The 171606-nt window shown below is 67.1% G+C and carries 163 protein-coding genes (1 of these 163 running past the window's edge); 99 read left to right on the forward strand and 64 right to left on the reverse strand.

Features of this window, described 5'->3' with window-relative positions; genetic code table 11:
- Positions 1 to 961: the 5' portion of a pyridoxal-phosphate-dependent aminotransferase family protein gene (locus tag QTH97_RS19850; protein WP_286570174.1), read on the reverse strand. 281 nt of this gene lie to the left of the window's left edge; 961 of the gene's 1242 nt are visible here — the first part of the coding sequence; the start codon lies at positions 959 to 961; its stop codon lies beyond the left edge, outside the window.
- Positions 962 to 1085: 124 nt separating this feature from the next.
- Between QTH97_RS19850 and QTH97_RS19855 the strand changes: the two genes are divergently transcribed.
- Positions 1086 to 1781 carry a GntR family transcriptional regulator gene (locus tag QTH97_RS19855; protein WP_286570320.1) on the forward strand — a complete coding sequence of 232 codons (696 nt, stop codon included), beginning with the start codon at positions 1086 to 1088 and terminating at the stop codon, positions 1779 to 1781.
- A 10-nt stretch (positions 1782 to 1791) separates the two neighbouring features.
- The gene (locus tag QTH97_RS19860; protein ID WP_286570175.1) at positions 1792 to 4836 is read left to right on the forward strand and encodes an FAD-binding and (Fe-S)-binding domain-containing protein; all 3045 of its coding nucleotides are present in this window, start codon (positions 1792 to 1794) and stop codon (positions 4834 to 4836) included.
- Positions 4837 to 4951: 115 nt separating this feature from the next.
- Here QTH97_RS19860 and QTH97_RS19865 read toward each other — a convergent pair whose 3' ends face one another.
- Positions 4952 to 5758: a metallophosphoesterase gene (locus QTH97_RS19865; RefSeq protein WP_286570176.1), complete on the reverse strand. Its 807-nt coding sequence runs from the start codon at positions 5756 to 5758 to the stop codon at positions 4952 to 4954.
- Positions 5759 to 5880: 122 nt separating this feature from the next.
- Here QTH97_RS19865 and QTH97_RS19870 point away from each other — a divergent pair, with 122 nt between their 5' ends.
- On the forward strand, positions 5881 to 6054 hold the full coding sequence (locus tag QTH97_RS19870; RefSeq protein WP_286570177.1) for a hypothetical protein: 174 nt from the start codon (positions 5881 to 5883) through the stop codon (positions 6052 to 6054).
- Between the two features lie 13 nt (positions 6055 to 6067).
- Here the strand turns inward: QTH97_RS19870 and QTH97_RS19875 are convergent, their stop codons facing one another.
- Positions 6068 to 7069: a LysR family transcriptional regulator gene (locus QTH97_RS19875; RefSeq protein WP_286570178.1), complete on the reverse strand. Its 1002-nt coding sequence runs from the start codon at positions 7067 to 7069 to the stop codon at positions 6068 to 6070.
- A gap of 108 nt (positions 7070 to 7177) precedes the next feature.
- Here QTH97_RS19875 and QTH97_RS19880 point away from each other — a divergent pair, with 108 nt between their 5' ends.
- Positions 7178 to 7723: a hypothetical protein gene (locus QTH97_RS19880; protein ID WP_286570179.1), complete on the forward strand. Its 546-nt coding sequence runs from the start codon at positions 7178 to 7180 to the stop codon at positions 7721 to 7723.
- Positions 7724 to 7870: 147 nt separating this feature from the next.
- Here the strand turns inward: QTH97_RS19880 and QTH97_RS19885 are convergent, their stop codons facing one another.
- From QTH97_RS19885 to QTH97_RS19895, 3 genes are all read right to left on the reverse strand, one after another.
- Positions 7871 to 9718, reverse strand: coding sequence for a phosphoenolpyruvate carboxykinase (GTP) (locus QTH97_RS19885; RefSeq protein WP_286570180.1), 1848 nt, complete (start codon positions 9716 to 9718; stop codon positions 7871 to 7873).
- 212 nt (positions 9719 to 9930) lie between these two features.
- Entirely contained in the window at positions 9931 to 10083 is a 153-nt protein-coding gene (locus QTH97_RS19890) for a hypothetical protein (RefSeq protein ID WP_286570181.1), read from the reverse strand.
- A 90-nt stretch (positions 10084 to 10173) separates the two neighbouring features.
- Complete coding sequence (locus tag QTH97_RS19895) at positions 10174 to 11373, reverse strand: threonine ammonia-lyase (protein ID WP_286570182.1); 1200 nt, start codon at positions 11371 to 11373, stop codon at positions 10174 to 10176.
- 121 nt (positions 11374 to 11494) lie between these two features.
- Between QTH97_RS19895 and QTH97_RS19900 the strand changes: the two genes are divergently transcribed.
- Positions 11495 to 13816, forward strand: coding sequence for an ATP-binding protein (locus QTH97_RS19900; RefSeq protein ID WP_286570183.1), 2322 nt, complete (start codon positions 11495 to 11497; stop codon positions 13814 to 13816).
- A gap of 50 nt (positions 13817 to 13866) precedes the next feature.
- The gene (locus tag QTH97_RS19905; protein ID WP_286570184.1) at positions 13867 to 15435 is read left to right on the forward strand and encodes a S41 family peptidase; all 1569 of its coding nucleotides are present in this window, start codon (positions 13867 to 13869) and stop codon (positions 15433 to 15435) included.
- A gap of 116 nt (positions 15436 to 15551) precedes the next feature.
- Here QTH97_RS19905 and recQ read toward each other — a convergent pair whose 3' ends face one another.
- The 10 genes from recQ to QTH97_RS19955 form a co-directional block, all read right to left on the reverse strand.
- Positions 15552 to 17423, reverse strand: a complete 1872-nt coding sequence (gene recQ, locus QTH97_RS19910) for a DNA helicase RecQ (protein ID WP_286570185.1) — start codon at positions 17421 to 17423, stop codon at positions 15552 to 15554.
- A gap of 151 nt (positions 17424 to 17574) precedes the next feature.
- Complete coding sequence (locus tag QTH97_RS19915) at positions 17575 to 18531, reverse strand: cyclase family protein (RefSeq protein ID WP_286570186.1); 957 nt, start codon at positions 18529 to 18531, stop codon at positions 17575 to 17577.
- A gap of 65 nt (positions 18532 to 18596) precedes the next feature.
- Complete coding sequence (locus QTH97_RS19920) at positions 18597 to 20171, reverse strand: class I adenylate-forming enzyme family protein (protein ID WP_286570187.1); 1575 nt, start codon at positions 20169 to 20171, stop codon at positions 18597 to 18599.
- Positions 20168 to 20821, reverse strand: coding sequence for an ABC transporter ATP-binding protein (locus QTH97_RS19925; RefSeq protein ID WP_286570188.1), 654 nt, complete (start codon positions 20819 to 20821; stop codon positions 20168 to 20170). Before QTH97_RS19925 ends, QTH97_RS19920 begins: the two co-directional genes overlap by 4 nt.
- A 7-nt stretch (positions 20822 to 20828) precedes the next feature.
- Entirely contained in the window at positions 20829 to 21581 is a 753-nt protein-coding gene (locus QTH97_RS19930; protein ID WP_286570189.1) for an ABC transporter ATP-binding protein, read from the reverse strand.
- Positions 21578 to 22561: a branched-chain amino acid ABC transporter permease gene (locus tag QTH97_RS19935; RefSeq protein WP_286570190.1), complete on the reverse strand. Its 984-nt coding sequence runs from the start codon at positions 22559 to 22561 to the stop codon at positions 21578 to 21580. The genes QTH97_RS19930 and QTH97_RS19935 overlap by 4 nt, the downstream gene beginning before the upstream one ends.
- 4 nt (positions 22562 to 22565) lie before the next feature.
- Positions 22566 to 23462 (reverse strand): branched-chain amino acid ABC transporter permease, encoded by an 897-nt coding sequence (locus tag QTH97_RS19940; RefSeq protein ID WP_286570191.1) that lies wholly within the window; start codon positions 23460 to 23462, stop codon positions 22566 to 22568.
- 15 nt (positions 23463 to 23477) lie between these two features.
- Complete coding sequence (locus tag QTH97_RS19945; RefSeq protein WP_286570192.1) at positions 23478 to 24800, reverse strand: ABC transporter substrate-binding protein; 1323 nt, start codon at positions 24798 to 24800, stop codon at positions 23478 to 23480.
- A gap of 89 nt (positions 24801 to 24889) precedes the next feature.
- Positions 24890 to 26035, reverse strand: coding sequence for an acyl-CoA dehydrogenase family protein (locus QTH97_RS19950; protein WP_286570321.1), 1146 nt, complete (start codon positions 26033 to 26035; stop codon positions 24890 to 24892).
- 4 nt (positions 26036 to 26039) lie between these two features.
- Positions 26040 to 27257 carry a CaiB/BaiF CoA transferase family protein gene (locus QTH97_RS19955; RefSeq protein WP_286570193.1) on the reverse strand — a complete coding sequence of 406 codons (1218 nt, stop codon included), beginning with the start codon at positions 27255 to 27257 and terminating at the stop codon, positions 26040 to 26042.
- Between the two features lie 92 nt (positions 27258 to 27349).
- On the opposite strand from QTH97_RS19955, the gene QTH97_RS19960 reads away from it, so the two are divergent.
- The 14 genes from QTH97_RS19960 (at position 27350) to QTH97_RS20025 (ending at position 43130) form a co-directional block, all read left to right on the forward strand.
- Positions 27350 to 28264 carry a LysR family transcriptional regulator gene (locus QTH97_RS19960; protein WP_286570194.1) on the forward strand — a complete coding sequence of 305 codons (915 nt, stop codon included), beginning with the start codon at positions 27350 to 27352 and terminating at the stop codon, positions 28262 to 28264.
- A gap of 349 nt (positions 28265 to 28613) precedes the next feature.
- The gene (locus QTH97_RS19965; RefSeq protein ID WP_286570195.1) at positions 28614 to 29579 is read left to right on the forward strand and encodes an ABC transporter substrate-binding protein; all 966 of its coding nucleotides are present in this window, start codon (positions 28614 to 28616) and stop codon (positions 29577 to 29579) included.
- A 27-nt stretch (positions 29580 to 29606) separates the two neighbouring features.
- Complete coding sequence (locus QTH97_RS19970) at positions 29607 to 30452, forward strand: ABC transporter permease (RefSeq protein ID WP_286570322.1); 846 nt, start codon at positions 29607 to 29609, stop codon at positions 30450 to 30452.
- A 157-nt stretch (positions 30453 to 30609) separates the two neighbouring features.
- Positions 30610 to 31389: an ABC transporter ATP-binding protein gene (locus QTH97_RS19975; RefSeq protein ID WP_286570196.1), complete on the forward strand. Its 780-nt coding sequence runs from the start codon at positions 30610 to 30612 to the stop codon at positions 31387 to 31389.
- Positions 31390 to 31495: 106 nt separating this feature from the next.
- Positions 31496 to 32269 (forward strand): histidine utilization transcriptional repressor HutC, encoded by a 774-nt coding sequence (gene hutC, locus QTH97_RS19980; protein WP_286570197.1) that lies wholly within the window; start codon positions 31496 to 31498, stop codon positions 32267 to 32269.
- A gap of 64 nt (positions 32270 to 32333) precedes the next feature.
- Positions 32334 to 33890 (forward strand): histidine ammonia-lyase, encoded by a 1557-nt coding sequence (gene hutH, locus QTH97_RS19985; RefSeq protein WP_286570198.1) that lies wholly within the window; start codon positions 32334 to 32336, stop codon positions 33888 to 33890.
- A gap of 151 nt (positions 33891 to 34041) precedes the next feature.
- Positions 34042 to 35763, forward strand: coding sequence for a urocanate hydratase (hutU, locus tag QTH97_RS19990; protein WP_286570199.1), 1722 nt, complete (start codon positions 34042 to 34044; stop codon positions 35761 to 35763).
- Between the two features lie 27 nt (positions 35764 to 35790).
- A complete protein-coding gene (locus QTH97_RS19995; RefSeq protein WP_286570200.1) occupies positions 35791 to 36363 on the forward strand; it encodes a HutD/Ves family protein in 573 nt (190 codons plus the stop codon).
- Positions 36360 to 37604, forward strand: a complete 1245-nt coding sequence (hutI, locus tag QTH97_RS20000) for an imidazolonepropionase (protein ID WP_286570201.1) — start codon at positions 36360 to 36362, stop codon at positions 37602 to 37604. Before QTH97_RS19995 ends, hutI begins: the two co-directional genes overlap by 4 nt.
- Positions 37605 to 37616: 12 nt before the next feature.
- Entirely contained in the window at positions 37617 to 39017 is a 1401-nt protein-coding gene (locus QTH97_RS20005; RefSeq protein WP_286570202.1) for a formimidoylglutamate deiminase, read from the forward strand.
- A 5-nt stretch (positions 39018 to 39022) separates the two neighbouring features.
- Positions 39023 to 39841: an N-formylglutamate deformylase gene (gene hutG, locus QTH97_RS20010; RefSeq protein ID WP_286570203.1), complete on the forward strand. Its 819-nt coding sequence runs from the start codon at positions 39023 to 39025 to the stop codon at positions 39839 to 39841.
- A gap of 38 nt (positions 39842 to 39879) precedes the next feature.
- Positions 39880 to 41016, forward strand: a complete 1137-nt coding sequence (locus QTH97_RS20015; protein WP_286570204.1) for a histidinol-phosphate transaminase — start codon at positions 39880 to 39882, stop codon at positions 41014 to 41016.
- 57 nt (positions 41017 to 41073) lie between these two features.
- Positions 41074 to 42120 carry a homocysteine S-methyltransferase family protein gene (locus QTH97_RS20020; RefSeq protein WP_286570205.1) on the forward strand — a complete coding sequence of 349 codons (1047 nt, stop codon included), beginning with the start codon at positions 41074 to 41076 and terminating at the stop codon, positions 42118 to 42120.
- A 161-nt stretch (positions 42121 to 42281) separates the two neighbouring features.
- Positions 42282 to 43130, forward strand: a complete 849-nt coding sequence (locus tag QTH97_RS20025) for an SH3 domain-containing protein (RefSeq protein WP_286570206.1) — start codon at positions 42282 to 42284, stop codon at positions 43128 to 43130.
- Positions 43131 to 43153: 23 nt separating this feature from the next.
- On the opposite strand, the gene QTH97_RS20030 is transcribed toward QTH97_RS20025, so the two are convergent.
- Positions 43154 to 44041, reverse strand: a complete 888-nt coding sequence (locus QTH97_RS20030; protein ID WP_286570207.1) for a LysR family transcriptional regulator — start codon at positions 44039 to 44041, stop codon at positions 43154 to 43156.
- Positions 44042 to 44139: 98 nt separating this feature from the next.
- On the opposite strand from QTH97_RS20030, the gene QTH97_RS20035 reads away from it, so the two are divergent.
- From QTH97_RS20035 to QTH97_RS20055, 5 genes are all read left to right on the forward strand, one after another.
- Entirely contained in the window at positions 44140 to 44577 is a 438-nt protein-coding gene (locus QTH97_RS20035; RefSeq protein ID WP_286570208.1) for a PACE efflux transporter, read from the forward strand.
- A gap of 287 nt (positions 44578 to 44864) precedes the next feature.
- On the forward strand, positions 44865 to 47579 hold the full coding sequence (gene metH / locus QTH97_RS20040) for a methionine synthase (protein ID WP_286570209.1): 2715 nt from the start codon (positions 44865 to 44867) through the stop codon (positions 47577 to 47579).
- Between the two features lie 55 nt (positions 47580 to 47634).
- Complete coding sequence (locus tag QTH97_RS20045) at positions 47635 to 49404, forward strand: ArnT family glycosyltransferase (protein ID WP_286570210.1); 1770 nt, start codon at positions 47635 to 47637, stop codon at positions 49402 to 49404.
- Positions 49388 to 50350, forward strand: coding sequence for a glycosyltransferase family 2 protein (locus QTH97_RS20050; RefSeq protein ID WP_286570211.1), 963 nt, complete (start codon positions 49388 to 49390; stop codon positions 50348 to 50350). The genes QTH97_RS20045 and QTH97_RS20050 overlap by 17 nt, the downstream gene beginning before the upstream one ends.
- Positions 50347 to 50745: a GtrA family protein gene (locus QTH97_RS20055; protein WP_286570212.1), complete on the forward strand. Its 399-nt coding sequence runs from the start codon at positions 50347 to 50349 to the stop codon at positions 50743 to 50745. The genes QTH97_RS20050 and QTH97_RS20055 overlap by 4 nt, the downstream gene beginning before the upstream one ends.
- A gap of 32 nt (positions 50746 to 50777) precedes the next feature.
- On the opposite strand, the gene QTH97_RS20060 is transcribed toward QTH97_RS20055, so the two are convergent.
- The 3 genes from QTH97_RS20060 to QTH97_RS20070 form a co-directional block, all read right to left on the reverse strand.
- Complete coding sequence (locus QTH97_RS20060) at positions 50778 to 51977, reverse strand: amidohydrolase family protein (protein ID WP_286570213.1); 1200 nt, start codon at positions 51975 to 51977, stop codon at positions 50778 to 50780.
- Position 51978: 1 nt separating this feature from the next.
- Complete coding sequence (locus QTH97_RS20065; protein ID WP_286570214.1) at positions 51979 to 52764, reverse strand: TetR/AcrR family transcriptional regulator; 786 nt, start codon at positions 52762 to 52764, stop codon at positions 51979 to 51981.
- 121 nt (positions 52765 to 52885) lie between these two features.
- Positions 52886 to 53659 carry a ferredoxin--NADP reductase gene (locus QTH97_RS20070; RefSeq protein WP_286570215.1) on the reverse strand — a complete coding sequence of 258 codons (774 nt, stop codon included), beginning with the start codon at positions 53657 to 53659 and terminating at the stop codon, positions 52886 to 52888.
- Positions 53660 to 53895: 236 nt separating this feature from the next.
- Here QTH97_RS20070 and QTH97_RS20075 point away from each other — a divergent pair, with 236 nt between their 5' ends.
- From QTH97_RS20075 to QTH97_RS20130, 12 genes are all read left to right on the forward strand, one after another.
- Positions 53896 to 55521 carry a 6-hydroxynicotinate reductase gene (locus QTH97_RS20075; RefSeq protein ID WP_286570216.1) on the forward strand — a complete coding sequence of 542 codons (1626 nt, stop codon included), beginning with the start codon at positions 53896 to 53898 and terminating at the stop codon, positions 55519 to 55521.
- 118 nt (positions 55522 to 55639) lie between these two features.
- Positions 55640 to 56563, forward strand: a complete 924-nt coding sequence (locus tag QTH97_RS20080) for a UPF0280 family protein (RefSeq protein WP_286570217.1) — start codon at positions 55640 to 55642, stop codon at positions 56561 to 56563.
- Positions 56564 to 56584: 21 nt separating this feature from the next.
- A complete protein-coding gene (locus tag QTH97_RS20085) occupies positions 56585 to 57226 on the forward strand; it encodes an amino acid synthesis family protein (protein ID WP_286570218.1) in 642 nt (213 codons plus the stop codon).
- A gap of 136 nt (positions 57227 to 57362) precedes the next feature.
- A complete protein-coding gene (locus QTH97_RS20090; protein WP_286570219.1) occupies positions 57363 to 57947 on the forward strand; it encodes an amino acid synthesis family protein in 585 nt (194 codons plus the stop codon).
- Between the two features lie 49 nt (positions 57948 to 57996).
- On the forward strand, positions 57997 to 59208 hold the full coding sequence (locus QTH97_RS20095) for an ABC transporter substrate-binding protein (protein ID WP_286570220.1): 1212 nt from the start codon (positions 57997 to 57999) through the stop codon (positions 59206 to 59208).
- A 157-nt stretch (positions 59209 to 59365) separates the two neighbouring features.
- Positions 59366 to 61285, forward strand: coding sequence for an ABC transporter permease (locus QTH97_RS20100; protein ID WP_286570221.1), 1920 nt, complete (start codon positions 59366 to 59368; stop codon positions 61283 to 61285).
- Positions 61282 to 62085 (forward strand): ABC transporter ATP-binding protein, encoded by an 804-nt coding sequence (locus tag QTH97_RS20105; RefSeq protein ID WP_286570222.1) that lies wholly within the window; start codon positions 61282 to 61284, stop codon positions 62083 to 62085. Before QTH97_RS20100 ends, QTH97_RS20105 begins: the two co-directional genes overlap by 4 nt.
- Positions 62082 to 62816 carry an ABC transporter ATP-binding protein gene (locus QTH97_RS20110; protein WP_286570223.1) on the forward strand — a complete coding sequence of 245 codons (735 nt, stop codon included), beginning with the start codon at positions 62082 to 62084 and terminating at the stop codon, positions 62814 to 62816. The genes QTH97_RS20105 and QTH97_RS20110 overlap by 4 nt, the downstream gene beginning before the upstream one ends.
- 37 nt (positions 62817 to 62853) lie before the next feature.
- Positions 62854 to 63585 (forward strand): bifunctional nicotinamidase/pyrazinamidase, encoded by a 732-nt coding sequence (gene pncA, locus QTH97_RS20115; RefSeq protein ID WP_286570224.1) that lies wholly within the window; start codon positions 62854 to 62856, stop codon positions 63583 to 63585.
- Entirely contained in the window at positions 63585 to 64070 is a 486-nt protein-coding gene (locus QTH97_RS20120; RefSeq protein ID WP_286570225.1) for a (2Fe-2S)-binding protein, read from the forward strand. Before pncA ends, QTH97_RS20120 begins: the two co-directional genes overlap by 1 nt.
- Entirely contained in the window at positions 64067 to 67777 is a 3711-nt protein-coding gene (locus QTH97_RS20125) for a molybdopterin cofactor-binding domain-containing protein (protein ID WP_286570226.1), read from the forward strand. The genes QTH97_RS20120 and QTH97_RS20125 overlap by 4 nt, the downstream gene beginning before the upstream one ends.
- A 63-nt stretch (positions 67778 to 67840) precedes the next feature.
- Positions 67841 to 69025, forward strand: a complete 1185-nt coding sequence (locus QTH97_RS20130; protein WP_286570227.1) for a fumarylacetoacetate hydrolase family protein — start codon at positions 67841 to 67843, stop codon at positions 69023 to 69025.
- Positions 69026 to 69048: 23 nt separating this feature from the next.
- Here QTH97_RS20130 and QTH97_RS20135 read toward each other — a convergent pair whose 3' ends face one another.
- On the reverse strand, positions 69049 to 70260 hold the full coding sequence (locus QTH97_RS20135) for an MFS transporter (RefSeq protein ID WP_286570228.1): 1212 nt from the start codon (positions 70258 to 70260) through the stop codon (positions 69049 to 69051).
- Positions 70261 to 70359: 99 nt separating this feature from the next.
- On the opposite strand from QTH97_RS20135, the gene QTH97_RS20140 reads away from it, so the two are divergent.
- Positions 70360 to 71334: a hypothetical protein gene (locus QTH97_RS20140; protein WP_286570229.1), complete on the forward strand. Its 975-nt coding sequence runs from the start codon at positions 70360 to 70362 to the stop codon at positions 71332 to 71334.
- Between the two features lie 92 nt (positions 71335 to 71426).
- The gene (locus QTH97_RS20145) at positions 71427 to 72464 is read left to right on the forward strand and encodes an alpha/beta hydrolase (RefSeq protein WP_286570230.1); all 1038 of its coding nucleotides are present in this window, start codon (positions 71427 to 71429) and stop codon (positions 72462 to 72464) included.
- A 26-nt stretch (positions 72465 to 72490) separates the two neighbouring features.
- On the opposite strand, the gene QTH97_RS20150 is transcribed toward QTH97_RS20145, so the two are convergent.
- Entirely contained in the window at positions 72491 to 74035 is a 1545-nt protein-coding gene (locus QTH97_RS20150) for a YifB family Mg chelatase-like AAA ATPase (RefSeq protein WP_286570323.1), read from the reverse strand.
- Between the two features lie 165 nt (positions 74036 to 74200).
- On the opposite strand from QTH97_RS20150, the gene QTH97_RS20155 reads away from it, so the two are divergent.
- The 7 genes from QTH97_RS20155 to QTH97_RS20185 all read left to right on the forward strand — a co-directional run bounded on the left by QTH97_RS20155 (position 74201) and on the right by QTH97_RS20185 (position 80953).
- Positions 74201 to 75040: a TorF family putative porin gene (locus QTH97_RS20155; protein WP_286570324.1), complete on the forward strand. Its 840-nt coding sequence runs from the start codon at positions 74201 to 74203 to the stop codon at positions 75038 to 75040.
- 58 nt (positions 75041 to 75098) lie between these two features.
- Positions 75099 to 75437, forward strand: coding sequence for a P-II family nitrogen regulator (gene glnK / locus QTH97_RS20160; RefSeq protein WP_028249673.1), 339 nt, complete (start codon positions 75099 to 75101; stop codon positions 75435 to 75437).
- A 27-nt stretch (positions 75438 to 75464) separates the two neighbouring features.
- Positions 75465 to 76994, forward strand: coding sequence for an ammonium transporter (locus QTH97_RS20165; RefSeq protein ID WP_286570231.1), 1530 nt, complete (start codon positions 75465 to 75467; stop codon positions 76992 to 76994).
- 137 nt (positions 76995 to 77131) lie between these two features.
- Positions 77132 to 78052 carry an SMP-30/gluconolactonase/LRE family protein gene (locus QTH97_RS20170; RefSeq protein WP_286570232.1) on the forward strand — a complete coding sequence of 307 codons (921 nt, stop codon included), beginning with the start codon at positions 77132 to 77134 and terminating at the stop codon, positions 78050 to 78052.
- Between the two features lie 28 nt (positions 78053 to 78080).
- Positions 78081 to 79178, forward strand: coding sequence for a glycolate oxidase subunit GlcE (gene glcE, locus QTH97_RS20175; RefSeq protein ID WP_286570233.1), 1098 nt, complete (start codon positions 78081 to 78083; stop codon positions 79176 to 79178).
- 8 nt (positions 79179 to 79186) lie between these two features.
- A complete protein-coding gene (glcF, locus tag QTH97_RS20180; protein ID WP_286570234.1) occupies positions 79187 to 80425 on the forward strand; it encodes a glycolate oxidase subunit GlcF in 1239 nt (412 codons plus the stop codon).
- Between the two features lie 87 nt (positions 80426 to 80512).
- A complete protein-coding gene (locus QTH97_RS20185) occupies positions 80513 to 80953 on the forward strand; it encodes a carboxypeptidase-like regulatory domain-containing protein (protein ID WP_286570235.1) in 441 nt (146 codons plus the stop codon).
- 42 nt (positions 80954 to 80995) lie between these two features.
- Here QTH97_RS20185 and QTH97_RS20190 read toward each other — a convergent pair whose 3' ends face one another.
- From QTH97_RS20190 to lplT, 3 genes are read right to left on the reverse strand one after another with little or no spacing between them, the layout of a single operon-like run.
- Positions 80996 to 81481, reverse strand: a complete 486-nt coding sequence (locus tag QTH97_RS20190) for a glutathione peroxidase (protein WP_286570236.1) — start codon at positions 81479 to 81481, stop codon at positions 80996 to 80998.
- The gene (locus tag QTH97_RS20195; protein WP_286570237.1) at positions 81478 to 82380 is read right to left on the reverse strand and encodes a DMT family transporter; all 903 of its coding nucleotides are present in this window, start codon (positions 82378 to 82380) and stop codon (positions 81478 to 81480) included. The genes QTH97_RS20190 and QTH97_RS20195 overlap by 4 nt, the downstream gene beginning before the upstream one ends.
- Positions 82381 to 82387: 7 nt before the next feature.
- Positions 82388 to 83692 (reverse strand): lysophospholipid transporter LplT, encoded by a 1305-nt coding sequence (gene lplT, locus QTH97_RS20200; protein WP_286570238.1) that lies wholly within the window; start codon positions 83690 to 83692, stop codon positions 82388 to 82390.
- 171 nt (positions 83693 to 83863) lie between these two features.
- Here lplT and alr point away from each other — a divergent pair, with 171 nt between their 5' ends.
- Complete coding sequence (gene alr / locus QTH97_RS20205; RefSeq protein ID WP_286570239.1) at positions 83864 to 84952, forward strand: alanine racemase; 1089 nt, start codon at positions 83864 to 83866, stop codon at positions 84950 to 84952.
- Between the two features lie 10 nt (positions 84953 to 84962).
- Here the strand turns inward: alr and QTH97_RS20210 are convergent, their stop codons facing one another.
- The 13 genes from QTH97_RS20210 to hpaR form a co-directional block, all read right to left on the reverse strand.
- Entirely contained in the window at positions 84963 to 85940 is a 978-nt protein-coding gene (locus QTH97_RS20210; RefSeq protein ID WP_286570240.1) for a 2-dehydropantoate 2-reductase, read from the reverse strand.
- Positions 85941 to 85947: 7 nt separating this feature from the next.
- Positions 85948 to 86739, reverse strand: coding sequence for a class II aldolase/adducin family protein (locus QTH97_RS20215; protein ID WP_286570241.1), 792 nt, complete (start codon positions 86737 to 86739; stop codon positions 85948 to 85950).
- Between the two features lie 147 nt (positions 86740 to 86886).
- Entirely contained in the window at positions 86887 to 87876 is a 990-nt protein-coding gene (locus QTH97_RS20220; RefSeq protein ID WP_286570242.1) for a Bug family tripartite tricarboxylate transporter substrate binding protein, read from the reverse strand.
- A 24-nt stretch (positions 87877 to 87900) separates the two neighbouring features.
- On the reverse strand, positions 87901 to 89637 hold the full coding sequence (gene ilvD / locus QTH97_RS20225; protein ID WP_286570243.1) for a dihydroxy-acid dehydratase: 1737 nt from the start codon (positions 89635 to 89637) through the stop codon (positions 87901 to 87903).
- 4 nt (positions 89638 to 89641) lie between these two features.
- Positions 89642 to 90454 carry an aldolase/citrate lyase family protein gene (locus tag QTH97_RS20230; RefSeq protein WP_286570244.1) on the reverse strand — a complete coding sequence of 271 codons (813 nt, stop codon included), beginning with the start codon at positions 90452 to 90454 and terminating at the stop codon, positions 89642 to 89644.
- A gap of 99 nt (positions 90455 to 90553) precedes the next feature.
- Positions 90554 to 91357 (reverse strand): 2-oxo-hept-4-ene-1,7-dioate hydratase, encoded by an 804-nt coding sequence (hpaH, locus tag QTH97_RS20235; protein WP_286570245.1) that lies wholly within the window; start codon positions 91355 to 91357, stop codon positions 90554 to 90556.
- Between the two features lie 10 nt (positions 91358 to 91367).
- Positions 91368 to 91772: a 5-carboxymethyl-2-hydroxymuconate Delta-isomerase gene (locus QTH97_RS20240; RefSeq protein ID WP_286570246.1), complete on the reverse strand. Its 405-nt coding sequence runs from the start codon at positions 91770 to 91772 to the stop codon at positions 91368 to 91370.
- Positions 91773 to 91784: 12 nt separating this feature from the next.
- Positions 91785 to 92663 (reverse strand): 3,4-dihydroxyphenylacetate 2,3-dioxygenase, encoded by an 879-nt coding sequence (hpaD, locus tag QTH97_RS20245; RefSeq protein WP_286570247.1) that lies wholly within the window; start codon positions 92661 to 92663, stop codon positions 91785 to 91787.
- Between the two features lies 1 nt (position 92664).
- Positions 92665 to 94122, reverse strand: a complete 1458-nt coding sequence (gene hpaE / locus QTH97_RS20250; RefSeq protein ID WP_286570248.1) for a 5-carboxymethyl-2-hydroxymuconate semialdehyde dehydrogenase — start codon at positions 94120 to 94122, stop codon at positions 92665 to 92667.
- Between the two features lie 18 nt (positions 94123 to 94140).
- Complete coding sequence (locus tag QTH97_RS20255) at positions 94141 to 95118, reverse strand: Bug family tripartite tricarboxylate transporter substrate binding protein (RefSeq protein WP_286570249.1); 978 nt, start codon at positions 95116 to 95118, stop codon at positions 94141 to 94143.
- A gap of 37 nt (positions 95119 to 95155) precedes the next feature.
- The gene (locus tag QTH97_RS20260) at positions 95156 to 95908 is read right to left on the reverse strand and encodes a fumarylacetoacetate hydrolase family protein (protein ID WP_286570250.1); all 753 of its coding nucleotides are present in this window, start codon (positions 95906 to 95908) and stop codon (positions 95156 to 95158) included.
- Complete coding sequence (locus QTH97_RS20265; RefSeq protein WP_286570251.1) at positions 95905 to 96528, reverse strand: fumarylacetoacetate hydrolase family protein; 624 nt, start codon at positions 96526 to 96528, stop codon at positions 95905 to 95907. The genes QTH97_RS20260 and QTH97_RS20265 overlap by 4 nt, the downstream gene beginning before the upstream one ends.
- Entirely contained in the window at positions 96525 to 96962 is a 438-nt protein-coding gene (gene hpaR, locus QTH97_RS20270) for a homoprotocatechuate degradation operon regulator HpaR (RefSeq protein WP_286570252.1), read from the reverse strand. Before hpaR ends, QTH97_RS20265 begins: the two co-directional genes overlap by 4 nt.
- Before the next feature lie 113 nt (positions 96963 to 97075).
- On the opposite strand from hpaR, the gene radA reads away from it, so the two are divergent.
- A complete protein-coding gene (gene radA, locus QTH97_RS20275; RefSeq protein WP_286570253.1) occupies positions 97076 to 98467 on the forward strand; it encodes a DNA repair protein RadA in 1392 nt (463 codons plus the stop codon).
- 18 nt (positions 98468 to 98485) lie between these two features.
- Here radA and QTH97_RS20280 read toward each other — a convergent pair whose 3' ends face one another.
- Together QTH97_RS20280 and QTH97_RS20285 are read right to left on the reverse strand one after the other, a co-directional pair.
- The gene (locus QTH97_RS20280; protein ID WP_286570254.1) at positions 98486 to 99391 is read right to left on the reverse strand and encodes a LysR family transcriptional regulator; all 906 of its coding nucleotides are present in this window, start codon (positions 99389 to 99391) and stop codon (positions 98486 to 98488) included.
- 6 nt (positions 99392 to 99397) lie between these two features.
- Positions 99398 to 100162, reverse strand: coding sequence for an SDR family oxidoreductase (locus QTH97_RS20285; RefSeq protein ID WP_286570255.1), 765 nt, complete (start codon positions 100160 to 100162; stop codon positions 99398 to 99400).
- A gap of 191 nt (positions 100163 to 100353) precedes the next feature.
- Between QTH97_RS20285 and QTH97_RS20290 the strand changes: the two genes are divergently transcribed.
- From QTH97_RS20290 to QTH97_RS20325, 8 genes are all read left to right on the forward strand, one after another.
- Positions 100354 to 100926, forward strand: a complete 573-nt coding sequence (locus QTH97_RS20290) for a TetR/AcrR family transcriptional regulator (protein WP_286570256.1) — start codon at positions 100354 to 100356, stop codon at positions 100924 to 100926.
- Between the two features lie 75 nt (positions 100927 to 101001).
- Positions 101002 to 101475: a (2Fe-2S)-binding protein gene (locus QTH97_RS20295; protein WP_286570257.1), complete on the forward strand. Its 474-nt coding sequence runs from the start codon at positions 101002 to 101004 to the stop codon at positions 101473 to 101475.
- Between the two features lie 65 nt (positions 101476 to 101540).
- Positions 101541 to 103742 carry a xanthine dehydrogenase family protein molybdopterin-binding subunit gene (locus tag QTH97_RS20300; protein ID WP_286570325.1) on the forward strand — a complete coding sequence of 734 codons (2202 nt, stop codon included), beginning with the start codon at positions 101541 to 101543 and terminating at the stop codon, positions 103740 to 103742.
- 441 nt (positions 103743 to 104183) lie between these two features.
- A complete protein-coding gene (locus tag QTH97_RS20305) occupies positions 104184 to 104894 on the forward strand; it encodes a DUF1176 domain-containing protein (RefSeq protein ID WP_286570258.1) in 711 nt (236 codons plus the stop codon).
- 36 nt (positions 104895 to 104930) lie between these two features.
- Positions 104931 to 105578: a dihydrofolate reductase family protein gene (locus QTH97_RS20310; protein ID WP_286570259.1), complete on the forward strand. Its 648-nt coding sequence runs from the start codon at positions 104931 to 104933 to the stop codon at positions 105576 to 105578.
- A 29-nt stretch (positions 105579 to 105607) separates the two neighbouring features.
- Entirely contained in the window at positions 105608 to 106084 is a 477-nt protein-coding gene (locus QTH97_RS20315; RefSeq protein ID WP_286570260.1) for a glycerate kinase, read from the forward strand.
- 85 nt (positions 106085 to 106169) lie between these two features.
- Positions 106170 to 106409, forward strand: coding sequence for a DUF6364 family protein (locus QTH97_RS20320; RefSeq protein ID WP_286570261.1), 240 nt, complete (start codon positions 106170 to 106172; stop codon positions 106407 to 106409).
- Positions 106399 to 106833: a TA system VapC family ribonuclease toxin gene (locus tag QTH97_RS20325; RefSeq protein ID WP_286570262.1), complete on the forward strand. Its 435-nt coding sequence runs from the start codon at positions 106399 to 106401 to the stop codon at positions 106831 to 106833. Before QTH97_RS20320 ends, QTH97_RS20325 begins: the two co-directional genes overlap by 11 nt.
- Before the next feature lie 36 nt (positions 106834 to 106869).
- Here the strand turns inward: QTH97_RS20325 and QTH97_RS20330 are convergent, their stop codons facing one another.
- The gene (locus QTH97_RS20330; protein ID WP_286570326.1) at positions 106870 to 107877 is read right to left on the reverse strand and encodes a recombination-associated protein RdgC; all 1008 of its coding nucleotides are present in this window, start codon (positions 107875 to 107877) and stop codon (positions 106870 to 106872) included.
- Positions 107878 to 107990: 113 nt separating this feature from the next.
- On the opposite strand from QTH97_RS20330, the gene QTH97_RS20335 reads away from it, so the two are divergent.
- The gene (locus tag QTH97_RS20335; protein WP_286570263.1) at positions 107991 to 108929 is read left to right on the forward strand and encodes a branched-chain amino acid transaminase; all 939 of its coding nucleotides are present in this window, start codon (positions 107991 to 107993) and stop codon (positions 108927 to 108929) included.
- Positions 108930 to 108934: 5 nt separating this feature from the next.
- A complete protein-coding gene (locus QTH97_RS20340) occupies positions 108935 to 109147 on the forward strand; it encodes a zinc-finger domain-containing protein (RefSeq protein ID WP_286570264.1) in 213 nt (70 codons plus the stop codon).
- On the opposite strand, the gene QTH97_RS20345 is transcribed toward QTH97_RS20340, so the two are convergent.
- The 9 genes from QTH97_RS20345 to QTH97_RS20385 form a co-directional block, all read right to left on the reverse strand.
- Positions 109113 to 110369: an O-antigen ligase family protein gene (locus QTH97_RS20345; RefSeq protein WP_286570265.1), complete on the reverse strand. Its 1257-nt coding sequence runs from the start codon at positions 110367 to 110369 to the stop codon at positions 109113 to 109115. The genes QTH97_RS20340 and QTH97_RS20345 overlap by 35 nt on opposite strands.
- 138 nt (positions 110370 to 110507) lie before the next feature.
- On the reverse strand, positions 110508 to 111689 hold the full coding sequence (locus QTH97_RS20350) for an ATP-binding protein (RefSeq protein WP_286570266.1): 1182 nt from the start codon (positions 111687 to 111689) through the stop codon (positions 110508 to 110510).
- Positions 111690 to 111693: 4 nt separating this feature from the next.
- A complete protein-coding gene (locus tag QTH97_RS20355) occupies positions 111694 to 112407 on the reverse strand; it encodes a response regulator (RefSeq protein ID WP_286570267.1) in 714 nt (237 codons plus the stop codon).
- Positions 112408 to 112545: 138 nt separating this feature from the next.
- On the reverse strand, positions 112546 to 114177 hold the full coding sequence (locus QTH97_RS20360) for an NAD(P)/FAD-dependent oxidoreductase (RefSeq protein ID WP_286570268.1): 1632 nt from the start codon (positions 114175 to 114177) through the stop codon (positions 112546 to 112548).
- A 5-nt stretch (positions 114178 to 114182) separates the two neighbouring features.
- Positions 114183 to 115016, reverse strand: a complete 834-nt coding sequence (locus tag QTH97_RS20365; protein WP_286570269.1) for a beta-ketoacyl synthase chain length factor — start codon at positions 115014 to 115016, stop codon at positions 114183 to 114185.
- The gene (locus tag QTH97_RS20370) at positions 115013 to 116191 is read right to left on the reverse strand and encodes a beta-ketoacyl-[acyl-carrier-protein] synthase family protein (protein WP_286570327.1); all 1179 of its coding nucleotides are present in this window, start codon (positions 116189 to 116191) and stop codon (positions 115013 to 115015) included. Before QTH97_RS20370 ends, QTH97_RS20365 begins: the two co-directional genes overlap by 4 nt.
- 156 nt (positions 116192 to 116347) lie before the next feature.
- Positions 116348 to 116791 (reverse strand): type II toxin-antitoxin system VapC family toxin, encoded by a 444-nt coding sequence (locus QTH97_RS20375; protein ID WP_286570270.1) that lies wholly within the window; start codon positions 116789 to 116791, stop codon positions 116348 to 116350.
- Entirely contained in the window at positions 116788 to 117114 is a 327-nt protein-coding gene (locus tag QTH97_RS20380) for a FitA-like ribbon-helix-helix domain-containing protein (RefSeq protein WP_286570271.1), read from the reverse strand. The genes QTH97_RS20375 and QTH97_RS20380 overlap by 4 nt, the downstream gene beginning before the upstream one ends.
- Before the next feature lie 34 nt (positions 117115 to 117148).
- Positions 117149 to 118516, reverse strand: coding sequence for an AmpG family muropeptide MFS transporter (locus QTH97_RS20385; protein WP_286570272.1), 1368 nt, complete (start codon positions 118514 to 118516; stop codon positions 117149 to 117151).
- Positions 118517 to 118552: 36 nt separating this feature from the next.
- On the opposite strand from QTH97_RS20385, the gene QTH97_RS20390 reads away from it, so the two are divergent.
- The 15 genes from QTH97_RS20390 (at position 118553) to QTH97_RS20460 (ending at position 133399) form a co-directional block, all read left to right on the forward strand.
- Positions 118553 to 119386 (forward strand): M48 family metallopeptidase, encoded by an 834-nt coding sequence (locus QTH97_RS20390; RefSeq protein ID WP_286570273.1) that lies wholly within the window; start codon positions 118553 to 118555, stop codon positions 119384 to 119386.
- Between the two features lie 115 nt (positions 119387 to 119501).
- Positions 119502 to 121226 (forward strand): allophanate hydrolase, encoded by a 1725-nt coding sequence (gene atzF, locus QTH97_RS20395; RefSeq protein WP_286570274.1) that lies wholly within the window; start codon positions 119502 to 119504, stop codon positions 121224 to 121226.
- A gap of 43 nt (positions 121227 to 121269) precedes the next feature.
- Positions 121270 to 122283 (forward strand): ABC transporter substrate-binding protein, encoded by a 1014-nt coding sequence (locus QTH97_RS20400; protein WP_286570275.1) that lies wholly within the window; start codon positions 121270 to 121272, stop codon positions 122281 to 122283.
- 4 nt (positions 122284 to 122287) lie between these two features.
- Positions 122288 to 123118, forward strand: a complete 831-nt coding sequence (locus QTH97_RS20405) for an ABC transporter permease (RefSeq protein WP_286570276.1) — start codon at positions 122288 to 122290, stop codon at positions 123116 to 123118.
- Positions 123115 to 123945 (forward strand): ABC transporter ATP-binding protein, encoded by an 831-nt coding sequence (locus QTH97_RS20410; RefSeq protein WP_286570277.1) that lies wholly within the window; start codon positions 123115 to 123117, stop codon positions 123943 to 123945. Before QTH97_RS20405 ends, QTH97_RS20410 begins: the two co-directional genes overlap by 4 nt.
- A gap of 163 nt (positions 123946 to 124108) precedes the next feature.
- Positions 124109 to 124315 carry a DUF4089 domain-containing protein gene (locus QTH97_RS20415; RefSeq protein WP_286570278.1) on the forward strand — a complete coding sequence of 69 codons (207 nt, stop codon included), beginning with the start codon at positions 124109 to 124111 and terminating at the stop codon, positions 124313 to 124315.
- The gene (locus QTH97_RS20420; protein ID WP_286570279.1) at positions 124312 to 125751 is read left to right on the forward strand and encodes an AtzE family amidohydrolase; all 1440 of its coding nucleotides are present in this window, start codon (positions 124312 to 124314) and stop codon (positions 125749 to 125751) included. The genes QTH97_RS20415 and QTH97_RS20420 overlap by 4 nt, the downstream gene beginning before the upstream one ends.
- A gap of 12 nt (positions 125752 to 125763) precedes the next feature.
- On the forward strand, positions 125764 to 126144 hold the full coding sequence (gene hpxZ / locus QTH97_RS20425; protein WP_286570280.1) for an oxalurate catabolism protein HpxZ: 381 nt from the start codon (positions 125764 to 125766) through the stop codon (positions 126142 to 126144).
- Positions 126145 to 126255: 111 nt separating this feature from the next.
- The gene (locus QTH97_RS20430) at positions 126256 to 127371 is read left to right on the forward strand and encodes a BMP family ABC transporter substrate-binding protein (protein ID WP_286570281.1); all 1116 of its coding nucleotides are present in this window, start codon (positions 126256 to 126258) and stop codon (positions 127369 to 127371) included.
- Between the two features lie 67 nt (positions 127372 to 127438).
- A complete protein-coding gene (locus QTH97_RS20435; RefSeq protein ID WP_286570282.1) occupies positions 127439 to 128524 on the forward strand; it encodes an ABC transporter permease in 1086 nt (361 codons plus the stop codon).
- Entirely contained in the window at positions 128521 to 129441 is a 921-nt protein-coding gene (locus tag QTH97_RS20440; protein WP_286570283.1) for an ABC transporter permease, read from the forward strand. The genes QTH97_RS20435 and QTH97_RS20440 overlap by 4 nt, the downstream gene beginning before the upstream one ends.
- An 11-nt stretch (positions 129442 to 129452) precedes the next feature.
- The gene (gene biuH / locus QTH97_RS20445; protein ID WP_286570284.1) at positions 129453 to 130169 is read left to right on the forward strand and encodes a biuret amidohydrolase; all 717 of its coding nucleotides are present in this window, start codon (positions 129453 to 129455) and stop codon (positions 130167 to 130169) included.
- A gap of 18 nt (positions 130170 to 130187) precedes the next feature.
- Complete coding sequence (locus QTH97_RS20450; protein ID WP_286570285.1) at positions 130188 to 131798, forward strand: ABC transporter ATP-binding protein; 1611 nt, start codon at positions 130188 to 130190, stop codon at positions 131796 to 131798.
- Positions 131799 to 131976: 178 nt separating this feature from the next.
- On the forward strand, positions 131977 to 132642 hold the full coding sequence (locus QTH97_RS20455; RefSeq protein ID WP_286570286.1) for a cysteine hydrolase family protein: 666 nt from the start codon (positions 131977 to 131979) through the stop codon (positions 132640 to 132642).
- Positions 132643 to 132652: 10 nt separating this feature from the next.
- Positions 132653 to 133399, forward strand: coding sequence for a GntR family transcriptional regulator (locus QTH97_RS20460; RefSeq protein WP_286570287.1), 747 nt, complete (start codon positions 132653 to 132655; stop codon positions 133397 to 133399).
- A gap of 2 nt (positions 133400 to 133401) precedes the next feature.
- Here the strand turns inward: QTH97_RS20460 and QTH97_RS20465 are convergent, their stop codons facing one another.
- A complete protein-coding gene (locus tag QTH97_RS20465) occupies positions 133402 to 134313 on the reverse strand; it encodes a tripartite tricarboxylate transporter substrate binding protein (protein WP_286570328.1) in 912 nt (303 codons plus the stop codon).
- Positions 134314 to 134398: 85 nt separating this feature from the next.
- The gene (locus QTH97_RS20470) at positions 134399 to 135658 is read right to left on the reverse strand and encodes a flavin-dependent oxidoreductase (RefSeq protein WP_286570288.1); all 1260 of its coding nucleotides are present in this window, start codon (positions 135656 to 135658) and stop codon (positions 134399 to 134401) included.
- Between the two features lie 102 nt (positions 135659 to 135760).
- On the opposite strand from QTH97_RS20470, the gene QTH97_RS20475 reads away from it, so the two are divergent.
- A complete protein-coding gene (locus QTH97_RS20475) occupies positions 135761 to 136666 on the forward strand; it encodes a LysR family transcriptional regulator (protein WP_286570289.1) in 906 nt (301 codons plus the stop codon).
- Positions 136667 to 136691: 25 nt separating this feature from the next.
- Here QTH97_RS20475 and QTH97_RS20480 read toward each other — a convergent pair whose 3' ends face one another.
- Entirely contained in the window at positions 136692 to 137495 is an 804-nt protein-coding gene (locus QTH97_RS20480; protein ID WP_286570290.1) for an exodeoxyribonuclease III, read from the reverse strand.
- Positions 137496 to 137507: 12 nt separating this feature from the next.
- Here QTH97_RS20480 and pyrE point away from each other — a divergent pair, with 12 nt between their 5' ends.
- Together pyrE and QTH97_RS20490 are read left to right on the forward strand one after the other, a co-directional pair.
- Positions 137508 to 138191: an orotate phosphoribosyltransferase gene (gene pyrE / locus QTH97_RS20485; protein ID WP_286570291.1), complete on the forward strand. Its 684-nt coding sequence runs from the start codon at positions 137508 to 137510 to the stop codon at positions 138189 to 138191.
- Between the two features lie 24 nt (positions 138192 to 138215).
- Positions 138216 to 138887, forward strand: a complete 672-nt coding sequence (locus QTH97_RS20490; protein WP_286570292.1) for a DUF4124 domain-containing protein — start codon at positions 138216 to 138218, stop codon at positions 138885 to 138887.
- Between the two features lie 131 nt (positions 138888 to 139018).
- Here QTH97_RS20490 and gatB read toward each other — a convergent pair whose 3' ends face one another.
- Genes gatB through gatC form a run of 3 tightly spaced genes read right to left on the reverse strand, consistent with a single transcriptional unit; the run spans position 139019 to position 142305 of the window.
- Positions 139019 to 140506: an Asp-tRNA(Asn)/Glu-tRNA(Gln) amidotransferase subunit GatB gene (gene gatB, locus QTH97_RS20495; RefSeq protein ID WP_286570293.1), complete on the reverse strand. Its 1488-nt coding sequence runs from the start codon at positions 140504 to 140506 to the stop codon at positions 139019 to 139021.
- 15 nt (positions 140507 to 140521) lie between these two features.
- A complete protein-coding gene (gatA, locus tag QTH97_RS20500) occupies positions 140522 to 142009 on the reverse strand; it encodes an Asp-tRNA(Asn)/Glu-tRNA(Gln) amidotransferase subunit GatA (protein ID WP_286570294.1) in 1488 nt (495 codons plus the stop codon).
- Positions 142006 to 142305: an Asp-tRNA(Asn)/Glu-tRNA(Gln) amidotransferase subunit GatC gene (gatC, locus tag QTH97_RS20505; protein WP_286570295.1), complete on the reverse strand. Its 300-nt coding sequence runs from the start codon at positions 142303 to 142305 to the stop codon at positions 142006 to 142008. The genes gatA and gatC overlap by 4 nt, the downstream gene beginning before the upstream one ends.
- Positions 142306 to 142530: 225 nt before the next feature.
- On the opposite strand from gatC, the gene QTH97_RS20510 reads away from it, so the two are divergent.
- The 4 genes from QTH97_RS20510 (at position 142531) to mrdA (ending at position 147173) form a co-directional block, all read left to right on the forward strand.
- On the forward strand, positions 142531 to 143574 hold the full coding sequence (locus QTH97_RS20510) for a rod shape-determining protein (protein WP_028249609.1): 1044 nt from the start codon (positions 142531 to 142533) through the stop codon (positions 143572 to 143574).
- 74 nt (positions 143575 to 143648) lie between these two features.
- The gene (gene mreC, locus QTH97_RS20515) at positions 143649 to 144623 is read left to right on the forward strand and encodes a rod shape-determining protein MreC (RefSeq protein ID WP_286570296.1); all 975 of its coding nucleotides are present in this window, start codon (positions 143649 to 143651) and stop codon (positions 144621 to 144623) included.
- On the forward strand, positions 144620 to 145141 hold the full coding sequence (mreD, locus tag QTH97_RS20520) for a rod shape-determining protein MreD (protein ID WP_286570297.1): 522 nt from the start codon (positions 144620 to 144622) through the stop codon (positions 145139 to 145141). The genes mreC and mreD overlap by 4 nt, the downstream gene beginning before the upstream one ends.
- Before the next feature lie 61 nt (positions 145142 to 145202).
- Complete coding sequence (gene mrdA / locus QTH97_RS20525; RefSeq protein WP_286570298.1) at positions 145203 to 147173, forward strand: penicillin-binding protein 2; 1971 nt, start codon at positions 145203 to 145205, stop codon at positions 147171 to 147173.
- Positions 147174 to 147203: 30 nt separating this feature from the next.
- On the opposite strand, the gene QTH97_RS20530 is transcribed toward mrdA, so the two are convergent.
- From QTH97_RS20530 to QTH97_RS20540, 3 genes are all read right to left on the reverse strand, one after another.
- Positions 147204 to 147962 carry a sulfite exporter TauE/SafE family protein gene (locus QTH97_RS20530; protein WP_286570299.1) on the reverse strand — a complete coding sequence of 253 codons (759 nt, stop codon included), beginning with the start codon at positions 147960 to 147962 and terminating at the stop codon, positions 147204 to 147206.
- Between the two features lie 299 nt (positions 147963 to 148261).
- Positions 148262 to 149890: a GMC family oxidoreductase gene (locus tag QTH97_RS20535; protein ID WP_286570300.1), complete on the reverse strand. Its 1629-nt coding sequence runs from the start codon at positions 149888 to 149890 to the stop codon at positions 148262 to 148264.
- Positions 149891 to 150074: 184 nt separating this feature from the next.
- Entirely contained in the window at positions 150075 to 151586 is a 1512-nt protein-coding gene (locus QTH97_RS20540; protein WP_286570329.1) for a CoA-acylating methylmalonate-semialdehyde dehydrogenase, read from the reverse strand.
- A 194-nt stretch (positions 151587 to 151780) separates the two neighbouring features.
- Here QTH97_RS20540 and QTH97_RS20545 point away from each other — a divergent pair, with 194 nt between their 5' ends.
- The 5 genes from QTH97_RS20545 to QTH97_RS20565 are packed head-to-tail and all read left to right on the forward strand — an operon-like array spanning position 151781 to position 155959.
- Positions 151781 to 152950 carry an MlaE family ABC transporter permease gene (locus tag QTH97_RS20545; RefSeq protein WP_286570301.1) on the forward strand — a complete coding sequence of 390 codons (1170 nt, stop codon included), beginning with the start codon at positions 151781 to 151783 and terminating at the stop codon, positions 152948 to 152950.
- Positions 152947 to 153804, forward strand: coding sequence for an ABC transporter ATP-binding protein (locus QTH97_RS20550; protein ID WP_286570302.1), 858 nt, complete (start codon positions 152947 to 152949; stop codon positions 153802 to 153804). Before QTH97_RS20545 ends, QTH97_RS20550 begins: the two co-directional genes overlap by 4 nt.
- 5 nt (positions 153805 to 153809) lie before the next feature.
- A complete protein-coding gene (locus QTH97_RS20555; protein WP_286570303.1) occupies positions 153810 to 154787 on the forward strand; it encodes an MlaD family protein in 978 nt (325 codons plus the stop codon).
- Between the two features lie 11 nt (positions 154788 to 154798).
- Positions 154799 to 155479, forward strand: a complete 681-nt coding sequence (locus QTH97_RS20560; protein ID WP_286570304.1) for an ABC-type transport auxiliary lipoprotein family protein — start codon at positions 154799 to 154801, stop codon at positions 155477 to 155479.
- Between the two features lie 15 nt (positions 155480 to 155494).
- Positions 155495 to 155959 (forward strand): metallophosphoesterase family protein, encoded by a 465-nt coding sequence (locus tag QTH97_RS20565; RefSeq protein WP_286570305.1) that lies wholly within the window; start codon positions 155495 to 155497, stop codon positions 155957 to 155959.
- 9 nt (positions 155960 to 155968) lie between these two features.
- Here QTH97_RS20565 and QTH97_RS20570 read toward each other — a convergent pair whose 3' ends face one another.
- Both QTH97_RS20570 and QTH97_RS20575 read right to left on the reverse strand, forming a co-directional pair.
- Entirely contained in the window at positions 155969 to 156610 is a 642-nt protein-coding gene (locus QTH97_RS20570; protein WP_286570330.1) for a MarC family protein, read from the reverse strand.
- A 14-nt stretch (positions 156611 to 156624) separates the two neighbouring features.
- Positions 156625 to 157371 carry an SDR family oxidoreductase gene (locus QTH97_RS20575; RefSeq protein ID WP_286570306.1) on the reverse strand — a complete coding sequence of 249 codons (747 nt, stop codon included), beginning with the start codon at positions 157369 to 157371 and terminating at the stop codon, positions 156625 to 156627.
- Positions 157372 to 157445: 74 nt separating this feature from the next.
- Between QTH97_RS20575 and QTH97_RS20580 the strand changes: the two genes are divergently transcribed.
- Genes QTH97_RS20580 through QTH97_RS20590 form a run of 3 tightly spaced genes read left to right on the forward strand, consistent with a single transcriptional unit; the run spans position 157446 to position 159650 of the window.
- A complete protein-coding gene (locus tag QTH97_RS20580; protein WP_286570307.1) occupies positions 157446 to 158045 on the forward strand; it encodes a 2-hydroxychromene-2-carboxylate isomerase in 600 nt (199 codons plus the stop codon).
- Between the two features lie 23 nt (positions 158046 to 158068).
- Positions 158069 to 158752, forward strand: a complete 684-nt coding sequence (locus QTH97_RS20585; RefSeq protein ID WP_286570308.1) for a dienelactone hydrolase family protein — start codon at positions 158069 to 158071, stop codon at positions 158750 to 158752.
- Between the two features lie 25 nt (positions 158753 to 158777).
- Complete coding sequence (locus tag QTH97_RS20590; RefSeq protein ID WP_286570331.1) at positions 158778 to 159650, forward strand: amidohydrolase; 873 nt, start codon at positions 158778 to 158780, stop codon at positions 159648 to 159650.
- Here the strand turns inward: QTH97_RS20590 and QTH97_RS20595 are convergent.
- Positions 159643 to 160605, reverse strand: a complete 963-nt coding sequence (locus QTH97_RS20595; protein WP_286570309.1) for a LysR family transcriptional regulator — start codon at positions 160603 to 160605, stop codon at positions 159643 to 159645. The genes QTH97_RS20590 and QTH97_RS20595 overlap by 8 nt on opposite strands.
- Before the next feature lie 173 nt (positions 160606 to 160778).
- Here QTH97_RS20595 and QTH97_RS20600 point away from each other — a divergent pair, with 173 nt between their 5' ends.
- Entirely contained in the window at positions 160779 to 161129 is a 351-nt protein-coding gene (locus QTH97_RS20600; protein ID WP_286570310.1) for an alpha/beta hydrolase, read from the forward strand.
- A 210-nt stretch (positions 161130 to 161339) separates the two neighbouring features.
- The gene (locus QTH97_RS20605; RefSeq protein ID WP_286570311.1) at positions 161340 to 161708 is read left to right on the forward strand and encodes a DUF4148 domain-containing protein; all 369 of its coding nucleotides are present in this window, start codon (positions 161340 to 161342) and stop codon (positions 161706 to 161708) included.
- 74 nt (positions 161709 to 161782) lie between these two features.
- Here QTH97_RS20605 and QTH97_RS20610 read toward each other — a convergent pair whose 3' ends face one another.
- Both QTH97_RS20610 and hemB read right to left on the reverse strand, forming a co-directional pair.
- Positions 161783 to 162925 carry a magnesium transporter CorA family protein gene (locus QTH97_RS20610; RefSeq protein ID WP_286570312.1) on the reverse strand — a complete coding sequence of 381 codons (1143 nt, stop codon included), beginning with the start codon at positions 162923 to 162925 and terminating at the stop codon, positions 161783 to 161785.
- Positions 162925 to 163929: a porphobilinogen synthase gene (gene hemB, locus QTH97_RS20615; protein WP_286570313.1), complete on the reverse strand. Its 1005-nt coding sequence runs from the start codon at positions 163927 to 163929 to the stop codon at positions 162925 to 162927. Before hemB ends, QTH97_RS20610 begins: the two co-directional genes overlap by 1 nt.
- Positions 163930 to 164263: 334 nt before the next feature.
- Between hemB and QTH97_RS20620 the strand changes: the two genes are divergently transcribed.
- The 9 genes from QTH97_RS20620 to QTH97_RS20660 form a co-directional block, all read left to right on the forward strand.
- A complete protein-coding gene (locus QTH97_RS20620) occupies positions 164264 to 164692 on the forward strand; it encodes a CopD family protein (RefSeq protein WP_286570314.1) in 429 nt (142 codons plus the stop codon).
- 5 nt (positions 164693 to 164697) lie between these two features.
- Positions 164698 to 165813 (forward strand): VanZ family protein, encoded by a 1116-nt coding sequence (locus QTH97_RS20625; protein ID WP_286570315.1) that lies wholly within the window; start codon positions 164698 to 164700, stop codon positions 165811 to 165813.
- A 55-nt stretch (positions 165814 to 165868) separates the two neighbouring features.
- A complete protein-coding gene (locus QTH97_RS20630) occupies positions 165869 to 166222 on the forward strand; it encodes a (2Fe-2S) ferredoxin domain-containing protein (protein WP_286570316.1) in 354 nt (117 codons plus the stop codon).
- A gap of 10 nt (positions 166223 to 166232) precedes the next feature.
- Positions 166233 to 166865, forward strand: coding sequence for an alpha/beta hydrolase (locus tag QTH97_RS20635; RefSeq protein WP_286570317.1), 633 nt, complete (start codon positions 166233 to 166235; stop codon positions 166863 to 166865).
- A 22-nt stretch (positions 166866 to 166887) separates the two neighbouring features.
- On the forward strand, positions 166888 to 168057 hold the full coding sequence (locus tag QTH97_RS20640; protein WP_286570318.1) for a D-alanyl-D-alanine carboxypeptidase family protein: 1170 nt from the start codon (positions 166888 to 166890) through the stop codon (positions 168055 to 168057).
- 146 nt (positions 168058 to 168203) lie between these two features.
- A complete protein-coding gene (gene rpsL, locus QTH97_RS20645; RefSeq protein WP_028249584.1) occupies positions 168204 to 168581 on the forward strand; it encodes a 30S ribosomal protein S12 in 378 nt (125 codons plus the stop codon).
- A 142-nt stretch (positions 168582 to 168723) separates the two neighbouring features.
- Entirely contained in the window at positions 168724 to 169197 is a 474-nt protein-coding gene (gene rpsG, locus QTH97_RS20650; RefSeq protein WP_286508375.1) for a 30S ribosomal protein S7, read from the forward strand.
- An 88-nt stretch (positions 169198 to 169285) separates the two neighbouring features.
- On the forward strand, positions 169286 to 171388 hold the full coding sequence (gene fusA / locus QTH97_RS20655; protein WP_286570319.1) for an elongation factor G: 2103 nt from the start codon (positions 169286 to 169288) through the stop codon (positions 171386 to 171388).
- A gap of 112 nt (positions 171389 to 171500) precedes the next feature.
- Positions 171501 to 171606 (forward strand): GTP-binding protein (locus tag QTH97_RS20660; protein ID WP_007829589.1); only part of this gene is annotated, 106 nt, incomplete at its 3' end.

A 171606-nucleotide genomic window follows, 5' to 3' on the forward strand; every position in this document is an offset into this window, starting at 1 on the left:
CGGTGAGCACCGGCGAGTAGACGGCCGGATCGGCACACTGGATCGGCAGGCCCCAGGCGTTGACCGCGGCGCGGACGCCGGCCGCCCAGCGCTGGTGGCGCGCGAACACGTTGTCCAGGCCCTCGCCGAGGATCATGTCCAGCGCTTCCGAGAGGCCATAGAGCAGGTTGGTGTTCGGCGTGTAGGGCCAGTAGCCGTCCTTGTTCATCTCGACGATCTCGTCCCAGGCCCAGAAGGAGCGGGGCAGCTTCGCGCTCTTCATCGCTTCGAGAGCGCGCGGCGAGATGGCGTTGAAGCTGATGCCCGGCGGCAGCATCAGGCCTTTCTGCGAGCCGCTGATGGTGACGTCCACGCCCCATTCGTCGTGGCGGAAGTCGGCGCTGGCGAGGCCGGAGATGCTGTCGACCATCAGCAGGGCAGGGTGGCCCGCCGCATCGATGGCGCGGCGAACCGACGCGATGTCGGAGGTGACGCCGGTCGAGGTTTCGTTGTGCACCACGCACACGGCCTTGATCTTCTTCTCCGTGTCCTTGCGCAGCCGCGCCTCGATCAGGTCCGCCTGCACGCCACGGCGCCAGCCGGCTGCCTGCGGCAGGTGCTCGTCGGTGCCGTTGAAGGCCAGGAACTCGGTCGAGATGCCCAGCCGGGTGGCCATCTTCTGCCAGAGGGATGCGAAGTGACCGGTTTCGTACATCAGCACGTGATCGCCGGGGCTCAGCGTGTTCGACAGCGCGGCCTCCCACGCGCCGGTGCCGGAAGCCGGATAGATGATGACCGGGTGCTGCGTCTTGAAGATCTTGCGGATGCCTGTGAGCACCTGCCGGCCGAGCGTGCCGAATTCGGGCCCGCGATGGTCGATGGTGGGCAGGCTCATTGCGCGCAGGATGCGATCGGGCACCGGGCTCGGGCCCGGGATCTGGAGGAAGTGCCTACCGGTGGGATGGGAGTCGAGTTGAAGCATGGAGCCGTCCTTTCGCCGTCAGTTTTGCATTCAAAAGACAAATGTGGATGATGGTTATCCCCTACGTCAAGGGGTTGAGGCGCAAAAAATTTGCATTCAAAATGCAACTCAAGGAAATGAACTCATGGCGGAAGTGATCGAAATCTCGCGTCTCGCGCTGCATGACCAGGTGGCGTCGCGGCTGCGCACGATGCTCATCGAAGGCCAGATCGCGCCCGGCGCCAAGCTCAACGAGCGCGAGATATGCGAGCAGTTGCGCGTGTCGCGCACGCCGCTGCGCGAAGCCATCAAGCTGCTGGCGGCGGAGGGGCTGGTCGACCTGCTGCCGAATCGCGGCGCGGTGGCCGTCAAGCTGACCGAGGCCGATGTGGTCAACACCTTCGAGCTGCTCTCGATGCTCGAGGCCATGTCCGGCGAACTTGCGGCGCAGCGCATCACCGACGAGGAACTGGCCGAGCTGCGCGCGCTGCATTACGAAATGATGGCGTGCTTCGCCCGCCGCGACCTCTCCGGCTACTACCGCATCAACGCGCGTATCCACGTCGCGATCAACGACGCGGCCAAGAACCCGGTGCTGACGAGTACCTACCGCTCCATCAACGCCCGCGTGCAGTCGCTGCGATTTCGCACCAACCAGAACGAAGCCAAGTGGGCGGGTGCGGTGGCCGAGCACGAGCGGATGATCGAAGCCCTCAGCGCGCGCGACCCCGTGGCGATGCGGCAGGTGCTGGTCGAACACCTGAACCGGAAGCGCGACACCGTGCTGGAGCTGCTGCGCGCCGGCGAAATCTATCCACGGTCCAACGCGACCAAGACCTGAAGCCTCACCCATGCGCATCGAGCCCGCGAGCCATCTCCAGCCAGCCGGTACCGTCCTGCCCCCCAATGAAACCTGCGAGGCGCTCGCAAGGCGCCTGGCGGCCGAGACGCAGGGCGAGGTGCTCTTCGACGATGCATCGCGCGGCCGCTATGCGACCGATGCGTCGATCTACCAGATCATGCCGGTCGGTGTGTTGGTGCCGAAGACCGAACGCGACATCGCGACCGCCATCGACGTGGCGCGCGATCTCAAGGTGCCGGTGCTGGCGCGGGGCGGCGGCACCAGCCAGTGCGGCCAGACCACGGGCGCGGCGCTGGTCATCGACAACAGCAAGCACTTCCGGCGCGTGCTGGACCTGGATCTCGAACGCCGCACCGTGACGGTGGAGCCGGGCATCGTGCTCGATCACCTCAATGCGCAACTCAAGCCGCACGGGCTCTGGTATCCGGTCGACGTGTCCACCAGCGCACAGGCCACGCTCGGCGGCATGGCGGGCAACAACTCCTGCGGCTCGCGCTCCATCGCCTACGGCAACATGGTGCACAACGTGGCCGGTGCGAGCGCGTGGCTGTCCGATGGCGAACTGGTCGACTTCGGCCCGGTCTCGGACCTGGGCGCGCGCGCGAGCGACATCGCGTTGCACGTGCGGCAACTCGTGGTGCAGCACCGCAGCCAGATCCAGGCGAACTGGCCCAAGGTGCTGCGGCGCGTGGCTGGCTACAACCTCGACATCTTCGACAACCAGAGCGAGAAGCCCTACACCGCGGACGGCAGCGTCAACCTCGCGCACCTGCTGATCGGCGCCGAGGGCACGCTGGCCTATACGCGCAGCCTGACGTTGAAGCTCTCCGAGCTGCCGCGCTCGAAGGTGCTGGGCATCGTCAACTTCCCGACTTTCCACGCGGCGATGGATTCGGCGCAGCACATCGTGAAGCTCGGCCCCACTGCGGTCGAACTGGTCGACCGCACGATGATCGAGCTGAGCCTCGCCAATCCGGCGTTCAGGCCCACCGTCGAGACCGCGCTGATCGGCCGGCCCGCCGCGATCCTGCTGGTCGAGTTCTCGGGCAGCGACAAGGCATCGCTGTTGCCGAAGCTCAAGGATCTGGTCGACCTGATGGGCGAGCTCGGCCTGCCGGGAAGCGTGGTCGAGATGCGCGACGACGCGCCGCAGAAGAACCTGTGGGAAGTGCGCAAGGCCGGGCTCAACATCATGATGAGCCTCAAGGGCGACGGCAAGCCGGTGAGCTTCATCGAGGATTGCGCCGTGCCGCTGGAGCATCTGGCCGAGTACACCGACGGCCTCACCGAAGTCTTCGCCAAGTACGGCAGCCGCGGCACGTGGTACGCGCATGCGTCCGTGGGCACGCTGCACGTGCGGCCGATCCTGGACATGCGCACCGACGGCGCGGCCAAGATGCGAGCGATTGCCGAGGAGGCGAGTGCGCTGGTGCGCAAGTACAAGGGGGCCTTCAGCGGCGAACACGGCGACGGCCTGTGCCGCGGCGAATGGATCGAGTGGCAGTTCGGGCCGGCCCTCAACGAAGCGTTCCGCTCCATCAAGCAGAAGCTCGATCCGGTCAATCTCTTCAACCCCGGCAAGATCATCGATCCGCCGAAGATGGACGACAGCAGCCTGTTCCGCTTCGCCCCCGCGACCGCACCCAAGCCGTACCGGCGCATCCCGCTGACGCCCGTGCTCGACTGGTCCGCCTGGAACGTGCAGGCCGACCCGGTGACGGAAGTGACCACTGCGCCGGGCACCGGCGGCGACATCACGGGCGGCTTCGCCAAGGCCGTGGAGATGTGCAACAACAATGGCCATTGCCGCAAGTTCGACGCCGGCACGATGTGCCCGAGCTACCGCGTGACGCGCGACGAACAGCACCTGACGCGCGGCCGGGCCAACACGCTGCGCCTCGCGATCTCCGGCCAACTCGGCCCCGACGCCTTCACCAGCGAGGCGATGCACGAGACGATGGACCTGTGCGTCGGTTGCAAGGGCTGCAAGCGCGATTGCCCGACGGGCGTCGACATGGCGAAGATGAAGATCGAGTTCCTGTCGCACTACAGGAAGAAGCACGGGCACACGCTCAAGGACAGGCTCATCGCCCGGCTGCCGGACTACGCGCGCGCCGCCAGCCGCATGGCGTGGCTGCTCAACCTGCGCAACACCGTGCCGGGCGCGCGCTGGCTCGGAGAGAAGGTGCTGGGCCTTTCCGCGAAACGCTCGCTGCCGGAGTGGCGCAGCGACACCTTCTGGCGCGTCAGCGATCCGTCGATGTTCGCGAGCCGCGAACAGGCGATCGCCGCTGCGCGAGATGGGCACAAGGTCGCAGTTCTCTTCGTCGACACCTTCAACGGAACCTTCGAGAGCGAGAACGCGCTGGCCGCCGCGCGCGTGCTCAAGGCCGCCGGCTACCTGCTGCACACGGTGCAAAAGGATGGCGGCCACCATTGCTGCGGCCGGACCTACCTTGCCAACGGAATGGTGGACGAGGCCAAGGCCAAGGCCGGAGCGTTGATCGACGCGCTGCTGCCGCTGGCCGACGCGGGTATCGCGATCGTGGGGCTCGAACCCTCGTGCCTGCTGACGCTGCGCGACGAAACCCTGGTCATGGGCTTTGGCGCGAAGGCGCAGTCGGTCGCCGGCCAGGCGCTGTTGTTCGAGGAATTCATCGCGCGAGAGGCGAAGGCCGGCCGTTTCCAGTTGGGGCTGAAGGCGGTCGACAAGCCGATCCTTCTGCATGGCCATTGCCACCAGAAGGCCTTCGGCGCGGTCAGTCCGATCCTCGACGTGCTCAAGCTCATCCCCGGCGCCAAGCCGGAGCTGATCGAGAGTTCATGCTGCGGCATGGCGGGAAGCTTTGGCTACGAGGCGTCCCACTACGAGGTCTCGATGCAGATGGCGGAAGCCAGCCTGCTGCCCGCGGTGCGCCAGAACCCGGATGCCATCGTCGTGGCCGACGGCACCAGCTGCCGGCACCAGATCGCCGACGGCGCGCAGCGCGAAGCGGTTCACGTCGCTCGGCTGCTCGACGCTCAACTCGAATGAAATCGGCGCAGCCGAGACCAGGGAGCCCGCGGAACCGGCTTTGCCGGGCCGCAGGGGTCGCCCCCGGAAGGGGGTTGGCGGCCACGCGAAGTGGGCAAGCCTGGGGGCGAGCTTTTCATGACACCTCGATCAGGAGGTCGGGGCGGAAGTTTTCCTGCTCGTTCTTGCCGACATATCCCAGCGGATTCGCGATCACGCGGCAACCGTCCTTCACGTAGTCGAACTGGCAGTGCAGGTGGCCGTGCAGCCAGAGGTCGGCCTGGGGCAGCAACTCGTCCAGCGAATTGCAGAAGCCCGCGGTGCCGGGGCTGAGCCCGTAGCGAGGATCGGCGCTCGCCAAGGTCGGCGCAAAGTGGGTGATCGCCACCGTGGTGCCGTCGAAGCTTTCGGCCAGTGCGTTGCGGAGCCAGGCCTGGCACGTCAGTGAGTGCTCTCTCAGCGCTTCTGCCAGGAAGATTTCGCCGTTGCGGAGCGTGGCCGCCTTCTGCAGATAGAAGTTGGCGGCGCGCATCGCCTTGCCGCGCTTCTTGAGGGCTTCGGTCATGCTGTCGGTCGGCTCCACGAGCGCGTCGAAGTCGGCCCAGAGGGTGGTGCCGATGAAGCGCACGCCGTCGATGACGCGCGTTTCGCGCTCCAGCCAGCCGATATCCAGCGCGTCGCAGGTTTCGCGAAGGCGGTCGTGGATTTCGTCGAAATCCGCGTTGTCGTATTCGTGGTTGCCCGGGACGTACAGCACCGGCGCCGGCCAGCCGTGGCGCGGGGAAAAACGGCCCAGGCCGAAATCGGGCTCCATCAGGCTGGAACCTGACTGATAGGAGCCGATGTCTCCGGCGAGCACCAGCAGGTCGGCGCCCGCAGCAGGTGCGATCTGGAGGTGCGGATGGACTTCGATGTGGAGGTCCGAGAGCAACTGGAGCTTCATGAATGCAGTCTAGGCCATGGTGTTATGCGCGGAGAGCATAAAGTTGGACTTGGAATATCGGGGAAAACCCTTAATCTTTGTTCATCGTCAATCCACCAGCGCGCCAATGTTCGCGCACCATCATGTTCAGCTTGATCGCCCAAGTGGCCCGCTTCTTCCGTCCCGCCCGTGAAATCAACTCGTCCAGCCCGGCCGCCGTGCTGATGGAGAGCGCCGGCAGCCGCGCCGGCCTGGATGCCCGCCAGGCTCAGGAACTGCGTGTCGCCGCCAGCGCCTGGCTGAGTGTCGTGCGCTGACCCGAGCGCTCCCCTACTTATCCTGTTTCCACCTGGCCTCCGGCGACGCCAGTTCGCCCGGCGTCTTGGCAAAGGCCGCGGCAGCCGACCGCAGCAGTGCCTTCCGCAGCCATTCGTGCGAATGCCCGTGCTGCGCGCGCCGATGCCAGACCGCATCCACGTGCACCAGCGGCTGGTCGAAGGGCAGGTCGCGCAGAACCAGTTGGTCGTCGATGCCTGTCACCCGTACGAAGTGCCGGGGCAGCACGGTCAGCAGATCCGAGTTCGCCACCACCCGGCCGGCCGTGAAAAACTGGTTCACCGTGACCACGATGCGCCGCTCTCGACCCAGCGCGCCCAGCGTCTGGTCGATGAATCCGTAGGGCCGGCCCGAAAAGCTCACCAGCAGGTGGCGTGCGGCACAGTAGTTGTCGAGGGTCAGGGGCTCCGCGGCCAGCGGGTGGTCCCGCCGCATCACGCAGACGTACTCGCCGATATAGAGCCGCTGGGTCTCGAAGGGCACGCCCACGCCCGATTGCCCGCGCGCCGCGAGGCTGGCGATCACTGCAGGAAAGTAGCCGATCGCCATGTCGACTTCCTCCTTCTCCAGCATGGGGCGCGGGTCGCGGGTGGTCAGCGGCAGCACGCGCAGGGAAACCGCGCGCGCCTCCCGTTCGACGATCTCCACCAGGCCCGGCATGAGTTCCGCGGCGGTGGCGTCCGCCATGGCGAGCAGGAAGGTCGTGTCAGCGATCCCGGCATCGAATTCGCCGGGCGCCAGGGTGTGCTGCAACTGCCTGAGCGCATCCCGCACGGTCGGCCACAGCGCCAGCGCGCGCGGGGTCGGTTCCACGCCAGCGCCGGAGCGGCGCACCAGCTCGTCGCCCAGCACTTCGCGCAGCCGTCGCAGCGCATTGCTGACGGCCGGCTGCGTGATCGAAAGATTTCTCGCAGCGCGCGTCAGGTTGCGCTCCGCCATCACTTCGTCGAAGACGCGAAGCAGGTTGAGGTCGAGCGTGCGAAAGTTGACGTCCATCAGTGTTGTGAATGATAAACATCAGAAAGATAAAGTGGCAAAACACTAGGGTAACCCCTAATATCACCGCATCGGCTCCCGCCCTTCGTTCTTTAGGAGGAACGCATCATGACCAGTTTCGTACACGTTGACACCCCCGCAACCCACCCCGGCGTCGTTCGCGCCGAGGAAGTGATCGAGCGCATCCGCAGCGCGCGTCGTGGCTTTGACGGCGCACGTGGCCTGGCCGCGTTGCTCCTTGCCGCGATCGTCTCCTCGCTGCTGGTCGTTGCCGACCGGCTGATGTCCACCTCGGAAGAGGGCGGTCTGCTGGTCGCCTGGGTGGTGCTCTGGGGCGTGGCTTTCGTTGCCATCGCGCTCTTTGCCAGCACGGCCCGCGCCGTGGCTACCCGCGCGGTCGCTTCGGCCCGTGGCGCCTCCCGCCGCCGCGCCGCAGCGCGCGCCGACGAGCAGTTCATGGCGTACGCCAAGCATGACCCGCGCATCCTTCGCGACCTGCAGGCGATCAGCACCCGCCAGGAAGCGGCAGACGTCGCGGCTCCCGTCACCGCCAAGGAGCAAGCGATCGAAGTGGTCGCCAAGCGTTCCGCCAACGTGCGCACGCCGACGCTACACGAAGCGATGCGCCGCGTGAATCTTGGCCAGTACTATTGATCCTCACGCCAGCCGCCCCATAGGCCCCAACAAAAAGCCCCGCAATGCGGGGCTTTTTCGTTGGTGAAACACCGCGGATCCGGCTCTGCTGGTCCGCCGGTGTTGCCTCCCGAAGGGGGCTGGGCGGCGGAAGCCTGGGGGGCGAGCTCAGGCCGCCAGACGCTGCTCGATAGCAGCCTTGGTGGCCGGCAGTTCCTTCGGCAGGTGATGCGCCAGCTGCTGGAACAGTTCAGAGTGCAACTTCAGTTCAGCCTCCCAGGCCGCCTTGTCGATGCTGGTGACGGTGTCGAACTGCGCGGCGCTGAAGTCCAGCCCGGTCCAGTTGAGGTCTTCATAGCGCGGGCTGACGCCAAAGACGTGGTCGGTGCCGTTGCCCTGGCCCTCGATGCGGTCGATCATCCACTTCAGGACGCGCATGTTCTCGCCGTAGCCCGGCCAGACGAACTTGCCGTCCGCGCCCTTGCGGAACCAGTTGGTCGTGTAGATCTTCGGCACCTTGGCGCCCGCGGCCTCGAGCTTCTTGCCCAGGTCCAGCCAGTGCTGGAAGTAATCGCTCATGTTGTAGCCGGCGAAGGGCAGCATCGCGAACGGATCGCGGCGCACCACGCCTTGCTGGCCGGCGGCTGCGGCGGTGGTTTCGGAGCCCATGGTCGCGGCCATGTAGACGCCTTCGACCCAATTGCGGGCTTCGGTCACCAGCGGCACGGTGGTCGAGCGGCGGCCGCCGAAGATGAAGGCGTCGATCGCGACGCCCTTCGGATCGTCCCAGGCTTCGTCGAGCGCCGGATTGTTGATGGCGGCGACGGTGAAGCGTGCATTCGGGTGGGCGGCCTTGGCGCCGGATTCCTTGGCGATGGCCGGCGTCCAGTCCTTGCCTTGCCAGTCGATGGCGTGCGCAGGCGCGTCGCCCATGCCTTCCCACCAGACGTCGCCGTCATCGGTGAGCGCCACGTTCGTGAAGATCACGTCGCGGTCGAGGCTGGCCATGCAGTTCGGATTGGTCTGCATGTTGGTGCCGGGCGCGACACCGAAGTAGCCGGCTTCCGGGTTGATGGCGTGGAGCTTGCCGTCGGCGCCGGGCTTGATCCAGGCGATGTCGTCGCCGATCGTCGTGACCTTCCAGCCCTCGAAGCCGGCCGGCGGGATCAGCATCGCGAAGTTGGTCTTGCCGCAGGCGCTCGGGAACGCGGCGGCCACGTGGTACTTTTTGCCCTGGGGATTGGTCACGCCGAGGATCAGCATGTGCTCGGCGAGCCAGCCTTCGTCGCGGCCCATGTTCGATGCGATGCGCAGCGCGAAGCACTTCTTGCCGAGCAGGGCATTGCCGCCGTAGCCCGAGCCGTAGCTCCAGATCTCGCGCGTCTCGGGATAGTGGACGATGTACTTCGTCTTGTTGCAGGGCCAGGCCACGTCCTTCTGGCCGGCTTCGAGCGGGGCGCCCACGGTGTGGACGCAGGGCACGAATTCGCCGTCGACACCGAGTACCTCGTACACGGCCTTGCCCATGCGGGTCATGATCTTCATGTTGACCGCCACGTAGGGGCTGTCGGACAACTCGATGCCGATGTGCGCGATCGGCGAGCCGAGCGGGCCCATGCTGAAGGGCACGACATACATCGTGCGGCCCTTCATGCAGCCGTCGAACAGCGGCTGCAGGGTGGCGCGCATTTCCGCCGGGGCCATCCAGTTGTTGGTGGGGCCGGCGTCTTCCTTGTTGGCGGAACAGATGAAGGTGCGGTCCTCGACGCGAGCGACGTCGCTCGGATCGGAGGTTGCGAGGAAGGAGTTGGGCCGCTTGGCCGGGTTGAGCTTCTTGAAGGTGCCGGCATCGACCATCAACTGGCAGAGGCGGTCGTACTCTTCGGCACTGCCGTCGCACCAGTGGATGTTGGCGGGCTTGCACAGCGCGGCCATATCGGCCACCCAGGCGATCAGCTTCGCGTTCTTGACGTAGGAGGGTGCCTGCATGGCAAGACCCTTCAGCGGTGCGTTCATCGTCTATCTCCTAAGTTGAAAATCGTCTTTTCGAACGGGACTCGGTTGCCTCGACGGCGAGATCCGTTGGAAAAAACGCTTCCGTCTCGGGAGAACGGCTGCATGGCAGCCGGTACGGACCGGAGAACAGAGGCCGGCGACGGTGCCGACCTGGGCTGGCCTGGGGCGTCCAGCCGCAGCGAGGGCACCCGGTGCCTCACGCGCGGCCTGGTTCAGGCGACGTAGATGGCGATCGACGCCAGCAGGAGCATCAGCACCCCGCCGACCAGCGGCAGCACCAGCGGCATGAGGTGGACGATCGACTCGACCGCGTCTTTTTCGACCGCGGCTGCGTGGCCGGGTTCGATAGGGGTGGGGTGGGACATTGGAGTTCCTTGGGTTCTCAAGACTGAAACCATTTTACCGACTGGTCCAGCGGTCGCGGTCTAGGGGGTTCCCAGACCCCTGGGGGTGCGTCATCTCTGCTCGTCGGCCTCGAAACCGGCCGCGCGCAAGGCGTCCAGCACGGCCGAAAGATGCTCGCGGCCGCGGGTCTGCAGCACCAGCTCGATGTCGACGTTCTGGGCCGCCAGCATGGTGAAAGCGCGCTGGTGGTGCACCTCGTCGATGTTGGCGCCTGCTTCGGCCACGGTGGCGGTGATATGGGCCAGGGAGCCCGGCACGTCACGCGCACTGACCCGCACCCGCGCCAGCCGCCCGGCCCGGACCATGCCCCGTTCGATGATGGCCGCCAGCAGCAGGGGATCGATGTTGCCGCCCGAGAGCACGAGCCCGACGCGCTTGCCCTTGAAGCGCTCCGGATGCCGGATCAGCGCGGCCAGCCCGGCGGCGCCAGCGCCTTCGACCAGGGTCTTCTCGATTTCCAGCAGCATCAGGACTGCCTGCTCGATATCGCCCTCGTCGACCAGCAGCAGGTCGTCGACCTGGCTGGCGATGATGTCGCGTGTCAGCAGGCCCGGCGTGCCCACCGCGATGCCTTCGGCGATCGTGCTGGCGCCTTGCGGATGGTGCGTGCCCTGCACGGCGTTGACCATCGCCGGAAAGCGCGTCGTCTGGACGCCGACGATTTCGATGCCGGGCTTGCGGGCGCGTGCGGCGATTGCCATGCCGGCGATCAGTCCGCCGCCGCCGACCGACACCACCAGCGCGTCGAGGTCGGGGACCGCATCCAGCATCTCCAGCGCCACCGTGCCCTGTCCGGCGATGATGGCCTCATCGTCGTAGGGGTGGACGAAAGTGAGTCCTTCGCGCTCCGCCAGTGCCAATGCGTGGGCACGCGCCGCATCGAGCGAGTCGCCGTGCAGAACGACTTCGGCGCCGAAACCGCGCGTCCGCTCGATCTTCACGCCCGGCGTGAAGCGCGGCATCACGATCAGCGCCCGCAGCCCGAGGCGCTGTGCGTGGTAGGCCACGCCCTGGGCGTGATTGCCCGCGGACATGGCGATCACACCCCGCGTGCCACCCTCCGAGAGATCGACCAGCTTGTTACATGCGCCCCGTTCCTTGAACGAGGCGGTGAACTGCAGGTTCTCGAACTTGAGGAAAACCTGCGCTCCGACGATTTCGGAGAGCGTGCGCGATTCCACGCACGGCGTGTCGAGCACCTGCCCGTGCAGGCGACTCGCGGCGCGTTCGATGTGTTCGATTCCAACCATCCGGGGAATTGTGGCCGGAATTGCAACTTCCGCGCTGTTACCCGTCATGAGGCTTCCCCAAGCCAAAAGTCTGCGTTATGGTCGCGCTCAGATTCAGTTTGCGCTCAATGGGGGATTCCCGATGGTCAAGCGTTCCGGCGTCGATGTCGTGGCTGCGGTTCCCCGCGGCCATGCATTGCCATCGCCCGGACTCAAGGAAGCGCCGGTGCTCGAACTCATGTGTTCGCACTTCGTGCTGACCCTGGCGGCCAAGCAAGGCCCGCGCTTCAACGTGCGTCGCGACCTCAACGGACTGCTTTCGCTCACGGGCCGCCATCTCGTATGGCCCCTGCCGGTCCTCCAACGCTTGCGCGAGTTCCTGGGGCGCCGCTGCGCCGGCAACGAGATCTGGAAGGGCGTCGAGGACTACGACGGCCGCACGCTGCTCGAACGGCACGGCGTCTGGCGCGGGCCTTATGAAGAAGGCACCCTGTTCTTCTATCTGGACGAATACGCCAAGGACCAGCCGAAGGACCTGCTGTCGGTACTGTCCGTCACGCGCGACTGGCTCACGCATGCGCTGCGCAAGCAGTCCACCCTGGTCGAAAAGAACATCGACGCGCTCGCCGGGCTGCTGCAGCTCAACAAGGCGGAACGTGCGCTGCTGCTCTACGGCACGCTCGCGCGCTACCAGCGCGACTTGCGCTCGCTGCTGGTCGAGTTCAAGGTCAACAACGCGCCGGAGGCCTATGCGGCCATCGCCGAAGTGGCTGGCGTCAACGCCAGCGAGGTGGGCGAGGCGCTGCGCGCGGGGTCGCGCCTGGAGCGCATCGGCCTGGTCGAGAACCTGATTTCCGAACACAACATCACCGATCTCGCCGATCTCATGAAGGTCAGCGAGAAGCTCCCGCCAGTGTTGATGCGCGAATATCGTGACCGCAACGAACTGATGGCCGTGTTCACGCGCCCCTCTGCCAAGAGTTCGCTGTCGGTGCACGACTTTTCCTTCGTCGAGGACGATGCGCAGATGCTGGTGACGCTGCTGCGCGCGGCTGTGGCTCGCAAGGAGCCGGGCGTCAACGTGCTGCTCTACGGCCCGCCCGGCACCGGCAAGACCGAATTGGCCAAGGTCGTCGCGCAGGCCGCGGGGCTTGAGTTGTTCGAGGTCGAATACGCCGACCGCGACGGCAACTCGCTCTCGGGGCGCGACCGCTACCGTTCGCTCCAGATCGCACAGGTGTTCCTCAAAGGCAGCGAACAGGCCGCGCTGCTTTTCGATGAAGTGGAAGACGTCTTCCCGCCGATCAGCACCGAGGCCGCGCAGATCATGGCGCGCGCCGAGCAAATTCCTTCGCCCACCAGCGGCAGCGTGAGCGGCAAGGCCTGGGTGAACCAGATCCTCGAATCGAATGCGGTGCCGACGCTGTGGGTCACCAACCGCATCGAGCAGATCGATCCGGCGTTCCGCCGCCGCTTCGCCTATCACCTCGAGCTGAAATCGCCGCCGCCGGGTGCGCGCGAGCAACTGGTGCGCAGGACGCTCGAAGGCGTTGCCGTGTCGGAAGCCTTCACCGCCAAGCTGGCAGGCCGCAAGGGCCTGACGCCCGCGCAGATCCGCACGGCGGTGCGCTTCGCGGAACTCGCGATGACCGATGGCGGTTCGGTCGAGGTCCTGATCGAGCGCCAGCTCAAGAACGCCGACCTGGCGCTGGGCACGCTCGACACCTTGGGCGCACGCCGCAGCGTCACCACCTACGACCTCGCGATGCTGAACGTCGAGACGCGCTTCGAGATTCCGCGCATCGTCGAGGCGCTGAAGGCGCGCGGCCACGGCACCCTGTGCTTCTACGGCGCGCCGGGCACCGGCAAGACCGCGCTCGCCGAGCACATCGCCAAGGCGATCGGCCGGCCGCTGATCATCAAGCAGGCGAGCGACCTCATGAGCAAGTACGTCGGCGAGACCGAGCAGAACATGGCCGCCATGTTCAAGGAAGCGGAAGCGGAGAAGGCGATCCTGCTGCTCGACGAGGCCGACAGCTTCCTGCAGGACCGCCGCGGCGCGCAACGTACCTACGAAGTGACCGAAGTCAACGAGATGCTGCAGGGCATGGAGCGCTTCGACGGCATCTTCGTGTGCACCACCAACCTGCTCGACCGCATCGACCAGGCGGCGTTGCGCCGCTTCACCTTCAAGATCAAGTTCATGCCCTTGACCGGCGAGCAGCGCGAGCGCATGTTTGTCACCGAAGCCCTCGACGGCGACGCGATGCGTCTGACGAGCGAGATCAAGTTTCGGCTGGCCAAGCTCTCGCAGCTTTGCCCGGGCGATTTCGCGGCCGTGAAAAGGCAAACGGATATCCTTGCGGTTTCGTTCTCGGCCAGCGAGTTCCTCGACCAGCTGGACGCCGAGCATCGGATCAAGCCGGAAGTGCGTGAATCGCGCGGCATCGGCTTCGTCCAATAAGACCACCATGACGGCAGCGCCGGACGCGGCGCGCGCAGAGGAATTCACAGATGAGGGACTTCCGGACCAGGGGCCCGGCGCGCAGCGCTGCGGCCGTAGCCATGCTGGCGATCGTTGCAGTTTTCGCCGGCTGCGGCGGTGGAGGCGGTGGAGGCGGTGGAGGCGGAGCGGCCTTGCCCTTGGCAGTGGCGCCCGTCGTGCCCGCGACGCCGAACGATGGATCGATCGTTGCCGCGTCCACCGTGGCCGGCCAATGCGCCGCGCCGCGTTTCGGCGTCGACCCCGACACCGGTGCCGCCTTCCCCGACCGGCCCGGCTCGCTCGCTACCGAGAAGAGCTGGGTCCGCGCATGGATCGATGAAACCTACCTGTGGTTCGACGAAGTGCCCTCCGTTCTGGCCGCAGACTTCGCGACACCCATCGACTACTTCGACGCCCTGAAAACGCCCAAGCTCACGGCCGGCGGCAACGCCAAGGACCGCTTTCACTTCACCATGGACACCGCGGACTATCGTGCGCTGTTCCAAAGCGGTATCGAGGTGGGTTATGGATTCGAGCTCGCCTTCCTGAACGCCGCACCGCCGCGCGACATTCGCGTTGCCTATACCGAACCCGGCACGCCGGCGTCGCAGGCAGCGATCGACCGTGGCGCCAAGGTGATCGCCATCGACGGCATCGACGTTGCCGCGGGCGCTGATGTCGTCGGGCTCAACGCGGGCCTCAGTCCGGCGCGAGAGGGCGAATCGCACAGCTTCAGGCTGCAAGCGACAGATGGCAGCGAGCGCACCGTCGCGCTGACGTCCACCCGCATCACGCGAACGCCGGTCCAGAACGTGAAGACGATCGCAACGGCCACCGGGCCGGTCGGCTACCTGCTCTTCAACGACCACGTGGCCACCGCGGAATCGCAGCTCATCGCGGCTGTCAACCAGCTCAAGGGCGCAGGCGTCGTCGACCTGGTCATCGACATGCGCTACAACGGCGGCGGCCTGCTCGACGTGGCAAGCGAGCTGGCCTACATGGTCAGCTCGCCCGCCGCGACGACCGGCACCGTGTTCGAGCGACTGCAGTTCAACAGCAAGAATCCGTTCGGTCTCAACGCCGCGCAAACGATCATTCCCTTCCGTTCGACCTCGCGGGGCTTCTCGACCCCTGCGGGGCAGCCCCTGCCGCAACTCGGGCTGTCGCGCGTCACGGTACTGGCGGGCCCGGATACCTGTTCCGCGAGCGAGTCTGTCGTGAACAGCCTGCGAGGCGTGGGCGTCGCGGTCAACCTGATCGGCGACACCACCTGCGGCAAGCCGTACGGCTTCTACCCGGAAGACAACTGCGGCACCACCTACTTCGCGATCCAGTTCCAGGGTGTCAACCAGCAAGGCTTCGGCGACTACGGCGACGGCTTGTCGCCCACCTGCGTCGTGTCCGACGATTTCGGCCATGCGCTGGGCGATCCCGCCGAAGCCCGTCTCGCAGCGGCACTCGGCTTCCGCGCCACCGGGGCCTGCCCGGTGCCAGGACCAAGCAAGGCCGACGCGGGGCGCAGCAAGGCGGGGACGGGGGACATGCCCTACCTGATCCGGCCGCCGGCACGCGAGAACCGCATCATCACGCGCCCATAAGGCGCCTGCCGCGAGGCTGAGGTCCAGGAATACCGCGGATCGGGCTTTCCCGATCCGCTGCCATGGCTCCCGGCACGGGGTGGGCGGCCACACGAGTGGGCAAGCCCGGGGGCGAGTCAAAAACTAGCGCAAACGCGCAGCACATCCGCGCCGTAGGCTTCCAGCTTCTTGCTGCCGATGCCGCTGATCCCTTGCAGGTCTTCGAGCGTCGCGGGTGCGCGCTCGGCGATGGCCGCCAGCGTCGCGTCATGGAAGATCACGTAGGCCGGCAGGTTGTGCTCGCGAGCCACTTCGCCGCGCCAGGCCTTCAGGGCCGCAAAGCGGGCCTGGCCCGAAGCATCGAGCGAAGCCGCCGCGGGCGAAGGCGCGCCGCGTGCCGTCTTCTCGCGCCGTGGCTTGCGCTCCGCCGGCGACGAGACCGATTCGCGCAGCATCACCGGCGTCTCGCCCTTGAGCACTGCGCGCGAGCCTTCCGTGAGTTGCAGCGTGTTGAAGGCCTGCGCATCGACCGACAACGCGCCGGTTGCGATCAGCTGGCGCAGCACGCCGCGCAACTGCGGCTCGCTGAACTCGCTGCCGATGCCGAAGGTACTCACCCTTTCATGCCCGAACTGCTTGACCTTCTCGGTCTCCTTGCCGCGCAGGATGTCCATGATGTGGCCGGCGCCGAAGCTGATGCCGCTTTGCTGCTGCACGCGGTAGATGGTGGAGAGCAGCTTGCGCGCCGCATCCGTGCCGTCCCACACCTGCGGAGGGTTCAGGCAGTTGTCGCAATTCCCGCAGGGCGTGCTCTTCTCGCCGAAGTAGCCGAGCAGCCGCACGCGCCGGCAGTCGCTGGCTTCGGCGAGCGACAGCAACGCATCGAGCTTGCCGCGCATCACCTGCTTGAATTCCTCGCCAGCGGGGCTCTCGTCGATCATGCGGCGCTGGTTCACCACGTCCTGCAAGCCGTAGGCCATCCAGGCGTCGGCGGGGGCGCCGTCGCGGCCGGCGCGGCCGGTCTCCTGGTAGTAGCCCTCGATGTTCTTCGGCATGTCCAGGTGCGCGACGAAGCGCACGTCGGGCTTGTCGATGCCCATGCCGAAGGCGATGGTCGCGACCATCACGATGCCTTCGTCGCGCAGGAAACGGTCCTGGTGCTTCTGGCGCAGCGCGGCGTCCAGCCCCGCGTGATAGGGCAGGGCGTTGATGCCGGCATCGCACAGCGTCTGCGCCACGTCTTCGACCCGCTTGCGCGACTGGCAATAGACGACGCCCGCATCGCCTTCATGCTCGCGCTCGATGAAGCGCAGGAGCTGCGTCGTGGCTTCCTTCTTCTCGACGATGGCGTAGCGGATGTTGGGTCGGTCGAAGCTGGAGACGAACTGCCGCGCCTCTTCGAGCTGCAGCCGCTCGACGATGTCGGCGCGCGTCAGCGCATCGGCCGTGGCGGTGAGCGCGATGCGAGGCACGCCGGCATAGCGCTCGTGCAGCACCGTCAGCGCGCGGTACTCGGGCCGGAAGTCGTGCCCCCACTGGCTCACGCAATGCGCTTCGTCGATCGCAAAGAGCGCCAGCTTGCCGCGCTCCTTGAGCGAGTCGAGCTGCGACAGGAAGCGCGGCGTCGTCACGCGCTCGGGCGCGGCGTAAAGCAGCGTGATCTCGCCGCGCAGCATGCGGCGCTCGACGTCCTGCGTCTGCTCCCAGTCGAGCGTGGAGTTGAGGAAGGCCGCGCTCACGCCGGCTTCGTGCAGCGCGCCGACCTGGTCGTGCATCAGCGCGATCAAGGGCGACACCACCACCGTCACGCCCTGGCCGGCGCGCTGGCGCGCGATGGCGGGGATCTGGTAGCACAGCGACTTGCCGCCGCCCGTGGGCATCAGCACCAGCGCATCGCCGCCGGCTGTGACGTGATCGACGATCGGCGCCTGCGGACCGCGGAAGGCCGCATAGCCGAATACCTCCTGAAGGATCTGCAGGGGCTCGGGCGAGGAAGCTGTGAGTGGCAAGGCAGACAAGATGCTATGGTTCTGATAGCTGCTCGCGCCCGCACGGCGCGGGGATTGAAGCCCGGGTGGGCTCCGAACAGCACGCGTCCTCCCGGACCGCGCGGCACCGATTGTCTCAGCCTTGCCCGTAGTTCGCCGGTGCCGCGCCGGATCAGCGGATCGCCACCGGATTGATCATCGATTGCACCGCGCCCTGGTACTTGTTCTGGCCGAGCACGAACATGAACTCGTAGGCCTTGTCCTTGGCCAGTTCGGCGGTGTTGATGTTCTCCAGGATGTAGGTGCCGCCCATCGGCAGCAGGATCTGGTGCACGCCGAAGATCCCGCCTTCCTTGTCCCCGTCCTTCTCGAACGGAATGACCTCGACCGCCCAGGTGTCCGCGCCGACCGCGACCACGCCTTTCGACACCAGGTAGCGCGCGCCTTCGCGGCCGATGCCCGGTTCCACCGAGCCGAAGCGCTTGGGGTCCTTGTCGATCAGGCTCAGCCAGCCGGTGTGGAAGATCACCACGTCGCCCTGCCGGATGTCGACGCCCTGCTTCTTCGCGACCGCATCGATCTCGGCCTGGTTGAACGCCGTGCCTTCCTTGACCACTTCGACGCCGTAGTGCGCCGCCATGTCGAGCATCACGCCGCGCGCGACCATGGGCGGGATCTTCTCGATGCCGAGTTTCTTCAGGCCGCCGATGGTCGCGAACTCGCCCCACTTCGCGCCGTTGTAGTAGCGGTCGCCCACGCCGATGTGGCCCAGGCCGTCGAGCTGCGTGCCGATGCCGGTCCAGCAGTTGAGGATGTCGTCGTTGTAGGTGGTGTGCGTGGGCCCGAGGCCTTCCGCCGATCCGGTCTGGCCCGGCTGCACGATGTAGATGGAGCAGGTGCGCGGCGGGAAGGCCGGCGTCGTCGTGCTCACCGTGATGCCGAGCGAGTAGACCTTGCCCGTCTTGACCAGTTTCGCGGCCTGCAGGGCGGTGGCCGCCGTCATGTAGTTGGCGGCGCCGATCTCGTCGTTCGGGCCCCATTTGCTGGGGTACCAGTTCGTCTGCGCCATGGCTGCGAAACCCAAGCCCAGCGCTGCCGCGCCGATCAATCCCATCCGTATCCGCTTCATGCTCTTCTCCTGGTAGGTGGTGGTGAAACCGCTCCCTGATCAAGCAAAGCCGTGAAAAACCGAATTCAGATCCTCGCGCGCAGCAAACGCTTCAGCAGCTTGCCGTTGGGGTTGCGCGGCAGCGGCTCGGAGCTCCAGGTGAAGCTCTCGGGCACCTTGTAGTCAGCCAGCCGCCCGGCGCAATGCTGTCGCAGCGCAGCTTCGTCGATGTCGATGCCGGGCGCGTGGACGAAGGCGTGAACCCGCTCGCCGAGCACCGGGCAGGGCTTGCCGATGACCGCCGCCTCGACCACGCCGGGCCAGGCCATGAGCACGTTCTCCACCTCGACCGAATAGACCTTGAAGCCGCCGCGATTGAGCATGTCCTTCTTGCGATCGAAGATTCGCACGAAGCCTTCCGCATCCACGCAGCCCAGGTCGCCCGAATGCCAGAAGCCGGCCGTGAACGAATCGGCCGTGGCCTGCGGATTGCCCCAGTAGCCAGGCACCACCATCGGCCCGCCGATCCAGAGTTCGCCGGTTTCACCGGGCGCGACTTCGCGGCCTTCGTCGTCCATCACGCGGATTTCGGCCGCAGGAAGCGCCACACCGACCGAATCGATGTGCGTCCGCGTCAGGCCGGCCGGCATCATCGTCACCGGCGAGGTGGTCTCGGTGGCACCGTAGGCATTGAGCAGCGTGAGGCCGGGCAGGCGCTCGGCGAGCGCATCGATGGTTGCCACCGGCATCGGCGAGCCGCCGAAAGCGCCGATGCGCCAGCTCGACAGATCCTCTTGGTCGAAGGACTCGCTCAGCAGGCACAGCTTGTACATGGCAGGCACCATCAGCGTGTGGCTGACACGCTCTCGCGCCACCAGTTGCACGAAGGCATCGGCCTTGAACTCGGGCATGACGATCACCGCGCCGCCGACCTGCCACATCGACGCGATGATCGCGATCAGCCCCGTCACGTGGCTGGCCGGCACTGCCAGCGCCGAACGGTCGTCGGGTCGCAGGCCCATGCAGGACTGGAAGTGCAGCGCGGAATGCGCGATTGCCAGGTGCGTGAGCAGCGCACCCTTGGGATGGCCGGTGGTCCCGGAGGTGTAGAGGATCACCGAGACATCGGTCTCGCGTGTGGTGGCCACAGGCGGCGACGGCGCGGATGCAGCCAGCGCAGCGAGGTCCGACGCCGCGAAGCGCAAAGTCAGCGCCGGCGCCTCGGCGGTGTCGGGAAGCCGTACGCCGAGTTCGTCGTCGAAGACGATAGCCTTGGCGCCGCACTGCACGGCGATGTAGGCCAGGCCGGGCCGCTGTTCGCGAACACCCACCGGCACCGCGATGGCGCCCAGCCGCTGCAAGGCCAGCAACACCAGCAGGAATTCCGGGCGGTTGCCCATCAGCATCAGCACCCGCTCGCCGGCCTCGATGCCTTGTGCCGCAAAGGCTGCCGCCAGGCGGTCGGCCGCATCGCCGGTTTCCGCGTAGCTCCATCGGCGGCCCTCGAAGACCATCGCGTCGTGCTGCGGCCGCGTGGTGCGTGCTCGCTCGAACATCGCATGCAGGCTGGCAGGCCGCTCGGCGAAGCAACGCACGATGCGGTCGCCGTACAGCGCCTCATGTCGCATCGCCGGCACCGGGAAGTCGCGCCAGTGGGTCATGCCGCCACCTTCGCCAGGTTGGCGCCCCGCTCGATGACGACTTCGCTGTCGACGATGCGCCCCGAGTGGTTGAGGTCGCTCTGGGCCATCAGCACGGAGATTTCGCTGCCCTTCAGTCCAGCGATCACTTCACCCAGCCGCTTGGACAGTACCGGCGCCACACCCTCGAAAGGCTCGTCGAGCAGCAGAAGGCGCGTGCCGACCGCGAGCGCGCGCGCCAGCGCCACCAGTTTTTGCTGGCCGCCGGACAGCAGCAGCGCGCGGCGCTTGCGCATCTCCAGCAGTTCCGGCAACACGCGGTACACAAGCGCCAAGCGCTCGGATTCGACCAGGGACCTGTTCACCCACACCGGCACCAGGATGTTTTCCTCCACCGTGAGTTCGGGCACCAGGCCGCGGTCCTCCGGCATGTAGCCGATGCCGAGCGCGGCGCGCGCGTGGGGCGGAAGTTCCGTCAGGTCGCGGCCATGAAAGAGGATGCGGCCGTGCGACGGCTTGAGATGACCCATCAATGCGCGCATCAGCGTCGTCTTCCCCGCGCCGTTGCGCCCGACCAGACCGACCATGCGGCCGCTGCCGACCGAAAGCGACAGCCCGCGCAAGGCCTCGACCGACTGGATCGAGACATGCAGGGATTCGATCTGCAGCATTGCTTGGCTACTCCTGCAGTATTTCGCCGGTGACATAGCGACGCACGTCGTCGGTGGCGAGCGCCACCTCCGGCGTGTCGTCCGCAATGATGCGCCCGTTGTAGAACGCCACCACGCGGCTGGCGTAGCGCTCGACGATGTCCATGTCGTGCTCGACGAAGAGCACCGTCATCGCCTCCTGGCCAAGCGCCGCCATGATGGTTTCCATCATCGGGAACTTTTCTTCGGCCGACACACCGCTCGTAGGTTCGTCGAGCAGCAGCAGCTTGGGCGCAGCGGTCAGGGCCATCGCGATGTCCAGCAGCTTGCGCACACCGCCGGGCAACTCGGCGACGCGGCGCTGCCGGTGTTCCGCGAGCCGGAAGCGCTCCAGCAGGGCATCGGCGCGGTCGAGCGCCTCGCTGCGCCGTGCCGGCTGCCAGAAGCTCAGGCGCTGGTCGTGGCAGGCATTGGCGACGAGCATGTTGTCCAGCGCCGTGAGGTCGGCGTAGAGCTGCGGGATCTGGAAGGAGCGCGCCACGCCCAGCCGCGTGATCGCGCGCGGCGCCAGCGCCGTGACGTCCTGGCCGTCGAGCACGATGCGTCCCTCGTCGGGCTTCAGGTAGCCGGTGATCATGTTGACGAAGGTGGTCTTGCCGGCCCCGTTGCTGCCGATCAGGCTCACGCGCTCGCCCGCGGCGATGGAGATGCGGATGTCCGCCGCAGCCACGACTGCGCCGAATCGCTTGCTGACGCCATGCGCTTCCAGCAACGCGCTCATGAGTTGCCCTTCATCCACAGCGAGCCGAGACCCTTCGGCAGGAAGCGGATCACGAACAGCAGGAACAGGCCCAGCGCGAGCTGCCACGTGTTCGGAAAGTAGGCGCTGGAGAAGGAGCGCACCACTTCGAGCACCGTGCTCGCCAGGAACACCGCGGCCACGCTCTGCCAGCCGGCCAGGATGGCGACGAAGACGAACTCGCCCGAGGTGGTCCAGAAGCTGAAGTTGGGCTCGACGTGCCCCAGCGACATCACGGCCAGCGCACCGCCCAGCCCGCCGCTGAAGGCCGCGAGGATGAAGTTGATGGTCATCGCCTGGCGCACCGAGCCGCCCAGGTATTCGACACGCAACTCGTTCTCGCGCACGGCGAGCGTCACGAGTCCGCGCGTGCTGTCGAAGTAGACGCGCGCCAGCAGCGCCATCGCGGTGGCGATGCCGATGGTCACCAGATAGAGGATGTAGCCGGTGCGTGCATCGGGCAGCTTCTGGCCCAGCAGGGTGGGGCGGCCCATGTTGAAGCCATCGGAGCCGCCCAGTGCGTCCAGCTTCATCAACAGGCCATACGTCACCATCGACAGCGCCAGCGTCAGCATCGCGAAGAAGATGCCGCGGTAGCGCGACAGCAGCGGAGCGAAGGGGGCGGCGATCAGCACGGCGGCGACGCCGCCGGCCAGCGCCAATCCGAGTGCGTCGGTGAACCCGAGCTTGTTGTAGGCCAGCGCCGCCGTGTAGCCGCCGGCCGCGAAGAGCATGCCCTGGCCGAAGGGCACCACCCCGCCGCGCATCAGGCAGACGATGCCCAGCGAGACAAGCCCATTGGCCGCCGACATGGTGACGAGGAAAGTCAGCCAGCGCGGGCTGAACCACCCCGCGACCGCCAGCACGGCAAAGGCGCCGAGGCCGAGCGCGGCGCCCCGCCAGCCGCCCGCCGAGGCGCGGCGCACCGGCGCAGTGGCGGACGGATTCGGGATCGCTGCCATGGCCTCAGATCCTCCGCGCCTGCGTGCGCTGGAACAACCCCTCGGGCCGGAACATCAGCACCACGGCCATCACGATGTAGATGGAGAACAACTCGGCCACCGGCACCACGTGCACCGCGAAGGACCGGGCCAGCCCGACGATCAGCGCGCCGACCGCCGCGCCCTCGATGCTGCCCAGGCCACCGATGATGACCACCGCGAAGGACACGATGATCACGCCCACCGACACCCCCGGTTGCACCGAGATCATCGGCGCGGTGAAGGCCCCGCCCAGCGCCGCCAGGAAGATGCCGACCGTGAAAGCCAGCATGTAGACGCGCGACACGTTCACGCCCATGCTCGACGCGACCTCCGCGCTGTGGATCACCGCCAGCATGATCTTGCCCTGCCGCGTGCGATTCAGCCCCCACCACACCGCCACGCCGACCACCACGGCCAGCGCCACCAGCGCGAAGTCATAGCCCACCCAGCTCTGCACGCCCAGGTCGAGGTTGCCGAACAGGCCGTAGGGCTCCGACACGTAGTACGGATTGGCGCCCCAGATCAGCTTGGTCAGGTCTTCCATGATCAGGAACATCGCGTAGGTCACCAGCACCAGGAGCACCTCGTCCCGTCCGTAGAAGAAACGCAGCAGCCCGCGCTCGGTCAACGGCGCCAGCACCACGGCCACCGCCACGGCGGCCAGCAGCATCGCCACCAGTGACAGCGCGGGAGCCCACTTCAGGCTGGCGCCCCAGCCGACGAAGCTGGCCGCCGCATAGGCGCCCACCGCATAGAAGCTGCCGTGCGCGATGTTGAGGATCTTGAGCACGCCAAACACCAGCGTGAGCCCCAGTGCGACGATGAACAGCCATGACGCGTAGGTCAGGCCGTCGATCAGGATCGTGGCGGCGGTGTGCACGTCAGGCGCCGCGCGTCAGGGGCAGCCCTTGGCGCCGGGAAAGCCGGCCTTGATCCACTCCTCGGATTTCATGTTGGCCGGTGGATTCACGCACTCGGCCGGGAAGCGCTGGATGTCCTCCAGCACCACCATCTTCTTGGCCGCGTCGTAGCGCGTCTTGCCGATCGCGGTCTCCTGCACGGCCTGGTGGCCGTCGCCCAGCGCCATGCGGATGCGGCCCGCTGGCGAATCCCATTCCAGCCCCTTGAGCGCTGCGGCGAGTTGCTCGGAGGTGGGCTTCTTGCCGCCGTTGGCCGCCATCGCCTTCTCGGCGGCGAGCTTCAGGCCCAGCAGCGACTGCGCCATGCGGTAGGGCGCCTGCACCGGGTAGACGTTGTAGGCCTTGGAATAGAGATCCCACCACCAGTCGTTGAGCGCTGACTTCGGCGACATCAGCCCGTAGGCGCCACGCGCGCCGAGGATGGTGCCGTCGGGCATCTTCTCGCCCAGGCCGGGCAGCACGTGGTCGGCCGCCGACAGGACCACCTGCGTGCGCTTGAAGAGCCCGCGCGGGCCCGCCTGCAGGATGAAGGCCTGCAGATCGCCACCCCACAGGCTGGAATGCGTGACGTCGGCCGGCTTGGCCATCAGCGCCGAGATCTCGGTGCCGTACTGGCCCGCTCCGAATTTCGGCAACTGGTCCTCGCCGACCTTGGCGTTCGGATAGAGCTTCTCCATCGACAGGGTGAAGTCCTTCTTCGAGTCCTGGCCCCAGGCGTAGTCCTGGTTGATCAGGTTGAAGGAGTCGGCCTTTACGCTGCGCGCCTTGAGATAGCGCGCCAGCGCGACGTTGTCCATCGCCCCGTGCGAGGCAGTGCGGAACACGTACTCGAGCTTGTTGTCCTCGAAGATGCGCGGCGTGCCGCAATCGTAGAGCACGAGGAACCTCTTCATCTCCTCGGCCGCCGGCGCAACCGCGAGACAGTCGCCCGAGCCGACGTAGCCGACCACCGCATCGACCTTCTCGCGGTCGTAGAGATTGCGAAGCTCCTGCACCTGCTTGGTGGCGCCGCCGTTCTCGTCGACGTACACCGCCTCGATCTTCATGCCGCCGAAGCCGGTCTTGTTGTAGGGCGCCGGCGCCGCGCCCTTGTTGAAGGCGTCTACCAGCACCTTCGCGCCATTGACCGCCGGAATGCCGAAGCTCTCGGCCGCCTGGCCGGACAGGAAGCTCACGATGCCGATCTTGAAAGTCTCCTGGGCCTGCGCGCCGGTGGCACAAAGAATGCCGGCCATGCCTACCGCGGACAATGCCGCCGCACGATGCAGATACCGCTTCACGCCAAGGGCCTGGGTCATGTCGTGTCTCCTGTGGAAGGAACGCGATCTTTAACCGGCAGGCGGGACGACGAATCCGCGATAACCCGCACTGGGGCGGCGGGCCCGTCTCAACCCAGCACGATGCGAGCAATGATGTTGCGCTGGATCTCCGACGAGCCCTCGTAGATGCGCAGGATGCGGGCGTCGCGCACATAGCGCTCCAGCGGCAGGTCCCGCGTGAAGCCGTAGCCGCCGTGGATCTGCAGTGCGGTGTCGGTGACGAAGGCCACCATCTCCGAGGCATGGAGCTTGGCCATGGCCGACTGCAGCGTGAAGGGCTGGCCCGCGGTGCGCAGCGCCAGCGCCTGCATCGTCAGGCCCCAGGAGGCCTCCAGTCGCAGCTTCATGTCGGCGAGCATCCATTGGATGCCCTGCTTGCCGGACAAGGGCTCGCCGCCGATCTGGCGTTCTCGCGCCCACTCGACCGCTGCGGCGAGCGCCGCTTCGGCGATGCCGAGGGAGGTCGCTGCGACGTCGAGCCGGCTGTTGTCGAGGACCTTCATCGCGGTGCGAAACCCCGAGCCGTCTTCGCCGAGACGATTCGCGATCGGCACTTCGACCGACTCGAATGCCACCTCGAAGGAATGGCCGCCGCGGATGCCCATGAGCTTCTCGGGGGTGGAGATCCGCACGCCGGGGCTGCCGGTGTCGACGATGAAGGCGCTCACGCCGCGCGCGCCCGCCGCGGCATCGGTCTTGGCAAAGACGACCAGGAAATGCGCCTCGGCCGCGTTGGAGATGAAGTGCTTGACGCCATCCAGGCGATAGATGTCCCCGTCGCGGACCGCCTTCGTGCGCAGGTCCGCCGGGTGCGACCCGCCGCGCGGCTCCGTCAGCGCGAAGCCGGCCAGCCATTCGCCGCTCGCAGCCCTTGGCAGCCATCGGGCCCGCTGCTCGTCGTTGCCGGCGATCAGCACCGCGTCCGTGCCCAGGTAGTGCGCGCCGATCATCGAGGAGGTCGCTGCGCAGGCGCGCGAGATTTCCACCAGCGACAGCAGCATCGCCGTCGGCGACACGCCGGGACCGCCCCAGCGCTCGGGCAGGTTCATGCCCATCACGCCGAGTTCGGCCAACTGCGGCACGTGGCAGGTGGCCGAGCGCTCCTGTTCGTCGATCTCTTGCGCGAGCGGCGCGACAGTTTCGGCCGCGTAGCGCGCGACGGCATCGGCCAGAGCCTGGTCTTCTTCGGTGACGCCGAGTCGTGTCATGTCGATTCCTTCAGTGGGTGGTGGTCGGGGTCGCGCCGAATGCACCGGCTTCGCGGAGTTCGGCGAGCTTGTCGAGGCCGCAGCCCAGCAGGCCGGCGAGCAGGTCATGCGTGTGTTCGCCGAGCGCAGGCGCGCGCTCGACGCGGTTCGGTGCGGCACCGTTGAAACGCACCGGCTGCGTCGGCAGGCGCAGGTCCGGCAGGCGATCGTCGTGCACGGCGCGAAGCAGTTCGCGGGCTTGTGCCTGCGGTGAATCCACGGCTTGCGCGATGTTCCAGATCGGCGCGGCGGGCACGCCCGCTGCTTCCAGCCGGCGAACGACCTCCTCGACCGGGAGGGCGCCGGCCCATTGCTCGATCAAGGCGCGCAACGCGGGTTCCTGCTCCGAGCGCAACTCGTCGGTCTGGAAGCGCGGCTCGTGCGCCAACTGCGGCATCGCCATGGCCGCGGCGAGCGCATCGAACAGCTTCTTGTTGAGAACGGCCAGCGCGAAATGCCCGTCCTGCGCGCGATAGACACCGAAGGGCGCCGACAGCGGATGCCGGTTCCCCACCCTTCGCGCCGGCTTGCCTGTGAACAGGAAGCGCGCCATCGAGGTCGCGAGAAAGCTCAGCGTGGTGTCGAACATCGCGACGTCCACGTGCTGCCCGCAGCCGGTGCGCTGCGTCTGCAGCAGGGCGGCCAGCGTGGCCCACGAGGCGAAGAGGCCGGCGACCACATCCGACACCGCCTCGCCGACCAGCGTCGGTGCGCCTTCGGGATCGCCCGTGGCTTCCATGAGCCCGCTCATCGCCTGCACGATGATGTCGTAGGCCGGCCGGTGCGCATAAGGCCCTGTCTGGCCGAAGCCCGAGACGCTCACGTACACCAGCTTCGGGTTCTGCCGCATCAGCGCATCCGGGCCAATACCGAGGCGCTCGGCGACGCCGGGGCGGAAGTTCTCGACCACCACATCTGCATGCGCGGCGAGTTCGCGGACCAGCGCGACCGCGTCGGGATGCTTCAGGTCCAGCACCATGCTCTTCTTGTTGCGGTTCATCACCGTGAAGAGCGCACTCTGGCCGTTCTTCATCGGGCCGATGGCGCGGTAGTCGTCGCCGTGCGGCGGCTCGATCTTGATCACCTCGGCGCCCAGATCGGCGAGCAGGGCCGTGGACAGCGGCCCCGCGAGCACGCGGGTGAAGTCGAGGATGCGGATGCCGTCGAGAGGGCGGGAGTCGGGTGTCATGGCAAATCGCTTTCGTGGCGGATGAGACGCCATGGTCGGCCAGGGCTGGATCAAAAGAAAATACTGTTCCCTGATGCTTTGGATCAAGAAAAATGATTCACCTGAACCTGCGCCAGCTCGAATACTTCGTGGCCGCGGCCCGCCACGGCGGCGCCGCCCGCGCGGCCGAGGCGCTGAGCGTCTCCCAGCCGTCGATCTCCAAGGCCATCGCGGATCTCGAGTCGCAATGGGGCGAGCCGCTCTTCGTGCGCCTGCACGCGCGTGGCCTCGAACTCACCGCGGCCGGCGTGCTCCGGCACCGCGAGGCGCATGCGCTGCTCGAACAGGCCCGTGCGCTCTCCGTCCCGCGCACCGGCGAGCTGGCGGGCCTGTTGCGCGTCGGATGCCTGAGCACGCTCGCGCCGCGCTACCTGCCGGACATCCTCGCGCGCATGCGCGTGGCCTGGCCGGGCATCGAGGTGCAGCTGGTGGAAGGCGATACGGAGGCGATCACGCGCATGCTGGAGCGCGGCGCGCTCGACGTCGCGCTGATGTACGACCTCGGCCTCGCGCGCGGCGTGCGGCTCGAAGCCGTGATGCAACTGCGCCCCTACGCGCTGTTGCCGTGGGGCCACCGGCTGGCGTCATCGGCCAGCCTGCGCCTTGCCGATCTCGCGAAAGAGCCGCTGGTGCTGATCAACCTGCCGCACAGCCGCGAGTACTTCCTCTCCCTGTTTCGTGATGCCGGCGTCACGCCGCGGATCGCGCACGAGAGCGCTTCGATGGAGATGGTGCGCTCGCTGGTAGCGAATGGCCTGGGCGTTTCGCTGCTGACGACGCGGCCGGTGCGTGACCAGGGCTACGACGGCAAGCGCATCGCCTGCCGACGCCTGCGCGGGCAGCTTGCGCTGCAGTCAGTGGTGATGGCCTACCCGCTGCCCGGCAGCTTCGCATCGCCACTGGCCGCGCCTTTCGCCGAGGTCGTGCAGGCCAGTGTGTCGCGGCAGGCCGATGCGCTGACGAGCTAGTTGATAGGGCCGAAGCGGATCGGGACGGGCACGTCAAGCTGATTCGCGAGACAGTCCCGAAGACCGCGGCCCGAATCTGCCTCGGATTGAGGCCGGCCGTCCCTGGCATGCAGCTTGCGATCTTCCCCGCCATTCGCTGCCTTGCTTTCCTGTCTAGACAGCTTTTGGTGCATGAAACCGCTTCCACGCACTGAGCAAGTGCGAAGCGGCACTTGATCCCGGCGGCAGTTTCGGGTTAACCTGTATATACAGGTGCATCGCAGCGAATGAAACTCGGCTTCCCTGCTGGCATCCGCCTCTTTGCGGGCCCAGCGAGCCGAACTTTTTGAAACGCAACAGGAGAACCTTGATGGTCATGACGGTCGGAAAAATCGCCTCGCTGGTGGCGGCAGGTGCGTGCATCGCAGGCATGGCGGCGAGCGCCCATGCCGATGAAACCAAGATCACCCTCGGCATGTCCGGCTGGACCGGCTTCGCGCCGCTCACGCTGGCCGACAAGGCCGGCATCTTCAAGAAGAACGGGCTGGACGTCGAGCTGCGCATGATTCCGCAGAAGGACCGCCACCTCGCGCTGGCCTCGGGCGCCATCCAATGCGCCGCGACCACGGTCGAGACGCACGTCGCATGGAACGCCAACGGCGTGCCGATCGTGCAGATCTTCCAGATGGACAAGTCCTACGGCGCCGACGGCCTGGCCGTGCGCAACGACGTTAAGACCTTCGCCGACCTCAAGGGCAAGGCGATCGGCGTCAGCGCGCCGGGCACCGCGCCTTACTTCGGCCTCGCCTGGATGCTCAACAAGAACGGCATGACCATGAAGGACGTGAAGCTGGTTTCGCTCGAGCCGCAGCCCGCCGCCCAGGCCTTCGTCTCCGGCCAGAACGACGCCGCGATGACCTACGAGCCTTACCTCTCGACGGTGCGCGCCAATCCGACCGCCGGCAAGATCCTCGCGACCACGCTCGACTACCCGATGGTGATGGACACGGTCGGCTGCGCGCCGACCTGGCTCAAGACCAACGCGAAGGCCGCGCAGGCGCTGGCCAATTCGTACTTCGAAGCCGTCGAGATGATCAAGGCCGATCCGGCCAAGTCCAACGAGATCATGGGCGCGGCCGTCAAGCAGACCGGCGAGCAGTTCGCCAAGTCCTCGGCCTACCTGCGCTGGTCGGACAAGGCGGCCAACCAGAAGTTCTTCGCCAACGAAATCACGCCCTTCATGAAGGACGCGCAAGCCATCCTGCTGGAGGCCGGCGTGATCCGCAAGGCGCCTGAGGACCTGGCCGCCACCTTCGACACCAGCTACATCAAGTAAGAGACCGCCATGGACGCGACGCCTGTCATGAACTCTCCCAAGCCGGTGGTCTCCGCTGCGCAGGTCGTCGCGTCGGCGGCGCCGCGCCGGCGCCGTGCGCTGGCCCCGCTCGAACCCGTCGGCGCGCGTGCGCGCTGGCTGCTCGGGCTGGGCTTCTTCGTGCTCTTCGTGGTGGTCTGGGCTTTCTTCACGCTGGGCGGCTTCGTGTCGCCGACCTTCCTCGCCAGCCCGATCACGATGGTGAAGGAGGGCGTGCTCCTCTTCACCCAGTACAACTTCATCCACGACATCGGCATGACCGTGTGGCGCGTGTTCGGCGGCTTCGTGCTGGCGACCGTGATCGCCGTGCCGCTGGGCATCGCGATGGGCACCTGGAAGAGCGTCGAAGCTTTCTTCGAGCCCTTCGTGTCCTTCTGCCGCTACCTGCCGGCGTCGGCCTTCATTCCGCTGCTGATCCTGTGGGCCGGCATCGGCGAGGCGCAGAAGCTGCTGGTGATCTTCATCGGCTCGGTGTTCCAGATCACGCTGATGGTGGCCGTCACCGTCGGCAGCGCCCGCCGCGACCTGGTCGAGGCGGCCTACACGCTGGGCGCCAACAGCCGTGGCATCGTCATGCGGGTACTGATCCCGGGCGCCGCACCGGGCATTGCCGAGACGCTGCGCCTGGTGCTGGGCTGGGCGTGGACGTACGTCATCGTGGCCGAGCTGATCGGCTCGTCCTCCGGCATCGGCCACATGATCACCGACAGCCAGGCGCTGCTGAACACCGGGCAGATCATCTTCGGCATCATCGTCATCGGCGTCATCGGCCTGATCTCCGACTTCGCCTTCAAGGCACTGAACCGCCGCCTCTTCGCCTGGAGCACCATCTGATGAAGCACCCCCAGGCTTGCCCACTTCGTGTGGCCGCCCACCCCCTTGCAGGGGGCAACGCCTGCGGCCCGGCAAAGCCGGTTCCGCGGCATTCCGCGAACGGGCATCGCGGTGCTCGGCCCTTGTCTCTTCAGTCTTCAGGCTCGGAGTTGCAGTCATGAATCAGTTGTCCATCCGTGGTGTCTCGCGCACCTTCACCGGCACGCGCGGCCAGACCACGCAGGCGCTGCTGCCGATCGATTTCGAAGTGCGCGAGAACGACTTCGTCACCATCCTCGGTCCCTCGGGTTGCGGCAAGTCCACCCTGTTGCGCATCGTCGCCGGCCTCGACTACCCGACCGACGGCCGCGTGCTGCTCGACGGCCAGACCATCGAAGGCCCGGGCGCCGACCGCGGCGTGGTGTTCCAGAGCTACACGCTGTTCCCGTGGCTGACCATCGCGCAGAACATCCGTTTCGGCCTGCGCGAGCGCGGCATGAGCGAGGCCGAGCAGAAGGAGCGCAGCGACTTCTTCATCGCCAAGGTCGGCCTGCGCGGATTCGAGAACCACTTTCCCAAGCAGCTTTCCGGCGGCATGCAGCAGCGCACCGCGATCGCACGCGCGCTGGCCAATGACCCCAAGATCCTGCTGCTCGACGAGCCCTTCGGCGCGCTCGACAACCAGACCCGCGTGCTGATGCAGGAACTGCTGCTCGGCATCTGGGAGTCGGCCCGCAAGACGGTGCTCTTCGTCACGCACGACATCGACGAGGCGATCTTCATGGCGAACCGCGTCGCGGTGTTCAGCGCACGGCCGGGCCGGATCAAGACCGAGATCGCGGTGGACTTCCCGCATCCGCGCCACTACACGATCAAGACCACGCCCGAGTTCATGGAAATCAAGGCCCGCCTCACCGAAGAGATCCGCGCCGAATCCATGGCTGCAGCTGAATCATGAAGCACCCCCAGGCTCCGCGCACTTCGTGTCGCTTCGCCCACCCCCTTGCAGGGGGCAACACCATCGGCCCGGCCAAGCCGGTTCCGCGGTGTTTCCCGGAGGCACCATGACGGCTGCCGCGCTTCGCAAATCCGGTTCGTCTTCCGCGGCGACGCAGCCCGCGCTGGCGCTGTACGAGCAGGTGAAGGCCTTCATCACGCACAAGATCCAGGACGGCTCCTGGCAGGCCGGTCATCGCCTGCCGTCGGAAAGCGAGCTGGTCGCGCAGTTCGGCGTGGCGCGCATGACCGTCAACCGCGCGCTGCGCGAACTGGTGGAGCAGGGCCGCATCGTGCGTGTCGCGGGCGTGGGCAGTTTCGTCGCCGAGGACAAGCCGCAATCGACGCTGCTGCAGATCGCCAACATCGCCAGCGAGATCCGCGCACGCGGCCATGACTACCGCTGCGAATTCCTGGTGGCCGAACGCATCGCCGCATCGCCCGACGTCGCGGTGTGGCTCGATCTGCGCCCGGGCGAGTCGGTCTTTCACACCGTCTGCCTGCATCTGGAGAACGACATCCCGGTGCAGCTCGAGGACCGCCACGTCAACCCGCGCGTGGTGCCGAACTTCCTCGAACAAGACTTCTCGGCCGTCCCACCGAGCGAATACCTGGTGCGCAACGTGCCCTTCGACCAGATCGAACACGTGGTCGATGCCGTGCTGCCGACGCCCGAACAAGCGGAGCGCCTCGACATGCCGGTGACGGACCCCTGCCTGCTGCTCACGCGCCGGACCTGGACGCGAACCACGCCGGTGACGATGGTGCGCTGCCTGCATCCCGCGTCGCGCTACCGGCTCGGCAGCCGGTTCCGAGCCGACGGCAATCCTTCCTTCGGCTGAACGGGGACGAACACATCTTCTTGGCCTCGTGCCGCAACCACTTGTATAGACAGGGGAGCCCTTCATGATCAACAACACTTCTCTCACCGCTGCAGCGCCGATCGTGCTCACGCCTGGTGAAGTCGACCTGGCCACGCTGCGCCGCGTGCACGCCGGCGGCGTGCAGCTTGCGCTCGACCCATCGGCGCGCGCAGGCCTGCTGGCCGCGCAGGCCACGGTGCGCAAGATCGTCGAGTCCGGCGATGTGGTCTACGGCGTCAACACCGGCTTCGGCAAGCTCGCTCAGACCATCATCCCGACGGAACGCCTTGCAGAACTGCAACGCAACCTCGTGCTCTCGCACAGCGCCGGCACTGGCGAGCCGCTGGCCGCTGGCGTGGTGCGGCTGGTGCTTGCGACCAAGGCCGTGAGCCTTGCGCGCGGCCACTCCGGCGTGCGGCCCGAAATCGTCGACGCGCTGCTCGGCCTGTGCAATGCGGGACTGTTGCCGCGCATTCCTTCCAAGGGTTCGGTCGGCGCGTCGGGCGACCTGGCGCCGCTGGCGCACCTGGCCTGTGTGCTGATCGGCGAGGGCGAGGTCACGACGCCGCAAGGCGAGGTGATCGGCGGTGCCGAGGCCCTGCGCCTCATCGGCATGACGCCGTTCGTGCTCGGCCCCAAGGAAGGACTGGCGCTGCTGAACGGCACGCAGGTGTCGACGGCGCTCGCGCTGGCCGGCCTCTTCGGCGCCGAGCATGTGTTCGCTGCGGGCCTGATGGCCGGCGCGCTGTCGCTCGAAGCCATCCAGGGTTCGATCAAGCCTTTCGACGCACGCATCCACGCCGCGCGCGGACAGCCCGGACAGATCGCCGTGGCGGGTGCAGTGCGCGCCCTGCTCGATGGCAGCGAGATCGTGCCTTCCCACGCCGACTGCGGTCGCGTGCAGGACCCGTATTCCATCCGTTGCGTGCCGCAGGTGATGGGCGCATGCCTCGACAACCTCGGCCATGCCGCGCGCGTGCTGCGCACCGAAGCCAATGCGGCATCGGACAACCCGCTGGTCTTCGACAACGGCGACGTGATCTCCGGCGGCAACTTCCACGCCGAGCCGGTCGCCTTCGCGGCCGACATCATCGCGCTGTCGATCAGCGAGATCGGCGCGATCTCCGAACGCCGCATGGCGCTGCTGCTCGACAGCGGCCTCTCGGGGCTGCCGCCCTTCCTGGTGCGCGACGGCGGCGTCAACTCCGGCTTCATGATCGCGCAGGTCACGGCCGCGGCGCTGGCGTCGGAGAACAAGTCGCTCGCGCATCCCGCCAGCGTCGACAGCCTGCCGACTTCCGCCAATCAGGAAGACCACGTCTCGATGGCGACCTTCGCTGGCCGTCGTCTGGCCGACATGGTGGAGAACACGGCTGTCGTCGTCGGGATCGAGGCCATGGCCGCAGTGCAGGGCATCGAATTGAAGCGCGGCCCCAAGAGCTCGCCGTTGGTCGAGGCCGAATTCGCCGCCATCCGCAAGCGTGTTCCGTTCATCGACCAGGACATCTTCTTCGCACCGACCATCGAAGCCATGCGCACGTGGGCGCGCCAGGACAGCTGGCCAGAAGCCGTGCGATCCATCCTCCCCAGCATGCAATGAAGCTCACCCGCAGCCTCGCCCACTTCGTGCGGCTCGGACACCTCCTTCCCAGGGGCAACTCCAGGGGCCCGGCAAAGCCGGTTCCGCGGCGTTCCCGGGCTGTCAGCCCCATCTAACGACCCCATCTCGCTCACCGAAAGGACACTTCGCCATGAACGCACCCGACAAATTCCTCGCCGCCAAGGCCAATGACCCCCGCCATGACGCGAGCCGCGTGATCCGTTCGCCGCGCGGCAGCACGCTCAGCTGCAAGAGCTGGCTGACCGAGGCGCCGTTCCGCATGCTGCAGAACAACCTCGACCCCGAGGTGGCGGAGCGTCCGCAGGATCTCGTGGTCTACGGCGGCATCGGCCGTGCGGCGCGCGACTGGGCCTGCTTCGACCAGATCCTCGCGTCGCTCAAGGAACTCAACGACGACGAGACGCTGCTCATTCAGTCGGGCAAGCCCGTGGGCGTTTTCAAGACACACGAGAACGCGCCGCGCGTGCTGCTCGCCAACTCGAACCTCGTGCCGAAGTGGGCGACCTGGGAGCACTTCAGCGAACTCGATCGCAAGGGCTTGATGATGTACGGCCAGATGACCGCTGGCAGCTGGATCTACATCGGCAGCCAAGGCATCGTGCAAGGCACCTTCGAGACCTTCGTCGAAGCCGGCCGCCAGCACTACGACAACGACCTCGCGGGCAAGTGGATCCTCACGGCCGGCCTCGGCGGCATGGGTGGCGCACAGCCCCTGGCTGCGACGCTCGCCGGCGCGGTGTCGCTGAACATCGAATGCCAGCAGGCCAGCATCGACTTCCGCCTGCGCACGCGCTACCTCGACAAGCAGGCGAAGGACATCGACGACGCCATCGCGCTCATCCAGCAGCACACGGCCGCCAAGGAAGCGGTGTCGATCGGCCTGCTGGGCAATGCCGCCGAGATCCTGCCCGAACTGGTGAAGCGCGCGAAGGCCGGCGGCATCAAGCCCGACCTCGTGACCGACCAGACCTCGGCGCACGACCTCGCCAGCGGCTACCTGCCGATCGGCTGGACGCTCGCGCAATGGGAAGCCGCAAAAGCCGACACGACCCAGCATCCGACACTGCGCAAGGCGGCGGCCAAGTCCTGCGCGGTGCACGTGCAGGCCATGCTCGACTTCCAGGCGATGGGCATCCCCACCGTCGACTATGGCAACAACATCCGCCAGGTCGCCTTCGACGAGGGCGTGAAGAATGCCTTCGACTTCCCCGGCTTCGTGCCTGCCTACATCCGCCCGCTGTTCTGCGAGGGCAAGGGGCCGTTCCGCTGGGTGGCGCTCTCGGGCGACCCCGAGGACATCTACAAGACCGACGCCAAGATCAAGGAGCTGTTCCCCGAGAACAAGCACACGCACCGCTGGCTCGACATGGCGCGCGAGCGCATCGCCTTCCAGGGCCTGCCGGCGCGCATCTGCTGGCTGGGCCTCGGTGAGCGCCACAAGGCCGGCCTCGCGTTCAACGAGATGGTGAAGAACGGTGAGTTGAAGGGGCCGATCGTGATCGGCCGCGACCACCTGGACACCGGCTCGGTCGCCAGCCCCAACCGCGAAACCGAATCGATGAAGGACGGCACCGATGCCGTCTCCGACTGGCCGCTGCTCAATGCACTGCTCAATACCGCCGGCGGCGCGACCTGGGTCAGCCTGCACCATGGCGGCGGCGTGGGCATGGGCTACTCGCAGCACTCCGGCGTGGTCATCGTCTGCGACGGGACCGACGCGGCGGCAAAGCGCGTCGAGCGCGTGCTGTGGAACGACCCTGCCACGGGCGTGATGCGCCATGCCGATGCCGGCTACGACATCGCGATCGCGACTGCGAAGAAGCAGGGCCTGAACCTGCCGATGGTCAAGTAGGCAGCGCGGACGGCAAAGAGAGTGGCAGTGCACCGCTTCGACATCGCCTCGCTGTCCGCTGCTCCGTGGAAGAACGGCGGCGGCGTGACGCGCGAGATCGTCTGCTCTCCAGCGGGCGCGGGCATGGAGGGATTCGACTGGCGCGTGAGCATCGCGACCATCGACAAGCCCGGGCCGTTCTCGGCTTTCGCCGGCGTCGATCGCGTGATCATGCTGCTGGACGGAGCGGGCGTTCGGCTTCGCTCGCACGACGGGCGCATCGACTATCGGCTGGAAGTTCCGCATGCACCTTTCGCCTTCGGCGGCGACGTGGCGCTGGATTGCGAACTGCTGGGCGGCGCCTCGACCGACTTCAACGTGATGTCGCGCCGTGGCCGCCTGCATGCGAAGGTCCGCGTGCTGCGCGAGGGCGGGGACGTGGCACCCGTCGGACGCGGTCTCCTGCTGGCGCTGGCCGGGCGGTGGCGATTCAACGATATCGATTGCGAGCCGGGCTCGGGCGTCTGGTGGGACGGCGAGATCCGGCAATGGCAAGCAACAACAAGCGACGCCGATGCCGCCATGGTCGCGGTACGGCTCGAACCCACGGCAACACCATGACCCATTCCGAATTGCCTTCCGCCGACGGCGTCTGGGACCACATTCGCATCGCTCCCGGTGCGCTGGCCGATGAGCAGGCGATCGATGCCGATGCGGCCATGGTCGTCTCCGGCGGAAGGATCGCCTGGATCGGCGCCAGCGCCGCCGTGCCCGGCGACTTCGCCAAGCTGCCGCGCTTCGACGGCCGCGATGCGCTGGCGACGCCCGGCCTAGTCGATTGCCATACGCATCTGGTGTACGGCGGGCAGCGCGCGAACGAGTTCGCGATGCGCCTTGCCGGTGCGACCTATGAAGAGGTCGCGAAAGCCGGCGGCGGCATCGTCTCCTCGGTGCGCGCCACGCGCGAAGCCGACGAAGACGCCCTGTACGCGCAAGGCGCGAAGCGCCTCGAACAATTGCTCGCCGACGGCGTATGCGCCATCGAGATCAAGTCGGGCTATGGCCTCGCACTGGAACACGAGCGCAAGCAACTGCGCGTTGCGCGGCGCCTGGGTGAGGATTTCGGCGTCACGGTTCGAACGACCTTCCTCGGCGCGCACGCGCTGCCGCCCGAATACGCGGGCCGCAGCGCCGACTACATCGATCTCGTCTGCAACGAGATGCTGCCGGCGCTGGCCGCCGAAGGGCTGGTCGATGCGGTCGACGTGTTCTGTGAACGCATCGCCTTCTCGCTGGCGGAGACGGAACGCGTGTTCCAGGCGGCCAAGGCACTGGGCTTGCCGGTCAAGCTGCACGCCGAGCAACTCTCCGACATGGGTGGCGCCGCGCTGGCGGCACGCCATGGCGCGCTTTCCTGCGACCACATCGAGCACCTGTCGGCCGAAGGCATCGCCGCGATGCGTGAGGCCGGCACGGTGGCCGTGCTGCTGCCCGGCGCCTACTACACGCTGCGTGACACGCACCTGCCGCCCATCGACGCGCTGCGTGCGGCGGGCGTGCCGATGGCTGTCTCCACCGACCACAACCCCGGCACCTCGCCCGCGCTGAGCCTGCTGCTGATGGTCAACATGGCCTGCACCCTGTTCCGCCTGACGGTGCCCGAGGCGCTGGCCGGCGTGACCCGCCATGCTGCGCGCGCGCTGGGGCTCCAGGACACGCACGGCGCGCTGGCCGTCGGCCGGCCCGCCAACTTCGTGCTCTGGCAGCTCCGCGAGAGCGCCGAGCTGGCGTACTGGTTCGGCCAGCAACCCGCGCGCACCATCGTGCGGCAAGGGCGCATCGCATCCGTGTCCCAACCTTGAACCGCGACCGCCATGCCCTTGCCTGAAACCCGTCGCTCCCTCTTCGCTGCCGATGCCTTGCTGCCCGCCGGCTGGGCTCGCAACGTGCTGCTCGAATGGGATGCGAACGGCCAACTGTCGGCCGTCACATCCGACAGCAGCCCCGGACTCAACACGCCGCGCGCGGGCGGTCCGGTGCTGCCCGGCATGCCCAACCTGCATTCGCACGCCTTCCAGCGCGCCTTCGGCGGCCTGACGGAATTCCGCGGCGCGGCGCAGGACAGCTTCTGGAGCTGGCGAACGCTGATGTATCGCTTCGCCGCGAAGATCTCGCCGGCGCAGGTCGAGGCGATCGCGACCTGGCTCTATGTCGAGATGCTCGAAGCGGGCTACACCTCGGTGTGCGAGTTCCACTACCTGCACCACGACGCCGACGGCAACGCATATGCCGATGACGCCGAGCTCGCGTTGGCGCTGCTGCGCGCGGCACGAAGATCAGGCATCGGCATTACGCTGCTGCCGGTGCTCTATCAGACCAGCGGCTTCGGAGCGCTGCCGCCGAGCGAAGGCCAGCGGCGCTTCATCCGGTCGACCGATTCCATGCTGCGTCTGCTGGAGCGGCTGCATCCGCTGTGCAAGTCGCAGGGCGCACGGCTCGGCCTCGCGCCGCATTCGCTGCGGGCGGTTCCGCCCGATGCGCTCGGCGAAGCGCTCGCGGGCCTGGACGCCATCGACGCGACCGCGCCGGTCCACATCCACATCGCCGAGCAGACGGGCGAAGTCGACGCCTGCCTCGCGTGGAGCGGGCAGCGGCCGGTCGCATGGCTGCTCGACCACGCGGCGGTCGATGCGCGCTGGTGCCTCGTGCATGCAACGCACATGGACCCGGACGAGTACCGCCGCGCGGCGGCCAGTGGCGCCATCGCCGGCCTGTGCCCGACGACTGAAGCCAACCTGGGCGATGGCATCTTCGATTTCAGCTCGTGGCGCGCGGCGGGTGGGCGCTGGGGCATCGGTTCCGACAGCCACGCCTGCGTCAATGCGGCCGAGGAGTTGCTGATGCTGGAATACGGCCAGCGCCTCGCCACGCGGCAGCGCAACGTGGGCGCGGACGCGGCGCATCGCGAGGTGGCGACCGCGCTCACGCTGGGCGCGGTGCAGGGCGGCGCACAGGCCGCGGGCCGTGCCATCGCCGGTCTTGCTGCCGGCGAGCAAGCCGATTTCGTCGTGCTCGACCCTTCGCACGTTGCGCTGCAAGGCCTTGCAGCGCCGGAGATGCTGTCGTCGCACGTGTTCGCGAGCCACCGCACCTCCGCCGTCCATGGCGTGTGGGTCGCCGGGCAGGCGCGCGTCTCGGCCACCCGCCACGATCTGCACGACGAAGGCGCGGCTGCCTTCGTCGCCGCGCGCAGCCAACTTCTAGCCAAGGATTGAGCCCCATGCCTTTCACGACCACCGAGCCTCCCTTCCGCTTTCGCCAGGGCACGCGCCCCTTGCTGATCTCGATGCCGCACGTCGGCACTCACGTCCCGCCGCAACTGGCGGCACGCCTCAGCGACGAGGCACGCCACGTGCCCGACACCGACTGGCATCTGGAGCGCCTGTACGACTTCGCCGATGAACTGGGCGCTTCGGTGCTGGTCGCGACGCACTCGCGCTATGTGGTCGACCTCAACCGTCCGCCCGATGGCGCGAGCCTTTATCCGGGGCAGAGCGTCACTGGGCTGTGTCCGGTCGACACCTTCGACGACACGCCGCTCTATCCTGCCGGCGATGTGCCCGACGATGCCGAGATCGCCGAGCGTCGCGAGGCCATCTGGCAGCCCTACCACCGGCAGCTTGCCGTGGAACTGGCACGCATCAAGGCGCAGCACGGCATCGCCGCGCTGTGGGACGCGCATTCGATCCGTTCGGTGTTGCCGCGCTTCTTCGAGGGCAAGCTGACCGACCTGAACCTGGGCACGGCCCAGGGCGCGAGCTGCGATCCGGCGCTCGCGCAGACCCTGCTGGGCATTGCCAGGGAAGCGACCGGATTTACCAGCGTGCTCAACGGGCGCTTCACCGGCGGCTACATCACGCGCCATCACGGGCAGCCCATGCAAGGCGTTCACGCGGTGCAACTCGAGATGACGCAGTGCAGCTACATGCAGGAGGCATTGCCCTTCGACTACCTGCCCGAGGTGGCAGCGAGCGTGCAGCCGCACGTGCGGCGCATGCTCAGCGCAGTGCTGGACTTCGTCGAATCGCGCCGCGGCTGAGCGCCATCAACACAGAACACCGGGAAAGTCTTCGATCCATGAACGCATCCGCCATCCGCGAACTCGTGCGCCCCGAGGTGCCCGCGCTGCCGCCCTACAACGCGGGCCTGTCGTCGGAGGCCGTGCGGTCGCGCTACGGCGTCGAGCAGATCGCCCGTCTTGCGAGCAACGAGAACCCCTTTGGCGCGAGCCCGAAGGTCGGGCGCGCGCTGGCAGACCTGGCGCTGCGCGTGGGCACGTACCCGGACGCGAACTGCACGGCATTGCGGACCGCCATCGCCGCGCGCACCGGCGCCAGCGCGGAGCAGGTCGTGATCGGAAACGGCTCCGAGTCCATCCTCCAGATGCTGTGCCAGGCCTTCCTGTCGCCAGGTGACCGCGTGCTCACGCAACGGCCGGCTTTTGGACTGCACGAGATCTATCCGCGCATGATGGGCGCCCAGGTCGAGCAGCTGGCGCTCACGCCAGCGCTTGAATTCGACCTCGATGCCTGGTGCGAAGCGCTGGCGCGCGGGCCGAAGATCGCGATGCTCGCCAATCCATCCAACCCGGTGGGCTGCATGTTCGATGCGCAGGCCTTCGCGCGGCTGCTCGATGCGACGCCGGCCGGAACGCTGCTGGTGATCGACGAGGCCTACTACGAATACGCACGGCTCGCGCGCGGCTTCCCCGATGCGCTGGCCGCGCTCCGCGCGCAGCAGCGACCATGGATCGTGCTGCGCACCTTCTCGAAGGCCTGGGGGCTGGCGGGGCTGCGCGTCGGCTACGGCATTGCGTCGGACGCGTCGCTGATCCAGTGGCTGGATCGCGTGCGCACGCCTTTCAACGTCAACGAGGCCGCGCAGGCGGCTGCGCTGGCCGCCTGGAGCGACGAGCCCTTCATGGCGAAGGCGGTCGAAGAAACGGTGCAGCAGCGCGAGTGGGTCGAGCAGCAGTTGCGCGCCATGGACGTGCCCGGCCTGCGCGTGGCGCCGTCAGCGGCCAACTTCCTGTTCATCGACCTGGGGCGGCCGAACGGCCCGGTGAATGAGGCGTTGCTCGCGCGCGGCATCATCATCAAGCCGTGGAGGGAGCCGGGCTTCGAGCGCTTCATCCGCGTGTCGATCGGCACCGCGGATGACAACGCGCGCTTCCTGGGCGCACTGGGCGAGATCTTCGGGGCATCGCCGGCGTAGGGCGCCACAAGACCCGCCACCGAGGCGGGACGCGGGGCGCTTTCTACAATCGGCGCCATGAAGCCGATCGCCTACACCCGCGCGCAGCAGTTGCCCGCCATCCTCGCCCAACGCATCGCCATCCTCGACGGCGCGATGGGCACGATGATCCAGCGCTTCAAACTCACCGAAGCGCAATACCGAGGCGAGCGGTTCAAGGACTTTCCGCGCGACGTCAAGGGCAACAACGAACTGCTCTCGCTGACCCGGCCCGACGTGATCCGCGACATCCATGAGGGCTACCTCGCCGCCGGCGCCGACCTGATCGAGACCAACACCTTCGGCGCGACCCGCATCGCGCAGGAGGACTACAAGATGGCCGATCTTGCGCGCGAGATGAACCTGGAATCCGCCAAGCTCGCTCGCGCGGCCTGCGACAAGTTCAGCACGCCCGACAAGCCCCGATTCGTCGCCGGCGCCCTCGGCCCGACGCCCAAGACCGCCAGCATCAGTCCCGACGTGAACGACCCCGGCGCACGCAACGTGAGCTTCGAGGAACTGCGCGCCTCGTATTACGAACAGGTTGAGGCGCTGGTCGAAGGCGGTGCCGACGTGATCCTGGTCGAGACCATCTTCGACACGCTGAACGCCAAGGCCGCGCTGTTCGCGGTGGACGAATACTTCGAAGCCAGCGGCGAGCGGCTGCCGCTCATCATCAGCGGCACCGTGACCGACGCCTCGGGCCGCATCCTCAGCGGCCAGACCGTCACCGCCTTCTGGCACAGCGTGCGTCATGCGCGGCCGCTGGCCATCGGCCTCAACTGTGCGCTCGGCGCGGCGCTGATGCGTCCCTATATCCAGGAACTGGCACGCGTGGCGGACGACACCTTCATCAGCTGCTATCCCAACGCCGGCCTGCCCAATCCCATGAGCGAGACGGGCTTCGACGAGACGCCGGACGTGACCTCGCGCCTGCTGCACGAATTCGCGGCCGAGGGGCTGGTCAACATCGTGGGTGGCTGTTGCGGCACCACGCCGGAGCATATCGCGGCGATCGGGCAGGCAGTCGCGCCGCTTGCCAGCCGCAGCCTGCATCGCGGCGCCTTCTACAGCGAGGCGGCCTGAGCGTCGAGCATCCCGGCGCGCATGTGAAGCCGGGATGAAGAAGCTCTCCAAACGTTGGGGCGGTCCACGCAACGGCAAGTCTCGCCGTTGTCAGGGAAGGCCGTGGCTGATTGACAACGGCTCTGCAGCCCCCCTACCCTGATCCGCAAAGGAAATCCCACATGCACACATTGACCCGGCGATGGATCGGCATCGGCACCATCGTCCTGGCGCTTCCGTTGGCTGCAACGGCCCAGCAGGCTTTTACCCGTGGCGGCGTCAACCTGCGCGCCGGCCCGGGCGACAACTATCCGCTGGTCGCCTCGCTGCCGCCCGGACAGCCACTTCAAGTGATGGGCTGCACTTCGGGCTATGGCTGGTGCGATGTGGTGCTGCCGGACGGCCTGCGCGGCTGGTCCTATGCCGCGAGCCTCGACTATGCCTACCAGGACCAGCGGGTGCCGCTGGCGACCTACGGTGCGGTGATCGGCGTGCCGCTCGTGACCTTCGCGATCGGGAGCTACTGGGGCAGCTACTACCGTGACCGTCCCTGGTACAACCAGCCGCGCTGGTGGGGCGGACGTCCGCCACCGCCCCCTGGACCGGGATGGCGCCCGCCGCCGCCGCCGGTCCCGGGTTGGCGTCCCAATCCATGGCCGGGCTATTCGCCGCATCCGCCGGGCTTCAGGCCGCCTCCGGCGCCCGGCTTCCGTCCGCCGCCTGCGCCCGGATTCCGCCTGCCGCCACCCAACGGCATTCGTCCTCCGCCGCCCTCGGGCATTCGTCCTCCACATGGCGGCAATCCTCGGCCTCCCGGCCCGCCGCCAGGCGTACGGCCGCCAGGCCAGGGCTTCCAGACCGGCGGAAGGCCACCCGGGCAAGGGGGTGGTGGCGGACACGGCGGTGGTCAACGCGGTGGCCATGGCGGTGGAGGCCAAGGCGGTGGAGGCCACGGAGGGGGCCATGGCGGGGGCCATGGCGGTGGTCACGGGGGCGGTCACGGGGGCGGTCAGGGCGGCGGCCGCCAGTAGGCGTTCGCAGGGAAGCCTCCCTCTCAGTCCTTCTTGCGGGCGATCAGCGCGACAAAGCGCTGCGCGCCCAGCCCTAAGGGCCGTTCGCGCGACCACACCACGTCGACCCACAAGTCCAGCCCGTTCGAGAGGTTCTCGAACGGGATCTCGACCAGCGCACCCGCCGCCACGTGCGGCCGCGCGAAGTTGCGCGGCAGCCAGCCCCAGCCGAGCCCGGCCGTGATCAGGCTCAGCGCCGCGAGCGCGTTGTCGGTGCGCCAGACATGCCGCGCGAACACGAAGCGAGGGTCGCTGGTCGCGAGATCGCGCCCCGCGACCACGATCTGCCGCGTTGTCGTCAGGTGCTCTTCGCGCAGGCGGCCGCCGGCCGCGGCCAGCACGGGATGATCGGGCGCCATCACGGCCACCATGGTGTCGCTCGCCACTTCCTGGAAACCCTCGCGCCCGTCGAGGCTCGGGCGCTCGAACACCAGCGCCAATTGCGCGCGCCCGCTGTGCAGCAGCGTCAGCGCATCGGCTTGCGGCGCGGCGAGCACTTCCACCTCCAGCAGCGGGTATTCCTGCGCCAGCGCGGCCAGCGGCCCGCTCCACGGCGCGGCAAGAAGCTCCGGCGCAATGGCCAGCGTGAGCCGGTTCTCCAGCCCCTGTGTCAACGCGAGCGCCTGCACCTGGAGCTGCTTGAGCTGCGCCGCCAGCAGGCGTGCCTGCGGCTCCAGCGAGCGCGCAGCGGCCGTCGCCTGGGGCTCGCGGCCACTGCGATCGAAAAGCTGCAGGTCGAGTTCGGCCTCCAGGTTGGCGATCGCCATGCTGACGGCCGAGGGCACCCGGCCCAGGGCGCGAGCGGCGGCCGAGAAGGAGCCGTGATCGATCACGGCGAGGAGGACCTCCACGTTGTCGCTGGAAAGGCTCATGGCCCAGACCTGTCAATTGAATTGATAGAAGGTGACTTTATATATCAATAGAACGCACATAAAGTTCACCCGTCAGCAACCATCCGAGGATTGATTTCATGCAAGGGCTCAAGCGCCGCGTCGTCTACATCTCGCTCTACGAAGGCATCGCCATCGTCGCGGCAAGTGCCGGCCTCGCGCTGATGTCGGGCCAGGGGCTGGGCCATTCGGGCGTTCTGGCCGTCATCGCGTCGGTCATCGCCGTGCTCTGGAACCTCAGCTTCAATGCCCTGTTCGAGCGCTGGGAATCCGGTCAGGCCGTTCGCGGCCGCAGCGTGAAGCGCCGGGTGGCCCATGCCATCGGCTTCGAAGGCGGCCTGGTCGCCTTCCTCGTGCCGGTCTTCGCCTGGTGGCTGAGCGTGAGCCTGTGGGAAGCGCTGGTGATGGACCTGGGGCTGGTCGTGTTCTTCCTGATCTACACCTTCGTCTTCAACTGGGCCTTCGACATGCTCTTCGGCCTTCCCGCATCGGCCACCGGCGCAGCGCAGCCGGCGTAAAATCCGCGGCTCCCAAGGAGCGTTGCAGCGCCGCCGCCTTCCCTCGCGAAGCGGCCGCGTCAGGCTTGGGCTATCTCCCGTCTTGCGAAGCACACAGCGCGCGAGCCCAGAGATACCGCAGAACTGGCCTTGCCAGGCTGAAGGTATCGCCCCCTTGCAGGGGGTGGGCGAAGCGACACGCAGTGCGCGGAGCCTGGGGGTGAGCAGTTTTGCAACGACGCTCGCCTGATCCGACGTTCCGCAGGTGAGTCATGTCTTCTGAGCCCCAATCCATTCACGTTCCCCCGATGAAGCTGTCCGGCCTGGAGCCGGTACAGATCGGCGAGGGCGCGTTGTTCGTCAACATCGGCGAGCGCACCAACGTCACCGGCTCCAAGGCCTTCGCGCGGATGATCCTCAACGGCCAGTTCGAGGAAGCGCTCGCGGTGGCGCGCCAGCAGGTCGAGAACGGCGCGCAGGTGATCGACATCAACATGGACGAGGCCATGCTCGACAGCAAGGCCGCGATGGTGCGCTTCCTGAACCTGATCGCGAGCGAGCCCGACATCGCGCGCGTGCCGATCATGGTCGACAGTTCCAAGTGGGAAGTGATCGAGGCGGGCCTGCGCTGCATCCAGGGCAAGGGCATCGTCAACTCCATCAGCATGAAAGAGGGTGAGGACCAGTTCCGCCACCACGCCCGGCTGCTGCGCCGCTACGGCGCGGCGGCGGTCGTCATGGCCTTCGACGAGAAGGGCCAGGCCGACACCTACGAACGCAAGATCGAGATCTGCGAGCGCGCCTACCGCATCCTGGTGGATGAGATCGGCTTTCCGGCCGAGGACATCATCTTCGACCCGAACATCTTCGCGATCGCCACCGGCATCGAGGAGCACAACAACTACGCGGTCGACTTCATCAACGCCACGCGGTGGATCAAGCAGAACCTGCCCGGCGCGAAGGTGTCGGGCGGCGTCTCGAACGTGAGCTTCAGCTTCCGCGGCAACGACCCGGTGCGCGAGGCCATCCACACCGTGTTCCTGTACCACGCGATCAAGGCGGGCATGGACATGGGCATCGTCAATGCCGGCATGGTGGGCGTGTACGACGACCTCGAGCCCGAACTGCGGGAGCGAGTCGAAGACGTGGTGCTGAACCGCCGCCCCGATGCAGGCGAGCGCCTGGTCGAAGTGGCCGAGACTGCCAAGAGCGGCGCCAAGGATGAGAGCAAGAAGCTCGAATGGCGCGGCACGCCGGAGCAACCGGTGACGGTCGAGCAGCGGCTGTCGCACGCCATGGTGCACGGCATCACCGACTTCATCGTCGAGGACACCGAGGAGGCCTACCAGGCCATCCTGGCCAAGGGCGGCCGCCCGCTGCACGTGATCGAAGGCCCGCTCATGGACGGCATGAACATCGTGGGCGACCTGTTCGGGCAGGGCAAGATGTTCCTGCCGCAGGTGGTGAAGTCGGCGCGCGTGATGAAGTCGGCCGTGGCCCACCTCATCCCCTACATCGAGGAAGAGAAACGCCAGGACGAGGCCGCGGGCCGCGACGTGCGGACCAAGGGCAAGATCGTCATCGCCACCGTCAAGGGCGACGTGCACGACATCGGCAAGAACATCGTCACCGTCGTGCTCCAGTGCAACAACTTCGAAGTGGTGAACATGGGCGTGATGGTCCCGTGCCACGAGATCCTGGCGCGCGCCAAGGTCGAAGGCGCGGACATCGTGGGGCTCTCCGGCCTCATCACGCCGAGCCTGGAGGAGATGCAGTATGTCGCCGGCGAGATGCAGAAGGACGAGCATTTCCGCATCAAGAAGATCCCGCTCCTGATCGGCGGCGCCACTACCAGCCGCGTGCACACGGCCGTCAAGATCGCGCCCCACTACGAAGGGCCGGTGGTCTACGTGCCCGATGCCTCGCGCAGCGTGAGCGTGGCGCAGTCGCTGCTGTCCGAGCAGGCGACGAACTACATCAGCGAGATCAACGCCGACTACGACAAGGTCCGCCTCCAGCACGCCAATAAGAAGCAGGTGCCGCTGTGGCCGCTGGCGAAGGCGCGCGCCAACAAGACGCCGGTCGACTGGTCGAACTACCTGCCGCCGGTCCCGAAGTTCATCGGCCGCCGCGTGTTCCGCAACTTCGACCTGACCGAGCTTGCGAAGTACATCGACTGGGGTCCGTTCTTCCAGACCTGGGACCTGGCGGGGCCCTTCCCCGCGATCCTGAAGGACGAGGTCGTGGGCACGGAGGCTGTGCGCGTGTATGCCGACGGGCAGCGCATGCTCAAGCGGCTGATCGAAGGCCGATGGCTCTCGGCCAGCGGCGTCATCGGCTTCTGGCCGGCCAACACCGTGAACGACGACGACATCGTGCTCTATACGGACGAGTCGCGCACCGAGGCCGCGCTCACCTGGTATGGCATGCGCCAGCAGACCGAGAAGCAGGTGATCGAAGGCGTGATGCGGCCGAGCCGCTGCCTCGCCGACTTTGTCGCGCCGCGGGAGAGCGGGCTGAAGGACTACGTGGGCATGTTCGCCGTTACCGCGGGCCTCGGCGTCGAGAAGAAGGAGAAGTACTTCGTCGACGACCTCGACGACTACTCGGCCATCATGCTGAAGGCGCTGGCCGACCGGCTGGCCGAGGCCTTCGCCGAGGCGCTGCACCATCGCGTGCGCACCGACCTCTGGGGCTACGCGCCGGACGAGACGCTGAGCAACGAGGAGATGATCGGCGAGAAGTACCGCGGCATCCGCCCCGCGCCCGGCTACCCGGCCTGCCCGGACCACAGCGTGAAGCGGCCGATGTTCGACCTCTTGAACTGCCCGGACATCGGCATGACCCTGACCGAAAGCCTCGCTATGATGCCTGCCGCCAGTGTCAGCGGCTTCTATCTGAGCCATCCCGATTCAACCTACTTCAATGTGGGCAAGATCGGGCATGACCAGTTGCAGGATCAGGCCGCGCGCCGCCACGAGAGCGAAGCGGATCTCGAGCGGTTGCTGGCACCGAATCTTTGATGCGGCGAGCCGGTGCAATGATGGCCGGCGCAGGGGAGGTGCTATTCAAAAGTTGATGTTTGCTGCCGCGCACTACGCGGCGCTGGCGGTGTTCGTCGTCGCCTGTTGGGGTATCGGACGGATGCTGGTGACGCGCATCGGCGTGCCGGTGCGCCGCGATGTCTGGCTCGAAACCGCGATGGCGATCGCCGCCGGCATCGGCATCGTCATCTGCGTCTTCCAGGCCTTTGCCATTGCCGGCCGGTTCAACGTGGCTGCCGTCCTGTTCGTGGTCGCGGCGGGCATCGCGGCGGCGCTGGCGCAGATGCGTGCGTGGGTGCGCGAGCTGCGCTTGCGCGAAGTGGCGGCGGCGCTGTCCTGGCTCGAGAAGCTGGGCATGCTCGTCCTGGCGATCGTCGCCGTGCCGGCGCTGGTGGCGCCCCTGGCCCCGCCGATCGCCTTCGACGAGCTGATGTACCACCTGCCCTATGCGCGCGAGGTGGCCCACACCGGCTCGCTCGGCATCTACGAGTGGCTTCGCTACCCCTGGTTTCCGTACAACTTCAACCTGCTCTATGCCGCCGCGCTGATGCTCGGCGACGACGTGCTGCCGCACTTCGCGAACGCGCTCGCGGGCTGGCTGTCGGTGTGGATCGTCTACCGCCTGGGCGTGGTGCACGTGAACCGCGTGGTCGCCTGCATCGGCGCCGCGATCTGGCTCGGGCTCGGCGACTATTCCAATGCGCTGATCGACATGAGCGTCGCGCTCTTCGTGCTCGCGGCCTGCTCGGCCTTGTGGTGGTGGCGCGAATCGCCGCGCACGGGCGCGGGCTGGCTGGCGCTCGCGGCCTTCTTCCTTGGCGTCGCGGCCGGCTCCAAGTACCAGGCATTGACCGTCACGCCGCTGGTGGCGGTGTTCGTGCTGCTGCACGAGCGTCGCCCGCGCGTGCTGGCCGTGGCGCTGGTGAGCTTCCTGATCCCCTGCGTGTACTGGTACGCGCGCAACGCCTTCATGACAGGCGACCCCTTCAATCCGATCGGCGCGCGCGTGTTCGGCTTCACCAACTGGAACGCCCAGGACTACCTCATGCAGTTCCAGGACGTGCGCGACCATGCGTCCCTGCCGAGCCCGCTCATCTGGGCGGTGCTGGCCGTGCCCTTCAGCGCCTCCTGGAAGCGTTCGGCCGCGGTGCGCGCCGCCTTCGTGTTCTGTGTCTACTCGCTGTTCGTCTGGGGCCTGACCTCGCGCTACCCGCGCTACCTGACGGCGTCCTTTCCGATCCTGGCACTGACCGCCGGCGTGGGTTGGCAGACGATCTTCGGCGGCATCGCCCTCCGTCTGCGGAGGGCCATGCCCGAGCGCGATCTGGGCGGCGGGCTCGACCGGGCAGGGCGTTGGCTGGGCATCGTCCTGCTGGCGGTGCTGGTGGCCTTCGGCGTGTATCAAACGCGAAGGAAGGCGGTGATGGTCGCCACCACGCCCGCCGAGCGCGAAGCGGTCCTGCGAAAGCACGTGCCGGGCTACGCCGTCATGGACTACCTGCGCGAGCACGCGACCGGCCGCGTCTACCAGATCGCGCTGATCGAGGCGACCTACTACGGACCCAACCCGGTCTGGGGCGACGCGCTCGGGCCCTGGCGGTATTCGGACTTCATCACCCTCCCGTCCGCCGAGTTCGCGCGCAAGCTGGCCGGGCTGGGCTTCGAGGCCATCGCCATCGCGGGGCCCAATGCACCGATGCTGGAGGCGCAGCCCGGCTTTCTTGACCAATTCGCCCTGATGTACGAAAAAGACGGCGCCAAGGCCTATCGAAACCTCCAATACAAGAATGACCGGAAGCCCTGACCCGCGCGCCCTGCGCGTAGCCGCCGTAATTCCGTGCTTCAACGAGGCACTTTCGATTGTCCAGGTGGTGGACGAATTCCGCGCGGCGCTGCCCGAGGCGGAGATCCACGTCTTCGACAACAACTCGACCGACGGCACCGCCGAGGTCGCGAGGGCGAGCGGCGCCACCGTGACGCACGTGGCCCTGCGCGGCAAGGGCAATGTGGCGCGCCGCATGTTCGCGGACGTCGAGGCCGATGTCTACGTGATGGTCGATGGCGACGCCACCTACGACGTGCGCGACATCCGCCAGCACATCGACCTGCTGGTGCGGGACAACCTCGACATGATCGTCGGCTCGCGCATCGACGACGGCGAGGATGCGCAGACCTACCGGCGCGGGCATCGATTCGGCAACCGGCTTCTCACCGGCGCGGTGGCCAGGCTCTTCGGCGGGCACCTGACCGACATGCTGTCGGGCTATCGCGTGTTCTCCAGGCGCTACGCCAAGTCCTTTCCGGCCGTGTCGGAAGGCTTCGAGATCGAGACCGAGCTGACGGTCCACGCCCTGGAGCTGCGCATGCCCTTTGCGGAAGTGCCGGTGCTCTACCGCTCGCGGCCCGAAGGCTCGGAGAGCAAGCTGTCGACCTACCGCGACGGCTGGCGCATCCTGAAGACTATCTGCAAGCTCTTCGTCAGTGAGCGGCCCTTGCTGTTCTTCAGCAGCGTCGCTGGCGTGCTCGCGCTGCTGTCGGTGATCCTGGCCGAGCCGCTGCTGGTCACCTACCTGCGCACCGGACTGGTCCCCCGCCTGCCGACCGCGGTGTTCGTGACCGGCACCATGCTGGTCGCGATGCTGGCCTTCGTCTGCGGCGTCGTTCTGCATACCGTGACGATCGGCCGGCAGGAAGCCAAGCGGCTGCGCTACCTCGCCATTCCGGGCGTGCGGCATCGCGGCTTGCCATGAAGGCGGGGCGGGAGTTCCTGTCCTTCGCGGCCGTCGGGGTGCTCGGCTTCGGGGTCGATCTGGGCGTTCTCTACCTCGTTGCGCCGTTCCTGGGGTGGTACGGGGCACGGGTGGTCTCCTTCATCGCGGCGGCCACCGCGACCTGGGCGCTGAACCGGCGCTACACGTTCACGGCGCGGCGCCCGGGTTCGTCGCTGGCGCGCGAGTATGCGCACTACCTGCTGACCATGCTGGCAGGGGCGATGGTGAACTACACGGTCTATGTGCTGACGCTGCACTGGGTCGGTGGCCCGCTGGCCCCGGCGCTCGGCGTGGCGCTCGGGAGTTGCGCGGGGCTGGCGGTCAACTTCCTGTCGGCGCGGCACCTGGTCTTCAAGTCCGCGCGCAAGCACTGAACGACCTCTTCAGCCAGAGGGAGAAGAGGCTTTCAGTGCGCGCCTGAAACCACCACCGGAATCTCCGTCGCGGGCGGCGTATTGCGGCTGCGGCCGCAGCGCACGATACCGTCGATCATGACCATCCCCACGCCCGGAATGTCGCCGAGCTGCACGCTCTCGAGCAGGGTCTTGCCGGGCGTGTGCTGCGCACGGTCCATGAAGACGAAATCGGCATCGCGTCCGACCTCGACCAGCCCGCAGTTGAGCTTGCGGATGCGCGCCGTGTTGCCCGTCGCAAAGCAGAACACCAGCTCGGCCGGGATGCCCGCGATCGACGACAGCATCGACACCATGCGCAGGATGCCCAGCGGCTGCACGCCAGAGCCGGCCGGCCCGTCGGTGCCGAGGATCACGCGGTGCGGGCACTTGAGATCGAGTGCCGCCTTCGCCGCCGCGATCGCGACGCGCTCGTTGCCGTTGTGCACGATCTCGATGGCTCGCGACGACTTCTCGCACAGCTCGCACACGTGCGCCTCGGGCAGCGAGGTGTGGCCGCCGTTGATGTGGCCGATGACATCCGCATCGGCTTCGAGCACCACGTCCTTGTCGATCAGGCCCGAGCCGGGGATCGACGGTCCGCCCGTATGGATCGTGCTCTGGATGCCGTACTTGCGCGCCCAGGCCACCATTTCCTTGGCTTCGTAGCCGGCCTTGACCGAGCCGAGGCCCACCTCGCCGAGCAGGCCCACGCCGGCTTCGGCCAGCTCCTTGAAGTCGCTCTCGACCATGCCCTTCTCGATGACCGGAGCGCCGGCCAGCACCTTCACGCCGCCGGGGCGGAAGTTGTCGAAGGCGCGCTGCGCGGTGATGGCGAGCGCCTTCAGGCCGACGATGTCCTTGGGGCGGCCCGGCAGATGCACCTCGCCGGCGGATATCATGGTGGTCACGCCGCCGTTCATCGTCGAATCGATCCAGCCGATCTGGCCCTGGCGCGGCGTCCAGTCGCCGAAGACGGGGTGCACGTGGCTGTCGATGAGGCCGGGCGCGACACAGGTCTTCTTGCAGTCGATGATGGTCTGCGCGCCTTCCAGGTCGCAGTCCTTCTCCTTGCCGACCGCGACGATCAGGCCGTCGTTCACGACGATGGTGTCGGCGTCGAGGATGGGCTTGTCGATGTCGCCCGAGAGCAGCAGGCCTATGTTCCGGATGACGACCTTGCCCGACTTGGCGCCGGTTGCGACTTCTGCCATGTCAGGCCTCCCGCCGGGCCGCCCCGAGGGAGGCCTGCGCCCCCTTGGGGGGCAGCGAACGAATGAGAGCTTTGGGGGCCATGTTGTCCTCGTGGGGTAGGGTGGGTTCTTCTTCGGAAGCTCGGGCATCGACCGTGCGCAGCACCGTCTCGATCACGAAGTCTTCCCAGTGCGCGACCGCCTCCGGCGTCTCCAGCGGCTCGCCGAGGAATGCGGTCAGCGTGTGGCGGTTCGACGTGTAGAAATAGCCGGTGGAGGCAATGAGGAGGTACAGGTCGCGCGCCGCCACGTCCTTGCGGAACAGGCCCTGTGCCACGCCGCTCGCCACGATCTCCCGGATGATCGAGATCGCCCGCGACGAATACTCGCGCGCCCGCAGCGACTTGGCGATGTGGCGGCCCTTGTGCAGGTTCTCGGTGTTGAGCAGGGTGACGAACTCGGGGTTCTTGCGGTAGTAGCCCAGCACGAAGCGGATCAGCGCCGTGAGCGATTCGACCGGGCGTGTCGCGTCGAGATCGATCGCGGCCTCGGCGTCGTCCATGCGCCGGTAGATGCCTTCGAGCACCGCGATGAAGAGGCCTTCCTTGCTGCCGAAGTAGTAATAGATCATGCGGTCGTACGACTTCGCGGCCTTCGAGATCTTCTCGACGCTGCCGCCGTCATAGCCGTACTTCGCGAACACCTTGGTCGCCGCGCGCAGGATGCTCTCGCGCGTGGCCTGTGCCGCCGCCTCGCGCACGCCGGTGCGGCGTGTCGCGGCCTTGGGTGCAGTCTTGCGCTCGGCCATGGAGAGACTCAGGAGGCGTGGACCCAGAGGCGGCCGCCGCCGGGCCGCCCCAAGGCGAGCCGCGCCGCCCCCTCGGGGGGTGGAGTGACACGAGCGCAGCGAGTGAAAAGCCGGGGGGTCGTCATTTCTCGGCGAAGGCGCGTTCGACCACGAAGTCGCCGGGGGTGGACGTGTTGCCTTCCTTGAAACCGCGCGCTTCCAGGATGTGCTTGAGGTCAACCAGCAGGCCGGGGCTGCCGCACAGCATCACGCGGTCTTCGGCGGCATTAAGCGGCGGCAGGCCCAGGTCGTCGGTGAGCTTGTTGCTCTCGATCAGCTCGGTGATGCGGCCCATGTTGCGGAACTCCTCGCGCGTCACCGTCGGGTAGTAGAGCAATTGCTTGTCGATCATCTCGCCCAGGAATTCATGCTTGGGCAGGTGGTCGGTCACGAGGTCGTGATAGGCCAGCTCGTCGATCTGGCGCACGCCGTGCACCAGGATGACCTGCTCGAACTTCTCGTAGGTCTCGGGGTCGCGGATGATGCTCATGAACGGTGCCAGGCCTGTGCCCGTGCCGAACAGGTAGAGCCGCTTGCCGGGGAGCGTGTAGTCGATCAGCAGCGTGCCCGTGGGCTTGCGGCCCACGATGATGGTGTCGCCCACCTGGATGTGCTGGAGCTTCGAGGTCAGGGGGCCTTCTTCCACCTTGATGCTCAGGAACTCCAGGTGCTCCTCGTAGTTGGGGCTGACGATGCTGTACGCACGCAGGAGCGGCTTGTTGTTGACCTTCAGGCCGATCATCGTGAAGTGGCCGTTGGAAAAACGCAGGGCCGGATCGCGCGTGGTGGTGAAGGTGAACAGGCGGTCGGTCCAGTGATGGACGCTCAACACACGTTCTTCGCTGAATGCACTCATAAAGGTCAGGAATGGTTATGAACGAAAAAGGGAACTCCCGATTGTCGGCGACGTCCACGAAAACACCATTGCAAGCATCGGGCCCGTTTGCTACATTGATCTTCAATGTAGTGTTTGCCACATGAAAGTGTAGGGAATGCTACACAAACGTCACTTCCAGCACAAGAGCCAGTGCAAGAGGGTCAACGGCACAGATGTTGCACGACCGATTGCCTGATTCCCACGAGACGCCCGCGATGACCGAACATACGAAGACAGACGGATTGCCCGGCATGGACATGCCGGTATTGCCCGAGGCCACCGGCCGCGCGCCGCTGCGCAACGAGAAGATGAGCACCAGCAAGGTGGAGTGCAACGCCTGTCCCGTGCTGTGCCAGATCTCCGAGGGACGCACCGGCGCCTGCGACCGCTATGCCAACCGCGACGGCGTGCTGGTGCGCGTCGATCCGGTGGTGTTGCTGCGCCGCGAACTCGCCAGCGAATCCCCCGCGCTCGTGCCCTTCGCCCGGGTGAACGCCGAACTCGACGAGGTGGAGCGCAGCGCCGAGCCGGTCGTCGACCCCGACTGGAACGGCGATCTCCTTCGTGCCGACGAGGTCTTTGTCACCGGCGTGGGCTCGTCCACCACCTATCCCGACTACAAGCCCGCGCCCTTCATCGTGGCGTCAAAGGCGCAGGGCGTGGACATGGTGACGGTCGTGACCGAAGGCATCTTCAGCTACTGCAGCTTCAAGGTGAAGATCGACACCGACCGCTTTCTTGGCGCCGAGCAGGCCAATGTGCGCTACCGCGGCGAAGTGGTGGGGCATGTCACGACCGCCGAATACGGCTCGCAAATGCTGTCGCTGGGCGGCGTGCACCACCTCACCGGCGGCAGCAAGAAGGAAGGGCGCATGACCGCCGAACTGATGCAGCTGCTCGGCAACAAGAAGCCGGTCGAATGCGTGATCGACGGTGGCGCCAGCATGGTGATCCAGGCCGGCAAGGCGCCGATCGTCAATGGAGTGGAAGAACAGCGCATGCGGGTCGGCTGCGGCTCGGCGGCGGTCGGCATCTTCGCGCGCCAGTTGTTCGGCCATGCCGACGAGGTGGTGGTGGTCGACGACCACATCACCGGCGTCCTGACCGAGCACCAGGCCGGGCGCTGCCTGGACATGCCGGCTTCGGGCATCCAGATGCGCGGGCGAAAGTCGACGCCGGGGCGCTACTTCCAGGTCGCGAACCCGGGCAATGGCTGGGGCGGCACGGACATCGACGATCCGCTCTCCATCATCGACGGCTGGGAAGAGGGCGTGGCGCGCCCGGGCCTGCGCCTGCTGATGACTTCGACCACCGGCGAGCATGCGCAGTGGTACGTGCTCGACGAGCAATTGCGCCCGGTCGAGCAGGAGATGCCGGCCGAGGTGCGCCGCATCGTGGAGCGCATCGGCGAGAACTGCGAGCCCTCGCTGTGCACGGTGCTGTTTCTCGGCGGTGCGGGTGGCAGCTTGCGTGCCGGCGTGACGGAGAACCCGGTGCTGCTCACCCGCGCCATCAAGCGCGCGCTGGTCAATGTGACCTGCGGTGGCGCGCCCGCTTACGTATGGCCCGGTGGCGGCATCACCGTGATGGCCGATGTGCTGCGCATGCCCGACAACAGCTTCGGCACGGTGCCCACGCCCGCGATCGTCGCGCCCATCGAATTCAGCATGCGGCGCGAGGACTATGCCGCGCTCGGTGGTCACATGGAGCACGTGTTCTCCCTCGAACAGGCCCTTGCTCGGGGCGCATGGCAAGACGACGGTGCGCCGCTGGCGCGCCAATGGCTGCGCATGGACGCGGCCAACCCCTGGCCCTTGGGCCAGCCCCCGATGCTCGGCTAGAAATGACGGCCCCCCGGCTTGCCACTGCGTGTGCTTCGCCGCCCCCCGAGAGGGAGGCGCGGCTCGGCTTGGGGCGGCCCGGCCGCGGCCGCATCACCGTTTCAGAGAGGTCGGCGCCATGACCGCGCATCGCACGGCGCTCGACGGCGGCCGCTGGCATCTCAACCACGGCCCCATCGACATCATTGCCGAGGCGCATGGCGATCCGGTGGAGGTCGCGGTGGCGCACGAGCATGTGTGGCGACGCTTCAGTACCTTGCTCGACGAACTGGTGGCGGAGTTGCCTTTGCTGCGCCAGCCCGTGGGCAGCGACTGCGCATTGCGCGGCCCCGTCGCGCGGCGCATGTGGGATGCGTGCGTGCCGTTTCGCGCCGGCTTCATCACGCCGATGGCTGCTGTCGCCGGCGCCGTCGCGCAGGAACTCATCGCTTGCTTTCACCGTCCCGGCATCGAGCGCGCGTGGGTCAACAACGGCGGCGACATTGCGCTGCATCTTGCGCCCGGGTACTCCGCACGGGTCGGCCTGTTCGCCGATCTCGCGCGCTTCGACTTGCGCGACCAGGGTCCGGTCACGACCGATGGTCAATTCGAGATCATTGCGGAGATGCCGGTGCGAGGCGTCGCCACCAGCGGCTGGCGCGGCCGCAGCTTTTCGCTCGGCATCGCCGACAGTGTCACCGTGCTTGCCGCGACCGCGGCCGAAGCGGACGCTGCGGCCACCGTGGTTGCCAACGCCGTCGATGTCGATGACCCCGGCATTCATCGCCTTCCCGCGAGCGAGTGCAAGGACGACAGTGACCTTGGCGACATCCCTGTGACAACGAAGGTCGAAGCCCTGGCGCCCGCGCAGGTGCGCCGCGCACTGGATGCGGGCGTTGCCCGCGCCGAGACCCTGCAGCGCCACGGTCTCATCTGGTCGGCCGTGCTCGTTTGCCAGGGCCAATGGCGGGTCGTCCAACCCTTAAGCTCGCAGGCCTCGGTGACATCGCAGCAAATCGCGGGCAGTGGTGTCGTCGATGCAGTTGGTTCAGTATTTGCTTAACGAAAAGCAGGACTTCCTTTCATGATCGATATACGCCGTGTCTTCACCCAGGTCGAGCACATCCACCACGAGTTCGGACCACGCGCCGCAACGCCGCTGGTGCGCGGCGCCATTGGCGCGGTGCTGACCAATCCCTTCGCGGGCCGCTATGAGCCCGACATCCTGCCGATGATGAAGCTGCTCGATCCGGTCGGCGTCGACATGGCGCACCGGCTGCGCGCGGCGATGGATGTGCCGGTCGAGCGCATTGCAACCTATGGCAAGGGCGCCATCGTCGGCGCAGCCGGCGAGCTGGAGCATGGCGCCCTGTGGCACGTGCCCGGCGGCTACGCGATGCGCGAGCTGCTCGGGTGGAAGGGCGATCGCGATGCCTATCGCCAAGGCAAGGCCGAGGAGAAGACGGGCCAGCCGGGCAATGCGCTGTCGATCGTGCCATCGACCAAGAAGGTCGGGCCGCCCGGAGCGGCGCTCGACGTGCCGCTCACCAACATCAATGCGAGCTATGTGCGCGGCCAGTTCGATGCGATCGAAGTCCGCGTGCCCGGTGCCCCGGCGGCCGACGAGATCGTGTTCATCCTCGCAATGAGCACGGGCTATCGAATCCATGAGCGCGTAGGTGGTCTGCGCGCCGAAGACATCAGCAAATGGGATGGACTCCGATGAAAACCTGCAAGCACCCAATCCGCAACGGACGCATTTCAGAAACACCGTGGAACCGGCTTTGCCGGGCCACTGGTGTTGCCCCCGGAGAGGGGGTGGAGAGCGACACGAAGTGCGCGAGCCTGGGGGAGAACTCAAAATGACAGCAAGTATCCGCAAGCTCGTGATCCAGGTCGACGAAACCCGCAAGGAAATGGGCAAGACCATCGAGCCGCCCACGCGGCGCGCCGTTGCCATCGCCGTCATCGAGAACCCCTACGCGGGCCGCTACAGCGAATCGCTCGATGACCTGATCGCCATCGGCGAAGAACTCGGCGCGCTGCTCGGGCAGAAGGCCGTGGCGGCCCTCGGCATCGAGCCGGGCCAGGCGCAGAGCTACGGCAAGGCCGCGATCGTCGGCGAGGCCGGCGAACTCGAGCACGCTGCCGCCATCCTGCATCCCAAGCTCGGCGCACCGCTGCGAGTGGCGGTCGGGAAAGGCGCGGCGCTCGTGCCATCCGCCAAGAAGCGCGGCACGCTGGGCACGGCGATCGACGTGCCTCTGGGCCACAAGGATGCGGCCTTCGTGCGCAGTCACTTCGACGCCGTCGAGGCGCGCGTGTCGGATGCGCCCCGTGCCAACGAGATCGTCGTTGCCGTCGCCGTGACCGACAGCGGCCGACCGCTGCCGCGCATCGGCGGTCTGCAGGTTTCCGAGATCAAGGGCGAAGACGGACTCCGCTGATTCCCTTCGCCCATCATTCTTTTCTGTGTTCGAACCCAAGGAGTTCTCGATGAATCCACTGCGTCTTGCTTTCAGCGCGGCCGCCGTCGCCACGCTAGCCACTGCCCTCGTCCCTGCGCACGCCCAGGGCGTGATCAAGATCGGCGAGATCAACAGCTACAAGGCGCAGCCCGCCTTCCTCGAGCCCTACAAGAAGGGCATGGAACTCGCCGTGGATGAGATCAATGCGGCTGGTGGCGTCAACGGCAAGAAGATCGAACTGATCAGCCGCGACGACAACGCCAATCCCGGCGACGCCGTGCGCGTGGCCGAGGAACTGGTCTCGCGCGAGAAGGTCGACATCCTTGCGGGAACCTTCCTGTCCAACACCGGCCTGGCCGTCACCGACTTCGCGAAGCAGAAGAAGTTCTTCTTCCTCGCCGGCGAGCCGCTGACCGACAAGATCACCTGGCAGGGCGGCAACCAATACACCTTCCGCCTGCGCCCGGGTACCTACATGCAGGCCGCGATGCTGGTGCCCGAAGCGGCCAAGCTCAAGAAGAAGCGCTGGGCGGTTGTCTACCCCAACTACGAATACGGCCAGTCGGCCGTCGCCGCGTTCAAGCAATTGCTGAAGGCCGCACAGCCCGACGTGGAGTTCGTCGCCGAGCAGGCGACGCCGCTGGGCAAGGTCGACGCCGGCAGCGTGGTGCAGGCGCTGGCCGATGCCAAGCCCGATGCGATCTTCAACGTGCTCTTCGGCGCGGACCTGTCGAAGTTCGTGCGTGAAGGCAATACGCGCGGCCTGTTCAAGGACCGGGAAGTCGTGAGCGTGCTGACCGGAGAACCCGAGTACATGGATCCGCTGAAGGACGAAGCGCCCAACGGCTGGATCGTGACCGGCTATCCCTGGTACGGCATCACCACGCCCGCGCACAAGGCCTTCGAACAGGCCTACCAGGCGAAGTTCAAGGACTACCCGCGCCTCGGCTCGGTGGTGGGCTACAGCATGATCAAGTCGGCCGCGGCCGGCATCGCCAAGGCGAAGAGCACCGATACGGAGAAGCTGGTCGCCGCCTTCAAGGGCCTGCAGGTCGACACGCCCTTCGGCAAGATCACCTACCGCCCCGAGGACAACCAGTCCACCATGGGCGCGTTCGTGGGCCGCACCAAGAACGAAGGCGGCAAGGGCGTGATGGTCGACTACGTGTATCTCGACGGCGCCGATGCGAAGTACCAGCCCTCGGCCGCCGAAGTGAAAAAGTCGCGCGCAGCTGATTGAGATCACCCCCGGCCTCGCCCACTTCGTGTGGCTCGGGCACCCCTTTCGAGGGGGCAACCCCGGCGGACCGGCAAGGCCGGATCCGCGGGGTTCCCGGAGTGTCGAGGCGGAGTTGCCTGGGTTCTTGGAAGCTGGATTGCGTGTCTAGGAATATCGAATGAGTTTCTCGGGTTTCATCGTTCAACTGCTCAACGGGCTGGCCAGCGCGTCGTCGCTGTTTCTCGTGGCGGCAGGTCTGTCGCTGATCTTCGGCGTCACGCGGATCGTGAATTTCGCGCATGGCTCGTTCTTCATGGTGGGCATCTACGTGGCCTACACCCTGGTCGAACGGCTGGGCACCGGCATGGGCTTCTGGCCCGCGCTGGTCATGGCGGCACTGGCGGTCGGCGTGCTGGGCGCGCTGATCGAGGTCGTGCTGCTGCGGCGCATCTACAAGGCGCCCGAACTTTTCCAGTTGCTGGCGACCTTTGCGCTGGTGCTGGTGATCAAGGATGCGGTGCTGTGGCTGTGGGGGCCGGACGAATTGCTGGGTCCGCGCGCGCCGGGGCTTTCGGGTTCCGTCACCATCCTCGGGCGGCAGTTTCCTTCGTATGACCTCTTCCTGATCGTTGTCGGACCCGTGGTGCTGGGGTTGGTCTGGATGCTGCTCACACGCACGCGATTCGGCACGCTGGTGCGCGCCGCGACGCAGGACCGCGAGATGGTCAGCGCGCTCGGCGTCAACCAGGCGTGGCTCTTCACGGCGGTGTTCGCCCTCGGCGCTCTGCTTGCGGGGCTGGGCGGCGCGTTGCAACTGCCGCGCGAGCCCGCGACGCTGGAGATGGACCTCAACACCATCGGCGCGGCCTTCGTGGTCGTGGTGGTGGGCGGTATGGGTTCGATCCCCGGCGCCTACGCGGCCGCACTGCTCATTGCCGAGATCAAGGCGATCTGCATCTGGCTCGGCGTGGTCGATGTCTTCGGAATCAGCGTCTCCTTCTCGAAGCTCACGCTGGTGGTCGACTTTCTTGTGATGGCCGTCGTGCTCGTGTGGCGGCCCTGGGGCCTGTTCGGCCGGCCGCAGGCGCCGAGTCGTTACGTGGGCATGCAGGAAGAGCCTCTGCGCCGGCCCAGCAAGGCCTATCTGATCGCCGCGGCGGTGTTCGGGCTCGTGCTTGCGGCCATGCCCTTCCTCACGGCGGGATCGCCCTACACGACGGTGCTCATGATCGATCTCATGATCGCCGCGTTGTTCGCGACCAGCCTGCACTTCATCATGGGGCCGGCCGGCATGCATTCCTTCGGCCATGCCGCGTACTTCGGGCTCGGGGCCTACGGCGCCGCGTTGCTGGTGCGCGCGAGCGGCATGCCGATGGAGCTGGCATTGATCGTCGCGCCGCTGGTCGCCGCGGCCGGAGCCTTCGTCTACGGATGGTTCGCCGTGCGGCTGTCGGGCGTGTACCTCGCGATGCTCACGCTCGCCTTCGCGCAGATCACCTGGGCGATCACCTACCAGTGGGACAGCTTCACCGGCGGCAGCAATGGCCTGACAGGCGTGTGGCCGTCCGCATGGCTGTCCGACAAGCGGGCCTACTACTGGCTCACGCTGGTGCTGGTGGCCTTCGGTGTGCTCTGGCTGCGGCGCGTGCTGTTCTCGCCTTTCGGCTATGCGCTGCGGGCGGGCCGGGATTCGGCACTGCGCGCGGATGCCATCGGCATCGACGTCAAGCGCATGCAATGGGCGGCCTTCGTCATCGCCGGCACCGCGGCGGGCCTGGCCGGTGCCCTCTACGCGTTCTCCAAGGGGAGCATCTCGCCGGAATCTCTGAGCGTCGGCAAGTCGGTCGACGGGCTGGTGATGGTGCTGCTTGGCGGCATCCAGACGCTTGCCGGTCCGGTGGTCGGCGCCGTCACCTTCACCTGGCTGCACGACACCGTGGCGCGCAATACCGATTACTGGAGAGCCATGTTGGGCGGGATCATCCTGTTGCTCGTGCTGCTGTTCCCGCAGGGGATCGCCGGCTTTGCCAAGCAGTTGTTCGATCGCCGGCGCCACGCAGCGGAAGCCAGCGCGGACCTGAAGGAGGTGAAGGCATGAGCCTCCTCAAAGTCAACGAACTCGGCAAATCCTTCGGCGGCGTGAAGGCCGTGGACGGCATCAGCTTCGACCTGGCGCCCGGCGAACTGCTGGCGCTGATCGGCCCCAACGGCGCCGGCAAGTCCACCACCTTCAACATGGTGAACGGCCAGTTGAAGGCGGACCGCGGCTCGATCCTGCTCGACGGCCAGGAACTCGTGGGCCGCAAGCCGCGCGAGATCTGGCGCATGGGCGTCGGGCGCACCTTCCAGATCGCCGAGACCTTCGCATCGCTCACGGTGGTCGAGAACGTGCAGATGGCCTTGCTCTCGCATGACCACAAGCTGTTCTCGACATGGCGCCGCGCGGCCGACCACAAGCGCGACGAGGCGCTGACCCTGCTGGATCAAGTCGGCATGAAGGCACAGGCGGATCGCCCCTGCAGCGTGCTCGCCTACGGCGACGTGAAGCGCGTGGAGCTCGCGATCGCGATGGCCAACAGCCCCAAGCTGCTGCTGATGGACGAGCCCACCGCCGGCATGGCGCCCAAGGAACGCAATTCGCTCATGGCATTGACCAAGCAACTCGTCATCGACCGCGGGATGGCGGTGCTCTTCACCGAGCACAGCATGGACGTGGTGTTCGCCTATGCCGACCGGATGATTGTGCTGGCGCGCGGGCGGCTGATCGCGCAAGGCAAGCCGCTGGAGATTCGCGACCATCCGAAGGTGCAGGAGGTCTATTTCGGCAGCGGCAAGACCTTCGAGAAGATTGCAGAGAAAGCTGCCGCGGTGAATGCGGCGGTGGGAGAGCACGCATGAGTTCGCATGAAGTCTTGCTCGAAGCAAAGGCCTTGTGCGCCTGGTATGGCGCCGCGCAGATCCTCTACGACGTCGACCTGGACGTGCGTCGCGGCGAAGTCGTCGCGCTCATGGGGCGCAACGGCGCGGGCAAGTCGACCACGCTCAAGGCGCTGATCGGCATGCTCGGCAAGCGGCGAGGTGCGGTGCGTTTTCTCGGCAACGACATCTCCAGGAGCGAGCCGCATCACGCCGCGCGCATGGGCCTGGGATTCGTGCCCGAGGACCGCCGTGTGTTCACCGACCTGAGCGTGATGGAGAACCTCGAAGTCGGCAAGCAGCCCGCGCGCCGCTGGGCCGACGGCACCGACGCGCCGCTGTGGACGCCTGAGCGGCTGTTCAAGCTGTTCCCCAATCTGGGCGAGATGCCGAACCGGCCCGGTGGCCGCATGAGCGGCGGCGAGCAGCAGATGCTGACCGTGGCGCGCACGCTGATGGGCAATCCTTACCTGGTGCTGTTGGACGAGCCCTCCGAGGGCGTGGCGCCGGTGATCGTCGAGCAGATGGCGAACATGATTCTCGAACTGAAGGCGCAGGGCGTGAGCATCCTGCTGTCGGAGCAGAACATGCATTTTGCAGAGTTGGTCTCCGACCGTGCGTACGTGCTGGAGAAGGGCCAGATCCGCTACCAGGCGTCGATGGCCGAACTGGCCGCGAACGACGAGGTTCGACGCGCGTACTTGAGCGTTTGAGCAGCAGGACAGTTTCTTAAACCGAGGAGTGACCACCATGCACGACACGCAACGCAGATCCCTCTTGAAATCGGCCACGGCCTTCGGGCTCGTCGGCGGGCTGGGCGCCACGGCGCCGTTCTTCGCTGCGGCGGCCGCGAAGATCAAGCCGGCTGCCAACTCGGCGCTCATCGTGGTCGACGTACAGAACTGCTTCATCGACGGCGGCACGCTGCCGGTGAAGGGCGGCGCGGAGGTGGTGCCCGTCATCAACAAGCTCGCGGGCGCATTCGAGAACATCGTCGTGACGCAGGACTGGCACACGGCCGGCCACGCCTCTTTCGCAAGCACTCATTCGGGCAAGAAGCCCTTCGAGAGCACCAAGCTGAGCTACGGCACGCAGGTGCTGTGGCCCGATCACTGCGTGCAGGGCACCGAGGACGCGGCGCTCAACAAGGACCTGAAGCTTCCGACGGCGCAGCTCATCATCCGCAAGGGCCACCACAAGGACATGGACAGCTACTCCGCGTTCGAGGAGGCCGACCACAAGACGGTGACCGGGCTGGGCGGCTACCTGAAGGCGCGGGGCATCAAGACGGTGTTCGTCGCCGGGCTCGCTACCGACTTCTGCGTGGCGTGGACCGCGATGGACGCGCGCAAGGCCGGCTTCGAGGTCTACGTGATCGAGGACGCGACGCGCGCGATCGACCTCAACGGATCGCTCGCGGCGGCATGGAAGCAGATGGCCGCCAAGGGCGTGAAGCGCATCCAGTCTTCCGACATCGTGTGATGCGTCCCCCCGGGTTCGGACTGAAGGTCAACGGACGCAGTGTCGAACTCGCAGCGTCGCACGAGGCGACGCTTCTCCATGTCTTGCGCAACGACCTGGGCCTCAACGGGCCCAAGTTCGGCTGCGGGCTCGGGCAGTGCGGCGCCTGCACCGTGTGGGTCGATGGCGTGGCGGCGCGTGCCTGTGTGATTCCGGCGCACGGAGTGGCCGGCCGAGAGATCACCACGCTGGAAGGACTGGGCTCGCGCGACCTCTGGCATCCGGTACAGCGGGGCTTCGAAGACACCCAGGCCGCGCAATGCGGCTATTGCCTCAATGGCATGGTGATGCAAGCGGCGGCCCTGCTCGCACGCGAGCCGAACCCGAGCGAGGCGCGCATCCGCAGCGAACTCTCCGGCAATCTCTGCCGTTGCGGCACGCACGTCGAGATCATCGCCGCGGTGCAGCGCGCCGCGATGCGGATGGCGAAGGGCGCCGACACGTGACACGGCGCGCCGACCTGCCTCGCACGCGCAGCGAATTCCTCCATGCCGAGGGCGTGCTCCTCGTCGTGCGCGACACGCCGCCCGCGCCGCCGCCGGCCAAGGGGCAGCCTGCGCTGGTGGCAGGCAATCCGGCCGAAGGGCCGGAGGTGCTGCTGGCGATCTGGGACGACGGCAGCGCCACGGCGCTCAACGGCCATGTCGATCTCGGCACGGGCATCCAGACGGCGTTGACGCAGATCGTGGCGGAAGAACTGGACCTGCCGATGGGGCAAGTCCGCATGATGCTGGGTGACACGGCGCGCGCGCCGAACCAGGGCGCGACGATCGCGAGTGCGTCGATCCAGATCCACGCCGGTCCGTTGCGCCATGCGGCTGCGCAGGCTCGGGCCTGGATGGTGGCGCAGGCCTCCGAGCGCTTCGGCGTGCAGCCCGGTCTGCTCCAGGTGCGCGATGGGCGGGTCCATGCCGGCGACGATCCAGCCTTCAGCGTCGGTTTCGGCGAACTGGTGGCGGGCGGGCGCACAGTGCTGCAGCTCGACACCATCTCGCGGCTGAAGAATCCGTCGGACTACCGCATCGTCGGCAGTTCGATGCCGCGCGTCGACATCCCGGCCAAGCTGTCGGGGGAACTGGTCTTCGTGCACGACATGCGGGTCCCCGGCATGCTGCATGGCCGCGTGGTGCGGCCGCCGTATGCGGGCGCGGACCACGGCGATTTCATCGGCAACACGCTGGAGTCGATCGACGAATCGTCCATCGCCCACATCACGGGCATTCGTGCCGTGGTCGTGATCCGGGATTTCGTCGGCATCGTGGCGGAACGCGAGGAGCACGCCGAGCAGGCCTTGCGCGAACTGCGCGTGACATGGAAAGCGTGGCCCGGGCTTCCTTCGCTCGACGACCTCGAAGGGGCGCTGCGCGCCAATCCCGCCACGCAGCGTCTGCTGGTGGACGAAGGCGACGTAGAGGGCGCGCTCGCGGCGGCCGCGAAGCCGATGCCGCGCACCTATGTGTGGCCGTATCAGATGCATGCGTCGATCGGGCCTTCGTGCGCGCTCGCGCACTGGGACCCGGGTGGCGATGACGGCTTCAGGCTGCGCGTGTGGGCCGGTTCGCAGAACCCGCATGTGCTGCGGGCCGATCTTGCGAAACTGATGGGCGTCGACGACCTGGAGGTCGACGTCGTGCGGATGGAGGCGGCCGGCTGCTACGGCCGCAACGGCGCGGACGACGTCGCGGCCGATGCCGCGCTGCTTGCGCGCGCGGTCGGTGCGCCGGTGCGCGTACAGCTCACGCGCGAGCAGGAGCACGCGTGGGAGCCCAAGGGTGCCGCGCAGCTCATGCAGATTCAGGGCGGACTCGATGCGGATGGCCATGTCGCGGCCTACGACTTCGAGACGTCCTATCCGTCCAACGGCGCGCCCACGCTCGCGCTGCTGCTCACGCGCACCATCGAACCCGTGGCGCAGGCTTTCGAGATGGGCGACCGCACGGCGCGGCCTCCCTATGCCTACGGCAACCTGCGCGTGAAGGTCAACGACATGGCGCCGATCGTGCGCGCCTCATGGTTGCGCGGTGTGTCGGCGCTGCCGAGTTCGTTCGCGCACGAGTCCTATGTCGATGAACTGGCGACGGCGGCGGGTGTCGATCCGGTCGCCTTCCGGCTGCGGCATCTGCACGATCCGCGCGCGGCCGAACTGGTGGGCGAGACGGCGCAGAAGGCCGGCTGGCGCATGCGCACCGGGCCGCAGGAGAACGCGGATGGCGGCCTGGGCCCTGGCGGCGACATCCTGTTCGGCCAGGGCTTCGCGTATGCGCGCTACGTGCACAGCAAGTGGCCAGGCTTCGGCGCGGCATGGTCAGCCTGGGTGGCGGACGTCGAGGTCAACCGCAAGACGGGCGAGGTGCATGTGCGCCGCGTGGTGGTCGGGCACGACGCGGGCCTGATGGTCAACCCGGCCGGTGTCGAGCACCAGATCCACGGCAACGTCATCCAGACCACCAGCCGGGCGCTGAAGGAGCGGGTGCGGTTCGCGCCGCAGTCGTCCTCCGGGGCCGAAGTGCTGCCTGGTGTGCGGCCGTCGGGCGTGGTTGCGAGCCGAGAGTGGGGCAGCTATCCGATCATCAATTTCCGGGAAGTGCCGGTGATCGAGGTGATGCACATGCAGCGCCCCGGCGAGCCGCCGCTGGGCGCGGGGGAGTCGTCCTCGGTGCCGGGGACTGCGGCCATCGCGAATGCGATCTTCGATGCGACGGGCGTGCGCTTCCGGGTGCCGCCGTTCACGCCCGAGGTCGTCCGAGCCGCCCTGAATCCTCTTCCTGCCGCCGCCCCATCCCCGTCCCGGCCCTCCCCCGAGGAGGGCCGGAGCGAACTGGCTGCGTCCGCGGCCTGGCCGCGTCGCAAGGGGATCTGGGTGGGCGCCGGCGCGATCGTCGTTGGAGCGATCGGCGTGATCGCAGGCTTGCTCGGCTGGCGGTCCGCGATTGCGCCCGTCGCGCTCAGCGCCCCGGTCTACAGCGAAGCCACCATCGAGCGCGGCCGCACGCTCGCCGCGCTCGGCGATTGCGCCGTCTGCCACACCGCGTCCGGCGGAACGCCCAATGCCGGCGGCCGCCCGATGGAAACGCCCTTCGGCACCATCTACACGACCAATCTCACGCCCGATGCCGACACCGGGCTCGGCCGCTGGTCCTTCAGCGCCTTCCAGCGCGCCATGCGCGAGGGGGTTTCGCGCGACGGCCATCACCTGTACCCGGCTTTCCCCTACACCGCCTTCGCCAAGACCAGCGACGACGACCTGCAGGCGCTCTACGCCTACTTCATGTCGCTGCCGGCCGTCAGCGCCGAGACGCCCAAGGCGCGACTGAATTTTCCTTTCGGCCTTCGCCCGCTCATGGCGGGATGGAATTCGCTCTTCCATGACCCGTCGCCCCTTCAACCCGTGGCCGCGCAGAGCGCCGAATGGAACCGCGGCGCCTACCTGGTCAATGGCCTCGGCCATTGCGGCGCCTGCCACACGCCACGCAACGCATTGGGCGCGGAGCAGGGCGGCAAGGCCTTCCTTTCCGGCGCGATGGTGGACGGCTGGGAGGCGCCTGCGCTGACTTCGCTGTCGACCGCAGCAGTGCCCTGGAGCGCCGAGGCCCTGTACAGCTACCTGCGCAAAGGCCATGCGCGCGACCACGGGGTCGCTGGCGGCCCGATGGCGGAGGTGGTGCGTGAACTCGCCGCCGTGCCTGACGCGGACATCCGCGCGATGGCGAGCTACCTCGCCTCCTTCCAGCCCGCGGTCGGGGAAGAAGCCGCAGCCGCACAGGCGCAACGCGTCGTCGCTACCGCCGCCGGTAGCCAAGGCCAACTGCTCGGCCCCGCCCAACGCATGTTCGACAGCGCTTGCGCCGCCTGCCATCACGACGGCGACGGCCCCACGCTGATCGGCGTGAATACGCCGCTCGCGCTCAACAGCAACCTGACCAGCACCCGGCCGGACAATCTGCTGCGCACCATCCTCGACGGCGTGCGCGAGCCGGCGTCGCGCGACATCGGCTTCATGCCCGCTTTCCGCGAGGCGCTCGACGATGCGCAGATTGCCGAACTCGCCGGCTACATGCGTGCGCGCTTCGCGCCACGGGAGCCGGCGTGGGCCGATCTGCCGCAAAGCGTCGCCCGCGTCCGCGCGGCGAGCGCGTCCGCGACGGCGCGCTGACAGTCCCGTACGATCCGCGGTGCAGAAGCCGAATCACCGGCCCGTACATCTGGAGACCCTCGCATGACCTCGATGCTTTCGCCCGCCCCGTTCCTGCCTCGCGATGCCGATCGCGCCACCCTCGTCGGGCGGCTCTGGCTGCCGGACGTCGGCCCGGTGCTGGTCGCGGTGCACGAGGGCGGCCTGCACGATCTCTCGCGCATCGCCCCGACCTCGAGCCAGTTGCTCGAACTCGATGACCCGGTGGGCGCGGTGCGGCAGGGCCTGCGCGAAGACAGGACCGCGCGCGTCGCCTCGCTCGAAGCTGCGTTCGCCAACAGCGACGAATCCCGCCGTGACACGCAGCATCCGTGGCTGCTCGCGCCCTGCGACCTGCAAGCCGTCAAGGCCAGCGGCGTGACCTTCATCTCCAGCCTGCTCGAACGGGTGATCGAGGAGCAGGCTCGCGGCGATGCCTCCAAGGCCGAATCGATCCGCGCCGCCCTGGGCGGCGTACTGGGCGACAACCTTGCCGGCATCGTGCCCGGATCGCCGCAGGCCGCGAAGGTGAAGGACGTGCTGATCGCGCAGGGCGCGTGGTCGCAGTACCTGGAGGTCGGCATCGGTCCTGACGCCGAAATCTTCACCAAGGCCCCCGTGCTGTCCGCAGTCGGCGCCGGCGCCGACGTTGGCATTCATTCGGGGTCGGTCTGGAACAACCCCGAGCCCGAGGTCGTGCTCGCCGTCAACAGCCGCGGCCAGACGCTCGGCGCGGCGCTGGGCAACGACGTCAACCTGCGCGACTTCGAAGGCCGCAGTGCGCTGCTGCTCGGCAAGGCGAAGGACAACAACGCGTCCTGCGCGATCGGGCCCTTCATCCGCCTCTTCGACGAGCACTTCGGCATCGACGACGTGCGCCGGATCACCGTGGCATTGCGGGTCGTGGGGCCGGAGGGGTTCACGCTCGAAGGGTCGAGCTCGCTGTCGAAGATCAGCCGCGACCCGCTGGACATCGTGTCGCAGGCGATCGGCCCGCACCATGCCTATCCCGATGGCCTGATGCTGTTCCTGGGCACGATGTTCGCGCCCACTCAGGACCGGCACGGGCCGGGGCAGGGCTTCACCCACGTGGTCGGCGACCGGGTGACCATCTCGGCACCCGAACTCGGCGCGCTCGAGAACCGGGTCGTGCATTCGGACCAGGCGGCGCGCTGGTCCTTCGGCATCGGCGCGCTGATGCGCAATCTGGCGGGACGCGGGATCATTTGATCTCCCCCAGGCCGGGGTCGGTGTTAGTTGCGGCGTTGTGCGGCTAGCAGGGCCAGGACTGCCACGACGCTCGCTGCCAGCAGGATCCACAGGCCGGCGGTGTAGCCGCCAGCCGGCGTCCACAGCAGGCCGAGCAGCAGCGGGGCGACGGCGCGGGCGATGGCGCTTGGCAGGCCGAGTGCGCCATTGAGCGTGGCGACGTGCTCGCGGTCGACGTACTGTGCGATGGCCGTGCCCTTGACGATCGTCAGCATCCCGTTGCCCATGCCGTAGAACAGCACGAAGCACAGTGCGGCAACCGGATGGCCGGCGCCGGCCAACAGCATGCAAAGTCCCAGCGGAATCAGGCACGGAATCAGCCGGTTCGCGAGGTGCAAGTCGAAGTGGTGTTCGAAGAAGTAGAGCAGGGCGCGACCGAACACCTGCACGATGCCGATGCTCGCCGGCACCGCGATGGCCCAGGCCTCCGGCAACCCCGCGCCGCGCAGCAAGCTGACCATGTGGGGTGGCAGGGCCGCGGTCACGGCCATGAGCAGGACGGTGAAGACGCCGATGAGCAGGAAGGGCGCGCTGCGCAGATGGTGCGCGACGGAAGGGCGATCGGTTGGGCGTGCGCCTGCCGGTGGCTCGGCCCGGCGGCCCGGCGCGTTTCGCAGGATGCAGAAGTGCAGCGGGACGCACACGCAAAGGTGAATCCCGGCCAGCACCCACAGCGCGTGCCGCCAGCCAAGCTTCGCGATCAGCCATGCGTCCAGCGGAATGAAGACGGTGCTCGCAAGCCCGCCCAGGAAGGTCAAGGTGATGATCGCGCGCCGGAAATCGCTGGGAAAGCGCCGCGTGACGATCGAGAAGGCCGGGCTGTAGAGCGTCGCCGACAAGCCGGCGCCGAGCAGGAGCCACACGGCATAGAAGCCCGCCGCGCCGTGCACGAAGCTGTGGAGCAGCAGGCCCGCCGCGATCACCAGCGAGCCGCCCGCCATGACTGCGCGTTCGTGGCCGCGATCGATCCAGCGGCCCACGGTCCAGGCCATCGCACCTTCGGCCAGCAGCGCGAGACTGAAGGCGAGCGACGATTGCGCTCGGTCCAGGCCGAGTTCGCGTTCCACCGGCTCCATCAGCAAGGCGAAGGTGTAGAAGACGCTGCCCCATGTGATGAGCTGGCCGACGGAGAGCCAGGCGACGAGGCGGCGGTCGTAGGGTGCGGGGGTGGGTGTCGTCGATGCTGAAAGGCCCATGGACTTCGGACTTTAGCGGGGCCGCCGGAGGGCAGCGCGGGTGCATACTGGCGGCGCCTTGCGCTTCGCGCGCGAGGCCCTTGCGCAAGGAGGTCTCTGATGGACGCCATCGAACCCGCCGCCCCATCCGCCTTCGAGCTGGTGGTGCTCGATCCGTCAGGGCGTATCCGTTTCAGCGATGCCCGTGCTTGTTCGTGGCTTGCGCAAGGCACGACCGTGTGCAACGCGCATGGCGGCATCGCGGCCGCGGACCGTGCCACCCGCGAAGGCTTCGACCGGCTCATTCGTCGCACGCTGGAGGCTGGCGCCGCGCATCACGAGCCTGCCATGCCTCGCGTCATCCCCTTGCCACGACCGGGTCGCCTGCCCCTCATCGCGGTCGGACTGCCGATCACCGGCGGCGCAGCCCATGCGCTGGGTGCGGCCGTCCTGTTGCGCGATCCCGAGGTGGTCGATCTGCCGCCGCTGGCCGTCGTCTGCGAAATCTTCGGCCTGACGCGTGCGGAGGGTGCGATCGCGCTGGCCGTGGGAAACGGGCATGCGCTGAAGCAGATTGCCGAGTCGCGCCGCTGCAGCGTCAACACGGTGCGCACCCTGCTCGGCCGGGCCTTCGCGAAGACGGGATGCCGGCGCCAGGCGGATCTCGTGCGCGTGATGGGCGCGCTCGCGGAGTTGCGCGCAGCCGCCGATGGTTTCTCGGCCGGCCATGCCATGGCGTCCCTGCACGACAAGGCTCTGCGGCGCGCCAGCGAAAGCCGCGTGCGCGCGCTGCTGCAACTGCCGCTGCGGGCGCCGCCGAACCAGCAGGCGCGCATCGTCTCGCGCGACTTCTCGCCGGGGGAGGCCACGGGCTTTCACGTGCACGGCTGCGGCCACGAGATCGTCTGTGTGCTCGACGGCGCGCTGACGATGGAATACGCGGGCGCCGGCGCAGGGCAGACCATCGCCGGCGAGGCCGTCTATGTCGCACCGGGCGTCGTTCACCAGGGGCGCAACCTCGACACGCTGCACAGCCTGTCGCTCTACCACGTGGGCATCGGGCCGGCAGGCTCGATCGATCGACGCAATCTCTGAAGCATCGGCTCCTGCAAGTTGTCGTCCGATCGCATGACGACAGGCTGGCACGACATCCCTAGTCTGCGAGCGTACGGACCGAGGGGACTGACATGAACCGACGCACGCTCCTGTGGCTTTCCTGTGCATGGCTCGGGGCGGGGATCTCCGCGTGCGCCAGCCGGGGCGCGCAGCGGACCGGCACCGTCGCGGAAGACATGTACATCGACGCCGCCGACCCCGGCGTGCAACTCTTCCTGCGCAACCGGCATGCGATCGAACCGGTGAGCGCGCCGCCGGGGCGCACGGTGCTCTTCGTGCACGGCCTGACCTATCCCGGGCACACCTGCTTCGACCTCCCCCTCGGTGGCCGATCGTGGATGGAAGACCTTGCGCAGCGCGGTTTCGACACCTGGTGCGTGGACCTGCGCGGGTACGGGCGATCGACACGTCCGGCAGCGATGGAGCAGCCGCCGGAGATGAATCCGCCGCTGCTCGACGCGGCCACCGGCACACGGGACCTGGCGTCGGCGGTCGATTTCATTTGCGCGCGTCGGGGTCTCGACCGAATCGTGATCGTTGCCTGGTCCTGGGGCACAGTGCTGGCCGCACGACATGCCGGGCGCCGGCCCGGCCAGGTCGAGCGCCTGGTGCTGTATGCGCCCGTCTGGCGCTGGCCCGGCGGTCCGGTGCCGCGCGCACCCGCGGGCGCCTACCGCCGCGTCACACGCGAGGCGGCGAGGCGCACCTGGGTCGACGGGGTGCCGACGGGTGAGCAGGATGCGCTGATCCCTGCGGGCTGGTTCGACCAATGGGCCGACGCCAACTGGGCCACCGACCCGCTGGGCGTCCAGGCGAATCCGCCTTTTCTTCGCGCGCCGAACGGCCCCTTGGTCGAAGTCGTGGCGCATTGGGGCGAAGGACGCGATTTCTTCACGCCTTCCTCGATCGAGGCACCCACGCTGCTCGTGGTCGGCGCCTGGGACCGGACGACACCGCCGGCCATGGCGCGTGCGCTCGACCCTCTGCTGACGCGAGCGGGGAAGGCTCGCCTGGCAGTCTTGCCCGAAGGCACCCACCAGCTCTTTCTCGAGCGTCGGCGTGAAGCCCTGTTCGTGACAGTCAGGGAGTTTCTCGAAGAATCAGCGTAGGAAAGGCCCAGCGAAGAATTGCCCGATCAGCCAACCGCGCGCAGCGCCCGTCGGTACTGCACGGCCTCCGCGACATGCGCCACTTCGACCGCTGGACTACCGGCCAGGTCAGCGATCGTTCGAGCCACCTTCAGCGCCCGGTGCGTGCTGCGCGCCGACCACCCCAGCTTTGCCGCCGCCGTGTGCATGAACTTCAACGCGTCCGGCGCCAGTCCGGCATGCCGGTCGATCTCCGCACCCTGCAACGACTGATTGGTCTTTCCCTGCCGCGCCAGTGCCCGTTCGCGCGCCTCGCCCGCGCGGTCGCGGATTGCATCAGTGGCTTCGCCGGCCGGTGAGGTGAGCAATTGCTCAGCCGATACCGCGGGCACCTCGATGTGGATATCGATGCGGTCCAGCAACGGGCCGCTGAGCTTGCCCTGGTAGCGGGACACCTGGTCGGGTGTGCAGCGGCAGGGCTTGAGCGCGGAGCCGAGGTAGCCGCAGGGGCAGGGGTTCATCGCCGCAATCAATTGGAAGCGCGCCGGAAATTCAGCGCGGCGGGCGGCACGGGCGATCGTGATGGTTCCGGTCTCCAGCGGCTCGCGCAGCGCCTCCAGCGAGGCCCGCGCGAACTCGGGAAACTCGTCCAGGAAGAGCACGCCGTGATGCGCCAGCGAAATCTCCCCAGGCCGCGGCGGTGAGCCGCCACCGACCAACGCCACGGCGCTGGCCGTGTGGTGCGGACTCGACGTCGGTCGTTGCATCCACCGTTCGACCGCGAAGCGTCCGCCGAGGCTGGCAACGGCGGCGCTTTCGAGCGCTTCCTGCACACTCATCGCAGGCAGCAATCCGGCGAACCGCTGCGCCAGCATCGACTTGCCCGAGCCCGGCGGGCCGACCAGCAGCAGGCTGTGGCCGCCGGCCGCCGCAATCTCCAGAGCGCGCTTGGCGCCGGCGTGGCCCTTCACGTCCGCGAGATCGGCGTGGCGCAGGGCCGGCCCTTGCGGCGCGGGCAGCACTCGGGCCCAGCCGTCATCGCCGGGCTCGGTTGGCAACGCGTCGCCATCGCATGGGGGAAGAAACTGCCGCACGACATCCAGCAGATGCCGCGCGCCGTAGACCTCGGCGTCCGGCACCAGTGAGGCCTCTTGCGCGCTCTCGGCCGGCAGCACCAGCCGCGTCGCGACCCCACTGACATGTAACGCGAGCGCCATGGCGAGCGCACCACGCACGGGCCTCAGTTGCCCTGAAAGAGAGAGTTCGCCGGCGAATTCATGACCGGCCAGCCGGGCCGCCTGGATCTGCCCGCTGGCCGCCAGGATGCCCAGGGCAATCGGCAAGTCGAAGCGTCCGGAATCCTTGGGCAGGTCCGCCGGCGCCAGATTGACCGTGATCCGCTTGTTGTTCGGGAATTCGAGACCCGCGTTCTGGATGGCCGACCGCACGCGTTCGCGCGCTTCCTTGACTTCCACATCGGCCAGGCCCACCAGCGTAAAGCTCGGCAAGCCGTTTGCCAGATGCACCTCAACCGTGACAACGGCCGCTTCGAGGCCCAGCAATGCGCGGCTTTGCACCAAAGACAGACTCATTCTTCTCCCTATCCCCAAGATGGTGCGTCCATCTCTTGATTCATTGTTACGACGTGCATCCTTGATCGCTGCCCGGCTCCGCAGGCTTGTTGACACTTTGGCACGCTCCCTGCTTTGACATGGTTTCCAAACCACTTTCAAAACACTCCGAGGAGTCACTCGATGATGCACCGTAAATCCGTTCTGGTCCTGGCCGTGAGCGCCCTTGCCGCCCTGCCGATGCTTGCTGGCGCGCAGACCGCCGAACCGCCGAACCTCACGGGCAACGTGGCGCTGACCACCAACTACAAGTTCCGTGGCCAGGATCAGGACGTGATCGGCAACAACGGCTTCGCCAAGGACAGCTACGTCAAGCCCGCCATCCAGGGCGGTATCGACTACGCCTTCGGCTCCAGCGGCTTCTACATCGGCAACTGGAACTCCAGCGTCAACTGGCTGCCCGGCAACTCCATCGAGATGGACTTCTACGGCGGCTACAAATTCAAGGGCGGCCCCATCGACTGGGACGTCGGCGTGCTGACCTATGTCTACCCCGGCAACAGCGCCGGCTCCACCACCGAGATCTACGGAGCGGGCACCTGGGCGGACGAGAACATCGGCGCGTTCACCGCCAAGTACTCCTGGACCGTCTCCAAGGACTACTTCAACTACGCAGGCAACAAGGGCGGCTCGGGCCTGGACGGCACCAACACCGGCTACCTGAACCTCTCCTACACCAAGGAGATCGTGCCCAAGCTCACCTTCAAGACCGCCCTGGGCTACACCTTCTTCACCAGCGACATCAAGAGCCTGGGCTACAAGGACTACCTGGACTACAACGTCGGCGTGTCCTACGACTTCGGCAGCGGCCTGTCCCTGGGCGGCTGGATCCAGGGCGGCAGCGAGCAGAGCGCCTTCAACCTGATCTCCAGCCCGGGCGTGGACATCAACGGCGTCACCTTCGGCCAGACCACCTTCTCGCCCAACAAGACGCGCTTCATCCTCACGTTGACCAAGACCCTCTAGTCACAGAAGGCGCGGCCCCGGTGGCTGCGCCGTCCCTTTCATCTGCAGGAGAAACATCATGAAGCTGGTCACAGCCATCATCAAACCCTTCAAGCTCGACGAAGTGCGCGAAGCGCTTTCGGCGATCGGTGTTCAGGGGATCACGGTCACCGAGGTCAAGGGCTTCGGCCGCCAGAAGGGCCACACCGAGCTGTATCGCGGCGCCGAGTACGTCGTCGACTTCCTGCCCAAGGTCAAGATCGAAGCCGCCGTGGCCGACGAATTGGTCGAGCGCGTGATCGAAGCCGTGGAAGCCGCTGCGCGCACCGGCAAGATCGGCGACGGAAAGATCTTCGTGTACGACCTGGAGCAAGTCGTGCGCATCCGCACCGGTGAAACGGGCCGAGAAGCCCTCTGATACGCAAGGCACGAAAGACAAATCGAAATGAAAAAATTCCTTGTTTCACTCGCGCTCGGCTTGAGCGTGCTGGCCGCCGGCACCTCCGGCTTTGCGCAGACGGCCGCGGCACCCGCGGCCGAAGCGCCTGCTGCTGCCGCGCCCGCCGCGCCTGCAGCCGCAGCACCGGCTGCGGCCCCCGCGGCTGCAGCACCTGCCGACGCTGCCGCTGCGCCCGCCGCAGCCGCACCTTCCTTCAACAAGGGTGACACCTCCTGGATGATGGTCTCCACGCTGCTGGTGATCATGATGACGATTCCCGGCCTCGCGCTGTTCTACGGCGGCCTGGTTCGCAGCAAGAACATGCTGTCGGTGCTGATGCAGGTGATGGTCACCTTCTCCATGATCGTCGTGCTGTGGCTCATCTACGGCTACAGCCTCGCGTTCACGGAGGGCAACTCCTTCATCGGCGGATTCGACCGGCTCTTCATGAAGGGGATCTTCGATCCGGCCACCGGTGTGTTCGCACCCGGCGCGACCTTCAGCAAGGGCGTGTACATCCCCGAACTCCTGTTCGCCGCCTTCCAGGCCACCTTCGCCGGCATCACCTGCTGCCTGATCGTCGGTGCCTTCGCCGAGCGCGTGAAATTCTCGGCCGTGCTGCTCTTCATGGTGATCTGGTTCACCTTCAGCTATGCGCCGATCGCGCACATGGTCTGGTTCTGGATGGGCCCGGACGCCTACACCAGCAAGGAAGTCGTCGACGCCATGAACGACAAGGCCGGTCTCATCTGGCAATGGGGCGCGCTCGACTTCGCGGGCGGCACGGTGGTGCACATCAACGCGGCCGTCGCCGGTCTCGTGGGTGCCTTCCTGATCGGCAAGCGCATCGGCTACGGCAAGGAATCCTTCACGCCGCATTCGCTGACGCTCACGATGGTCGGTGCCTCCCTGCTGTGGGTGGGCTGGTTCGGCTTCAACGCCGGCTCCGCACTCGAAGCCGGCACCAGCGCCGTGCTGGCCTTCATGAACACCTTCTCGGCGACTGCCGCGGCGGTGCTGGCATGGTCCATCGGTGAAGCGCTGATGCGCGGCAAGGCCTCGATGCTGGGTGCCGCCTCGGGTGCCGTCGCCGGCCTCGTGGCGATCACGCCGGCTGCCGGCAACGTCGGCCTGATGGGCGCGATCGTCATCGGCTTCGTTGCCGGCTTCGCCTGCCTCTGGGGCGTCAACGGCCTCAAGAAGATGCTCGGCGCCGACGATTCGCTCGACGTGTTCGGCGTGCACGGTGTCGGCGGTATCGTCGGCGCCCTGCTGACCGGCGTGTTCAACACGCAATCGCTCGGCGGCCCCGGCCTCGTGGGCGACTGGGTCACGGCGGGCGTGATCTCCAACGGCATCGGCGCGCAGGTCTGGATCCAGCTCAAGGCTGTGGTGCTGACCGTCGTGTGGTCGGGCGTCGTGTCCTTCATCGCCTACAAGATCGCCGACCTCACGATCGGCCTGCGTGTGAGCGAAGAGGAAGAGCGCGAAGGCCTCGACATCTCGGCGCACGGCGAGACCGCGTACAACCGCTGAGTCCCGGCGGGCCGCAACTGCCGCGGCCCGCAACCGAAAAGTTTTTTGTCAGCGAGAGTCTCCTTTGGATGTTCGGCCCGCACGTGCTCCGGCACCTGCGGGCCTTTTTTCGCGCTTTTTGGCCTAAGCTGCGGCTGATGTGGACCACGCTGAATGACAGCCTCAGCCAGCTCGGCGAGTCGCCCTTCTGGCATCCGGCCGAGAGGTCGCTCTACTGGCTGGACATTCCGGGACGTGCGGTGCTGCGCACGCGCGGCGACATCGCCGGACCCGAGGTCGAGCGATGGAGCCTGCCGACCGAGCCCGGCTGCATGGCGCCGGCGCGCACGGGCGGCCTGGTGATCGCGCTGCGCGACGGCGTCTATCGTGCGCGGGAGTGGCGCGGCGAGCTCAAGCCCATCGCGCACGTCGACCACGACGCGAGCACGATGCGCTTCAACGATGGCAAGTGCGATCCGCTCGGCCGGTTCTGGGCTGGCACCCTCAACGAGGCGAAGGACCGCGCCAACGCCGCGCTCTACTGCCTCGACGCACGCGGCGGCCGTGCGCCGACGCTGACGCAGATGGCCAACGAGGCGACCACCGCCAACGGCCTCGCCTTCTCCCCTGATGACACGACGGTCTACTGGGCCGACACCGCCGCGCATCGCGTACGCGCGTGGACGTGGGCGGCGCGGCCCAATCGGCTGTCGAACCCTCGCGTGTTCCAGCAGTTCGGCGACAAGCCTTCAGGCTGGACGGCGGAATCGCTCGTCCGCTACGAAGGCCGGCCCGACGGCGCCACCATCGACGCCGAGGGCCACTACTGGGTCGCGATGTTCGAGGGCGGCCAACTGCTTCGCTTCGCGCCCTCCGGCGAGCAGGTGTCGGCGCTGCCGACGCCCGTGCAATGTCCGACGATGCCGTGCTTCGGCGGTGACGACCTGCGCACGCTGTTCGTGACCACCGCGCGGCGCGGCCGGCCGGCCGCTGAACTCGAACAGCGACCCGCGTCGGGTCACGTGCTGTCGGTCCGGGTGGCCACGCCCGGCTTGCCAGTTCGCTTCTTCGAGGACTGACCGGGCCGCTGGCGGTACGATCGCCGGCATGGATCCAGCCCTTCGCCAGATCACCGAGCGCCTGCGCGCCGCTGCCGCCGACACCACGACGCTTCGCATCCGCGGGGGCGGCACCAAGGATTTCTTTGGAGAGCCGCCGCAAGGCGAGCCGCTCTCCACCATCGACCTTGCTGGCATCACCAGCTACGAGCCGAGCGAGCTGGTTGTCACCGCGCGCGCCGGCACGCCCCTGGCGGAACTCGAGGCCGTGCTGGCCGACAAGGGACAGTGCCTGGCCTTCGAGCCACCGCGCTTCGGCGAAGGGGGGACGGTGGGTGGCATGGTCGCCGCCGGGCTCAGCGGGCCTTCGCGCGCGAGCGTGGGGTCGGTGCGCGACTACGTGCTCGGTGCCACGCTGGTCAACGGTCGCGGCGAGGTGCTCACCTTCGGCGGACAGGTCATGAAGAACGTCGCAGGCTACGACGTGTCGCGCGTGCTCGCCGGCTCGCTGGGCGTTCTCGGGCTCATCGCGGAAGTGAGCCTCAAGGTGCTGCCCGTCGCGCCCGCCGAGGCGACGCTGGAGTTCGCCTGCAGCCAGGCCGATGCGCTGCGCCTGCTCAATGAATGGGGTGGCCGGCCGCTGCCGCTGAACGCGAGCGTCTGGCGCGAGCGGGACGGCGAGGGCGTGTTGTCGCTGCGCCTGCGCGGCGCGGTGGCCGCGGTCGAAGCGGCCTGCAAGCACCTGGGCGGCGAGCGCCAGGGCGGCGAGCGCACGACCACGGGCTGGCAGTCCCTGCGCGACCAGCAGCACCCATGGTTCGGTGCGCGCGGCGCGCGCGACCTCTGGCGCCTGTCGGTGCCGCAGACCGCGCCGGTGCTCGATATCGACGGCACGCCCCTGATCGAGTGGCACGGCGGACAGCGCTGGTACCTCGCGCCGCCCGACCGCCGACCGCAACTTCGCGCAGCGGCCCGTGACGCAGGCGGCCATGCGACGCTGTTCATGCCCTCGGACATTCACGGCCAACGCGTGCTCGGCAGGTTCGACGCGCTGAGCCCCGCCGTCGAGCGCATCCACCGCGCGCTGATGAACGAGTTCGATCCTCACGCCGTCTTCCATCGCGGACGGCTCTATCCCGCGGACTGACCCCACGCATGCAAACTGAACTCGCTCCCGAATTCCAAGGCACCGCCGACGGCCGCGAAGCCGAGGCGATCCTGCGCAAATGCGTGCACTGCGGCTTCTGCACCGCCACCTGCCCGACCTATCAACTGCTCGGCGACGAGCTCGACGGACCGCGCGGGCGCATCTACCTGATCAAGCAGGTGCTCGAAGGCAAGGCGCCGACGCGCAGCACGCAGTTGCACCTCGACCGCTGCCTGACCTGCCGCAACTGCGAGAGCACCTGCCCGAGCGGCGTGCAGTACGGCCACCTGGTCGACATCGGCCGCAAGATCGTCGATGAGAAGGTGGCCCGCCCGCCGCTCGAAAATGCGGTGCGCTGGACACTGAAGGAAGCGCTCCCTTCGCCGCTCTTCGCGCCTGCGATGAAGCTCGGCCAGTCGGTGCGTGGCCTGCTGCCCGCCAAGCTCAAGGCCAAGGTGCCTGCGCCGCGGAAATCCGGCGCGTGGCCGACGCGCACGCATGAACGCAAGGTGCTGATGCTCGCAGGTTGCGTGCAGCCGTCGATGGCGCCCAACATCAACAGCGCGACCGCGCGCGTACTTGACGCGGCCGGCATCCAGGCGGTCGTCGCAGCCAGCGCAGGATGTTGCGGGGCGGTGAAGTTCCACCTCAACGACCACGAAGGCGGCAAGGCGCAGATGCGCGCCAACATCGACGCCTGGTGGCCGCAGGTCGAGCGCAAGGAGGTCGAGGCCATCGTGATGAACGCCTCCGGCTGCGGCGTCACGGTGCGCGAGTACGGCCACATGCTCAAGGATGACGCGGCCTACGCCGCCAAGGCCGAGCGCATCAGCGCGCTCACCCGGGACTTGAGCGAACTGCTGCCCGAACTGGTGCCTGTGCTGAAGGGGCGCGTCAACGCGCCGCGCGGCGTCATCGCCTACCACCCGCCCTGCACGCTGCAGCACGGGCAGAAGCTGCGGGGCGGCGTCGAGACGAACCTGCGCGCACTGGGCTTCGACGTGCAGGTGGCTCTCAACGAAGCGCACCTGTGCTGCGGGTCGGCGGGCACCTATTCGGTCCTGCAGCCCGAGCTGGCCTACCCGCTGCGCGACCGCAAGCTGGGTCATCTGAACCAGCTCAGGCCGACGACCATCGTGTCGGCCAACATCGGCTGCATCACCCATCTGCAGAGCGGCAGCGAGACGCCGGTGCGGCATTGGGTCGAGCTTCTGGATGAAGCGTTGTCGGCGGCACCGACGGCCTGATCGCACATCCACTGGGGGTCTGGTCCGACTCGCCGGAAGGCGGTGCAAAGTGAGCATGCATGTCGTGTTCACTATGGGAGTGTCTTCATGCACGCCTCTTTTCGATTCATTCTGCGTGGCACGGTCGTTTGTGCCTGCGCGGTCGCACCTTGGGTGGTGCAGGCCCAGTCCGCCGCAGTTCCCGCCGTGGTGCCGGTGGTCGCGCCGACGATGAAGAGCGACGGTTCCGGGCAGTATGTCTGCGGCGGCGTCGGGTCGGACGAATCCGTCGCCATGCGTGCCGCGATGAAGGACCATCCGCTATCGCTGCTTTTCGCTCGCGCCAGCGGTGCGTACCTGGCGGATGTCGCGGTGACGGTGAAGGATGCGGCCGGTGCCACCGCGTTGTCGCTGGTCTCGAACGGACCGATCTGCCACGTCGACCTGCCGCCCGGACGCTATACGGTCGAGGCAGTGGCCGACGGCGTCACGAAGAGCCAGGTCGTCACGCTCGGCAGCGGCTCGAAGACCGCCGACTTCCGCTTCTGAAACACTGCAGCCGGCTTCCCCGAGCCGGCGGGTGGGGGCGGGCTATGCCGCCAGCGCAGTCTCGATGTCGCGACTGATCGACTCGGGCTTGTCGAGCGGCGCATAGCGCCGGATGACCTGCCCGTCCTTGCCGATCAGGAACTTGGTGAAGTTCCACTTGATCGCCGTGCTGCCCAGGAAGCCCGGCGCTTCCTTTACCAGCCACTTGTAGAGCGGTGCCGCGCCCGAGCCATTGACGTCGATCTTCTCCATCATCGGAAAGCTGACGCCGTAGTTCTCCACGCAGAAGGCGCCGATCTCCTCGTTGGTACCCGGGTCCTGGTTGCCGAACTGGTTGGACGGGAATCCGAGCACCGCGAGGCCCTTGGCGGAGTACTTCTCGTACAAGGCTTCCAGTCCCTCGAACTGCGGTGTGAATCCACACTTGCTGGCCGTGTTCACGATCAGCAGCACCTTGCCCTTGAACTTGGAGAGCGGCACCGGCTTGCCATCGATCTGGCGGGCTTCGAAGTCGTAGACGCTGGTCATGGCGTTTCTTTCTGAAGGGAGGAGGGTCGATCATCCTCGCCGCCCGGCGATCGCGCAAACGCCGACCACACCGCGGCCAGCACGATCAGTGCTCCGCCGATCCAGATCCGCGCGTCCATCGTCGCGGCGCCCAGCGCCACCGACGAGCCGCTGGCGAACAGCACCTCCGACAGCATGATCACGGAGGTCGCGCTCGCCGCCAGCCGCGCGGCGCCGTATTGCAGGCAGACGTTGGCGAAGACGAGGGCGATCCCCAGGATGAAGGCCCAGCCCCACCAGGCCGATGCCGCCAAGGGCGGCGGCGCGATGGCGCCCAGCGCCGTCCCGGCCAGCGCCGTCGCGCCGGCCACCAGCGCGCAGCCGCCGAACATGGCCAGCGCGCGCGATTCTCCGGGCGCGGTGCGCAGCCGCCGCAGCAGGATGTTGGTGACCGCAAAGCCGAAACCCGCCGCGACGCCGAGCCAGTCCGGCAGGCTCGACGGGATCGGCCACTCGGTCTGCGGCGTCTTCAGCACGACCGCCACGCCGATGAGCGCAAGCGCCACGCGTGCGAGCGACGCCAAGGTCGGCCGCTCGCCCAGGAAGCCCCACGCCAGCAGCACGCTCCACAGCGGCATCAGGTAGAACAGCAGCACCACGCGCACCACGTCGCCCTGCGTCACGCCCCAATTGAATCCGACGTTGGTGAAGCCCGCCGCCAGCCCCAGCAGCACAAGCCCCGGCTGCTGAACGAAGACGTGCCACATGCTGCGGCGCAGCAGCGCCATCACCAGCGCGATCGCGGCATAGATCAGGCAGGTCGCCCACACCGGATGCAGACCGTGGTCTTCGATCTGCCGGAAAGGAAACCAGGAGACGCCCCAGACGAAGGCGTTGAAGATCAGCGCAATGGCAGGCAAGACGGGATCAGTGGTGCTTGTCGCTGCGAGCGATGGCGAGCAGGTGCTCGACCTCTTCGGGGTACTTGCGCAGGTTGCTCATGTGCCAGCGCTTGATCAGCCACATGAAGCCCGCCACCACGACGCCGAAGGCGGTAATGGCCGCATAGGCCGACATGCCGAGCCCGGTGCAGGCGCTGTAGAACGCACCCAGGATCAGGATGCAGGATTGCTCGTTGAAGTTCTGCACCGCGATGGAGCGACCGGCGCCCATCAGGTTGTGGCCGCGATGCTGGAGCAGCGCGTTCATGGGCACCACGAGAAAGCCGCCCAGGCCGCCCAGCAGGATCAGGAAGGGCACCGCCAGCCAGATGTTGCCGATGAAGTTCATGCCGATCACCAGCACGCCCATGCCGATGCCGAGCGGGATCACGCGGGTCGCCATGTCGAGCCGCATGCGCACCGAAGCGACGATCGCGCCGACCGCGGTGCCGATCGCGACCACGCCCGTCAGCGACGAGGCTTGCGCCGTGTTGTAGCCCAGCGCCAACGACGCCCACGCGAGCACGATGTACTTGAGGTTGCCGCCCGCGCCCCAGAACAGGGTCGTCGTCGCCAGCGAAATCTGCCCGAGCTTGTCGCGCCACAGGCGCGAATTGCAGTGCCAGAAATCAGGCAGCAGCGCGGCCACGTTGCGGACGAAGCTGTGCTGCGGGTTGGAGCGCAGCGGCCGCATCTCCACACCGGTGTCGGGGATGCGCGTGTTGAACCATGCGGCGATGATGTAGACCAGGATCAGCGCGGAGATCGCCGCTTCGGGCGGCGTGTCGATGCCCGTATTGATGACGGGGAAATCCAGGGAAAGCAGTTGGCTCGACAGTGCGTGGCCCACGAGCTGGCCGCCGAGCACGATGCCGAGAATGATCGATGCGATGGTCAGGCCCTCGATCCAGCCATTGGCCTTGACCAGTTGAGAGGCGGGCAGCAACTCGGTCAGGATGCCGTACTTGGCCGGCGAGTAGGCCGCCGCGCCCAGCCCGACGATGGCGTAGGCGAGCAGCGGGTGAGAGCCGAACAGCATCATCACGCAGCCCACCACCTTGATCGCGTTGCTGATGAACATGACCTTGCCTTTGGGCAAGGCGTCGGCGAAGGCACCGACCAGCGGCGCCAGCGCCACGTAGAAGATGGTGAAGATCGGCACCAGCGCAGCGCGTTGCCATTCGGGCGCGCCGTTGGTTCGCATCAGTTCCACGGCAGCAACGAAAAGCGCGTTGTCGGCCAGTGACGAAAAGAACTGGGCCGACATGATCGTGTAGAAACCGCGCTTCATCGATGGGCTGCTGGCCAGAAATTGAGACTGCTGGCGATAGTGGAAGAGGGGCCGCTTCCGTGGCGGCTGCGCGGTTATAGCATGGGGGTGCGGTGTCAAAATGGCGTGACGCGCCTGTCACTCTGGGCGCGTTTGTGTGAGTGTTTCCTGCTTTTCACAGGGTTTTTTACCGTGCCGCGTCCGATCCTCGCCACTGTCCATCTTGCTGCACTGCGGCACAACCTCGATCGCGCACGCCGCGCGGCGCTCGACTCGCGCGTGTGGGCCGTGGTCAAGGCCAATGCCTACGGCCATGGCATCGAGCGGGTCTTCGACGCCTTCCGGGCCGCCGACGGCTTCGCGCTGCTCGACCTGAAGGAGGCCGAACGTGTGCGCGCGCTCGGCTGGCGCGGCCCGGTCCTGCTGCTCGAAGGCGTCTTCGATGCGCGCGACCTGGAGCTGTGCTCGCGGCTCGATCTCTGGCACGCGGTGCATTGCGACGAGCAGATCGACATGCTGGCCGCCCACAAGACGCAGGCGCCGCAGCGCGTCTTCCTCAAGATGAATTCGGGCATGAACCGGCTCGGTTTCACGCCCGAACGCTTCCGCTCGGCGTGGACGCGGCTGAACGCGCTGCCGCAAGTCGACGAGATCACGCTGATGACGCACTTCAGCGACGCCGACGGCGCGCGCGGCATCGCGCACCAGATCGAAGTCTTCGAGCGCATCACCCAAGACCTGCCGGGCGAGCGCTCGGTCGCCAACAGCGCCGCCACCTTGCGCCACGCGTCGACCACCCGCGCCGACTGGGTCCGCCCCGGCATCCTGCTGTACGGCAGCGCGCCGGACTTTCCCGAACACGACGCACAGCACTGGCAGCTCCAGCCCGGCATGACGCTGTCGACGCAACTGATCGGCGTGCAGAACCTGAAGGCGGGCGACACCATCGGCTACGGATCGAGCTTCGCGGCAGACGGCCCGATGCGCATCGGCGTCGCCGCGGTCGGCTATGCCGACGGCTACCCGCGCCACTGCACGACCGGCACGCCCGTGCTGGTGAACGGCGTGCGCACTCGCATGGTAGGGCGCGTGAGCATGGACATGATCACGGTCGACCTGACGCCGGTGCCCGATGCCGGTTTCGGCAGCGAGGTGACGCTGTGGGGTCGCGCATCCAACGGCGCGCTGCTGTCCATCGACGACGTGGCGCAGGCCGCCGGCACGGTGGGCTACGAACTCATGTGCGCTGTCGCCATGCGGGTGCCCGCGACGGTCGATTGAGAGGCGAGGGTCAGTAGAGGCCCGACTGCCTTGCCCGCAAGCGCGCCAGCCCGAGCAGCGCATCCGTGAACGGCGTCGGCACGCCGGCCCGTTGCCCCAGCTCTCGCACCGCCGAAACCAGCGCGTCGAGTTCGACCGCGCGCCCTGCTTCAACGTCCTGCAGCATCGAGGTCTTGAAAGCGCCCAGCTTGCGCGTGACGGCATGCCGGTCTTCGGGGCTCTCGGCGATGGGCACCCCGATGCGAGCACCGATCTCCTTCGCCTCCAGCATGATCGTGGAGATGAAGCCGCGCACCAGGTCGTCGTTGAGGATGAGGTCGGTCGTGGCGCCGGTCAGTGCGCTGATGGGGTTGACCGTCATGTTGCCCCAGAGCTTGTACCAGACGTCTTTCTGAATCTGCGGCGAGAGCTTGGTGTCGATGCCCGCGCGCGCCAGCAGGTCGCGCAGCGCTTCAGCGCGCGGTGTCGCCTCCCCTGAGGGCTCGCCGATGATGAGTCCGTTGCCGAAGTGATGCCGCACCACGCCCGGCGCGTCGAGCGAGCAGCTCGCATGCACCACGCAGCCGATCACGTGCCTGGCGGGAATGGCCGCGTCGATCTTGCCGCCCGGGTCGATGGCCTCGAGTTGCGCACCGGCCAGGCTGCCGCCGAAGCCGCCTTGCAGGAACCACCACGGCACGCCGTTCATGGCCGTGAGCACGATTGTTTCGGGGCCGAGCAGTGGCGCGATCTGCTGCGCGACGGCTGGCAGCGCTGGCGCCTTTACCGCTACGACCACCAGTTGCTGTACGCCCAATGCCTTTGGATCGCTGCTCGCGTTGACCGGCACCGACACGCGTGAATCGCCGCTCACCAGCGTCAGGCCGTCGCGCTTCAGTGCTTCGAGCGTCGCGCCACGCGCGACCACGTCGATCTCGCAACCCGCCTGCGCGAGCTTCGCGCCGATCCAGCCGCCGATGGCGCCGGCGCCGTAGATGCAAACCTTCATGATTCAGTCAGTTCTTGTAGGAAGAGTCGATGCGGTTGACCTGGCGAACAAGGGCGTCGAGCACGTCCCGGCCCGCACCGTGGTTCGGATTGAACTGCAGCGCATCGCGCGTGCACTTGCGCGCGACGTCTTCCGGCACCGGGATGGCGGCGCCCATCGAGAGGGTCGCCATCTGGATCTCGCAGGCGCGCTGCAGGGTCCAGAGAATGGCAAACGTCTGCGGCAGCGTCTCGCCCCAGGCCAGCAGCCCATGGTTGCGCAGGATCACTGCCTTGCGGTCGCCGATGCTTTTCAACAGGCGCGGCCCTTCGTCGGCATGGATCGTGATGCCCTCGAAGTCGTGGTACGCCACCATGTCGTGCAATTGCGCGGTATAGAAATTGGTCTGCTGCAGCCCGCCCTGCAGACAGGCCACCGCCACGCCCGCCGTCGTGTGCGTGTGCATCACGCAGTGCGCGTCGGCAAGTCCGTCGTGGATCGCGGCATGCACCGTGAAGCCGGCCGGGTTCACCGGCCAGGTCGACCCGTCGAGCACATTGCCGTGCAGGTCGATCTTCACGAGGTTGCTCGCGGTGACCTCGCTGTAGTGGAGGCCGAAGGGATTGATGAGGAACTGCTTCTCGCCGCCCGTCACCGTGTCGGGCAGCCGGACCGTGATGTGGTTGTAGATCATCTCGGTCCAGCCCAGCATCGCGAACACGCGATAGCACGCCGCCAGCTCCAGCCGCGCCGCGCGCTCATCGGGGTGGAGGAGTCGATGGTCCAGTTCGGAGGTCGGCATGGCGGCAAGTGTGTTCATATCAGTTCCTTCAAAAATCCGCCCCAACCCAACCAACCCGTCCGCAGCCCTTTCAGGAATACCGCGGAACCGGCTCCGCCGGTCCGCAGGTATCGCCCCCTGCAAGGGGGCGGGCGGCCACACGAAGTGGGCAAGCCTGGGGGTGTACTAAGCCTCTGCCGTGAAGCCGATCTTCTTGACGATCGGCGCCCACATGGCGGTGTCCTTCTTCAGCAGTTCGGCCAACTCGGCCGGCGACGACGACATCGGCTCCAGCCCGAAGCCATGCAGGCCGTCGATCACTTCCTTGGTGCCCAGCGCGGTCTTCATTGCGCCGTTCAGGCGGTTCACGATCTCCGGCGAGGCCTTGGCCGGCAGGAAGAAGGCGAACCATTCGCTGAAAGCCATGTCCTTGAGCCCCTGCTCGCCGAACGTCGGCACATCGGGCGCGAAGCGGCTGCGCTTGGTGCCGGAGACGCCGAGAATACGGACCTTGCCGGTCGGCAGGTGCTGCGTGATGTCGCCGATCGGGCCCGAGACGGCCGAGATGTTGCCGCCCAGCAGGTCGAGCATGGCCGGCTGCGTGCCGCGGTAGGCCGCGTGCTTGAGATCGACACCTGCGTTCTTGCCCAGCAGCGCGCCGATGAAGTGCGGGGTGGAGCCGGCCGCGGGCGAACCGAAGTTGCCGCCGGCGGGGTTGGCCTTCACCCACTCCAGGAATTCGGGCACGGTCTTCACGCTCGTCGGCACGGCAGGCCCGACCGCGAAGCCGAAGTCGAAGATGCAGGCGAGCGACACGGGCGACAGATCGGTCACCGGGTCGTACGGCAGCTTCTTGTAGATGTGCGGATAGATCGTGAGGATCGAGGTCGGCGTCTGCAGGATGGTCGCGCCGTCAGCCGGCTGGCTCTTCACATAGGTGACGGCGATCTGGCCGCCCGCGCCGGTGCGGTTTTCCACCACCACGGTCTTGGCGTAGTCGGGCGCGAGCTTGGTCGCGAGGCGGCGGCAGGTCGTGTCGGAGGTGCCGCCGGCCGCGAAGCCGGTGATGATGCGCGCGGTCTCGATCGTCGCTTGCGCAAAGGCCTGCTGGCCGATGCTCGCGAGCAGCGCGGAGGCGCCGGTGGTTTGCAGCAGGCTGCGGCGTGTGAAGTTCATGCGGATGTCTCCAAGGGTGGTGCTTCAGGACTCGTCGCGCAGCCAGGTGACTGCGCCGGAGTGGGTCACGGCGCCCTGGTGGCCAGGCCGCACGGTGAGGGCATATTTTTCCAGCAAGCCGCCATGCCGCACCCCCGCGTTTACCTCACGTTTCGCCAGCCGCGCGGCAATTTCCGCATCCGTCAATTCCACCGCGATGCTGCGCGCTTCCGCCCGCGCGTCGATCGCGATCACATCGCCATCCGTCAGTGCCGCGATCGGCCCTCCGTCGGCCGCCTCGGGCCCCGCGTAGCCGATGCAAAGTCCCCGCGTCGCACCCGAGAAGCGTCCGTCGGTCAGCAGCGCCACCTTGTCCCCCATGCCCTGCCCGTAGAGCAGCGCCGTGATGCCGAGCATCTCGCGCATGCCGGGACTGCCCTTGGGGCCCTCGTTGCGGATCACGATGACCTCGCCGGGTTCGTAGCGGCGGTTCTGCACCGCCGTCTGCGCCTCTTCCTCCGAATCGAAGACGCGTGCCGGGCCGCGGTGCACCAGCGTCTTCAGCCCCGCGGTCTTGAGCAGCGCGCCGTCGGGGCACAGGTTGCCCTTGAGCACGGCCAGGCCGCCGTCGCGCGACATCGGGTCGCCCGCCTTGCGCACCACGCGGCCATCGGGCTCGGCCGCGCCGGCCACTTCGTCGGCCAGCGTGCGGCCGGTGAAGGTCAATGCATCGCCGTGCAGATAGCCCTGCTCCAGCAGCGTGCGCAGGATCACGCCAGCACCGCCGATATAGAACACGTCGCGCGCCAGGTACTTGCCACCCGGCCGCAGGTCGGCAATGAGCGGCGTGCGCGCGAACACCTCGGCCACGTCGTCCAGGTGGAACTTGATGCCCGCCTCGTGCGCGATCGCCGGAAGATGCAGCGCCGCGTTGGTCGAGCCGCCGGTGGCCGACACGACGGCGCAGGCGTTCTCCAGCGCCTTGCGCGTCACGATGTCGCGGGGCAGGGGGCTTTCGCCCATCACCGCACGCATCAGCGACTTCGCGGCGCGGCGCATCAGGGGCGCTCGCTCGCTGAAGACGGCGGGCACCATGCTGGAGCCGATCGGGGCCAGGCCCAGCGCCTCGGACACCATGCCCATGGTGTTGGCGGTGAACTGGCCCGCGCAGGCGCCGGCCGTGGGCAGGCAGGCGCGGCTCATGGCTTCGAGTTCGTCCGCGGTGGCATCGCCGGCCAGCACCTTGCCGATGGTCTCGTAGGTGTCGACGACGTTGAGGTCGCGGCCGTCGGGGCCGGGCATCTGGCCGGGCAGTGCGGAGCCGCCGTGCACGAACACGCTCGGCACGTTGCAGCGAACCATCCCCATCATCAGGCCCGGCAGGTTCTTGTCGCAGGCGCCGATGGCGAAGATGCCGTCCCACTGGTGGCCGCGCGTCGAAGCCTCGACGCTGTCGGCGATCAGCTCGCGCGAAATCAGCGAGAAGCGCATGCCCGAATGCGCCATCGTGAGCCCGTCGCTCACCGACACCACGGGGCACTCGTGCGGCGTGCCGCCGCCGGCGTAGATGCCCGTCTTGGCGTGCTGCGCCTGCTCGCGCAGGTTCAGGTTGCAGGGGCTCATCTCGCCGCCGGTGTGGAACACCCCGATGTGCGGGCGCGCAATGTCCTCGTCGTCCTGGCCCAGCGCGTGCAGGAAGCTGCGCGTGGTCGCGCGGATCACGCCGTCGCGGATGGTCGCGGAGCGGAAGGGCTTGCGGCCCGTGTTCGAGGAATCGGTCATCGCGTCAGTAAGTGCTGCTGCTCGCTGTCGTCGTCTTGGCGCCGCCCTTGAAGCGCGCCGCCAGGGCCGTGGTTGTCCGCACCAGCAGGTTGGTGTCGAGCCCGACGGCAACGAAGAGCGCGCCCAGGTCCAGGTACTTGCGCGCCAGCGTCTCGTCCGGCGTCAGGATGCCTGCCGCCTTGCCGGCGCGGTTGATTCGCGCGATGGCGTCCTCGATCGCCGCCTGCACGTCGGCATGGCCGGGGTTGCCCATGTGCCCCATCGAGGCCGACAGGTCTGCCGGGCCGATGAAGACGCCGTCGACGCCGTCCACGCCTGCGATGGCATCCAGGTTGGCGAGCGCCTCGCGCGTCTCGGCCTGCACCAGCAGGCAGACCCGGTCGTTCGCTTCCTTCGCATAGGCCGGATAGCGGCCCCAGCCCGACGCGCGCGCGCCGCCCATGCCGCGGATGCCGTCGGGCGGATAACGCATCGCGCGGACGATCGCCTTCGCCTGCTCGGGCGTGTCGACCATCGGCACCAGCAGCGTCTGCACGCCGAGGTCGAGGTACTGCTTGATCAGTGCCGTGCCGGCATCGCCATGCCCGAGCGGCACGCGCGCGATGGCGTTGGCGCCGGGGTACGCGGCGATCGCCTGCGCCTGCTGCAGGATGCTCTGCAGGCCGTTGGGTGAATGCTCGCCGTCGATCAGCAGCCAGTCGAAGCCGGCGCCGGCGCAGATTTCCGCGCTGTACGAATCGGCGAGGCCGAGCCACAGGCCGATCTGGGCGCGCTTGGCGGCGAGGGCTTGCTTGAAGGGGTTCGCAGGTGTTTGCATGGTGTCTTTCAGTCGGCGCCGGGCCGCCCCAAGGCGACTGCGGCCCCCTCGGGGGGCAGCGCAGCACGCGAAGCGGCAAGCGTGGGGGCCATGGTGGTCTCAGATGAAGCGGAAGGCAATGGAGCCGAGCGGTCCGTAGTCGGCGTGGAAAGTGTCGCCGGGCACGGCAGTCGTCGGTCGCGTGAAGGATCCGCCGAGCACCACCTCGCCGGCCTCCAGGCATTCGTCCCACGGCGCGAGCTTGTTGGCGAGCCAGGCCACGCCCGTCGCGGGATGGTTGAGCACGGCAGCAGCCACGCCGGATTCCTCGATCACGCCGTTCTTGTAGAGCAGGGCGCTGACCCAGCGCAGGTCCACCGCGTCGGGCTTCACCGGGCGGCCGCCCATCACGATCCCGGCATTGGCCGCGTTGTCGGCGATGGTGTCGAACACTTTGCGCATCGCCTTCGTGTGGCGGTCGAACTGCTCGATGCGCGCGTCGATGATCTCGATGGCCGGCACGACGTAGTCGGTGGCCGCCAGCACGTCGAAGATCGTCACGTCCGGCCCTTGCAGCCGCTTGCCCAGCACGAAGGCCAGCTCGACCTCGATGCGCGGCGCGATGAAGCGCTTGAACGGGATGTCGCCGCCCTGCTCGAAGAACATGTCGTCGAGCAGCGTGCCGTAGTCCGGTTCGGTGATCTGGCTGGCCTGCTGCATCGCACGCGACGTCAGGCCGATCTTGTGGCCCTTGACGACGCGGCCCTCGGCGAGCTTGGTCTTCACCCATTCGCGCGAGATGGCGTAGCCGTCCTCGATGGTCATCTCGGGAAAGCGCTTGGAGAAGTGCTCGACCTGCACGCGCGACTTCTCGCTCTCGTGAAGCTCGGCGGCGAGTTGGTGGATGACGTCGGGTGCGAGCATGGACGGTTCGTTATTTGTTGAAGAGCGGATGCAGGTTGCTGTGCTTGCCGTCGTAGACCTGACCGGGGCTTTCGTCGATCTGCAGTGTGATGCCGATGTGTCGCCGTGCGAAGACCGGCTCGAAGTGACGCTTCGCCTGGTCGAGCAGCGCGTCGCCGATGCGCTTCTTCACCGCATCGGAGCGACCGGCGGCCATCCGCACATTGAGATAGACGAAGGCGTAGTCCGCCTTGCCGTCGGCCACCGCGTAGTGCGCGGCGGGGTAGGCCAGCACGCGCGTGCCCCCCGTCGGATAGACCTGCCTGCCTTCCTCGTCGCGCTGTTCGAGCATGGTGTCGGCGAGTGTGCGGCACAGCGCCGACATGTCGGTCTCGGGTTCGATGTTCGGGGTGTAGAGAATCACCAGATGGGGCATGGTTCGCGCTCCTCAGGCCGTGGTGGCTGTCGCTGGCAGCGGTGTGACCGGAAAGATCGCATTGATCTGCCCCGTGCCCGAGCTGCCGAAGTAGGGCGTGACGATCTCCGCCGGCGCCTCGTAGCGGTCCCAGCCCATCAGGCCGAGCAGCATCGCGGTGTCGTGCATGTCGCCTTCGCCCCAGCACTTGTCGGCGTACATCGGCAGCATGCCGATGAAGGTCTTCCAGTCACCGGCCTTCCAGAGCTCGACCACGCGATGGTCGACTTGCTCCAGGAAGGGGTCGTACACCTTGTGCATGAACTCCGGCGCGCGGCCGTTGTCCGCGAAGTGGTGCGAGAGCGATCCGCTCGCGAACACAGCGACCGTGCCGTCGTAGCGCTCTTCGATGGCACGGCGCACCGCCAGGCCGAAGCGGCCCGACTCGTGCAGATCGTGCCAGTCGCACCAGCCGCTGATGCTGATCACCTTGTAGTGCTGGTCCGCATTCATGTAGCGCATCGGCACCAGCGTTCCGTATTCCAGGTCGAGCGTGGTGTCGCTGTGGGCGCGGCTCTTCACGCCCATCTCGTTGGCCATGTCGCCGATCAGGTGGCCGAGCGTCGGGTTGCCCGGGTACGCGTACTTCATGTTCTTGATGAAGTGCGGCAGCTCGTTGCTGGTGTAGATGCCCTCGAACTTCGGGCCGCAGTTGATGTGGTATTCGCTGTTCACCTGCCAGTGGACGTCGAAGACCACGATGGTGTCGACGCCGAGCGCGCGGCAGCGGCGGTCGATCTCCTTGTGGCCGTTGATCGCGGCATCGCGGCATCCGAAGTTCGGGCCGGGAAGCTCCGACAGGTACATCGACGGCACGTGCGTGATCTTGGCTGCGAGTGCAAGCTTTCCCATCTCAGACTCCCCAGTGCGGAATGTGATGGCTGCCCAGCGAGACAGCGACATTCTTCGGCTCGCAGAAGACTTCGTAGCTCCAGGTGCCGCCTTCGCGCCCCGTGCCCGAGGCCTTCGTGCCGCCGAAGGGCTGGCGCAAGTCGCGCACGTTCTGGCTGTTGACGAAGCACATGCCGGCCTCGACCGCCGCCGCCACGCGATGGGCCTTGCCGATGTTCTCGGTCCATACGTAGCTCGACAGGCCATATTGGATGTCGTTAGCGAGCCGGATCGCATCCGCCTCGTCCTTGAAGGGGATCAGGCAGGCGACCGGGCCGAAGATCTCGTCCTGCGCGATCTTCATGCGGTTGTCGACGTCGGCGAAGACGGTGGGCATCACGTAGTTGCCGCGCTGAACGCGACCTGGCAACTCGGGTGCACCGAGGCCACCGCACAGCAGCGTGGCGCCTTCCTTCGGGCCCAGCTCGATGTAGCTGCGCACCTTGGCGAGGTGGCCCTGCGAAATCATCGGGCCCACGATGGTCTTCTCGTCCAGCGGATCGCCGACCGTGATGCGCCTGGCGCGCTCGGCGAACTTCGCCGCGAAGTCGGCATAGATCGACTGCTGCACCAGGATGCGCGAGCCGGCCGTGCAGCGCTCGCCGTTGTTGCTGAAGATCATGAACACGGCGGCATCCAGCGCACGGTCGAGGTCGGCATCGTCAAAGATCACGAAGGGGCTCTTGCCACCGAGTTCCATGCTGAACTTCTTGAGGCCCGCGCTCTGGACGATGCGGTTGCCCGTCGCCGTCGATCCGGTGAAGGAGATGGCCCGCACGTCGGGGTGCGCCACCAGAGGCTCGCCTGCCTCCTTGCCATACCCGTGCACGAGGTTCAGCACGCCGGGCGGAATGCCCGCTTCGAGCGCCAGCTCGCCCAGGCGCGCAGCGGTGAGCGGCGAGAGTTCGCTCATCTTGAGCACCGCCGTGTTGCCGAAGGCGAGGCAGGGCGCGACCTTCCACGTCGCCGTCATGAAAGGCACGTTCCATGGCGAGATCAGCGCGCACACGCCGACCGGATGGAACAGCGTGTAGTTCAGGTGCGTGGGCGTCGGGTAGGTGTGGCCGTCCACGCGGGTGCACATCTCCGCGAAGTAGTAGAAGTTGTCCGCCGCGCGCGGCACCAGTTGCTTCCCGGTCTGCGCGATGACCTGGCCGCAGTCGTTGGTCTCGGTCTGCGCGATCTCGGGCACGTTCTTCGCGATCAGGTCGCCGAGCTTGCGGATCAGCTTCGCGCGTTCGGGTGCGGGCATGCCGGCCCATTTCGGGAAGGCTTCCTTCGCGGCGGCCACGGCCGCGTTCACTTCGGCCTCGCCGCCCGAGGCGACTTCGGCCAGCACTTCCTGCGTGGCGGGGTTCACGGTCTGGAAGTAGTCGCGGCCGGCAACCGGCTTGCCGTTGATGAGGTGATCAATCTGCATGGGGATGTTCCTTCGGATTCAGTCGAGCCGGATCTCGCGCGAGGCGATCAGCGCATGCCATTTCTTGCGCTCCGACTGCACATAACTGTTCATCTCGGCGGCGTCGGTCGGGCGGGCTTCCCAGCCCGCGTCGAACAGCTTCTGGCGCACGGTGGGGTCGTTCATGGCTTTCAGCAGATCGGTGCCGAGCTTCGCTTGAATGTCCTTCGATGTCGCTGCGGGCGCCACCAGCCCTTGCCACGTGTAGGCCTCGACGGCCGCCAGTCCAAGCTCCTTGGCGGTCGGCACCTGCGGCAGTTGCGGCACGCGCTCGCCCGACATCGCGAGCAGCGGCACCACCTTGCCGGCCTTCACGGCGCTGATGCCGCTGGGCAGGTCGAGCATCATCAGCGGGACCTGGCCGCCCATCAGATCCTGCAGCGCCGGGGCGCCGCCCTTGTAGGGCACGTGCAGCAGCGACACGCCGGCCTCGCGCTGGAACAGCTCCAGCGCCAGGTGGTGCGGGCTGCCGGCGCCCGGCGTGGCGATGCTGTACTTGCCCGGGTCTTTCTTGAGTGCGGCGATCAGCGACTTGGCATCGGCGAATCCCGCGCCGGGTGCCGCCGTGATGATCAGGGGCGAGCGCCCCATCATGCCGAGCGCGACGAAGTCCTTCTCGGCGTCGTAGGGCAGCTTCTTGTAGAGCACGGGGTTGTAGACGAGCACGCCGTTGTCGGCCGAGAACACCGTGTAGCCGTCGCCCGGCGAACGCGACACGTTCTCGGAAGCAATGATGGCCGCTGCCCCGGGCCGGTTGTCGACCAGCACGGGTTGGCCGATCAGCTGCGACAACTGCGTGCCCGCCGTGCGCGCCAGGAAGTCGGTGCCGCCGCCGGCCGGATAGCCGACCACCCATCGCACCGGCTTGGCCGGGTAGCTTTGCGCAGCGGCGTCCATTGCCACTGCCGATGCCGTCAATGCAACCATCGCGGTCGCAAGCCTGAATATTCTTTTCATGTTGTCTCCCTTCTCCGGTTGAAAAAACCGCAGGCGCTCAACCCGCGGCAATGGTGTTGACCAGCGCGCCGATCTGCGCGATCTCGGTCACGATGACGTCGCCGGGGCGACAGTCGACCACGCCGTCCGGCGTGCCCGTCAGGATGACGTCGCCGGGCGACAACGTCATGAAGCTGCTGAAGTACTCGATGAGAAAGGGCGCGTCGAAGATCATGTCCTTCGTGTTGCCCGACTGCGTGACCTTGCCGTTGACCGTGGTGCTGAGCGCCAGGGCCATCGGGTCGGCAACGTCCTTGGCATCCACCAGCCAGGGGCCGATCGGCGTGCAGGTGTCGCGGTTCTTCACGCGCAGGTTGGGGCGATACCAGTTCTCCAGGTAGTCGCGGATCGCGTAGTCGTTGGCGACCGTATAGCCGCCGATGAAGTCGTAGGCGTCGTCGCGCTTCACCTTGCGTGCGGTCTTGCCGACGACGATCACCAGCTCGCATTCGTAGTGCATGAACTGCACGTCCGCAGGGCGGCGCGTGAGCTGGCGGTGGCCGGTCAGCGTGCTCTCGCCCTTGACGAAAACCAAAGGCTCCTCGGGCGCCTTGAACTCCAGCTCCTTGGCATGGTCGGCATAGTTGAGGCCCAACGCGAGGATGGTGCGCGGGCGCGCCACCGGTGCCAGCGGCGGCAGCCACGTCACGACATCGGGCGCCAGCAAGCGGCCATCGGACAGCCGCAGCCGGCCCTCGTCCTCCACGGCGTCATGCACCGCGCCTTCGTACAGGATGCGCGCGTGCTTCATGCTTGCTCCTTCACCAGCGTGTTGACCAGCGTCTCGAAGCCCGGCGCGCTGATCTCGATGCGGTCACCGGCGCGAGCCAGCGGGCGGCCGGCGTCGCAGCCGAGCATCAGCACCTCGCCGTGCGCGAGCGTCATGAAGTCGCCGACATCGGCCAGAAGCTGCGAGGCGCTGCGCACCGTCTGCGAGAAATCGACCGACTGCTTCAGTTCGCCGTTGATGCGAACTTCGAGCTTGAACTGCGCCGGGTCGGCCACCTCCTGCGCATCGCGCATGGCCGGACCGATGCCCAGGAAGCCATCGACGCACTTGAACTTGACCGGCGGCCGGAAGAAGCTCGCATGCGGGATCGACAGGTCGTTCATCAGCACGAAGCCTTCGACGTCGTTGTCGGCGCCGATCACCATGGCGATGGTGGCGCCGACCTCGACGGCATCGACGTTTGCCGGCACGGTGATCGCGCTGCCGTGCGGGCTCCAGGTGTTGGCGGTCTTGACGAAGAGCACCGGCGCCTTCGGCGGCGCCTTGTAGGGCGCCTGGCTCATCTGCGGCGCGAGTGCCTCGACTTCCGCGCGGAAGTTCAGCAGCACGCCGTAGACGGTGCCTGTGGGGGTGTAGCTCATGGTTGTGGTTGCTCCAGTGCGATGAGTTCGTCGAGCAGCGCATAGAGCTGGGCCAGCTTTTCCTTGCCCATCGTCTCTTCCATCCAGTCGTAGTGCGCCTCGATGCTGGTCGACAGCTTCTTCACCAGCTTGCGGCCGTGCGCCGTGGCCTCGACCACGGTGCGACGCTGGTCCTCCGGGTCGCGGCTGCGCGTGATGAGTTCGTCGCGTTCCATCCGCGCAAGCACGCCGGTGAGGCTGGGGCCGAGGATGAAGGCCTCGCGCGCCACGCGACCGGTCTCGACTGCGCCGTGTTCGCCGAGCACGCGCAGCACGCGCCACTGCTGGTCCGACAACGCATGCTCGCGCAGGCTGGGCCGTGTGTGGCCCATCACGGCCTCGCGGGCCTGCAGCAGCAGGCGGGGCAGATTGCGGTGGGTAAAGGGCGTGCTCATGGGGCCTTGATTTATTTAACATGTTAAATGATTGATGACGAGGCGATCCTCGGGTTAACCCTTTGGCGACCCGCTGGTGCAGAGAGCGTCGGCAGCCCTCCTACACTCGTCTCATGCCCAAAGAGAAAACGCTTTACGTCTGCAGCGAATGCGGCGGCACCAGCCCCAAGTGGCTGGGCAAATGCCCGAGCTGCGGCGCCTGGAACACATTGATCGAACAGGTCGCCGGCCCCGCAGGCGGCGCAGCCAACAACCGCTTCGGCACCCAGTTCGCGTCGCTGGCCGGCTCGGCCGAACTGGCGACGCTGTCAGAAATCGAGGCCACCGACATCGCGCGCACGCCCACCGGCATCGACGAGCTCGACCGCGTGCTCGGTGGCGGCATCGTCGACGGCGGTGTGACGCTGATCGGCGGCGACCCGGGCATCGGCAAGTCGACCCTGCTGCTGCAGGCGGTGGATGCACTGCAGCGCGCCGGCCGCAACTCGCTCTATGTCACGGGCGAGGAAAGCGGCGCGCAGGTCGCGCTGCGCTCGCGCCGTCTCGGCCTCGACCATTCGCAGGTGCAAGTGCTGGCCGAGATCCAGCTGGAAAAAATCATTGCCACGCTGGACGCCCACCGCCCGGCCATTGCCGTCATCGATTCGATCCAGACCGTGTACTCCGACCAGCTCACCTCCGCCCCCGGCTCGGTGGCCCAGGTGCGCGAGTGCGCCGCCCACCTGACGCGCTTCGCCAAGGCCAGCGGCACCGCCATCGTGCTGGTCGGCCACGTCACCAAGGAGGGCGCTCTGGCCGGCCCGCGCGTGCTGGAGCACATGGTCGACACGGTGCTGTACTTCGAGGGCGACACGCATTCGAGCTTCCGCCTCGTGCGGGCCATCAAGAACCGCTTCGGCGCGGTCAACGAGATCGGCGTCTTCGCGATGACCGAGCGCGGCCTGAAGGGCGTCGCGAACCCGAGCGCGATCTTCCTGAGCCAGCACGCCGAGCCGGTGCCCGGCAGCGTCGTGCTGGTCACGCTGGAAGGCACGCGGCCGATGCTGGTCGAGATCCAGGCGCTGGTCGACAACGGCGGGCCCAGCCCGCGGCGCCTGTCAGTGGGCCTGGACCGGGATCGTCTCGCGATGCTGCTGGCGGTGCTGCACCGGCATGCCGGCGTGGCCTGCATGGACCAGGACGTTTTCGTGAACGCGGTGGGCGGGGTGCGCATCAGCGAGCCCGCTGCCGACCTCGCGGTGATGCTGTCGATCACGTCGAGCCTGCGCGGCAAGCCGCTGCCCAAGGGCTTCATCGCGTTCGGCGAAGTAGGTCTGGCCGGTGAAGTGCGGCCCGCGCCCCGTGGGCAGGAGCGGTTGCGGGAGGCGGCCAAGCTGGGTTTCAGCGTGGCGGTGGTCCCCAAGGCCAACGCACCGCGCAAGGGCACGAAGGAGATCGAGGGGCTGACGATCCATGCGGTGGAGCGGATCGAGGAAGCCCTGGATATCGTGAAGCAGATGCAATAGGTGCCGGCTGGCCGTGCATCACAGGCCCGCATCCCAGTAGGGCGGGTCGCCGAACGCGGCCTTGAGCGCATCGGTCATCGCCCGCAGCTTCGCCGAAGGCGACCGGCCTTCGGGATGCGCGACATATAAGAACTCCTCCTCCGCGGGAAGACCGATGTCGATGGCAAGCAGCCGTCCGGCGCGCAAGGACTCCCCGACGATGAACGTAGGCAGCAGCGCGATGCCCAGTCCCGCCTCGCAGGCGTCCCGCATCATGTCGCCGTTGTTCACTCGCAGGGCCCGCGACGCGCGCACGGACACCAGCTCGCCATCGCGGCGGAACTGCCAGTCGGCCACGCCACGGTTCGTATAGAACACGCCCCGGTGGCGCTGCAAATCCTCGACGCTGGAGGGTCGGCCATGCTGCTCGATGTAGTCCGGCGAGGCGACGAGCGCCCGGCGGCTGCGGGCCAGCGTCCACGCCACCAGACGCGAATCGACAAGCGGTCCGTTCCGGACCACGCCGTCATAGCCTTCCGATGCGGCATCGATGCGTCGATCGTCGAGTTCGAGCGTCAGCTCGATCCCGGGATGGGCCGCGATGAACGGATACAGCGCCGGACCCAGGTGCATGCGCCCAAAGGTGACTGGCGCGGAAATCCGCAGCGGCCCGACCAGCGTGCCGCGCCGCTGCGCCAGCTCGGTGGCAGCCTCCTCGACGTCCCGCATGATGGCCGAGGCTCGCGCCAGAAAGGTGTCGCCGTCTTCGGTGAGCGTGAGCTTGCGCGTCGAGCGGTGCAGCAGGCGAACGCCCAGTTCCTTTTCAAGATCAGCGAGGCGCTCGCTGACGACTGACTTGGAGAGATTCAGTCGCCGCGATGCCTCGCTGATGGAGCCCGACTCCGCGACCGCCACGAAGGTGGCCAGGCCGTCCAGCTTCACCATGCCCGATCAGGTGCGGGTGATGGATGCACCGCCATCGACCAGCGATGCCGTGCCGGTGACGAACGCCGAGTCGTCCGAGGCGAGATACAGCACGGAGCGAGCCAGTTCTTCCGGCGTCGCCACGCGCTTGAGCGCATGGAGGTTCGTGACGAAGGACTGCGACTCCTTGGAGTTGTTCATGCTGCGGTACATGTCGGTATCGACGGCGCCCGGCAGGATCGCATTCACGCGCACCTTTTGCGGCCCGTATTCGGCTGCGAGCGCCTGGGTGAGGCCGATGAGCCCCGCCTTGCTCGCCGCGTAGGCCGCCACGCCCGGAAACGCGAAGGTGTGGCCGACGAAGGTGGATGTGAAGATGACCGAGCCGCCGCCGTTCTCCAGCATCTGTGCGACCTGATGCTTGGCGCCGAGGAAGGCGCCGGTCAGGTTGATCGCCAGGGTGTCGGTCCAGCCGGCTTCCGAGACCCCCGTGCTGGGGCCGCCTTCGCCCAGGGTGCCTGCGTTGTTGAAGGCGATGTCGAGGCGGCCGTAGGTCGACACGGCCAGCGCGACGAGGGCACGCGCGTAGTCTTCGGAGCGCACATCGCCTGCCAGTGCGACCGCATGGCCACCGGCGGCGCGAATCTCTGCGACGAGTTTTTCCAGCTCGGCCGCCCGGCGCGCGCCGACGACCAGCTTGGCGCCTTCCGCCGCGAAGAGCTTCGCGGTGGCATGGCCGATGCCGGCGCTGGCGCCGGTGATGAGAGCTACTTTTCCTTCGAGACGGTTCACGATTCGATCCTTGGTTGCTGATCGAATTGATCAGATGCAGTCAGTATGGAGACCGGCAGTCGTTCGCGGTAGACGTCGAATACCGATACTGGCTTCCGGAAAAACCGAACAATCGCCCGCGTTCGTAGACAAGTGTCAGTTTCAGTGAATTTTTGTTCACCAAAAGGCCGACAGGCACTAAGATCGCGCCCGTGAAACCCAAGGACGACGAAAAGCTCCGCGCCATCGCCGAGGCCACGTTCACGCTGGTCGAGCAGACCGGCCTGAGCGGCCTGACCATGGCCGCCATCGCGCGCGAGGCCGGCCTGGCCACGGGCACGCTGTACGTCTACTTCAAGTCGAAGGAAGAGTTGATGGTCGCGCTCTACGAGCAGGCCAAGACCACGACGACCGCCAGCCTCATGCACGGCGACGACCCCAAGGCCCCGTTTCGCAGCCGATTCCGGCACATGTGGATGAACTGGCTCGAACACCGCCTGACGCACTACGCGCAGGTCGTGTTCCTGGAGCAGTACTACAACTCGCCCTGGTTCAGCGAAGAGAGCCGCAATCTCTCCGCCCGGCTCATCAAGGACTGGGTCGACCTGATCGAGTCGGCCAAGGCGCACCAGATCCTGAAGGACGTGCCCACCGTCCTGCTGATCAACAGCTTCGGCGGCTCCGTGCGAGAGACCGCCAACCTGCTTCGCTCCGGCGCGCTGGCCCGCACGGACGAGAACCTGGCAATGGCCTTCGGGCTCTGCTGGGACGGCATCAAGGCCTGAGCCACTTGACCTGACCCTGGCACAGGTCTATTGTTTGGCCGAACCAATATTCACCGAAGAAGAGGAAACCCCACCATGACCACCCTCCACATCAACGGCAAGGACCGGCAAGTCGATGCCGACCCTTCCACCCCCATCCTCTGGGCCTTGCGCGACACGCTCGGCATGACAGGCACCAAGTTCGGTTGCGGCGCGGCGCTGTGCGGCGCCTGCACCGTGCACCTCAACGGCCAGGCGATCCGCTCGTGCGTGACGCCCATCTCCGCCGCGGCGGGGCAGAAGATCACCACCATCGAAGCAGTCACCGATGGCGGCGACAAGGTCGGCAAGGCCGTGCACGACGCGTGGGTCAAGCATGACGTGGCGCAGTGCGGCTACTGCCAGAGCGGTCAGATCATGTCGGCCACCGCCTTCCTGAAGACGGTCGCGCCCGGCAAGCTGCCCAGCGAGGCCGAGATCGATTCAGCCATGGCCGGCAACATCTGCCGCTGCGGCACCTACGCGCGCATCCGCGCCGCGGTCGCCGACGCCGCCAAGACGCTGGCTTGAAGAAGGAGATCACCATGAACTTCGATCAAGCGACCTTCGAGCTGCCCGCCAACCTCCGCGCGCTGATGACGCGCCAGGAGGACACCACCGAACCCGCCGGCCTGCCGCGCCGCAGCTTCCTGAAGCTCACGGCGGTGAGCGGCTTCGCGCTCGGCGTCTTCCCGATGGGCGCGCTCGCGCAGGACACGAGCGCGGCGGCCGCCAAGCCGGCCGGCCTGAAGCCGCTGCAGCAGCCCGCCGCCTTCGTGCGCATCGACCGCGACGGCACGACCACCATCACCATCAACCGGCTCGACTTCGGGCAGGGAGTGCAGACCGGGTTGCCGATGATCCTGGCCGAAGAACTCGACGCCGACTGGTCCAAGGTCAAGAGCGTTCACGGCACCAACGACCCGGCCTACGTCGATCCCGCCTTCGGCATGCACATCACGGGCGGCTCGGGCTCCATCAAGAACTCGTACACCCAATACCGCGAACTCGGCGCCCGCACCCGCGCGATGCTGGTGAGCGCGGCCGCGGCACAGTGGAAGGTGGATGCCGCGACGCTGCAGACGCGCAACGGCGTCGTCATCGGCCCCGGCGGCAAGCAACTCGGCTATGGCGAACTGGCCGAGGCGGCCATGAAGCTGCCGGTGCCCGAGACCGTCAAGCTCAAGGACCCGAAGGACTTCCGCCTCATCGGCAAGCCCACCGGCCGCCTCGACGCGCAGGCCAAGTCCAGCGGCCACCAGGATTACGGCATCGACATGCGCCTGCCCGGCATGCTGACCGCCGTCGTGTCTCATCCGCCGGTGTTCGGCGCCAAGCTCAAGGCGGTGGACGACAGCGCCGCAAAGGCGATCAAGGGCGTCAAGGCCGTGCTGCGCGTGCCGCTGGATCGCGGTGCCGAAGGCGTGGCCGTCGTCGCCGACGGCTACTGGGCCGCCAAGCAGGGCCGCGATGCGCTCAAGCTCGAATGGGACACCAGCGCCGTCGAGAAGGTCGACAGCGAGAAGCAGCTTGCGCAATACCGCGAACTCGCGACCAAGCCGGGCAAGCGCAAGTACGACGCCGACGTCTCGAAGCTCGCCAGCGCGCCGCACAAGATCGAAGCCGAGTTCGTCTTCCCCTACCTCGCGCACGCGCCGATGGAGCCGCTCAACTGCACCGTCAGCCTCGCGGGAGGCAAGGTGGAAGTGTGGACGGGCACGCAGATGCCGGGCATCGACGGCATGGCGGCTGCGAAGGTGCTGGGCGTGCCGCCCGAGAGCGTCAAGGTCCATGTGCAGATGGCGGGCGGCGGCTTCGGCCGTCGCGGCCTGCTGACCAGCGACTACGTGGCCGAGGCCTGCGGCGTCGTCAAGGCCGCGCAGGCGGCGGGTGTCCATGCGCCGATCCGCACGCTGTGGAGCCGCGAGGACGACATCAAGGGCGGCTACTACCGCCCGATGCACCTTCACACCGCGAAGATCGGCTTCGACGCACAGGGCAAGGTCACCGGCTGGGACCACGTCATCGTCGGCCAGTCGCTGCTGATGGGCAGCATGTTCGAGCCGATGATGGTCAAGGACGGCATCGACGCCACGGCCGTCGAAGGCATGAAGGAGCCTTACGACGTCCCGATGCGGCTCACGGTGCATCACCCCAAGCTCAACGTGCCGGTGCTGTGGTGGCGCAGCGTGGGCTCGACCCACACGGCGTTCGTCATGGAAACGCTGCTCGACGAGATCGCCCGCACCACCAGGCAGGACCCGGTCGCGTACCGCATGAAGCTGATCGGCGACCAGCACCCGCGCCACAAGGCGGCGCTGCAACTGGCGGTGGACAAGTCCGGCTACGGCAAGAAGACGCTCGCAACGGGCCGGGCCTGGGGCGTGGCGGTGCACGAATCCTTCAACTCGGTGGTGGCGTACGTCGTCGAAGCCTCGGTGAAGGACGGCACGCCCATGCTGCACAGCGTGACGGCGGGCGTGCACTGCAATCTGGTGGTCAACCCGAAGAGCGTGGAAGCGCAAGTGCAGGGTGGGGCAGTGATGGGGCTGTCGATGTGCCTGCCTGGTGCGGCCATCACGCTGAAGGATGGGGTGGTGCAGCAGAGCAATTTCGGGGACTTCGTTGTGCCGCGCATCACGGATATGCCGCAGATTGCGGTGCACATCGTGCCGAGTGCTGATGCGCCTACCGGCATGGGTGAGCCGGGGTTGCCGCCGCTGGCGCCGGCGTTTGCGAATGCGGTGGCGGCGATTACGGGGAAGCCTGTGCGGGAGTTGCCTTTCAAGTTGGCTTGAGGGGTCGATGGCGCGTGTGCCAGTTGCAATCGCGCTGGCATGCCGCGCAAGTCACGTAGGCAAATTGGAAGCCCGACAATTTTTTTACGGCCGAAGCCGCAGTTGCGTTTAGCCTGCGGCTTCTTCGTTCGTGCCTCAGTTTTTGGCGGCACGGACGAGAGGGCGAAGGTCCTGCCTGTTTCTGGCAAATGGTTGCCCGGTCTTCCAACCCGTTAAAGCTGCCGCCACTGTCTGGAAGCGGGGCGGCGCCTTCCCGCTGCCCTGAGACACCGACGCGCGTGGCCAACTCCCCGAAAGTACCGTCGCCAATTTCGCGTGTTGATGTGGCGGCGACTCGATCAACTCACCATCACCATTTTCAGAATATTCCGATGTAGGACCGCCGCTGATTGCTTCGCAGCGCCGCTAGGCTGACCGCTTTCCTTACGCGCTCGCCTAACGATGAAAATTGCCGCAGTTCTTGTCGTCACTGCCCTGGCCTCCAACGCCCCAGTCCATGCCGCTGGCGAAGCGACGGCACCGCGCCGCACCATCGAGATTCGGGAATTCCAATGCAACGAATTGGCATTGGTGCGCTACGGCGAGCTTGCCTTCGTGCGCGCCTGCGCAAAGGCCTTGAACAGTCTGCCGGTGGCCGACTATGCGGACGTCTGCAATGACATGGCTTCAGGCGCTGCAAACCTGTACCAATGGGTCACGCTGCTCTGGAAGCGAAACTGGTCCCGCCAGGCGGTCTTCCATCCGTGGCAGCGCGGTCGCTTCTTGCTGGAGGTGCCCTGCAGTTCCGGCGCCTACAACTTGTCGTCGATCTTCTTCGACTACGACGAGCGAAAGCTGCCGGCCACCGTCGCAGCCATTCGCTTCCCGCATCCGGACGGCTCCTCGCGCTTCGACATCTACAACCGCGGCCGTGGCCCGCAACGCGGTCACTTGGTCGAGTGGGCCAAGGCGCGCGGCATGGGCGACGCGGGCTACTACGCGCGCTACAACCTGGACAAGGAAACGCTGCGACCGACCCTGGTCGAAGCCATGGAAAAAACTGCCTGGGATGGCAAGGACCCATTTCAATGGGACGGCCGCCTCTCCCACAAGCCGAGGGGCATGACCTGGCAGCGGGTCTACCCGCCGGGCGCGTCGCCTTCGCGCCGGTAGTGGGATAGTAGAGGGCCATCGGCAAGGAGCCCTCGCATGCCCAAACTCCGCGTTCAAAGTTTCAGCGTCTCCCTCGACGGCTACGGCGCCGGTCCGAGCCAGGATCTCCAGAATCCGCTCGGCATTCGCGGCCCTGAACTGATGGAATGGCTCTTCCATACCCGCATGTGGCTCAACATGTCCGGCCAGGGCGCTGGCGAGACGGGCGTCGACAACCGCCTCGCGGAGCAGGGCTTCGACGGCGTCGGCGCATGGATCCTCGGACGCAACATGTTCGGCCCGGTTCGCGGCCCATGGCCGGACGACAGCTGGAAGGGCTGGTGGGGCGACGAGCCGCCGTATCACACCCCCGTGTTCGTGCTCACACACCATCCGCGCGCGCCGCTCGCGATGGCGGGAGGCACGGAGTTCCGCTTCGTCACCGAAGGCATTCACGCGGCTCTGGAGCAGGCGAAGGCCGCAGCGAGTGGTCGCGACGTGCGGCTTGGGGGTGGCGTGTCCACGGTGCGTCAGTACCTGAGCGCGGGGCTGATCGATGAGCTGCATCTGGCCCTTCGGCCCGTGCTCCTGGGCGCAGGAGAGAATCTTTTCCAGGGGCTCGACCTGCCTGCCTTGGGCTACGAGTGCTCGGAAAGCGTCGCCGGCGAGCGGGCCACGCACATGTTCTTGCGCAAGCGTCCGTAAGCGGCTGGGCGCCGAGCGACAATCCGCGCATGAATTTCGGAAGAATCCTCGTCCCCGTCGGCGGACTGATCCTGCTCGGCGTGGCCTATCGTAGCTACGGCTGGGCCGGCGTGGCGCTCGTCGGCGGCGCGATCGTCATGTTCCTGCTGCTGCATTTCAACCGCGCGATGCAGGTGCTCAAACGCGCCACCGACCGCCCCATGGGCACCGTCGCGAGCGCGGTGATGCTCAATGCCAAACTGAAGCCGAAGGTCAATCTGCTGCACGTGGTCGCGATGACGCGCGCGCTGGGCGAGCTTCGCACGCCCGAGAACACTCAGCCTGAAGTGTTCCGCTGGACCGATGCCGGCGGCTCATGGGTCGACGCGACTTTCGTGGGCGGCAAGCTCACCGAATGGACGCTGGTGCGGCCCCAGCAGCCCGAGGACGATGCGCCCCGGTCCGATGAGTCGAGCGCCGACGCCATCAAACCGGGCGCGACTGACGCGCTGCGGCCTCCGGTCTAGCAGCGCTCGTCGCGAAAAACGGGTGCCGGCACTACAATACAGAAATCTGTACTCGCACCCAGCGATCTGCGATCAAGGCCTGTTCATGAAGACCACGCTAAACCTCAACGACGCATTGTTGACCGAAGCCAAGGCGTTGGCCGCGCAGCAGCGCACGAGTCTGACGCGTCTGATTGAAGAAGGGCTGCAACTGCGCCTGCGTTCACGCCCGCCTCAAAAGAGATCCGTCCGCCTACCTGTCTACCGAGGTAAGGGCGGGTTGGCCTCGGGGCTCGACGGATTGAGCAACAAGGCGATGTTGGACGCCGCCGACAGTGACGCCTGATGTCAACGTGCTGGTCGCTGCTTCCCGTAGCGATCATCCTCACTATGCAGCGGCCCGTAGATGGCTCGAAGGCGCCGTCGCCAGCGCAACTCAAGGAAGGCCGCTGAAGCTCCAACCGATGGTGATTGCGAGCTTCCTGAGGCTTGTGACGCATCCGAAGATATTTGTGAACCCGACGCCGACCATCGAGGCCTTGCGCTTCGTGGACGCGCTGCTAAGCGCACCGGGTGTGGAGCAAGCGGCGCTCGGCGCCGAGTGGACCGCATTTCGCGAAATGTGCGCTGACAATGCACTTGGCGCGAACGACATACCCGATGCGTGGCTGGCTGCCGCGGTCATCCATCAAGGCGAGCATTTGGTCACGTTCGACGGCGACTTCAAACGGCTGCTTTCGAGAGTGCAGTTCACGAGACTCGCGGCCTGAAGGCGGCCGCGAGGCCGGCAGCCGAAGGGGACGTGGCTAGAACGGCGCCGATTCGTCGGCCAGCGCTTCCTCGGCATTGGCCTTCGCCTGCGCGCCTGCAGTAGCAGCAGGCGCCGCATCGGCCGATGCCGTACCCAGCCGCATCTCGCCGCCCAGGGCTTCCAGCAATTCCGGCACGAGCTGCCCGAGTTCGCCGGTGGCGATCGCGGCATCCGCGTCGAAGTTGTCTTCCTTGCCTCCCGAAGAAGAAGCCGGCGCATCGTCCAGCGTGCCTTCGAGGAACACGATCTTGCGGATCTGCAGGCCTTCTGTCAGCTCGAAGGACACGCGGTCGTCCCATGTCATCGCGAGCCGGGTCGGGCGCTTGCCGTCGGCGATGTGCTGGCGCACTTCCTCGATGTCGAGCGGGTGCTTGGCGTAGCGCACCACGGCCTTCGATTCGTCGCTGGCCTTGAGTTCGCATTCGCGGTCGATGGTGAAGCCGGCGGGCGGCTCCTGGCTCGACAGCCACTCCGACATGGCGACGGCGGGCTCGATCTGCGTGTTGACGAGCGAGACGGCGAAGCCGTCGAGCGCCTTCACCAGGTTCGTCACCACTTCATCGGCGCGTGCCGCGTTGCTGGAGTTGACGACGAGCCGGCGCGCGGCCGGGTCGATCCACACCGCGACGCGGGCGTGGCGGGTGAAGGCCAGGGGCAGCAGTTCGAGGGTGATGTCCTCCTTGAGCTCCTTCTTTTCCTTCTTGCCGGGCTTGCGGCCGGTGGTGGCCTCGATCTGCGCGGCGCGTTCCTCGACCTTGCGGCGCACGACGGAAGCCGGCAGGGCCTTGGTTTCGACCATGAATTCGAGCAGCCACTGGCCGCCGATGGATTCGGCGAGCGGGCCATGTTCCTGGCCACGAGGTTCGACCCAGCCTGCGGATTTTTCCTGCGAGGGGCTGCAGGGGACGAAGCGCTGCGTGCCGAGGCCCTGCTCGACCTGGTCGAGCGACTGCGACCACGTCGCTTCGATGCGGTAGACGATGACGTTCTTGAAGACGGACACTGAAACCCTTTGATGGCTGATTGGCAAAGCTGTGCATTGTCGGTGCGGCGGAAACGGGCGCCGCCGTAAAATCGAAAGCTTTTGCGACATACCAACGCCTGAGGACCAAGAACATGAGCGCGCTGCCCCCCGCACTGGACGACCGTGACGGCAAGATCTGGATGGACGGTGATCTCGTGGACTGGCGCGAAGCCAAGATCCACGTGCTGACCCACACGCTGCACTACGGCTGCGGCGTTTTCGAGGGCGTCCGCGCCTACAACACGGTCAATGGCACCGCGATCTTCCGCCTGGCCGAGCACACGGAACGCCTCTTCAACAGCGCCAAGATCCTGCGCATGAAGATCCCGTTCACGCCCGAGCAGGTCAACGAGGCCCAGAAACAGGTGGTGCGCGAGAACAAGCTCGACAGCTGCTACCTGCGCCCCTTGGTGTGGATCGGCTCCGAAAAGCTCGGCGTCAGCCCCAAGGGCAACCGCATCCACGCGATGGTCGCTGCCTGGTCCTGGGGCGCGTACCTCGGCGACGAGGGCATGAAGCGCGGCATCCGCGTCAAGACCTCCAGCTTCACGCGCCACCACGTCAACATCACGATGACGCAGGCCAAGGCGGTGAGCAACTACAGCAATTCGATCCTCGCCAACATGGAAGCGCTGGATGACGGCTACGACGAGGCCCTGCTGCTCGATTCGAGCGGTTTCGTCTCCGAAGGCGCGGGCGAGAACGTGTTCGTGGTCAAGGGCGGCGTGGTCTACACGCCCGACCTGTCGGCCGGCGCGCTCAACGGCATCACCCGCAACACCATCCTGCACATCTGCAAGGACCTCGGCATCGAAGTCGTGCAGAAGCGCATCACGCGCGACGAGGTCTACATCGCCGACGAGGCCTTCTTCACCGGCACGGCCGCCGAAGTCACGCCGATCCGCGAACTCGACCGTGTCGAGATCGGCATCGGATCGCGCGGCCCCGTCACCGAGAAGATCCAGAACGCGTTCTTCGACATCGTGAACGGACGCAATCCCAAGTACGCCCACTGGCTCACGAAGGTCTGAAGCCCATGTCCAGCCCCAAATCCGTGATCGAACTGCTCGCCAAGGACCTGAACGACCAAGGCGGCGTTTTCTGCCCGAACCCCAAGGCCGACATGCCGCTGTGGAGCGCGCACCCAAAGGTCTATCTCGACGTCGCCCGCACGGGCGAAGCCAAGTGCCCTTATTGCGGCACGGTGTACCGCCTCAAAGCGGGCGAAGCGGTGGGACACCACCACTGACACGTTCTTCGCGGCGCGGCACCAGTCCGCGCCAAGAATCGCCCGGCTCCTGCGCCAGCCGCAGGTAGACCATCCCCACCCACAGGATCGCGAGCCCGATCTGGGCGTCGCGCAGCGCGGAGTTCACCATGGTGGCGATCAGCACGATGAGCGTCGCGACGAAGGCGTAGCGCCCGGCCATGTCGTCCCGCTTCCACGCCACCCAGACGCTCATGAGGATGATCGCCAGCAGGCTGAGCGCGCCGGGCACGCCACCCTGCGCACCCATCCACAGGAAGTCGTTGTGGGGCATGTTCTTGTAGTCCAGCAGCTTCGGCCCGCGCAGGTGCCACTGCTCGGTCCAGCCGCCGATGCCCCAGCCCGCGAAGGGCCGGTCGATGATCATGCGGGCGGTGTCGCGGTACATGTAGTAGCGCACCACCCAGCTGGCCTCCGAAATCTCGCCCGCCTGCGCCGCCTCGATCTCCTGGATGCCGACCGCGAACTTCTGCTGCACCACGGGTGAGTTCCACAACCCGGCCGCTGCGACCACGCCGCCCACCATCAGCACCACCGCCAGCACCTTGAGTTGCCGGCGCCATTGATGTACGCAGGCAGCAGGGATCGCCAGCAGAAGCGCCAGCAGCGAGGTGCGCGAAGGCAGGGTGAAGGTGATGATCGCGATCACCGCCGGAATCAGCGCAAAGGCCAAGGCGGCCCGGCCGGGGCGATGCTCGGAGAGCGCCTTGAGCCCATACACCGCTGCGGTCGCGGCCATGATGGTGAACAGAAGGGCATTGCTGATCGACTTGTTGCCGATCAGGATCAGCACGCCGCGCCACGGCTCCAGCATCGGAAAGCCGACCGTGTAGTACAGCGCGATCATGACGATGTTGACGAGCCCCATGATCCAAAAGCCGCGCACGGCCCAGATCGCCTCTTCGCGCGTGAGCGCCAGCGCCATCAGCACGGTGGCCGCGATGCGCAGGCCGTGGAACAGGTTCGACGCGGTCTCGGGGTAGTAGGGGCCCAGCGCCAGGATGACCAGCGTCCACGCCACGTAGGCCATGACGGGCCACCACATCGGGTTGTTGCGCAGCCGGACCGCCCGCTCGCGCCATCCGCCGGCAACCACGAGCGTGATCAGCAGCAGCACGGCCGCAAAGTACGTCACGCCAACCGGCATGAACACCGTCAGCCCCCAGAACATGGCCGCGGGCCCGACGAGTCTCGATCTCTGCATCGCCGGAATTCTAGTGGCGCCCCCAGCCGTGTCCCGTTCGTGAAACACCGCGGGTCCGGCTCCGCCGGCCCGCCGGTGTTGCCCCCAGCGAGGGGGTAGGCGAAGCGACACGAAGTGCGCGAAGCCTGGGGGAGGCGCTTAGTGCGGCAGCGTGATGACGAAGCTCGCGCCGCCGCCGGGACGGTCTTCGCAGCGCACGCTGCCGCCGTGGCGCTCGGTGATCGACTTCACCAGGGCGAGGCCGAGGCCGACGCCACCGTTGCGTTCGCTCGCGCCAGGCAGGCGGTAGAAGGGCTCGAAGATGCGTTCGCGCAGCGCGGCGGGGACACCCGGGCCGCGGTCATTGACTCGAATCTCCGCCTGGCCGGCGCGGCTGCCGATCTCCACGCTGGTCTCGCCGGCGCCGTAGCGGCGCGCGTTCTCGAGCAGATTGCGAATCGCCCGGCGCAACAGGCGCGGCACGCCTCGCACCGTGAGGGTGTCGTTGTTCGTGCCTTCCCTGACTTCCAGGTCAGCATCGACGCGCGCGCATTCCTCGGCCGCAAGGCCCGTGAGGTCGACTGTCTCGACCGTGCCCATGTCGGCTTCCTTCGCGTCCAGCCGGCTCGCGAGCAAGATCTCGTCGATCAACTGGTCGAGTTCGCCGATGTTGCGAGAAATCTCCTCTCGCGCGCCGGGGCTGGGACGATCGCCCATCAGCTCCAGGCCCATGCGGATGCGCGTGAGCGGGGAGCGCAGTTCATGCGAGGCATTGGCGAGCAGCGACTTGTGCGAGCGCACCAGTTCCTCGATGCGTGCCGCCGCCGCGTTGAAGCCGTTGGACAGATCGGCCACTTCGTCCTGCCCTTCTTCGGCGACGCGCACCGACAGGTCGCCTTCGCCCCAGCGCTGCACGCCCCGCTGCAGTGTTTCGAGACGCTTGGTCAGCCGGCGCACGATCGGGTAGACGCCGAGCGCGACCGCTACGCCGACGAGCGCCACCATCCAGCCCAGCCCGAAGGGCGTGCGCCAGGGCGCCATGCCGCCGCCCGGCGGGCGTTCGCGCGGCGCCACCTGCAGCGAGAGCGCTCGTCCGTCGTTGAGCGTGACGTCGAATTCGAGTCCCTGGCCCGGCACGCGCATCGCCTTGCCGTGGCCGATGGGCTGGTCCTTGCCGTCGAGCACGACCACTTCGCGCGGCACGGGCGCGAGCCGCTCGCGCTCGTTCTCGGCGGCTTCGCGAACGATCCAGTTGGCCGTCAGCGTGAGGATGAACACGCCGGCGACCACCGCCAGCCAGATGCGGACATAGAGATGCCGCCTGTAGAGCTTGAGCAGCATCGCGTCAGTCTTGCTGCTTGCCGAACACGTAGCCCACACCGCGCACCGTCAGGATGCGCTTGGGGTTCTTGGCGTCGACCTCTATTGCGGCGCGGATGCGGCCCATGTGGACGTCGATCGAGCGGTCGAATGCTTCGAGCTCGCGGCCGCGCACGGCTTCCATGATCTGGTCGCGGGTAAGCACCCGGCCGGCGCGCTCGGCCATCGCGACCAGCAGGTCGAACTGGTAGGAGGTGAGGTCGGCGGGCTCGCCGCCGACGGTGACCGTGCGGGCGTTGCGGTCGATTTCCAGCGTGCCGAAACGCAGCACCGACGGCGCGCTCGCATCGGCCGCGGTCTCGCCGCGCCGGCGCAGCACCGCGCGGATGCGGGCGAGCAGTTCGCGCGGCTCGAAGGGCTTGGGCAGGTAGTCGTCGGCTCCGATCTCGAGGCCGATGATGCGGTCCATCGGGTCGCCCTTGGCGGTGAGCATCAGCACCGACACCTTGGCGAGGCCGTTGGGCAGCGCGCGGATGCGGCGGCAGATCTCCAGGCCGTCAGTGTCCGGCAGCATCAGGTCGAGGATGACGAGGTCGGGCGATCGCTGCTGCAACTGCTCGAGCCCGCTGGCGCCGTCGGCCGCGTGGGTGAAGCCGAAGCCGGACTGCGTCAGGTACTCGCCCACCATCTGCGCCAGGCGGGCGTCGTCTTCGATCATCAGGAGTTGAGGGGTGCTCATGGGTGATTGTCCTTCGCGCTCGGGGCGCTGCGGTGTGGCCTGGAGAAGGGCCAGCGTCTCAAGTCCTAGGTTCTCCCCGCGGCGCCAAGCAGGCTTGAACGCTGCGTAAAGTTGCGTAAACGTTGCCGCCCCGGCTTGTCAGCCCGGCTCGAAAAGCATGGCTTCCGACGGGGCGTCCGAGCGGAGTCGGGCTGGTTTCTCCGCCAGCAAGGTGCCGAGTTCACCGGCCGCGAGAGTCGGATTGTCGTGCCTTGCGCGCTCCAGGATTTCCATCGCCAGCGCGCGCAGTCGTTCTGCGGAAGCCCGCATGCGCGCCTTGAAGGCCTCGTCGTCCAGCCGGTCGTTCAGGCTGCGATTGAGTTCCGCGAACCATGGGAGCGCCGCCTGGTCCAGCATCACCGGCCGATTGCGCCGGCGGCTGACACCAGACCACGCGCGCAGGAAGTCCTGCACCGCGAAGTTGAGGCGCTGGCAATCCTGCAGTTCCTCGCGCAGGCTGCCCAGCACGGCCATGTCGGTGAGCCGTTGCTGGAAGAAGATCTGCGACAGCACGCCCCAGTAGTAGGTGTAGTCCCAGATCACCTTGACCGGCAGCACCTCCGGATCGCCGAAGAGCGGGTACTGGTCGGTGTAGAGCGCGAGCGTGCTCTCGTAGAACGAGTGGTAGATCTGGTCGTAGAGCTGGGCCCGGGCCTCCAGCGCGTGCCCCGCGCGGTCGTGCGCGATCAGGTCGGTGATGTAGGTGTTGCCCACCGCGATGAAATCGCTGCCCGGCGAATAGAAGGGGTCGAGAAAAAGCCCGGCCTCGCCGGTCAGCGCCCAACGCTTGCCCGAGAACACCTGCTTGCAACCGTACGAGAAGTTGCGAAAGAAGGCGAAGTCCTGAAGCAGGTGGCGCTTGCCGTCGAGTTCGTCATACAGGCGAGGCTGCCAGGTCTGGAACCACTGCATCGCCTTGTCGAAAGTGTCCATGGTGTCGAGCGGGTGCAGGCGCGGGTCGGCGACGATGCCGACCGAATGCGATCCCGAAGCCAGCGGAATCAGCCAGACCCAGTAGCCCGCGCCGACCAGGTGATTGGTCGAGAGCCAACGCGCCCGGGGCTCGCAGCGCGCACGCCATGCCGGGTCGTCCGACCAGTCGTCGATGGTGATGCGGTCGCCGATGCGGAACCACACCGCATTGCAGTCATGCGCATTGGCCTGCGCGAGCCCGAGCTTGCGCTTGAGCATGCCGGCGCGGCCGCAGGCGTCGACCAGCCAGCGGGCATGCACGGTGTGCGTTTTGCCCTCCTGCGACCATTCGATTCGATGCGGCTGGTGCGCGTCCTCGGCGAGCTCGAGCGAGCGCACCATCGCGCTGTCGACGAAGCGCACGCCGTTGCGCGCGGCCTCCTCGCCCAGGTAGTTCTCGAAGATGCCGCGGTCGATCTGGTAGCTCGGTACCGAAAGGTAGCGGCTCGCGCCGACCTCCGTCACCTGGTCGATGTCGCGCCGGCCTTCGCTGAAGAAGAAGCGGAAGCCGAACTTGCGAAGCTGCGCGCCGTGCATGTGCGGCCGGAGGCCGAGCACCGTGTCGAAGTAGTGGGCGCCGATCTCGACCGAGGACTCGCCCACCTTGTGCGCCGCGTGCGGCACCGGATGCGCGCGGCGCTCCAGCACCACCACGTCGATGTCGGCGAAGCGCCGCTTGAGTTGCAGTGCCAGGGTCAGCCCCGCGAGTCCCCCGCCCATGATGACGACGTCATGCTGGTGGGGGGGGGTCGCGGTCATGGGGTTCAGCTCTGCGCTTCGAGCTGCAGTTCGGGCTGCAGGTCCAGTCGCAACGACAGCGCGGCCGACAGCGGCAGCGCGAGCGATTCGGCCTTGCCGCGCGCGAGCGCTTCGAACAGGGGCAGCGCGTCGGCCATCGCGTTGACCTTCAGGGCGCGCGCAGCGTCGGTGCGCAGGGTCGGTGCCGGCGTGGCCCCGGGCGCGAGTGACCATTCGAAGGCAGCGACGGTGCGCTCGGTGCGCCTCGGCGAGATCACGAGCGCCACCGCGAGCAGGTCGCGGCTGGCGGTCACTGAGGCCAGCGCGCCCACGGCGGGCATGTCGTAGCCCGCCAGGAGCACGGCGCGCTGGTCGGCCGCGCATTGCGCCGCGGCTTCGAGCAGGCCGGAGGCGAAGGTGCTCTCGTAGGCGGTCAGGGAGTTGCTGGCCGCCATGCAGCCGGTGCCGATCGTCCAGTAGCCCACGGCCGCGTTGTGCACCGAGTTGTGGAACTTGATCGGCGACAGCAGCTTCGGATCGCTCGCCAGCGTGCCGCACATGTAGTCGTTGATGCCGAGGTCGCCGTGCGCCGATGCAAAGACGCACGGCAGGTCCGCTGCGTTGCGGCCCGAGGCGGCGACCGCCGCTGCCGCGACTTCGAGCGCCAGCGCCACCGTGTCGGGCGCGCGGCGCCGTTCGGCGGGCGCAAGCACCTGTGGCGAGGGCCGCTTGGCCGGTGGATCGGCCGGTGTGGCTTCGCCACGGAACACGGCGCTGGCCAGTTCCCATCCGGGCAGGCTGGGCGCCCAGAAGGCCGGGCCTTCGATGAAGAGAGTGGGGGTCTTGTGTGTAGCGCTCATGCTGCGGCTCCCTTGCCGAAGATCAGGGAGCAGTTGTTGCCGCCAAAACCGAAGGAATTGCTCAGTGCGTAGCGCACCTCGCCGCGCGCGGGTTGCAGCTTGATCTGCGGCCCGCACTCGGCATCGAGCGTGGTGGTGTTGACGGTGCCCGGCTTCAGCCCGGTTTCGATCGCCAGGAGGCTGATGACGGCCTCGACGATGCCCGCAGCGCCCAGCGTGTGGCCCGTGAAGCCCTTGGTCGAGCTCGCATGGGTGGTGTCGGGGAAGCGCCGTGCGACCAGCGCGCCTTCGACTTCGTCGTTCTTCGTGCTGGCCGTGCCGTGCATGTTGATGTAGTCGATGGCATCGGTCTTCAGGCCGGCGCGCGCGAGCGCGTCGTCCATTGCCTTTTCGGCGCCCAGGCCCTCGGGGTGGGGTGTGGACATGTGGTGCGCATCGCTCGCCTCGCCATAGCCCAGCAGTTCGAGCTTGCCGGGGCCACGCTCCACCAGCGCGAAGCCGGCAGCCTCGCCCAGGCTGATTCCGTTGCGGCCGGCATCGAAGGGCCGGCAGGGCTCGGGCGACACCAGTTCGAGCGAGTTGAAGCCGAACAGCACGCTGCCGCAGAGCGTATCGACGCCACCGACTACGGCCGCGTCGACCAGCCCCAGGCGAATCAGCCGCTCGGCCGACGCGAACACCTTGGCGCTCGACGAGCAGGCGGTCGAGATCGTCTCGGCCGGACCCTCGAGGCCCAGCGCGTCCTGGACGAACATCGTGAGCGAATGGGGCGTGTGGACCTTCGGCCGGCGCTGGTCGGCGGGGAATGCACCGTCGTCGAGCCGGGTGTAGGCCTCCTCGGTCTCGCCGATGCTCGATGTCGAGGTGCCGAGAATCAGCGCGATGCGAGCCGGCCCGTAGCGCTCGCGCGCGGCCGCCACTGCGTCCATGAAGCCGTCGGCCTGCAGGCCGAGCCAGGCCAGCCGGTTGTTGCGGCAGTCCCAACTCGCGAGGTGCTGCGGCAGGCGGAGTTCTTCGAGGCCATCGACACGCCCGATCCAGGTCGGCAGCGGCGTCGGTCCGAAGTCATTGGCGCGCAGCCCGCTGCGCGACTGTTCGAGCGCTGAAAGGAGGGCGGTCTTGCCCACACCGACCGACGAAGTCGCGGTGAAGGCGCTGATCTGCAAGGGGGGTATGCGTGAAGGTGACACGGTGGAGGCGGATGAATAAATAACGGTAGCGTGCAAAACATCACAGCGTACCAGCCAGCCGGCCAGGGCCGCGTCGGCGAATGTCCCGGCTTGTCGCAGGGTGGGCATGTGGCGCATGGGCGCAGGCGCCCGGCCGAAGGCTCAGGGCAAGGCGCCCAGATGGGCCTGGGCCGCCGTCGCGAGCTTCTGGTCGAAGGTCGCCAGCGGCGCCTTCAGCTCTGCCGCGAGCCAGAGATAGGCCGCGTCGTAGGCCGACAGCGCGTAGCGGGCCGCGAGCTGGTACTGCGCGCCCGGATCGACCGGATGCAGTTCGAGGTCGTACTCGACATAGTCGGCCAGGGCCAGGGCGACGGAATCCGAAGGCCAGTCCTGCTGCCGCTTCTTGAGCGCCACGCTGACGATCTCGTGATCGAGCAGGTTTGGCGCGTGCAGGCTGAAGCCGGCGAGCCGTGCGAGGGCTTCGTCGCGCGCGGGTTCATCGAACAGGATGGCGCTCAGGGCGCTGCAGTCCACCACCAGGGGCGGGCGCATCCGGTACGACGCCGGCGGCTCGGCGACGAAGAGCGCGTTCGGTGCGGCGCTCACCGGGCGTCCCGGTCCGCGCGAATGATGTCGACGGCGCTCGGGCCGGACGCGATGGGTTGCGGGAAGCGCGCGCGGTGTTCGGTGGCGATCTGCTCGATGGACTTGCTCCCGCGCCGTATCACGCGCCGGGCGTTCCAGCCGGCATCCGGGCCGCGCGCGGCGGGACCCGCCGGGGTGGCGACCGATCGCGCTTCCGTTTCGTTGGCCGCCTGTTCGATGATGGCCATCAGCTCGCCCTGCAACGAGCGATGGTTGCGAGCAGCGCGCTGCCGCAGCCGCTCAGCCAGTTCCTCTGGCACGTCCTTCACCGAGAGATTTGCCATGGTGCCTCCAAAATGGAGCCATTATGGCGCCACTTCAGGTGATCGTTGCGCTGGATGACCCTTGGGGCGCCACCCGCCCGTTGCCATTCGTCCGCGACGCCAGCGCCACCAGCACCAGCACCGGCACGCCCAGCGCCGCCGTGCCGACAAAGAAGGCGTGATACCCGTAGAGGTCCACGAACTTGCCCGAGTAGCCCGCGATGAACTTCGGCAGCAGCAGCATCAACGAACTGAAGAGTGCGTACTGCGTCGCCGAATAGCTGATGTTGGTCAGGCTCGAAAGATAGGCGATGAAGGCCGCCGATGCGATGCCGCCGGCCAGGTTGTCGGCCGAAACCACCAGCACCAGGGCGGTCAGGTCGTGGCCGCGCGACGCGAGGCCCGCAAAGAGCAGGTTGCTCGCTGCGCTCAGCACGGCGCCCAGCATCAGCACCCGCATCACGCCGAGCCGCATCGACAGGACGCCGCCGACGAAGGCACCGACCAGCGTCATGATCACGCCGTAGATCTTGCTGACCGTCGCCACCTCGTCCTTGGTGAAGCCCATGTCGACATAGAACGGGTTGGCCATGATGCCCATCACCACGTCGCTGATCCGGTAGACGGCGATCAGCGACAGGATCAGCACCGCCTGCCATTTGTAGCGGCGGATGAAATCGGCGAAGGGTTCGATCAGCACGCTCTCCAGCCAGGCGCCGACCGTCTTGGGCTGGGGCAGCGCGACGCGCGCGGGTTCGGGCGAGAGGAGCACGGTGAGCACGCCCACCGCCATCGATGCGGCCATCACGAGATAGGCCGTTTTCCAGGCGTTGTCCTGGTAGCCGACGAGGCCGGGCAATTCGGCCCAGGCCGCTACCCACAAAACGCCGGCGCCGGCCCAGATCATCGCCAGCCGATAACCCGTCTGGTACGCGGCGGCCAGCGCGGCCTGCTTGCGCGCGGCGGCGGATTCGATGCGAAAGGCGTCGAGCGCGATGTCCTGCGTGGCGGACCCGAAGGCGACCAGCAGGGCGCACCAGACCAGCGGAGGCAGGCCGTCGCGCGGATCGTTGTAGGCCATGCCGGCAAGCCCTGCGATGACGGCCATCTGCGCCAGCAGCAGCCAGCCGCGACGGCGCCCGAGCAGCGTGGTCAGTGGCGGGATCGGCAGCCGGTCCACCAGCGGCGCCCACACCCACTTGAAGCCGTAGGCGAGCCCGACCCAGCTCAGGAAGCCGATGGTGGTGCGATCGATGCCTGCCTCGCGCAGGCGGAAGCTCAGCGTGCCGAGCACCAGCAGCAGCGGCAGTCCCGCGGAAAAGCCCAGCGCCAGCATGCGCAGCGTCGCAGGTTCGAGATAGACCTTGAGCGCGTCGCGCCAGGGCAGGGAAGGTGGGGCTTCGTCAGCCGATGGTGCGGGCATTGAACAAATGTCGTTGGGGCTCCTTATTATTCCCGCATGTGTTTCCTCTGCGAGTTTCGTTCCGGTCTTCCGCACGGTCGGCGTGCATTCCTGCTCGCGGCGGGCGCCGCCGTGGCCGCACCTGCACTGGCGCAGGTTGACGTCGGCGAGGCGTCGATGGCGCGCAACATCGTCCCGGCGGAGAACGTCGAGCAGGCCGGCGTCCAGCAATATCACCAGCTTCTGGCGCAAGCCCGTGCAAAGGGCGCGCTCGCTCCCGACGGCAATGCCCAATCGCAGCGGCTGCGCGCCATCGCCGGGAAGATCATTCCCTTCACCCCCCAGTGGAATCCGCGCGCGGCGTCCTGGAAGTGGGAAGTCAACCTGATCGGCAGCAAGCAGATCAATGCCTTCTGCATGCCGGGCGGCAAGATCGCCTTCTTCACCGGCATCCTCGACCAGTTGAAGCTCAGCGACGATGAAGTCGCGATGGTCATGGGCCATGAGATGGCGCACGCACTGCGCGAGCATGCGCGGGCGCGGCTTGCGAAGAACGCGGGAACCGGGGCGGTGCTGTCGATCACCGCGCAGTTGCTCGGCTTGGGCCAGGCCGGCGACCTGGCGGCCCGCGCCGGCACGCAGCTCATCACGCTGAAGTTCAGCCGCAGCGACGAGACCGACGCCGACCTGGTCGGGCTCGAACTGGCGGCTCGTGCGGGTTTCGACCCGAAGGCTTCGGTGTCGCTGTGGACCAAGATGGCGAAGGCTTCGAAGAGCGAGGGCGCACTTGGCTTCCTCTCGACGCATCCGAGCGGACCGGACCGCATCAAGGTGCTGCAGGCGAACGTGCCGAAGGTCGAGGGCCTGTACCAGGCCAGCCGGCGCGGCTGACGCAACGCGACGCCCGAACGCTCGGGTGTCGTCGATCACGAACCTGCAGGGTCGGACGGCGACCCCCGTTGGCACATCCTTTGCATGTCATCTTGTACACAAGACAGGATGCTTGATGATGGTGCATGAAAGGGGCTTGTCCGAGCGCGGGCCCAAGACCTCGTTGAAGGAGTTGGCTGCGGCGGCGTGGATCGTCCGGCTGGAGTCGCCGCTGCGTGGCGCCGGCGCGGGGCCGCTCGCGGGTCTTCGCTTTGCCGTCAAGGACAACATCGACGTCGCCGGCGTGCCCACCACCGCCGCCTGCCCTGCCTTTGCGCGCACGCCGACCGAGCATGCGTACGTGGTGCAGCGGCTGCTCGATGCCGGTGCGGATCTGCTGGGCAAGACCAATCTCGACCAGTTCGCCTGCGGCCTCAACGGCACGCGCTCGCCTTATGGGGCGGTGCCGAACAGCTTCGATGCGCGCTATGTGTCGGGCGGATCGAGTTCGGGGTCGGCCTATGCGGTGGCGACCGGACAGGTCGATTTCGCACTGGGTACGGACACGGCGGGCTCTGGCCGTGTGCCCGCGGGGCTCAACAACATCGTCGGCATCAAGCCGTCGCGCGGATTGCTCAGCGCCCGAGGCGTGGTGCCGGCCGCGCAGAGCGTGGATTGCGTGTCGATCTTCGCGCGCACTGTGGGCATGGCGGCTCGCGTGTTGCAGGCCGCAATGGGCTTCGACGCGGAAGACCCGTACTCGCGCAGCTTCTCGCTCGCGACACAGCCCTTCCCCGCAAGCTTCCGCTTCGGCGTGCCGACGGCGCTGCGCTTCTTCGGCGACAGCCAGTCGGCCGCTGCCTTTGACCGCGCCATCGAGCAGATGAAGGCGCTCGGCGGCACACCGGTCGCGATCGACTACGCGCCGCTGGCCGAGGCCGCCGCACTGCTCTACGACAGTGCGCTCGTCGCCGAGCGCTACGCTGCCGTGCGCGAGTTCTTCGACGCGCATGAAGCCGACGTGGTCGAGCCCGTGCGCAGCATCCTCGCGAAGGGCCGCGACTACAGCGCCTCCGACTTCGTCGACGCACGCATCCAGTTGCAAGCACTCGGCCAGCGTGCCACTGCCATGTGGGGCGACATCGACCTCCTGCTCGTGCCGACCGCACCGACGCATTGCACGATCGAGGCGATGCAGGCCGACCCGGTCGCACTCAATCGGAATCTCGGCGAGTACACGAACTTCGTGAACCTGCTCGACTACGCGGCGATCTCCGTGCCGGCCAGTCTGCGAGAGGACGGGCTGCCCTTCGGCATCACGATGATCGGCCGCTGCGGCAGCGACTTGCAACTTGCCGAACTCGGGCAGCGCTTCCATCACGCGACCGGGCTGCCGCTCGGTGCGACGGGCGAGCCGATGCCGGCGGCCGAATCGCTGGCAGTCATTGCGGCCGCGCAGACAGTCAAGGTGGCGGTGGTCGGCGCGCATCTGTCGGGCATGCCGCTCAATTCGCAGTTGACCGATCGTGGAGCGCGGCTCCTGGCCGCCACGCACACCGCACCGCTGTACCGGCTCTATGCCTTGCCCGGCACCGTACCGCCCAAGCCCGGCCTGCTGCGCGTACAGCCCGGCGAGGGCGCAGCGATTGCGCTGGAGATCTGGGAGATGCCGATCACTCAGTACGGCAGTTTCGTCGCTCTCATTCCAGCGCCGCTGGGCATCGGCAGCCTCACGCTGGCCGACGGCAGCAGCGTGCAGGGCTTCCTGTGCGAAGCGCTCGCGGTTGCGGGCGCCGACGACATCACGCGTCTCGGCGGGTGGCGGGCGTACATCGCTTCGCGTGCTGCGCAGGCCGCCTGAGCCAATCAAGACCTGTCATTTCAAGAACCCTCCGGAGTAATCAATGGCCTTCAAAGACTCATCGCCTTCCATCGCAGTGCCGGCCTCGCGGCGTCAGGTGCTCCAGGCGGGTGCGGCCGGCCTGGCCGTGATCGCGGCACCGGCGCTCGTGCGTGCACAGGCGGCGACGAAGATCCGTATCGGCTACTGGCCCATCGCCGCGGGGCTGCCGTTCTATGCCGCCGTGGAGCAGGGCTACTTCAAGAGCGCCGGCCTGGATGTCGAAGTGCAGCGCTTCGCCGGCGCGCAGCAGATCATGGAAGCCATGCTGTCCGAACGCTGCGACGGAAGCGCCAACGGCACGGGTTCGGCCAATATCGCGATCGGCGAAATCGCCGCGCCGGGCAGCTTCAAGATCTTCTGTTCCAACCCGAGCAACGCAAAGAACGTGCTCGACGAGATGCTGGTGCCGACGGCCAGCACCGCAAAGACCATGGCCGATCTCAAGGGCAAGCGCGTTGCGTCCGGCCCCGGCATCCAGAACGTGACCTTGGCCAAGACCGTGCTGGAGCGCGGCGGTGCGACCGGCGCCACGGTCGTCGAACTGCCGATCGGCCAGCACGTCGCCGCGCTGGCTGCCGGGCAGGTCGACGGCTGCTACACCCTGGAGCCCACCGGCACGATCGGCCGCCTCAACGGCAGCACGCGAGTGCTGGAGGCGGGCGTGATCGCCAAATACGTGCTGGGCGATCCGATGGCGCCGTGGTTCGGCGGCTCGGCTTCCCTGACCTCGGCGTTCATCAAGAAGAACCCCGACGCCGCGAAGAAGTTCATCACTGCCTACGGCCAGGGCGTGGCCTACGTGCGCAGCAAGCCGAACGACGCTCGCCAGTACCTGAAGGGCTACACCGCCATCGAAGGCCCGCTCACCGGCGAAGTGCCGCTGGCGGCCTACACCATGTACAACGAGTTCACGCCGGCCGACGTGGCGCACTTCCAGAAGTTCTTCGACCTGTTCTCGGAAAAAGGCATCTTCTCGTCGCGCCTGATGGTCGACTCGATGCTCTACAAGGGGTAAGGACATGAGCACTCCCGCGTCATCGGGCGCCGCACCCTGGGCACCGCCGGCCGCCACAGCGGCCTCTGCGCCGCCACGCGAATCGCACTGGGTCAAGGCGCTGCCCTTCATCGGCCCGGTCGTGCTGTTCATCGTCTGGGACCTGGCTGTCCGGCTGGGCTTCATCAAGGCGATCCTCCTTCCGATGCCGGCGGACACCATTGGCACCTTGCTGTCTGGCCTGGCGGGCGGTCCGCTGCTGACCGACTTCGCGGTGACCGTCTGGCGCACGCTGCAGGCCTTCCTCATCGCAGCCATCGTCGGCGTGCCGCTCGGCGTGCTGCTCGGCAGCAACGAGAAGGCCTATCGCAGTGTCGAGTTCCTGATCGACTTCTTCCGCTCCACGCCATCCTCCGCGCTCATCCCTCTGTTCCTGATGATCTTCGGCGTGTCGGACGTCAACAAGGTCGCGATCGCGGCTTTCGGCGCGCTGCTCATCGTGGTGTTCAACAGCGCCTACGGCGTGATGAACGCGCGCAAGCAGCGCGTGATGGCGGCCAAGGTGATGGGCGCATCGCGCTGGCAGATCTTCCGCGACGTGCTGGTGTGGGAAAGCCTGCAGCCGAGCTTCGTCGGCCTGCGTTCGGCGGTGTCGATGGCGCTCGTGATCGTGATCGTGGCCGAGATGTTCATCGGCTCCGACAGCGGCCTCGGCCACCGCATCATCAACTCGCAGCAGGTGATGAACGTGAAGGACATGTACGCGTCCATCCTCGCGGCCGGCGCGCTCGGCTATGCGCTCAACATCCTCTTCCTGCTGGCCGAGCGCCGCATCGTGCACTGGAGCGGACGATGAGAGCCGTCGACAACGTCATCAACGGGCCCGTCTATGCCGACGTGCCCAAGCCCGTCTTCACGCCCGGCCCGGCCGGCACGCACATCACCATCCGGGGACTTACCAAGTACTTCGCGGGCTGGCCGCTTTACGAGAACTTCGACCTCGACATCCCCAAGCACAAGATCGTTTCGGTCTTCGGGCCGAACGGCTGCGGGAAGTCGACGCTGATCAACATGATCGCGGGGCTGATCCCGATCGACTCGGGCGAGATCCTGTTCGACGGCAAGTCGCTCAAGGACACCAAGATCGGGTACGTGTTCCAGAACTACCGCGAGGCGATGTTCCCGTGGATGCGCACCATCGACAACATCGCCTATCCGCTGAAGCTCGAAGGTCGTTCCAAGGCCGAGGTGGACCGGCGCATGCAGGAGCTCGTGGCTTCCTTCGACGTCAAGTTCGACCTCAAGCGTTATCCCTACGAATTGTCGGGCGGGCAGCAGCAGACCGCTTCGATCATGCGCGCGCTGGCGCCGAATCCGGAGGTGCTGTTCCTCGACGAGCCTTTCTCGGCGCTCGACTTCGAGATGACGCTCTTCATCCGCGAGAAGCTGCAGGAAGTGTTCATGCAGACCGGCACGACGATGCTGCTGGTCTCGCACGACCTGGAGGAGGCCGTGTACCTGGCCGACCAGGTGTTGCTGCTGACCAAGCGGCCGACCAAGGTGGCGGAGATCCTGGACTACGGCGATGCGCGACCGCGCACGCTGGAGACGCTGAGTTCGGCAAGCTTCGTCAGCATGAAGAAGCTGAGCCTGGAAATCTTCCAGCGCGAAGTGCGCCGATGAATATGGCACACCCCCAGGCTTGCCCACTTCATGTGGCCGCCCACCCGGTTGCAGGGGGGCAACACCAGCGGACCTGCGGAGCCGGTTCCGCGGTGTTTCCCGGACGGGCATGGCTTCGCCGCCAGTCGCCCGCCAATTGACGCTTAGCGGATCGGAGGATGGCATGACGCCCGCACAGATCGAATCCCATGTGGATGCCACCTCGGCTGCCCTGGGCCTGCGCTTGCGGCCCGACCACCGTCCCGGCGTCGTGCGCTTCTTCGGGTTGGCCGCGGAGTTCGCCGCGCTCGTGGAGGCCGTGCCGCTCGGCCCGCACGACGAGTCGGCGGTGAACTTCACGCCGGTCACGCCAAGGGAGCATGAAGCATGAGCGCCGCGCCGGACGCCATCGCGGCCCTGCTCCTGAAGGATGGCTGCGCCATGGCGACCGCCGTGCAGTCCAAGGCAGTCAGCGCCGTAGCGCTTGTTCAGGCCAGCCTGGATCGCATCGAGGCGACGAACGGTCGGGTGAACGCCTTCACCGACGTGGTCCGTGAGCGCGCGCTGCGGCGGGCTGCACAAATCGATGCCTCGCTGTTCTCGGACAGGGGCGCTCGCACGCGCGAACTGCCGCTGCTCGGCGTGCCCTTCGCGGTGAAGAACCTGTTCGACATCGCGGGCCTGCCGACGCTGGCCGGCTCGAAGATCGAGCGCGAGAGCTCCCCGGCGCGCAGCGATGCCGAGCTGGTCCGCAGGCTCGAAAACGCCGGCGCCGTGCTGGTCGGCGCGCTCAACATGGACGAGTACGCCTACGGCTTCACCACCGAAAACAGCCACGTCGGCGCGGCGCACAACCCGCACGATCTGTCGCGCATTGCCGGTGGGTCGTCTGGCGGCTCCGGCGCCGCGGTGGCCGCGGGGCAGGTGCCGCTGACGCTGGGTTCGGACACCAACGGATCGATCCGCGTGCCGGCCTCGCTGTGCGGCGTGTTCGGCCTCAAGCCCACTTTCGGCCGCCTGCCGCGCACGGGCAGCTATCCCTTCGTGTCGAGCCTCGATCACCTGGGTCCCTTCGCGCGCTCGGTGCGCGATCTCGCGCTGGCCTATGACCTGATGCAGGGACCGGAAACCGCCGGCCTGCACGATCCCGGCTGCGCGCAACGCGCGGTCGAGCCGGTGACGCCCGCCATCGGACGCGGCCTGCAAGGGCTGCGCATCGGTGTGCTCGGCGGCTACTTTCGCGAACGCGCCCAACCCGAGGCGCTGACCGCCGTCGACGCCGTCGCGCAGGCCCTGGGCGCGAGCCAGACGGTCGAGCTGCCGATGGTCGAGGCCGGGCGTGCAGCGGCCTTCCTCATCACCAATTCCGAAGGCGCCGCACTGCACCTGCCGGACCTGCGCACTCGCGCCCAAGACTTCGAGCCTTTGTCGCGCGACCGGTTTCTCGCCGGTGCGCTGCTTCCGGCTGCGTGGATTGCGCGTGCGCAGCGTGTGCGGCGGCTCTACGCGGAGCAGGTCGGGCGGCTGTTCGAGCGATTCGACGTGCTGCTCGCCGCCGCCACGCCCTGCGCGGCGACGCCCATCGGCGCCGAATGGTTCGAGATCAACGGCCAGCGCCTGCCCGTGCGCCCCAGCATGGGCGTGCTGACCCAACCCATCTCGTGCATCGGCCTGCCGGTCTGCGCCGTGCCGGTGTGGGGCGCCCACCCGGACCTGCCGATCGGCGTGCAGGTCATTGCCGCGCCCTGGAGAGAAGACCTCGTGCTGCGCGTCGCCGCCGCACTCGAAGCGGCCGGCGTGGTGCAAGCGCCGGTGGCCGCGCTCTGACAAAAGGAAGCGATGAACACCCCCATCAATCTGCCCGAAGTGTTGGCCGAAGTGACGGCCGCCTTCGAGCGCTATGAAGATGCACTCGTCCACAACAAGGTCGAGATCCTCGACGAGCTGTTCTGGAACAGCCCGCACACCTTGCGCTATGGCGCCACCGAGAACCTCTACGGCTACCAGGAGATCCAGGCCTTTCGTGCATCGCGCCCATCGCAGGGCCTGGCGCGCGAGATCCTGCGCACCGTCATCACGACCTTCGGCCACGATTTCGCCACCGCCAACGTCGAATTCCGTCGCGAGGGAAGCACAAAGACGGGGCGCCAGAGCCAGACATGGATGCGCACCGCCCAAGGCTGGCGCGTCGTGGCCGCGCATGTGAGCCTGATCGGCTGATTTCTTCGCCAAAACCGTCGATTTGCGCTGGTACGGTTTATGCACACCGTCTTGTATCCAAGACAGGACTACCCGGCCTCCGAACCCTCCCACATCTTCAGGAGCAGCAGCATGAGCCAGTTCAATCGTCGCGATTCCCTCAAGTCCCTTGCAGCACTGGCCTCCGCCACCACGCTGGGTGGATGGAGTGCCCTCGCCAGCGCGCAGAAGCCGCTGACGGTCGGCGTGATCTACGTCGGCCCGCGCGACGACTACGGCTACAACCAGGCACATGCGCAGGCCGCGGCCGAATTGAAGAAGCTGCCCGGCATCAAGGTGGTCGAGGAAGAGAACGTGCCCGAGACCGCGGCCGTGCAGAAGACCATGACCGGCATGATCGCGCAGGACGGCGCGGGACTGCTCTTTCCCACGTCCTTCGGCTATTTCGATCCGCACATCCTGGCCGTGGCGCCGAAGAATCCGGATGTGCGCTTCTCGCATTGCGGGGGTCTCTGGACCGAAGGCAAGCATCCCAAGAACGTGGGCAGTTTCTTCGGCTACATCGACGAGTGCCAGTTCCTCAACGGCGTGATCGCCGGCCACATGACGAAGAGCAACAAGATTGCGTTCGTCGCGGCCAAGCCGATCCCGCAGGTGCTGCGCAATATCAACGCCTTCACGATGGGCGCACGCTCGGTGAAGCCCGGCATCACTTGCAGCGTGATCTTCACGGGGGACTGGTCGATGGCGGTCAAGGAGGCAGAGGCAACCAACAGCCTCGCCGACCAGGGCTGCGATGTGTTCACGATGCACGTCGACGGCCCGAAGGTGATCGTCGAGACGGCCGCCAAGCGCGGCAAGATGGTGTGCGGCTACCACGCGAGCCAGGCCAAGCTGGCTCCCAACGCGTACCTCACCGGCGCTGAATGGAACTGGCTCACGGCGTACAAGACCGTCGTCGAGGCGGCGCAGACCGGCAAGCCGCATCCGAATTTCCTCCGCGGTGGCCTGAAGGAAGGCTACGTGAAGATGTCGCCCTACGGCCCGATGGTGACCGACGCGGCCAAGAAGAACGCTGACGACATCAAGGCCAAGATGCTCGCCGGCACCTTCGACATCTTCAGCGGCCCGCTGAAGGACAACAAGGGCGCGGTCGTGATCGCGGGTGGCAAGACGCTCAAGCAGACGGACCTGGAGTTGGAGAAGATGAACTACCTGGTCGAGGGTGTGGTCGGCTCCATCGGATGAAGTGGTTCACCCGCCGCGGCATTCCCGGAAGGGGCTGCGGCAGTACTGACTGACCAAGGCCATCATCATGCGAAACACCCTGCGAGAAATCGCACTGCCAGTGTTCGCCATCGCGGCGGCGCTGCTCCTGTTCGGCGTGTTCGTCTGGTTCGCCGGCGTGAGCCCGCTGGAGGTGTGGGTCATCCTCTTCAAGGGTGCGTTCGGCGACTGGTTCTCCTGGCAGAACACGCTGCAGCGGGCGGCGCCGTTGATGCTCACGGCGCTGTGCGTCGCGATCCCTGCGCGCGCGGGCCTGGTGATCATCGGCGGTGAGGGCGCGGTCGTGCTGGGCGGCCTGGCCTGCGCTGCATTGCCGTACCTCTTGCCGCTGCCTGCCCATATGGCAGGCACGGTGGCGCTGTGCATCGCGGGCGCGGTCGCCGGTGCCGCGTGGATCGCGCTCGCGGGATGGCTTCGCCAATACCGCGGCATCAACGAGACCATCAGCAGCCTGTTGCTCGCGTATGTCGCGATCGGCCTCTTCAAGCACCTGGTCGAAGGGGTGCTGCGTGATCCGGCCAGCCTCAACAAACCCGCGACGCGCTCGCTCGCGGACGGGCTGGCGATCGGCGGCATCGGCGGTTCCGATGTGCATTGGGGGCTGGTGATCGGCGTGGTCGCGTGCCTGGTGTCGGGGCTGTGGCTGAGGGCGACCGCTTCGGGCTTCTCGGTGCGCGTGGTCGGCGGCAATCCGCGCACCGCGCAACTGGTCGGCCTGCCGGCCAACCGGCTCATCCTCGCGGCCTGCGGTCTGGGCGGCGCCTGTGCCGGTGTCGCCGGTGCGGTGGAGGTGGCGGCAGTCCATACCAACGCCAATGCGTCGCTGATCGCGGGCTATGGCTACGCGGGCATTCTGGTGTCGTTCATCGCGCGTCACAACCCGGTGGCGGTGATTCCCGTCGCGATCCTGTTCGGCGGCTTCGGCGCCGCAGGCAGCCTGCTGCAAAGGCGGCTCGGCCTGCCCGACGCGTCGGTGCTGGTGCTGCAGGGGATGGCTTTCGTGCTGATTCTGGCGAGCGAAGGCTTGCGCATGATCGATTGGAAGGCGCTGTTCAAGAACCGCGCGCCCCTTGTCGCACAGTCCGCGCCGTTGGCGAAGGAGGTCGCGCAATGACCGCCGACCAATGGATCGCGCTGATTGCCGGCATCGTCGGCGGTGCCTTGCGCGTCGGGGCGCCCTTTCTCTTCGTGAGCCTGGGCGAGTGCCTGACCGAGAAATCGGGCCGCATCAACCTCGGCCTCGAAGGCGTGCTCGTGCTCTCGGCGATGGCATCTTTCGGCGGCGCATGGCTCACCGGATCGGCATGGCTGGGCGTGCTGATCGGCGGCATGGTTGGCGCGGCGCTGGCCTTGCTGCACGGCCTGCTGTGTTCGCTCGACCGGGTTAACGACGTCGCGACCGGCATCGCGCTGATGCTGTTCGGAACTGGTCTTGCGTTCTACCTGGGCAAGCCGTTGATCCAGCCACAGGCGCCGCAACTGCCGGCGATCCCGCTGGGCAACTGGAGCGACAACCCGGTCATCCGCTCGGCCCTGCAGGTGAATTCGCTGGTGCCCGTCGGCATCGCGCTCGCGGTGCTGCTGTGGTGGGGCTTTGCGCGCACGCGCGCCGGCCTGCTCGTGCGCATGGCCGGCGATTCGGCGAACGCGACGCGCGCGTTGGGCTACTCCGTCGCCGGTTTGCGCGTCGCGGCCACCACGGCGGGCGGCTTCATCGCAGGGTTGGGAGGCGCATCGCTCACCCTGTTCTATCCGGGCAGTTGGAACGAAGGCATCTCCAGCGGGCAGGGCCTGATTGCGGTGGCGCTGGTGATCTTTGCGCGCTGGAGCCCGCTGCGATGCATCGGCGCGGCGCTGCTCTTCGGCGGCGCGGGCGCCATCGGTCCCGCGCTGCAATCGATCGGCGTGGGCTGGGGGTATCACCTCTTCAACACCGTGCCCTATGTGCTCACGCTCGTTATCCTCGTGCTGACGTGCAAGCCGGGCAGCGTGGCCGCAGGAAGTCCCGGCGAGCTTTCGTCCACACGTTGAACTGCCGACCCATGAGTGCTTCCACAACGCCACCCGAGTGCTTCGTCGCCGCCAACCCGTACCCGTGGCCCTACAACGGCGCGCTGCGGCCCGACAACACCGCGCTCATCGTGATCGACATGCAGACGGACTTCTGCGGCAAGGGCGGGTATGTCGATGTGATGGGCTACGACCTCTCGCTGGTGCAGGCGCCGATCGAGCCGATTGCGCGCACGCTGGCGCGGTTGCGGCCGCTGGGCTTTCACATCATCCACACGCGCGAGGGGCATCGCCCCGATCTCGCCGACCTGCCGGCCAACAAGCGCTGGCGTTCGCGGCAGATCGGTGCCGAGGGCGTTGGCATCGGCGACGCAGGGCCGTGCGGGCGCATCCTGGTTCGCGGCGAGCCGGGGTGGGAAATCATCCCTGCGCTCGCGCCGCTCGACGGTGAAGTCGTCATCGACAAGCCGGGCAAGGGATCGTTCTACGCAACGGACCTCGAACTGGTGCTGCGCACCCGCGGCATCGAGAACCTGATCCTGGCCGGCATCACGACCGACGTGTGCGTGCACACGACGATGCGTGACGCCAACGACCGCGGGTTCGAGTGTCTGCTGCTGTCGGATTGCACGGCGGCGACCGACCATGGCAACCATCTCGCGGCGCTCAAGATGATCACCATGCAGGGCGGCGTGTTCGGTGCGCATGCGCCCTCGGGTGCCTTGCTCGACGCGCTGTCGGCGTTTTAGGACGGAGAGGTCCCGCACATGATCGCCCCGGTCGACCCGCTCCCTCCCACCACCGGCGCGCTGGCGCTGGACACCTACGAGCTGACCAAGCGCTTCGGCACTTTCACGGCGATGGACCGGGTGACGATGCATGTCGAACCCGGCACGGTGCACGCGCTGCTCGGCGAGAACGGCGCGGGCAAGAGCACGCTGGTGAAGTGCGTGGCAGGCTTCCAGCGCGCCGAGGAGGGGAGCATCCTGATCGACGGCCGCGAGCAGGACATCGCGAACCCGATCGTCGCGCGCGCGCTGGGCATCGGCATGGTCTACCAGCACTTCACGCTGGCGCCGGGAATGACGGTCGCGGAGAACCTGTTGCTGGCCGGCGGCAAGACGCCGGCGGTGATCGACTGGAAGACGACGCGCGCCGAGCTCACGCGGTTTCTGGCGACGACGCCCTTCAGCCTGGACCTCGACATGCGGCCGTCCGAACTGGCTGCGGGCGAGAAGCAGAAGCTGGAGTTGCTGAAGCAGCTCTACCTGAAGCCGCGCCTGTTGATCCTGGACGAGCCGACCTCGGTCCTGACGCCGCAGGAGGCCGACGAGGTGCTGGGGCACGTGCGCGAGTTCGCGCGCAGCGGGTTGTGCACGGTGCTGATCATCACGCACAAGTTCCGGGAGGTGATGTCGTATGCCGACAGCGTGACGGTCCTGCGCCGTGGCAAGGCGGTGCACCACTGCAAGGTCTCCGAGACGAATCCCGCCAGGCTCGCCGCGGCCATGATGGGTGAGGGCGAGGCGCCGCCGCCCGAAGGCGATACGGCGGCACCGGTCGGCCGCGCGTTGCACGCGATGAACGACACGGCCGCGGATGCGCCCATTGCATTGCGAGTCGAAGGACTGCAGGCGCAGGGCGATCGGGGAACGCTGGCGGTGCATGACCTGAGTCTCAGCGTGCGCTCGGGCGAGATCCTGGGCGTGGCGGGTGTCTCGGGCAATGGTCAACGCGAGCTGGTGGAGGCGCTGGTGGGCCAGCGGCCGAGGCTGGCCGGGCAGGTGACGGTGATGGGCGAGCCCTATGCCGCGCGGCGCGAGGAGAACCGGCGCCTGAAGGTTCGCAGCCTTCCCGAGGAGCCGTTGCGCAATGCCTGTGTCGGTGACCTGAGCGTCGCGGAGAACATGGCGTTGCGGGATTTCGATCAACCACCGTTGGCTTGGAAGGCATTCGGTGCCGGGGTACTCAACTTCCCCCTGTGGCGCAGCAGGGCGCGCGAGTGGATTGCCGAGTACGGGGTCAAGACACAGGGGGAAGGCGCGCCGATTCGCTCGCTCTCCGGTGGCAACGTGCAGCGCGCGGTGCTTGCGCGCGAACTGGCCGGTGACATCAATGTGCTGATCGCGGCGAATCCCGTGTTCGGGCTGGATTTCGCGGCTGTCGCGGAAATCCACAGCCGCATCGTGCAGGTGCGGGCGCGGGGCGGGGCTGTCCTGCTGATCAGCGAGGACCTCGATGAACTGCTGGAGATGGCGGATCGCATCGTTGTCATGAGCGAAGGGCGCGTGGTGTTCGAGACCGCTGCCGCGACCGCCGAGAGACACGTGCTGGGGGCGCACATGGGGGGCGGGGATCACTCTGCGGTGGCTGCATGAGTCGGTTGCTGCCGCATGGGGGGTGCCCGGCAGGCGGCGCCGGCTGGGCGACCCCGCTGCGCCGGCCCTTCGGGCTCCCTTGCGGTGCTCGCTTCAGGCGGGGTCCGCGCAAACTCGCTTCGCTCGGATACGCGCGGCCCTTTTTCCGCCTTCGGCCGATGCCGAACGAAAGCCATCCATGCAACTAGAAGCCAACCCCTTCCCCTACGAATTCGATCCGGCAAAGACCGCCTTGGTCCTCATCGACATGCAGAGGGACTTCATCGAACCGGGTGGGTTCGGCGAAACCCTGGGCAACGATGTCTCGCTGCTCGAAGCCATCGTCCCCGCCACGAAAAGGACGTTGGAAGCCTGGCGGGAAGCAGGCGGCCTGGTGGTCCACACGCGCGAGGCGCACAAGTCCGATCTTTCGGACTGTCCACCCGCCAAGCGCAATCGCGGCAATCCGACCTTGCGCATCGGCGACGCAGGGCCGATGGGGCGCATCCTCGTGATGGGTGAACCGGGCAACCAGATCATCGACGCGCTCGCACCGATCGAAGGCGAGATCGTTGTCGACAAGCCCGGCAAAGGCGCCTTCTACGCCACCGGCCTGCACGAGATGCTGAAGCGGCGCGGCATCACGCATCTGCTGTTCGGCGGCGTGACCACCGAAGTCTGCGTGCAGACCAGCATGCGCGAAGCCAACGACCGCGGCTACGACTGCCTGCTGCTGGAAGACTGCACCGAGAGCTACTTTCCCGCCTTCAAGGCAGCCGCCGTCGAGATGATCCGCGCCCAGGGTGCCATCGTCGGCTGGACCGCGCCGAGTGCCGCACTTCTGGCTGCGCTCGGCAAGCACTAACATCCCCCTCGTGTCCTCTGTCCGATTTCCTCCCGTCCCCGCCGACCCCGCGGCTCCGGATCCCGCGTTCCGCACGCGAGCCGATCAGGTGTACGCCCAACTCAAGCGCGACGTGGCCGAGTTCAGCCTGGTGCCAGGCGACCGGTTCACCGAGAACGAAATCAGCGAACGGCTCGGCGTCTCGCGCACGCCGGTGCGGCAGGCGCTGTTCAGGCTGCAGCAGGAAGGCTTTGTCGAAGTGCTGTTTCGCAGCGGCTGGCGCGTGCTGCCCTTCGACTTCGACCAGTTCGAACAACTCTACGACCTGCGCATGGTGCTGGAGACCACGGCTGTGCACCGGCTCTGCGAAAGCGACCACCGCGTCGATCGCAGCCTGGTCGAAGCGCTGGCCGGCATCTGGCTGGTGCCGGCAGCGTTGCGCAGCGCCGACACCGTGCAGGTGGCGCAGTGGGACGAGGAGTTTCATTGCTCGCTCGTCGCCGCCGCCGGCAACGCCGAGATGGCGCGCGTGCATCGCGATGTGACGGACCGCATCCGCATCATCCGCCGGCTCGACTTCACCAAGCAGCCGCGCATCGACGCCACCTACGACGAGCATGCCAAGATCCTGAAGGCGATCCGCGCCAACCGCGGCGATCAGGCCGCCATGCTGCTGCGCGCGCACATCGAGACCAGCCAGTCCGAGGTGCGAAAGATCACGCTGCACCAGGTGCACATGGCGCGTCATGCGGGCCGCGCGCGGGTGCCGGGGAGCTAGCTTCAGTCCGCGGTGATGCCGCCGCGCTGAACCACGTCCGCCCAACGCTTTGCGTCCTTCTGGATCAGGGCGCCGAATTCCTCGGGCGTGGACGACGCCGGCACCATGCCCTGCGCCTCGAAGGCGGTCGCGACGTCGGGCAGCTTCAGGATCGCGCCGATCTCCTTGTTGAGGCGTGCGACCACTGCCGGCGGCGTTCCCTTGGGCGCGAGTACGCCGTACCACATGTCGACGTTGCCGCCCTTGATGCCGGCTTCGGCCAGCGTCGGCACGTCGGGCAACTGCTGCAGGCGCTTGTCGCTTCCGGTCGCGATGGCCCTGAGCTTGCCGGCCTGGATGTGCTGCAGCGCCACGTGCACCGGCAGGAACATGTAGTCGATGCGGCCGCCCAGCAGGTCCGTCACCGCGCCCGCGGTCCCCTTGTACGGCACGTGGAGCATCTCGGTGCCGGTGTTCTGCATCAGCAGGGCCATCGAAAGATGGTGAGGGGTTCCGACGCCGGGCGTCGCATAGGTCAGCTTGCCGGGCTCGGCCTTCGCGGCCGCGACCATCTGGGCGACCGACGTGGTCTTCTGCACGTTGGGATTGGTCACCAGCAGCAGCGTGCCCCAGGAAGTGAGCGAGACGGGCGCGAAGTCGGCGACGGGGTCGTAGGCGAGCGACTTGTAGAGGCCCTTGTTCATGACCAGCGTGTTGACCTGCACCATCAGCGTGTTGCCGTCGGGTTTGGCGCGGGCCACCTTCTCGCTGCCGATGTTGCCGCTGGCGCCCGGCACGTTGTCGACGATCACCGGCTGGCCGAGCGCGGCGGGCAGCCGCACGGACAACTGTCGCGCGATCAGGTCGATGCCCGTGCCGGGCGTGTAGGGCACCACCAGCGTGATCGGCTGGTCAGGCCACGCGTGCGCGGCCATGGTGGTGGCGGCCACGGCAACGGCGGCCAGGATCTTTTTGAATGGGCGCAAGGGTGTCTCCTTATCGTTCTGGGAAGGCGTCTCTTCAAAGATAGGAGGGCCGCGACTTCAACGCCGCCGGGTCGTAGCCCGCCACCTGCTTGTAGTTGTCGGAGATGGCCTGCAATTCCTGCTGCGTCACGAACTCTTCCAGCCGGTCGAAGCGCCGGCCGCCGGAGCGCTCGAACACTTCGCGCAGGATCGCGTCGGGGGGATTGCTGCGATTGGTCAGCACGACCTGGGTGGTCGTCTTCACGCGCACTCGGTCGTAGTCCTCCAGCGCCGCCTGGCCAACGCCCAGCTTGCGCAACGCGCCCGCGAGATAGCGGGCGTCGATGATGGCCTGCCCCGCGCCGTTCGAGCCGCGCGGCACCATCGGATGGGCCGCATCGCCCAGCAGCGTGAGCCGGCCATGGGTCCACTTCGGCAGCGGGTCCTGGTCGACCATCGGGTATTCGAGGATCGCGTCGGAGGAGCGGATCAGGGCCGGCACGTCGAGCCAGTCGAAGTGCCAGTCCTCGAAGGCCGGGAGAAAGTCCTCGAGCCGGCCGGGGCGGCTCCAGTCCTGGAGCGCCGGTTGCGCTGCGTGGATCTCGGCGACCCAGTTGATGAGTTGGTTGCCTTCGCCGTCGACGTTGTCGCGGATCGGGTAGATCACCATCTTGCCCTGGTCGAGCCAGCCGGCGCGCACCATGCTCGCGCCCGACAGAAAGGGCTTGTGCACGGCGGTGCCGCGCCACATGTTGACGCCCGAGTAGCGCGGCGCCCCTTCCTCCGGATAGAACTGCTTGCGCAGCACGGAGTGGATGCCGTCGCAGCCCACGGCAATCGATCCGCGAACGCTGGGCAGGAGCGAGCCGTCAGGCGCGGTGAAGCGTGCGGTGACGCCCGTGTCGTCCTGGTCCACGCCGGCGCAGCGATGGCCGCACACCACGGCATCGGCGCCGAGTCGCTCGCGCGTCGCCTGGAGCAGCACGGTGTGCAGGTCGCCGCGGTGGATCGAGTACTGGGGCCAGTCGTAGCCCGCCGCCGTGCCGGCCGCTTCGCGAAACACCAACTGGCCGTGCGAATTGAAGAACACTGCCTCCCTGGTCCGCACGCCGACCGCGTCGAGCGCGGGCATCAGGCCGAGTTCGCCCAGTTCCCGCACCGCATGCGGCAGCAGGTTGATGCCCACGCCGAGGGGCTTCAGCTCCGGCACCGCTTCATGGACCCGGCACGCGATGCCGGCCTGGTGCAGGCTCAACGCCAGGGTCAGTCCGCCGATGCCGGCGCCCAGCACGATCACTTCGGTTTGTTGGCTCATGTCTTGGTTTCGCTTCTTGTGCTGTATCAAGGAGATCGGATTAGACAAAGCCATTGGTTATTTGGGAAATTTAGATGTCGTATGGATTTATCATGATGTCTTATGAATTTGTCGGTCCGTCAGATGCGCGCGTTCCTGCACGTCGCGCGCATGGGCAACTTCACCCGCGCGGCCGAGCAGGCGCATATGACGCAGGCCGGCCTGAGCACGCTGGTGCGCGAGATGGAGCGCCAACTGGGCTGCCGCCTCTTCGACCGCACCACGCGGATGGTCAGCCTCACCGCGGCGGGGCGGCGGCTGCTGCCGGTGGTCGAACGGGTCGTGACGGACCTGGACGACGTCACCGCGCAGCTCGGCGTCGAAGGTGACGAGGCGCGCCAGACGCTGCGCATCGCCGCCACGCCGCTGGTGTCATCCCACCTCTTGCCGCAGGTGTTCCACCAATTCCGCGAGAGCCATCCGAAGGTCAGCCTCAAGCTGTTCGATGCCGACCTGCGTGACGTCGAGACGATGGTCGTGAGCGGCGAGGCCGACATGGGGCTGGGATTCTTCTTCAAGGCCGCGCCGGGGCTGGATCGGGCGCCGGTCGGGCGATTCCATCTGATGCGGGTGTCGGCGGCGGAGTCGGAGCAGGCGTCGCTCACCACCGGCACCGCGCCCTGGTCGGCGCTGCGTTCGGCCGAACTGATTGGCCTGCCGCAGAGCAACCCGATCCAGAAGGTCATCGACGTGCACCTGGGCGCGATCGGCCGGGCCGATGCGCAGCGGCAGGCATTCAACTTCTTCGGCACGCTGATCTCGATGGTCGAGTCCGGATTCGGCACCGCCGTGATGCCGACCTTCGCGCTGGCGGCCTGCCGGCGGCACCGCGTGCGCACCGACGTGCTGGTCAAGCCGAAGGTGGAGCTGGACTTCTATCGCATCACCAAGCGGGGTGCACACGAGAGCGAGGCCATGCGCTCCTTCAGCGACACCCTGGTGAAGGCATTGCCGGCGTTGTCGCGCTAGCGGGAGTGGGCGAGCCGGGCGCGCTTCACAACTTGAAGTCGTAGTCCACCGTGATCGGCGCGTGGTCGCTGAACTTGATGGTCTTGAAGATCGATTCGTTGCGAGCCAGCTTGGCGAGCTTCGGCGTGGCGAGGTGGTAGTCCAGCCGCCACCCCACGTTCTTGGCGTAGGCCTGTCCGCGATTGCTCCACCAGGTGTAGGCCTCGTCGGTGGTGTCGGGCTTCAGCATGCGGTAGACGTCGACCAGGCCGGCACCCTCCGCGCCGGCGTCGAGCAGGTTGGTCATCCAGGCGCGCTCCTCGGGCAGGAAGCCGCTGTTCTTCTGGTTGCCGCGCCAGTTCTTCAGGTCGATCTCCTTGTGCGCGATGTTGATGTCGCCGCACAGGATGAAGTCGCGCTCGCGCTTCAGCGCGATCAGGTGGGGAAAGAAGCCCTTCAGGAAGCGGAACTTGGCCGCCTGCCGCTCTTCGCCCGACGAGCCGCTCGGGAAGTAGCAACTGATGATCGACAGCTTGCGTTTCGGCGTGTCGAAGCGCAGTTCGAGGTAGCGGCCTTCGGCGTCGAACTCGCGGTCGCCCCAGCCGACGACCACGTCGCTGGGCGCGTGCTTCGAATAGATCGCGGTGCCTGCGTAGCCCTTCTTTTCCGCGAAGTGGAAGTGGCCCTTGAGGCCGGCCATCTCCTCGAAGCGGCCTTCGATGTCGCTCGCCTGGACCCGGATCTCCTGCATGCAAATACAATCCGGCGCCAGTTCGGCGACCCAGTCGGCAACGCCTTTGGTGGCTGCCGATCGCAGGCCGTTGAGGTTGAGGCTGGTCAGTTTGAACACAAGGACATTCCCATGGCTGAAGAGATTGGAGAGGGCGGCGCGCTCGCACAGGAATTCGTGCAGTTCGCGCTGGAGTCGGGGGTGCTGCGTTTCGGCCAGTTCAAGACCAAGGCCGGTCGCATGAGCCCCTATTTTTTCAACGCGGGCCTGTTCGACGATGGCGCCAAGCTCGGGCGGCTCGCGGGATTCTATGCAGACCGGTTGATCGCGAGCGGCCTGGAGTTCGACATGATCTTCGGCCCCGCCTACAAGGGCATCCCGCTGGGCGCCACGGTTGCTGCGGAACTCGCGCGACGCGGCCGCAACGTGCCTTTTGCGTACAACCGCAAGGAGGCCAAGGACCACGGGGAAGGTGGCACGCTGGTCGGCGCGCCGCTCAAGGGACGGGTGCTGATCGTCGACGACGTGATGTCCGCCGGCACCGCGGTGCGCGAATCGATCGCCGCCATCCGTGGCGCCGGCGCCACGCCGCACGCCGTTGCCATCGCGCTGGATCGCCAGGAAAAAGCGACCGAAAACGGCGTGGACGTTGACCACAGCGCTGTGCAGTACGTCCGCAATCAGCTCGGCATGCACGTGATTGCCATCGCAACGCTTGACGACTTGTTACAGTACCTCTCAGGCCGCGCGGATGACGAACTGGGCGCCCACCGCCAGGGAGTGCTGGCGTACAGGGCCCGGTACGGCGCAGGCTGATGCAACCTGTCTGAAGGATTGAAGTTGGCGAGAACCCAAGCACTGTATGCATCCCTGGCGCTCTCGCTGGCTGTGGCCGGTGTGGTGCATGCACAGCAACCCCCGGCCAGCGCGCGTCCGCCGACCACCGCGGCAGGCGCCGGCCCCAGCATCTACAGCTGCACCGATGCGAAGGGCCGCACGATCACCGCGGACCGGCCGATTCCCGATTGCATCGATCGCGAACAGCGCGAGCTGAACCCCAGCGGCACCACGCGGCGCAAGATCGAACCCACCTACACGGCCCGTGAACAGGCCGAGCGGGAGGAGCGCGACCGCCAGGCGCAACTGCTCGCGGCCCGCCAGTTGGAGGAGCGGCGGCGCGAACGCGCGCTCCTGATCCGCTACCCGACGCCCGTGGCGCACGACCGGGAGCGCGCCGAGGCACTGGTGCAGATCGACGCGGTGATCCAGGCGGCCAGGAAGCGGCTGGGTGAACTCGCCGAAGAGCGCAAGCGGATCGATGATGAGCTGGAGTTCTACAAGAAGGACCCGAGCAAGGCGCCCGATTCGATCCGACGCAAGGTCGACGACAACGCGAGAAGCGTGTCGGTGCAGAACCGTTTCATCGGCGAGCAGGAGGATGAAAAGAAGCGCGTGAATGCGCGCTTCGACGAAGAACAGGCGCGCCTGAAGCCCCTTTGGGCGGCCAAATAAGCTCGCCCCCAGGCTAGCCCACTTCGTGTGGCCGCCTACCCCCTGCCGGGAGGCAACACCGGCGGACCGGCTGAGCCGGATCCGCGGTGTTTCGCGAAGGGTGACCGCGCTGCGCGGGGCACCTGGCCGATTTACCCGAGCTTTGCCTTGAGGAGGGCGTTGACCTGGGCGGGGTTGGCCTTGCCCTGGCTGGCTTTCATGACCTGGCCGACGAGGGCGTTGAAGGCCTTGTCCTTGCCGGCGCGGTATTCGTCGATGTTCTTCTGGTTGGTGGCCAGCACGCCATCGATGATCTTTTCCAGGGCGCCGCTGTCGCTCATCTGCTTGAGGCCCTTGGCTTCGATGACGGTGTCGACGTCCTCGCCTTCGCCGGTCCAGAGGGCGTCGAAGACTGTGCGCGCGGCGTTGTTCGAGATGGTGTCGTCACTGATGCGCTGGATCAGCTTGGCGAGCTGCGCGGCGGTGACCGGGGCATCGGTGATGGCGATGTCCTGCTGGTTCAGGCGTCGGGCGATCTCGCCGGTGATCCAGTTGCTGGCGAGCTTGGGGGCGGCACCGGCGTCCACGGCGGCGTCGAAATAACTGGCGAGGGCGGGGCTCTGCGTGAGCTGCGCGGCGTCGTATTCCGAGAGGCCGTGCTGCCGCACGTAGCGTTCGGCCATGGCGCGTGGCAATTCGGGCATCGCGGCGCGTACGCGCTCGATCCACTCGGCGGCGATCGCCAGCGGCGGCAGGTCGGGGTCCGGGAAGTAGCGATAGTCGGCTGCGTCTTCCTTGGTGCGCATGGCGCGGGTCTCGCCGGTGTCGGGGTCGAACAGCACCGTGGCCTGCTGGATCTGCCGGCCTTCCTCGATCTCCTCGATCTGCCAGCGGATCTCGTAGTCGATCGCCTGCTGCATGAACTTGAAGCTGTTGAGGTTCTTGATCTCGCGGCGGGTCCCCAGCGGCGCACCGGGCTTGCGTACCGAGACGTTGGCGTCGCAGCGGAAGCTGCCTTCCTGCATGTTGCCGTCGCAGATGCCGATCCAGGTGACGATCTTGTGCAGCTCGCGTGCATAGGCCACGGCCTCGGCAGTGGAGCGCATGTCGGGCTCGGTCACGATCTCCAGCAGCGGCGTGCCGGCGCGGTTCAGGTCGATGCCTGACTGGCCGACGAAGTCCTCATGGAGCGACTTGCCGGCGTCTTCCTCGAGGTGGGCGCGCACCAGGCGCACGGTCTTCTTCTCGTCGCCGAGGAAGAAGCTCACCGAGCCGCCTTGCACGACGGGAATCTCGAACTGGCTGATCTGGTAGCCCTTGGGCAGGTCGGGGTAGAAGTAGTTCTTGCGCGCGAACACGCTGCGCGGCGCGATGTGCGAACCGAGGGCGAGGCCGAGGCGGATGGCGCGCTCGACGGCGCCCTTGTTCATCACCGGGAGGGTGCCGGGCAGCGCCAGGTCGACCGCGCAGGCCTGCGTGTTGGGCTCGGCACCGAAGGCAGTGGAAGCGCGGCTGAAGATCTTCGAAACGGTGGAAAGCTGGGCGTGCGTCTCGAAGCCGATGATGACTTCATAGCCACGCACCAGCGGGCCGGTCGGGCGTCCGCTCTGCGCGGCCTCGAAAGTGTTGATTTCGCTCATGTCAGTTCTTCGCCATCAATAGCCGGCGGGCGCGCGCCGGTGCCAGTCGGTGGCCTGCTGGAAGCGGTGTGCGGCATTGAGCAGCCGGGCTTCGTCCAGGTAGTTTCCGATGAGTTGCACGCCGACGGGCATGCCGCCGTCGAAGCCTGCGGGCACGCTCATGCCGGGCAGGCCCGCGAGCGATGCCGGCAGCGTGAAGATGTCGGCCAGGTAGTCGGCGACCGGATCGCCGCCGTGTTCGCCGAGCTTCCACGCAACGGTCGGCGCTGCGGGGCCGGCGATGACGTCGCACTGCCTGAAGGCCTGCTGGAAGTCGTCCGCGATCATGCGGCGCACCTTCTGGGCTTGCAGGTAATAGGCGTCGTAGTAGCCGTGCGAGAGCACGTAGGTGCCGATCATGATGCGGCGCTTGACCTCGTCGCCGAAGCCTTCCTCGCGCGTCTGGGCGTACATGTCGGCGAGATCGCGGTACTTGCTGGCGCGATGCCCGAACTTGACGCCGTCGAAGCGGCTCAGGTTGCTCGATGCCTCGGCGGCGGCCAGGATGTAGTAGACGGGGATCGACAGCTCGGTGCGCGGCAGCGTGATCTCGACGCGCCGGGCGCCCAGCTTCTCGTACTCGGCCAACGCCGCGTCGACCACTGCGCGCACGCCGGGTGCCACGCCATCGCCGAGAAATTCCCTGGGCACGCCGATGCGAAGGCCTTCCAGCGAATCGCCGAGGCGGCGCGAGAAATCCTCGGCCGGCTTGTCCAGCGAGGTCGAATCGCGATCCGTGTCGGGTCCGCACATTGCGGAGAGCAGCAGGGCGCAATCCTCGGCCGAACGGGCCATCGGGCCCGCCTGGTCGAGGCTCGATGCAAAAGCCACCATGCCGTAGCGCGATGCGCGCCCATAGGTCGGCTTGATGCCGGTCACGCCGCAGAACGACGCCGGCTGGCGGATCGAGCCGCCGGTGTCGGTGCCGGTCGCGGCCGGCGCCAGGCGCGCCGCCACCACTGCCGCGCTGCCGCCCGACGAACCGCCCGGGATGCGCGCCGTGTCCCACGGATTGCGCACCGGCACGGCGCTGTCGAAGCCGACGGCGGGCGCGGCCACGTTCTCGTTGGACGAGCCCATCGCGAATTCGTCGCAGCTCAGCTTGCCGAGCGTGACGGTGCCGGCCTCCGCGAGACGTCGCACGACCGTGGCGTCGAAGGGTGAGCGGTAGCCGGCCAGGATGCGCGATCCGGCAGTGGTCGGCAGGTCGGCGGTGACGAAAATGTCCTTGTGCGCAATCGGCACGCCGGCCAGCGCCGGGGCATTGCCGGCGGCGATCCGTGCGTCAGCCGCTCGGGCCTGGGTCAGCGTCAGGTCTTCGTCGACCGCGACAAAGGTGCCCAGATCCTGGTGCTTGCGGATACGGGCGAGATGGTGCTGCGCGGCCTCGACGGCCGAGACCTTGCGCTCGCCCAGAGCCTTGGCGAGCTCCGCCACGCCCATCTGATGCAGTTCGGCGCTCATTCGATCACCTTCGGGACGAGAAACAGGCCGTTTTCGACCGCCGGCGCGCTGCGCTGGTTGGCTTCCCGGTTGTCCGGTTCGGTCACGACGTCTTCGGCGAGGCGAAGTATCACGTCCTCGACCGTGGCGACCGGGTGCGCGAGCGGCTCGATGCCCGCGGTGTCGACCGCGCGCATCTGCTCGACCAGGTCGAAAAAGCCGTTGATCTGGTCGAGCATGCGCTCGCTCTCGTCAGGAGCTAGCTGGAGCCGGGCAAGCGACGCGATGCGCGCAATATCGGAAGAAGTGAGGGACATCGAAAAAAGAGGCTGGCAGCCGTGAAAACATGGGCACTCGCAACCCGCAAAAAGGGCGCCAAGACGCGGGAGTGCCGGGGGATTCGGTTATTATCCCGCCTTTGCCGCAACCCCCGCGAACGCGGCGGCATTTGCCGCAAAAACGATTCAAACCACCCCGTCAAACGACCCACCAAGAGGGCGACGGCCTGCCGACGCGCATGCCGTGCTCCAGAGGATTCCAGAATGTTTGGAGCTTTCCGTCGGTACTTTTCTACCGACCTCGCGATCGACCTCGGCACCGCCAACACCCTGATTTTTGCCCGTAACAAGGGCATTGTCCTGGACGAGCCTTCGGTCGTCGCGATCCGCCACGAAGGCGGCCCGCACGGCAAGAAGGTGATCCAGGCCGTGGGCCGCGAAGCCAAGGCGATGCTCGGCAAGGTGCCGGGCAACATCGAGGCCATCCGCCCGATGAAGGACGGCGTGATCGCCGATTTCGTGATCACCGAGCAGATGATCAAGCAGTTCATCAAGATGGTGCACCCGCGTTCGCTGCTCACGCCCAGCCCGCGCATCATCATCTGCGTGCCCTGCGGCTCGACCCAGGTCGAGCGCCGCGCCATCAAGGACGCGGCCGAAGCCGCCGGCGCCACCTCGGTCTACCTGATCGAAGAACCCATGGCCGCCGCCATCGGCGCCGGCCTGCCGGTGTCCGAAGCCAGCGGCTCGATGGTCGTCGACATCGGCGGCGGCACCACCGAAGTGGGCGTGATCTCGCTCGGCGGCATGGTCTACAAGGGCAGCGTCCGCGTCGGCGGCGACCGCTTCGACGAGGCCATCATCAATTACATCCGCCGCAACTACGGCATGCTGATCGGCGAGCCGACAGCCGAAGTCATCAAGAAGAGCATCGGCTCCGCCTTCCCGGGTTCCGAAGTCAAGGAAATGGAAGTCAAGGGCCGCAACCTCAGCGAAGGGGTGCCGCGCAGCTTCACCATCAGCAGCAATGAAGTGCTGGAAGCCCTGACCGACCCCCTCAACAACATCGTTTCGGCCGTCAAGAACGCGCTGGAGCAGACGCCGCCCGAACTGGGCGCCGACATCGCCGAGCGCGGGATGATGCTGACCGGCGGCGGCGCGCTGCTGCGCGACCTCGACCGCCTACTGGCCGAGGAAACCGGCTTGCCGGTGCTCGTCGCCGAAGATCCGCTGACCTGCGTGGTGCGAGGCTGCGGTATCGCACTCGAGCGCATGGACAGGCTCGGAAGCATCTTCACAAGCGAATAATGCGACTGATGCGCAATTGGCCGGCCCGCGTTTGCGCAGGGCCGGCTTTTTCAATTTAAAGCACTCCTCCCGCCATGCCGCTCGGTACGCTCGATCGCACCGCGCCACCCCTCTTCAACCAGGGGCCTTCGGCGCTCAGCAAGCTGATCTTCTTCAGCGCGCTTGCGCTGTTCCTGATGGTGGCGGACGCGCGCTTCCATATCGTGCAGCCGCTGCGCACGGCCATCGGCGCGGTGCTCTATCCGATCCAGTGGCTGGCGCTCAAGCCGGTTCAACTGGCGGTCGGGGGCAGCCGCTACCTCGAAGACCTGCAAACGGCGCAGAGCAACGAAGCGGATGCCCGCAAGGCGCTCGCCCTGCAGTCGGAGCGCGCGAGCCAGGCCGACACGCTCGCGCAGGAAAACGCGCGGCTGCGCGCGATGCTCGAACTGCGCGAAACCACGCAGACTCCCGGGCGAGTGGCCGAGGTGCTCTATGACACCGCCGACCCGTACACCCGCAAGCTGGTGATCGACCAGGGCCTCACGAACGGCATCACGGCCGGTTCGCCCGTGATCGACGAGCATGGCGTGCTCGGGCAGGTCACGCAGGTACAGCCTTTCACGAGCGAGATCACGCTGGTGATCGACCGCGATCTCTCCATTCCCGTGCAGAACGTGCGCACCGGCGCCCGCAGCGTGGCCTTCGGCGACGCGAGCGCCCACGGCGGAGGGCTGGAGCTGCGCTTCATGGCCGCCAACGCCGATCTGCAGGAAGGCGACCTGCTCACCACGAGCGGCGTCGATGGCGTCTATCCGCCCGGCCTGCCGGTCGCGAAGATCGACCGCATCGAGCGCCGCGCCGATTCGGCCTTTGCCCGCATCCATTGCGTGCCGGTGGGTCACGTGACGGCGGCGCGCTACGTGCTCGTGCTGGCGCCCACGGGCGGGCAACCCGTGCCTCGCCCGGCGCCGGTCGCGAACGCCAGCCCCGCGGCGAAGAAGAAGGCCGACGCCAAGGGGGACAAGGCCGATGGCAAGGCCGACAAGAAGGCGAAGGCACCGCGATGATCATGCGTCCCGGCCAGCAGCAGCTTCTGCTGCCAGTCAGCCCGCTCTTCATGTGGCTGAGCCTCATCGCTGCGTTGCTTTTCAACATGGTGCCGCTTGGCCGTGCCGCCTGGACGCCCGACCTGCTCGCGCTGGTGATCGTGTTCTGGAGCGTGCACCAGCCCATGCGCATCGGCATTGGCGCGGCCTTCGTGTTCGGCCTGCTGATGGACGTGCACCAGGCCGCGATGCTGGGCCAGCACGCGCTGTCCTATACGACGCTGGGCTTCTTCGCGATCATGGTCCACCGCCGCCTGCTGTGGTTTCCGGTGCTCTCGCAGGCCCTGCAGGTGCTGCCGCTGTTCGCGCTGTCCCATCTGATCGAACTTGCGATCCGCATGATCGGCGGGGGCGTGTTTCCGGGATGGTCGCTGTTGATTGCGCCGGTCATCGAGGCCGCCTTGTGGCCGCTGGTCAGCATCGCGTTGCTGGCGCCGCAGCGCCGGACGCCGGAACCAGATGCGAATCGGCCCCTCTAATCGGGCGCGCCTCCAGGCTGTGCGCACTTCCTGTGGTTTCCGCCGCTCAAGCTGAACTTTCATGACCGAAATCCGCAATGTTGCTGCCGATCTCTCGCGCTTCCGGCGTCGGGTGATCGTGATCGGCCTTGTCGTGCTGACGGCCTTTGGGCTGCTGTGCACGCGGCTGTTCTATTTGCAGGTGGTGCGTCATGAGGACCTCGCGGAGCAGGCGGAGAGCAATCGCACGGCGATCGTGCCGGTGGTGCCGAATCGCGGGCTGATCCTCGACCGCAGCGGCATCGTGCTGGCTTCGAACTATTCGGCCTATACGCTGGAGATCACGCCATCGAAGGCCGGCAACCTGGAAGACACGATCGAGAGTCTGACCGAGGTGCTGGACATCTCGCCGCGCGACCGCCGGCGCTTCAAGCGGCTGCGGGAGGACTCTCGCAGCTTCGACTCGGTGCCGATCCGTACCCGGCTGAGCGACGAGGAGGTCGCGCGCTTCGCCGCCCAGCGTTATCGCTTCCCGGGGGTCGAGATCAAGGCGCGGCTGTTCCGCAACTACCCCAACGGCGACCTGGCGAGCCATGTGCTGGGCTACATCGGCCGCATCAACCAGGCCGAGAAGGCGGCGATGGAAGACTGGGAGGACGAGGACCTCGCCAACTACAAGGGCACCGAATACATCGGCAAGCTCGGCATCGAGCAGAGCTACGAGAAGACGCTCCATGGCCAGACCGGTGTCGAGCAGATGGAAACGTCCGCCGGCGGCCGGGCGGTGCGGCGGCTCGCTGCACATCCCGCGACGCCGGGCAATACCGTCATGCTCTCGCTCGACATCAAGCTGCAGAAGCTGGTGGAGGACATGTACGGCGACCGGCGCGGCGCGCTCGTCGCGATGGACCCGAAGACCGGCGAGATCCTGGCCTTCGTGAGCAAGCCGACCTTCGACCCGAACCTCTTCGTCGAAGGCATCGACACGGAAAGCTGGAAGGAACTCAGCGAATCGATCGACAAGCCGCTGCTCAACCGCGCTTTGCGTGGCACCTATCCACCGGGCTCGACCTACAAGCCCTTCATGGCGCTGGCGGCGCTGCAGACCGGCAAGCGCGGCCCCAACGTGGTGGTGAACGATCCGGGGTACTTCAATTTCGGCGGCCACCGCTTCGGCAGCCCCGAAGGCAACATCGGCGGCGTCGACATGCGGCGCTCGATCCAGCTGTCGAGCAACATCTACTACTACTCGCTGGCCAACGAGATGGGAGTGGACCTGATCCACGACGCGATGAAGCCCCTGGGCTTCGGCCAGATCACGGGCATCGACCTCGGCGGCGAGGTGCGCGGCGTGCTGCCCAGCACCGAGTGGAAGCGCAACGCCTACAAGCGCCCCGAGCAGAAGAAGTGGTACGCGGGAGAGACCATCTCGCTGGGCATCGGGCAGGGCTACAACGCCTTCACGATGCTGCAACTGGCGCAGGCGACGGCCATCGTGGCCGACAGCGGCATGAAGCACAAGCCGCACCTCGGCCTGGCGATTCGCGACACGGTGACCGGGCAGGTGAAGCCCATCGAGCAGCCCGCGGCGTTGAGCCTGGGCATCACCCCCGGCAACGTCGCGGTGATACGGGAGGGCCTGGTGGCGGTGGTCAATGCAGGCACTGCGCGCAGCGTCTTCGCGGGTGCCGGCTATCAGGCAGCCGGCAAGACGGGAACGGCCCAGGCGGTCGGCATGGCACAGAACACCAAGTACAACGCCCGGGCGCTCGAAGAGCACCAGCGCGATCACGCACTCTTCATGGCCTTCGCACCGGCCAACGATCCGAAGATCGCCGTGGCGCTCATCGTCGAGAACGCGGGCTGGGGTGCGGGTGCCGCGGCGCCGATCGCTCGCCGCGTGTTCGACTACTGGCTGATGGACCAGTACCCGAGCGAGGCGGACATGGCCGCCATCCGGGTCGGCAAGGCCACGGCGCCGATCGGCAAGCCGCGGGTCGCCAGCGAGGTCGCCTGGCCGTCCGCCGCCGCGACCGCGACGACCGCACCCTGACGACCGGCGCACCGGCCCGGCGGCCGGGCCTCAGCGAAGAAACGCGTCGTACGCCGTCTTCAGGATCAGCGCGCCGACCACGACGATGAACACCTTGCGCACGAAGCCTGCGCCGTGCTTGATGGCCACCCGTGCCCCGATCACGCTGCCCGCCACGTTGGCCACCGCCATCACCAGCCCGTAGTGCCACAGCACGTGGCCCTTGAGCCCGAGCAGCAGCAAGGCGCCCAGGTTGGTCATGGTGTTGAGCAGCTTGGCCGAGGCGGCGGCATTGAGGAAGTCGTAGCCCAGCCAGCGCACGAACAGGAAGACGAAGAAGCTGCCCGTGCCGGGGCCGAAGAAGCCGTCGTACACGCCGAGCGCGAAGCCGATCGCGGCAGTGGCGATCAGCTCGGCATGGCCGCTGAAGCGCGGCGTGTGGTGGCGGCCCATATCCTTGCGCGCGAGCGTGTAGAGCAGCAGCACCACGAGGATCACGGGCAGCAGCTTGCGCAGAAAATCGCCCGGGACGACCGTCACGGCCCACGCTCCGGTGATCGAGCCCGCGAAGGCGAGGGCGCCCGCCGGAAGCAGCGTGCGCCAGCGAAGGCCGACGCGATGGTGGAACTGCGCGGTGGCCGCCGCCGTGCCCCAGACCGAGGCGCTCTTGTTGGTGCCGAGCAACGTCGCGGGCGCCGTGCCGGGCAGCACGCTGAACAGCACCGGCACCAGGATCAGGCCGCCTCCCCCCACGATTGAATCAACGAAGCCCGCGAACAGCGAGGCGAGGGTCAGCACCACGATTTCCATGGGGCCGGATTGTCTCACCCGGTTTCGCTATCGATTTCGTAGCAACGGAGTCAGCGCCCGTGTAGGCAGCAGGTACCAGATCGCCCAAAAGAAAAGGCGCCGACCAGCGGCGCCTTGTTCAAAAAAACGGCATCTCGTCCGGATGCCTTTTGTCGATTGTTCTGGTTCTGCTGAAGATGTCTCCTCGGTCCCCCGCGCTGCGGGGCAGGCCCGTTTGCGAGTGGCGTGACTTTAGTTCGGCGCACCGTGCCAGTGCATCGGGGATTACCCGTCAGTGCAACAAATAGAAACGCGAAAAATCAACGTGCCGCCTCGCGGACCCAGGCAGCGGCCTTCTCCGCCATCATCAGCGTGGGGCTGTTGGTGTTGCCGCTGGTGATGGTGGGCATCGCGCCGGCATCGACCACGCGCAGCCCCGCGACCCCGCGAACGCGCAGGCGCGCATCGAGCACCGCCATCGGGTCGTCGTCGCGGCCCATCTTCGTGGTGCCGACCGGATGGAAGATGGTGGTCGCGATGTCGCCGGCCAGGCGCGCGAGTTCGTCGTCGCTCTGGTACTGCACGCCGGGCTTCCATTCCTCGGGGCCGTATTTCGCGAGGGCGGGTTGGGCGGCAATCCTGCGCGTGACGCGCAGCGAATCGGCGGCGACCTTCCGGTCCTCGTCGGTGCTCAGGTAGTGGGGCGCGATGGCGGGCGCATCCTCGAAGCGGGGGCTCTTGATGTGCACGGTCCCGCGGCTGGTCGGATTGAGGTTGCACACGCTGGCCGTGAAGGCCGGAAAGCTGTGCAGCGGCTCGCCGAAGGCATCGAGCGAGAGCGGCTGCACGTGGTATTCGAGATTGGGCCACTCGTGCGCCGGCGAGCTGCGCGTGAAGGCGCCGAGTTGCGACGGCGCCATGCTCATCGGGCCGCTGCGCTTCAACAGGTACTCCATGCCGATCTTTGCCTTGCCGTAGAGCGAGGAGGCCAGCACGTTGAGCGTGGGTGCGTCCTTGATCTTGTAGACGGCGCGGATCTGGAGGTGGTCCTGCAGGTTGGCGCCCACGCCCGGCGCGTCGAGCGCGACCTCGATGCCGTGCTGGCGCAACAGGTCGGCCGGCCCGATGCCGGAGAGTTGCAGGATCTGGGGTGAGCCGATGCTGCCGGCGCAGAGGATGACCTCGCGCGTGGCATGCGCCGCCACGGATTCGTGGCCGTCCCACACCTGCGCGCCGGTGCAGCGCCGGCTACCGTCGGCCTGCGTTTCGAGGATGAGGCGCGACACCTGGGCACCGGTCCACAGCTCGAAGTTCGGGCGGCCGTAGCAGGTCGGACGCAGGAAGGCCTTGGCCGTGTTCCAGCGCCAGCCGTTCTTCTGGTTGACCTGGAAATAGCCCACGCCCTCATTGCTGCCGCGGTTGAAGTCCGTGCTGTGGGGCACGCCCGCCTGCACGGCGGCTTCGGCGAAGGCATCGAGGATGTCCCAGCGCAGGCGCTGCTTTTCCACGCGCCACTCGCCGCCGGCACCGTGCAACTCGTCGGCGCCGAGGTAATAGTCCTCGTGCTTCTTGAAGGCGGGCAGCACGTTGTTCCACCGCCATTCGTCGTCGCCGGTGAGCTGCGCCCACCGGTCGTAGTCGCGCGACTGGCCGCGCATGTAGATCATCCCGTTGATGCTCGACGAGCCGCCGAGCGTCTTGCCGCGCGGGTAGCGCAAGGTGCGGCCGTTCAGTCCGGCATCGGGCTCGGTGTTGTAGAGCCAGTCGGTGCGCGGATTGCCGATGCAGTAGAGATAGCCGACCGGGATATGGATCCAGTGGTAGTCGTCCTTGCGGCCGGCCTCGATCAGCAGCACGCGGCATTGCTTGTCGGCGCTCAGGCGATTGGCCATCAGGGCACCGGCGGTGCCGGCGCCGATCACGATGTAGTCGAAGGTGGTGTCGCTCATTGCCGTTGGCTTGTCTCTGCTTGTTGTTGGTGAATGTCGCCCGCCAGTATGCGGCCGCCGCTGGCCCCCCGCGCCCGCCGCCACCCCCTGCGGCCGCCGCCGGGCCGCCCCAAGGCGAGCCGCGCCTCCCCCTCGGGGGGTGGCGAATTACACGCAGCGCAGCGAAGTGAAAAGCCGGGGGGCTCTATTTAGCCGTGGGCATCACGAACTCGGCGCCCTTGCCGATGCTCTCCGGCCAGCGCTGCATGATCGACTTCTGCTTGGTGTAGAAGCGCACGCCCTCTTCGCCATAGGCATGCATGTCGCCGAAGAGGCTCTTCTTCCAACCCCCAAAGCCGTGCCACGCCATCGGCACCGGAATCGGTACGTTGATCCCGACCATGCCGACCTGGATGCGCCGCGAGAACTCGCGCGCCACGTTGCCGTCGCGCGTGAAGCAGGAGACGCCGTTGCCGAACTCGTGCGCGTTGATCAGGTCCACCGCTTCCTTCAGGTCGTGCACCCGCACGCACGAGAGCACCGGGCCGAAGATCTCTTCCTTGTAGATGCGCATGTCGGGCGTGACGTGGTCGAACAACGTGCCGCCCATCCAGAAGCCTTCCTCGCAACCTTCGCCCGCGCTCTTGCCTTCGAAGCCGCGTCCGTCCACGACCAGCCTGGCGCCTTCCTTCTCGCCTTGCGCGATGTAGCCGGTGATGCGCTCGTGCGCCGCGCGCGTGACGATCGGGCCCATCTCGGCGTCCAGCTCGGTGCCGTTCTTGATCTTGAGCGCCTTCGCGCGCTCCGCCAGCAGCGGCAGCACCTTGTCGGCCGCGTCGCCCACGAGCACCGCGACGCTGATCGCCATGCAACGCTCGCCGGCCGAGCCGTAGCCGGAGCCGATCAGTGCGTCCACCGTCTGGTCGATGTCGGCGTCGGGCATCACCACCATGTGGTTCTTGGCGCCGCCGAGCGCCTGCACGCGCTTGCCGTGGCGCGCGCCGGTCTCGTAGATGTAGTTGGCGATCGGCGTCGAGCCGACGAAGCTGATGGCCTTGACGTCCGGGTGCTCCAGCAGCGCGTCGACGGCTTCCTTGTCGCCCTGAACGACGTTGAACACGCCGTCGGGCAGGCCGGCTTCCTTGAGCAGCTCGGCCATGCGCAGCGAGGGGCTCGGGTCGGTCGGGCTGGGCTTGAGCACGAAGGTGTTGCCCGCCGCGATCGCGACCGGGAACATCCACATCGGCACCATCACCGGGAAGTTGAAGGGCGTGATGCCCGCCACCACGCCGAGCGGCTGGCGCAGCGTCCAGTTGTCGATGCCGGTGGAGACCTGGTCGGTGTAGTCGCCCTTCAGCAATTGGGGGATGCCGCAGGCGAACTCGACGATGTCGATGCCGCGCGTGACCTCGCCTTGCGCGTCGGTGAAGACCTTGCCGTGCTCGGCAGTGATCAGGTGCGCCAGCTCGTCACGGTGCTTGTTCAGCAGTTCGAGGAACTTGAACATCACGCGCGCGCGGCGGATCGGCGGGGTGTCGGCCCAGGCGGGGAATGCGGCCTGCGCGGCGGCGACCGCCGCGTCGATGTCGGCTCGGTTGGCGAGCGCCACGCTGCCGGTCGCGGCGCCGGTGGCCGGATTGAACACATCCTGGGCGCGCGAGGATTTCGGGGCGGCGACGCGGCCGCCGATGTAGTGGTGGATCGGGGTCTTGCTCATCTGCATGGCGTTCTCCTGCCGGCGCGGAGGCCGGCTGATTGCTGAAAGGGTGTGGGTTCGGCGCAGCCGGACATTGTGGCAAACGGCCGAGCGTTGCGCGAACGCCTACGCCGATGGGGGTGGATCGGGAGGCTCGGCGCAGACGCACCCGGTTACGATGTTGCGTCCTTCGCCGCCGCACCCCACTCCGCTCCATGCCCATCGACCCGCCATCGCCCGCCACCGCGCCCGACGCGGCCAGCGTGCAGCCGCGCGTCGAGGAGCACGACCACGAAGGCGCCCACTGGGCCATCGCGAGCGGCCGCTGGACCGCGCTGGCGATGTCATCGCCCAGCGCCTGGGAGTCCGTCTCGCAGGACCTCGAGTGCGTCCCCGCGCAGGACGATCGGCGCTGGGACTTGCGGCCCATCGAGCAGCTCGATCACATCGGTGCCCAGCTGCTCTGGAACCACTGGCAGAAGGCCTGGCCGCCGCACCTCGAAATGGATTCGCAGCACAAGGCCGTGCTCGACCAGGTTGCGCTCTATACCTGCACGGCGCCTGTGGATACGGGACCGACGCTGGCGGACCGCTTCAAGGCGTTCGTGCACAACGGGCCGCGCATGATGTTCGTGGCGCGCGACTTCCTCCGCCTCATCGGCCAGCTCACCCTCGATGTCGGCAAGCTGATCCGCGCGCCGCACCGCGGCCCGTGGCGCGACTTCTCGGGCCAGCTCTACCAGTTCGGGACGACGGCGCTGCCCATCACGGCTCTGGTGGGATTGCTCATCGGCATCGTGCTGGCCTACCTGACGTCCCAGCAGTTGCGGCAGTACGGCGCCGAGACCTTCATCGTCAACATCCTCGGCCTCTCGCTGATCCGCGAGCTGGGGCCGGTGCTGGCGGCGGTGCTCATCGCCGGGCGCTCCGGCTCGGCCATCACGGCGCAGATCGGCGTGATGCGCGTGACCGAGGAACTCGACGCCATGCGCGTGATGGGTATCCCGCACGGCTTCCGGCTGGTGATGCCGCGGGTGCTGGCGCTGGCCATCGCCATGCCGTTGATCAGCATGTGGACCTCGATGGCGGCATTGTTCGGCGGCATGATCGCGGCCGACCTGTCGCTCGACATCTCGCCGTCGTACTTTCTCTCGGCCCTGCCGCGCGCGGTGCCGCTGTCGAACCTCTGGCTGGCGATGTCGAAGTCGGCGGTGTTCGGCATCCTGATCGCGCTGATCGGCTGCTACTTCGGCATGAAGGTGAAGCCCAACACGGAGAGCCTCGGCCGCGGCACCACGTCCTCGGTCGTGACCTCCATCACCATCGTGATCCTGGTCGACGCATTGTTCGCCGTGCTGTTCAGGGGCGTGGGATTGCGCGCATGACTGATACGCCGAACGACAACGATGCGAAGAGCGTCGTGGAAATCCGCAAGCTCTGGACCGTGTTCAAGTCGCCCGACGGCGACCAGGTGGTGCATCGCGATCTCGACCTGACGATCATGCGCGGCGAGGTGCTCTCGCTCGTGGGAGGTTCCGGTACCGGCAAGACCGTGCTGCTGCGCCAGATCCTCGGGCTGGAGCATCCGACGAAGGGCCAGGTCAGCGTGCTGGGCCGGCCGCCGGGTCAACTCAGCGCGATGGGGGCGGCCAACGTCGGCATGCTGTTCCAGCATGGTGCGCTGTTTTCCGCCTTCAGCGTGCTCGACAACATCGCCTTCCCGTTGCGGGAACTCAAGCTGCTGCCGGACGACCTGATTCGCGATGCCGCGCTGGTCAAGCTGCAGATGGTCGGGCTGAGTCCGCAGCAGGCGACCAAGAGCCCGTCGGACCTGTCGGGCGGGATGATCAAGCGCGTGGCGCTGGCGCGGGCGCTGATCATGGACCCGCCGCTGCTGCTGCTCGACGAGCCCACCGCCGGCCTGGACCCCGAAAGCGCCGACGGCTTCTGCGACCTGCTGCGCGGCCTGCACCGCGAGCTCGGCCTCACGGTGGTGATGGTCACGCACGACCTCGACACCTTGTTCGACCTGAGCACCCGCATCGCGGTGCTGGCCGATCAGAGGGTCATCGTCGCCGGGACGGCGCGCGACGTGATCGCGTACCCGCATCCGTTCATCCACGAGTACTTTCTCGGCGGCCGTGGCCAGCGTGCCATGGAAGCCCTGCATGACGGGTCGGCGCCCGTGGCCCTCGCAGGACGGCCATCCGGCAGCCAGACCCCATCAACTGAAAGGTAGATGCCATGGAAAACAAGGCCCACGCCCTCGCAGCCGGCGCCTTCGTGCTCGGCCTGATCGCCGTGCTCATCGCGCTGGTCGTCTGGCTCACGCGCGACAACACCGTGCGCAACCTCTATGAACTCTCCACGCGCGATGCAGTCAGTGGCCTGCAGCCGCAGGCGATGGTTCGCTACCGCGGGATCGCCGTCGGCAAGGTCGCCTCGATCGACTTCGACCCCAAGGTGAAAGGCAACGTGCGCGTGCGCATCACGGTCGACGAGCGCGTGCCGCTCACGACCTCGACCTTCGCGACGCTCAGCTACCAAGGCGTGACGGGTCTGGCCTTCATCGCGCTCGACGACAAGGGCGAATCGCAGGTGGCGCTGGTTCCCGACAACGACGAGCCGCCGCGCATCCCGCTCAAGCCCTCGCTGCTCGCGCAACTGCAGGATCGCGGCGAGGCGATCATCGGCAAGGTCGAGGAGGCGACCCGGCGCGTCAACACGCTGCTGGGCGACGACAACCAGAAGCGCATCGCCGACGCGCTGGAGAGCATCTCGCTGGCCGCGGCCAGCGCCAACCAGCTCACGCAGTCGCTGGACAACACGGTCAAGACGGGGCTCAACCCGGCGCTGAAGGCCCTGCCGCCGCTGGTGGACAGGACCAAGGACACGATGGTGACCGTCAAGGCCGCCGCCTCCGACGTCTCCCGCGTGGCGAACAATCTCAACACCACCGTCGGCCGTCTCAACGCCGCGGACGGGCCGATCGAACGGTTGGGGGACGGCACCAAGGCGCTTTCGCAGGCTGTCGCGTCTTTCAACAATGCGACGCTGCCGCGCGTGAATCGCGTGGCGGACGACACGTCCCGCGCCGTACGCCGGCTCGGGCGTGCGGCCGATGGCATCAACGACAACCCGCAATCGCTGCTGTTCGGCAACGGCGGGACCGTCGCGGGCCCGGGTGAGCCCGGCTTCTCCGCACCGGCCGCTCGTCCTTGAAGGTCAAGACCATGAACGACGCATTGAAGAAGTTCGCTACCGCCGTGCCATGGGCGCGGCTCCCCGGCCTCGGAGCGATGACGGTGCTGCTGTTGGCGACGGGCTGCGGCGCGCTGCCCGACAAGCCGGCCCGCGCCACGCTCTATGACTTCGGGCCCGGCACTGTGTCCGGTGCGCCGGCTTCGACCGCCGCCAAGACTGCGCTGCCGCCGATCGCGCTCGCCGAGATCGACGCCACCTCCCGGCTGGACGGCACGCAGATGCTCTACCGCCTCGGCTATGCCGACGCCAATGAATTGCGGCCCTATGGGCAGTCGCGCTGGAGCCAGGCGCCGGCGCAACTGCTGCGCCAGCGCGTGCGCGAGGCGCTCGCCGTCGGCCACACGGTGCTGGGTCCCGAGGAGAGCGCCACCATCGCGCGCACCGAAGGCCGCGTGCCGGACACGCTGCGCATCTCGCTGGAAGAGTTCAGCCAATTCTTCGAATCGCCGACAAGCAGCGTGGGGCTGGTGCGCATCAGCGCCACGCTGATTCGCAGCAATCCCGGCGGCGACCGCGTGATGGCGCAGCGCACCTTCACCGCACAGCGTCCCGCACCGAGCAACGATGCGCCGGGCGGCGTGAAGGCGCTCGTGGCTGCCAGCGATGCGGTCGCGGCCGAGTTGGTCGCGTGGGTAGACCAGACCCGCTGACGCACGGCCGACCGCATGCAACGCATCGGCCTGATCTCCGACACGCACGGGCTGCTCCGGCCCGAAGCGCTGGCTTTCCTGCAGGGCTGCGACCACATCGTCCATGGCGGCGATATCGGCTCGCAACGCATCCTCGATGACCTCGCCGCCATTGCGCCGGTGAGCGCCGTACGTGGCAACAACGACGCCGCGCCGTGGGCGGAGGCGGTGCCGGACACGGCCTTGATCGAAGTCGGTGGGCTGCGCCTCTACGCCATCCATGACCTGGCGGACCTGCGCATCGACCCGGCCGCCGAAGGCGTTCGCGTCGTGGTGTCCGGGCATTCGCATCGGCCGTTGGCGCAGATGCGCGGCGACGTGCTCTACATCAATCCGGGAAGCGCGGGGCCGAGACGTTTCCGCCTGCCCATCGCCGTGGCCGAACTCCTGCTGGACGGCGCCACCGTCACGCCGCGTCTCGTCGAACTGACGGTGGCGTAGGGCGCTCGATCAGAGTGCCCGGCGCAGCACCGGGAACAGCGTGCCGAGCCCATCGGCCATGACCTCGACGGCCAGCGCCGCGAGGATCAGGCCCATCAGCCGGGTCATCACGTTGATGCCCGTCTTGCCGAGCACCCGCGCGATCGGCTCCGCGAGCGAGAAGGTGACGCCGGTCGCGAGGCCGATCACCACGCCGTAGCCGACGAGGATCGCCAGCTCCCAGATGTGCTGCGTCCGGTCGGCGAAGATGACCACGGTCGACATCGTGGCCGGGCCGGTCAGCAGCGGAATGGTCAGCGGCACCACCGCGATCGAGGCGCCGAGCGAGGCCTTCACCTCCGTGGCGCGGATCTCGTCCTTGCTGGTCTTTGATTCGGCAGGCTGTGCGTTGAGCATGTTGAGCGAACTGATCAGGAGCAGCATGCCGCCACCGACCTGGAAGCTCGCGATCGAGATGCCGAAGAAGGACAGGAGCTGCAACCCTATGAGCGCGCTGACCGCGATCACCACGAAGGCGCTGAAGGCCGACACCCAGGCAGTGCGCTTGCGCTGGTGCTCCGTGCATTCCTGCGTGTAGTGGATGAAGAAGGGGACGATCGCGAGAGGGTTCACGATGGCCAGCAGCGTGATCAGCGGCTTGATCAGGTCCATCGTGGGCGTGGCCATCAGCGACCGCCCGTCACGTCGAGGGAAGTCCCGGTGACATAGCTTGCCTCGTCCGAGAGCAGCCAGACGATGCCGTTGGCGACTTCCTCGGCGCTGCCGGTGCGCTTCATGGGCACCGTCGACGCGAGCTGGAACGCGCGGTCGGGGAGTCCGCCGGAGGCGTGGATCTCGGTGTCGATCAAACCCGGCCGAACCGCGTTGACGCGGATGCCTTCGTCCGCGACCTCCTTCGCCAGCCCGACGGTGAAGCTTTCGATCGCCCCCTTGCTCGCGGCGTAGTCGACGTACTGGCCCGGCGATCCGAGCCGGGCTGCGGCGCTCGACAGGTTGACGATGACGCCCCCGCTGCCGCCGTGCCTGGTGCTCATGCGGCGCACGGCTTCGCGGGCGCAGACGAAGCTGCCGATCACGTTGATGCGCAGCATGCGTTCGAGCCGCGCGACGCTCATCTCGTCGACCCGCGCCTGCATGTCGACCACGCCGGCGTTGTTGACCAGGGCGGTGAGGCGGCCCAGCTTGGCGTCCACCTTCTCGAACATCGCCAGCACCTGCGCCTCGTCGCCGACGTCGGCCTGCACGGTGATCGCGGTGCCCCCGCCCGCGCGGATGGTTCGCACCACCTCGTCGGCGGCCAGCGAGTTGCTCGCGTAGTTGACCGCGACCGCGTAGCCACGCCGGGCCGCCTGCAAAGCCGTTGCGGCGCCGATCCCTCGGCTGCCTCCGGTGATCAAGAGCACCTGGTCCAAAACCCACCTCCTGCACAGAAGCCGTGCGTCAGTTAAAACCTGTCCGCACGGATTAAATCACCGAGGAGACGCTCTTGAGCCGCAGCATCGACTACTACTTCACGCCCCAGAGTCCCTGGACCTATCTGGGCCATGCGCGCTTTGCCGCCCTTGCGAAGTCGTCCGGCGCCACGGTCCGGGTGCGCCCCATCGATTTCGGCGCCGTGTTCCCGGTGTCGGGCGGCCTGCCGCTCGGCAAGCGCGCGCCGCAACGGCAGGCTTACCGGCTGGTGGAGTTGGCGCGTTTCTCGCGGCATCTCGACATCCCTCTCAATCCCAAGCCCAAGTTCTTTCCGGTGCCGAGCGACGATGCGGCCAAGCTGATCGTCGCCGTCGACCTGCATGACGGCACCGATGCAGCGATGAAGCTCTGCGGCTCGGTGTTCGCCGCCGTGTGGGTGCAGGAGCGTAATATCGCCGACCCGAAAGTGCTGGAGGCCCTGGCCGTCGAATGCGGGCTCTCGGCCCGCCGCATCGAACAGTCGCAAAGCCAGACCGTGCAGGAGCGCTACGAGGACTACACGCAGCAGGCCATCGACGCCAAGGTGTTCGGCGCGCCGAGCTACGTGATCGACGGCGAGATCTTCTGGGGGCAGGACCGCCTGGATTTTGTCGAACGGGCATTGAAGCAATAACCACCAACCACAGGAGTCTGACCATGGGTCAATTCATCGATCTCACCGCCAAGGACGGCTTCACCTTTCCCGCCTATGTCGCAGAGCCTTCGGGCAAGCCCAAGGGCGCCGTCGTCGTGGTGCAGGAGATCTTCGGCATCAACTCGCACATCCGCTCGGTGGCCGATGGCTATGCGGCCGACGGCTATCTCGCGGTCGCGCCTGCGACCTTCCATCGGGTGAAGCAAGGTGTCGAACTGGGCTACTCCGAGGACGACATGAAGGATGGCTTCGCGCTGAAGATGGCTGTCGAGGCATTGCCCGCCCCGGGCGTGATGCAGGACCTCCAGGCCGCTGTCGACTATGCGTCGAAGGCCGGCAAGGTGGGCATCGTGGGCTACTGCTGGGGCGGCCTTCTCACGTGGCGGTCGGCCGAGCAACTGTCGGGCCTGGCGGCTGCCGCGCCGTACTACGGCGGTGGCATGACGACGCCTGAGGAAACCGCGCGCAAGCCCAAGGTGCCCGTGCTCGCGCATTTCGGCAAGAAGGATCACTGGATTCCCGTCGAGACGGTCGAGGCCTTCAAGAAGGCGCATCCGGAAATCGAGGTCCACATCTACGAAGCCGACCACGGATTCAACTGCGACCAGCGAGGTTCGTACAACGCCGAGTCGGCCAGGCTGGCGAAGGAGCGCACGCTGGCGTTCTTCGGCAAGCACATCGGCTGATCCGGTGCCGGGCGTGTCGGGTTCCATGCGCGCCGCATGGGTTGCCATCGCGATGGTCCTCGCGCCGGTCGCCCAGGCGGCCGACTGGACGGGGCCGCTCTTCGACACGCACCTGCACTACAACCAGGAAGCCTGGGACGGCAACACGGGGCCTTACCCGCCAGCCGATGCGCTGGCACGCATGCAGCGCAACGGCGTCAAGGCCATCGTCGCCAACTCACGCCCCAATGCCGGAACGAAGACGCTCGCCGCTGCGCGCGAGACGCGTGAGGCCGGCGTGGCGGTGGTGCCCTTCGTGAGGCTCTATCGGAACCGCGCCGACTACGACAACTGGTTCCGCGACGACAGCATCTACGAAATGGTCCAGACCGAACTCGCCCTCGGCACCGCGAGCGGGCCGTACAAGGGGCTGGGGGAATTCCATCTCTACGACAGCGCCAATGCCAACGGGCCGGTCGCGAAGAAGCTGATCGTCCTGGCGGAGCAGAAGAAGCTCGCGGTGCTGGCGCACGTCGACGACGTGGCGATCGATCTGCTGATGGCCCATGCGCCCTCCGGCGGGCGGACGCTGCGCATGATCTGGGCCCACACGGGCATCGGCGGACCGCCCGTCGCACGGGTGCAGGCGCTGCTCGAGCGCTATCCGCTGCTGATGGGAGAACTGTCCTATCGGCCGGGGCTCACCTGCGACGGCGGCGTGCTGTGCCCTGAATGGCGCGCGCTGATCCTCAAGTTCCCGGGTCGCTTCATGGTCGGCTCCGACACCTGGGTCAACCAGCGCTGGAGCGCCTACGACGAGATCATGCGCGGCTACCGAACATGGCTCGGCGACCTGCCGCCCGACGTCGCGCAGCGCGTCGCGTGGAGCAACGCGGCCGCGCTGTTCGACGTCAGGTAGCCGCCGGCTGGCTGGCGTTGCGCTTGCCGGCCGTGCGCACGGTACGTGCGGGCGGCTTGTCGGAAGGCTCAGGTTCGCGCACTTTCGCTTCCAGGAAGTCCAGCAACGCGCGCAGGGCGGCGCTGTTGTGCCGGCGCTGCGAATAGGCCGCATACAGCCAGAGGTCGCGCGGCATGTAGTCCTTCAGCACAGGCACCAGCGCACCGCGCTCGATATGCGACTGCGCCATCATCGTCGGAACGCACACCGCGCCCAGCCCGGCGAGCGCCACGCCGATCAGCGGCGCGGCGTCGTTGGCGTCCATGCGGCTGTGCACCGGCACGCTGTACGGCTCGCCGTCGACCTCGAAAGGGAGATGCGGCGCGCCGCCGGCGAGCGAATAGGTCAGCACGTCGTGCCGGCGCATGTCATCGGGCTTCCTGGGCAGGCCGCGCTTCGCCCAGTAGCCGGGGGTGGCGCAGAGTGCGAGATCCATGAGCCGCAGTCGGCGCACGATGAGGTTCTCGTCGCGAATGCGGCCCAGGCGCAGGGCAATGTCCACGCCCTCCTCGACCAGGTCGATCACGCGGTTGCTCAGGTGCAGGCTCACGTGCACGTCCGGGTAGGTCGCCATGAATTCGCCGACGATGCCCGGAAAGGTGCTTTGCCCGAGGCCATGGGGCGCCGTGATCCGGAGCCGTCCGCGCGGGTGGCCCGCATGCTCCTGCAGTTCGGTCTGCGTGAGTTCGACCATCTCCATCAGCGGCTTGCTGCGTTCGAGCAGGAGATGCCCCGCGTCGGTCAGGCTGACCGAACGTGTCGAACGATTGAGCAGGCGCACGCCGAAGCGCTCTTCCAGCTGCGCTACGTATTTGCTGACGTTCGCCTTCGACATGCCCAATGTGGTGGCGGCCCGGGAAAAGCTGCCACGTGCGGCGACTTCGCGAAAGGCTTTCAGCAGGTCAAGACCGTCCATTCGACTTCCATTGTTTCGATTTGATGAACACCGTGGTTCTTTTTGCTAGGGTTTCCACCTACATTTTGGGTGCAAACTCCGTCTTCACAGAGCAGCCCAGGCTGGTCTGAGTGATCAGGCACTGACAAGGTGGCCCGTTCAACATCATCCAAAGCCAACAAAAGGACATTGAAATGAAGACCTCGAAGATCATCGCCGCCGCCGCTCTCACGATTCTCGCCGCCGCTGGCGCGCAAGCCGAGACCTATGAAGGCGTGCACGCCCCCGTGTCGGCCAACAGCCGTGCCGAAGTGAATGCGCAAGCCGTCGTCGCCGCCCGTAGCGAAAACCCGTACGCTGACGCCGTGTCGTCGCGTGTTGCCCCGGCCCTGACCGCTTCGGCCGACCGCGCAACCATTCGTGCCCAAGCCGTCGCTACCGCCCACGAAGCCAACCAGAACCTGGACCGCAAGGCTTTCGTGAACAGCGTGATCCCCTCGCAATACAAGATCGCCCGCCCGGTGACGCAGCAAGCCGGTCTCTGATCCGCGACACCCATGAAGGCCGGGCCGTGCGAGAGCGCGGCCCGGTTTTTTCTTTGGCGCCGGCTTTTCGCACGGGATTGTTTCGAACCCGGAAACACGGTGTCTCGTTTCTCGGTGTTTTCCCGTAGGCATTTCACTGGAGACTCGCCGCACAGGCCAGCGACAGCGAGCCTGGTTTTGACAACAAACTCCGACGAACAAGGAACTGAAATGAAGACCTCGCACATCCTCGCCGCTGCCGCTCTGTCGATCCTCGCCGCCGCTGGCGCGCAGGCCGAAACCTATGATGGCGTGCACGCCGGCGCTTCGGCCAAGAGCCGCGCCGAAGTCAACGCTGAAGCCGTGAGCGCCGCTGCCGCCGCAGACCAGAACATCCCCCGCGGTTCGCGTGGCGCCGAGCGCTTCACCCCGACCGCCGACCCGGCTGCAGTTCGCGCGCAGGCCATCGCGACCGCGAACGCCGTGGACTCGAATGTGGTCCCTGGCTCGAAGTACAACAGCCGCGTGATCTCGACCATGAACAAGTCGGTCGACACCCGCGTCCAGGCGCAAAAGGACGGCGCGGCCACGGCCAAGTAATCCTCCAGGCTTCGGCCTGACAAGAAGCCGGATGGTGCGCAGCGCCACCCGGCTTTTTCTTTGCCGTTCAGTTCCTAGTGCGGCCGCGCCAGGTAGCGCTTGCGCCAGAACACGACCACGAGCACCACCGCGATCACGCCCATGGATCCCATCGCGATCCAGAAGCCATCGGCCTTGTGCACGAGCGGGATGAACTCGAAGTTCATGCCGAAGATGCCCGCGATCAGGTTGAGCGGCAGGAACACGGCGGTGAGCACCGTCAACACCCGCATGATGTCGTTCGCGCGATGGCTCTGGACGCTGAAATGCATCTGCACGGCGGTTTCGGCGTTCTGCTCGAGCCGCCGCACGTGGTGCACCACGCGCTCGATGTGTTCCAGCACGTCGCGGCTGCGGACCATGACAAGTTCGTTTTCGCGCTGCTCGATGGCGCCAGCCGGCGTTGGCAGGGTTTCGAGGGAATCGATCCAGTCCTGGATGCAGGCGCGCTGGTCCTCGCAGATCTCGTCCAGATGGTGCAGCGACTGCCGGGCACCCATGAGTTCGCTCCAGTTCGTGAACCGGCTCCGGGGGTCGATCAGCTCGGCCTGCCAGTGATCCAGTTGCCGGGTCAGCTCTCGCCGGAGATCGAGGTAGGCATCGACGATCTGGTTGACGACTCGCAGCATGAGATCCGCCGGACTCGAAGGGATTCGCGCGGAGATGGCGCGCACGTCCAGGGCGGGCAGGGCCGGGCGACCGCGGTCGCCCGGCGCGGCCGCGGCAAGCAGCTTGGCGGCGAAGGCATCGCGCACGGCGCCGTCTTCGGGGTGGACCGACAGCAGGACGCGATCGAACACCGCAAAGCCCACGGGCCGCGTGTCGACGCGGCGGAGCACGGGTGGGCCGCCATGCCGGGCTGCGGGCTCATCGGCTTTCGGTGACTGGTCCGTCCCGTTGGAGGCGGCCAGGCGTCGAAAGACGAGAAGGTCGTACTGCGACGTGTAGTCGTAGCGCGACGGCAGTTGGTCGTTGAGCAGGTCGCTCACGTGCAGGTCGACCAGATGGGTGTTGCAGAGCGATTGCAGGACATCCTGCACCTGGGGGAGCGAGGCGCGGAACTCCTCCCGCGTCATGGACAGCCACAGGTAGCCTTGCTCGCAGGCTCCCGGTGCGGCCATGGGAGCGAGCGCGTCGTGTTCGCTGACCCGCGTGCCTTCGATCTTGAAAATGCGCATCAAGCCTGCTTCAGCAATCGGGCGGCATCGAGCGCGAAATAGGTGAGCACTCCGTCGGCACCCGCGCGCTTGAAGGCCAGGAGGCTTTCGAGCACCACCGCGTCGTGGTCGAGCCATCCGTTCTGGGCGGCGGCCTTGAGCATCGCGTACTCGCCGCTGACCTGGTAGGCGAAGGTCGGCACGTGGAACTCGTCCTTCACCCGCCGCACGATGTCCAGGTAGGGCATGCCGGGCTTCACCATCACCATGTCGGCGCCCTCGGCGATGTCGATCGCGACCTCGCGCAGCGCCTCGTCGCTGTTGCCCGGGTCCATCTGGTAGACCTTCTTGTTGCTCTTGCCGAGGTTGGCGGCCGAGCCGACGGCATCGCGGAAGGGGCCGTAGAAGGCGCTCGCGTACTTGGCGCTGTAGGCCATGATCCGCGTGTGGATGTCGCCACGCGATTCGAGCGCGTTGCGGACCGCGCCGATCCGGCCGTCCATCATGTCGCTCGGCGCGACGATGTCCACGCCGGCCTGCGACTGCGCCAGCGCCTGCTTGACCAGCACTTCGACGGTCGGGTCGTTGAGGATGTAGCCCGTGTCGTCGAGCAGGCCATCCTGGCCGTGGCTGGTGTAGGGGTCCAGGGCGACGTCGGTCATGACGCCGAGTTCCGGAAAGCGCGCCTTCAGCGCGGCGACGACGCGCGGAATGAGGCCCTCGGGATTGAAGGCCTCGTCCCCGGCCGGGGTCTTCAGCGACGCATCGACGACGGGAAACAAGGCCATGACGGGGATTCCCAGCGCCACGCATTGCTCTGCCACGGGCAGCAGCAGATCCAGGCTGAGCCGTTCGACGCCAGGCATGGACGGGACCGCATCGCGACGCTTGCTTCCTTCCTGCACAAAGACGGGATAGATCAGGTCGTGCGGCGAAAGCATGTGCTCACGTACGAGATTGCGCGTGAAAGCATCCCTGCGCAACCGGCGCGGCCGGCCGGCGGGAAATGGGGCATGAAGGGTCATGTCGAAAATTGTGCCCCAACGACTCGGGGCGTCGTGGGCGAATGCTTCTGTACGACTTTTCGTTGGAAACATGCTCAAAACAATCTGTCAGTATTGTTTTTATCAACCAAAAGGTCAAAAAAAGTCACTGGTTGCTTGATAGGTTGTTTTGCCTTTGTTAAATTCTGTCCTGGGCGGCTTGCCGCTCCCCGCTTTTCCTCCCTGAGCGGGTGCCTTGATGTGTGACAGCAAAAGGGCTTCCCAGCCCGGCGTTCGACGCCGGGCTTTTTTTTGTGCGTCGCATCCTGACCATTGCCCAAGTTGGCGCCGGAAAGGGCCCACTTAAACTGCCGCCATGCTCTGGGTCAAATCGCTGCACATCGTCTTCATCGCCAGTTGGTTCGCGGGCCTTTTCTATCTGCCGCGAATCTTCGTCAACCTGGCGATGGTGGCTCCGGAATCCGTCGCCGAACGCGCGCGGCTGGTGCTCATGGCGCGCAAGCTGTTTCGCTTCACCACCTTCCTGGCGGTGCCGGCGCTGGGGTTCGGCCTGTGGCTCTGGCTGGGCTACGGCATCGGGCGCGGCGCGGGCAATGGCTGGATGCATGCCAAGCTGGCACTGGTGCTGGTTGTGATCGGCTATCACCACGGCTGCGGCGTGCTCCTGCGCCGCATCGCGGCGGGCAACGACCAGCACAGCCATCGCTGGTACCGGTGGTTCAACGAACTGCCCGTGCTCCTGTTGCTCGGTATCGTGGTGCTGGTCGTCGTCAAGCCTTTCTGAGCGCTGTGGCAACGCAGCAGCACAAGTCCGTTGCCTTGCCGCTGGCGCTCGCGTACGCGGCGCTCATCGTCTACGCGAGCCTCTATCCTTTCGCGGATTGGCGCGACCAGGGCATTGCGCCCTGGGCCTATCTGGCCGCTCCCTGGCCCAGGTACTGGACCGGCTTCGATTTCGGGATCAATGTCGTCGGCTACATGCCACTCGGCTTCCTGGCCGCGATCGTCGTGCTGCGCACCCGTCCCGAGGCGGGCGTCGTGGGAGCCGTGCTTCGCGCGTCGGTGGTGGGCGCGGCGATCGCGTTCGCCATGGAAACGCTGCAAAGCTACCTGCCGGCGCGCATTCCTTCCAATGTGGACCTCGGCCTGAACGCCGCCGGCGCGTTGGCGGGTGCAGTGCTCGCGGCGGCCCTCGAACGATTCGGCGCGGTGGCCCACTGGCATCGGACCCGCTCCAACTGGTTCGTCGAGGATTCGCGCGGCGGTTTGGTGCTGCTGGCCTTGTGGCCCCCGGCCTTGCTGTTCCCGGCCGCGGTCACCTTCGGGCTCGGGCAGGTGTTCGAGCGGGTCGAGACGGCGATTTCCGAATGGCTGCTCGATACGCCGTTCATCGACTGGCTGCCGGTGCGCCAGTTCGAGCTCGAGCCCCTGGTGCCCGGCGTTGAACTGCTGTGCGTCATGCTGGGCGCCCTGGTGCCGTGCCTGCTCGCTTTCCTGATCACGCATTCCATCGCACGGCGCGCCATTCTCCTTCCGCTCACGCTGCTGGGCGGCATGGCGGCAACGGCGCTGTCCGCCGCGCTCAGCTACGGGCCGGAGCACGCCTGGGCCTGGCTGAGCCTGCCGGTCCAGATCGGCATCGCGGCAGCGTTGTTCGTCGGCGTTCTTCTCTTGGGGGCGCCTCGCCGCTTCTGCGCGGCCCTGCTGCTCGTCGCGCTGGTGGTGCACCTGAGCCTGCTGAACCAGGCGCCCGAAAGCGCCTATTTCGCGCAAACGCTGGCAACCTGGGAGCAGGGGCGCTTCATCCGCTTTCACGGGCTCGCCCAGTGGCTGGGATGGCTGTGGCCTTTCGCAACGCTCGGCTACGTGCTGATGGCGCTGTCCAGCCGCGCGAAGGGCGCCTGAGCGCGAACCGACCCTGCTGACGCATGGCCGCGGCGACGCTCAATAGAATGGATCGATGTCCAGTTCAAGCACCCCCGCGCCTGCGGGCTACTACGGTCGCCACATCTTCTTCTGCCTGAACGAACGCAAGAGTGGCGAAGACTCCTGTTCCAAGCACAGCGCGCAGGAGGGTTTCGACCGCTGCAAGTCGCGAGTCAAGGAAGAGGGTCTGGCCGGGCCCGGCAAGGTCCGCGTCAACAAGGCGGGTTGCCTGGATCGTTGCGCGGGTGGTCCGGTTGCAGTGGTCTATCCCGAAGCGGTCTGGTACACCTACGTCGACAAGGACGACATCGACGAGATCGTCGAGTCCCACTTGAAGAATGGGCAGGTCGTCGATCGCCTGTTGCTTCCCCCCGACGTCGGACGCTGAGGCCGCCCCGATGAATTCCCGCACCGAGAAGCATCGATTGACGGGCGCCGCAGGTGCCATCGAGGTACTGCGCGATCCCGCTGCCGACGGAACCCCCGCACTGGGCGTCGCCGTGATCACCCACCCGCATCCGCTCTTCGGCGGCACGATGGACAACAAGGTCGTGCAGACGCTGGCGCGTGCTTTCGTCGCCTGCGGCTGGACGGCCGTGCGTTTCAACTTCCGCGGCGTGGGCGCGAGCGAGGGCGTCCACGACGAAGGTCGGGGCGAGCGCGAGGACATGCTCGAGATCGTCCGGCAACTGGCGCCCGAGGGGCCGCTGGCCATCGCGGGCTTTTCGTTCGGCGCCTTCGTCGCCAGCGGTGCCATCGAAACGCTCTGGGCCGCGCGCGACATCCGCCATGTCGTTCTCGTCGGCACGGCCGCGTCGCGCTTTGCGGTCTCGACGCTGCCGCCCGACTCGCACGAACGCACGCTGGTCGTCCACGGCGAGCACGACGACACCGTGCCGCTTGCGGCGGTGATGGACTGGGCCCGGCCGCAGTCACTTCCTGTCACAGTCGTTCCAGGAGGCGGACATTTCTTTCACGGACAATTGCCGCTGCTGAAGAATCTTGTCGTCCGCCATCTCCGCGCGGGCTAGTTTTCGTCTCACGCACCCCCCCATGAATCGTTTGTTCAAGACGCTGCGCGCGTTGGCAGTGACCGCCGCCGCATCCGTTTGCCTGATCGCCGTCGCCCAGGTGCCGGCGCCACCCGAGGTCGCGGCGCGCAGCTACCTGCTGCTCGACGTCACCGCCAACCAGTTGCTGGCGCAAAAGGACATCGACAGCCCGGTCGAGCCCGCCTCTCTGAGCAAGCTGATGTCGGCCTACCTGGTCTTCGACGCGCTCAAGGCCAAGAAGATCAACCTGCAGCAGACGTTGCCGGTCAGCACGCGTGCCTGGAAGATGCCCGGCTCGCGGATGTTCATCGACCCGAAGATGCAGGTGCCGGTCGAGGACCTGATCAAGGGGCTGATCGTCCAGTCGGGCAACGACGCGACCATTGCCCTGGCCGAGGGCGTGGGCGGCACCGTCGAGCACTTCGTCGAACTCATGAACGAGCAGGCCAAGGCGCTCGGCCTGAAGAACACCGTCTACAAGAATCCCGAGGGCCTCACCGCGCCGGGCCACACGACGACCGCACGCGACCTCAGCATCCTGGCGACGCGCCTGATGCGCGACTTCCCGGAGTACATGCACTACTACTCCATCAAGAAGTACCGCTTTCCCGGCACGCCATCGACCAACGACACCAATCGCAACCTGCTGCTGTTCCGCGACCCGACCGTCGATGGCCTGAAGACCGGCCATACGGAAGCCGCGGGCTATTGCATGGTGGTCACGGCCAGGCGCGACTTCCCGAACCTGAGCGGTGGCCGCCGCCTGTTGACCATCGTGCTTGGCGCCGCCAGTGAAAACGCGCGCGCCAATGAATCCCAGAAGCTCCTGAACTGGGGCTTTACCGCCTATGACGCGGTTCGCCTGTTCGACGCCAACCAGGCCGTCGCGACACCGCCGGTGTGGAAGGGCAAGGAAAACACGGTCAAGCTCGGCCGCCCCGAGGCGATCGTGGTGGCGGTCCCGGCCGGGTCCGTCAGCAAGATCAAGACTTACGTGGCGCGCCCGGATCCATTGGTTGCGCCCCTTGCCAAGAACCAGGCCGTCGGCACGCTGAAGGTCTCGCTGGCGGATCAGCCGGTGACAGAGGTGCAATTGGTTGCACTCGACGCCGTGGAACAGGCGGGCCTCCTGGGTCGCGCGTGGGACGCCGTCCGACTCTGGATAAAGTAGCTGTTGCTCGGCTGACGTCAGTGCTATACTCGTGGGCTTTTCGGAAAAAACCGAAGGGTTTCACGTTTTCGTCATCTCCCGGCCCCTCGCGTCATGTCACGTCGTGAAGAGGAATCCGGCCGGAGTGTTTTGGGATTTATTCATTCATGCCAACCATCAATCAACTGGTGCGTCAGGGTCGCGAGGTCGAAAAGATCAAGTCGAAGAGCCCTGCCATGCAGAACTCGCCGCAACGTCGCGGTGTCTGCACCCGGGTCTACACCACGACCCCTAAAAAGCCGAACTCGGCGCTGCGTAAGGTCGCCAAGGTGCGCCTGACCAACGGCTTCGAAGTCATTTCCTACATCGGCGGCGAAGGCCACAACCTGCAGGAACACAGCGTCGTGCTGGTTCGCGGCGGTCGTGTCAAGGACTTGCCCGGTGTGCGTTACCACATCGTGCGCGGTTCGCTCGACTTGCAAGGCGTGAAAGACCGCAAGCAGTCGCGTTCCAAGTACGGCGCGAAGCGTCCCAAGAAGGCCTAAGCCTTCCTGTCGTTCAACGGTGTTCGGGTGCCCTGGCAGGCGCGCCGAGCGTAGTGACCCGCTGTTGGGTCGAGTAAGTGAGGGTCTTGTTGGCTCTCGCGGTGCCGGAATCGGCGCCAACTGAAGCAAAGAGGTTAGAAAAATGCCACGTCGTCGCGAAGTCCCCAAACGTGAAATCCTGCCGGATCCCAAGTACGGCAATGTCGAGCTGTCGAAGTTCATGAACGTGATCATGGAAGGCGGCAAGAAGGCAATCGCCGAGCGCATCATCTATGGTGCGCTCGACCAGATCGAGAAGAAGAACCCGGGCAAGGACCCGCTGGAAGCCTTCACCATCGCCATCAACAACGTCAAGCCGATGGTCGAAGTCAAGTCGCGCCGCGTGGGCGGTGCGAACTACCAGGTGCCGGTCGAAGTGCGCCCGGTCCGTCGTCTGGCGCTGTCGATGCGCTGGATTAAGGAAGCCGCCCGCAAGCGCGGCGAGAAGTCGATGGCCCTGCGTCTGGCCAACGAACTCATGGAAGCCACGGAAGGCCGTGGCGGCGCCATGAAGAAGCGCGATGAAGTGCATCGCATGGCCGAGGCCAACAAGGCCTTCAGCCACTTCCGCTTCTAAAGAGTCGTCCCCCTAAAAACAGACAGGCTGGAAGCCCGACCCACCGAGCGCGGTGGGCGGGCTTTCATCCGTTAACGGAGTAATTTTCATGGCACGCAAGACCCCCATCGAGCGCTACCGCAATATCGGTATCTCGGCCCACATCGACGCCGGCAAGACGACCACCACCGAGCGCATCCTGTTCTACACCGGCGTGACCCACAAGCTGGGCGAAGTGCATGACGGCGCCGCCACGACCGACTGGATGGAGCAGGAGCAAGAGCGCGGCATCACGATCACCTCGGCTGCCGTGACCTGCTTCTGGAAGGGCATGGACCATTCGCTGGCCGAACACCGCATCAACATCATCGACACCCCCGGCCACGTGGACTTCACCATCGAGGTGGAGCGTTCCATGCGCGTGCTCGACGGCGCCGTGATGGTGTATGACTCGGTCGGCGGCGTGCAGCCCCAGTCCGAAACCGTCTGGCGCCAGGCCAACAAGTACAAGGTGCCCCGCCTCGCGTTCGTCAACAAGATGGACCGCATCGGCGCGAACTTCTTCCGCGTGCGCCAGATGATGGTCGACCGCCTGAAGGCCAACCCCGTGCCGATCGTGATTCCGATCGGCGCCGAAGACAAGTTCCAGGGCGTGGTCGACCTGCGCAAGATGAAGGCCATCATCTGGGATGAGGCTTCGCAAGGCATGAAGTTCGAGTACCGCGAAATCCCGGCCGAACTGCTCGAGTCCGCCAAGGAATGGCGCGAGAAGATGGTCGAGAGCGCTGCCGAGGCCTCCGAAGAGCTGATGAACAAGTACCTCGAAGAGGGTGACCTCAGCGAGGAAGAGATCACCTTCGGCCTGCGCACGCGCACCATCGCGGGCGAGATCCAGCCGATGATGTGCGGCAGCGCGTTCAAGAACAAGGGCGTGCAGCGCATGCTCGACGCCGTGATCGAACTCATGCCCTCGCCGCTGGACATCCCGCCGGTCGAAGGCACCGATGACGACGAGAAGGAAACCACCCGCAAGCCGGCCGACGAGGAAAAGTTCTCGGCACTGGCATTCAAGCTGATGACCGACCCCTACGTCGGCCAGTTGACCTTCGTGCGCGTCTACTCGGGCGTGCTGAGCAAGGGCGACACCGTCTTCAACCCGGTCAAGGGCAAGAAGGAACGCATCGGCCGTATCGTGCAGATGCACGCGAACGAGCGTCTGGAAATCGACGAAATCCGCGCCGGCGACATCGCTGCCTGCGTGGGCCTGAAGGATGTGACCACCGGCGAAACGCTGTGCGACCCGGACGCGATCATCACGCTCGAGCGCATGGAGTTCCCTGAGCCCGTGATCTCGCAGGCCGTCGAGCCGAAGACCAAGGCCGACCAGGAAAAGATGGGCATTGCGCTGCAGCGCCTGGCTTCGGAAGATCCGTCGTTCCGCGTGCGTTCCGACGAAGAATCCGGCCAGACCATCATCTCCGGCATGGGCGAGCTTCACCTCGAAATCATCGTGGACCGCATGAAGCGCGAGTTCGGCGTGGAAGCCAACGTCGGCAAGCCGCAAGTGGCCTACCGCGAAACCATCCGCAAGACGGTCGAAGATGCCGAAGGCAAGTTCGTTCGCCAGTCGGGCGGCAAGGGCCAGTACGGCCACGTGGTGCTCAAGCTCGAGCCGAACGAAGCCGGTAAGGGCTTCGAGTTCGTCGATGCGATCAAGGGCGGTGTGGTGCCGCGCGAGTACATCCCCGCGGTCGAAAAGGGCGTGATCGAAGCGCTGACTCAGGGCGTGCTGGCCGGCTACCCGGTCGTCGACGTCAAGGTCACGCTGCACTTCGGTTCGTACCACGACGTGGACTCGAACGAAATGGCGTTCAAGATGGCCGCGATCTTCGGTTTCAAGGAAGGCGCCCGCAAGGCTTCGCCGGTGATCCTCGAGCCGATGATGGCCGTGGAAGTCGAGACCCCGGAAGACTACGCCGGCAACGTGATGGGCGACCTGTCCTCGCGTCGCGGCATGGTGCAAGGCATGGACGACATGATCGGTGGCGGCAAGCTCATCAAGGCTGAGGTCCCGCTGTCGGAAATGTTCGGCTACTCGACGACGCTGCGCTCGGCCACGCAAGGCCGCGCCACGTACACGATGGAATTCAAGCACTACTCCGAAGCACCGCGCAACGTGGCCGAAGCCATCGTCGCCTCGCGTTCGAAGTAAGCAAATCCGATCTGTCTGCGACCTTGTGCCTCTCGCTGCCCGTGGCGGGAGAACCAGCAACAAGGTGCAGACGTTAAACCCCACACGGGCACTGCTCTTTCAAGGATAGAAAATGGCAAAAGGAAAATTCACCCGTACGAAGCCGCACGTGAACGTGGGCACGATTGGTCACGTGGACCATGGCAAGACGACGCTGACGGCGGCGATTGCGACGGTGC

The organism is Variovorax gracilis (assembly GCF_030317115.1).
Taxonomy (GTDB): domain Bacteria; phylum Pseudomonadota; class Gammaproteobacteria; order Burkholderiales; family Burkholderiaceae_C; genus Variovorax; species Variovorax gracilis.

Bases quoted from the DNA above. Each gene is read 5' to 3' on its own strand.
- QTH97_RS19855 (WP_286570320.1), top strand. From the start codon at position 1,086: ATGGCGGAAGTGATCGAAATCTCGCGTCTCGCGCTGCATGACCAGGTG.
- QTH97_RS19860 (WP_286570175.1), top strand. From the start codon at position 1,792: ATGCGCATCGAGCCCGCGAGCCATCTCCAGCCAGCCGGTACCGTCCTG.
- QTH97_RS19865 (WP_286570176.1), bottom strand. From the start codon at position 5,758: ATGAAGCTCCAGTTGCTCTCGGACCTCCACATCGAAGTCCATCCGCAC.
- QTH97_RS19870 (WP_286570177.1), top strand. From the start codon at position 5,881: ATGTTCAGCTTGATCGCCCAAGTGGCCCGCTTCTTCCGTCCCGCCCGT.
- QTH97_RS19875 (WP_286570178.1), bottom strand. From the start codon at position 7,069: ATGGACGTCAACTTTCGCACGCTCGACCTCAACCTGCTTCGCGTCTTC.
- QTH97_RS19880 (WP_286570179.1), top strand. From the start codon at position 7,178: ATGACCAGTTTCGTACACGTTGACACCCCCGCAACCCACCCCGGCGTC.
- QTH97_RS19885 (WP_286570180.1), bottom strand. From the start codon at position 9,718: ATGAACGCACCGCTGAAGGGTCTTGCCATGCAGGCACCCTCCTACGTC.
- QTH97_RS19890 (WP_286570181.1), bottom strand. From the start codon at position 10,083: ATGTCCCACCCCACCCCTATCGAACCCGGCCACGCAGCCGCGGTCGAA.
- QTH97_RS19895 (WP_286570182.1), bottom strand. From the start codon at position 11,373: ATGGTTGGAATCGAACACATCGAACGCGCCGCGAGTCGCCTGCACGGG.
- QTH97_RS19900 (WP_286570183.1), top strand. From the start codon at position 11,495: ATGGTCAAGCGTTCCGGCGTCGATGTCGTGGCTGCGGTTCCCCGCGGC.
- QTH97_RS19905 (WP_286570184.1), top strand. From the start codon at position 13,867: ATGAGGGACTTCCGGACCAGGGGCCCGGCGCGCAGCGCTGCGGCCGTA.
- QTH97_RS19915 (WP_286570186.1), bottom strand. From the start codon at position 18,531: ATGAAGCGGATACGGATGGGATTGATCGGCGCGGCAGCGCTGGGCTTG.
- QTH97_RS19920 (WP_286570187.1), bottom strand. From the start codon at position 20,171: ATGACCCACTGGCGCGACTTCCCGGTGCCGGCGATGCGACATGAGGCG.
- QTH97_RS19925 (WP_286570188.1), bottom strand. From the start codon at position 20,821: ATGCTGCAGATCGAATCCCTGCATGTCTCGATCCAGTCGGTCGAGGCC.
- QTH97_RS19930 (WP_286570189.1), bottom strand. From the start codon at position 21,581: ATGAGCGCGTTGCTGGAAGCGCATGGCGTCAGCAAGCGATTCGGCGCA.
- QTH97_RS19935 (WP_286570190.1), bottom strand. From the start codon at position 22,561: ATGGCAGCGATCCCGAATCCGTCCGCCACTGCGCCGGTGCGCCGCGCC.
- QTH97_RS19945 (WP_286570192.1), bottom strand. From the start codon at position 24,800: ATGACCCAGGCCCTTGGCGTGAAGCGGTATCTGCATCGTGCGGCGGCA.
- QTH97_RS19955 (WP_286570193.1), bottom strand. From the start codon at position 27,257: ATGACACCCGACTCCCGCCCTCTCGACGGCATCCGCATCCTCGACTTC.
- QTH97_RS19960 (WP_286570194.1), top strand. From the start codon at position 27,350: ATGATTCACCTGAACCTGCGCCAGCTCGAATACTTCGTGGCCGCGGCC.
- QTH97_RS19965 (WP_286570195.1), top strand. From the start codon at position 28,614: ATGGTCATGACGGTCGGAAAAATCGCCTCGCTGGTGGCGGCAGGTGCG.
- QTH97_RS19970 (WP_286570322.1), top strand. From the start codon at position 29,607: ATGAACTCTCCCAAGCCGGTGGTCTCCGCTGCGCAGGTCGTCGCGTCG.
- QTH97_RS19975 (WP_286570196.1), top strand. From the start codon at position 30,610: ATGAATCAGTTGTCCATCCGTGGTGTCTCGCGCACCTTCACCGGCACG.
- hutC (WP_286570197.1), top strand. From the start codon at position 31,496: ATGACGGCTGCCGCGCTTCGCAAATCCGGTTCGTCTTCCGCGGCGACG.
- hutH (WP_286570198.1), top strand. From the start codon at position 32,334: ATGATCAACAACACTTCTCTCACCGCTGCAGCGCCGATCGTGCTCACG.
- hutU (WP_286570199.1), top strand. From the start codon at position 34,042: ATGAACGCACCCGACAAATTCCTCGCCGCCAAGGCCAATGACCCCCGC.
- hutI (WP_286570201.1), top strand. From the start codon at position 36,360: ATGACCCATTCCGAATTGCCTTCCGCCGACGGCGTCTGGGACCACATT.
- QTH97_RS20005 (WP_286570202.1), top strand. From the start codon at position 37,617: ATGCCCTTGCCTGAAACCCGTCGCTCCCTCTTCGCTGCCGATGCCTTG.
- hutG (WP_286570203.1), top strand. From the start codon at position 39,023: ATGCCTTTCACGACCACCGAGCCTCCCTTCCGCTTTCGCCAGGGCACG.
- QTH97_RS20015 (WP_286570204.1), top strand. From the start codon at position 39,880: ATGAACGCATCCGCCATCCGCGAACTCGTGCGCCCCGAGGTGCCCGCG.
- QTH97_RS20020 (WP_286570205.1), top strand. From the start codon at position 41,074: ATGAAGCCGATCGCCTACACCCGCGCGCAGCAGTTGCCCGCCATCCTC.
- QTH97_RS20025 (WP_286570206.1), top strand. From the start codon at position 42,282: ATGCACACATTGACCCGGCGATGGATCGGCATCGGCACCATCGTCCTG.
- QTH97_RS20030 (WP_286570207.1), bottom strand. From the start codon at position 44,041: ATGAGCCTTTCCAGCGACAACGTGGAGGTCCTCCTCGCCGTGATCGAT.
- QTH97_RS20035 (WP_286570208.1), top strand. From the start codon at position 44,140: ATGCAAGGGCTCAAGCGCCGCGTCGTCTACATCTCGCTCTACGAAGGC.
- metH (WP_286570209.1), top strand. From the start codon at position 44,865: ATGAAGCTGTCCGGCCTGGAGCCGGTACAGATCGGCGAGGGCGCGTTG.
- QTH97_RS20045 (WP_286570210.1), top strand. From the start codon at position 47,635: ATGTTTGCTGCCGCGCACTACGCGGCGCTGGCGGTGTTCGTCGTCGCC.
- QTH97_RS20050 (WP_286570211.1), top strand. From the start codon at position 49,388: ATGACCGGAAGCCCTGACCCGCGCGCCCTGCGCGTAGCCGCCGTAATT.
- QTH97_RS20055 (WP_286570212.1), top strand. From the start codon at position 50,347: ATGAAGGCGGGGCGGGAGTTCCTGTCCTTCGCGGCCGTCGGGGTGCTC.
- QTH97_RS20060 (WP_286570213.1), bottom strand. From the start codon at position 51,977: ATGGCAGAAGTCGCAACCGGCGCCAAGTCGGGCAAGGTCGTCATCCGG.
- QTH97_RS20065 (WP_286570214.1), bottom strand. From the start codon at position 52,764: ATGGCCGAGCGCAAGACTGCACCCAAGGCCGCGACACGCCGCACCGGC.
- QTH97_RS20070 (WP_286570215.1), bottom strand. From the start codon at position 53,659: ATGAGTGCATTCAGCGAAGAACGTGTGTTGAGCGTCCATCACTGGACC.
- QTH97_RS20075 (WP_286570216.1), top strand. From the start codon at position 53,896: ATGACCGAACATACGAAGACAGACGGATTGCCCGGCATGGACATGCCG.
- QTH97_RS20080 (WP_286570217.1), top strand. From the start codon at position 55,640: ATGACCGCGCATCGCACGGCGCTCGACGGCGGCCGCTGGCATCTCAAC.
- QTH97_RS20085 (WP_286570218.1), top strand. From the start codon at position 56,585: ATGATCGATATACGCCGTGTCTTCACCCAGGTCGAGCACATCCACCAC.
- QTH97_RS20090 (WP_286570219.1), top strand. From the start codon at position 57,363: ATGACAGCAAGTATCCGCAAGCTCGTGATCCAGGTCGACGAAACCCGC.
- QTH97_RS20095 (WP_286570220.1), top strand. From the start codon at position 57,997: ATGAATCCACTGCGTCTTGCTTTCAGCGCGGCCGCCGTCGCCACGCTA.
- QTH97_RS20100 (WP_286570221.1), top strand. From the start codon at position 59,366: ATGAGTTTCTCGGGTTTCATCGTTCAACTGCTCAACGGGCTGGCCAGC.
- QTH97_RS20105 (WP_286570222.1), top strand. From the start codon at position 61,282: ATGAGCCTCCTCAAAGTCAACGAACTCGGCAAATCCTTCGGCGGCGTG.
- QTH97_RS20110 (WP_286570223.1), top strand. From the start codon at position 62,082: ATGAGTTCGCATGAAGTCTTGCTCGAAGCAAAGGCCTTGTGCGCCTGG.
- pncA (WP_286570224.1), top strand. From the start codon at position 62,854: ATGCACGACACGCAACGCAGATCCCTCTTGAAATCGGCCACGGCCTTC.
- QTH97_RS20120 (WP_286570225.1), top strand. From the start codon at position 63,585: ATGCGTCCCCCCGGGTTCGGACTGAAGGTCAACGGACGCAGTGTCGAA.
- QTH97_RS20130 (WP_286570227.1), top strand. From the start codon at position 67,841: ATGACCTCGATGCTTTCGCCCGCCCCGTTCCTGCCTCGCGATGCCGAT.
- QTH97_RS20135 (WP_286570228.1), bottom strand. From the start codon at position 70,260: ATGGGCCTTTCAGCATCGACGACACCCACCCCCGCACCCTACGACCGC.
- QTH97_RS20140 (WP_286570229.1), top strand. From the start codon at position 70,360: ATGGACGCCATCGAACCCGCCGCCCCATCCGCCTTCGAGCTGGTGGTG.
- QTH97_RS20145 (WP_286570230.1), top strand. From the start codon at position 71,427: ATGAACCGACGCACGCTCCTGTGGCTTTCCTGTGCATGGCTCGGGGCG.
- QTH97_RS20150 (WP_286570323.1), bottom strand. From the start codon at position 74,035: ATGAGTCTGTCTTTGGTGCAAAGCCGCGCATTGCTGGGCCTCGAAGCG.
- QTH97_RS20155 (WP_286570324.1), top strand. From the start codon at position 74,201: ATGCACCGTAAATCCGTTCTGGTCCTGGCCGTGAGCGCCCTTGCCGCC.
- glnK (WP_028249673.1), top strand. From the start codon at position 75,099: ATGAAGCTGGTCACAGCCATCATCAAACCCTTCAAGCTCGACGAAGTG.
- QTH97_RS20165 (WP_286570231.1), top strand. From the start codon at position 75,465: ATGAAAAAATTCCTTGTTTCACTCGCGCTCGGCTTGAGCGTGCTGGCC.
- QTH97_RS20170 (WP_286570232.1), top strand. From the start codon at position 77,132: ATGTGGACCACGCTGAATGACAGCCTCAGCCAGCTCGGCGAGTCGCCC.
- glcE (WP_286570233.1), top strand. From the start codon at position 78,081: ATGGATCCAGCCCTTCGCCAGATCACCGAGCGCCTGCGCGCCGCTGCC.
- glcF (WP_286570234.1), top strand. From the start codon at position 79,187: ATGCAAACTGAACTCGCTCCCGAATTCCAAGGCACCGCCGACGGCCGC.
- QTH97_RS20185 (WP_286570235.1), top strand. From the start codon at position 80,513: ATGCACGCCTCTTTTCGATTCATTCTGCGTGGCACGGTCGTTTGTGCC.
- QTH97_RS20190 (WP_286570236.1), bottom strand. From the start codon at position 81,481: ATGACCAGCGTCTACGACTTCGAAGCCCGCCAGATCGATGGCAAGCCG.
- lplT (WP_286570238.1), bottom strand. From the start codon at position 83,692: ATGAAGCGCGGTTTCTACACGATCATGTCGGCCCAGTTCTTTTCGTCA.
- QTH97_RS20210 (WP_286570240.1), bottom strand. From the start codon at position 85,940: ATGAAGGTTTGCATCTACGGCGCCGGCGCCATCGGCGGCTGGATCGGC.
- QTH97_RS20215 (WP_286570241.1), bottom strand. From the start codon at position 86,739: ATGAACACACTTGCCGCCATGCCGACCTCCGAACTGGACCATCGACTC.
- QTH97_RS20220 (WP_286570242.1), bottom strand. From the start codon at position 87,876: ATGAACTTCACACGCCGCAGCCTGCTGCAAACCACCGGCGCCTCCGCG.
- ilvD (WP_286570243.1), bottom strand. From the start codon at position 89,637: ATGACCGATTCCTCGAACACGGGCCGCAAGCCCTTCCGCTCCGCGACC.
- QTH97_RS20230 (WP_286570244.1), bottom strand. From the start codon at position 90,454: ATGCAAACACCTGCGAACCCCTTCAAGCAAGCCCTCGCCGCCAAGCGC.
- hpaH (WP_286570245.1), bottom strand. From the start codon at position 91,357: ATGCTCGCACCCGACGTCATCCACCAACTCGCCGCCGAGCTTCACGAG.
- QTH97_RS20240 (WP_286570246.1), bottom strand. From the start codon at position 91,772: ATGCCCCATCTGGTGATTCTCTACACCCCGAACATCGAACCCGAGACC.
- hpaD (WP_286570247.1), bottom strand. From the start codon at position 92,663: ATGGGAAAGCTTGCACTCGCAGCCAAGATCACGCACGTGCCGTCGATG.
- hpaE (WP_286570248.1), bottom strand. From the start codon at position 94,122: ATGCAGATTGATCACCTCATCAACGGCAAGCCGGTTGCCGGCCGCGAC.
- QTH97_RS20255 (WP_286570249.1), bottom strand. From the start codon at position 95,118: ATGAAAAGAATATTCAGGCTTGCGACCGCGATGGTTGCATTGACGGCA.
- QTH97_RS20260 (WP_286570250.1), bottom strand. From the start codon at position 95,908: ATGAAGCACGCGCGCATCCTGTACGAAGGCGCGGTGCATGACGCCGTG.
- QTH97_RS20265 (WP_286570251.1), bottom strand. From the start codon at position 96,528: ATGAGCTACACCCCCACAGGCACCGTCTACGGCGTGCTGCTGAACTTC.
- hpaR (WP_286570252.1), bottom strand. From the start codon at position 96,962: ATGAGCACGCCCTTTACCCACCGCAATCTGCCCCGCCTGCTGCTGCAG.
- radA (WP_286570253.1), top strand. From the start codon at position 97,076: ATGCCCAAAGAGAAAACGCTTTACGTCTGCAGCGAATGCGGCGGCACC.
- QTH97_RS20280 (WP_286570254.1), bottom strand. From the start codon at position 99,391: ATGGTGAAGCTGGACGGCCTGGCCACCTTCGTGGCGGTCGCGGAGTCG.
- QTH97_RS20295 (WP_286570257.1), top strand. From the start codon at position 101,002: ATGACCACCCTCCACATCAACGGCAAGGACCGGCAAGTCGATGCCGAC.
- QTH97_RS20300 (WP_286570325.1), top strand. From the start codon at position 101,541: ATGACGCGCCAGGAGGACACCACCGAACCCGCCGGCCTGCCGCGCCGC.
- QTH97_RS20305 (WP_286570258.1), top strand. From the start codon at position 104,184: ATGAAAATTGCCGCAGTTCTTGTCGTCACTGCCCTGGCCTCCAACGCC.
- QTH97_RS20310 (WP_286570259.1), top strand. From the start codon at position 104,931: ATGCCCAAACTCCGCGTTCAAAGTTTCAGCGTCTCCCTCGACGGCTAC.
- QTH97_RS20315 (WP_286570260.1), top strand. From the start codon at position 105,608: ATGAATTTCGGAAGAATCCTCGTCCCCGTCGGCGGACTGATCCTGCTC.
- QTH97_RS20320 (WP_286570261.1), top strand. From the start codon at position 106,170: ATGAAGACCACGCTAAACCTCAACGACGCATTGTTGACCGAAGCCAAG.
- QTH97_RS20335 (WP_286570263.1), top strand. From the start codon at position 107,991: ATGAGCGCGCTGCCCCCCGCACTGGACGACCGTGACGGCAAGATCTGG.
- QTH97_RS20340 (WP_286570264.1), top strand. From the start codon at position 108,935: ATGTCCAGCCCCAAATCCGTGATCGAACTGCTCGCCAAGGACCTGAAC.
- QTH97_RS20345 (WP_286570265.1), bottom strand. From the start codon at position 110,369: ATGCAGAGATCGAGACTCGTCGGGCCCGCGGCCATGTTCTGGGGGCTG.
- QTH97_RS20350 (WP_286570266.1), bottom strand. From the start codon at position 111,689: ATGCTGCTCAAGCTCTACAGGCGGCATCTCTATGTCCGCATCTGGCTG.
- QTH97_RS20355 (WP_286570267.1), bottom strand. From the start codon at position 112,407: ATGAGCACCCCTCAACTCCTGATGATCGAAGACGACGCCCGCCTGGCG.
- QTH97_RS20360 (WP_286570268.1), bottom strand. From the start codon at position 114,177: ATGACCGCGACCCCCCCCCACCAGCATGACGTCGTCATCATGGGCGGG.
- QTH97_RS20365 (WP_286570269.1), bottom strand. From the start codon at position 115,016: ATGAGCGCTACACACAAGACCCCCACTCTCTTCATCGAAGGCCCGGCC.
- QTH97_RS20380 (WP_286570271.1), bottom strand. From the start codon at position 117,114: ATGGCAAATCTCTCGGTGAAGGACGTGCCAGAGGAACTGGCTGAGCGG.
- QTH97_RS20385 (WP_286570272.1), bottom strand. From the start codon at position 118,516: ATGCCCGCACCATCGGCTGACGAAGCCCCACCTTCCCTGCCCTGGCGC.
- QTH97_RS20390 (WP_286570273.1), top strand. From the start codon at position 118,553: ATGTGTTTCCTCTGCGAGTTTCGTTCCGGTCTTCCGCACGGTCGGCGT.
- atzF (WP_286570274.1), top strand. From the start codon at position 119,502: ATGATGGTGCATGAAAGGGGCTTGTCCGAGCGCGGGCCCAAGACCTCG.
- QTH97_RS20400 (WP_286570275.1), top strand. From the start codon at position 121,270: ATGGCCTTCAAAGACTCATCGCCTTCCATCGCAGTGCCGGCCTCGCGG.
- QTH97_RS20405 (WP_286570276.1), top strand. From the start codon at position 122,288: ATGAGCACTCCCGCGTCATCGGGCGCCGCACCCTGGGCACCGCCGGCC.
- QTH97_RS20410 (WP_286570277.1), top strand. From the start codon at position 123,115: ATGAGAGCCGTCGACAACGTCATCAACGGGCCCGTCTATGCCGACGTG.
- QTH97_RS20415 (WP_286570278.1), top strand. From the start codon at position 124,109: ATGACGCCCGCACAGATCGAATCCCATGTGGATGCCACCTCGGCTGCC.
- QTH97_RS20420 (WP_286570279.1), top strand. From the start codon at position 124,312: ATGAGCGCCGCGCCGGACGCCATCGCGGCCCTGCTCCTGAAGGATGGC.
- hpxZ (WP_286570280.1), top strand. From the start codon at position 125,764: ATGAACACCCCCATCAATCTGCCCGAAGTGTTGGCCGAAGTGACGGCC.
- QTH97_RS20430 (WP_286570281.1), top strand. From the start codon at position 126,256: ATGAGCCAGTTCAATCGTCGCGATTCCCTCAAGTCCCTTGCAGCACTG.
- QTH97_RS20435 (WP_286570282.1), top strand. From the start codon at position 127,439: ATGCGAAACACCCTGCGAGAAATCGCACTGCCAGTGTTCGCCATCGCG.
- QTH97_RS20440 (WP_286570283.1), top strand. From the start codon at position 128,521: ATGACCGCCGACCAATGGATCGCGCTGATTGCCGGCATCGTCGGCGGT.
- biuH (WP_286570284.1), top strand. From the start codon at position 129,453: ATGAGTGCTTCCACAACGCCACCCGAGTGCTTCGTCGCCGCCAACCCG.
- QTH97_RS20450 (WP_286570285.1), top strand. From the start codon at position 130,188: ATGATCGCCCCGGTCGACCCGCTCCCTCCCACCACCGGCGCGCTGGCG.
- QTH97_RS20455 (WP_286570286.1), top strand. From the start codon at position 131,977: ATGCAACTAGAAGCCAACCCCTTCCCCTACGAATTCGATCCGGCAAAG.
- QTH97_RS20465 (WP_286570328.1), bottom strand. From the start codon at position 134,313: ATGGCCGCGCACGCGTGGCCTGACCAGCCGATCACGCTGGTGGTGCCC.
- QTH97_RS20470 (WP_286570288.1), bottom strand. From the start codon at position 135,658: ATGAGCCAACAAACCGAAGTGATCGTGCTGGGCGCCGGCATCGGCGGA.
- QTH97_RS20475 (WP_286570289.1), top strand. From the start codon at position 135,761: ATGAATTTGTCGGTCCGTCAGATGCGCGCGTTCCTGCACGTCGCGCGC.
- pyrE (WP_286570291.1), top strand. From the start codon at position 137,508: ATGGCTGAAGAGATTGGAGAGGGCGGCGCGCTCGCACAGGAATTCGTG.
- gatB (WP_286570293.1), bottom strand. From the start codon at position 140,506: ATGAGCGAAATCAACACTTTCGAGGCCGCGCAGAGCGGACGCCCGACC.
- gatA (WP_286570294.1), bottom strand. From the start codon at position 142,009: ATGAGCGCCGAACTGCATCAGATGGGCGTGGCGGAGCTCGCCAAGGCT.
- gatC (WP_286570295.1), bottom strand. From the start codon at position 142,305: ATGTCCCTCACTTCTTCCGATATTGCGCGCATCGCGTCGCTTGCCCGG.
- QTH97_RS20510 (WP_028249609.1), top strand. From the start codon at position 142,531: ATGTTTGGAGCTTTCCGTCGGTACTTTTCTACCGACCTCGCGATCGAC.
- mreC (WP_286570296.1), top strand. From the start codon at position 143,649: ATGCCGCTCGGTACGCTCGATCGCACCGCGCCACCCCTCTTCAACCAG.
- mreD (WP_286570297.1), top strand. From the start codon at position 144,620: ATGATCATGCGTCCCGGCCAGCAGCAGCTTCTGCTGCCAGTCAGCCCG.
- mrdA (WP_286570298.1), top strand. From the start codon at position 145,203: ATGACCGAAATCCGCAATGTTGCTGCCGATCTCTCGCGCTTCCGGCGT.
- QTH97_RS20530 (WP_286570299.1), bottom strand. From the start codon at position 147,962: ATGGAAATCGTGGTGCTGACCCTCGCCTCGCTGTTCGCGGGCTTCGTT.
- QTH97_RS20535 (WP_286570300.1), bottom strand. From the start codon at position 149,890: ATGAGCGACACCACCTTCGACTACATCGTGATCGGCGCCGGCACCGCC.
- QTH97_RS20540 (WP_286570329.1), bottom strand. From the start codon at position 151,586: ATGAGCAAGACCCCGATCCACCACTACATCGGCGGCCGCGTCGCCGCC.
- QTH97_RS20545 (WP_286570301.1), top strand. From the start codon at position 151,781: ATGCCCATCGACCCGCCATCGCCCGCCACCGCGCCCGACGCGGCCAGC.
- QTH97_RS20550 (WP_286570302.1), top strand. From the start codon at position 152,947: ATGACTGATACGCCGAACGACAACGATGCGAAGAGCGTCGTGGAAATC.
- QTH97_RS20555 (WP_286570303.1), top strand. From the start codon at position 153,810: ATGGAAAACAAGGCCCACGCCCTCGCAGCCGGCGCCTTCGTGCTCGGC.
- QTH97_RS20560 (WP_286570304.1), top strand. From the start codon at position 154,799: ATGAACGACGCATTGAAGAAGTTCGCTACCGCCGTGCCATGGGCGCGG.
- QTH97_RS20565 (WP_286570305.1), top strand. From the start codon at position 155,495: ATGCAACGCATCGGCCTGATCTCCGACACGCACGGGCTGCTCCGGCCC.
- QTH97_RS20570 (WP_286570330.1), bottom strand. From the start codon at position 156,610: ATGGACCTGATCAAGCCGCTGATCACGCTGCTGGCCATCGTGAACCCT.
- QTH97_RS20585 (WP_286570308.1), top strand. From the start codon at position 158,069: ATGGGTCAATTCATCGATCTCACCGCCAAGGACGGCTTCACCTTTCCC.
- QTH97_RS20590 (WP_286570331.1), top strand. From the start codon at position 158,778: ATGCGCGCCGCATGGGTTGCCATCGCGATGGTCCTCGCGCCGGTCGCC.
- QTH97_RS20595 (WP_286570309.1), bottom strand. From the start codon at position 160,605: ATGGACGGTCTTGACCTGCTGAAAGCCTTTCGCGAAGTCGCCGCACGT.
- QTH97_RS20600 (WP_286570310.1), top strand. From the start codon at position 160,779: ATGAAGACCTCGAAGATCATCGCCGCCGCCGCTCTCACGATTCTCGCC.
- QTH97_RS20605 (WP_286570311.1), top strand. From the start codon at position 161,340: ATGAAGACCTCGCACATCCTCGCCGCTGCCGCTCTGTCGATCCTCGCC.
- QTH97_RS20610 (WP_286570312.1), bottom strand. From the start codon at position 162,925: ATGCGCATTTTCAAGATCGAAGGCACGCGGGTCAGCGAACACGACGCG.
- hemB (WP_286570313.1), bottom strand. From the start codon at position 163,929: ATGACCCTTCATGCCCCATTTCCCGCCGGCCGGCCGCGCCGGTTGCGC.
- QTH97_RS20620 (WP_286570314.1), top strand. From the start codon at position 164,264: ATGCTCTGGGTCAAATCGCTGCACATCGTCTTCATCGCCAGTTGGTTC.
- QTH97_RS20630 (WP_286570316.1), top strand. From the start codon at position 165,869: ATGTCCAGTTCAAGCACCCCCGCGCCTGCGGGCTACTACGGTCGCCAC.
- QTH97_RS20635 (WP_286570317.1), top strand. From the start codon at position 166,233: ATGAATTCCCGCACCGAGAAGCATCGATTGACGGGCGCCGCAGGTGCC.
- QTH97_RS20640 (WP_286570318.1), top strand. From the start codon at position 166,888: ATGAATCGTTTGTTCAAGACGCTGCGCGCGTTGGCAGTGACCGCCGCC.
- rpsL (WP_028249584.1), top strand. From the start codon at position 168,204: ATGCCAACCATCAATCAACTGGTGCGTCAGGGTCGCGAGGTCGAAAAG.
- rpsG (WP_286508375.1), top strand. From the start codon at position 168,724: ATGCCACGTCGTCGCGAAGTCCCCAAACGTGAAATCCTGCCGGATCCC.
- fusA (WP_286570319.1), top strand. From the start codon at position 169,286: ATGGCACGCAAGACCCCCATCGAGCGCTACCGCAATATCGGTATCTCG.